This window comes from Arthrobacter sp. AG367, assembly GCF_007828995.1.
In the GTDB taxonomy this organism is placed as follows: Bacteria; Actinomycetota; Actinomycetes; order Actinomycetales; family Micrococcaceae; genus Arthrobacter.
In genome coordinates, this window is record NZ_VIVE01000002.1 from 1 (window position 1) to 230,686 (window position 230,686).

The 230,686-nt window shown below is 66.6% G+C and carries 197 protein-coding genes, 1 tRNA gene, 1 pseudogene and 2 riboswitches (1 of these 201 cut by a window edge); of the genes and pseudogenes, 107 read left to right on the forward strand and 92 right to left on the reverse strand.

The annotated features are described in order from the left end of the window. Positions 1-326 precede the first annotated feature (326 nt). The 4 genes from FB478_RS07130 (at position 327) to FB478_RS07145 (ending at position 6,013) form a co-directional block, all read left to right on the forward strand. Positions 327-611, forward strand: a complete 285-nt coding sequence (locus tag FB478_RS07130; protein ID WP_011693739.1) for an HU family DNA-binding protein — start codon at positions 327-329, stop codon at positions 609-611. A 180-nt stretch (positions 612-791) separates the two neighbouring features. Further along, complete coding sequence (locus FB478_RS07135; RefSeq protein WP_144600063.1) at positions 792-2,969, forward strand: cytochrome c oxidase assembly protein; 2,178 nt, start codon at positions 792-794, stop codon at positions 2,967-2,969. Next, positions 2,969-4,975: an NHL domain-containing thioredoxin family protein gene (locus tag FB478_RS07140; RefSeq protein WP_056392044.1), complete on the forward strand. Its 2,007-nt coding sequence runs from the start codon at positions 2,969-2,971 to the stop codon at positions 4,973-4,975. The genes FB478_RS07135 and FB478_RS07140 overlap by 1 nt, the downstream gene beginning before the upstream one ends. Before the next feature lie 168 nt (positions 4,976-5,143). Next, positions 5,144-6,013, forward strand: coding sequence for a type IV toxin-antitoxin system AbiEi family antitoxin domain-containing protein (locus FB478_RS07145; protein ID WP_144600064.1), 870 nt, complete (start codon positions 5,144-5,146; stop codon positions 6,011-6,013). 57 nt (positions 6,014-6,070) lie between these two features. On the opposite strand, the gene FB478_RS07150 is transcribed toward FB478_RS07145, so the two are convergent. The 4 genes from FB478_RS07150 to FB478_RS07165 form a co-directional block, all read right to left on the reverse strand. After that, entirely contained in the window at positions 6,071-7,063 is a 993-nt protein-coding gene (locus tag FB478_RS07150) for a hypothetical protein (RefSeq protein WP_186447755.1), read from the reverse strand. 166 nt (positions 7,064-7,229) lie between these two features. Continuing rightward, complete coding sequence (locus FB478_RS07155; protein WP_144600065.1) at positions 7,230-9,017, reverse strand: helicase HerA-like domain-containing protein; 1,788 nt, start codon at positions 9,015-9,017, stop codon at positions 7,230-7,232. Positions 9,018-9,065: 48 nt separating this feature from the next. After that, positions 9,066-9,617, reverse strand: a complete 552-nt coding sequence (locus tag FB478_RS07160) for a GNAT family N-acetyltransferase (protein WP_142070287.1) — start codon at positions 9,615-9,617, stop codon at positions 9,066-9,068. Positions 9,618-9,653: 36 nt separating this feature from the next. After that, entirely contained in the window at positions 9,654-11,603 is a 1,950-nt protein-coding gene (locus FB478_RS07165; protein ID WP_144600066.1) for an FAD/NAD(P)-binding domain-containing protein, read from the reverse strand. Positions 11,604-11,925: 322 nt separating this feature from the next. Between FB478_RS07165 and FB478_RS07170 the strand changes: the two genes are divergently transcribed. From FB478_RS07170 to FB478_RS21090, 7 genes are read left to right on the forward strand one after another with little or no spacing between them, the layout of a single operon-like run. Continuing rightward, positions 11,926-12,960 carry an amino acid ABC transporter permease gene (locus FB478_RS07170; protein WP_395858345.1) on the forward strand — a complete coding sequence of 345 codons (1,035 nt, stop codon included), beginning with the start codon at positions 11,926-11,928 and terminating at the stop codon, positions 12,958-12,960. Then, positions 12,960-13,769: an amino acid ABC transporter ATP-binding protein gene (locus tag FB478_RS07175; protein WP_144600067.1), complete on the forward strand. Its 810-nt coding sequence runs from the start codon at positions 12,960-12,962 to the stop codon at positions 13,767-13,769. The genes FB478_RS07170 and FB478_RS07175 overlap by 1 nt, the downstream gene beginning before the upstream one ends. Positions 13,770-13,780: 11 nt before the next feature. Beyond that, positions 13,781-14,842 (forward strand): transporter substrate-binding domain-containing protein, encoded by a 1,062-nt coding sequence (locus FB478_RS07180; RefSeq protein WP_144600068.1) that lies wholly within the window; start codon positions 13,781-13,783, stop codon positions 14,840-14,842. Continuing rightward, entirely contained in the window at positions 14,839-15,675 is an 837-nt protein-coding gene (locus FB478_RS07185) for a DUF1684 domain-containing protein (protein WP_018772068.1), read from the forward strand. The genes FB478_RS07180 and FB478_RS07185 overlap by 4 nt, the downstream gene beginning before the upstream one ends. Continuing rightward, positions 15,672-16,763, forward strand: a complete 1,092-nt coding sequence (locus FB478_RS07190) for an LLM class flavin-dependent oxidoreductase (RefSeq protein ID WP_144600069.1) — start codon at positions 15,672-15,674, stop codon at positions 16,761-16,763. The genes FB478_RS07185 and FB478_RS07190 overlap by 4 nt, the downstream gene beginning before the upstream one ends. A gap of 11 nt (positions 16,764-16,774) precedes the next feature. Further along, on the forward strand, positions 16,775-18,148 hold the full coding sequence (locus FB478_RS07195; RefSeq protein ID WP_144600070.1) for an NtaA/DmoA family FMN-dependent monooxygenase: 1,374 nt from the start codon (positions 16,775-16,777) through the stop codon (positions 18,146-18,148). Then, complete coding sequence (locus FB478_RS21090) at positions 18,145-18,303, forward strand: hypothetical protein (protein WP_155845665.1); 159 nt, start codon at positions 18,145-18,147, stop codon at positions 18,301-18,303. The genes FB478_RS07195 and FB478_RS21090 overlap by 4 nt, the downstream gene beginning before the upstream one ends. 256 nt (positions 18,304-18,559) lie before the next feature. On the opposite strand, the gene dctA is transcribed toward FB478_RS21090, so the two are convergent. Together dctA and FB478_RS07205 are read right to left on the reverse strand one after the other, a co-directional pair. Then, entirely contained in the window at positions 18,560-19,870 is a 1,311-nt protein-coding gene (gene dctA, locus FB478_RS07200) for a C4-dicarboxylate transporter DctA (protein ID WP_144600071.1), read from the reverse strand. Positions 19,871-19,927: 57 nt separating this feature from the next. Then, on the reverse strand, positions 19,928-21,070 hold the full coding sequence (locus FB478_RS07205) for a PrpF domain-containing protein (protein ID WP_018772063.1): 1,143 nt from the start codon (positions 21,068-21,070) through the stop codon (positions 19,928-19,930). Between the two features lie 128 nt (positions 21,071-21,198). On the opposite strand from FB478_RS07205, the gene FB478_RS07210 reads away from it, so the two are divergent. Continuing rightward, positions 21,199-22,104, forward strand: a complete 906-nt coding sequence (locus FB478_RS07210; RefSeq protein WP_056392023.1) for a LysR family transcriptional regulator — start codon at positions 21,199-21,201, stop codon at positions 22,102-22,104. A gap of 41 nt (positions 22,105-22,145) precedes the next feature. Here the strand turns inward: FB478_RS07210 and FB478_RS07215 are convergent, their stop codons facing one another. From FB478_RS07215 to FB478_RS07235, 5 genes are all read right to left on the reverse strand, one after another. Next, positions 22,146-23,117, reverse strand: a complete 972-nt coding sequence (locus tag FB478_RS07215; RefSeq protein ID WP_144600072.1) for a serine hydrolase — start codon at positions 23,115-23,117, stop codon at positions 22,146-22,148. 77 nt (positions 23,118-23,194) lie between these two features. Continuing rightward, the gene (locus tag FB478_RS07220) at positions 23,195-24,313 is read right to left on the reverse strand and encodes an ABC transporter substrate-binding protein (RefSeq protein ID WP_056392020.1); all 1,119 of its coding nucleotides are present in this window, start codon (positions 24,311-24,313) and stop codon (positions 23,195-23,197) included. 30 nt (positions 24,314-24,343) lie between these two features. Beyond that, positions 24,344-26,128: an iron ABC transporter permease gene (locus FB478_RS07225; RefSeq protein WP_018772059.1), complete on the reverse strand. Its 1,785-nt coding sequence runs from the start codon at positions 26,126-26,128 to the stop codon at positions 24,344-24,346. Then, on the reverse strand, positions 26,125-27,222 hold the full coding sequence (locus FB478_RS07230) for an ABC transporter ATP-binding protein (protein WP_144600073.1): 1,098 nt from the start codon (positions 27,220-27,222) through the stop codon (positions 26,125-26,127). Before FB478_RS07230 ends, FB478_RS07225 begins: the two co-directional genes overlap by 4 nt. A 40-nt stretch (positions 27,223-27,262) precedes the next feature. Then, positions 27,263-28,354: a PrpF domain-containing protein gene (locus FB478_RS07235; RefSeq protein WP_144600074.1), complete on the reverse strand. Its 1,092-nt coding sequence runs from the start codon at positions 28,352-28,354 to the stop codon at positions 27,263-27,265. A gap of 321 nt (positions 28,355-28,675) precedes the next feature. Between FB478_RS07235 and FB478_RS07240 the strand changes: the two genes are divergently transcribed. The 5 genes from FB478_RS07240 (at position 28,676) to FB478_RS07260 (ending at position 34,423) form a co-directional block, all read left to right on the forward strand. Further along, entirely contained in the window at positions 28,676-29,344 is a 669-nt protein-coding gene (locus tag FB478_RS07240) for a GntR family transcriptional regulator (RefSeq protein ID WP_223992974.1), read from the forward strand. A gap of 118 nt (positions 29,345-29,462) precedes the next feature. Next, complete coding sequence (gene tcuA / locus FB478_RS07245; RefSeq protein WP_144600075.1) at positions 29,463-30,926, forward strand: FAD-dependent tricarballylate dehydrogenase TcuA; 1,464 nt, start codon at positions 29,463-29,465, stop codon at positions 30,924-30,926. Between the two features lie 41 nt (positions 30,927-30,967). After that, entirely contained in the window at positions 30,968-31,603 is a 636-nt protein-coding gene (locus tag FB478_RS07250; RefSeq protein WP_082581767.1) for a GntR family transcriptional regulator, read from the forward strand. A 331-nt stretch (positions 31,604-31,934) separates the two neighbouring features. After that, entirely contained in the window at positions 31,935-32,846 is a 912-nt protein-coding gene (locus FB478_RS07255; protein WP_144600076.1) for an intradiol ring-cleavage dioxygenase, read from the forward strand. A 116-nt stretch (positions 32,847-32,962) separates the two neighbouring features. Further along, positions 32,963-34,423 carry a polysaccharide deacetylase family protein gene (locus tag FB478_RS07260; RefSeq protein WP_261377359.1) on the forward strand — a complete coding sequence of 487 codons (1,461 nt, stop codon included), beginning with the start codon at positions 32,963-32,965 and terminating at the stop codon, positions 34,421-34,423. A gap of 78 nt (positions 34,424-34,501) precedes the next feature. Here the strand turns inward: FB478_RS07260 and FB478_RS07265 are convergent, their stop codons facing one another. Then, entirely contained in the window at positions 34,502-35,728 is a 1,227-nt protein-coding gene (locus FB478_RS07265) for an ROK family transcriptional regulator (RefSeq protein WP_144600077.1), read from the reverse strand. 141 nt (positions 35,729-35,869) lie between these two features. On the opposite strand from FB478_RS07265, the gene FB478_RS07270 reads away from it, so the two are divergent. Genes FB478_RS07270 through FB478_RS07290 form a run of 5 tightly spaced genes read left to right on the forward strand, consistent with a single transcriptional unit; the run spans position 35,870 to position 41,378 of the window. Next, positions 35,870-37,282, forward strand: coding sequence for an ABC transporter substrate-binding protein (locus FB478_RS07270; RefSeq protein WP_144600078.1), 1,413 nt, complete (start codon positions 35,870-35,872; stop codon positions 37,280-37,282). 19 nt (positions 37,283-37,301) lie between these two features. Continuing rightward, positions 37,302-38,222 carry a carbohydrate ABC transporter permease gene (locus FB478_RS07275; protein ID WP_261377361.1) on the forward strand — a complete coding sequence of 307 codons (921 nt, stop codon included), beginning with the start codon at positions 37,302-37,304 and terminating at the stop codon, positions 38,220-38,222. Further along, the gene (locus FB478_RS07280; RefSeq protein WP_222430056.1) at positions 38,219-39,088 is read left to right on the forward strand and encodes a carbohydrate ABC transporter permease; all 870 of its coding nucleotides are present in this window, start codon (positions 38,219-38,221) and stop codon (positions 39,086-39,088) included. Before FB478_RS07275 ends, FB478_RS07280 begins: the two co-directional genes overlap by 4 nt. After that, complete coding sequence (locus tag FB478_RS07285; RefSeq protein ID WP_144600079.1) at positions 39,088-40,167, forward strand: ABC transporter ATP-binding protein; 1,080 nt, start codon at positions 39,088-39,090, stop codon at positions 40,165-40,167. The genes FB478_RS07280 and FB478_RS07285 overlap by 1 nt, the downstream gene beginning before the upstream one ends. A gap of 2 nt (positions 40,168-40,169) precedes the next feature. Next, complete coding sequence (locus FB478_RS07290; RefSeq protein ID WP_222430057.1) at positions 40,170-41,378, forward strand: CehA/McbA family metallohydrolase; 1,209 nt, start codon at positions 40,170-40,172, stop codon at positions 41,376-41,378. 57 nt (positions 41,379-41,435) lie between these two features. Here FB478_RS07290 and FB478_RS07295 read toward each other — a convergent pair whose 3' ends face one another. Genes FB478_RS07295 through FB478_RS07305 form a run of 3 tightly spaced genes read right to left on the reverse strand, consistent with a single transcriptional unit; the run spans position 41,436 to position 46,194 of the window. Beyond that, the gene (locus FB478_RS07295) at positions 41,436-44,159 is read right to left on the reverse strand and encodes a glycoside hydrolase family 38 C-terminal domain-containing protein (RefSeq protein WP_144600080.1); all 2,724 of its coding nucleotides are present in this window, start codon (positions 44,157-44,159) and stop codon (positions 41,436-41,438) included. Next, on the reverse strand, positions 44,156-45,289 hold the full coding sequence (locus FB478_RS07300) for a Gfo/Idh/MocA family protein (protein WP_144600081.1): 1,134 nt from the start codon (positions 45,287-45,289) through the stop codon (positions 44,156-44,158). Before FB478_RS07300 ends, FB478_RS07295 begins: the two co-directional genes overlap by 4 nt. Continuing rightward, positions 45,289-46,194: a TIM barrel protein gene (locus tag FB478_RS07305; protein WP_186447758.1), complete on the reverse strand. Its 906-nt coding sequence runs from the start codon at positions 46,192-46,194 to the stop codon at positions 45,289-45,291. The genes FB478_RS07300 and FB478_RS07305 overlap by 1 nt, the downstream gene beginning before the upstream one ends. 173 nt (positions 46,195-46,367) lie before the next feature. On the opposite strand from FB478_RS07305, the gene FB478_RS21330 reads away from it, so the two are divergent. After that, a complete protein-coding gene (locus FB478_RS21330; RefSeq protein WP_261377362.1) occupies positions 46,368-46,529 on the forward strand; it encodes a hypothetical protein in 162 nt (53 codons plus the stop codon). Positions 46,530-46,908: 379 nt separating this feature from the next. Here FB478_RS21330 and FB478_RS07315 read toward each other — a convergent pair whose 3' ends face one another. Then, positions 46,909-48,012 (reverse strand): LacI family DNA-binding transcriptional regulator, encoded by a 1,104-nt coding sequence (locus tag FB478_RS07315; RefSeq protein ID WP_261377378.1) that lies wholly within the window; start codon positions 48,010-48,012, stop codon positions 46,909-46,911. A 167-nt stretch (positions 48,013-48,179) separates the two neighbouring features. On the opposite strand from FB478_RS07315, the gene FB478_RS07320 reads away from it, so the two are divergent. The 6 genes from FB478_RS07320 (at position 48,180) to FB478_RS07345 (ending at position 54,361) form a co-directional block, all read left to right on the forward strand. Continuing rightward, on the forward strand, positions 48,180-49,532 hold the full coding sequence (locus FB478_RS07320) for an NAD(P)H-dependent oxidoreductase (RefSeq protein WP_018769920.1): 1,353 nt from the start codon (positions 48,180-48,182) through the stop codon (positions 49,530-49,532). Positions 49,533-49,572: 40 nt separating this feature from the next. Then, complete coding sequence (locus FB478_RS07325; RefSeq protein ID WP_144600083.1) at positions 49,573-50,604, forward strand: DctP family TRAP transporter solute-binding subunit; 1,032 nt, start codon at positions 49,573-49,575, stop codon at positions 50,602-50,604. 96 nt (positions 50,605-50,700) lie between these two features. After that, on the forward strand, positions 50,701-52,620 hold the full coding sequence (locus FB478_RS07330; RefSeq protein ID WP_144600084.1) for a TRAP transporter large permease subunit: 1,920 nt from the start codon (positions 50,701-50,703) through the stop codon (positions 52,618-52,620). Positions 52,621-52,623: 3 nt separating this feature from the next. Next, positions 52,624-53,547: an NAD(P)-dependent oxidoreductase gene (locus FB478_RS07335; RefSeq protein ID WP_144600085.1), complete on the forward strand. Its 924-nt coding sequence runs from the start codon at positions 52,624-52,626 to the stop codon at positions 53,545-53,547. After that, the gene (locus FB478_RS07340) at positions 53,544-53,855 is read left to right on the forward strand and encodes a putative quinol monooxygenase (protein WP_144600086.1); all 312 of its coding nucleotides are present in this window, start codon (positions 53,544-53,546) and stop codon (positions 53,853-53,855) included. Before FB478_RS07335 ends, FB478_RS07340 begins: the two co-directional genes overlap by 4 nt. Continuing rightward, positions 53,855-54,361 (forward strand): gluconokinase, encoded by a 507-nt coding sequence (locus FB478_RS07345; RefSeq protein WP_144600087.1) that lies wholly within the window; start codon positions 53,855-53,857, stop codon positions 54,359-54,361. Before FB478_RS07340 ends, FB478_RS07345 begins: the two co-directional genes overlap by 1 nt. Positions 54,362-54,446: 85 nt before the next feature. On the opposite strand, the gene FB478_RS07350 is transcribed toward FB478_RS07345, so the two are convergent. Then, positions 54,447-55,421: an alpha/beta fold hydrolase gene (locus tag FB478_RS07350; RefSeq protein ID WP_144600088.1), complete on the reverse strand. Its 975-nt coding sequence runs from the start codon at positions 55,419-55,421 to the stop codon at positions 54,447-54,449. Between the two features lie 142 nt (positions 55,422-55,563). Between FB478_RS07350 and FB478_RS07355 the strand changes: the two genes are divergently transcribed. The 4 genes and pseudogenes from FB478_RS07355 (at position 55,564) to metH (ending at position 64,451) form a co-directional block, all read left to right on the forward strand. Beyond that, positions 55,564-56,616 (forward strand): LLM class flavin-dependent oxidoreductase, encoded by a 1,053-nt coding sequence (locus tag FB478_RS07355; protein ID WP_144600089.1) that lies wholly within the window; start codon positions 55,564-55,566, stop codon positions 56,614-56,616. A gap of 21 nt (positions 56,617-56,637) precedes the next feature. Continuing rightward, a pseudogene (locus FB478_RS07360) lies at positions 56,638-57,162 on the forward strand (ATP-binding cassette domain-containing protein); the annotation flags it as partial. Positions 57,163-58,095: 933 nt separating this feature from the next. After that, positions 58,096-59,475 carry a hypothetical protein gene (locus FB478_RS07365; RefSeq protein WP_144600090.1) on the forward strand — a complete coding sequence of 460 codons (1,380 nt, stop codon included), beginning with the start codon at positions 58,096-58,098 and terminating at the stop codon, positions 59,473-59,475. 1,331 nt (positions 59,476-60,806) lie between these two features. Further along, positions 60,807-64,451, forward strand: coding sequence for a methionine synthase (gene metH / locus FB478_RS07370; protein WP_144600091.1), 3,645 nt, complete (start codon positions 60,807-60,809; stop codon positions 64,449-64,451). 110 nt (positions 64,452-64,561) lie between these two features. Here the strand turns inward: metH and FB478_RS07375 are convergent, their stop codons facing one another. The 3 genes from FB478_RS07375 to FB478_RS07385 all read right to left on the reverse strand — a co-directional run bounded on the left by FB478_RS07375 (position 64,562) and on the right by FB478_RS07385 (position 67,447). Then, complete coding sequence (locus FB478_RS07375; protein ID WP_144600092.1) at positions 64,562-65,983, reverse strand: MFS transporter; 1,422 nt, start codon at positions 65,981-65,983, stop codon at positions 64,562-64,564. Positions 65,984-66,254: 271 nt separating this feature from the next. Beyond that, positions 66,255-66,803 (reverse strand): AAA family ATPase, encoded by a 549-nt coding sequence (locus FB478_RS07380; protein ID WP_018769933.1) that lies wholly within the window; start codon positions 66,801-66,803, stop codon positions 66,255-66,257. Continuing rightward, a complete protein-coding gene (locus FB478_RS07385) occupies positions 66,800-67,447 on the reverse strand; it encodes a bifunctional 4-hydroxy-2-oxoglutarate aldolase/2-dehydro-3-deoxy-phosphogluconate aldolase (protein WP_018769934.1) in 648 nt (215 codons plus the stop codon). The genes FB478_RS07380 and FB478_RS07385 overlap by 4 nt, the downstream gene beginning before the upstream one ends. 171 nt (positions 67,448-67,618) lie before the next feature. Between FB478_RS07385 and FB478_RS07390 the strand changes: the two genes are divergently transcribed. The 6 genes from FB478_RS07390 (at position 67,619) to FB478_RS07415 (ending at position 72,954) form a co-directional block, all read left to right on the forward strand. Continuing rightward, entirely contained in the window at positions 67,619-68,599 is a 981-nt protein-coding gene (locus FB478_RS07390) for a Gfo/Idh/MocA family protein (RefSeq protein WP_056391973.1), read from the forward strand. Then, the gene (locus tag FB478_RS07395) at positions 68,592-69,587 is read left to right on the forward strand and encodes a LacI family DNA-binding transcriptional regulator (RefSeq protein ID WP_018769936.1); all 996 of its coding nucleotides are present in this window, start codon (positions 68,592-68,594) and stop codon (positions 69,585-69,587) included. The genes FB478_RS07390 and FB478_RS07395 overlap by 8 nt, the downstream gene beginning before the upstream one ends. Continuing rightward, entirely contained in the window at positions 69,584-70,171 is a 588-nt protein-coding gene (locus FB478_RS07400) for a VOC family protein (RefSeq protein ID WP_056391971.1), read from the forward strand. The genes FB478_RS07395 and FB478_RS07400 overlap by 4 nt, the downstream gene beginning before the upstream one ends. After that, entirely contained in the window at positions 70,168-71,070 is a 903-nt protein-coding gene (locus tag FB478_RS07405; RefSeq protein WP_056391970.1) for a sugar phosphate isomerase/epimerase, read from the forward strand. The genes FB478_RS07400 and FB478_RS07405 overlap by 4 nt, the downstream gene beginning before the upstream one ends. Then, positions 71,067-72,062, forward strand: coding sequence for a Gfo/Idh/MocA family protein (locus tag FB478_RS07410; RefSeq protein WP_056391968.1), 996 nt, complete (start codon positions 71,067-71,069; stop codon positions 72,060-72,062). The genes FB478_RS07405 and FB478_RS07410 overlap by 4 nt, the downstream gene beginning before the upstream one ends. A gap of 142 nt (positions 72,063-72,204) precedes the next feature. Further along, complete coding sequence (locus FB478_RS07415; protein ID WP_056391966.1) at positions 72,205-72,954, forward strand: SDR family NAD(P)-dependent oxidoreductase; 750 nt, start codon at positions 72,205-72,207, stop codon at positions 72,952-72,954. A 220-nt stretch (positions 72,955-73,174) separates the two neighbouring features. On the opposite strand, the gene FB478_RS07420 is transcribed toward FB478_RS07415, so the two are convergent. The 7 genes from FB478_RS07420 to FB478_RS07450 all read right to left on the reverse strand — a co-directional run bounded on the left by FB478_RS07420 (position 73,175) and on the right by FB478_RS07450 (position 83,483). Next, positions 73,175-76,039 carry an ATP-binding cassette domain-containing protein gene (locus FB478_RS07420; protein WP_144600093.1) on the reverse strand — a complete coding sequence of 955 codons (2,865 nt, stop codon included), beginning with the start codon at positions 76,037-76,039 and terminating at the stop codon, positions 73,175-73,177. Then, positions 76,036-76,596, reverse strand: coding sequence for a hypothetical protein (locus FB478_RS07425; protein ID WP_144600094.1), 561 nt, complete (start codon positions 76,594-76,596; stop codon positions 76,036-76,038). The genes FB478_RS07420 and FB478_RS07425 overlap by 4 nt, the downstream gene beginning before the upstream one ends. 180 nt (positions 76,597-76,776) lie before the next feature. Next, positions 76,777-78,339 carry an APC family permease gene (locus FB478_RS07430; RefSeq protein ID WP_144600300.1) on the reverse strand — a complete coding sequence of 521 codons (1,563 nt, stop codon included), beginning with the start codon at positions 78,337-78,339 and terminating at the stop codon, positions 76,777-76,779. 147 nt (positions 78,340-78,486) lie between these two features. Further along, positions 78,487-80,127, reverse strand: coding sequence for a GMC family oxidoreductase (locus FB478_RS07435; RefSeq protein WP_018769945.1), 1,641 nt, complete (start codon positions 80,125-80,127; stop codon positions 78,487-78,489). Further along, positions 80,128-81,666, reverse strand: a complete 1,539-nt coding sequence (locus FB478_RS07440) for an aldehyde dehydrogenase family protein (protein ID WP_144600095.1) — start codon at positions 81,664-81,666, stop codon at positions 80,128-80,130. A 97-nt stretch (positions 81,667-81,763) separates the two neighbouring features. Next, entirely contained in the window at positions 81,764-82,390 is a 627-nt protein-coding gene (locus tag FB478_RS07445) for a TetR/AcrR family transcriptional regulator (protein ID WP_056391959.1), read from the reverse strand. A 115-nt stretch (positions 82,391-82,505) separates the two neighbouring features. After that, positions 82,506-83,483, reverse strand: a complete 978-nt coding sequence (locus FB478_RS07450; protein WP_056391958.1) for an ABC transporter substrate-binding protein — start codon at positions 83,481-83,483, stop codon at positions 82,506-82,508. A 434-nt stretch (positions 83,484-83,917) separates the two neighbouring features. Between FB478_RS07450 and FB478_RS07455 the strand changes: the two genes are divergently transcribed. Then, on the forward strand, positions 83,918-86,338 hold the full coding sequence (locus FB478_RS07455) for a PxKF domain-containing protein (RefSeq protein WP_144600096.1): 2,421 nt from the start codon (positions 83,918-83,920) through the stop codon (positions 86,336-86,338). A gap of 96 nt (positions 86,339-86,434) precedes the next feature. On the opposite strand, the gene FB478_RS07460 is transcribed toward FB478_RS07455, so the two are convergent. Both FB478_RS07460 and FB478_RS07465 read right to left on the reverse strand, forming a co-directional pair. Beyond that, complete coding sequence (locus FB478_RS07460) at positions 86,435-87,133, reverse strand: type 1 glutamine amidotransferase domain-containing protein (RefSeq protein ID WP_056391956.1); 699 nt, start codon at positions 87,131-87,133, stop codon at positions 86,435-86,437. Between the two features lie 40 nt (positions 87,134-87,173). Further along, positions 87,174-88,046 carry an aldo/keto reductase gene (locus FB478_RS07465; RefSeq protein WP_056391954.1) on the reverse strand — a complete coding sequence of 291 codons (873 nt, stop codon included), beginning with the start codon at positions 88,044-88,046 and terminating at the stop codon, positions 87,174-87,176. Between the two features lie 141 nt (positions 88,047-88,187). Here FB478_RS07465 and FB478_RS07470 point away from each other — a divergent pair, with 141 nt between their 5' ends. The 3 genes from FB478_RS07470 to FB478_RS07480 all read left to right on the forward strand — a co-directional run bounded on the left by FB478_RS07470 (position 88,188) and on the right by FB478_RS07480 (position 93,594). Then, positions 88,188-89,177 carry an LLM class flavin-dependent oxidoreductase gene (locus FB478_RS07470; protein WP_056391952.1) on the forward strand — a complete coding sequence of 330 codons (990 nt, stop codon included), beginning with the start codon at positions 88,188-88,190 and terminating at the stop codon, positions 89,175-89,177. A gap of 219 nt (positions 89,178-89,396) precedes the next feature. Beyond that, the gene (locus tag FB478_RS07475) at positions 89,397-92,027 is read left to right on the forward strand and encodes a trehalase-like domain-containing protein (protein WP_186447759.1); all 2,631 of its coding nucleotides are present in this window, start codon (positions 89,397-89,399) and stop codon (positions 92,025-92,027) included. 64 nt (positions 92,028-92,091) lie between these two features. Further along, positions 92,092-93,594 (forward strand): MFS transporter, encoded by a 1,503-nt coding sequence (locus FB478_RS07480; RefSeq protein ID WP_144600097.1) that lies wholly within the window; start codon positions 92,092-92,094, stop codon positions 93,592-93,594. Between the two features lie 37 nt (positions 93,595-93,631). On the opposite strand, the gene FB478_RS07485 is transcribed toward FB478_RS07480, so the two are convergent. The 4 genes from FB478_RS07485 to FB478_RS07500 all read right to left on the reverse strand — a co-directional run bounded on the left by FB478_RS07485 (position 93,632) and on the right by FB478_RS07500 (position 97,303). After that, positions 93,632-94,777 (reverse strand): FAD-dependent oxidoreductase, encoded by a 1,146-nt coding sequence (locus tag FB478_RS07485; RefSeq protein WP_144600098.1) that lies wholly within the window; start codon positions 94,775-94,777, stop codon positions 93,632-93,634. Positions 94,778-94,819: 42 nt separating this feature from the next. Further along, positions 94,820-95,746, reverse strand: coding sequence for an AEC family transporter (locus tag FB478_RS07490; RefSeq protein WP_056391946.1), 927 nt, complete (start codon positions 95,744-95,746; stop codon positions 94,820-94,822). A gap of 51 nt (positions 95,747-95,797) precedes the next feature. Beyond that, positions 95,798-96,223 (reverse strand): aspartate 1-decarboxylase, encoded by a 426-nt coding sequence (gene panD / locus FB478_RS07495; RefSeq protein WP_026265878.1) that lies wholly within the window; start codon positions 96,221-96,223, stop codon positions 95,798-95,800. A gap of 165 nt (positions 96,224-96,388) precedes the next feature. Then, positions 96,389-97,303, reverse strand: coding sequence for a LysR substrate-binding domain-containing protein (locus tag FB478_RS07500; RefSeq protein WP_018769957.1), 915 nt, complete (start codon positions 97,301-97,303; stop codon positions 96,389-96,391). Positions 97,304-97,458: 155 nt separating this feature from the next. Between FB478_RS07500 and FB478_RS07505 the strand changes: the two genes are divergently transcribed. Further along, entirely contained in the window at positions 97,459-98,922 is a 1,464-nt protein-coding gene (locus FB478_RS07505; RefSeq protein ID WP_026265879.1) for an amino acid permease, read from the forward strand. A 304-nt stretch (positions 98,923-99,226) separates the two neighbouring features. Next, entirely contained in the window at positions 99,227-102,733 is a 3,507-nt protein-coding gene (locus FB478_RS07510; RefSeq protein ID WP_186447760.1) for a bifunctional proline dehydrogenase/L-glutamate gamma-semialdehyde dehydrogenase, read from the forward strand. A gap of 140 nt (positions 102,734-102,873) precedes the next feature. Here the strand turns inward: FB478_RS07510 and FB478_RS07515 are convergent, their stop codons facing one another. Then, positions 102,874-103,188 (reverse strand): hypothetical protein, encoded by a 315-nt coding sequence (locus tag FB478_RS07515; RefSeq protein ID WP_134165002.1) that lies wholly within the window; start codon positions 103,186-103,188, stop codon positions 102,874-102,876. 167 nt (positions 103,189-103,355) lie between these two features. Beyond that, entirely contained in the window at positions 103,356-104,210 is an 855-nt protein-coding gene (locus FB478_RS07520) for a LysR substrate-binding domain-containing protein (RefSeq protein WP_134165003.1), read from the reverse strand. 140 nt (positions 104,211-104,350) lie between these two features. Between FB478_RS07520 and FB478_RS07525 the strand changes: the two genes are divergently transcribed. Continuing rightward, positions 104,351-105,730 (forward strand): MFS transporter, encoded by a 1,380-nt coding sequence (locus FB478_RS07525; protein ID WP_144600099.1) that lies wholly within the window; start codon positions 104,351-104,353, stop codon positions 105,728-105,730. Here the strand turns inward: FB478_RS07525 and FB478_RS07530 are convergent. The 3 genes from FB478_RS07530 to FB478_RS07535 form a co-directional block, all read right to left on the reverse strand. Further along, complete coding sequence (locus tag FB478_RS07530) at positions 105,727-106,908, reverse strand: N(5)-(carboxyethyl)ornithine synthase (RefSeq protein ID WP_144600100.1); 1,182 nt, start codon at positions 106,906-106,908, stop codon at positions 105,727-105,729. The two genes, FB478_RS07525 and FB478_RS07530, sit on opposite strands and share 4 nt — an antisense overlap. Then, a complete protein-coding gene (locus FB478_RS21095) occupies positions 106,905-107,045 on the reverse strand; it encodes a hypothetical protein (RefSeq protein WP_018769964.1) in 141 nt (46 codons plus the stop codon). Before FB478_RS21095 ends, FB478_RS07530 begins: the two co-directional genes overlap by 4 nt. Before the next feature lie 104 nt (positions 107,046-107,149). After that, positions 107,150-107,220: transfer RNA gene (locus tag FB478_RS07535), tRNA-Gly, on the reverse strand. Between the two features lie 239 nt (positions 107,221-107,459). Here FB478_RS07535 and FB478_RS07540 point away from each other — a divergent pair. Next, entirely contained in the window at positions 107,460-107,921 is a 462-nt protein-coding gene (locus FB478_RS07540) for an SRPBCC family protein (protein WP_144600101.1), read from the forward strand. Between the two features lie 21 nt (positions 107,922-107,942). Here the strand turns inward: FB478_RS07540 and FB478_RS07545 are convergent, their stop codons facing one another. Further along, on the reverse strand, positions 107,943-109,673 hold the full coding sequence (locus FB478_RS07545) for a CAP domain-containing protein (RefSeq protein ID WP_144600102.1): 1,731 nt from the start codon (positions 109,671-109,673) through the stop codon (positions 107,943-107,945). A 125-nt stretch (positions 109,674-109,798) separates the two neighbouring features. On the opposite strand from FB478_RS07545, the gene dcd reads away from it, so the two are divergent. After that, positions 109,799-110,374: a dCTP deaminase gene (dcd, locus tag FB478_RS07550; RefSeq protein WP_018769967.1), complete on the forward strand. Its 576-nt coding sequence runs from the start codon at positions 109,799-109,801 to the stop codon at positions 110,372-110,374. Positions 110,375-110,441: 67 nt separating this feature from the next. Here dcd and FB478_RS07555 read toward each other — a convergent pair whose 3' ends face one another. From FB478_RS07555 to FB478_RS07565, 3 genes are all read right to left on the reverse strand, one after another. Next, positions 110,442-111,623 (reverse strand): cation:proton antiporter, encoded by a 1,182-nt coding sequence (locus tag FB478_RS07555; protein ID WP_144600103.1) that lies wholly within the window; start codon positions 111,621-111,623, stop codon positions 110,442-110,444. Positions 111,624-111,628: 5 nt separating this feature from the next. After that, positions 111,629-112,111, reverse strand: coding sequence for a cation:proton antiporter regulatory subunit (locus FB478_RS07560; RefSeq protein ID WP_018769969.1), 483 nt, complete (start codon positions 112,109-112,111; stop codon positions 111,629-111,631). Between the two features lie 64 nt (positions 112,112-112,175). After that, a complete protein-coding gene (locus tag FB478_RS07565) occupies positions 112,176-113,579 on the reverse strand; it encodes an MFS transporter (protein WP_144600104.1) in 1,404 nt (467 codons plus the stop codon). Between the two features lie 194 nt (positions 113,580-113,773). Between FB478_RS07565 and FB478_RS07570 the strand changes: the two genes are divergently transcribed. From FB478_RS07570 to mnhG, 6 genes are read left to right on the forward strand one after another with little or no spacing between them, the layout of a single operon-like run. Then, a complete protein-coding gene (locus tag FB478_RS07570; RefSeq protein WP_144600105.1) occupies positions 113,774-116,860 on the forward strand; it encodes a Na+/H+ antiporter subunit A in 3,087 nt (1,028 codons plus the stop codon). Continuing rightward, positions 116,857-117,462: a Na(+)/H(+) antiporter subunit C gene (locus FB478_RS07575; RefSeq protein ID WP_018769972.1), complete on the forward strand. Its 606-nt coding sequence runs from the start codon at positions 116,857-116,859 to the stop codon at positions 117,460-117,462. Before FB478_RS07570 ends, FB478_RS07575 begins: the two co-directional genes overlap by 4 nt. Beyond that, the gene (locus FB478_RS07580) at positions 117,459-119,060 is read left to right on the forward strand and encodes a Na+/H+ antiporter subunit D (protein WP_134165010.1); all 1,602 of its coding nucleotides are present in this window, start codon (positions 117,459-117,461) and stop codon (positions 119,058-119,060) included. The genes FB478_RS07575 and FB478_RS07580 overlap by 4 nt, the downstream gene beginning before the upstream one ends. Then, positions 119,057-119,602 carry a Na+/H+ antiporter subunit E gene (locus FB478_RS07585; protein ID WP_018769974.1) on the forward strand — a complete coding sequence of 182 codons (546 nt, stop codon included), beginning with the start codon at positions 119,057-119,059 and terminating at the stop codon, positions 119,600-119,602. Before FB478_RS07580 ends, FB478_RS07585 begins: the two co-directional genes overlap by 4 nt. Further along, entirely contained in the window at positions 119,602-119,877 is a 276-nt protein-coding gene (locus tag FB478_RS07590) for a monovalent cation/H+ antiporter complex subunit F (RefSeq protein ID WP_018769975.1), read from the forward strand. Before FB478_RS07585 ends, FB478_RS07590 begins: the two co-directional genes overlap by 1 nt. Beyond that, complete coding sequence (gene mnhG / locus FB478_RS07595; RefSeq protein WP_018769976.1) at positions 119,867-120,271, forward strand: monovalent cation/H(+) antiporter subunit G; 405 nt, start codon at positions 119,867-119,869, stop codon at positions 120,269-120,271. Before FB478_RS07590 ends, mnhG begins: the two co-directional genes overlap by 11 nt. A gap of 9 nt (positions 120,272-120,280) precedes the next feature. Here mnhG and FB478_RS07600 read toward each other — a convergent pair whose 3' ends face one another. The 4 genes from FB478_RS07600 to FB478_RS07615 form a co-directional block, all read right to left on the reverse strand. Beyond that, complete coding sequence (locus tag FB478_RS07600) at positions 120,281-120,544, reverse strand: DUF4235 domain-containing protein (RefSeq protein ID WP_018769977.1); 264 nt, start codon at positions 120,542-120,544, stop codon at positions 120,281-120,283. 119 nt (positions 120,545-120,663) lie between these two features. Beyond that, complete coding sequence (locus tag FB478_RS07605; protein ID WP_144600106.1) at positions 120,664-120,879, reverse strand: CDGSH iron-sulfur domain-containing protein; 216 nt, start codon at positions 120,877-120,879, stop codon at positions 120,664-120,666. A gap of 55 nt (positions 120,880-120,934) precedes the next feature. Continuing rightward, on the reverse strand, positions 120,935-121,987 hold the full coding sequence (locus tag FB478_RS07610; protein ID WP_144600107.1) for an iron-containing redox enzyme family protein: 1,053 nt from the start codon (positions 121,985-121,987) through the stop codon (positions 120,935-120,937). Between the two features lie 160 nt (positions 121,988-122,147). Next, on the reverse strand, positions 122,148-122,690 hold the full coding sequence (locus FB478_RS07615) for a heme-degrading domain-containing protein (protein WP_082581760.1): 543 nt from the start codon (positions 122,688-122,690) through the stop codon (positions 122,148-122,150). Positions 122,691-122,775: 85 nt separating this feature from the next. Continuing rightward, positions 122,776-122,916: riboswitch (TPP riboswitch) on the forward strand. Positions 122,917-122,982: 66 nt separating this feature from the next. Between FB478_RS07615 and FB478_RS07620 the strand changes: the two genes are divergently transcribed. The 5 genes from FB478_RS07620 (at position 122,983) to FB478_RS07640 (ending at position 128,887) form a co-directional block, all read left to right on the forward strand. Continuing rightward, positions 122,983-123,606 carry an ECF transporter S component gene (locus FB478_RS07620; RefSeq protein ID WP_018769981.1) on the forward strand — a complete coding sequence of 208 codons (624 nt, stop codon included), beginning with the start codon at positions 122,983-122,985 and terminating at the stop codon, positions 123,604-123,606. Then, positions 123,606-125,156 (forward strand): ABC transporter ATP-binding protein, encoded by a 1,551-nt coding sequence (locus FB478_RS07625; RefSeq protein ID WP_144600108.1) that lies wholly within the window; start codon positions 123,606-123,608, stop codon positions 125,154-125,156. Before FB478_RS07620 ends, FB478_RS07625 begins: the two co-directional genes overlap by 1 nt. After that, entirely contained in the window at positions 125,153-125,953 is an 801-nt protein-coding gene (locus FB478_RS07630) for an energy-coupling factor transporter transmembrane protein EcfT (RefSeq protein WP_018769983.1), read from the forward strand. Before FB478_RS07625 ends, FB478_RS07630 begins: the two co-directional genes overlap by 4 nt. Positions 125,954-126,070: 117 nt before the next feature. Next, positions 126,071-127,594 (forward strand): UDP-N-acetylglucosamine 1-carboxyvinyltransferase, encoded by a 1,524-nt coding sequence (locus tag FB478_RS07635; protein WP_056391920.1) that lies wholly within the window; start codon positions 126,071-126,073, stop codon positions 127,592-127,594. A 66-nt stretch (positions 127,595-127,660) separates the two neighbouring features. Next, positions 127,661-128,887, forward strand: a complete 1,227-nt coding sequence (locus tag FB478_RS07640) for a glutamate--cysteine ligase (RefSeq protein ID WP_056391918.1) — start codon at positions 127,661-127,663, stop codon at positions 128,885-128,887. A 136-nt stretch (positions 128,888-129,023) separates the two neighbouring features. On the opposite strand, the gene FB478_RS07645 is transcribed toward FB478_RS07640, so the two are convergent. From FB478_RS07645 to FB478_RS07655, 3 genes are read right to left on the reverse strand one after another with little or no spacing between them, the layout of a single operon-like run. Next, positions 129,024-130,232 (reverse strand): O-succinylhomoserine sulfhydrylase, encoded by a 1,209-nt coding sequence (locus tag FB478_RS07645; protein WP_056391915.1) that lies wholly within the window; start codon positions 130,230-130,232, stop codon positions 129,024-129,026. Then, positions 130,233-130,643 carry a rhodanese-like domain-containing protein gene (locus FB478_RS07650; protein WP_018769987.1) on the reverse strand — a complete coding sequence of 137 codons (411 nt, stop codon included), beginning with the start codon at positions 130,641-130,643 and terminating at the stop codon, positions 130,233-130,235. Further along, the gene (locus tag FB478_RS07655; RefSeq protein ID WP_018769988.1) at positions 130,640-130,915 is read right to left on the reverse strand and encodes a DUF1737 domain-containing protein; all 276 of its coding nucleotides are present in this window, start codon (positions 130,913-130,915) and stop codon (positions 130,640-130,642) included. Before FB478_RS07655 ends, FB478_RS07650 begins: the two co-directional genes overlap by 4 nt. A gap of 13 nt (positions 130,916-130,928) precedes the next feature. Further along, positions 130,929-131,044: riboswitch (SAM riboswitch) on the reverse strand. 225 nt (positions 131,045-131,269) lie between these two features. Here FB478_RS07655 and opgC point away from each other — a divergent pair. Beyond that, positions 131,270-133,735, forward strand: a complete 2,466-nt coding sequence (opgC, locus tag FB478_RS07660; RefSeq protein WP_144600109.1) for an OpgC domain-containing protein — start codon at positions 131,270-131,272, stop codon at positions 133,733-133,735. Positions 133,736-133,829: 94 nt separating this feature from the next. Here the strand turns inward: opgC and FB478_RS07665 are convergent, their stop codons facing one another. Beyond that, the gene (locus tag FB478_RS07665; RefSeq protein WP_018769990.1) at positions 133,830-134,084 is read right to left on the reverse strand and encodes a hypothetical protein; all 255 of its coding nucleotides are present in this window, start codon (positions 134,082-134,084) and stop codon (positions 133,830-133,832) included. Positions 134,085-134,308: 224 nt separating this feature from the next. Here FB478_RS07665 and FB478_RS07670 point away from each other — a divergent pair, with 224 nt between their 5' ends. After that, positions 134,309-135,013: a TetR/AcrR family transcriptional regulator C-terminal domain-containing protein gene (locus FB478_RS07670; RefSeq protein WP_144600110.1), complete on the forward strand. Its 705-nt coding sequence runs from the start codon at positions 134,309-134,311 to the stop codon at positions 135,011-135,013. 38 nt (positions 135,014-135,051) lie between these two features. Here FB478_RS07670 and FB478_RS07675 read toward each other — a convergent pair whose 3' ends face one another. Next, on the reverse strand, positions 135,052-135,516 hold the full coding sequence (locus tag FB478_RS07675) for a pyridoxamine 5'-phosphate oxidase family protein (protein ID WP_018769992.1): 465 nt from the start codon (positions 135,514-135,516) through the stop codon (positions 135,052-135,054). 59 nt (positions 135,517-135,575) lie between these two features. Further along, a complete protein-coding gene (locus tag FB478_RS07680) occupies positions 135,576-136,505 on the reverse strand; it encodes an aminodeoxychorismate lyase (protein ID WP_056391913.1) in 930 nt (309 codons plus the stop codon). Between the two features lie 94 nt (positions 136,506-136,599). Here FB478_RS07680 and cls point away from each other — a divergent pair, with 94 nt between their 5' ends. Then, a complete protein-coding gene (cls, locus tag FB478_RS07685) occupies positions 136,600-138,075 on the forward strand; it encodes a cardiolipin synthase (protein WP_026265885.1) in 1,476 nt (491 codons plus the stop codon). A gap of 26 nt (positions 138,076-138,101) precedes the next feature. Here the strand turns inward: cls and pabB are convergent, their stop codons facing one another. The 5 genes from pabB to FB478_RS07710 form a co-directional block, all read right to left on the reverse strand. Further along, complete coding sequence (gene pabB, locus FB478_RS07690) at positions 138,102-140,171, reverse strand: aminodeoxychorismate synthase component I (protein ID WP_144600111.1); 2,070 nt, start codon at positions 140,169-140,171, stop codon at positions 138,102-138,104. Positions 140,172-140,513: 342 nt separating this feature from the next. Further along, positions 140,514-141,047, reverse strand: a complete 534-nt coding sequence (locus FB478_RS07695) for a low molecular weight protein-tyrosine-phosphatase (protein ID WP_134165020.1) — start codon at positions 141,045-141,047, stop codon at positions 140,514-140,516. A gap of 135 nt (positions 141,048-141,182) precedes the next feature. Next, positions 141,183-141,806: a LysE family transporter gene (locus FB478_RS07700; RefSeq protein ID WP_018769997.1), complete on the reverse strand. Its 624-nt coding sequence runs from the start codon at positions 141,804-141,806 to the stop codon at positions 141,183-141,185. A 70-nt stretch (positions 141,807-141,876) separates the two neighbouring features. Continuing rightward, positions 141,877-142,695 (reverse strand): methyltransferase domain-containing protein, encoded by an 819-nt coding sequence (locus tag FB478_RS07705; RefSeq protein ID WP_056391909.1) that lies wholly within the window; start codon positions 142,693-142,695, stop codon positions 141,877-141,879. Between the two features lie 49 nt (positions 142,696-142,744). Then, positions 142,745-143,251, reverse strand: coding sequence for a MarR family winged helix-turn-helix transcriptional regulator (locus FB478_RS07710; RefSeq protein ID WP_144600112.1), 507 nt, complete (start codon positions 143,249-143,251; stop codon positions 142,745-142,747). A gap of 185 nt (positions 143,252-143,436) precedes the next feature. Here FB478_RS07710 and FB478_RS07715 point away from each other — a divergent pair, with 185 nt between their 5' ends. Then, positions 143,437-145,638 carry an MMPL family transporter gene (locus FB478_RS07715; protein ID WP_144600113.1) on the forward strand — a complete coding sequence of 734 codons (2,202 nt, stop codon included), beginning with the start codon at positions 143,437-143,439 and terminating at the stop codon, positions 145,636-145,638. 30 nt (positions 145,639-145,668) lie between these two features. Here the strand turns inward: FB478_RS07715 and FB478_RS07720 are convergent, their stop codons facing one another. After that, positions 145,669-146,598, reverse strand: coding sequence for an NAD-dependent epimerase/dehydratase family protein (locus tag FB478_RS07720; protein ID WP_144600114.1), 930 nt, complete (start codon positions 146,596-146,598; stop codon positions 145,669-145,671). A gap of 125 nt (positions 146,599-146,723) precedes the next feature. Here FB478_RS07720 and FB478_RS07725 point away from each other — a divergent pair, with 125 nt between their 5' ends. From FB478_RS07725 to FB478_RS07755, 7 genes are all read left to right on the forward strand, one after another. Continuing rightward, positions 146,724-147,476 carry a TetR/AcrR family transcriptional regulator gene (locus FB478_RS07725; protein ID WP_144600115.1) on the forward strand — a complete coding sequence of 251 codons (753 nt, stop codon included), beginning with the start codon at positions 146,724-146,726 and terminating at the stop codon, positions 147,474-147,476. 90 nt (positions 147,477-147,566) lie between these two features. Continuing rightward, positions 147,567-148,001 carry a hypothetical protein gene (locus FB478_RS07730; RefSeq protein ID WP_144600116.1) on the forward strand — a complete coding sequence of 145 codons (435 nt, stop codon included), beginning with the start codon at positions 147,567-147,569 and terminating at the stop codon, positions 147,999-148,001. A gap of 233 nt (positions 148,002-148,234) precedes the next feature. Then, positions 148,235-150,121 carry a molecular chaperone DnaK gene (gene dnaK / locus FB478_RS07735; RefSeq protein WP_144600117.1) on the forward strand — a complete coding sequence of 629 codons (1,887 nt, stop codon included), beginning with the start codon at positions 148,235-148,237 and terminating at the stop codon, positions 150,119-150,121. A 3-nt stretch (positions 150,122-150,124) separates the two neighbouring features. Next, a complete protein-coding gene (locus tag FB478_RS07740) occupies positions 150,125-150,823 on the forward strand; it encodes a nucleotide exchange factor GrpE (RefSeq protein ID WP_018770005.1) in 699 nt (232 codons plus the stop codon). 109 nt (positions 150,824-150,932) lie between these two features. Next, positions 150,933-151,904 carry a DnaJ C-terminal domain-containing protein gene (locus FB478_RS07745; RefSeq protein WP_026265889.1) on the forward strand — a complete coding sequence of 324 codons (972 nt, stop codon included), beginning with the start codon at positions 150,933-150,935 and terminating at the stop codon, positions 151,902-151,904. Positions 151,905-151,919: 15 nt separating this feature from the next. Then, positions 151,920-152,345: a heat shock protein transcriptional repressor HspR gene (locus FB478_RS07750; RefSeq protein ID WP_018770007.1), complete on the forward strand. Its 426-nt coding sequence runs from the start codon at positions 151,920-151,922 to the stop codon at positions 152,343-152,345. Between the two features lie 216 nt (positions 152,346-152,561). Continuing rightward, positions 152,562-152,948 carry a hypothetical protein gene (locus FB478_RS07755; protein WP_018770008.1) on the forward strand — a complete coding sequence of 129 codons (387 nt, stop codon included), beginning with the start codon at positions 152,562-152,564 and terminating at the stop codon, positions 152,946-152,948. A 61-nt stretch (positions 152,949-153,009) separates the two neighbouring features. Here the strand turns inward: FB478_RS07755 and FB478_RS07760 are convergent, their stop codons facing one another. Then, on the reverse strand, positions 153,010-154,419 hold the full coding sequence (locus FB478_RS07760) for an aldehyde dehydrogenase family protein (protein ID WP_144600118.1): 1,410 nt from the start codon (positions 154,417-154,419) through the stop codon (positions 153,010-153,012). Between the two features lie 344 nt (positions 154,420-154,763). Here FB478_RS07760 and FB478_RS07765 point away from each other — a divergent pair, with 344 nt between their 5' ends. Continuing rightward, on the forward strand, positions 154,764-155,000 hold the full coding sequence (locus FB478_RS07765) for a hypothetical protein (RefSeq protein ID WP_056391903.1): 237 nt from the start codon (positions 154,764-154,766) through the stop codon (positions 154,998-155,000). Between the two features lie 61 nt (positions 155,001-155,061). Here FB478_RS07765 and FB478_RS07770 read toward each other — a convergent pair whose 3' ends face one another. From FB478_RS07770 to FB478_RS07800, 7 genes are all read right to left on the reverse strand, one after another. Then, positions 155,062-156,564, reverse strand: a complete 1,503-nt coding sequence (locus tag FB478_RS07770) for an NAD-dependent succinate-semialdehyde dehydrogenase (protein ID WP_056391902.1) — start codon at positions 156,562-156,564, stop codon at positions 155,062-155,064. Between the two features lie 23 nt (positions 156,565-156,587). Further along, positions 156,588-157,409 (reverse strand): HpcH/HpaI aldolase/citrate lyase family protein, encoded by an 822-nt coding sequence (locus FB478_RS07775; RefSeq protein ID WP_186447761.1) that lies wholly within the window; start codon positions 157,407-157,409, stop codon positions 156,588-156,590. Then, the gene (gene hpaH / locus FB478_RS07780) at positions 157,394-158,179 is read right to left on the reverse strand and encodes a 2-oxo-hept-4-ene-1,7-dioate hydratase (protein ID WP_056391900.1); all 786 of its coding nucleotides are present in this window, start codon (positions 158,177-158,179) and stop codon (positions 157,394-157,396) included. The genes FB478_RS07775 and hpaH overlap by 16 nt, the downstream gene beginning before the upstream one ends. A 2-nt stretch (positions 158,180-158,181) precedes the next feature. After that, entirely contained in the window at positions 158,182-159,267 is a 1,086-nt protein-coding gene (hpaD, locus tag FB478_RS07785; protein WP_018770014.1) for a 3,4-dihydroxyphenylacetate 2,3-dioxygenase, read from the reverse strand. A gap of 100 nt (positions 159,268-159,367) precedes the next feature. After that, entirely contained in the window at positions 159,368-160,879 is a 1,512-nt protein-coding gene (hpaE, locus tag FB478_RS07790) for a 5-carboxymethyl-2-hydroxymuconate semialdehyde dehydrogenase (protein WP_144600119.1), read from the reverse strand. 64 nt (positions 160,880-160,943) lie between these two features. After that, positions 160,944-161,618, reverse strand: a complete 675-nt coding sequence (locus FB478_RS07795) for a GntR family transcriptional regulator (protein ID WP_018770016.1) — start codon at positions 161,616-161,618, stop codon at positions 160,944-160,946. Then, positions 161,611-163,074 (reverse strand): fumarylacetoacetate hydrolase family protein, encoded by a 1,464-nt coding sequence (locus FB478_RS07800; RefSeq protein WP_144600120.1) that lies wholly within the window; start codon positions 163,072-163,074, stop codon positions 161,611-161,613. The genes FB478_RS07795 and FB478_RS07800 overlap by 8 nt, the downstream gene beginning before the upstream one ends. Before the next feature lie 232 nt (positions 163,075-163,306). Here FB478_RS07800 and FB478_RS07805 point away from each other — a divergent pair, with 232 nt between their 5' ends. After that, positions 163,307-165,226, forward strand: a complete 1,920-nt coding sequence (locus tag FB478_RS07805) for an FAD-binding monooxygenase (RefSeq protein ID WP_144600121.1) — start codon at positions 163,307-163,309, stop codon at positions 165,224-165,226. Here the strand turns inward: FB478_RS07805 and FB478_RS07810 are convergent. The 7 genes from FB478_RS07810 to FB478_RS07840 all read right to left on the reverse strand — a co-directional run bounded on the left by FB478_RS07810 (position 165,202) and on the right by FB478_RS07840 (position 173,793). After that, complete coding sequence (locus tag FB478_RS07810) at positions 165,202-166,053, reverse strand: prephenate dehydratase (protein ID WP_144600122.1); 852 nt, start codon at positions 166,051-166,053, stop codon at positions 165,202-165,204. The genes FB478_RS07805 and FB478_RS07810 overlap by 25 nt on opposite strands. 53 nt (positions 166,054-166,106) lie before the next feature. Further along, positions 166,107-168,020, reverse strand: coding sequence for an amylosucrase (locus tag FB478_RS07815; protein ID WP_144600123.1), 1,914 nt, complete (start codon positions 168,018-168,020; stop codon positions 166,107-166,109). 62 nt (positions 168,021-168,082) lie between these two features. Beyond that, the gene (ppgK, locus tag FB478_RS07820; protein ID WP_144600124.1) at positions 168,083-168,898 is read right to left on the reverse strand and encodes a polyphosphate--glucose phosphotransferase; all 816 of its coding nucleotides are present in this window, start codon (positions 168,896-168,898) and stop codon (positions 168,083-168,085) included. Beyond that, complete coding sequence (locus FB478_RS07825; protein ID WP_144600125.1) at positions 168,886-170,601, reverse strand: glycoside hydrolase family 13 protein; 1,716 nt, start codon at positions 170,599-170,601, stop codon at positions 168,886-168,888. Before FB478_RS07825 ends, ppgK begins: the two co-directional genes overlap by 13 nt. A 45-nt stretch (positions 170,602-170,646) precedes the next feature. Next, complete coding sequence (locus FB478_RS07830) at positions 170,647-171,537, reverse strand: carbohydrate ABC transporter permease (protein ID WP_142070541.1); 891 nt, start codon at positions 171,535-171,537, stop codon at positions 170,647-170,649. Beyond that, the gene (locus FB478_RS07835; RefSeq protein ID WP_026265892.1) at positions 171,534-172,472 is read right to left on the reverse strand and encodes a carbohydrate ABC transporter permease; all 939 of its coding nucleotides are present in this window, start codon (positions 172,470-172,472) and stop codon (positions 171,534-171,536) included. Before FB478_RS07835 ends, FB478_RS07830 begins: the two co-directional genes overlap by 4 nt. A gap of 43 nt (positions 172,473-172,515) precedes the next feature. Next, entirely contained in the window at positions 172,516-173,793 is a 1,278-nt protein-coding gene (locus FB478_RS07840; protein WP_186447762.1) for an ABC transporter substrate-binding protein, read from the reverse strand. An 89-nt stretch (positions 173,794-173,882) separates the two neighbouring features. Between FB478_RS07840 and FB478_RS07845 the strand changes: the two genes are divergently transcribed. Further along, complete coding sequence (locus FB478_RS07845) at positions 173,883-175,088, forward strand: ROK family transcriptional regulator (protein ID WP_186447763.1); 1,206 nt, start codon at positions 173,883-173,885, stop codon at positions 175,086-175,088. Positions 175,089-175,108: 20 nt separating this feature from the next. On the opposite strand, the gene FB478_RS07850 is transcribed toward FB478_RS07845, so the two are convergent. Beyond that, the gene (locus FB478_RS07850; protein ID WP_144600305.1) at positions 175,109-175,768 is read right to left on the reverse strand and encodes a GntR family transcriptional regulator; all 660 of its coding nucleotides are present in this window, start codon (positions 175,766-175,768) and stop codon (positions 175,109-175,111) included. A 135-nt stretch (positions 175,769-175,903) separates the two neighbouring features. Between FB478_RS07850 and glyA the strand changes: the two genes are divergently transcribed. Genes glyA through purU form a run of 7 tightly spaced genes read left to right on the forward strand, consistent with a single transcriptional unit; the run spans position 175,904 to position 184,759 of the window. After that, positions 175,904-177,244 carry a serine hydroxymethyltransferase gene (glyA, locus tag FB478_RS07855; protein WP_018770028.1) on the forward strand — a complete coding sequence of 447 codons (1,341 nt, stop codon included), beginning with the start codon at positions 175,904-175,906 and terminating at the stop codon, positions 177,242-177,244. Beyond that, positions 177,241-178,461 (forward strand): sarcosine oxidase subunit beta family protein, encoded by a 1,221-nt coding sequence (locus FB478_RS07860; RefSeq protein ID WP_144600127.1) that lies wholly within the window; start codon positions 177,241-177,243, stop codon positions 178,459-178,461. Before glyA ends, FB478_RS07860 begins: the two co-directional genes overlap by 4 nt. A gap of 29 nt (positions 178,462-178,490) precedes the next feature. Then, positions 178,491-178,862, forward strand: a complete 372-nt coding sequence (locus FB478_RS07865) for a sarcosine oxidase subunit delta (protein WP_018770030.1) — start codon at positions 178,491-178,493, stop codon at positions 178,860-178,862. Continuing rightward, positions 178,859-181,801: a sarcosine oxidase subunit alpha family protein gene (locus FB478_RS07870; protein WP_144600128.1), complete on the forward strand. Its 2,943-nt coding sequence runs from the start codon at positions 178,859-178,861 to the stop codon at positions 181,799-181,801. Before FB478_RS07865 ends, FB478_RS07870 begins: the two co-directional genes overlap by 4 nt. After that, positions 181,794-182,432 (forward strand): sarcosine oxidase subunit gamma, encoded by a 639-nt coding sequence (locus FB478_RS07875; protein WP_144600129.1) that lies wholly within the window; start codon positions 181,794-181,796, stop codon positions 182,430-182,432. Before FB478_RS07870 ends, FB478_RS07875 begins: the two co-directional genes overlap by 8 nt. Further along, on the forward strand, positions 182,432-183,859 hold the full coding sequence (locus FB478_RS07880) for an L-serine ammonia-lyase (protein WP_134165037.1): 1,428 nt from the start codon (positions 182,432-182,434) through the stop codon (positions 183,857-183,859). Before FB478_RS07875 ends, FB478_RS07880 begins: the two co-directional genes overlap by 1 nt. Positions 183,860-183,862: 3 nt before the next feature. After that, positions 183,863-184,759 (forward strand): formyltetrahydrofolate deformylase, encoded by an 897-nt coding sequence (gene purU, locus FB478_RS07885; RefSeq protein WP_056391878.1) that lies wholly within the window; start codon positions 183,863-183,865, stop codon positions 184,757-184,759. Positions 184,760-184,846: 87 nt separating this feature from the next. Here the strand turns inward: purU and FB478_RS07890 are convergent, their stop codons facing one another. Further along, positions 184,847-185,428, reverse strand: a complete 582-nt coding sequence (locus tag FB478_RS07890; protein ID WP_056391876.1) for a TetR/AcrR family transcriptional regulator — start codon at positions 185,426-185,428, stop codon at positions 184,847-184,849. A 168-nt stretch (positions 185,429-185,596) separates the two neighbouring features. Here FB478_RS07890 and FB478_RS07895 point away from each other — a divergent pair, with 168 nt between their 5' ends. From FB478_RS07895 to FB478_RS07905, 3 genes are all read left to right on the forward strand, one after another. Further along, the gene (locus tag FB478_RS07895) at positions 185,597-185,941 is read left to right on the forward strand and encodes a cupin domain-containing protein (protein ID WP_056391874.1); all 345 of its coding nucleotides are present in this window, start codon (positions 185,597-185,599) and stop codon (positions 185,939-185,941) included. An 8-nt stretch (positions 185,942-185,949) separates the two neighbouring features. Then, on the forward strand, positions 185,950-187,284 hold the full coding sequence (locus tag FB478_RS07900; protein ID WP_261377363.1) for an NAD(P)/FAD-dependent oxidoreductase: 1,335 nt from the start codon (positions 185,950-185,952) through the stop codon (positions 187,282-187,284). A gap of 103 nt (positions 187,285-187,387) precedes the next feature. Next, positions 187,388-188,863, forward strand: a complete 1,476-nt coding sequence (locus FB478_RS07905; RefSeq protein WP_018770038.1) for an APC family permease — start codon at positions 187,388-187,390, stop codon at positions 188,861-188,863. Here FB478_RS07905 and FB478_RS07910 read toward each other — a convergent pair. Then, positions 188,856-189,485: an AmiS/UreI family transporter gene (locus FB478_RS07910; protein WP_144600130.1), complete on the reverse strand. Its 630-nt coding sequence runs from the start codon at positions 189,483-189,485 to the stop codon at positions 188,856-188,858. The genes FB478_RS07905 and FB478_RS07910 overlap by 8 nt on opposite strands. 203 nt (positions 189,486-189,688) lie before the next feature. Between FB478_RS07910 and gdhA the strand changes: the two genes are divergently transcribed. After that, positions 189,689-191,026 carry an NADP-specific glutamate dehydrogenase gene (gene gdhA / locus FB478_RS07915; protein WP_018770040.1) on the forward strand — a complete coding sequence of 446 codons (1,338 nt, stop codon included), beginning with the start codon at positions 189,689-189,691 and terminating at the stop codon, positions 191,024-191,026. A gap of 41 nt (positions 191,027-191,067) precedes the next feature. Here gdhA and FB478_RS07920 read toward each other — a convergent pair whose 3' ends face one another. Then, positions 191,068-192,039, reverse strand: a complete 972-nt coding sequence (locus tag FB478_RS07920) for a helix-turn-helix domain-containing protein (RefSeq protein ID WP_144600131.1) — start codon at positions 192,037-192,039, stop codon at positions 191,068-191,070. Positions 192,040-192,224: 185 nt separating this feature from the next. Here FB478_RS07920 and FB478_RS07925 point away from each other — a divergent pair, with 185 nt between their 5' ends. Further along, positions 192,225-192,899 (forward strand): DUF1345 domain-containing protein, encoded by a 675-nt coding sequence (locus tag FB478_RS07925; protein ID WP_144600132.1) that lies wholly within the window; start codon positions 192,225-192,227, stop codon positions 192,897-192,899. 36 nt (positions 192,900-192,935) lie between these two features. Next, positions 192,936-193,373 (forward strand): DUF1003 domain-containing protein, encoded by a 438-nt coding sequence (locus FB478_RS07930; RefSeq protein ID WP_018770043.1) that lies wholly within the window; start codon positions 192,936-192,938, stop codon positions 193,371-193,373. 54 nt (positions 193,374-193,427) lie between these two features. Here FB478_RS07930 and FB478_RS07935 read toward each other — a convergent pair whose 3' ends face one another. Both FB478_RS07935 and FB478_RS07940 read right to left on the reverse strand, forming a co-directional pair. Next, positions 193,428-193,604 (reverse strand): CsbD family protein, encoded by a 177-nt coding sequence (locus FB478_RS07935; protein WP_018770044.1) that lies wholly within the window; start codon positions 193,602-193,604, stop codon positions 193,428-193,430. 85 nt (positions 193,605-193,689) lie between these two features. After that, on the reverse strand, positions 193,690-194,295 hold the full coding sequence (locus FB478_RS07940; RefSeq protein ID WP_144600133.1) for a TetR/AcrR family transcriptional regulator: 606 nt from the start codon (positions 194,293-194,295) through the stop codon (positions 193,690-193,692). 124 nt (positions 194,296-194,419) lie between these two features. Here FB478_RS07940 and FB478_RS07945 point away from each other — a divergent pair, with 124 nt between their 5' ends. Both FB478_RS07945 and FB478_RS07950 read left to right on the forward strand, forming a co-directional pair. Then, positions 194,420-196,363, forward strand: a complete 1,944-nt coding sequence (locus tag FB478_RS07945; protein WP_144600134.1) for a primary-amine oxidase — start codon at positions 194,420-194,422, stop codon at positions 196,361-196,363. Then, complete coding sequence (locus tag FB478_RS07950) at positions 196,344-196,811, forward strand: hypothetical protein (protein ID WP_018770047.1); 468 nt, start codon at positions 196,344-196,346, stop codon at positions 196,809-196,811. Before FB478_RS07945 ends, FB478_RS07950 begins: the two co-directional genes overlap by 20 nt. Positions 196,812-196,831: 20 nt before the next feature. Here FB478_RS07950 and FB478_RS07955 read toward each other — a convergent pair whose 3' ends face one another. The 5 genes from FB478_RS07955 to FB478_RS07975 all read right to left on the reverse strand — a co-directional run bounded on the left by FB478_RS07955 (position 196,832) and on the right by FB478_RS07975 (position 201,461). After that, the gene (locus FB478_RS07955) at positions 196,832-197,818 is read right to left on the reverse strand and encodes an NAD(P)-dependent oxidoreductase (RefSeq protein ID WP_018770048.1); all 987 of its coding nucleotides are present in this window, start codon (positions 197,816-197,818) and stop codon (positions 196,832-196,834) included. A gap of 104 nt (positions 197,819-197,922) precedes the next feature. After that, complete coding sequence (locus FB478_RS07960) at positions 197,923-198,297, reverse strand: cupin domain-containing protein (protein WP_018770049.1); 375 nt, start codon at positions 198,295-198,297, stop codon at positions 197,923-197,925. Positions 198,298-198,455: 158 nt separating this feature from the next. After that, on the reverse strand, positions 198,456-199,202 hold the full coding sequence (locus tag FB478_RS07965; protein WP_134165048.1) for a ThuA domain-containing protein: 747 nt from the start codon (positions 199,200-199,202) through the stop codon (positions 198,456-198,458). Beyond that, positions 199,202-200,371: a Gfo/Idh/MocA family protein gene (locus FB478_RS07970; protein WP_261377364.1), complete on the reverse strand. Its 1,170-nt coding sequence runs from the start codon at positions 200,369-200,371 to the stop codon at positions 199,202-199,204. Before FB478_RS07970 ends, FB478_RS07965 begins: the two co-directional genes overlap by 1 nt. A gap of 94 nt (positions 200,372-200,465) precedes the next feature. After that, positions 200,466-201,461: a LacI family DNA-binding transcriptional regulator gene (locus tag FB478_RS07975; RefSeq protein ID WP_056391825.1), complete on the reverse strand. Its 996-nt coding sequence runs from the start codon at positions 201,459-201,461 to the stop codon at positions 200,466-200,468. Between the two features lie 240 nt (positions 201,462-201,701). On the opposite strand from FB478_RS07975, the gene glnT reads away from it, so the two are divergent. The 8 genes from glnT to FB478_RS08015 all read left to right on the forward strand — a co-directional run bounded on the left by glnT (position 201,702) and on the right by FB478_RS08015 (position 210,780). Next, positions 201,702-203,102 (forward strand): type III glutamate--ammonia ligase, encoded by a 1,401-nt coding sequence (gene glnT / locus FB478_RS07980; RefSeq protein ID WP_056391824.1) that lies wholly within the window; start codon positions 201,702-201,704, stop codon positions 203,100-203,102. 30 nt (positions 203,103-203,132) lie between these two features. Beyond that, positions 203,133-204,041 carry a glutamine amidotransferase gene (locus FB478_RS07985; RefSeq protein WP_144600136.1) on the forward strand — a complete coding sequence of 303 codons (909 nt, stop codon included), beginning with the start codon at positions 203,133-203,135 and terminating at the stop codon, positions 204,039-204,041. After that, positions 204,029-204,760: a protein glxC gene (locus tag FB478_RS07990; RefSeq protein ID WP_056391822.1), complete on the forward strand. Its 732-nt coding sequence runs from the start codon at positions 204,029-204,031 to the stop codon at positions 204,758-204,760. The genes FB478_RS07985 and FB478_RS07990 overlap by 13 nt, the downstream gene beginning before the upstream one ends. A gap of 9 nt (positions 204,761-204,769) precedes the next feature. Further along, entirely contained in the window at positions 204,770-206,122 is a 1,353-nt protein-coding gene (locus FB478_RS07995) for an FMN-binding glutamate synthase family protein (protein ID WP_223992853.1), read from the forward strand. Then, positions 206,122-207,282, forward strand: a complete 1,161-nt coding sequence (locus tag FB478_RS08000; RefSeq protein WP_144600137.1) for an FAD-dependent oxidoreductase — start codon at positions 206,122-206,124, stop codon at positions 207,280-207,282. Before FB478_RS07995 ends, FB478_RS08000 begins: the two co-directional genes overlap by 1 nt. 10 nt (positions 207,283-207,292) lie before the next feature. Further along, positions 207,293-208,579, forward strand: a complete 1,287-nt coding sequence (locus FB478_RS08005; RefSeq protein WP_144600138.1) for an allantoate amidohydrolase — start codon at positions 207,293-207,295, stop codon at positions 208,577-208,579. Between the two features lie 38 nt (positions 208,580-208,617). Next, the gene (locus FB478_RS08010; protein WP_018770059.1) at positions 208,618-209,241 is read left to right on the forward strand and encodes an XRE family transcriptional regulator; all 624 of its coding nucleotides are present in this window, start codon (positions 208,618-208,620) and stop codon (positions 209,239-209,241) included. 246 nt (positions 209,242-209,487) lie between these two features. Continuing rightward, on the forward strand, positions 209,488-210,780 hold the full coding sequence (locus FB478_RS08015) for an ammonium transporter (protein ID WP_018770060.1): 1,293 nt from the start codon (positions 209,488-209,490) through the stop codon (positions 210,778-210,780). A 150-nt stretch (positions 210,781-210,930) separates the two neighbouring features. Here FB478_RS08015 and FB478_RS08020 read toward each other — a convergent pair whose 3' ends face one another. Beyond that, a complete protein-coding gene (locus tag FB478_RS08020; protein ID WP_144600139.1) occupies positions 210,931-211,977 on the reverse strand; it encodes a family 43 glycosylhydrolase in 1,047 nt (348 codons plus the stop codon). 124 nt (positions 211,978-212,101) lie between these two features. Beyond that, a complete protein-coding gene (locus FB478_RS08025; RefSeq protein WP_144600140.1) occupies positions 212,102-215,602 on the reverse strand; it encodes a DEAD/DEAH box helicase in 3,501 nt (1,166 codons plus the stop codon). 213 nt (positions 215,603-215,815) lie between these two features. Here FB478_RS08025 and FB478_RS08030 point away from each other — a divergent pair, with 213 nt between their 5' ends. The 4 genes from FB478_RS08030 (at position 215,816) to FB478_RS08045 (ending at position 218,686) form a co-directional block, all read left to right on the forward strand. Beyond that, a complete protein-coding gene (locus FB478_RS08030) occupies positions 215,816-216,397 on the forward strand; it encodes a hypothetical protein (RefSeq protein WP_261377365.1) in 582 nt (193 codons plus the stop codon). 87 nt (positions 216,398-216,484) lie between these two features. Next, a complete protein-coding gene (locus FB478_RS21100; protein WP_166673106.1) occupies positions 216,485-217,180 on the forward strand; it encodes a protein tyrosine phosphatase in 696 nt (231 codons plus the stop codon). Between the two features lie 182 nt (positions 217,181-217,362). Then, entirely contained in the window at positions 217,363-217,941 is a 579-nt protein-coding gene (locus FB478_RS08040; RefSeq protein ID WP_056391811.1) for an RNA polymerase sigma factor, read from the forward strand. Then, on the forward strand, positions 217,934-218,686 hold the full coding sequence (locus tag FB478_RS08045) for a hypothetical protein (RefSeq protein ID WP_144600141.1): 753 nt from the start codon (positions 217,934-217,936) through the stop codon (positions 218,684-218,686). The genes FB478_RS08040 and FB478_RS08045 overlap by 8 nt, the downstream gene beginning before the upstream one ends. A 23-nt stretch (positions 218,687-218,709) precedes the next feature. On the opposite strand, the gene FB478_RS08050 is transcribed toward FB478_RS08045, so the two are convergent. Beyond that, positions 218,710-219,267 carry a hypothetical protein gene (locus FB478_RS08050; RefSeq protein ID WP_018770067.1) on the reverse strand — a complete coding sequence of 186 codons (558 nt, stop codon included), beginning with the start codon at positions 219,265-219,267 and terminating at the stop codon, positions 218,710-218,712. Positions 219,268-219,500: 233 nt separating this feature from the next. Here FB478_RS08050 and FB478_RS08055 point away from each other — a divergent pair, with 233 nt between their 5' ends. Continuing rightward, positions 219,501-220,001, forward strand: coding sequence for a sigma-70 family RNA polymerase sigma factor (locus FB478_RS08055; protein ID WP_144600142.1), 501 nt, complete (start codon positions 219,501-219,503; stop codon positions 219,999-220,001). After that, positions 219,998-220,651, forward strand: coding sequence for an anti-sigma factor (locus FB478_RS08060; RefSeq protein WP_144600143.1), 654 nt, complete (start codon positions 219,998-220,000; stop codon positions 220,649-220,651). Before FB478_RS08055 ends, FB478_RS08060 begins: the two co-directional genes overlap by 4 nt. Here FB478_RS08060 and FB478_RS08065 read toward each other — a convergent pair. Then, positions 220,648-221,127 carry an SRPBCC family protein gene (locus tag FB478_RS08065; RefSeq protein WP_144600144.1) on the reverse strand — a complete coding sequence of 160 codons (480 nt, stop codon included), beginning with the start codon at positions 221,125-221,127 and terminating at the stop codon, positions 220,648-220,650. The two genes, FB478_RS08060 and FB478_RS08065, sit on opposite strands and share 4 nt — an antisense overlap. Before the next feature lie 29 nt (positions 221,128-221,156). Beyond that, positions 221,157-221,975, reverse strand: coding sequence for a DUF1206 domain-containing protein (locus tag FB478_RS08070; RefSeq protein ID WP_043425048.1), 819 nt, complete (start codon positions 221,973-221,975; stop codon positions 221,157-221,159). Between the two features lie 373 nt (positions 221,976-222,348). Here FB478_RS08070 and FB478_RS08075 point away from each other — a divergent pair, with 373 nt between their 5' ends. Together FB478_RS08075 and FB478_RS08080 are read left to right on the forward strand one after the other, a co-directional pair. Then, a complete protein-coding gene (locus tag FB478_RS08075; protein WP_144600145.1) occupies positions 222,349-223,923 on the forward strand; it encodes a hypothetical protein in 1,575 nt (524 codons plus the stop codon). Positions 223,924-223,928: 5 nt separating this feature from the next. Beyond that, positions 223,929-224,375 (forward strand): hypothetical protein, encoded by a 447-nt coding sequence (locus FB478_RS08080; protein WP_018770073.1) that lies wholly within the window; start codon positions 223,929-223,931, stop codon positions 224,373-224,375. A gap of 17 nt (positions 224,376-224,392) precedes the next feature. Here the strand turns inward: FB478_RS08080 and trmB are convergent, their stop codons facing one another. Next, a complete protein-coding gene (gene trmB, locus FB478_RS08085; RefSeq protein ID WP_144600146.1) occupies positions 224,393-225,316 on the reverse strand; it encodes a tRNA (guanosine(46)-N7)-methyltransferase TrmB in 924 nt (307 codons plus the stop codon). 44 nt (positions 225,317-225,360) lie between these two features. Then, positions 225,361-225,780 (reverse strand): hypothetical protein, encoded by a 420-nt coding sequence (locus tag FB478_RS08090; protein ID WP_144600147.1) that lies wholly within the window; start codon positions 225,778-225,780, stop codon positions 225,361-225,363. 149 nt (positions 225,781-225,929) lie between these two features. Here FB478_RS08090 and FB478_RS08095 point away from each other — a divergent pair, with 149 nt between their 5' ends. After that, positions 225,930-227,276, forward strand: coding sequence for an MFS transporter (locus FB478_RS08095; RefSeq protein ID WP_186447764.1), 1,347 nt, complete (start codon positions 225,930-225,932; stop codon positions 227,274-227,276). An 8-nt stretch (positions 227,277-227,284) separates the two neighbouring features. Further along, positions 227,285-228,691, forward strand: a complete 1,407-nt coding sequence (locus FB478_RS08100) for an MFS transporter (RefSeq protein WP_186447765.1) — start codon at positions 227,285-227,287, stop codon at positions 228,689-228,691. Here FB478_RS08100 and FB478_RS08105 read toward each other — a convergent pair. After that, positions 228,688-229,443: a cyclopropane-fatty-acyl-phospholipid synthase family protein gene (locus FB478_RS08105; RefSeq protein ID WP_134165063.1), complete on the reverse strand. Its 756-nt coding sequence runs from the start codon at positions 229,441-229,443 to the stop codon at positions 228,688-228,690. The genes FB478_RS08100 and FB478_RS08105 overlap by 4 nt on opposite strands. Before the next feature lie 316 nt (positions 229,444-229,759). Between FB478_RS08105 and FB478_RS08110 the strand changes: the two genes are divergently transcribed. Further along, positions 229,760-230,686, forward strand: partial view of a DEAD/DEAH box helicase gene (locus tag FB478_RS08110; RefSeq protein ID WP_018770079.1) — the 5' portion only. The gene runs 966 nt beyond the window's last position; 927 of the gene's 1,893 nt are visible here — the first part of the coding sequence; it begins with the start codon at positions 229,760-229,762; its stop codon lies off the right edge, out of view.

The following is a 230,686-nucleotide window of genomic DNA, read 5'->3' on the forward strand; positions in this document are numbered from 1 at the left end:
TACTGCACCCGGGAGGGTGTGGGAGAGTAGGTCACCGCCGGACACACATTGGTCGAGGCCCCAACCACCAGGTTGGGGCCTCCCACATTTAACCCCAACTCCCCATCTGGAAACCGAACGCGGCGTCCCAGGAAACCCGGCAGGAAGCGCAAAGCCTTCCTCCAAGGGCTGAAAATGGGCCCCGGAATCGGTGATTAACCTCAAAAAGTCGCGGAAACACGCGGAATTTGCGGACCGGAAGCGCCCAAGCTGGTAAGTTTTCGGACAGTGGCTTGTGCGCATGCCGCGTGCAGGCTCCAGAATCAGAATCGTCCAGGAGGACATAAATGGCTAAGAACCGTAGTGAACTTGTTGCAGAGGTAGCAGGCAAGGCCGGCACCAGCCAGGCTGCCGTCAACTCCGTCCTCGATGCACTGTTCGAGGTTTTCGAGACTTCTGTCGCCGCGGGCGAGAAGATCACCATCCCGGGCTGGCTCGCCGTCGAGCGCACTGACCGTGCAGCACGCACCGGTCGCAACCCGCAGACCGGCGAAACCATCCAGATCGCAGCAGGCCACAGCGTCAAGCTGACCGCCGGCTCCAAGCTGAAGGCTGCAGTCTCCAAGAAGTAAAGCTTGTCCCTCCCGGCATGCAGCCGGCTGGAACAAGGAGCGGCAACCCATCGGGTTGCCGCTCCTTTGCTTTAACGGCCCGGCTCCAACCGCTCCCCGGCTCCAACCGCTCCCCGGCTCCAACTGCTCACTGGCATACAACCCGGATTCGCGGCGCAGGCAGGCGTAGCGGACAATGGAATGGTGTCTTCCGCCGCAACTCCACGTTCCACCGCGCCCCAGTCCGATCCTGGCAAGGGAGCTGCGGTCCGGGACGCCGGAAGCCGGGGGATCCCCGTGCCCTGGCAGCTTGCAGGCCTGGCAGCACTCTTCCTGGCCCTTGCAGCAGCACTGATCTTCTCCGGCGCTGCAGCGGCGCGCAGCGTCGCCGACCCCGGCGCCCTGGTGCGGTGGGGCCTGCCCGTCAGCAAGGCAATCCATAACGTTTCCCTGGCGACCGTCATCGGAGGCCTGATCTTCGCCGTCGGCATCCTCCCCAAAAACCTGAACCCCCGGAACAGTGCCGTGCGGGGCCGGGACCGGGAAACTCCACCAGCCGGAGGTGCGCCCGAACATCCCGCCTTCACCCGCGTGCTCGCTGTGGCGGCCGTCGCGGGCGCCGTGTGGACCTTGTCCGCCATCGCAGTCCTGGTGCTCACCTATGCCGACGTAGCAGGGCAGGGGCTGTCCGGCGATCCCGCGTTCACCCAGGCCCTGGTGTACTTCATGACGGACATCGAAACGGGCCGGGCATGGCTTGCCGTCATCATCATTGCCGCCGTGGTGACCACCGCGCTGTTCGGCGTCAGGTCCCTGGGCGGCCTCGCCCTGACCCTCATCCTGGCCCTCATCGGCCTGGTCCCCACCGCCCTGATCGGACACTCGTCGAGCTCTTCGGACCACGAGGGCGCCATCAACTCACTCGGCCTGCACCTGGTGGGCGTGAGCACCTGGGTGGGCGGCATCATCATCCTGGCCCTGCTGTCCGGGATCCTCACGGGGTCCAAGGCCGGGGCAGCCACGGATATCACCGAACCCACGCTCCGGCGGTTCTCCACCCTGGCCGGCTTCGCGTTCGTGCTGGTCTTCGCCTCGGGCATCATCAACGCCAGCATCCGCGTCACCAGCTGGCATGATCTCTTCGGCTCGGCGTACGGCCAGCTGATCCTGGCCAAGACTGCCGCCGCGGTGGTCCTGGGCGGCATCGGCTTCATGCACCGGCAGTGGGTCATCCCGCGGCTAGGCCGCAAGGGCTCCACCCTGTCCTCGCGGCGGGTCCTCTGGCAGCTGGTGCTGGCTGAGCTGCTGGTCATGGGTGCCACCTCGGGCATCGCCGTGGCCCTGGGCCGCTCGGCGCCGCCGCAGCCAACGGAAGTGGCGGCCGATGCCTCGCCCGCCTTCATCCTCAGCGGCTACGAGCTGCCCCCGGAGCTGACGCCCGAACGCTGGTTGACCGAGTGGCGGCTGGACTGGCTCTGGGTGGGCGTGGCCCTCTTCGGCCTGGCCACCTACTTCCTGGGCGTGGCCAAGGTCCGCCGCCGGGGCGATTCCTGGCAGTGGTTCCGGTCCCTGAACTGGGTCGTCGGCCTGGTGGTCCTGACGTTCATCACGTCCGGGCCGCCGTCGGTCTATGGCCGCGTCCTGTTCTCCGCGCACATGGTGGACCATATGGCCCTGACCATGGTTGCCCCGATCTTCCTGGTGCTGGGCGCCCCCGTGACCCTGGCCCTGCGTGCGCTGCCCGCCCGCGGCGACGGCTCACGCGGGATGCGCGAATGGCTGCTGGTCTTCGTCCATTCGAAGTTCTCTCAGCTGGTCACCCACCCGCTGTTCGCCGCTGCCAACTTCGCCGGCTCGATCGTGCTGTTCTACTACTCGGACCTGTTTGGCTTCGCCATGCGCGAGCATGTGGGCCACGAGCTGATGAACCTGCACTTCCTGCTCACCGGGTACATCTTTGTGCTCAGCATGATCGGCACGGACCCGCTGCCGCGCCGTGCGCCGTACCCCATGCGGCTGCTCCTGCTGCTGGCCACCATGGGCTTCCATGCCTTCTTCGGGGTCTCCATCATGGGCGGCACCGGGCTGCTGGCCGCGGACTACTTCGGCAACCTTGGCCGCGCCTGGGGACCGTCGGCCCTCGTCGACCAGCAGACCGGCGGCGCGGTGGCCTGGGGCATCGGTGAGGTGCCAACGCTGCTGGTGGCGATCGGCGTCGCCATCATGTGGTCCAGGTCCGACCAGCGGGAGACCAAACGCGTGGACCGCGCGGCGGACAGGAATAACGACGCCGATCTGACCGCTTACAACGATATGTTTGCCAAATTGGCCGAACGCGACGCCAAGCTGGCTGAACGCAACAAGCTGGAAGGACGCTGATGAGCGAAACCGTACGCACGCATGCCCGGGTCCGGGCCTCCGAACTGGTAGGCCGCAACTGGCTGAACACCGGCGGCAAGACCCTGGACCTGGAGGCCCTGCGCGGCAAGATCGTGCTGCTGGACTTCTGGACCTTCTGCTGCATCAACTGCCTGCACGTCCTGGACGAGCTTCGGCCGCTGGAGGAGCAGTACTCCGATGTCCTGGTGACGGTGGGCGTCCACTCGCCCAAGTTCGAGCACGAGGCGGACCCGGTGGCGCTGGCCGCGGCCGTGGAGCGGTACGAGATCCACCACCCCGTCCTGGATGATCCAGAGCTGGACACCTGGAAGGCCTACACCGCCCGTGCCTGGCCCACCCTGGTGGTCATCGACCCCGAGGGCTACATCGTGGCGCACCTCTCCGGCGAGGGCCACGCGGACGGGCTCGCCGTGCTGATCCCCGAGCTCATCGCCGAACACGAAGCCAAGGGCACCCTGCACCGCGGCTCCGGCCCGTACGTGGCGCCCGAGGCAACCTCCGGCACCCTTCGCTTCCCCGGCAAGGCGCTGTTCCTGCCCGCCGGCCGCGGGTCTGCTTCAGGGGCAGCGCCCGACGGCGGCACGTCCGCAGGTGCCCCGACGTCCGGCACCTGGCTGGTCACCGACACCGGCCACCACCGGCTGGTGGAACTGGACACCGACTTCCACACGGTGCTGGCAACCTTTGGCTCGGGCACCAAGGGCTATGCCGACGGTCCCGCCGCCGGTGACACGGCCACCGTCCAGTTCAACGAACCCCAGGGCCTGGTCCTGCTGCCCGAAGATGTGGCAGCCAAGGTGGGCTACGACGTCGTAATTGCTGACTCCGTCAACCACCGCCTGCGCGGACTGTCGCTCACGGACGGCAAGGCGTCCACGCTGGCCGGCAACGGGATCCAACGCCTGCTGGAGACCGGCCCCGCCCGCGTGGACGAGGACGCCGCGGGGTTCACGGGCAAGCTGAGCGAGCACCCGCTCGAAGTCTCCCTGAGCTCTCCCTGGGACGTGGTGTGGTCACGGAAGCTGAACGCCGTGGTGGTCGCGATGGCCGGTACGCACCAGATCTTCAGCTTCGACCCTGTGGGCGGCGAAGTGGACATCATCGCGGGCAACGGGCTTGAGGGCCTGCTGGACGGCGCCGCGCACGAATCCTGGTTCGCCCAGCCCTCAGGCGTGGCCGAGGACGCCGACGGCAACATCTGGGTGGCTGATTCGGAGACCTCCGCACTGCGGAAGCTGGTGGTTGACGATTCCGGGAAGGTCACCGTGGAGTCTGCAGTAGGCAAGGGCCTGTTCGACTTCGGCTTCCGCGACGGCCCGGCCGCCGACGCACGCCTGCAGCACCCGCTGGGCGTGACCGTCCTGCCCGACGGCTCCGTGGCGATCGCGGACACCTACAACGGTGCCGTCCGCCGCTACGACCCCGCATCCGGCACCGTGTCCACCCTGGCACGAGGTTTGGCCGAGCCCTCCGACGTGATCGTGGACCACACCCACTCGGCCGGTTCCGAGCCCCTGCTGGTAGTGGTGGAGGCCAACAAGCACCAGATCGTCTACGTGCCCATTCCCAAGGAAGCACAGCAGGTGGATGAGGGCGCATCCCAGACCCACCGGCCCAAGAGCCCGGTGGCGCCCGGCGCGCTGGACCTGACCGTCCGCTTCACGGCGCCCACGGGCCAGAAGCTCGACGACCGCTGGGGCGACCCCACCCAGCTGAAGATCTCCTCCACGCCTCCCGGGCTGCTGGTCTCCGGCGGCGGAACCTCCGTGGGACTGCAGCGCACCCTGGAGCTGTCCCCGGACGTGCCCGAGGGCGTGCTGCACATTACCGCCCGCGCCGCGGCCTGCGACGGCCCCGAGACCGAGGACGGGGAGATCCCCGACCACGCCGCCTGCCACCTGTACCAGCAGGACTGGGGCATCCCCGTGGTCCTGCAGGCCGATGGTGACACGGAACTGGTCCTGGACCTGCGCGGAATGGACTGACCCTCTGCTGGTTTTGCTGAACTGGCCCGGTTTTCAGAGCGTCGTGCCCTGAAGACCGGGCCAGTCCTGTCTCTGCTCCCCGAAAACTGGGCCAGTCTGGACGCGCCGTTGTCCACATAGCCTCCGTTACTTCTGCCGCAGGCCAGGGCAGGCAGGCATTGTGGCCTCATGGACCCTACAGAGATCCTCAGGTCGGCCGGGGGAGTATTGCTGCGGCGTGACGTGCTGGCCGCAGGGGCTACGGAAACGGCGCTTCGGCGGGCGGTCCGGAGCGGCCAGGTGGTACGCCTGGAGCGGGGCGTCTTGGCCGTGGCGGGCGCTGATCCGGAGCTGATGGCTGCCGGCATGGCCCGCGGTCTCCTGACATGTGCCTCCGCGGCCCCGAAATACGGCCTATGGCAGCTGCGTTCCGCCGCGACGCCCCATTACTGGCACAGCAATGGGCGGAGTGCAGCCCGATGTGTCAGCCACAGGCTTCCCCTGACCCAGCAGCCGCAGCACAGGACGCTTGCAGCACTGCCCGACGTCCTGCTCCACGCGCTGCTGTGCCTGCCGGAACTCGAATCCGTGGTCATGGTGGAATGCGCCTATAACCGCGGAGACATTGAGCCCGGCCATCTCTTCCGCCTCTTGGATGGCAATCGATGCGGCAAGGCCCGGCAGGTTCTGTCCAAGGTTGAGCGTGGCGCGGACTCCCTCCTGGAAACCCTGGCCCGGGTGCTGTTCAGGGATGCCGGGATAGCCACGGAGACGCAAGTGTGGATCGAGGGAATAGGACGTGTGGACTTCCTCCTGGAGGGATTCCTCATCGTCGAGATCGATGGAATCGCCTTCCACATGGAGCCACGGCAATACAAGAAGGACCGCCGCAGGGATAACGCCGCAATACGTCGGGGCCTGCCCGTGCTCAGATTCTTCTACGATGATGTGGTTTACGCGCCGGAGTCCGTCTTGGCGCAGGTGCGGGAGGTGCTGGCGCGGGGTTCGCTGCGGTGGCCGCAGCCGAACCAGCCCAGTTTTCGACAGGACTGGGTCTAAAACTCCAGGCAGCACGTCAACTATGGGACCAAAACTGGGCCACTTTGGATGCAGGGCCTAGAAGCTCAGCATCGGGGTGACCTTGACGGTGCCGCCGGAGACGTCCAGGCGGGTGGTGAAGCTGAAGTCCACCTCTGCGTCCAGCGGGTACCAGGCCCCGGTGAACGAGTTCTGCTGGAGCGCCTCCACCTTGGCCTTGCCGTCCAGGGGTGCCACCACCCAGCGGCCGTCGAACGGCTCCACTGATACACCCGGGTACTTGGTCACGGTCCACCGGATGGTGCCGTCCTGGACCCTGTTGTTGCTGGTGTAGTAGAAGGGGCAGTCCGGCTGGAGCTTCTGTTCCTTGACGGCCTCCGCCGCGCAGCCGTCCAGGAACTCCCGGATCTTGGCTGCAACGTCGTTCTTCAGCTTGTCCGTGGCCTGGGTCAGCAGGTTGAGGGGCGCCACCGGGGCGTCCTTGGAGGTGACGGTGGCCCTGGTGGCGGGTGCCGAGAAGTACTGTCCGTCCAGGGACGCCTCGTATTCGCCCGGGTAGAACACGGCAAAGGAGTTGCGGCCGTTGGGCATATTGACCGGGACGCCGTTGACGTCAGCCTCGTTGCCGTTGACCACGGTGATATCAACGGTGGGCAGCCGGGACGGGACAAACGCCCAGGTGTTGAAGAACAGCCATTCGGTGCCGGTCTTCTGCAGGAGGAAGTCGGTGTGCAGCCGGCTGCCGTCGATGGTGTACTCCAGGGGCACCGTGACCTGGTTGTTCGGACGTTCCTCAGGGTCGCCGATCTTGATGTTCGCTACACGGGACGCCGCCGTCTGCAGCCCGGGGCCATCCAGCATTGCAGCGTTGCTGGGCGGGACCGCGGCCCGCAGGAGGCCGAGTGCACGTCCGCCGTCTCCGCTCCTCAAAGCATCCAGGTATTCCCGTACCGGCTGCTGCGGGCTGGCCACGGTGTTGTTCACAACGTTGATGGCCACGATGGCTCCGGCGATGGCAAGCATGAGGCCCAGCAGCCATCCGGCCGCGATCCTCACCAACGCTTGACTCATCTGCACGTTCCTTACAGTAACGGCAGTGCGGACGCACACTAAAGTTGGTGTCCCCCTATCTTGCCGGGCAACACCCGGTTAATGCCCGACGGCGGGTGGCCGGGCCGGCATTGACACGAGCCTTGGCGGTTCCCGGGACACCCGTTGCAGGGTGGGAGCGGCAGGGTCAGCGGCGGCGGCGCCGGGACGATGTGCCGAACACGCCGCGGAGCAGTTCGCGCCCCAATTGGGTGCCCATGGACCGTGCCATGCTCTTGAGTCCGCCGCCCAGGGCGCCGCCGAGCACTCCGCCGAGGTCGCCCATCATGCCGCCCGGTTGCGGCTCGGGCTCCCGCGACTGCGGCTGCCGGGACCGCGGTGCCCGGGGGGCCTTGGCCCGGGGCTTGGACGCGCGTGGTTCAGACTCATGCGCCTCCCCGTCCTCCGCGCCGCCGTACTGGGGTTCAGGATCCTGCGTGGGAACCGGGGCCTGCGGCGGCCTGCTGCTGGGCCGGCCCAGGATTTCCTCCTCGATCCGGCGGGCTTCGGCGTCCACGTCGTAGCCGGCGGGCGCCGCAGGTTCCCCGGCCGGGGTGTCGGCCGTCGGACCCGTGGGCGCGGCCGCCTTGCCGGTGAGCTTTTCGTAGGCGGAGGGGTTGTCCACCGCTGTTCCGTACTTGCCCAGCAGCGCGGAACCGGCCACCGTGCTGCGCACCAGGGTCTCCTCGCTGGGGCCCATCAAGGACTCGGGTGCCCGGAGCCGGGTGAGGGCCACCGGCGTGGGCGCGCCCTTTTCGTTCATGACGGTAATGACGGCCTCGCCGATACCCGCTGAGGTGAGGGTCTCTTCGAGGTCGTAGTCGCTGACCGGGAACGTGGACACCGTGGCTTTGAGCGCCTTGGCGTCCTCGGGGGTGAACGCGCGGAGGGCGTGCTGCACCCGGTTGGCCAGCTGGCCCAGGACGTCGGCGGGGACGTCCTTGGGTGTCTGGGTGACGAAGAAGATGCCCACCCCCTTGGACCGGATGAGCCGGACGGTTGTGGTGATGGCGTCCAGGAAGGCCTTGCTGGCCCCGTTGAACAGCAGGTGGGCCTCGTCCAGGAAGAACACGAGTTTGGGCTTGTCCAGGTCGCCGGCCTCCGGAAGGTCCTCGAACAGGTCCGCCAGCAGCCACATCAGGAAGGTGGAGAACAGCATGGGCTTGGTCTGCAGGGTGGGCAGCTCCAGGCAGGTGACCACGCCGCGGCCGTCGGGGGCGGTGCGCAGCAGCTCGGCGGTATCGAACTCCGGCTCACCGAAGAACTTTTCCAGCCCCTGGGCCTCGAGGCCCACCAGTTCGCGGAGGATCACCCCGGCGGTCGCCTTGGACAGCCCGCCCAGTTCCTCCAGCTGGTCCTTGCCCTCGTCCGAGGTGAGGAACTGGATGACGGCGCGGAGGTCCTTGAGGTCGATCAGCTCCAGGCCGTTCTTGTCCGCAAAATAGAACACCAGCTGCAGGCTCGATTCCTGCGTGTCGTTCAGTTCCATGATGCGCGAGAGCAGGATGGGCCCGAACGAGGACACGGTGGCGCGCACAGGAACCCCGTTGCCGTCCCCGCCCAGCGCCAGGAACTCCACCGGAAACGCCTTGCCCTGCCACGGCTGGCCGATGCTTTGCGTGCGTGCGGTGAGTTTGTCGCTGCCGGCGGCGGCAGTCGCCAGGCCGGAAAGGTCGCCCTTGATGTCGGCCAGGAAGACGGGGACGCCGGCTGTGGACAGCTGTTCGGCCATCATGTGCAGGGTGACGGTCTTGCCCGTTCCGGTGGCGCCGGCCACCAGCCCGTGCCTGTTCATCATGGCCAGCGGCAGCCGCACCGGCGCGTCCTTGTGGAGCTCGCCGTCGATGATGGCGGCCCCCAGCTCGATGGTGGCGCCTTCGAGCGTGTAGCCCTTCTGGATGGTGGCAAGCTTCTCTGCTGTGGTTTTGGAGGCCATGGCGCCAGCATAACCGCGGCGGCCCCGGATGGGGCGGTGGCCGGGCGGTCAGTCCGGCCGGGAATTCCGCGGAACCGGGGCGAGCTCCTTGGTAAACGCCAGCGGTCCGATGGTTTCCGGATCGGCGTCGAGGTCGAACTGTGCCTGGTAGCCGCTGGTGAGGTAAAGGTGCTTGGCTTCGGGCTGCCGCGGGCCGGTGGTGAGGTACAGCCGGGTGTAGCCGCGGGCGGCTGCCAGGGCTTCCAGCTCGGCCAGCACCAGCCTGCCCAGACCACGACGGCGGTGGGCCGAGTGCGTCCAGATCCGCTTCAGTTCCGCGGTGGTTTCGTCGTACCGGCGGAACGCGCCGCCGGCGATCGACTCGCCGTCCTCCTGGATGACCAGGAGGGCTCCGTGCGGTCCCTCGAATTCCGCGGCGGGGTAGCGGTTCAGTTCCTCTGCGGCAGCCGTGCGGCCGAACAGGTCCCCGTAGCGGGTGTCGTATTCGACGGCGAGCTCGTCCAGGAGCGGCCGGACGCGCGGATCGTGCATGGGCAGGCTGAGGACCACCAGGCTGGCGGGATCAAGCGGCCTGGGACGAAGGTGTGGTTCTGCGGTCACTGGTTATTCCTTGTCACTGGTCGTTATTGTTGCCGGTCAGTTCTGTCCGGCGGCGGCTGGTTCTGGAGTCATGGCGGCCGGGGCAGACACATCCCCGGCAGCCACGCCGCGGGCAGTGCGGAGGATGGTCCGGGCCAGGGCATCGTTCTCGCGGAACGGCGCGGCGTTCGTGTTGGGCCGGGCAAAGGCGCCCGCGCCCCAGCCCGATGTTCCCGGGCCGACGCCGAAAAGGGTGGTGTGCGGCTTGCCGCCGGCCCCCACCAGCTGGTGCTGCGGGGACACCAGGAGTTTCCCGGTGGAGTGGATGCCGTCGGAGGTCAGCAGCTGCTGCTCGCTGCCCAGGCCGCTCCCGTGCAGGGAGGCGAGCACGGGGTTCAGCGAGCGGGCCACGGACGTGGCCGGCAGCCGCGCCTCGATCAGGGCCTTCGCCGTGACGGTCACCCCGGACTGGGCGGACGAAGCAACAAAAAGCCCGGTGGCCTCATCGGCGGAGACCTGGAGGCCGGGACCCAGGAACTGCAGCAGGCCGGCCCGGTGCAGCGCCAGGACCTGGCGGAGCCGGTGCGGCGGCGGACCGGAGTCCACGAAGCTGAAGAAGCCGTGCCACCAGCCGTGGATGACCTGCTGCGAGCGTGCGTTCAGCCGCTCGGGCGGGACTACGCGCCCCACCTCCATATAGACGTGCAGCAGGGCCAGGAACAGGGCAAGGGTTTCGGGGTGGTCAGGGCTGTCCCGCAGTGCCAGGTCCTGCTCGATGTATCCGGCCACCGCGTCCTGGACTTCCGCGTGATCGCTGAAGCGGCGGCCGTCGAAGGGGCGGTCCAGCCGCTCCAGGTCCAGGTGCAGGCCGGCGTCAGGGACCGCTGCGGCCACCAGGTCTTTCCGCCCGGGGCTGTACCAGTCCAGTCCCGCATAGGCGGCGGCGAACCCGTCCCAGCCCATGGCGGCGCGTTCAGGGCTTCCGGTCAGAAGCTCGCGGTAATAGTAGTAGCCGGCTTCCTTGGCGATCAGGGGCCAGAGATGCCGGTGGAAGTCCAGCTCGCCATGCTGCTGCAGCAGCGCATCCACGGCGGCGGCCGTAAAGAACCGCAACGGCCCGGGAGCCTGCCCCCGGAGGGCAGCGGAAATCTTCGAGTGGTACGGCACTCCACGCCGGGAGCCGGCCCACAGCACCGGTTCCCGTCCGGACGGAAGGTAGCGCAGCCCGCCGTCGGACGTTTCCTGGAACCTGCCGCCGCGCCCTTCCATCAGGAGGACCAGCAGGTCCACGAACGCCAGGCCCATCCCGGCGACGATGACGTCCTGTCCGGGGGCAATGGGGGAGTAGTCGACGTCGGTGGTGTAGCTGGGTGCCGCGTGGTAGCCGCCGTGCCGGGCGGCGAAGTCCGTGAAGCCGGCGGACACGGCGTCCGGGAGGGAATCGGTGTGGCCCAGGGCGGTCACCACGATGTCCGCGTGCAGGGTCCGCCCGTTGGCCAGCCCAACCTGGTGGCCGCCGCCTTTCAGTTCCGTAATGCCCACTGCGGTGGTCCGGTGGACCGTGACGCTGCGGCCCAGGGACCTGGCGGCGCGGCGGAAGAACCACTCCAGGTACCGGCTCTGCAGCTGGCGGGTGGGAAAGGTGGTGCCGGTCAGGGACCGCAGCTGGTCCCACAGGTGCTGCGGGAAGTCCGGCACATCGGTGATGGAGGCGTCCAGGACACCGGCGGCCCATTCGGCCAGCCCCGGACCCGGCGCGGCGGGGCCCTGGCAGTCCACCGACTGGTCCGTGAACATGGTGATGTCCGCGGCCATGGAGTTGAGGAGGAGCCCGGGGTCCTGGTCGTACCGCCAGATGCGGCCCGAGCCCGGGATGTGCGGCTCCACCACGTGGATCTGCAGCGGCCCGGCGAAGACGTCCGGCCGGTTGGCGGCGATCCGTTCCAGCACACCCGCCGTGCGCGGCCCGCCGCCGATGAAGACGATGGCCGGGATGGTGGCTGGCATGGGCTCTCCTGACGGCGAGTGGGTGCGGGGACGGCGCGGAAGTGGCCGTCGGAGTGCCCATGCTAGGCAGCCGTGACGACGGCGGTCGAGCACCTGGTCACGGCCGTTAACTCCGCGTCACGGCGCGTTAAGGGACGCAAAAAACCGACTCATGACGCCGTGCGAAGCCCCGTGAAGTATTGCAACCATGCGCCTTGCTGGCCCGTTCCGGCCGGTCCTAGATTTGCAGCCAGCACCCCGGGGCGAGCCGCCCCGACGCCGGGCGGTCCGGCTCCAGTCCAGGAATGAGAAGTGAGGTGGCCCCGTGAGTTCAGCAACCAGGGTGGCGCAGTCAAAGCAGCCGCAACCGGCACAGCCGCAGCCGGCACAGCCCGCGGCAGCGTCACCGGCGGTGCCACCGGCAGCGCGACCGGGCAGGGCCGGCGTCCCGGAACGGGTCCCCGCGGACTATTCGTCGTACCGCGTGGTGGCCGCCAAGCATCCGTGGCGCTGGGTGGGGACTGCCGTCGTCGCCCTGGGTGTCCTGGCCGTGGCCTGGTCGCTGGCCACCAACCCGCGCTGGGAGTGGGGCGTGGTGGCGCAGTGGTTCACGGCCCAGTCCGTGGTCTACGGCCTGGTGGAAACGCTGAAGCTGACCGCCATCTCCGGTGTCCTCGGATTTGTGCTCGGCTTCATCCTGGCGCTGATGCGGCTCTCTGCATCGCCGCTGCTGGTGTCCGTGTCCTGGACGTTCTCCTGGATCTTCCGGTCCACGCCGCTGCTGGTGCAGATGCTCCTTTGGTACAACCTGGGCTACTTGTACGAGAAAATCAGCCTGGGGATCCCGTTCACGGACGTCCGGTTCTTCGAGGTCCAGACCACCACACTGATCAGCCAGTTTGCGGCAGCAGTGCTGGGCCTGACCCTGAACCAGGCCGCCTACTCGGCTGAGATCATCCGCGGCGGCATCCTGTCAGTGGACCAGGGACAGCTGGAGGCCGCGGCCGCCCTGGGCATCCCGGCCTGGCGCCGCTCCACGCGGATCGTGCTGCCGCAGGCCATGCGCGCCATCCTGCCCACCGCGTTCAACGAGATCATCGGCCTGGTCAAGGGCACCTCGATCGTCTACGTGCTGGCCTACTCGGAGCTGTTCTACACCGTCCAGGTCATCTACAACCGCACCCAGCAGGTCCTGCCGCTGCTGCTGGTGGCCACGCTCTGGTACATCGTGATCACCTCCGTGCTGAGCGTGTTCCAGTACTACATCGAACGGCACTACTCCAGGGGCGCGGTGCGGAGCCTGCCGCTGACGCCCCTGCAGAAGGCCCGTAAATTCTTCGCCACCCACGCGGCAGTGCCCGCCCGAAGGAACCCCTGATGACTGAGACCCTTACCGCCCCCACAGCCACCCGCGGCCTGGTGGAAATCACCGGTGTCCGCAAATCCTTCGGCGCCACGGAAGTCCTCAAAGGCGTCAGCCTCACCGTGGAACCGGGCGGGGTGGCCGTGATCGTGGGCCCCTCCGGCTCCGGGAAATCCACCCTGCTGCGCACCATCAACCACCTGGAAAAGGTGGACGGCGGCCACATCACCATCGATGGACAGCTGGTGGGCTACAAACTCCGCGGCGACCGCCTGCACGAACTGCGGGAAAAGGAGATCCTGAAACAGCGCACCGACATCGGCATGGTGTTCCAGAACTTCAACCTGTTCCCGCACCTCACCGCCCTGGAGAACGTGGCGGAAGCACCCGTCGTGGCGCAGGGGCGGTCCAGGGAGGAGGCCCGCCGCCGCGGCCTGGAACTGCTGGACCGGGTGGGGCTCGAGGACCGGGCCGACGCCTATCCCCGCCAGCTTTCCGGCGGCCAGCAGCAGCGCGTGGCCATCGCCCGGGCCCTGGCCCTGGACCCCAAGATCCTGCTGTTCGACGAGCCCACCTCCGCCCTGGACCCGGAACTGGTCAACGAAGTGCTGGACGTGATCCGCGAACTGGCCACGTCCGGCACCACGCTGATCATCGTCACGCACGAGATGGGCTTTGCCCGCGACGTGGCGGACACCGTGGTGTTCATGGACCAGGGCCAGATCGTGGAACAGGGCACCCCCAAGGAAATTTTCAGCAACCCCCAGGAACCGCGCACCCGGAGCTTCTTCTCCAAGGTGCTGGAACCGGCCTTCAACATCTAAGGACCACCCCCATGGCTTTCCCCACCCGCGGCCTCCGCCGCAGCCGCGCCCTCGCGGCGCGTCCCGCCGTCGTACTCCTCGGCACCGCACTCCTTGGCACCGCCGCGCTCGCCGGCTGCGCCGACCCCGGCGCCTCCGCCGCCGGCAACGCCAGCGGTGGAGCGCAGACGACGGCGGCACGCAACGGCGTGGTCTACAACACCTCACCGGACCAGCAGCGGATCCGGGGCGAGAAGGACGCGGCGCTCGCCGCCAAGGTCCCCGGGCTGATCGGCAGGGACGGCAAGCTGACGGTGGCCACCACCGCCGGGTCCATCCCGCTGTCCTTCCACGCCACCGACGACAAGACGCCGATCGGCTCCGAACTGGACATCGCCCAGCTGGTGGCGGACAAGCTGGGCCTGGAGCTGGACGTGCAGGTGACGTCCTGGGAGAACTGGCCGCTGAAGACCCAGTCCGGCGACTTTGAGGCTGTGTTCTCCAACGTGGGCGTGAACAAGGACCGGGTGAAGCTGTTCGACTTCGCCAGCTACCGGGCCGCGTACATGGGTTTCGAGGCCAAAAAGTCCGCCACCTATGACATCAAGGGCGCGGACGACATCTCCGGCCTGAAGATCTCCGTGGGGTCCGGCACCAACCAGGAAAAGATCCTGCTGGCGTGGAACAAGGAGCTCGAGGGCAAGGGCAAAGCGCCGGCCACGCTGCAGTACTACTCCTCCGACGCGGACACCATCCTGGCGCTGTCCTCCGGCCGGACGGACCTGAACATCGCCCCCTACCCGTCCACCGTGTACCGCGAGAACACCCGGGACGACCTGAAGGTGGTGGGCAAGGTCAACGCCGGCTGGCCCTCCGAGACCCTGGTGGCCGCCACCACCCTGCGCGGCAACGGGCTGGCGCCGGTCATTTCCGAGGCCCTCAATTCCGTCATCAAGGACGGCTCCTACGGCAAGGTGCTGGAGCGCTGGGGCCTGTCCGAGGAAGCGCTGCCGGAATCCAAGACCATCACCGAAGAGAACTTCGCGGCCACGCAGGCATCGGCCGGCGCGGCCCCGTCAGGGAAGGCATCATGACCGCACAATCCACCGGATCAGCCCTCGAATCCTTCGACGCCGACTGGCAGGAATGGCACGCCGCCCACGAACAGCACCGCGCCCACCCGCACGGCTTCCTGGCGGTGACCCACCTGCACTGGCTGGGCAGCGAACCCGCCCGGCTGGAAGGCGTCCCGGGCACCTGGAGCGTGGCGGCCGACGTCGTCCGCATCCTTTTGGAGCCGGGTGACAGCCTGCAGCAGGACGGCACGGAGCTGAACACTGCGTCCGGGGCCACCGTTGAGCTTGGCCCCATCGAGGAGCGCGGCGGCATCAACCTGGTGTCCGGCGAGACCGTCATTGAGCTGGCCAAGCGCGGCGGCGAATACATCGTCCGGCCCCGTCATCCGGAAAACCCGCTGTTGCAGGCCTACCAGGGCACGCCCGCCTACTCGCCCGATGCCGCGTATGCCGTGCGCGGAACCTATGTGCCGTTCGAGGCGCCGAGGCCCACCACGGTGGGCGCCGCCGTCGAGGGCATCCAGCATGTGTATGAGGCGCCGGGCGAGATCCGCTTCAAGCTGGCCGGCCGGGAGCTGGCGCTGACCGCATTCAACGGCCACGCCCCCGGCGCCCTGTCCGTGCTGTTCACAGACCAGACCTCCGGCAAGACCACTTATGCCGCCAACCGCTCGCTGTCCGTGGTGCCGGCCGCAGACGGGTCCGTGCTGCTGGACTTCAACCGGGCCGTGAACCTGCCGTGCGCGTACACGGACCTGGCCACCTGCCCGCTGCCGCCGGCGGAAAACCGGCTGCCGGTGGCCATCGAGGCCGGCGAAAAGATTCCCTACGAACGTCAGGACCAGCAGTGAGCATCTCTTCAACCCGCCAGGGAGGGTTCCTTGCCCTTGAGCTCGACGGCGCCGGCTGGGACGGCGCGCACCTCACCCGGGCCGTGCTGGCAGCAGAGTCCGCGGGCTTCCATGCAGCAACCTTCACCGACGCACCCGCTCCGGGCCGCGCCAACGCGCTGCAGCGGGCGGCCTTCGCCGGGCCCGCCACCCGGACCATCGCCCTGGTACCCGAGGTGGACACCGTCTACACCGAGCCGTTCCACATCTCCACCCAGCTGGCCAGCCTGGACTACGTGTCCGGCGGCCGGGCCGGGTGGATCGTGACGGCAGCCGAATCGCCGGAGGCTGCTGCCGCCGTCGGACGCCCGTCCGTGACCGGCGCTGCACTGGGTCAGGAGGCCGCGGCGTCCATCGAGGTGTCCCGGCGGCTGTGGGATTCGTGGGAGGACGACGCCGTGATCCGCGACGTGGCCACCGGCCGGTACATCGACGTGGACAAGCTGCACTATGTCGATTTTGATACGGCGGTCGATTTCGAGACTCTTGCCGATTTTGCCGGCGCCGGCTATTCCGTGCAGGGACCGTCCATCATTCCGCGGCCGCTGCAGGGGCAGCTGCCCGTGCTGGCGCCCCCGTCCCTGCTGGGGGAGGTTCCCGCGGACGCCGTGGATGCCGTGCTGGTGTCCGCACCTGCCGCCGAACTGCTGGCGGCAGAGGTCCGCGATGTGCGGTCCCGGGTGGCTGCCGGCGTTGCAGTGGTCGCCGAGCTCGACGTCGTCCTGGACTCCCGCGGGCAGGCCGCGGCGGGGCGGGTGGCTGGCTTTGGCTCCGGCCGTGCTAACTACGCCGGTTCCGCCGCCGGTCTCACGGACTTCCTCACGGAACTCCTGGAGGAGGCCGACGGCGTGCGCCTGCACCCGGCGTCGCTCTTTGTCGACCTGGAGGAACTGGGCCGCCTGGTCCTGCCGGAACTGCGCCGCCGCGGAGTCCTCCGCCCGGTGGTGCAGGACGGCACCTTCCGCGACCTGCTGGGGCTTTCACGCCCGGTGAGCCGCTACGCCACCGCCGCATCCAACGCCGCTGCGCCCGCCGGCGCGGGAAAGTAAGGGGAATCACCGTGACACAGCACAACCGTGCTAAATCCGATGTCTTTGTGCCGTCGGGCCAGATCCAGTTTGGGGTCTTCTTCCAGGGCGTGAACTCCGGCACCATCTGGAAGGCCTCAGGATCGGGCTCGCAGACGGACTTCGAATCGTTCCGCCGCATCGCCCAGACCGCCGAGCGGGGGCTGTTCGCCGCGTTCTTCCTGGGCGAGGGGCTCCGCCTCCGTGAACACCTGGGCCGCCCGCACGCGCTGGACGTGGTGGGCCGGCCGGACGCGCAGACCATGCTGGCCGCACTGGCCTCGGTGACCACAAACATCGGGCTGGTGGCCACCCAGAACACCACGTACAACGATCCCGCCGACCTGGCGCACCGGCTGGCGTCGCTGGACCTGATCTCGGGCGGGCGTGCCGCGTGGAACATCGTGACCACTGACAACGCCTGGACCGGGGCCAACTTCCGCCGCGGGGGATACCTTGACCACGCTGACCGGTACAAGCACGCCGAGGCGTTCGTGGAGACGGCCAAGCGGATCTGGGATTCGTGGGAAACCCCGGACGGTCCTGCCCGGCGGGTGGTGCACCAGGGCCAGCACTACACGGTGGACGTGACGCCGCGGCTGCCGCGCAGCGCCCAGTACCGCCCGGTGCTGTTCCAGGCCGGCGACTCGCCCGAGGGCCGCAACTTTGCCGCCCGGCAGGCTGATGTGATTTTCTCCGCGCACCCCAAGTTCGACGACGCCGTGGAGTTCCGCAAGGACCTCGTGGAGCGGTCCCTGGCCGCTGGCCGGGGTGCCAACGCCGTGCAGATCATGCCGGCCAGTGAGTTCATCCTGGCGCCCACCGCTGCGGAGGCGGCGGAGAAGAAGGAGTGGGTGCGGAGCCTGCAGATCGGCCCGCAGCAGGCCATCGCCTACCTGGAGCAGTTCTGGGGCCGCGAGCTGTCGGCCTACGATCCGGACGGACCGCTGCCGGAGATCGATCCGGTGGTGGAGGAAACGTCCGAGACCCGCGGCAGCGGCTTCCACGGCGCCAAGGCGCGGCAGCTGGCGGACCAGTGGCGGGCCGAGGCCAAGGACAAGGGGCTGTCCATCCGGCAGTTCGTCACCTCCCGCACTGCACGGGTGGATTCCACCTTCACGGGTTCGTATGTTGAGGTGGCGGACCAGCTGGCCGAGTTCGCGCGGGTGGGGGCGGTGGACGGATTCAACATCTCGCCGTGGCTCATTCCCTCCGGACTGGACGACATCGTCAACCACCTGGTGCCGGAGCTGCAGGAACGCGGGGTGTACCCCACGGAGTACCGCGGGAACACCCTGCGGGAAAACCTTGGGCTGGAGACGCCGGTGCGTTCTTCGGATGCGGCTGCTGAGGCGGTCCGGGCGTGATGCGGCTGATGCGGCTGGCTGTTTTTGCCGGAAGGGACGACGACGGCGGCACGGCGGGTGCCGTCGTCGACCCTTCCGCGGGGGCCGGTTCCGTTGTGGCTGGTTCGTCCGGGACCGTCAGCCTGCAGCTGACGCTGTGGGAGCAGTGGGTCTAGGGCCTGTTGCCGTCCTGCCTCGCAATGCCCAGGCTGACGGCGTGGCCCCAGGGCTGGGGCGCTAGTCGGTTTCCGGGCTCTGGCAGTAGAAGCAGGTGACGGCGTCGCAGTCTTCTGCAGTTTCCTGTTCCGTTTGGCGCTCACTCATTTCGGGTCCTTTCCGTGCGGATTGTGAAGTAGTACCCCTTGCAGGGGTTTGCCCGGGACCCCTGCTGGGATCCCGGGCAAACACCGGTGGTGGTGGGCTGGCGGCCGGTTAGTGGGCCAGGGCCGGTTCGGCCAGCTGAACCTTCTCCGCCTCGGTGGGCACGAAGCCCGCCTGGAGCTCGGAGCGGAGCTTGACCATGTCCAGCTCACCCTGCCACTTGGCGATTGCCACGCAGGAGACGATGTTGCAGACCGTGCTGGTGAGGGCACGGGCCTCGCTCATGAAGCGGTCGATGCCCACGATGAGGGCCACGCCGGCCACCGGCAGGGTGGGCATGACCGTCAGCGTCGCCACCAGGGCCACGAAACCACTTCCGGTGACGCCCGCCGCGCCCTTGGAGGTCAGCAGCATCATGCCGAGCATCAGCAGGATCTGGCCCCAGCTGAGGTGGATGTCGCAGGCCTGGGCGATGAACATGGAGGCGAGGGTGAGGTAGATGGCCGTTCCGGTCAGGTTGAAGGAGTAGCCGGTGGGGACCACCAGGCCCACAACGCTGCGGTCGCAGCCGATCCGTTCGAGCTTGGACAGCAGGCGCGGCAGGACCGGTTCGCTGGAGGACGTGGCCAGGACGATCAGGAACTCATCCTTGAAGTAGCGCAGGATCTGCCACAGGCTGAAGCCGGTCACCTTGGCCAGGATGCCCAGGCCGACCACCACGAAGACGATGCAGGCGGCGTAGAAGGCAAGGATCAGCATGCCGAGGTTTCCGATGGAGTGGGCGCCGTACTTGCCAACGGTGAAGGCCATGGCCCCGAAGGCTCCCAGCGGAGCCACCTTCATGATGTAGCCGAACATGATGAAGAGCAGCTTGTTGAAGCTGTTGACCACGTTCAGGGCCAGCTGGCCCGGTGCGCCGAGCTTGCTGAAGGCAAAGCCGCACAACATTGCAATGACCAGCACGGGCAGGACCTCACCGTCGGCGAAGGCGCCAACGAAGGTGGTGGGGATGATGCTGAGGATGAAGTCCACGGGGTTGCTGCTGGGCAGTTGCGTGGTGTACTTCTGCGCCACCGAGGAGTCCAGGTGCGTGGGATCGATGTGCATCCCGGCGCCGGGCTGGAACAGCGTCACCGCGGCCAGGCCCAGGGCCAGGGCGAGTGCCGTCAGCGCGTAGAAGAGGCCAAGCGAACGGATCAGGGTGGGGCCCACCTTCTTGGTGTCCCGCAGCGAGGTGATGCCTCCGACGATGGTGCAGAACACGATGGGGGCGATCATGAACTTCACGAGTTTCACGAAGCCGTCGCCGATGGGCTTGAGCGATGCACCGAGGTCGGGCCACAGTGCGCCCACAACGACGCCGAGGGCGACTCCGATGAGTACCTGGACATACAGGTGTCCGAGGATGGATTTGATCTTCATTGAACAACTTCCTGGTTGGTGCGGCCCCTTAATGATGGGGCAAAGAGATAAGGGGTTTTAGGCAGACAGCTCGGCGGCCGGGGCCACGTCGATATCTGCGGTGGCGATGTGGCGGGCTGCCCGGTGGAGGGCCACTTCGCTGACGGCGCCGGTGTCATCGGTGATGATTTCGGCGGTGATCACGCCGGCGGGCGTCCCGACCCGCAGCAAGCGGGGAGTTCCGGTGCCGGTGGAGGGTGATTGCCCTGCTGCGTTGGCTACGACCGATGACTGCAGCGAGGATGCAAGGGCAACTGCCACGGCTGAGGTCAGGCCGATGGCCGGGTGGGGTGCGAGCATGGACAGCATCCGCACCCGCACGTCGTGGCTGCCGGCGGTGATGGTTGTTCCGTCCGCGGCGATGTAGTCGCCGGCTGGCGCCACAACCCCGACTTTCGGGACAGCGTTCTGCGGCGGATCCTCAGGCTTCCGCAGCCCCATGATGAGGCCGGCTGATGCCCGTGCCGCGATGAGGTCCGGCAGCTGGGCGGTGAGGTTGTCCGTCATTGAGGAAAGATCGACGCCGGCCTGGTCGGCTGCGAGGAGCACGGCAGGGGCGCCGGCGTCCACCATCGTTGCGCCCAGGGTCCTGCCGTTGACCTGGAGTTGGTCCACGGTGTTGCCGGTAGGCAGGAGTGCGCCGGTGTTCTGGCCCCAGGGGCCGTGGAACGAGAGGCTGACGGGAACACCGGCGGCGCTGCTGCCCGGAACCCGTGCCAGGCCGGACTTGGGAATGTGGCCGCCGGGAGTTGGAACCGCTCCGCTGAGCACGGCGCCGGAAGTGACGTGGCGCATGCGGACCTTGGTCATGCCGTCCCGGGCGGGAACGATGCCGGTCTGGACGGCGAACAGGGCAATGGCGGTGGCGCAGTTGCCGCAGTTGGAACCCAGCTCAACGGTGGGGTCACCGATCCCCACCTGGGCGAAAAGGTAGTCGAGGTCTGCCTCGGCACCAGGGGTTGCCCAGATGACTGCAGCCTTTGACGTGGTGGACGTTCCGCCCCCGACGCCGTCCAGCTGCCGCGCATCCGCTGCGCCGAAAGCGGCTGACAGCAGTGCGGGGATTTCCTCGCGGGTGGGGGCGTGGAGGGCCACGTCCCTGGCATCGAAGAGCCAGCACTTGCTGGTGCCGCCCCGGTACCAATGTCCTTTGAGTCCCACTGTATTTCTCCCTCGTAACTTGCAGGTGCTCTACTTCACAGCACCTTGTACTTCTACGATCCGGGATGGGAGCCTTCAGCACAATCGCAAATAAATGGACGACTATCTACTTTTGCTAAACTCAGTGCATGGCAATCCTCGATCTCCACCGGCTCCATGTGCTCCGTGAGGTGGGCCGTTCCGGCTCCCTGACCTCGGCTGCTGCCGCCCTTTCCTTCACCACCTCGGCGGTGTCGCAGCAGATAGCCAAACTCGAGCAGGAGATGGGCGTGGTCCTCATCGAGCGCCATCCCCGGGGCGTGGTCCTGACCGAGGCGGGGCACGCCCTGCTGCACTACGCCGACGACATCGACAGGACCGTTGAAGCCGCCCGCGCCGAAATGGGGGAGTTCGCGGGCCTTCGGCGGGGCCAGCTCCGGCTTGGGACCTTTCCCACCGGCGGGGCCTCCCTGATGCCCGACGTTGTGCTGGCGTTCCGCGCCCGCCACCCGGAGGTGGCAGTGACGGTTGTCAGTGCCCGCCGGGACGGCCTGCTGGAACGGCTGCGGCGGCGGGAAATCGAACTGACGCTGCTGTGGGACTATCCCTGGCAGCAGATCGAGGACCCCGACCTGGCCCTGGTCAGGCTGATGAACGATCCAACAGTGCTGCTGGTACCGCGGGAGCACCCCATTGCCAAACTGGGCTCGGTCCGCATCGGCGCCTTGAGCGACCAGGAATGGGTGGTGCGCGACGAGCACCCCGTGGCCGATGTCCTTAGCCGGGTATGCCGCGACGCCGGGTTCGAACCGCGGATCGCCTTCGCCGCCAACGATTACCAGGAGACACAGGGCATGGTGGCGGCCGGGATCGGGATCGCCCTGGCACCCAGGCTGGCGCTGACGGCCCTGCGCCCCGACGTGGTGGCGGTCCCGCTCGCCGGGTCCCCAAAGCGCCGGATCCTCCTGGCCCACCTGGCAAACCGGCGGCTCAGCCCCGCGGCGCAGCAGGCAACCAAGGTGTTCCGTTCCATCGCCAAGGGCGCGGCTTCCTGACAAAGGAGGGTGCCGCCGTCGTACGGTGCCTTTCCTGACGCCTACCGGGCCAGGAGCCCGGCAACCAGCGCCCGGGCAAGGTCCATGAATTCGCCGTGGGTCACCGGAGCGGGGCCTGCCGTCGAGGCAGCTGCCGTGTGGGTGTTCCGGGCGACGACGAAGCTGTCGCTGACGAAGCGCCGGTGCACAATGACGCTCCCGATCGCCGGCAGGACCAGCAGGAACTGGCCGTAGTTGCCCGCGGCCAGGAAAGCCCCCTGCCACTGTGGGCCGGATTCCCGGGGGAGCCACCACAGGTAGCCGTAGTCGCAGGTGCCAAAACCGGTGGCCGGCGCCATGTCTGCGCGCCTGACATGGGTGGCCACGCTGTCCCTGACCCACTCCCGGGGGACATGCTGCCGTCCTTCCCACTGGCCGCCGGCAGCCATCAGCATCCCGATCTTGGCCAGATCCCGGGCGGAGAGGAAGAGGTGGTAGGCAGGGAAGGCGGACTTTCGGGCGTCCCCGAGCATTCGCTGGCGTGTGGGGTCGTAGTCGTCGAACCCCAGCGGACCGGCCAGGTGCTTCTGGAACGCTTCGAAGACGGTCAGGCCGCTGGCCTTCTCGAAGATCGCGCCGGCGGCGTTGAAATCCCAGTTGTTGTAGAGGAAATACTGCCCCGGTGCTTTTGTGCCGCGTGAAGGGAAGGCAGCCTCGTCACTGCCCGGGCTGGAGGGCGGATGGTAGACGCCCGAACGCGACGTCAACAGGTCACGGAGCCGGGCCGTCCGCTCGATGGGCAGCAGGCCGCCAACATCATCAACACCGAGCTCATCGAGTGTGGCGTCGAGGCTGACCGTGCCGGCGTGCACCTGGATTCCGAACAGGATCGAGAGCAGGCTTTTGCGGACGGAGGCGACGTAACTGGCGCGGGTGGTGTCGCCGAGTTCAAGGATGGTCCTGCCGTCCTGGCGGACCAGCAGGGACGAGGTGTTCCGGGGCACCGGAAGTGCGGGGACGTGGACGGCGGTCACGGGGCTCCTGGTGGCGGGTGAATGAAAAAGCCCGGGGACCCGGCGGAGGCCGGGTCCCCAGGCACGGGATTGCGGGGTTACTTGGTGTAGCCGAAGACCTGGTTCCACTTGGCAAGATCGTCCTTGCCGTAGGTCACGGCGTCGGTGTTCTGCATGCGGTAGACCTTGCCGGAATCGACGGCGGGGAGCGTCACACCCATGATGGTGGGCGGTGCCACGTCGGTGCGGACCGGGTATTCACCGATCTGCGCAAAGACCTGCTGGCCCTGCTTGGAAAGGTTGTAGTTCATGAAGACCTTCGCGGCTTCCACGTTCGTGGCGGTGCCCGTCATGCCCAGGTAATAGTCGTACGAGACGAGTCCTTCCTCGGGGACGATGAACTTGACCGGGGCCTTGTCCTGGACGGCCGAGATGTTGGTGCCGCTGATGGTGACCGTGCCCACGGCCACTTCACCGCGGGCCAGCGCCGTGGCCTCAGCACCCAGGGAGTCGTAGATCTTGGGCTTCTGCGCAGCGTACTTGGCGAAGTAGTCGCCGCCCATCTTGGTTTCCATGAACCTGTTCAGCGCAGCGGTGCTGCCGCCCGAGCCGCCCTGGACGATGCCCAGCTTCCCCTGCCATTTGCCGCCGACGGCATCCGCCCAGGACTTGGGGGCATCGGCTTCCTTCACCAGCTGGGTGTTGTAGCCCAGGGTGTAGACGGAGTTGAACATGCGGGTGAACTGGCCGCCGTCCACGGAAACGTCCTTGAGGGCCGAGGCGCCGGGTACGTCATAGGCCTTCCAGACCTTGGCGTCCTCCATGGACTTGGCAATCCGGTAGTCGGAGGTGCGGATGACGTCGGCGCTGAGCTTGCCGGCGCCCTGTTCGGAGAGAACGCGTTCGGAGAGCTTGTTCGGGGTGAGCCGGACGACGTTGACCTTGATGCCGGTGTCCTTGGTGAAGGCGTCAACCAGCGCGCTTTCAGAGGAATCGGTGTAGCCGGAGTAGAGGGACAGGGTCTGGGTCTTGGCCTTTTCGTAGGTGTCCTTGTCCGCGATGGATTCGCCGTTGATCACCAGTCCGTTGTCGGTGTTCACAGCTGCGGTGGCAGTGACCACGCCGGCACTCTGGGCGGGGCTTCCGCACCCGGCCAGGCTGAGGGCGAGCAGCACTCCGGCTGCGGTGAAGGCGGGAAGTTTGGACGCTAACTTCATTGTGGGTGTCCCTTTCAAAGGTGGGTGAGGTCAGTTCTTGGTCTTGCGTTCGCCGCCGACTTTTTGGGCGATGACGGCGAGGATTCCGATGACGAGGCAGTACAGGACGCTGACGGCGGCAGCTGCCTGGCTCTGGCCGTTGTCGAAGTTGTCGAACACGAGGATGGACAGGATCCGGGTGTTCGAGGTGAAGAGGAAGATGGAGGCGCTGAGCTCACGCATGGACAGCATGAGGAACAGCAGGAACGAGGACATGATGCCGACGCGCATCAGGGGCAGGGTGACGTCCAGGACGGACCGGGTCCGTCCGGCGCCGAGCATGACCGCGCTGTCCTCGAGATCCTGGTCCATCTGGAGCATCGATGCGGAGACGCCGCGGTAGCCCTGGGGCATGAACACTGCAACGCAGGCGACGGCGAGGATCGCCAGGGTGCCGTAGATGGGCAGGGGCAGCAGCAGCCAGGTCCAGAGCAGACCGATGCCCATCACGATGGCGGGGACGGCAAGGGGGGTCATGGCGACCAGTTCGATCAGCCGTCCCACCTTGGACTTGGTGCGGTAGCGGATGTAGGAGGCGATGAAGCTGAGGGTGGTGCCGGCGAATGCCGCGATCAGGGCCACCAGGACACTGTTCTTGAGGGCGAGCTGGAAATCGTTGGATCCGAGGACTTCGATCAGCTTGGCGAAGCTGAGGGAATTGGCCTCCAGCAGCTGCGACATCGAGGACACGAAGGGGGTGGCCTGCATGGACGCGGCGAGCAGTGCGAGCATGGGCAGGACGACGGACACCGCGAAGTAGGCCAGGGCCAGGATGGTGAAGGGCCAGCGCATCTTGCGCAGCGGCACCTGCCGGGGACGGTTGCCCTTGCCGGTCATGGTGGTGAATTTGCGCTTGTTGATGATGCGCTGCTGGATGAGGGTCACGGCCATCAGCGCAACGGTCAGGATCACGGCGACGCTGGCAGCCTGGTTGCTCTTGGCCGGAGTGGCACTCATGAGGCGGTAGATATAGGTGGGCAGCGTGTCCACGCCGGCGGGGTTGCCGATGACCTGGGCCACGGGGAAGTTTTCCATCGTCAGCGCGAAGACCAGGACGGCGGAGCCCAGGATGGCCGGCAGGGCCAGGGGCAGGGTGACGGTCCGCAGCATGGTGCGCAGCGGAGCCCCGTGGACGGTGGCTGCCTCCTCGAGGTCGGCGTTCATCATCGACAGCGAGCTGTGCAGCAGCAGGAAGGCGTACGGGGCGTAGAAGATTCCCAGCACGAACACCAGGCCCGGGAGGCTGTAGATGTTGATGGCGGCGTCAATGCCCAGGTCGCGGAGGAAGATGTTGATGTAGCCGGCGCTGGGCGAGCAGAGCAGGGACCAGGCCAGGGCGCCCACCAGGGCGGGGATGAACATCGGCGCCATGCCGATAAAGAAGATGAACTTCCGCCACGGCGCATCGGAGCGGGCGCACACGAAGGCCAGGAATGCGCCGATCAGCAGGGCGATAAGTGCCGAGCCTGCGCCGACCATGAGCGAGTTGACCAGGGCCCCGAGTGCTTCCGGGGTGGCCAGCAGCGCCAGGTTGGACAGCGTCAGGCCGCCCAGGGAGATGCTGCCCGGCCGGGGAACGCTGTCCGAGAACGCGGCGAGCAGGACCAGGGCAAGGGGGAGGACGATGAGGACGCCGAGGATGACCAGGACGATCAGGCCCGGCGTGTTCTTCCGGAGGCCGGCAAGGGTCCGGGCAGAGCGGTAGTTCCGGGGTTCGGGCTTCGGTGCCAGGCGGGCCTCGACGCGGCTGGCCGCCTCGGTGGTCTTGAGGCTCATGCGAGCACCTCAGCCGGCAGGATCTGGACTTCGCGGGGGTTGACGGTGACCCACACGCGGTCCCCCACCTTGTGCTGTTCGCCGCGCCTCAGCCCGCCCAGTGCGTCCAGTTCGGGCCCGGATTCCAGCTGGATCGCGTACCGGATGTCGTTCCCCTGGAAGCCCGCCACGCGTACCGTCCCCGGCCACGAGTTGGGGTGTTCGGTGGGCATGGCAGTGATCTGCAGGTCCTCGGCCCGGATGCAGACCTTGGGGGATGCGCCCGCATCACTGGCCTGCTGCGCCGACTGGATGGTGAGCTCACTGTTGGCGATGCGTGCCGTGGTGGCGCCGGTGGCCGTGCCCTCCGGGGTGCAGTCCATGATGTTGGAAACACCCAGGAAGTGGGCGATCGAGGCGCTGGCGGGTGCCTCGTACATGTGCTGCGGGGCGCCCATCTGCACAATCCGGCCGCCCTGGAGCAGGGCGATGCGGTCTGCCAGGGCGAAGGCTTCGTGCTGGTCGTGGGTGACGTACACGCAGGTGAGCCCCAACTGGAGCTGGATCTCACGCAGTTCAACCCGGAGCCGGTCACGCAGGCGGGCATCAAGGTTGGAGAGCGGTTCGTCGAGCATGAGCACGCTGGGCCGCATGACCAGGCTGCGCGCCAGGGCCACGCGCTGCATCTGGCCACCGCTGAGCAGGCTGGCGCCTCGGTCGGCGTAGGGCTCCAGGCCGACCAGCGTGAGCGCCTCCATGACGCGCTCATCGATTTCGCTCTTGGAGAGTTTCTTCTGCTTGAGCGAATAGGCAACGTTCTGGGCAACCGTCATGTGCGGCCATACCGCGTAGGACTGGAAGACCATGCCGACGTTGCGCTTGTTCGGGGGCAGGTTGATGCCCTTTTCGGAGTCGAAGACCACAATGTCGTCGATGATGATCCGCCCCGAGGTGGGCTCCTCCAGGCCGGCGATGCAGCGCATCGTGCTGGTCTTGCCGCAGCCCGACTGGCCCAGGAGGACCAGTGCCTCGCCGTCTTCAATGTCGAGGTTGAGGTTTTCGATGGCAGTGAAGCTTCCGTACTTCAGCTGCAGGTTTTGAATGCTGATTTTCATGGCTGATTCCTTGGGCTGGGTTTTTCCTGTAGGGGTTTCTTCAGTCACTTGGCACCAGGATGGTGCTTTCGCTGATGACGCGGGCCGAGCGTTGAAAGGAGACTTCAGCGGGATCGGCTGCATCCAATGCCAGCGCCGTCGTGCCTTTCAGTAAGTGGATAAAGAGTCCGGCCTCCGCCGCCGGAACCACGTTGCGCTGCACCACGCTGCCTGCGGTCCCCAAAGCAGCCGCGACGGCGACCGCGCTGGTGAGGCCGATGGCGGGGTGCAGCGCGCTCATCGAGATCATCCGGGCCGAAACGCCGGTTGCGCCTGCGGGCGGAGGCCCCACGACGCCAACCTTCGGAATGGAGCTGAGGTTCTGCGGCAGCCCCATCCTGCGGGCGGCCGCAGCGCGCAACTGCGGAGCGATCCGGACCAGTGCCTCCAAGGCTTCCTCGCTGGCGGTTGCGTCCAGCCCCAGGTCCTGTGCGGCAAAGAGTGCAGCCGGGGCGCCCGCGTCGATCAGTGTCGCCTGGTACCGCTTCCCGTCGACCTCGATGTCATCCGTGGCGTTGCCTGTGGGGAACTGTGCACCGTAGCTGGACCAGGAGGACTTCTGGAAGATGACGTCGATGGGGACGCCGGGGTAGTGCTGGCCGTCGAGGCGCCGCCCGCCGTAGGCCGGTACCTGCGCCCCCGGTGTGGGGATCTCGCAAACGAGGCGCAGCCCGGTCACGGTGTTCAGGATGGGGACCCGGGTGACTTCCCCGGTGGGAGCGACCAGCCCGGCATGGAGCGCGTAGAGGCCCAGCGCTGTTGCGCAGTTGCCGCAGTTGCTGGCCCACTCGACTGCCGGCTTGTCGATGGCCACCTGGGCGAACCGGTAGCGGACCGTTCCGTCCCGGTCGGTGCCGGCCACGGTGATCGCCTTGCTGGTGGTCGACGAGGCGCCGCCTACTCCGTCGATCTGGCGGAGATCCGGCGAACCGAAGGTGCGGATGAGGAGACGGTCCGTCTCCAGGGCGTCAGCCGGAAGGTCCTCGTCCCGGAATATCCAGCACTTGCTGGTGCCGCCACGGACGAGGGTGGCCGGCACCGGGGTGACCGGGAGGGTGCCGGCGTGCGGCTCTTCCCTGAATAGAAGCGTCATTGGTTCTCCTGAAAAACCCCGGGCTACCGTGTGCAGCCGCCGAATGAATGTTCAAAGCTGAGCAAACCAGAATCCGGTAATTACCCTGCTGTATGGCGTTGGTCACAAACGGTATACCGTTCATATGACTTAAGCAACAGTCTCCAAAAGATGAATACCGAAAGGGGAGTGTGGGTGCCTGGTGCTTTTGGGGAGAGTGTGCGAAATATCGCCACGGTGTTCACAGTCCGCCGGAACGGTATGCAGTGCGCTAGAATTGCGGCTAAAGGTATGGCGCCGGCGCGTCCTGCCGCTTGTTTGCATGAAGACCGGAGGCCGCCCGTGGCGTCGCAACCAGAGACAAGCCCCTACCTGATGATCAGGAACGCCATCATCTCGCAGGAGCTGCCTCCCCGTGCCCAGCTCGTTGAAAGCGCCCTCGCCAAGAAGTACAACGTCTCCCGGACGCCCATCAGGGAAGCCTTGCGGCGCCTCGAAACCGAGGGGCTCGTAGAGCGCTACGGTTCACGCATGCAGGTGCGGGAGTACCGCCCGGAGGAGATGCTGGACCTCTATGAGGTGCGGACCTTCCTGGAGGAGGCGGCCGCGAAAACTGCGGCTCTCCGGCACACGGACATGGACCTGATGCTGATCGACCGCGCGCACCAGGCCATGGTCACCCTTGATTTCGATGCTGCCACTCCGGCTGAACTGGCCGCCGCCAACCGCACCTTCCATGAGCGCATCTGGGCCGCCAGCCACAGCGCCGCCCTCCTTGACCTGCTCGACCGGATCCTGGTCCACTTCATCCGCTACCCCGGCACCACGCTCTCCACCAAGGAGCGCTGGGACCGCGTGCTGAAGGAGCACGAGGAGCTGCTGGTTGCCATCCGCGCACGGAACGCGGAGGAAGCCGGCCGCATCGCCAGCGCCCACATGGACGAAGCAAAGAACATCCGCATCCAGATGTACATCGACGCCCAGGAAATCAGCCACCCGCGCCTGGGGTAGCCACCACCTCCGGCACTCACCCTCTCCTGTCATGCCCCAAGCATGTGCCGCCACCCCATTGCATGCGACGGCATACTTATGTATACAATCGTGTACAGCGATGGAGCTGAGGAGATTGATGATGATCAAGAGCGACGTTTTGGTAGTGGGCGGCGGCAACGCCGGATTTGCGGCAGCACTTGCAGCCGCCGAGCGTGGACGCAAAGTTGTCCTGCTGGAAAAGGCGCGGGAAGCCGCCTCGGGCGGCAACAGCTTCTACACCGCCGGTGCCACGCGCATCTCCCACGACGGGCTCCGGGAGCTCATCGAATTCGTGGAACCGGATGAGCGGCACGCCGCCAGCGAAGTCCCCGCGTACACCGCTGCCGAATACCTTGCCGATCTGTCCAAGGTCTCTGAAGGGCGCAACGACCCCGAACTGTCCGCAGTCCTGGTCAACGAAAGCAATCCGACCTTGCGCTGGCTTCAGGGCATGGGACTCAAATACCGCCTGATGTACGAACGCCAGGCGTACCGGACCCAGGACGGCGGGTATCTGTTCTGGGGCGGACTGCACGTGGGCAACGTGGGCGGCGGCAAGGGACTCATGGCCGACCACCGCGCCGCCGCAGAGCGCATGGGCGTGGAGGTTATCTTTGATTGCGCAGCCACCGGACTGGTCCAGGAGGACGGCCGCGTGTGCGGGGTCCGGTACCGCAGCTCATCCGAAGAAGGTGAGCTCCGGGCCGAGTCGGTCATCCTCGCCTCGGGAGGGTTCGAAGCCTCGCCTGAACTGCGCCGCCGGCACCTGGGGGAGGGCTGGCAGAACGCGAAGGTGCGCGGCACGCCGGGCAACACTGGGGAGATGATCCTCGCTGCGCTGGACGCCGGGGCGGCCAGGGGCGGCGACTGGTCCACGTGCCACAGCGTGGCCTGGGACGCCTGGCACCCGGAGAACGAGAGCAACCTGGCGCTCACCAACCAGCTCACCCGCGGCGGGTACCCGCTGGGCATCGTGGTGAACAGCGACGGGAAGCGGTTCGTGGACGAGGGCGCCGACTACCGCAACTACACCTACGCGAAGTACGGCCGGGACATCCTTGCCCAGCCGGGCTCGGCCGCCTTCCAGATCTTTGACGCTTCTTCCCGCCCCATGCTGCGCGCCGAGGAGTACGACATGCCGGGCGTCTCGGTGGTCACCGCTCCAACCCTCGCCGAGCTGGCCCAAAAGGCCGGTATCAGCCCCGAGGGTTTGGAGGAGACGGTGCACAACTTCAATGCTTCGATCACCGGCAGCTCGCCCTTCGACCCCAACGTCAAGGACGGACGCCGGGCCGACACCCAGCCGCCGAAGAGCAACTGGGCCCGCAGCATCGCCACCGGCCCGTTCTACGCTTTCCCGGTGACCTGCGGCATCACCTTCACCTTCGGTGGCCTCAAGACGGACACCTGGGGCCGCGTGCTCACCGAAGACGCGGAGCCGCTCGAAGGGCTGTATGCCTGCGGCGAAGCATTGGGTGGTTTGTTCAGCGGAAACTACCCCGGCGGCTCCGGGCTTGCGGCGGGCGCCGTCTTCGGCCGCCGTGCCGGCTCCATCGCCTAGGCAACCCAGCAGCCCCCACCAGCAACGGAAAAGAGGAAAAAGTGGCCAGTCCCATCCACCAGCGGCTTCGCGAGGATGTTCTCGCGAGTGTCTTTGCGCCTGACGAGCCGCTCACGGAGGCGAAGCTCACCGAGCGGTACGGGGCATCCCGGACACCGGTGCGGGAGGCGCTGCAGCGGCTGGAACAGGACGGGCTGGTGGAACGGCGCGGCAAGGCGGTGGTGGTCCGTACGCATTCAGCCGAGGAGATCATCGACATCTACGAGTCGAGGATCATCCTGGAGCAGGCCGCCGCGGCCAAGGCTGCCGTCAAGGCAACCGCCCTGGACCGCCAGCTGCTCACGGGGCTGCTGGCGCAGATGCAGCAGCTGGATCCCAATGATGGCCGGGCGCTCGCGGAAACCAACCGCGCCTTCCATGCCCAGCTGTGGCACGCCACCCACAGCCCGTCGCTGATCGGACTGCTGGAACGCCTTGACCAGCAGGTGCGCCGGTACACCCTCACCACCCTGACCTACCCGGGGCGGTGGCCGGTGGTGCTGGCGGACTACGCCGAGCTGCTGGCCGCCATCGGGGACGGCGACTCCGAACGTGCGGGTGAGATCGCCGCCCGCCACATGTCCGACGCCTTGAACATCAGGCTGAAGATGTACGCCGACGATCCCAGGACGCTCTAGGCCGCCGGCGACCGCGGGCGTCCGCACCAGACGCGCCGGCAGATGTTCCTGCATACTCCATCGCAACAGGAAACCCGAAAGTCGGGCGCAGGGCATCAGCCGGTGCAAAGAGGCGGGGCAGGCTCCAATGGGCCTGCCCCGCCTCGCTTTTCCGGCGCCTTGTGCGCCGGGCCGGCTTCGCTGGAACGGACGACGACGACGGCGGCGGGCGAGTGCCGCCGTCGTACTATCTGCGGGGCTGGTTTCCTGCGGGGAAGCGCGCGTCCGGACGCACAGGAACGGCACAGCAGCAACCGGCCAACGACATAGCCCCGTGCGGTTTCCTTGCATTATGACCACTTCACGCACACCCCGCCAGCCCGACCTTGACCAGCCGCACCCCGACCACGACCGGGGGCTGGAGTTCGACTTGAACACCCTGGTAAGCCGCAGGTCCCTGGGACTGTTCCTGGGCGCAGGCGGTGCTGTGGCCGCGCTCGCCGCCTGCACGCCGGCCGGAACCTCTGGCTCTGTCTCCCCGGCATCAAGCACGGCGGCGGCCGCCACATCCTCCGCGTCTGCCACGACCACTGACTCCGCCGTCACTCCGACGCTGACCCGGGCCATCGCCGAGTGCGGCGTGGAAATCCCGCAGGAGACCGCAGGCCCCTATCCGGGGGATGGCTCCAACGGGCCGAATGTCCTGGAGGCATCCGGGGTGGTGCGGAAGGACATCACGTCGAGCTTCGGGACTGCCTCCGCAAAGGCGGAGGGCGTTCCGCTGACCTTCATCCTGACCCTCCTGGACAACGCCAAGGGCTGCACCCCGATGGCCGGTGCCGCGGTGTACGCCTGGCACTGCGACCGGGACGGAAAATACTCGATGTACGACTCGAGCCTGAAGAACGAAAACTACCTGCGCGGTGTGCAGGAAGCCGATGCCAACGGGCAGGTCACCTTCACGTCGATCTTCCCGGCCGCCTACTCCGGGCGCTGGCCGCACATCCATTTCGAGGTGTTCGAGTCGATGAACAACGCAACGGCTGCCGGGCAGGTATTGGCCGTCTCCCAGATCGCGCTGCCGCAGGCGGCCTGCGACGACGTGTACGCCACCCCCGGGTACGGGCGCAGCGTCGCGAACATGACCCGCACAACGCTCAAGTCGGACAACGTGTTCGGGAACGACGGCGGCATCTACCAGCTGGCAACGATGACCGGTTCCGCCGCTGCCGGCTATACGGCGGGACTCAACGTGACAATCTAGGCTGCCGCAGCTCCCCGGTTCCAGGCAACTGCCTCCGGTTTCGTCATGTGGGCCTGGTAGTAAGGGACAATCGAGAGGTCAACACCTGAGGAGCGTGCGGATCGATGGGGCTGGGTATGGGGCGCACCCGCGGGAGCGTGGCTGTTGCCTGCCTGCGTTTGTTCGTTGCCTCGCTCTGCGCAGCGGCGGTGTTGGCCAGCGGTGCTGGCAGTGCGGTGGCCCCTTCCCTGCTGCAGCCCCATGACCGGGTTTCCAGCCAGCCGCGGGTGGTGCCGATGCCACCGCCATTGTCGGACGTGCTGGATCAGCCGGCCGCTGTCCCGGGTGGCTACCCGATGGCCTTGACGGCCCAGGTGGGAAACCACCACGTCCACGCGTCCTGGACCTACGTTGACGGGCTGCCCGCCTTCAACGCCCAGATTGACTCGTGGCTGCTGGGACTCCTGGATGCCGTGGCTCCGGCGGGTGGCCGCTACCGGCCCGCGATGGCACTGAATGCCAGCCAGCGCCAGGGCCGGGAAATGGTCATCTCGGCCAAACCTGTCCAGGCCAAGGGTAGTGTGCTCGTGGTCCGCGAGAAATCTACAGTCACCGGGCCGGACGGAGTCAGTGCGATGGCGTCCGCCACCGTTTACGTCGACGCGGCCTCCGGTGCGGTCCGCAACGGCACCGACCTGCTGAGGCCTGAGGCCATCCCCGCCATCCAGGCACACGCGACGGGCATCCCTGCCGACATCGCGGCCCGCGCCCCGCAGGGTATCCCGGCCGACCTTGTCCTCAGTCCGGAAGGCGAACTGACCGTCTCCGCAGGGCAGCCCGACATGCCCGGCCGGGAGGTGACGGCCACAATGAATGCCGCGGACACGGCGGCCGCCCTCAGCGATTACGGCCGCCAGGTGCTGCGGCAGCTGAACGCCGCCGCAGCACCGCGCCCGGCCAGCGGCCCGGCGCTCAGGCACGTGAACTGCGATATTGTCCCGTGCGCTGCACTGACCTACGACGACGGGCCCGACCCCCGCACCACGCCCCAGTTGCTGGACATCCTGAAGGCCAGTGACGCGCAGGCCACGTTCTTCATGACCGGGTCCAACACCACCGCCAACCCGGCCACCGCCAGGCAGGTTGCCGAGGCCGGGTACGCAATCGGCAACCACACCTTCAGCCACCCCTACCTGACCAGGCTGTCCCCGCCCGCGATCAGGAAAGAGATGGACCGGACGGATGCCGCGATCCTGTCCGCCACGGGTTCCACTCCCACCATGATGCGTCCGCCGTACGGCGCGGCCGATGCAGCGGTCCAGGCGGCAGTGGGCAAACCATTGATGATCTGGGCCGTGGACTCGCTGGACTGGCAGAGCAAGAATCCGGCAGCCTTCGTGCCCAAGGTGCTGAAGGAGATCACGCCCGGCGCGATGGTGCTCATGCATGACGTCCAGCCGTCGACAATATCCGGGCAGCAGGAACTGACTGCGGGCTTGCAGGGGCAGGGTTACAAGCTGGTGTCCGTCCCCCAGCTCTTCGAGGGGATTCCGCTGCTGCCCGGGCACGTTTACCGGTCCCGGCCTGCGCGACCGTAGGCGGTCTACCGGCCTTCCGGCCGCGTTGAGCAGGATGCCATGACGGCGGGCGAAGGGGCGCTGCCCGACCTGACGGGGTCATTCCAGCAGCAGGCCTCCGGACCGGGGTGCCAGCACATGGTCAAGGACGATGCAGGCGGCTCCCACGGCCGTGATGTCCTCGCCCAGAACCGATCCCACAAGCTCCACTTCGTGGATCATTCCCATGGCCAGGCGGTTGGCAAGGGCGGCGTGAAGCACCTCCAGGTAGCGGGTTCCCACCGGGGGCCAGGACGGGCCGCCGAATACGATGCCATCGACGTCGAGCAGGTTGGCGATATCCTCGACGGCGCGGGCAAGGCGGTCCGCCGCTTCCTGGAGGAGAGACGAGGCACTTTGGTCTCCGGCATCCGCCAACGCCGCCAGCTTGTGGAAGTGGTCGGTGATTTGGCGCAGATCCGCATGGTCGACGGGGCCTTGGAGGATGCCGTTGCCCACGGCGTCGTTGACCAGCTCGACGGGCATGATGGATATGCCCAGGCAGCCCTTGCGTCCGCAACCGCACAGCCGGCCTCCCTCACCGGTGGAAAAGTGTCCGATCTCGCCCACGTTGTTCGAAGATCCGCGCACGACTTCGCCGTTCATCACCACGGCGGCGCCGACGCCGCTGCCGAGGTAGACGAAGGCAAAATTCTGGTCTGATCTCTTGTCCCGCACCCATAATTCGGCGTGGGCTGCCGCGGCTGAGTCCTTGTCGAGGAAGACGGGAAGCCCGGTCGCCTTCCCGAGCGATTCCCGCAATTCCACGCGTTCCCAGCCGGTAAGCATCGGCGGTCCAACCACGGCTCCCTGATCGAATTCGATGGGGCCGGGCGCGGCGATGCCTACGCCCAGAACACGCGTCCGGGGTATTTCCGATTCGCTGATCAGATCTTCAATGGCAGCCGCAATCCGTGCCACGGTTTCTTCCGGTCCGGCAACGGCCACGACCGGAAGGTGTTTGCGGTGCACCACCGCACCTGCCAGGTCCAGCAGCACGAACGTGAGCATAGACGGATCCAAGTGGGCCCCCACCGCATATTTGCTCTTCGGATCAATGGTCAGCGTGGTTCGCGGCTTGCCCTGCGGGACGTGCACTTTTCCGCTCTCCCGGATCAGTCCCAGGTCCAGCAGCCGCCGCGCGATGTTGGACACCGTCTGCGTGGACAGGCCCGTTGCACCGATGAGTTCCACCCGGCTCATCCCCGATTCCGAGCGGCGCACGAGGTCCAGTACAACGGCCTGATTGAAGGCGCTGACACGCTCCAGATTCGATCCGCGAGGCATCCAAACTCCCTAACTCAATTTATTTGACTAAGCCCAATCCTAGACTATAGTGGCCTGTATCACAGGCTGTCTGTTAGTTCGGACACTCCAACAAGTAGCTTCGCAGAGGCGGAGCTCTGTCTCCCAAAGGGATCCCCTGATATGACTAGGACGAGATTTTTTGCGGCTGCAGCAGGTCTGCTCGCGGGCACCGTTGCCCTGAGCGCCTGCGGCAGCTCATCTGCACCATCCCAGGCCACCGACCAGAACGCGGACGCCAAGGAGGTGACGCTGACCATCACCGCCAACTCCATCTCGGGTGGGAAAAACGCTGCCGGCGCCGACTGGATCACCAACTACGTCATCCCTAAGTTTGAGGAGGCGGAAAAGGCCAAGGGCGTCACAGCCAAGGTCAACTTCCAGCCCAACGGCGTGGATGACCAGGCCTACAAAACCAAAGTCTCCCTGGACCTTTCCACGGGCCAGGGCGCGGACGTCACGTCCATCGACGGCATCTGGCTGGGAGAGTTCGCAGACGCCGGGTACATCAGTCCCCTTGAGGACATTGTGGGCAAGGACAAGGTCCAGGCGTGGGACGGGTGGAAGCAGATCAAGCCCGCGGTTCAGCAACTCACTACCTACGAGGGCAAGCAATACGGCGTTCCGGACGGCACGGACGGCCGAGTCATCTATTTCAACAAGACCCTTTTCGCCCAGGCGGGCCTGCCCGCTGACTGGCAGCCCAAGAGCTGGGACGACATCCTCGACGCCGCCCGCAAGCTCAAGAAGCTTCCGGACGTAACGCCCCTGCAGATCAACGCGGGCAAGGCCATGGGAGAAGCGGCAACCATGCAGGGGTTCCTCCCGTTGCTGCAAGGTACAGGCCAGCCGATCAACAAGGACGGCAAGTGGCAGGGCAACAGCCAAGGCGTCCAGGACGTGCTCAACTTCTACTCGAAGGTCTACGGCTCGGAGCAGCTGGGCGATCCCCTGCTCCAGCAGGATGCCAAGGGCAGGGACAAGTCCTTCCAGGAATTCTCGCAAAACAAGTTGGGCATCCTGATCGAAAGTGACTACCTCTGGCGCTCGGTGATCAACCCCGTAAAGGGTGTGTCCCCCATGGCCAACCGGGACAGCGTAGTGGGATGGGCCAAGATCCCGGCCCAATCGTCCGGCAAGGGCCCCAACGGCGCTGACTTTGTCAGCATGTCCGGCGGTTCGGGCGAAGTCATCAACCCCAAGACGAAGTACCCGCAGCAGGCGTGGGAACTGCTGCAGTTCATGTCGTCCGCGGACGCGATCAAGGCACGCATCGGGTCAACTCCCCAGATTTCGGCCCGGGACGATGTCAACGGAGAAATCCTCAAGGCCGACCCGCTGCTGAACTTCATTTCCACCGAGGTCCTGCCCGTGACAGCGTTCCGTCCCGGACTTGCGGACTACACGCAGGTTTCGGCTGCACTGCAGGACGCCAGCGGGATGGTGGCCTCGGGCAAGTCGGCCGCGGACGCAGGCAGCTCGTATCAGAAGGCGTTGGAGGGAATCGTCGGTGGTAGCGACAAAACCTTCAAGTGACTTAACTGTGGAGGCCCCGGTGACCGCTCCAGCAGCGGGCACCGGGCCCTCCCGGGGAGTCGCAGACGACGGTGACGTAGCAGGCCTGGGCAAAGCGAGGGCAATGGCCTTCCTGGCCCCGGCCCTGCTCCTGATCTCGCTGTTCCTCGTCTTCCCCGCCCTCTGGACGCTCTACCTGGGCCTGACGAACTACCGCCTCAGCGGTTCAGCGGCCAAAAACCCGCAGTTCGTCGGCATAGACAACTACATCAGTGCGCTCTCCGACGACCGGTTTTTCAACTCCCTGGGGCTGACGCTGATCTTCGTGTTCGGGTCTGCCGTCATCGGACAGTCCGCGCTGGGGTTCGCCATTGCCTGGACCATGACCAGGGTCAGGAAATCGGTGCGGGCCGTCGTCGAGTTCTTCGTGCTGCTGGCCTGGATCATTCCCAGTTCGGTCACCACCTTCCTGTGGTACGCAATGCTGGACCGCAGCGACGGAACCCTGAACGCAATGCTCTCCACGGGCAACACCGCCTGGCTTCTCGATTACCCGCTGCAGAGCATCATTGTGTTCAACACCTGGGTAGGCACGGCCTTCTCAATGCTCCTCTTCAGTTCCGCCCTGGCTTCGGTGCCGCCGTCCCAGCTGGAGAGCGCGCGCATGGTCGGGGCCGGCGCCTGGGCACAGTTCCGCGATGTGGTGTTCCCACACATCCGTGGACACGTCCTGACCAACACGCTGCTCATCACGCTCTGGACATTCAATACCTTCACCCCCTACCTGCTCACGGCGGGCGGACCCGATGACCGCTCCAACATCCTGCCGATCTTCATCTACCGGTTGGCCTTGAACGACGGAGCACTCGGGCAGGGCTCGGCGATCTCACTGATCATGATCATCATCAACCTGGTCATCGCCACCGTTTACCTGCGCCTGCTAAAGGAGAGGAAATCATGACCGCCGTGACTGGATCCAAGCGAACCGCCAACGGTGAGAGCCGTCAAATGCTCAGGCACTTCCTCGGGCTGATGGGCAAGAGCGTCTTCACGGCCCTGGTCCTGGCGTTCTTCGTCATCCCTGTCCTGTGGCTCGTCTTCGCACCGTTTGACGCCCACCCGGGCCTGAACGTGAAGCTGCCGGAGTTCACCCTCAACAACTTCAAGATCCTGTTCGACAACCCGACCGCCATCGCCTCACTGGGAAACTCACTGATCCTGGCCCTCGGTTCGATGGTGGTGGTGCTGGTCCTCGGATCGCTCGCGTCCTACTCGCTGTCACGGGTAAAAATCCCCGGCCGTGACCTGCTGCTGTACACCCTGCTGCTGCTCTCGTCCATCATTACGGGCACCGCGGCGATGGTGCCCACGTTCCTGTTGATGGTGAAGCTGGGGCTCATCGATTCCCAGTTCGGCGTGATCCTCGTGCTCAGCGGCGGCATCCTCCCCACAGTGATCTTCATCCTCAAGGACTTCATGGACTCAACCCCCAAGTCCTACGAGGAATCGGCCCGCCTGTACGGGGCCAAGCCGTTGCGGATCCTGTGGGACGTCGTCATTCCGCTGGCCCGGCCCGGGCTCGCCACCATCGCCGTCTGGGCTGTCGTCCAGGTCTGGGGCAACTTCCTTGTTCCCTACATCCTGCTGCGGTCACCGTCCAAGTCGCCCGCGTCCGTGGTGATGTACACCTTCTACACTGAAGGCGGCCAGCCGAACCTCGCCCTGATTTCCGCCTTCTCACTGCTCTTTTCAATCCCCGTCGTGGCAATGTACTTCTTCGTCAACCGGCGCTACGGGTTCCGCTTCCATGGAGGTATCAAAAGCTAATGGCCAGCATCACCACCAGCTCCCTGATCAAGGAGTATCCCGGCGGAGTCCGCGGCGTGGACGAAATGGACGTCACCATCCACGATGGCGAGTTCTTCGCCCTGCTGGGTCCCTCCGGCTGCGGCAAGACCACCCTGCTTCGCACCATCGCCGGCCTGGAGAAATCCACGTCCGGCAGCATCAAAATCGGCGACCGGGAAGTCACCAACATGGAACCGGGACAGCGCCGCGTCGCCATGGTATTCCAGGACTATGCGTTGTTTCCGCACATGTCCATTGCCGACAACATCGCCTACCCGCTGAAGATCCAGAAGGTCGCCAAGCCCGAACGGCACTCACGGGCCGAAGAAGTCGGCGACAAACTGTCCCTCCAAGGCTTGCTGGAGCGCCGGCCCGGCCAGCTTTCGGGCGGCCAGCAGCAACGCGTCGCCCTGGCCAGGGCAGTGACCAGCCGCCCCGACGTCTTTCTGTTCGACGAGCCCCTGTCCAACCTTGACGCCCGCCTCCGGCTCGAGGCCCGGACCTTCCTGAAAAAGCTCCAGCTGGACCTCGGCGTCACCACCGTGTTCGTCACCCACGACCAAGCCGAAGCACTCGCCCTCGCCGACCGGATCGCGATCATGCGCTCGGGCAAGATGCAGCAGCTCGGAACGCCCCGGGAGGTGTTCCAGCGTCCGGCGAACACCTTTGTGGCCTCGTTCGTCGGCTCAACGTCCATGAACCTGCTCAAGGGCACCGTCGGGGACCACACGGTGACGATCGGCAGCCAGCATGTGCCGTTGCCCACCGATGCCGTCGGCAGGGTGGCCGAGGGTCAGGACGTCACATGGGGAGCCCGGCCGGAATACCTGGGGATATCCACCGGCGCGGCCCCCGGCAGCCTGGAGGGAACGGTCACCGTCTCGGAGAACCTGGGCGCCTCCGCCCTGATAACGGTGGAACTGGCGGACAGCGGGGAACCCGTCCAGGTGGTGGTCAGTGAGGACCATGAGCCCGGAATCGGAACGCGCGTATGGGTCACGTTCGAGCCCCGGCGGACGCTGCTGTTCGATGCCGAAGGCCTGCGGATCGGAGACTGACGGTGCGCATCAGCCGGGCGCTGACCCCGGATGACCGGGCAGCGAACCTGTACTTCGATGTTCCTTTCGAGGTGGGACGCTGCGAATCCTTGGAAGTACTCCTGGACTACGACAGGTCCCGGGCGGTCGTTGATCTGGGCTGCATGGGCCCCGACGGGTGGCGGGGTTGGTCCGGCGGAGCCAAGACGCGCTTTGTCATCGGCAGGACCGCGGCGTCCACGGGATACTGCCCGGGGGAGCTTGAAACCGGAGTGTGGAAGGTGGTTCTGGGCCTTCACCAGATTCCGGCGGAGGGTGTCACGGTCGAGTTGACCATCAATACGCCGGCAACGGGGACCGTGGAACCCGAGCCGCCTGCCACCGCGCCGGTCAACACAGTCCCGGCCAGCCGCCGTCGAACCATCCCTGCCGCGGCAGGGATGCGGTGGCTTGCCGGGGACTGCCATGCACACAGCCTCCATTCCGACGGCAGCCTCTCCCTCCGGCAATTGGCGGGAGAGGCTGCACGGAACGGGCTGGACTTCCTGGCCGTGACCGATCACAACACCGTCAGCCATCACCCGCACCTGCAGGGCGTGGGCAATGAGTATGGCATCGCGCTTCTGCCCGGACAGGAAGTCACCACCGTCCGCGGCCACGCGAACGCCTACGGCCGCATCAACTGGGTGGATTTCCGGGACCACCCTGACGCCTGGCTTGACCAGGTTGAAGGCGACGGCGGATTCCTGTCCATTAACCACCCGGTAGCCACCGATTGCTCGTGGCAATGGCAGTTGTCCCGGAAGCCTACCCACGCCGAAATCATGCATGAAACCTGGCTGCCCAACCGGCGCGACACCAGCATCTGGGCGTGGTTGAGCGCCTGGGGCGAGCCGGTCATTCCTCTCGGTGGCGGAGACTTCCACCGGCCGGAGGACGGCCATCCCACCGGATTGCCCACCACCTGGGTGCAGTCCGCGGACCCGTCGGAAGAAGGACTGCTGGCGGCGCTCAAGACCGGGCCGACAGCACTCAGTATGGGAATCGACGCGCCGCTCCTGCTGCGCGTTGACGGCGAACTGCTCGCCATCGACGCGGAAGGGACCATCCTCGTGGACTTTGAAGGCCGCCGTCAGCTCATCCGCGATCCCTATGCAACCATCGACGCCCAGGGAGCCGGCCCGTACCGGCTCGAAACGTCGGACCGCCGGATCCTCGCCCTCACCACATAGCCTGACCACGCAGATACGCCCCGCTTCTGGTGAAGCGGGGCGTATCTGTTGCCGTAATTAAGTCCTGGGGGTCAGGCGCAGTGTGCGGATCTCCCACGGATCCAGCTCGAACTTGTACTCACCATCAGCCGGTTCCGCTGCCAACGTCCGGCCTGTCAGGTCAACGGTGGACACGCCGCTGAAGGGGCCGGTGACGACGCCACCGGTGGGCTGTTCGGCCAGCAGGACAACACGGATTTCGACGTCGTTGCCCACCTGGCGCATGCTGCTCAGCCGGATGCCGTCACCCCTGAGCCGCAGTCCTTCCGTGGGGTCCGGAACCGAGGGGCCCGGGGTGCCCCGGCCGCGTACGGCCAGACCGGGTGCGTTGAAGTGGTCCGCGAGCTGGACCGCGTCCGCGTTGCGGTAACCCTGGGCTGAGGCCATCACCGCGAATTCGACGTCCACCTGCGTACCTGCTTCTTCGGCGCCCGGGATGGGGATCTCTGAGGCGGCCGGTTCGTCACGCAGCGGGTGCACGTTGACGCTGATCGATCCCACGGCACGCAGCAGCGTCAGGGCCAGTTCCTTTCCCTCCACCACCTCATACTCTGTGGCGTCGTGCAGGAGCACGGTGGCTGGTCCCGCGGACACGAAGGTGTAGGCGGGGAACGTCGGAAGCGGAAATTCGCCGCCGCCGCCCTCTGCGGTAAGCGGACGGGCGGTGATGGCGAACTGGCCTTCCGACGCGGAGGATTCCACGGGGGACGGCAGCGGGATGTGCATCCGCAGCCGGTGGTCTGCAGCCTCGTTCGTGAACTGGACGCGAAGTCTCAGGAACGGTTCCCCGCGGCGCAGTTCCACGAACGTGTGGACTGGAACGTCGACGGTGTCGTTGTCCCGGCTCCCCATGCTGCGGTCAAGGGAACGCGGCCAGGAGTAATGCCTGGTGACCTTGACGACTGCGCGCACGGGGCCGCGTTCGACAACCTCCAGGGCCACCCGGGAAGGCTCACTGACGATGCTGTCCATGGCCGGAGGGCCGTAGTTGTAGCTGTCCCCGCAGTCTCCGCCGTCAACCAGCCGTCCGATACCGTGCAGGACGGTGTCGTCCGCGCCGGTGAGGGTGATGTCCCCGTCCGGGCCGATGCGCGCCGAGACGAGTCCGTTGTCCAGGATGCCGTCGTCGCAGGATATGTGCTCCGGCTCGGGGCGCTCTGCCTGGAAGACCTTGAACGGGGTAATCCCCATGGCCGCGACGGGGACGTCCACTAGCACCCGGCGCCTTGGTTCGGCGACGATCCGGACTTTCCAGTCGCCCGGGTGGGCCTCGACGGCGGCTGCCAGTTCGGCTTTGAACGCGACGATGTCGAACACCGGGGCTGTGGGCACCTGGGCCACATCGAACTCGAGGGAATACGGTGCCACCCGGTACTGCTCGATGAGCTGGCCGAACAATTCGCGACCGTGGATGCGGTTCATCATGCGTTCCACCAGGACCGAGGCGTCCATGGTTTCATCACCGAGCATGGTGGGGGCGTGCCCGGTTTCCTGCACCGGCAGCAGGGTGCCATCGCCGGTCATGGCGGCCACCGGCATTCCTGCGTCCGGGGCGGGTACGTCGAGTTCGACCACCACGTTGCGGTCCGCGGCCAAGGTGTTCAAGGCCACGAACGCGTCGCTGGGGATGCTGCCGGCCACCGTGAGGGCCACTTCGTCGCGGGCTGCGCGGGCAATCTGGGCTGCCTCGTGCAGCCGGGCCTCTACCTGGCTAACGGTCTCATCCGTGCCGGAGCCCACCACGGAGTCGTGCGCGGTGGATTCGATGATGCGGCGCCAGGACATGCTGATGAAGGGCTCGAAGTCGACGCCCAGGTGGGATGCTGCCAGCCGTTCGGCGTCCAGGACCATGCGCTCGGCCGTGGCCATCGCGATCTTGAGGTTGCGGCGGATGGAGAAGACACCCGGAAGGATGTTGCCCCGGGCATGGGAGCGGAGTTCCCCGCGCACTGCCTCCAGGCGTTCATCGTCCGGGTCGTACGCCGACACGTAGTCCTCCAGCGTGCCGACGCGGATGGGGAAGGCGGATGAATTGTAGGTGTCCACGTGCCGCATCAGTGCCGTGTCGGGCGGCATGTGGTCGGTGCCGACCATGCCCAGGATGGGGTCGCCGCGGTACCTTTCGGCGGTTTGTTGCCGGTATTCCCCCAATGCGTGCGGGATGTGTTCGGGAATGGCCAGGAGGTCCAGGGCGCTGCCGTATCCGTCGAAGAGGTATTCCACCCGGACGGATGATCCGTCTGGAGCTTCCCACTTGAACGAATGCCCGGAAGCTTTTGATGGCACTCCACGCCAGAGGCAGGCGTGGGCGATGCCGGCCCGGCTAAGGATCTGCGGCATTTGGGCCACGTGGCCGAACATGTCCGGCAGGTAGCCCACGTTCATGTACCCGCCCAGCCGCCGGGCACCCGCCATGCCCATTTGGAGGTTGCGGATGATGGTCTCGCCCGAGCAGAGGAATTCGTCAAGCAGGATCTGCCAGGGGCCCAGCGCCAGTTGGCCGCTGGCCACCACGGCGCGGACCCGCTCTTCGTTTTCCGGCCGGATTTCCAGATAGTCCTCGATGGCAGCCGTCTGGCCGTCAAGGGTGAACCTGAACCGCGGGTCTTCCTCCGCCATTTTCAGGACGGTGTCGAACATCTGGACAAGCTTGAAGCGGAACACCTGGAAGGGTTCGTACCACTCCCGGTCCCAGTGCGTGTGGGGCACCAGGACGATGCCGGTCTCCTCCGCCGGGGTCATGCCGAGGCCGCCTCTCCGCCGAGGGAGAACTGCAGGGACGCGGCCAGGGCTGTGGCGATCAGCTGGGCAACCCTGACGTCCGCCTCACCTTCGGCGATCCCGGTGGGAGGCTTCTCTTGACCGTCCACCATCCGGTGGAAGGCGACGAGTTCCTGCTCAAACGCTTCCGTGACGTCGGCGAAAACGGAGTCGGAGACCCCGCCGCCGGCTTTCTCGGTGATCTGCAGCCTGGTGGGGGCGTTGAGGAGGTAGGGGACGGTGAATTCCAATTTTCCGCTGCCCGTGGTGTGGTGGACGGTCACGGTTTCGCGGTACACGGGGTAATCTGCCAGGTAATGCCAGTTGAAGTGCACGCGGACACCTTCGGCTGCTGTCGCAGCTATTTCGATGGACCCCGGGTCGTCCTGTCCCGCCCAGTAATGGACGGCATCAACTGCCTGCAAGGGGCCTACCAGCGCACGCACTACCGCGATGTCATGAATCAGGCTGCCAAGGATGACGTTTGAGTAGAGCCGCCGCAGCAGGGCGGGGCTGTCTTTGCCCAGGGCTGCGTCCAGCTTGTGTTCATCGGCTTCCACCAGCCCGGACAGCACGTCGGCGGGGACGTCCCGGGCTCCCGGGTGGAGGTTGGCGAAGGCCAGCTGCGCGGAGCCGGCAGGGTGGAGCACTTCCACGTTGACGTACCGCGTGTCTTTCAGGCCCGGCAACCGTTCCTTCAGGGTCACGACGGCGGGGTCGTACTCCTTCATATAGCCGAGCAGGAGCATAGGCCTGCCCTGGCCCTGCTCGGCTTTGCGCAGGAGTTCGATCTCGCCGAGGGAGAACGCCAGTGGCTTCTCGCACAGCACGGCCACCCCCGCTTCGATGCACTGCAGCGCCGGTTGGCCGTGGGATCCGGAGGTCAACAGCACGACGGCGTCCAGGTCCTCACCTTCCAGCATGTCGGCCAGGTTTTGGTACTGCTGCGTGGCCGGGATGCCGTATTGGGCTCCCACCCGGGCAAGCAGGGCGGGGGAGAGGTCTGCCACCGCAACAAGGTCGAACAGATCCCATCGCCTTGTGATCAGGGGAAGGTGCACGGACTGGGCAACGGCGCCCAATCCCACAACTCCGATTCGAAGCAAAGTCATTAGGGGATCCACTTTCTGAGTACGTTCCGGTTGATGGCATGGTGTTTGTCGGCAAGATCGGGGTCGTCGTCAGGCTGGGGTATAGAGTCCTGCTCCAGCACCAGCCAGCCGTCATAGCCTGTCCGGACGAGGCCGTCCATGAACCCCTCCACGTCCAGGTCACCGTCGCCCAGAGGCACGAACGCCTTCCCGGCCCAGACATCACGCATGTCCCCTTTGTCCCTGACCACGGCGCGCAGAACGTCGGCCCGGGCATCCTTTATGTGGACGTGGTTGATCCGTTCACCCCACAGCCCGAGGCTTTCCACCGGGTCACCGCCGCCAAGAATGAGGTGGCCGGTGTCCAGCGTGAGGCCCACGTCCGTGAGGTCGAGGAACCGTTCGATTTCGTCGGGCGTCTCCACGTGGGTGCAGGCGTGGTGGTGGAACGTGGGTTCAAAGCCGCGGTCCCTGACAAGGCGTGCCGCGGCGGCGACGTTCCGGGCCAGCGTGGCCCAGCCGCCGTCGTCGAGGGCCACGTCCGGGCCTCCACCCGGGTTGGCCCGGCGACGGTCGGACCCACTGTCCGCCAGGGTTGGCAGCGGTGGGTGACCCTGTACGCCATCAGAGGCTTCTTCGAAGACGTCCAGGGCTGCCGTGAGGGAGGGTACGGCGGCTGCGAAGGCGTCGTCGTCGGTGAAGGGAAGGTCGATCCAGCCGCCGGCGAGGGACAGGCCGTGCTGCTTCAACCGGCTGCGGAGTTCACCGTCCCGTCCGAGGAATCCGACCGGTCCCAGATCGATCCCCGTATACCCGTGTTTATTCAGAACCGCGCAGACCTCGTCCGGCCCGGGCAAGCGGCCTCCTGCCGTCGCGCCCAGGTCAAAGACGCCAAAACTCACGGGTGCACCCGCAACTCCGATCAAGGGAAACTCCTCGCAAGGCAAAAGGGAAAGTCGTGGTGGCCCCAGTGAGCCGGCAGCTTGAGCGGCCAGGAGGGACCAAGTCTGGACAAAAGTAATCTAGCCCACACTGGACCACTAAATCAATTTAGTTGAGTAAGAGGTCTGGTGGCGGCCCGTTGATCACAAACAACGGCGTGAGTACCGTGGGCCGCCTATTCATCCTCGCCGTGGAGGCACCAATGGCCGACACTTCGAACAGCAGCACCGACTACGAATTCCTGACCGTCTGGCGGGTGGCGGGAACCCCGCGGAGGGTCACGGACATCCTGGGCGATGCCGGCACCCTTCCCCGCTGATGGCCGTCGGTGTATCTGACTGTTGAGAAGTTGGATCCCGGGCAACCCGGACGGCACCGGGAAGGCGTTCTTCCTCCAAACCGCTGCTGCGGCGGCTGGGCTGGCTGCTCAAGCCGGCATTTGCCGCGAACCACCGGTGGGCGATGGCGCGCGGACAGGAGGCGCTGGCGCTGGAACTGCGCCGACGCCGGCCGGGCGCCGACCCAGCCAGAATCCCGCCGCCGGCTGGCCCCACGTTCGCACGCCTGTCCCGCTGGCAGCAGAAAGCTACCCACACCTGACGTGACCGGCTGGTTTTGCTGGAAGGTTCGACGACGGCGCCGGGTGAGTGCCGCCGTCGAACCTTCCATTGGAGGTGCTTCCGGGACCCTGGAGGCCCTTAGCGCGCGACCGGGGCGGTAACGGGCGCGCAGCTGTTGCGCGGCAGGTAGTCCGCTTTGACTTCGATGCGGCGGGCACCCTCCGGGAGCTTCCCCTGCATCCGTCCGAGCACCAGCTCGATGGCGTGAACGGCGAGCATGTCGAGCGGCTGGCGGATGACGCTCAGCGGGGGAGAGGTAAGTTCAGTCCAGGGATTGTCGTCAAAGACAATGAGCGAAAGCTGATCGGGGATGTCAGTGCCCATCTGGACGAGCCTGCGGACTGAACTTTGCACCTGTGCCGTGTTGGCAACGATGAGTGCTGTTGGCGGCTGGCGCATCGCAAGCAGCGATCCTACGGCGTCCCCGCCCGCGTCCCCGCGAAAAGGTACGTCACGTATCAGCGTGGGGTCTACTGGCAGGGAGGCGTTCCGGTGTGCAGCCCTGTAGCCGTTCAACCTCGCACTCCCGGTTGAGGTGGTTAGCGGGCCCGTGATCAGCCCGATCCGGGTATGGCCCAGGCTGATGAGATGCTCGGTTGAGCGTTGTCCCGAGTCAAAGTTTTCGATGCTGACAACATCGACATCTTCGAGTTCTTCGATGGCACGGTCGATGAAGACGACATTGACGCCGAGGTCGCGCAGGCGCCTCCATTTTTCGATGTTGCCCCCGGTGGGAGTGGCAATGACGCCACTGACCGACCGGTCCAGCAACGTATCCAGGGAGTCCGCCTCCAGGTGCGGATCCTCCTGCGTGGTCATCAACACCACCTGCACGCCATGGCTGCGTGCCTCCCAGACGATCCTGTCCGCCAGGCGGGCGAAGAACGGGTTGGAGAGATCGGTGACCACCAGGCCGATGGTGAGTGCATGCCCGGCGCTGAGTTCACGCGCTGCCGCCCTGGGCCGGTAACCCAGTTCATCGATGACCCTCAAGACCTCTTGCCTCTTTGCGGGTGCGACCGGTCCCGACTCCGGGTTCAGTACCCGTGAGACCACAGAGACGGATACTCCCGCAGCAGACGCTACGTCGCGAATGGTAGGCGCTTTGCGCACCGCTCCTCCTTGAGACACAAGACCTTCGTGGTTATGACCTACGCGATTTCTTTCAGCCGTTTGCTGCATGACGCCGGGCTGGAAGGTGATCGTTGACACAGCTTATCAGCAGCTGGTACAAAAGTGGAACCGGTTCCACTCCGGACGGTTTTCCCATAAAAAGCGACAAAGAAGTTGTGCCATCCGGCGAGCCGGAGGTGCTTTTCTTTGGCCAAGCACCCCCTAGAGAGATTCCCGTGAACCTTCATAAACTCCTCAGCGAGCGTGAGCAGCAGTCCCGTCCCATCCGCGTTGGACTGATCGGCGCCGGCCGCTACGGGACCATGTACCTGGCGCAGGCCAACAACATCCCCGGCATCCACGTTGTTGCCATTGCCGACATCAACGTCAAGCGGGCGCAGGGGGCCTTCGAGCTGGTGGACTGGCCTGCCTCCCAGGTAGCTCCCGATATCGCTACGGCGCTGAAGGACCGCTCCACCGCCATCGTCGCCAACGCTGACGAACTGTTCGACGTGGACATCGACGTCATTGTCGAAGCCACCGGTAACCCGATCGTCGGCATCAAGCACGCCCTGAAGGCAATCGAAACCAAGAAGCACATCATCATGGTGACCGTCGAAGCTGATGCCCTTGCCGGCCCTGCGCTGGCCAAGCGGGCCGAGGAAGCAGGCGTGGTCTACTCCATGGCCTACGGGGACCAGCCGGCCCTCATCATGGAACTCGTCGACTGGGCCCGCACCAGCGGCTTTGATGTGGTTTGCGCCGGCAAGGGCGCAAAATACCTGGAGCACTACCACGAGATGAACCCGGACAACGTCTGGGAGAACTGGGAGTTCTCCAAGGAATTGACCGACTCCGGCCAGCTCAACCCCTACATGCACACCTCGTTCCGCGACGGCACCAAGGCCGCCATCGAAATGGCGGCGGTGGCCAACGGCGCGGGGCTGGCCCCCTCCGATTCCGGCCTGAGCTTCACACCGGGCAACGTTGAAGAGATCGCCACCATCTGCCGCCCGGCCGCCGTCGGCGGTTCCCTCGCCCACGAAGGAAGCGTTGACGTCATGTCCAGCGTCAACCGCGACGGCAGCTGGATCAGCCACAACACCCAGGAGGGCGTCTTCGTCGTCGTCAAGGCAACCAACAATTACGTTTCCGGCTGCTTCAACGAATACCCCTGGCACCCGGACCCCACCGGCCAGTACGCCGCCCTGTACCGCCCCTACCACTACGTAGGCCTCGAACTGAACATGTCCATCGCCAACGCAGCCCTCCGCGGCATCCCCACCGGCGGGCCCGTCGGCTTCTATGGCGATGTGGTCGCTACCGCCAAGAAAGACCTCAAGGCCGGTGAATTCCTCGACGGCGAAGGCGGCTTCACGGTGTGGGGCAAGCTGGTTTCCGCCAAGCACTCGGTCTCCACCGGCGCCCTCCCCGTCGCCCTGGCCCACCACGTGGAGCTGCGTAACGATGTGCCCAAGGGAGCGATCGTTGGTTGGGACGATGTCATCATTGATGACTCCCTGTCCCAAGCGCTGGAACTCCGCCGCGAAACCGAAGCGCTGATTTCCGCCCCCGTCACCGTCTCCTGAACCAGTACCACCGCATCCTTCCAATGAAGAAAGGCATCGAATGAACTTCAAGACCCGCGCCATGACCGGGGTACTGGCAACCAGCCTGGCCGCCGCCCTGCTGTCCGGCTGTGCAGGCGGAACCCCCGCCGGCCAAAGCGCCCCGGTGGCCAAGATCCAGCTCTCCATCCCCGATCCGCTGACGTCCTCGGTCGGCGTCACCGCCCAGCACTTCGCCGACCAGGTCAAGAAGACCTCCAACGGTTCCGTCCAGGTCACCGTGGTACCCAACGGCACGAGCTTCAGCGGGGACCAGAACGCGGCCGTGACCCGGCTGCAGGGCGGATCACTCGACGGACTCATCCTGTCCACCTCCGTCTACGCCTCGGTGGTGCCGGAAATGAACGGCATCAGCATCCCCTACCTCTTCTCGGACACCAAGGAAGAGGCAAAGTTCCTGGCTGGAGAACCTGGAAAGGTCCTGAAAGACAAGCTGGCGGCAAAGGACACCGTGGCACTCGCCTTCCTGACCCGGACCGGCCGCGAGATCACCAACTCCGTGCGCCCGATTGAACAGCCTTCCGACCTGAAGGGGCTGAAGATCCGGGTGCCGGGCAACACCCTGTGGACCGACTTCTTCGGCAAGCTGGGCGCAAGCCCCACGACCATGGCCTTCTCCGAGGTCTTTACCGGCCTGCAGACCGGAACGATCGACGGCCAGGAAAACCCGATTGAGGTCCCTTGGACGAACAAGTTCTCCGAGGTGCAGAAATACGTCTCAATGACCAACCACATCAACGACGCCTGGGTGCTGGCACTGTCATCGAAGAAGTGGGATTCCCTCACGGATGACCAGAAGAAGGCACTCACCGCCGCTTCAGAGGAAACGGCAACCTTCAAAACCGGCTATGACGAGGAACAGTCCAAGAAGCAGCTGGATGAACTGGCAGCCAAGGGCATGAAGGCCAACGAGCTCAGCGCGTCCGGGCTCGCCGAGTTCAAGGCCACCTCCCAAAGCCTCTACCCGGAGTTCTCCAAGCTCATCGGCAAGGAATTCTTCGACCAGGCCATCGCCTTCGCCGGCAAGAAGTAGCAAGGACGGGTGGGAGCCCACAAGTCGGCTCCCACCCGTACCAACACCCCACTCCCCACACACATCCCGCTATCAATGTCGACAGTCTGGAAAACCATGAAACCCACCGTTGCTCCCCAGGACTACGAGGAAGTCCTTCCCCTCGAAGCGGAGGAAATCCTTCACCACGACCACGTGCCAGAGCGCTGGAGCGGCGCAGCTTGGCTCGACAAGACGCTCGAAGGGATTGTGGGAGCGGCGATTCTCGCGGAACTCGTGGTCATCCTCCTGAACATCACCGTCCGCCTCATTACCGGTGATTCCGTGCTTTGGACACAGGAAGTGTCCGAGATTGCCCTGCTGACCATTGCCTTCATCGGCGGCGCCATCGCCTACCCGAAAGGCGCACACATGTCCGTCCAGGCGCTCATCATGCGCCTGCCCGCAACCTGGAAGCCGTACCTCGCCGCGCTGGTCGACTGGCTCGTCTTTGTCATGAGCGCCGGCGCGCTTGCCCTGTTCGTGCCCACCCTGGTCCAGCAGGTCGAGGAAAAGACACCGATCCTTCAACTCCCCGTGTTTTGGGTCAACCTGCCCTTCTCGGTGGGCATGGTCCTCATCGCCTGGTTTGCCCTGGTCAAACTTCGGCGCCAGGCCTGGCGTCCCGCCGTCGTCGGTGCCGGAATCGCAGCCGCCCTCGTCGCCGTCGTCCTGATTTCCCCGCCGCTGTTCTACTACGCCTCACCGAACGTCCTGCTCGTGGTGGTCCTCGTGGCCCTGTTCGGCCTGCTGTTCCTGGGACTGCCCATTGCGTTTGTCCTGGCCCTCGCCTCCGGCATCTACCTGTACCTCGGCGGCATTTCCGACGTAAGCGCCATCCCCATCGGCATGGCGTCCGGAGCCAAGGGATTCGTCCTGCTGGCCATCCCGTTCTTCATCCTGGCCGGCACCGTCATGAACTCGGCCGGCCTTACCCTGCCGCTGGCCAAGCTCGTCGATGCGCTGATCGGGCATCTCCGCGGCGGCCTGCTGCAGGTGGTGGTGGTCACCATGTACATCTTCTCCGGTATCTCCGGCTCCAAGGTCGCCGATGTCGCAGCAGTGGGCACCACCATGCGCGGCATGCTCGAAGAGCGTAAGTACCCGCGCGGCGAAGTGGTCGCCGTGCTGTCGGCGTCAGCCATCATGGGCGAAACCATCCCGCCCAGCATCGTCCTGCTCATCCTGGGCTCCATCACCACCATCTCAACCACCACCCTCTTCCTTGCGGGCTTCGTGCCGGCAGCCTTCCTCGCCCTGGTGGTCATGGCACTGGTGTTCCTAAGGGCGCGTAAGCAGGGCGGCGTGCCAAGCGCCAAGGCCACGTGGCGGGCCCGGGGCACAGCCACCTTCTTCGCCCTGCCCACGCTCCTGCTGCCCGTGGGCATGGTGGTGGGGATCCTCAGCGGATTCGCCACCCCCACGGAGGTTTCCTCGGTCGCCGTCGCCTACGCCTTCGTGCTCGCGGCAGCCTACCGCCGCGGCAGCCGGCGCCTTCTCGGAGACACCCTGCGTGAAACAACCACGACGGCGGGCATGGTGCTGTTCATCATCGCCGCGGCGTCGCCCCTGGCCCAGACCCTCGCCCTGGCCGGCGTTTCGCAGCAGATCCACGACCTGATGTCCGGGCTGGGCGATTCCCCCATCCTGTTCATGCTCTTCACCGTGGTGCTGCTGATCATCATGGGCCAGCTCCTCGAAGGCCTGCCCGCAGTGCTCATCTTCGCGCCCCTGCTGCTGCCGATCGCCACCGACTTCGGTGTCAACCCCGTGCAGTACGCCATGGTCCTCATCATCTCCATGGGCATCGGCTCCTTCGCCCCGCCGGCAGGGGTTGGCTTCTACGTCGCCTGCGCCACCGCCCGCGAAACCGTGGAAAACAGCCTCAAACATTTCTGGCCCTACCTGGTAGCGGTGTTCGTCGGCCTCCTCGTCCTCGCCGCCGTGCCCTGGTTCAGCACCTTCCTTCCCGCCCTCGCCGGCCTGATCCCCTTCTAACCGATGACAGAAACCAAACCTCCCTCGCCGCTCGATCCCGGTGTCTCCGTCTCGCTGCTCGGCACCGGTCCCATGGGAGCCCCCATCGCCCGGAACATCATCAACGCCGGGGTACCCCTGACGCTGTGGAACCGCACGATCCCGAAAGCCGAAGCCATCGAAGAGGGGACAGTAGCCCCGCGGCCAGCGGATGCCGCGGCGGATGTTGTCCTCACCGTGCTGCCGGACCTGCCCCAGGTCGAAGCACTCCTGGAGGGCGAGGACGGCCTGCTCGCGGGGTGGGCGCGGGCAGGCGTGGTTGAACCTGTCCTGGTCATCCACGGCACCGTGTCCCCCACCGCGGTCGCCGCCTTCGCAGCCCACTGCAAGTCCCGTTACGGGGTGGTGGTCATCGATGCCCCGCTCAGTGGCGGGACCATCGGGGCGGAGGAGGGCCGGCTGAGCGTCATGGCGGGTGGGCCCCAGGGCGTAGTCCAGTGGCTGACGCCGCTTTTCAAGCTCTACAGCTCCACGGTCATGTGGTTCGGGGAGGCCGGCGCCGGGGCCATGATGAAAGCCTGCAACCAGATCGTGGTGGCCGCCACGGTCACCGCCCTGTCGGAATCCATGGCGCTGGCGAAGGCGTCCGGCCTGGACCTGGAAAAGGTCCAGGCCATCCTCAAGGGCGGCCTGGCCAACTCTGAAGTCCTCCAGCAAAAAGGCGAACGCTGGGTTTCAGGGGACTTCCACGGTGGCGGTTCGGCCAAAAACCAGCTCAAAGACCTGCGCTTTGTCACGGAGGCGGCCGCGGAGGCCGGACTCGCACTGCCGGTCGCCAACACCCTCACATCGGCATTCCAAACAATGGTCACCGAGGGCCTCGGGGACCTTGACCACACAGGCATTTATCTGAGCATCACCAGCAATCGAGTAAAGGAACCATCATGACCATCGTCGTCACTGCAGTCTTCACGCCCAACGACGGCGCCCGCGACCAGGTTGCCGCGGCCCTCAAGCCCGCCATCGCCGAGGTCCACGAGGAAACCGGATGCCTTCTGTACGCCATCCACGATGCGCCGAACGGCCAGATCGTCATGATTGAGAAATGGGAGAGCGCCGAGCTGCTCGACGCCCACGGAGTGGGGGACGCCGTGAAGCGGCTCAACGCCTCCCTCGAAGGACTCCTGGCCGAACCCGTCGAGGTCACCCGCCTGACGCCCATTCCCGCCGGCACCGCCCGGCAGGGCGCCCTGTAATGCCCCAGAGCATCGTGGTGATGGGGGTCTCCGGTGCAGGGAAATCCTCCGTGGGCCAGGCGCTCGCCACCCGGCTCGGCGCCAGCTTCGTTGATGGCGACACCCTGCACCCGGAAGCAAACGTCAGGAAAATGGCTTCGGGCGTTCCCCTCACGGATGAGGACCGATGGCCGTGGCTGCACCTGGTGGGTACCAAGCTGTCCGCCAGCACCGAAAAACCAACCATTGTTGCCTGCTCAGCACTGAAACGAAGCTACCGGGACGCCATCCGGACGGCCGCGCCTGCCACCACGTTCATCCTGCTGAAAGCCGACAGGCCGGCACTGCAGGACCGCCTCACCCAACGCCCCGGGCATTTCATGCCGGCCTCGCTGCTCACGTCCCAGCTGGAAACCCTGGAGGAGCTGCAGACCGACGAATCCGGCCTGATGGTCGAGTCAACAGGGGGCATCGACCCAACCGTCGAACGCATCCGACGGCTGCTGGAGCAATCAGCAGCGGACTGAGCCTCCCCTTGCTGGAAGGTACGACGACGGCGGCGGGTGAGTGCCGCCGTCGAACCTTCCAGCGGGGTGCTTTTCTCGGGGACCGTCAGCCTGCAGCTGACGGTGTGGGGGAGTCCTGCCGCTGGGTGACACGCTGGATGAACTCGACCGTCTCGCGCTCTGTCTCTGCGCGGGTGGTGGGTTCGTTGTGCACTTCATGCCGGACGCCGGGGAAGACGCGGGTGCGGACGTCCGCGTGGCCTGAATCGGCAAGGCGGTTTGCCACGTGGTAGGCGCCTTCGCCGTAGTTGGTCACGGGGTCCTGGTCGCCGGCGAGGATCAGCACGGGGAGGTCCGCGGGGAGCTGTTTGTACCAGTCGTCCGAGGTGACCTGATCGTAGAGGTCCACGAAGCCCTGCAGGAACCGCGCGCTCAGGGGTGCGCCGAAGTTGTTGAAGGGGTCCCTACCGTGGTCCGTGACGACGTCGGCGTCCAGCGCCACCCAGGCGGTGGGGCCGGCGTTTTCTCCCAGGCGGCCCAGGAAGCCGTCGAACAACTGGCCCACCAGTTCCTCGGGCGCGGGGTCCGCGGCGCGCTCGCCGGAGGCAAGCCGTGCCAGTTCCGGCCGGTTGATCCTTTTCTCGATGCCCCGCATTTGGGCGGCGATTCCGCAGAGGATCAGGCCCGAAAGCTGCGCACCTGGATCGACGGCCAGGCCGCGGGCGATCATGGAGCCCCAGCTGTGGCCGAACACCACGTACGGGAGCGGGGGGAGTGCCTCCCTGGCTATGGCCTGGAGGGTGACCTCGTCCGCCACCACCACGCTGGCGGCGTCCTCGCCGGCGTCGCCCCAGGTGCCCTGCTGCATCGCGGTGCGCCCGTGCCCGGAGTGGTCGCCTGCCACCACGATGAATCCCGCGTCCACCAGGGTGGAGATGAGGTGGAGGTAGCGGCGGGAGTGCTCGCCGAGCCCGTGGATGAGCTGCACGATGGCCTTGGGTTGGCCGATGGGCTCGTAGACCCAGGCCTGGATTTTGTCGCGGCCGTTGGCGGACGTGAATTCGATTTCCTGCAATGACATGTATTCCTCCTGTGGCGGCGCCGTCGCTGGCTCGTGGTGAGCCTAACCACAAGGCCGTCATGTGCGTCAATGCTTGCTGGTTCATTTAAGGGGCTTCCGCCTAGTCTGAAACCAGCCCCGTCCGCCGCTTTGAAGGAAGCCGATGCCGCACCCCAACCGTCCCCTGCGCAAGCTGGGGTTTCTGACCATTGGTTTGTTTGATCCGGCAAACCCGGCTGCGGGCCACGAGTCCACGTTGCAGATCATCGAGCTGGGGGAGCGGCTGGGGTTCGACAGTGCCTGGCTGCGCCACCGCCACCTGCAGTTCGGGATTTCTTCCCCTGTGGCGGTGATGGCTGCGGCGAGCCAGCGCACCTCGCGGATTGAACTGGGCACTGCGGTGACGCCGCTGGGCTGGGAAAACCCTCTGCGCCTGGCCGAGGACCTGGCCACCGTGGACCTGCTCGCCGGTGGACGGATCAACCCCGGCGTGAGCGTGGGGGAGCCGATGCAGTACGACACGGTGAAGCATGAGTTGTACCCGGACACGGCGGATGTGGAGGACTTCAGCTACGCCCGGGTGGAGCGATTTGCGCGCTTGGTTGCCGGGGAACCGGTGCGGGAGTTTTCCGGTAAGCAGGGTGTGGTGGAGGAGTTCTCCAACCGGGTGGAGCCGCATTCGCCCGGCCTGCGGGACCGGCTTTGGTACGGGGCCGGGAGTACGAAATCCGCGGTGTGGGCGGGGTCCAACGGCTTCAACCTGCTGTCCAGCAGCGTAATCTTTCCGGACAAGGACCAGGAACCGGACTTCGCTTTGGTCCAGCAGTCGCAGATCCGGGCGTTCCGGGAGGCTGCTGCAGCCGCGGGACGAGCTGGGGCTCGGGTGTCGCAGGGCCTGGTGGTGATCCCGACTGACTCGGCGACTCCTGCCCAGCGGGAGAAGTACCAGCGGTACGTGGACGAGCGCACTCCACGGACTGCTGCGCCGCAGGGGCCGAGGGGCATGATGTTCGCGGCTGATCTCATTGGAACCAGCGAGGAGATTGCCGAGCAGCTGTACGCGCACGCTGGTTTCCAGGAAGTGGATGAGGTGGCGTTCGCCCTGCCTTTCAGTTTTGAGCACGAGGACTACGTCCAGATCCTGACCGACATAGCGGGCAAGTTGGGGCCAGCCTTGGGGTGGGCCCCGGCCGGAGGCGAGCAGCCGGCATCTTAGTGCCGGTCCGGGGGTTGCATGGCGCAGTTCATTTCTGGGCTGATCATGGCAGCCATGACGTTCATCGGGGACCTGGTGTACGTGGGTATTGCCGTGGTGGGCGGGCTGCAGGTGGCGTCCGGGGCGATGCAGCTGGGCGATGTGCAGGCGTTCATCCACTACTCGCGGCAGGTCATTATGCCGCTGGCGCAGCTGGGGTGCTACCGACGACGAGGGCTCCAACGTGTCCGCGGGCGAGAAACAGCTGCTGACCATTGCGCGGGCGTTCCTGGCCCCGGCCTTCGGTGCTGATCCTGGATGAGGCGACGTCGTCTGTGGATACCAGGACCGAGGTGCTGGTGCAGAAGGCGATGTGCCCTGCGGTCCGACCGGACTTCCTTTGTTATCGCCCACCGCCTGTCAACAATTCGCGAGACCGACCTCATCCTGGTGATAGAGGCCGGGCAGAACGTGGAGCAGGGGACGCACGCTTCGCTGTTGGCTGCCTGCGGGGCACACGCGCGGCTGTATGAGGCTCAGTTTGAAGCGCCGGCGGCGGAGGTCTGATGGGCTGCGTTCCAAATGAAGCCAGACGCTGGCTCCTCCTAGGTCGGCAAAGGTTCCGGGGCTCCTGCTGGCTAAGAGATCATATGCCTCGTCCAGGGCCAACCTCTCCGAGCGTTATGCAAACGGGTTGGTTTCTTGTGAAGCATAATGAGTATGGGTTGGCAGCACTGCCTTTTGGCTTGCGTCGGTGTTCTGCTGGGCCGTTCGCCATTGTTTCATGCGTGAGGTGACGGCAGTTTTGAGTTTGATATGAGCGACAAAAACTATTTGGGGGAAAATTGGTACGCAGGAGATCACGCGCTTCGTTTCTGGATTTTATTAGCGCAAGGGGAATAGGTGAGTCACGCACCGAACGAATTCAGCGGTTGACAAATTCTTTCATTGCCATGGCGTTTCTAACGCTCACCCTATATGTCACCTCGAGATTGGATCTTGTCTCGGCCTTTACTGACCTAAGTGCAGTCAACGTTCCGGCAATTGTGGCCGTCACCGCCGGTGCCAGGACAATACTCTCGTTCTGCCCTTGGAGACTAGTTCGACCCGTCCTGAGTGTTCTCCTAGCCGTAGCGGTGTGCGTGACGGTGCTGTCGTTGACGACTGATGTCCCACGCGTCAACCCACAACCCCAGTTGCTCTGGATTTCTTCTTTGGCCGCTCTGGCGTCAGCGGCATTTGACTGCTGGGTATATCGACAAAAAGCGCGGCACTCCCAGGCTACTGCTGTACATCGAGGCCCTCAAGCTCAGGGATCCTAGCAGCCGACATTTTTAACCTTCTTCAATGGAGCAGGGCAGCGGCGGTGAAGTTTTGCCCGTTTGTGTTACCTCCGCCGAGGTATCCTGCCGACGTCATGCTTAGCGTTGACTGCACCTCTTATCGTGACTGTAAAGGCAATGAATTACACTAGACGGTGATCAATGATGGGGGACAATTATGGCTACTTCAAACGACAGCGCCGCTGATCCTTGGGAGATGGACGCTTTCGCGTCCAAGCTCATCGGGACGTTGGAACGCTTCCGGTCAAACCAAGAAGACCTTCTATACACTTCTGATTTCATCTTGCGCCAAGAGGCAGAGCTTAACGACCAGAAAGAGCGCGCGAAGGAAAAAATTCAGCGGGAGTTCCCACATGTAGAGCCAGAGCTGCTCGAAGACGCATGGGATGTGTTTTGCGTGGAACTCGAGGGGTCGGCCCCGGGGGGCCTAAGCGACGATAAACCAAATAGCGCATCTCGACCTGAAAGGGACAGCGAGGCGCACAAGAAAGCATTGCGGGATGTTTTCGATCGCTTACCTGATGATTGTTGGAGGGAGTACACCTCTGCCCTATCCGCAGCTATTCTTCAAGGTGGAGCAGCGCATTCAAGTAGGCTTTGGTCATCTCTGCTCACGAGTGTAATTGCTGATTTCGAAGTGCTGGTGGGCAACCTCCTTCGAGAGGCTATATGCGCACATCCTCGGATCATCGATGATGCTGAGACAAAATATACTTGGGCTCAGATTGTTGAGTTCGGGGATCTTGATGCGTTCCGCTCCAACCAAATCAACAAAACTATCGACAAGCTGCTTTACGGGAGTTATGACGACTGGCTGGACTTTCTTGGCAGCAGGATTCATGTGGTCATACCCAGCTTGGCCAAAAATGACTCAACTAGGGAGATTTTCCAACGTCGGCACATGATCGTGCACAATGGCGGCATTGCTTCGGCCCAGTACGTGTCCGCAAGTAAATCAGCGGCTGGTAAAAACGTGCTGGGAACGGAACTGCGCGTAGATCCCGAGTACCTCCTTCATGCCTCAGACCGCGTCCTTTCGATTGGCACGTACCTTGTGCTTGAGGTCGGGCGCAAGTTCGTCAAGGACATGGAATCATTGAAGCATTTGGAATCTTATGTCGGAGGTGTGATTTCTTACCATCTCCTCCAGCATGATCGACATGCCGCAATAATAGAAATCAGTGAATTAATCGATGCGAGCACATTCAAGAACTCGGGCGCTGGCTATCGATTCAAAGTCAATGGCTGGTTGGCTAACAAACGCCTTGGGCGGTTTGATTCATGCAAAAAGCATATTGTTGAGTGGGACACCTCTGCACTAGAGCCACTTTTCAAGCTGGCAAAGCACGCGCTCTTGGATGAACTTGAGGCGGCGCTGCAGATCGCTGTCAAGCTTCGCGCTTCCGAAGAGTTGCCCCTACGGCACTGGTTGACCTGGCCACTGTTGGCCGAACTCCGAGAGTATGAAGAGCAATCCATGACGAAAGCTCAGCAGGTGAATCAAGATGGGGCTGGCGCTACTAGTGAAGCCGCATAGGGGCGCGAGCAGTTGATGGCGTCTCCTAGTTGTGCTAATTTCCTTGGACAGTCGATAGGAGAAATCATGTCTGATCCGAACCTGTAGATTCATACTTCGAGGGAGGCGCGCCTAGGCGCGCCTCCCTTTTTTGTTGTCCTAAATGCTTCCTGGTTATGGGACAAAACATGTGTAAATCTCGGGTGTAGCGTGTTTGTCCTGCCCATCCTTAGCGGCGCCAGAGGCCTTCGTCTGGCGTGAGCCCGGTGCGGCAAAGCTCGGACCCTGGCTCCTGGTCGGGGGGTGGTCAAGGCTTCGATCTTGGCCGGGCGGTAGTGCTTGGCTTTGATGAGTTTAGCCGGTGGCATGGGTTGTTCGCTGTGGAGGTAGAGGTACCAGTCGATCGCGCGTTTGCGGTGCTCATCACTCATGCCCCGGTGCGCCCGCAGCAGCAATCGGGGTTGGGCGTTGGTGCCACCTTCTATGCGGTTGGTCGTCGAGCGAGCTCAGCGTGCAGGTATGTGAACAATGTCCCCGGCCTTGCTAAGTCATTCCAGCAGCCGGTAGGCCTTACGAAGCCTGTCGTGGGTGTATTATCACGCCAGATTCGCCCGCACCCATCCCGCCACAACGGCGCTGCTGCTGTGGTGAGTGCGGGCATTGTTCACGTGCTCATAACTCTGATGCCAGTCATTCAACGTGCCCGGCTACGCGGCGGCTTCGGCCACAGTCGTAATCCTCGTCAGAGCGCCCGCGCGCAGAAACGCCTTGCCCGCCGCGTTCCTGGGCGCCGGTTCGCATCAGGACGTTTACCCGAGCAGCTCGCCCGGCAGTGACGGCGCCGGGTACCGCTGTGTACCGCTGTGTACCGGCAGCTGCTTTCCGCTCCGAACCAGCCCACCGCCACAATCAAACAGTCCAGAGGTAGCAAGCACCCAAGCTTCCAAGGCTTAGCTACCGCGGAATTACCGCGCACGGGCTGGGAAGCAAGCCCCTCCCATACACACGCTTTGTGGTATAACCCTGCTTCGATTACTAATCCTGCAAGACTCCGCGTGCCGACTCTTTACAGTTAGTGATTGAACGAATTCCCACAAAGAGAATATTGGCGGTGTCCCCGGAGGGTTTACTTCTCAAAGGGAGCGCTGAGTTGCCTAAATCCTCAGTCAGCGCCGACGTTGCAACAGTGTGCTGTGCTAACAACACGAACACATCGCACCAGAAACCATGAAGGATCATAGTTTTTGGGTAGTCATCCACGTTAGTCATATGGTCGCCTGAAGAACCCCACCCCCGTCGTAGCACACGGACATACAGCGCAACGTTGCAGCCGCCACACGTAACCTGTTTAGATGCCTCGTTTCGCACTGGACATCGAGTCCGTCCCCCGCCCCGCCCGTTCACAGGAGCTCCTGGACGCCGTGAACCACCGGGTGGTCATTGCCGACGGCGCCATGGGCACCATGCTCCAGGGCCGCGACCTGCAGCTCGACACGGACTTCCAGAACCTCGAGGGTTGCAACGAGATCCTCAACGACACCCGCCCGGACGTCATCGCGGACATCCACGACGCCTACTTCGCTACCGGCATCGACGCCGTGGAAACCAACACCTTCGGCGCCAACTGGTCCAACCTGTCCGACTACGGCATCGATGATCGCATCGAAGAGCTCGCCCGCAAGGGTGCGGAGATCGCCCGCGAACGCGCCGAAGCCGCGGAAGAATCCGACGGCCGCATGCGCTGGGTCCTCGGCTCCATGGGCCCGGGCACCAAGCTCCCCAGCCTCGGCCACACCAGCTACGACTACCTCAAGCAGACCTTCGCCCTGCAGGCCGAGGGCCTGATCGACGGCGGCGCGGACGCCTTCCTCATCGAAACCAGCCAGGACCTCCTGCAGACCAAGGCCGCCGTCAACGGTTGCAAGCAGGCCATCGTCTCCCGCGGCGTCCGGCTCCCCATCTTCGTGGAGGTGACGGTGGAAACCACCGGAACCATGCTCATGGGCTCCGAAATCGGCGCCGCGCTCACTGCCCTCGAACCGCTCGGCGTGGACGCCATCGGCCTGAACTGCGCCACCGGCCCGGACGAGATGAGCGAGCACCTGCGCCACCTCTCCAAGCAGTCCTCCGTCGCCATCGCCTGCATGCCCAACGCCGGCCTGCCTGTCCTCGGCGCCAACGGCGCCCACTACCCGCTCTCACCCTCCGAACTCGCCACCGCGCACGAGCAGTTCGTGCGCGAATTCGGCCTGGGCCTGGTGGGCGGCTGCTGCGGTACGACGCCGGAGCACATGGCCGCCGTCGTCGAACGTCTTGCCCCCTTCCGCACCAAAGCCGTGGAGACCAAGGAAGACAACGCGCCGGCGAGAATCCCCGAAGAACGCGAGGCCGGCGTCGCCTCCCTCTACCAGCACGTGAACTTCGACCAGGAGTCCGCGTACCTGGCCATCGGCGAACGTACCAACGCGAACGGCTCCAAGGCCTTCCGCCAGGCCATGCTCGAGGAACGCTGGGACGACTGCGTGGATATCGCCCGCGAACAGATCCGCGTCGGCGCCCACCTGCTGGACGTCTGCGTCGACTACGTGGGCCGCGACGGCGTCGCGGACATCAAAGAGGTCGTCAGCCGCTTCGCCTCCGCCTCCACCCTCCCGCTGGTCATCGACTCCACGGAGCCGCCCGTCCTGCAGGCCGGCCTGGAACTCATCGGCGGCCGCCCCGTGGTCAACTCCGTCAACTACGAGGACGGCGACGGCCCCAACAGCCGCTTCGCCCGCATCATGCCCCTGGTCAAGGAACACGGCACCGCCGTCATCGCCCTGACCATCAACGAAGAGGGCCAGGCCCGCACCACCGAAGGCAAGGTGGCCATCGCCTCCCGCCTGGTGGACGCCCTGGTGGGCGAATGGGGCATGCGCGTCGAGGACATCATCGTCGACTGCCTCACCTTCCCCGTGGCCACCGGCCAGGAGGAAACCCGCCGGGACGGCATCGAAACCATCGAGGCCATCCGCCAGATCACCGCCAAGTACCCCGGCATCAACACCACGCTCGGCGTCTCCAACGTCTCCTTCGGCCTGAACCCCGCAGCGCGCATCGTCCTGAACTCCGTGTTCCTGCACGAGGCCGTCCAGGCCGGCCTGACCAGCGGCATCATCGACGCCGCCAAGATCGTCCCGCTCGCCTCCCTCCCGGAAGAGCAGCGCAAGGTGGCCCTGGACCTGGTCTGGGACCGCCGCGAATACGACGCCGACGGCAACGTCACGTACGACCCCCTGGCCAGCATGCTGGACCTCTTCGCCGGCGTCGACACCGCAGCGCTCAAGGACCAGCGCGCCGCCGAACTCGCGGCGCTGCCCACCGGCGCGCGCCTGGAGCGGCGCATCATCGACGGAGAAGGCAAGGGCCTCGAAGAGGACCTGGACCTGGCCCGCAGCGAGGGCATGACCCCGCTGGGCATCATCAACGACCACCTGCTCGAGGGCATGAAGGTGGTGGGCGAGCGCTTCGGCGCCGGCGAGATGCAGTTGCCGTTCGTGCTGCAGTCCGCCGAGGTGATGAAGAATGCCGTCGCCCTGCTGGAGCCGCACATGGAGAAGTCGGATTCGTCCGGCAAGGGCACCATGGTGATCGCCACCGTCCGCGGCGACGTGCACGACATCGGCAAGAACCTGGTGGACATCATCCTCACCAACAACGGCTACAAGGTCATCAACATCGGCATCAAGCAGGGCATCGCCGAGATCATCGCCGCAGCCGAGCAGCACAACGCCGACGTGATCGGCATGTCCGGCCTGCTGGTGAAGTCCACCGTGGTAATGAAGGAAAACCTCGCGGAGCTGCAGTCCCGCGGCCTGGCCAAGAAATGGCCGGTCATCCTGGGCGGCGCAGCCCTCACCCGTGCCTACGTGGAGCAGGACCTGGCGGAGCAGTTCGACGGCGTGGTCCGCTACGCCAAGGACGCCTTCGAGGGCCTCTCCCTCATGGAGCCGCTGGTCCGCGTGGCCCGTGGCGAGTCGCCGGACGACGTCGGCCTGCCGCCGTTGAAGAAGCGCATCCACAAGGGCGGCGCGAAATTCACGGTGACCGAGCCCGAGGCCATGCCCGGCCGGTCCGACGTCGCCACCGACAACCCCGTTCCCGTGCCGCCGTTCTGGGGCACCCGCATTGTCCGCGGCGTCTCGCTCCACGAGTACGCCGCGTTCCTCGACGAGCGCGCCACCTTCATGGGGCAGTGGGGCCTCAAGCCCGGCCGCGGCGAGGACGGTGCCTCCTACGAGGAACTGGTGGAACGCGAGGGCCGGCCGCGCCTGCGCTACTGGCTGGACCGCATCCTGGGCGAGGGCATGCTGGACGCGTCCGTCGCCTACGGCTACTTCCCCGTGGTCTCCGAAGGGGAGCAGGTAGTGGTGCTTCACCACGGCGAGGATCCCGACGGCGTCCTGGGCCAGGCCGGTCTGCTCGCCCCGGACGGCGGTTCAGGCGGCCCGATCGGCACCGACCGCCTGCGGTTCGACTTCCCGCGTCAGCGCCGCGACCGGCACCTGTGCCTGGCCGACTTCGTGAAGTCCCGCGAGTCCGGGCAGATCGACGTGCTGCCCGTGCAGCTGGTCACCGCCGGCTCCAAGATCGAAGAGTTCACGTCCAAGATGTTCGCGGCCAACCAGTACCGCGACTATTACGAGCTCAACGGCCTGGTCATGCAGCTCACCGAGGCGCTGGCCGAGTTCTGGCATGCCCGGATCCGGAAGGAGCTGGGCTTCGCGTCCGAGGAGCCCAAGGACACGGCAGGGTACTTCAGGCTGGACTACCGCGGTGCCCGGTTCTCGCTGGGCTACCCCGCCTGCCCTGACATGGAGGACCGCCGCAAGGTCACCGAGCTGCTGAAGCCCGAGCGCATGGGCGTGGTCCTGAGCGATGAGCTGATGCTGCACCCCGAACAGTCCACCGACGCGTTCGTGTTCCACCACCCGGAGGCGAAGTACTTCAAGGTGTGAGGTGAAGCCGGTCGTTGGCCGGGCATGGGATCGCCCTCGACCAGGTCTCGGTCGAGGGCGATCCCCGAAGTGCGGGGCGTTGCATGGTTACGAGGGCACCAGAAGGACGCCTATGGCTTGGAATTGTGCGCCTGGATCCCGCCGTGTGGAGTCTCGAAGAGCAGGTGCTCTCCCTCCAGCACTTCGCGGTCTGCCGGGGCGACGGTGGCACGCGGGCCCTTGCTGCCAGTTTCCGGAAGCGTGAAGTAGGCGATGAGGGAGAGGGCGACAATGGCGATCATGTAATACGCGACGAACATGGGCTGTCCGGCGCCGACGAATGCAGCGGCAATCAGTGGTGCAGTGCCTCCGAAGACGGCGATCACGATCTGGTGTGCAAAGCCGATTCCGGAGACCCGGACAGAAGCCGGGAACAGCTCGGCCTGGATTGTCGGATAGACCGACTGCCAGATTCCAAGAACCACCCATCCCGACGCTGAGACCAGAACGTACACGCCGAAGCCTGGCTGGTTCAGCAGCAGAAGCAGTGGGTAGAAGAGCACGATCATGCCGATGGCACCGATGATGGGGAAGATCTTTCGTCGGCCGAGGCGGTCGGAAAGGTATCCGCAGACCGGCACGATGACCACCAGCAAGGCAAGGCCGATAACGCTTCCGGCAAGAGTGGAGGACAGGTCGCGGCCGGTGGTCAGCTTGGCATAGGTGGGAAGGAAGGTGGCCCAGGTGTAGTAGGCCACGGCCGGAGCAGACAGCGCAGCTGCCTGCAGCAGAGCCTTCGGGTGTTCGCGCAGCAGGTCCATCAGGCGCGCCGCCGCGGACTTTTGGTCGACAAGGGCAGTCGCCTCAAACTCAGGGGTCTCGTCAGAGCGAGCCCGCAGGATAAGCCCGACTACGCCAAGGACACCGCCTATGAGGAACGGGATGCGCCAGCCCCAGGCGGCGAGGTCGTCGGGAGCAAAAGAGGAGGTCACGATCGCGGCGGCACCGGTCGCGGCGAGGGTCGCCAGGCCGCTGGCCATATTGGAGAACGAGCCAAACAGGCCCCTCCGGTTCGCGGGAGCGTGTTCGACCATGAAAGCGATAGCGCTCTGCTGCTCGCTGCCGGCCGAGATGCCTTGAAGAATGCGTGCAACCAGGAAAAGAACTGGCGCTCCGTACCCGATTGTCGCAAATGACGGCGTGAGACCGATGATCAAAGCGCCGAGCGCCATTCCGGAGATGGAGAGCGTCAGGACGAGCCTGCGGCCGAAACGGTCGGCCAGTGGTGAAATGATGATTCCGCTGAGCGGGCGGACGACAAACCCGATTGCGTAGGTCAGCAGTGCTGCGACCAGGGACGCAAACGGGGAGTCGCCGGGGAAAATCTGCGATGAGAATACTGCTGCCAGCAGCCCGTAGATGTACCAGTCGTACCACTCCACGAAGTGGCCGATCGTGCCTGCCACCATGTTGACGGAGCGCCTGCGTGGCTCCGGCACTTCCGGAAATCCCGAAGGGCCCGAGCTGTCGAGCGCATCTTTTGAGGTCTTCATTGAACTCTCCATACTTCCACGTTTGCTGAGGAGGGGTTAGGGGTTGAGCCGGGGCGGTCAATGCTCCGGCTGCAGCTGCCGTTACCGCCTTGGCGGATCAGCAAAACCAATAAGATCGGTTGCTGAGATCGGTTGCTGAGATCGGTTGCAATCAGATTACGGACGACAGAACAGACTTGTCAACGTTTTTTGTGAGCCTCGTCGCAGATTCTGGTGTCGCCCCTCTAGGAGGGGCAACCGCTTTGCGGCAGAGGGTGCAGCGGTGGGGCCATTACCCCTCTGCCGGAAGGGGTGTCTCGTTGTTGAAGTCCAGGTACTGCACGCCGGACCAGGCGCATTCCAGGTCTCCGTAGACAGACCAATACTCATTCCAGTGGGAGAGCTTCCATTGGTCCCGTTCCAGGCCGCGGAGGGTGAGCCGTTCGCGTAGAAGGTCCTGCGGGACCCTCACCCGGACCACCGTGGTTTGGGAAGGTGGCCAATCGAACTTCTTCGCAGCGTTGGTCAGAAAATCCGGGTCTTCGAAGTAGGCCCCGAAGGGGGCGTCGAGCACGACGGACCGGCCCAGGCGCAGGTTAGCCCCGGCCACGTCCATGAGGGTCTCGTACTCGAGGGGAAGCAGGTTTTCGCGGTAGTACTCGTTGGACTCCCGGTCGGTGGGGTCGTGTCCGGTTGCCTTCAGTGCGAACTCGACAAAGCGTCCGCATACCCGGTCCTTGTCCAGGTAGGCCGCGTTGTTTTCTCTTGCTGTTTTCTGTGCGACCGTTGTTTTCCCCGAGCCGGCCGGTCCGATCACGACAAAGACGCTAGGGGTCGTCATCGGCGGGCCTCTGCCACTGCTGACAGGAACTCCTTGGCGGCTTTGGTGACGCGGTTGAAGTCGCCGTCGGGCTGCCATGCTTTGGTGACGTAACTGCCGACGCCGACGCCGGCTACGCCCGCGGCGAACCATTCGCCTACGTTCTCCAGGGTGACGCCGCCGGCCGGCATGATCGGCAGGTGGGCGAGTGGAGCGAGAACGGATTTTGCGTAGGGGATACCGCCGGCTTCGGTGGGGAAGAGCTTGAGGATGTCAGCGCCTGCCTCGGCGGAGTTAACAAGCTCGGTCGGCGTGTAGGCTCCGCTAACGGTGGGCACCTGGTACCGGTTTGCTGTCCGGATCATCGCCGGGTTGAGCTGGGGACTGACCAGGAATTCAGCCCCGGCCCGGATGCACTCATAGGCTGCGTGCTCGTCCAGCACCGTTCCGGCGCCGATCGCGACTCCATTGGCAGCATGTTTGGCGGCGAGGCGGCGGATTACCTCGACGGCGCCTGGGATCGAAAGTGTGATTTCAAGGGCGCGGAAGCCTCCGGCGATGGCAGCTTCGGCAACACGTTCTGCGACGTCGGCGTTCTCGAGACGGACGATGAGGACGGCGCCTGATTCGTCGATGGTCTGCAAGGTGCGGAGTTTCTTGTACATGGTGGCCTTTCTTGGGGCCGAGGCTTGGGATGATCCTTTGTTGCCTGGGCCACTGTTGAAGTGTCGTTGACAAACTTTCCCACCATCCATACTGTTATTGCAACCGATCTCAGCAACCGATCTCATGCTGAGTGGACAGCAAGACCCATACCTAGCAAAGGAGCTGTGAGGGTGAGCAAAACACGCACGATCATTCTTGGTGCTTCACACTGGCACGTTCCGTTGTATGCCCGGGCAATCGGCGAAGAACACCAGGTCGTCGGCATCAGTGACGAGGACGTGTCACTCGTTCAGGGACTGGCAAAGACTTGGGCCGCTCCCGTTGAGGCGGACTGGCGGAGCCTGCTCGATCTGCCCGGGGTGGGGCTCGCCTATGTTTTCGGCCCGCACGATGGAATGGCCGAAAAGTGTCTTGCCCTGATCGAGCGTGGCATCCCCATTGTGGTGGAGAAGCCGCTGGGAACGTCCTTGACGGAACTTTCGCAGGTGCGCAAGGCGGCTGAGGCAGCCGGCGTCCCGGTCACCGTCCCGCTGGTCCAGCGGGGTGGTCCGACGGACCGTTGGCTGGCCAAGGCTGGCCGGCCTACGTACCAGAGGATCTCCTTTATTGCCGGTCCGCCTTCGCGTTACCTGGCTAACGGCAACCCTTGGATGCTGGACCCTTCCACCGCCGGGGGAGGGTGCCTGGCAAACCTGGGACCGCATTTCGTGGACCTGTTCCTGCAGGCCTGTGACGAGTCAGCGGCGAGTGTCGAGTCGCGGCTGTCGGCGGCGCTGCATGGCGGGGCTGTTGAGGACCATGCCAGTCTCATCATCACCACCCCGAGCGGGTGTGAAGCCATTGTGGAGGTGGGGTACGCCTTCCCGGGTTCGCCGTTGAAGCGGTACTGCAGCTACACGTCGGCGGGCGGGGCAGGATTCGCCTCCGTCAACTCGGATGGTTCTGCCACGTTCACCGCGTTGGACGGGACAACGGAGTCTGCCGTGATCGACGTGGACAGTGACCCTCTCTATGATCCGTTCGTGCGCCGTGTCGCCCAGACACTGGAAGATGGATTCAAGGGGCTGCCAACATTGGCCCAGCTCGAAGATGTGATGCGCCCGATCTGGCAGGCGTATGACGACCAGCGCGGAGGAAAAGAAGATGGCTGACCTAAGTATTGACGTTGTCGCGAAGGCGGCCGGTGTCCACCGCTCAACGGTTTCCCGGGCATTCTCCCGGCCGGAAGCGGTGAAGAGCGAAACCCGCGAGCACATCCTCCGGGTTGCCGAGGGCCTTGGCTACACAATGAGTCCACTCGCCCAGGCACTCCGCCGAAAGACCAGCACCTTCATCCCGCTGATCGTCCCTGACATCACCAACCCGTTCTTTGCAGAACTGGCCAAGACGATGACGCAGGCGGCGGATGAGCGCGGCTACCAGCTGCTGCTCTGCGTCACCAATGGGGACCCCGCTAAAACTGAGGGATACTTCGTCGCCATGCAGGCCATGTATGCCCCCTTTGGTATCGTCGCGCCCTCCACGAAGGTCGATACCGAGGCGTTGAAGCGCTTCGATTTCGGCCACAAGGTGGTAGTGATCGACCGGGTGGAAGGCGATGATACGGTTCCCACTGTCACCGTCGACAGCCGCCGCGGAATTAAGCTTGCGCTGGACCACCTGCACTCACTGGGGCACACTTCCATTGGCTATGTTTCCGGCATCGCCGGTACGCACACCGCCCAGGACCGGATGGACGCGTATCTGGAGCTGTCCGCCGAGAGCGGCAGTGCACCTGTTGTGCTGGACAGCGGGTCGGATCTGGATGCGGGTACGCGTGGGGCAGAGCATTTCCTAGAGATGGAGAATCCGCCGACGGCCATCATCGCCGCGAATGACATGGTGGCCTTTGCGGTCATCTCGGCCCTAGGTAGAAGCGGCGTGCGTGTACCGGAGGACGTGTCGGTCATCGGTTTCGACGGTCTGGCTTTGGGGGCCCGGTTCAACCCGGCCCTGACCACCATCCGGCAGCCTATCTCCGACATGGGACACCTCGCCATCGAACTGGCCGAGAAGCAGAACGCGGACGGTTCCGTGGACCACATCGTGCTCGAACCTGAGCTTCTTGTCCGTGCCTCCACTGCAGGACCGCGCAAATGACCGCGCAAAGGTACGATGCCACAGCAGGCTCACTGCGGCGTTTGCCGGGGCTCCAGCATGCGGACCACATCGGCCTGACCGTTCCCAACCTCGAGGAGGGCGTCCGGTTCTTCGTCGACGTGCTCGGGGCCGAGGAACTGTACCGCTCCGAACGTGGGCCTGACGAAGAATTCATGCCCACAAACTTCGACGTCCCGGCCGATGCGAAACTCACGCTCGCCATGCTTCGCCTGCCCCCGAATCTGAACATTGAGCTGTTCGAATGGAGCAGCGCCGAGCGGCGCGAGACCCCGCCACGGCATTGCGACTCGGGCGGACACCACCTGTGCTTTGTCGTGGACGACGTTGACGAAGCGATCGCCGTACTGCAGGAAACCCCGGGAGTCCGCGTGCTCGGGGAGCGCAAAGAAGTCGCCGGCGACAGCCCGCGCGTGGCCGGCAACCGCTGGACCTACTTCATCACCCCTTGGGGCCTGCTGATGGAGATCGTCGACCGATCCCGGGTCGCGTCCCCACCCAGGCTCGTCGGTCCAGCGGACTGGACGGCAACACAACACACTTCCAGGAAGGACAATCAACAATGAGGTTTGCAGGTCACACACTAGGCACTCCGCACCATACGGTCCCCCAAGCGCTAAAGCTCTTCCGGGACGCAGGGCTTGATGCCGCGGAAGTCATCTACCAAAACGGCTACACCTCAGGGTTGCCGCTGGGGGACCGCCGCGCCGCCATGGAGGCACTGACGGCGGCAGACGGCGAGGGCCTTCCGATCCTTGGCCTCACGCCCTACACCACGGCCATCAACTCCCTTGACGAGAGTCAGTGGCGCGGGGGAGTTGACGAATTCCGCGGCGCAATTGAGACCGCCCACCTGCTTGGCGCCGACCGGGTGCGTGTATACGCGGGAGCGTGGCATCCCGGTGACACCGATCGTGACCGGCGATGGGCGAAACTGCGGGAGGCCCTGCAGACCCTGGCACCCGAGGCTGAACAGGCCGGCGTGCGGCTGTGTGTGGAGAACCACTTCGGCACCATGACCCAGACCGCGGCAGAAACCGCTGCGCTCGTCCGGGAGGTTGCCCACCCGGCCGTTCGTGTTCTTTACGACCAGGCCAACCTCACCTTCACCCATGACGAGACGTTCGAGGAAGCCTTTGCCGTCCAGGGCGACCTGATCGGTCACGTGCACGTGAAGGACCTCGTGTTCACCGATCCGAACGCAGCTTTCCGTGCCACGGAAACAGCCCGCGTCGACGCGTCCGAGCGCGCCGTCCGATCAAGGGTCATCGGTACCGGTGTTCTTCCCTGGCCCCAGATCCTCGCTGCGCTGCTGCGCCACGGCTACGATGACCTGCTGAGTATCGAGTATGAGTACCGCTGGCACCCGCAAGACCTCCCCACCCCTGAGGACGGATTCCGGGAATCCGTGACCGCACTGCGCGGAATGCTCACTGATCTGGCTGAAATGGAGAACGCCCGATGACCGGGCAGCGCCTCCGCGTCGGCGTCATCGGCGCAGGCAATATCGCCACCATCGCCCAACTACCCACACTCGTCCAGCGCGATGATGTGGAGCTGGCAGCCCTGGTATCCCGCCGCGAGGACCCGGGCAACCTGGTTCGGCGCTGGGGATTCGGCGCCGCCTACCGGTCAGTGGAGGACATGCTGGACGCGCAGGACCTGGATGCCGTCTTCGTCCTCACGCCCCGATCCGAACACGCGCACGCGGTCCAGTTGTGCCTCAACAACGACGTCGATGTGTTCTGCGAAAAACCTCTTGCCCCGGCAACCGAGGAAGCAGAACGTTTGGCGGACCTGGCCGACGAGCGCGGCCGCATCCTCATGGTGGATTTCAACCGCCGCTACGCACCCGTCTATGCCGCCGGCCGTGAGCTGTTCGGCGCAAAAGGCGCTACCTTCTGCGTCGCGCAGAAGAACCGCCCCGGATCCGAATACCGTGCAACGTTCGAGAACGCCATTCACATGGTTGACCTGCTCCGCTGGTACTGCGGCGGCGATCCCGTGGACGTTGCCGCACACGCAGCCGGTGACGACCCCTGGGAAGAAGACGGCGTCGCAGCCATGATCCGCTTCAGCACCGGCAACACGGGAGTGCTGATGGCTGCCCGGACAGCAGGTGCGTGGAATGAGAAACTCGACGCCTACGGCGATGGCAAGACCGTGGAAGTCAGGGCGCCGGAGACCGTCTCGACCACCGTCAAGGGAGTCACAACCTCACGGGAGCTCAGCTCTGAGGCGTATGGCTGGGCAACGGCGACCGACACACTCGGATTCTCCGCAGCCGTCCACCACTTCCTGGACCGGGTCGCCGACAGGGAACAGCCACTGACCTCCGGTCGCGAAGCCGTCCACACCCAGCGGCTGCTTGACCAGGTCCTCGCCGCCTCCGGACTGCCCACACAAGAACAAGAAGGCCGGCAATGGGCAAGCCACGCCGTTAGCGGCAACAGCTAGGCAGCACGGGCAGGTGCACCACCCTGGTCCGCGCCCGGAGCGACGGCTCACCCCCATGAAACCTCAAGTAAGGAGCTGGAAAGATGAAACGAGCAGCCCACCAGCCAGCCGCAGGGCAGCAACAGATAAGCGGAGAAATCAGATGAGCCTCAAAGACCAAGTCGTTCTGGTGACCGGATCAAGCGGCGGAATCGGTAATGCAGTCGTCGAGGCACTCACGGCCGAAGGGGCACTCGTCATAGGTGCCGACCGCGGCCCGAAGGATGGCCAGGAACTCGCCGGCTTCTTCCCGCTGGACATCACCTCCGAAGAACAATGCGCCACAGTCGTCCGTGATGTCACAACCACGCACGGGCGCATCGACGCTCTCGTCCACGCAGCTGGAGTCCTGGGTGCCACGCCGGACATCATGAAAACAACGACCGAAGAATTCGACTCCATCATGCGGATCAACGGTTCCGGAACCTTCACCATGGTCCGCGAAACCGCACAATCAATGATTGGGACCGGCACTGCCGGCGCCATCGTGATCCTCTCCTCCGTTGCAGCCAAAGAAGCCCGCCTCAACTACTTGCCCTACAACGCAAGCAAACTCGCAGTACTCCACATCATGTGGTCCTTCGCCGAGCTGCTCGGCCCCAACGGCATCTCGGTCAACGCCATCGCGCCCGGCCCGGTAAACACTCCCATGTGGGCACAATTCGCCAAAGACTCTGGCCCTGATGCAGCCGCAAACCGCGCCAAGCGCGCCGCCCAGCTTCCAATGCGCCGGTTCGCCGAACCAGAGGAAGTCGCCCGCGCCATCCTTTTCCTTGCCGACCCGGACAACCGCTACATCACGGGCGTATCCCTCGATGTGGCAGGCGGAGCCCACCTGGGAATAGGAACCTGATCCGGGGCTTAGGGCTCAGCGCCTAGGGCTGGTGCCGGATGGCCTGTGCAATCACTGGCATGGGACAGCTCTTCATGCCTCTCATGATCGAAGAGCTGTAGTGATGAGATCAGGGTCACAGGAGCTGCAACAAAAGCGCGAGATTTTGAAGATAACCATGCGGAATAGATGCATGATTCATCCACAGCTCATGCCAACGCAACTATCTTTCGGCGGGTCCTCAGGCCCTGAGTTGTAGCGGGTCCACGACGTGGGTGGGCTGGGGCCGCGCGGCCTGCCCACCCGCGCCGGAGACCGGCTTTACCCGCCGCAGCGCGGCGAGGATGGCGCGGCCCACCACGGCGATCCCGATCACCGTGGTGACTGCACGCAGGGTGTCCCAGCCCGCCGTCGACGTCAACAGCGAGTAGAGCAGGAAGCTGCTGAGGTTGGTGGCCAGCGGCGCGCCGGGCACGTAGGAGATGCCGGTGCCGGTGCCCACCGCGAAGGGCCAGAACCACAGGTTGGTCAGCAGGCCGAACACATAGGACGCCACCACGCCGTAGCCTGCCAGCATCCACAGCTCGGCCCTGCCCCGCACCCGGCGGGGGAGCAGCCCGGCCCCGGCGCCCACCCAGGCGCAGGCGAAGATCTGGAAGGGCGTCCACGGCCCAACGCCACCCCACAGCACACTGGAGACGGCGATGGTGGCGGCGCCGAGGAGCAGGCCAAACCGGGCGCCGAACGCCCGTCCGGCCAGGATCAGCAGGATGAAGACCGCCTCCACGCCGCCGACGCCGGTGCTCGCCACCCGGACAGCGGAACCGACCGCGGCCAGCACGCCCAGCAGTGCCACCGTGTGTGCCGAGCGGACCGACCCGTCCAGGGACACCACGACGGCGACGGCCGCCAGTGGTGCGATGGCCAGCGCAGCGTAGGGGAGGGCAGCCGTGGCATCCTGCGGCACGGCGGCGGCGAGCAGCGGCCAGCAGAAGGCCGCCAAGGCCAGCAGGTTTGCGGCCGCGAGGACTGCCAGTTCGAGCGCCCGCGGCATCCGGGGGCGCCGGGGCTTTGCAGCGTCCCGTGGGCCAGCCTGCTCGTTGAGGGTCGCTGGCTGTGGCCTCGTTGCTGCTGGCCGCGATGGGAGGACAAGCGGTTCGGGGCTGATGGCTGCTTTGGCTGCAGGCGCCACGCCGTCCCGCATCGGCAGGATCCGGGCGCCCAGGCCGCGGGCAAACTCAAGGTCGTGGGTGGCAATCAGGACTGCGGCGCCGTCATCCGCCGCCGCCCGCAAAGCCGCCGAGACAGCCGTCCGCGCCGCGGGATCCAGGCCGCGCGTGGGCTCATCGATCAGGAGGACCTGCGGGCTGTCCATGGTCTGCAGCGCGATGGCGAGGATCCTGCGCTCACCGGCAGAGAGGTCCCGGGGATGCTCGTGGCCAATGGGAATCTGCACGCCTCCCCGCAGCCGGGCCAGGCGTGCCGCCGCAAAGCCGGGGGCGGGCTGTCCGCCCTTCTTCCCACGGGCACCACTCTTCCCACGAGCGCCACTCTTTCCACGGGCCAGGCGCCGCTCGGCCGCACGGAGCTCTCCGGACACGGTGTCGCTGGTGAAGAGGTCGTCCGAGGCGTCCGGCACCAGGGCCACCCGGCCGCCGTCGAGCACTCCTTTGTCAGCAGCTCCCTCACCCAGGGTCAGCGCCACCAGGAGGGAGGACTTGCCGGCTCCGTTCGGCCCCACCAGTGCCACCACTTCACCGGGGTGGAGGGCCAGGGACGCGTCGCGCACCAGCGGCGTACCTTTGTGGTGCACGGCGAGGTGGGCCGCCGTCAGCACCGGCACGGAGCCGGCCACCTCCCGCGCCGGACTGTCACCGGAAGGCACCGGCGCCGCGGGCGGCGCAGAACCCTGCACCAGCGCGCCGCCGTCAATGGTCCACCATGCATCGGCGACGGGGGCGAGTGCTGACGCCCGGTGCTCCGCCACGATGACGCAGACGCCGTCGCCGGCGAGTGCGTTGAGCACTGCGATGACGCGTGCGCGGGCTGCCGTATCAAGATCCGCCAGGGGCTCGTCCGCCAGGAGAAGCTTTGGATGGTCCACGACGGCGGCGGCGATGGCCACCAGCGTCGCCTCACCGGCCGAGAGGGTGCTGACATTCCGGTCCAGCAGTGCCGGGATTCCGATCCGCCCGGCCACCTCCAGCACCCGCGCCTGCGCAGCGGCGGCAGGCACGCCGCGCAGCTCAAGGGCCAGGGCGATTTCATCCCGGACCCGGGTGGTGGCGAAGGCCGCCCGGGGATTCTGGAGGACGGTGCCGATGAGGCGGGCGGTGTCCCGCGGCGGTGTGGCGGCGCGGTCCAGTCCGCCGGCGAGAACGGTGCCGGAAACCGCTCCGCCGTCAACATGGGAGAGCAGGCCGGCGATGCCCCGCAGGATGGTGGACTTTCCGGAGCCCGTGGGCCCGGTGATCACAATGACGGAGCCGGGCATCGGCGCGAACCCGTCAACCGTTACGCAGGTGTCCCCAATCCGGAACTGTGCGTTCCGGACCATAAGCGGCAGGCCGCCGTCGAGCCCTGGCTGGTGCGCTGCCCGGCTCCCGAAACCGCGCAGCTCCAAAGCTGCGGCAACCCGCCCGGCGTGCTCCAGGGTGCGCTCCAGTATGGGGACCAGGGCGCGGGGGCCGAAGCGTTCGCCCCGGAGCCGGAACGCCAGGCGCACGGAGGCCACGGCGTCGGACAGAGCGGGGAGGGCCGCCCATGCCACCACCAGCATCCGGGCCACGCCCTGCAGCGGGCCGCCGCGGGCCAGCCGCACGAAGCCGCGGGACACATCAACCCACGCGTTGAGCAGGCCGAAGCCGAGGATGGTCGCCGCAATGGGCAGGGCGGACAGCGCCGCCTGCCAGAGGCCCGGCGCGGTGACCGGGCCCAGGAACACCACGTGCGCGTACGGGGCGGGAAGCCGCAGCGGCGGCAGGTCGAGCAGGACCGGGCTGCCGGTGCCCGCCCCATTGAAAAGGACGCGGTAAATGACCCGCGCCGCGATGAACACAGCGGCGAGGACTGCCGCTGCGCGCAACGGCGCGGGCCGGAAGGTCATGCCGCGGGCGCGGCCGGCTCGCCGTCGACCGTGAAGAGCAGTTCCAGGCTCTCACCGGGGCTCACCTTCAAGGTGGCGAGGCCTTCCTGTGCGTAGGCCCATTCACCGGAGGCGGGCTTGACCCAGAGACCCCAGTAGGCGAAAGCAGCGGGCATGCCCTTGCACTCTTCGCGGTAGGTGCCGTCCTTGTGCTTGATGTCGAAGTCGGCGGCGGGCACGCCGTTCACGCGGCACACGATTTCGTTGGGGTACTGGGTGGTGCCCTCGGTCTTGACCTTTGCCTTGTCGAGCACCTTGGACGCCACGGTGGGTCCGTCCACGGACACGCAGGTGGAGGTGTCCGCAGCGGCCTGCTTCAGGGCGCCGGAATCGACGATGACCTTAACCCCGGCGCAGGGGCCGGCTGTGGTGGACGCGGCGCTGGCAGAAGCTGAGGAAGCGGGCGCAGAGGCGCTTGGCTGGGTGGCGGCCGGGGTGGAACAGCCGGCGAGGGTCAACAGGAGACCGGCGGCGGCGAGGGAGCCCGCGGCGGCGGTACGAATCTTAGTCAAAGTCACCTGTCAAGGGTAGGGCGTTGCCGCTCCGGATCAGGAGGCCGCTTCCTTGTGTGACGACGGGCCTCAACATGGCGGTGGCCGGAGGCGCAGAAAAGGCCGACGACGGCACTCACGTGAGTGCCGCCGTCGGCCCCTTTCTTTGTATGCACTGCTGCAGCGGACCCTGCTGCAGCAGCAGCCCTATTGGACCTGCACGTCCACCAGCTGGTGCTCCCCGGAAGCGGCGCGTGTGGCGCTCGACGACGGGTGGGCGGCCACGGCTGCGGCGTGCTCGGCCAGTACCCCTGTCTGGTGGCGGATCTTCAGGCGGTAGAGGAGGGTCCCGCCGATGATGACGGCGGCCACGAACATCACGCCGCCCCACTGCAGGTACCACTCGAACGGCGGCACCGAGTTGTAGATTTCCGGGCGGGGCCACACCAGGTTCACCGTCATGGCAGCGCCCCACAGGACGGCCAGGATGTTCACGGGAACGCCCCACTTGCCCATGCAGAACCCGGGCTCGGAAACGTCATCGGCCAGCGGCCATTTCCTCAGGAACCGCTTGCGCAGCAGGGGAACCGTGACCAGGAGGTAGGACAGGTAGATCAGCACGATGCTGATGCTGGACAGGATGGTGAAGATGGCCGGCTGCATCACGTTGACCAGCAGCGGGATGACGGCCATGATTCCGATGACGATGGCGGCGACAGTGGGGGTCCGGCGGACCGGATCCACCTTGCTGAGCTGCCGGCTGAAGGGCAGGTTGTTGTCGCGGGCCATGGCGAACATCATCCGGATGGCGGCGGCGTGGACGGCCAGGGTGCAGACCACCACGGCCACCACGATGCAGGCCAGGAAGGCCTTGCCGAACGGGCCGCCCAGGACGGAGAGCACGATGTGCTGCAGCCCGCCGTCGGCCGCCCCCACCTGGGGGTCGCCGAGGTCCGGCGCGGCCAGGATGCCGAAGAGCAGGATTCCCCCGCCCAGCAGGAACGATGCCGTAACGGCGCGCAGGATGGCCTTGGGAGCGGTCTTCTTGGGATCCTTGGTTTCCTCGCCGAGGGAGCTGGCGGTGTCGAAGCCGTACATGACGTAGCCGGAGGCCATGGCGCCGATCAGGAAGACGCCGAAGAAGCCCAGGTCGTGGCCTTCGCCGAAGCCGTTGGTCTGGAAGAAGACCTCCGGGCCGCGCACCACATGCCAGCCCAGCGCGAGGATCAGCAGCACGGCCGCGATCAGCTCCACGAAGACACCGATGCTGTTGATCCTGGTCATCAGCTTCACGCCGAACGCGTTGATGAGGGTGGAGATGGTGATCATGATGGTGGCCAGCACCACGCCGTTCATGGCGAAGTCGTAGGGGCCTGTGCCGTCACCCACGAACTGGAAGCCGGACCAGAGCTGGGGCAGGGTGATCTGCAGGGCCAGTGCCACGGAGCCCAGCGCCATGATGGAGGACAACAGCAGCAGCCAGCCGGCCAGCCAGGACGAGGTTCCGGAGGACAGTCGCTTGGCCCAGTTGTAGACCGAGCCCGCCACGGGGTAGCGGCCGGCCAGTTCGGCGAAACAGAGGGCCACCATCAGCTGGCCGACGAACACGATGGGCCAGGACCAGGCGTACGCCGGGCCGGCCATGGAAAAGCCAAAGTAGAACAGTTGGAAAACACCGGTGAGGATGGAGATGTAGCTGACACCTGCGGCGAAGCTGGCAAACTTGCCGATGCTCCGGTCAAGGGTCTGGGTGTAGCCGAATTCATCCATGCCGCTTGAATCAATACTCTTGCTGGGTTCCAATATGGACTCCTAGATCAGAAAAGCACGATGGGACCGGCCGCCCTGGGGTGCGGCGGAATAACGAGGGTGGGGGCCGCCGCTGTTGGGGAAGTGCGGCCCCCTAAGACCTGCCGCTCAGGCGAGGGATGTGGTGAGCTCCTTTTCTTCCATGGCGTCTTCGACCGTGCGGTCCGCGCGGATCAGATCGGCACAGCGCTCGCCGATCATCATGACGGTGATGTTGGGGTTGACGGTGACGTGTTCGGGCATGACGGACGCATCGGCGACGCGGAGGCCGGTGACGCCCTTGACCCGCAGCCCGGGATCCAGCGGCGACATGTCGTCGTCGGCCGGGCCCATGCGGACGGTGCCCACCGGGTGGTAGACGGTGTTGTGGGTCTTGCGGATGTAGTCCTGCAGCTCTTCATCCGTCTGCGCCTCGATGCCGGGCGACAGTTCCCGGCCGGTCCATTCCGCCATGGCGGGCTGGCCGGCGATTTCACGGGCCTTGCGGATGCCGGCCACCATGACGCGCATGTCGTGGCCGTCGGGGTCCGTGAAGTAGCGGGGGTCCACCATCGGCTTGTCGCGGAAGTCGCGGCTGCGCAGCCGGACGGTGCCGCGGGAGCGGGCGTGCGTGACGTTGGGGGTGAGGCTGAAGCCGTTCTCCGTGGTGGGGTAGCCGTGCCGCAGCGTGTTCATGTCGAACGGGACGGAACCGTAGTGCATCATCAGGTCGGGGCGGTCCAGGCCGTCCTCGGTGGGGGTGAAGATTCCGATCTCCCACCACTGCGTTGAGGTCTGCACCATGGGCTGTTTTGCCTCGAACTGGACCACGCCCTCGGGGTGGTCCTGCAGGTGCTCGCCCACGCCGGGGGAGTCCACCAGGACGTCGATGCCGTGCTGTTCAAGGTGTGCTGCCGGTCCGATGCCGGAGAGCATGAGCAGTTTGGGGGAGTCGATGGCGCCGGTGGACAGGACGACCTCGCGGTGTGCGGAGAGCCGGTGGGTGCGGCCGAAGGCCGAGTCCACCACGTCCACGCCGGTGCAGCGCTTGGCCGCATCGAACACCAGCTGGCGGGCGCGGAGGCCGGTCAGCAGGGTGAAGTTGGGCCGGTCGATGATGGGGTGGATGTAGGAGACGGAACTGGAGGCGCGCGTGCCGTCCGCCCGCCGGTTGATCTGGAAGAAGTTGGCGCCGTTGACCACGGTGGTGCCGGTGTTGAACTTCGCACGGGGAATTCCCGCCTGCTCGCAGGCGTCCAGAAGAGCGACGCCGGCAGGATCCGCCGGGGGCACGTTCATCAGGTGCACGGGGCCGGAGTCCCCGTGGTGGGGTGCGTCCGGGCCGGCGTCCTCGTTGGTTTCCAGCCGCTTGTACAGCGGCCAGGCCGCGTCGGCATTCCAGCCGGCGGCGCCGTACTTGGACTCCCATTCGTCCAGGTCCTCCCGTGGCGCCCAGAAGGCGATGCACGAGTTGTGGCTGGAACAGCCGCCCATCACCTTGGCACGGGCGTGGCGCATGAAGGAGTTGCCGTTTTCCTGCGGTTCCACCGGGTAGTCCCAGTCGTAGCCGGATTCCAGCAGCTCCATCCAGCGGTCCAGCTGCAGGATCTCGGGGATGTTGCGGTCGTCCGGACCGGCCTCCACCAGGGCCACGGTCACGTCCGGGTCCTCGCTCAGGCGGGCGGCAACCGCGGCGCCGGCGGATCCGCCGCCGATGACGATGTAATCGAACGAGCGCTCGCTGAGGTCCTCGATGTTGTCGAAGTGCATCTAGTTCTCCTTGCCGTGGTCAGCGAACCAGCCGGTGACCTGCGGGCTTGTGTTCTGGTAGATGTGCTTGGCTTCCTGGTACTCCGCCAGGCCCGTGGGGCCCAGCTCGCGGCCGACGCCGGACTGGCCGAAGCCGCCCCACTCGGCCTGGGGGAGGTAGGGGTGGTAGTCGTTGATCCAGATGGTGCCGTGCCGCAGCCGGGACGCCACGCGCTGCGCCTTGCCGGCGTCCTGGGTCCATACCGCCCCGGCCAGCCCGTAGATGGTGTCGTTGGCGGTGGCCACGGCCTCGTCCTCGGTGCGGAAGGTTTCCACTGTCACCACGGGGCCGAACGCCTCGTCGGTGACCACGGACATGCCGCGCTGCACCTGGTCCAGGATGGTCGGCTGGTAGTAGAACCCGCCGTCGTACTTCTCCCCGGAAGGTGCCGCGCCGCCGGTGCGGAGCCGCGCGCCCTCCTGGATTCCGCGCTGGACGTACGCGTGCACCTTGTCCCGGTGGGCGGCGGAGATCAGCGGGCCGGTCTCGGCGGCGTCGTCAAAGGGGCCGCCGAGCCGGATGCCCCGGCCGCGGCGGACCAGCTCGTCCACGAAGCGTTCGGCGATGGATTCCTCCACCAGCAGCCGGGCGCCTGCCGAGCAGACCTGCCCCGAGTGGACGAAGGCACCGTTGAGGGCGTTGTCCACGGCGGCGTCGAAGTCCGCGTCGGCAAAGATCACGTTGGGGTTCTTGCCGCCCAGCTCCAGCGCCACCTTCTTGACGGTGGCTGCGGCGGCGGCGGCGATCCGCTTGCCGGTTTCCAGGCCGCCGGTGAAGGAAACGAGGTCGACGGCGGGATGTTCCGAGAGCGGTGCACCCGCCTCCGCGCCGGGCCCGGTGACGAGGTTGGCGACCCCATCCGGCAGGCCAAGGTCCTTCAACAGCTGCATGGCCATGATGCTGGTGGAAGGGGTCAGCTCGGACGGCTTAAGTACGAAGGTGCAGCCGGCGGCCAGCGCGGGGGCGATCTTCCACGCCGCCTGGAGCAGGGGGTAGTTCCATGGTGTGATCAGGCCGCAGACGCCAACGGGTTCGTAGACGATCCTGCTCACGACGCCGGGGTCCCCGGCGTCCACCACCCGGCCGGCCTGCTGCCCGGCCAGCCTGCCGAAGTATTCAAAGCAGGCGGCGATGTCGTCCATGTCGATGCGACTCTCGACCATGCGCTTTCCGGTGTCAAGGGACTCGGTCCGGGCGAACTCTTCCCGCCGTTCGCGCAGCCCGGCAGCGACCTTGAGGAGGAAGGCCCCGCGCTCGGGTGCCGGGACGGAGGACCAGGCGCCGGAGTCGAAGGCTGCGCGGGCCGCGGCAATGGCGCGTTCGGCGTCTTCCCGGCCGGCCTCGGAGACCGTGGCCACCAGCTCGCCGTCTGCCGGGTTGCGGATCTGGCGCACGGCGCCGGATGCCGCCGGCTCCCACGCGCCGTTGATGAACAGGGAGGACGCTGCGTCCGTTGTGGTGCTCTCGACGGCGTCCAGGGTTGGTGTGGCGTATGTCATAGGAAGGACAGTAATGCACGTTGAACGAGTGTTCAATACTTTTTTGAACACTCGTTCAATGTTACTTTTGGGCTGTCTGCGCCCGGGAGCAGGCGGGTTAGCGCGGGCTGGGCTCCTGCCCGCCGGCCCCTTCATCCTGGACCGGCGCGAAGGCAATCTGTTCCGTGCGCTGGATACTTCGCTGGATGGCGGCCTTGTCCACCCCGAGCAGTGCGGTCAGCCACATGCCGTTCTGGATGACCACGATGTCCGATGCGCGCTCCCGGCATGCCTCCCAGGAGAGCCCTGGCCTGGCGCTGGATACCAGTGCTGCGAGCCCGTCGATGTAGCGGTCGAAGGCGGCGGCGTTGATCTGGGCGTAGTCCTCGTCGGCCTGGGCGAGGGCCCAAAGGTGGAGGCGCAGGGACAGGTAGCGCGTGGTCAGCAGGTCGGCGCCGGCAACCCGCCGCAGGGCCTTGCGCAGCTGTTCATCCGGGGGAGTGGACGGATCGGGGGCGACGAGCAGAAGGTCATGCTCATCCACCCGGCGCAGGGCTGCCCGGATCAGGGTGGTTTTGTCGTCGTAGTAGTAGTTGACCAGGCCCAGCGCCACGCCGGCTTCCCGCGCCACGGACCGCATGCTCACTCCGGAAATGCCGTGCCGGGACAGCAGGTCCATGGCCGCCTCGAGTATGCGCGTCTGCCTGTCCACTTGTTCGCCGGAGTTAACGGCACTGGTCCCCATCTGGCCAGACTATTGCCTAACCGGCCGGGAGCGCACTTTCGCGGATCCGCACTCAAACAGAAGAATCCCCGCCCTGCTGCCGGCAGGGCGGGGATTCCTTCGTCGGCAGGCTGCCTTATTTCTTGGGCAGGCCCGCCGGGTTCAGCTCGGACTTCTGGATGGCCTCGGAGGAGAGGCCCCAGCGGTCCAGGATTTTCGCGTAGGTGCCGTCCTCGATCAGGTGGTTCAGCGCAGCCTGGGCGGCCACCGCCAGGCCGTTGCCCTTCTTGGTGGTGAAGGCGATCTGTGCCGTCAGCGGCCAGCCGCCGTTCAATGTGCCCACCTGCTTCGTCTTTCCGTCCTGCGCTGCCTTGTAGGCGGCAGCCGCGTTGGGGCCGAACGTCAGGTCCGCACGTCCTGACTGAAGGGCCAGGCTCGAGGCGGAGTCGTCGTCGTAATACTGGAACTGGACCGGCGCCAAACCGTTCTTCTTGTTCTCCTCGTCCCAGCGCACCAGGATGGCTTCCTGGTTGGTGCCGGATCCAACGATGATCTTCTTGCTGGCCACGTCCTTGGCTTCCTTAATTTCACCGATGCCGGAGTCGTTCTTGGCGTAGAAGCCCAGCAGGTCATTTCGGTAGGTGGCGAAATCGAACTTCTCCTTCCGCGCCTCGGTGACGGTCACGTTGGAAAGCACGGCCTCGTACTTGGCAGACTCCACGCCCAGCGGCCAGTCGGCCCACGCCACGGGCAGGACCTCCACGTCCAGGCCCAGCGCCTCGCCCACGGCGTAGGCGATGTCCACCTCGCTGCCGATCAGGGTCTTGTTGTCCGTGGCGAACAGGCTGAGCGGCGCCGCCCCGCCGGTGGTCACTACGGTCAGCTTGCCGTCCGCTTTGATGGCCTCCGGGACCAGTGCGGCAGCGGCGGGGTCGGCAGAGACTTTGAAGCGGTCCTGCTCCGGGGACAGGTTGAAGGTCTTGCCGCTGGCGTTGGTGGTGGACGACGACGGTGCTGTCGCCGCCGCGGCACCGGGATCGGAGCAGGCAGCCAGTCCCAGCAGCGCTGAGACGGCCAGGGCAACGACGGCGGCCGGCTTGGGCTTGATGGCCATGTTTCCTCCTGGAAGGGTGGCAGGGATGCAACGGAATGTGCGCGTTGCAGCAACTATCCGGCAGCCGCCGACAGCGAATCAAAGCCCCCGAAACCCGGGGATACAGGGAGTAACGGCGGTTAACCGGAGGACCGCGGCAGTCATATTCAGCCCGGCCCGGGCCACTACCCCCAATGGCGCGTCACAGATCCATCAGAAAACGAGTACCCGGCCGGAAAAGACAGGTGGTGACTACGCGTGTTCTCCGCCCGTGCCCCAACTTACGGTGAGATACGCTGCGGCCCGGATGGCTGCGGGCAAATGAGGGAGGCACAAACATGAATCATTCGCCGGGTGGGAAGACTACTGCTGGGGGGACGGGCCTGCTTAGGCGAACCAGCACCAGGACAGCGGCGGCAGTAGCTGCGGGAAGCATGCTGCTTGCGGGCGGTGGGGTGGCTTACGCCGATGACATTTTCAACAACCTTGACGGCACGGTTGACTCAGTGGCAGAGCTGATGCCGCTCAACGTCGGCGGTGCCAACGGCAGCACTACGCTGGCAGTGGCGCCTACGGGCAGCGATGGCAAGAGCGGCTGCAACCTGACAGGTGCAACCACGCTCACGCTGAACCTCAGCTCCAGCAACCCTGCCGTCGCCACGGTGTCCCCGTCGTCGGTGACCTTCACGTCATGCGGTGACACGAAGTCCTTGACCGTCACCCCGGTCAGCGCCGGTTCTGCCACCGTGAGTGCAAGCCAGGCAAGCAACAACAGTGGCGGAACCTTCAACCTTGCCCCAGCCACGTTCACGGTGAACGTGGTTGCCCCCGCGCCGTCCAACACGGCGCCCAAGCTCAATATCACCGGCGTCACCGCTGGCGCCTCGTACCCGAAGGGCGCCGTTCCTGCCGCAACCTGCAGCGTGACTGACGTTGAGGACGGCAACAGCTCCTTCCCGGCAACCTTCGGTGCCGTCTCGGGCGCCGACGGAGCCGGCGGTGTCGGCACGCAGGAAGCCAGCTGCAGCTACACGGACAAGGGCGGACTCACCGTAGCCAGCTCCGTTACCTACGGGATCACTGACGGGTCGGCTCCCGTCATTTCCTATACCCTGTCGCCCACTACGCCGGATGGCTCGAACGACTGGTACAAGAACGCTGTCGCCCTGCATTGGACGGTGACAGAAAGCGATTCTTTGAGCACCCTCAGCAAGACGGGGTGCCAGGACCAGACCATCGCCGCGGACCAGGTGGCTACCGACTTCAGCTGTTCCGCCTCCAGCTCCGGTGGGACTGCGGCCACTCAAACCGTCAACCTGAAGAAGGACGGCACCGCCCCCACGGTTGGTTTCACAGACGCAACGGGAACCGCCGGCACCAACGGCTGGTACACGTCCGACGTGGATGCCACATTTACCGGATCGGATACCACTTCGGGATTGCTGACCTCATCACAGAAGGTGACCTCCTCCGGCGAAGGACCGGCAGTCCAGGTAAACAGCCCGTCTTTCACTGACATTGCGGGCAACACCGCCGCGGAGGGCGCGGCTTCACACACCTTCAAGATCGACAAGACGGCTCCGGAGGTAAGCTACGCCGATGAAACCGGAACCGCCGGCACCAACGGCTGGTACACCTCCGATGTCCAGACGGACTTCAGCGCCACGGACCTGATCTCCGGACCGCTCACCGCAACGCAAACTGTAACCTCTGCCGGGGAAGGCGAGGCGGTGACGGTCCAGAGTCCTGCGTTCACCGACAACGCGGGCAATACCACCGCCGCTGGTGCCGTTTCCCGGTCATACAAAATCGACAAGACCGCACCGGATGTCAGCTACGCCGACGTTGCGTTCGGCACCCTGGGCCTGAACGACTGGTACGTATCGGACGTCGAGGCCCGCTTTACAGCCACGGACAAGACATCGGGGCTGGCTGCCTCCTCCCAGACGGCAACCTCCAGCGGTGAGGGCTTGGACGTGTTGGTACCGAGCCCTGCCTTCGTCGACAACGCCGGCAACACCACACCCACCGGGGCCACCACCAAGTCGTTCAGGATTGACAAGACCGCGCCGAAGGTCGCCTACAGCGGGGCCACGACGCAGGCCAACAGCAACGGCTGGTACAACACAGACGTCACTGCCACCTTTACAGGAACTGACGACGTGTCAGGTCCTGCCTCCGCAACCCAGTCACGGACCACCACCGGCGAGGGTGGGACGGTGACCGTGAACAGCCCCGCCTTCACGGATGGCGCCGGCAACACCACTCCTGAAGGCGCCACCTCGGCCACCTTCAAGGTCGACAAAACGGCGCCCGCCGTTTCCTTCGACTCGGTCGTGGGGGACAGCTTCTTTGGCTCCACCGCCGCCAAACCCACCTGCACGGCAACGGACAGCGGCGGTTCGGGCCTCTCGGGCAGCTGCGCGGTCACCGGCTATGACACCAAGAACGGGACGCACACGCTCAAGGCAACGGCAACCGACCTGGCCGGCAACACCACAACGGTGGAGCAGACCTACACGGTCAAGGCCTGGACGCTGAAGGGGTTCTACCAGCCGGTGGACATGAACGGTGTCCTGAACACGGTGAAGAACGGCAGCACGGTTCCGGCGAAGTTCGAGATCTTCGCCGGTGCTACCGAGCTGACTGATCCGGCACTTGCCAAGTTCACCACCAAGCAAGTGGCCTGCTCGCTCCTGAGCCCGATCGACGACATCGAAACCACAGCCACCGGCAACACCTCGCTGCGGTACGACGCCACGTCAGGACAGTTCATCTACAACTGGAAGACGCCCGCCACGGCCGGCAGCTGCTACACGCTGACCATGACGGCGAACGACGGCAGCTTCATCAGTGCGAACTTCAAGCTGAAGTAGCACTGCCGGGCCGGCGCCCAATGACGCGCGCCGCAAGGAGGGGACCAGTTCATTGCGAACTGGTCCCCTCTTTTATGGCCGTTTGTGCTTGCTGAACTAGCTCAGTGCAGCCAGGACTTCCTTGGCCACGTCCTCGCTGGACTGCGGGTTCTGCCCGGTGATGAGGTTGCCGTCGCGGACTACGTTGGAGGACCAGGCGGCACCGTTTTCGATCACCGCGCCCTTCTCCTTCAGCGCATCCTCCACCAGCCACGGGGTGTTCTCCCCGGTCCCGCCGCCCAGCTCCTCCTCGTTGGTGAAGACCGTGAGGCGCCGGCCCTTGAAAGCGAACCCGCCGTTGTCGTCCGTTGCACTCAGCAGCCCCGCCGGACCGTGGCAGAACGGCGCAATGATCTTGCCGTCCCTGTTGGCTGACACCAGCAGGCGTCCCAGGTCGGCGTCCTTGTAGAGGTCCGCCATGGGGCCGTGGCCGCCGGGCATCACCACGGCGTCATACGCTGCGGCGTCGACGTCGGCCAGCACCAGCGGGTGCGCCAGCTCGCCGTCGATCTTTTCCAGGTAGTCCCGGAAGCCCTGTGCCCGGTCCTCGCCACCGGCCGATTCGGCAGCCAGGCTGACTTGGTCCACGGTGGGCTTCCGGCCGCCGGGGGTTGCGATGTGGACGGTGTTGCCGGCCTGCGTCAGGGTCTGGTGGGCCACCACCAGTTCCTCTGCCCAGTAGCCGGTGGGGTGCTCGCTGCCGTCCTTCATGGTGAGGGAATCCGCGGCCGAGACGACCATCAAAATGTTTGCCATCGTGTAGCTCCTGTCCAGGTTTCTTTACGTACCGAGTTCTCTACTTGCCGGCCGCTTCTAGCTCCGCGTACGTATCGTCGTCGAGCGTGATGCCTGCGGCGCCCATGTTCTCTTCGAGGTGCTGCACGGAGCCGGTGCCGGGGATGGGCATCATCACGGGGGAGCGGCGCAGCAGCCAGGCCAGGGCCACCTGGGAGGTGGTGGCGCCAAGGCGCTTGGCGGCCTCATCCAGCGGTCCGCCCGGCCGGGCGAGCTCGCCGGCGGAGATCGGCGCCCACGGGATGAAGCCGATTCCGTTCTCCTCGGAGTAGCGCAGCACGTCCTCGGAGCTGCGGTCCGTCAGGTTGTAGCGGTTCTGGACGGTGGACACCGTGAAGTGCTTTCCGGCGGCTTCGAGTTCGGCCACGCCCACCTGGGACAGGCCCAGGGCGCGGACCTTGCCTTCGTCCTGGAGCTCACGCAGCACGCCGAACTGCTCCTCGGCGTCCACCTTGGGATCGATGCGGTGCAGCTGCAGCAGGTCCAGCGTGTCCACCTTCAGCTTGCGCAGGCTCAGTTCCGTCTGCTGGCGCAGGTATTCCGGCCGGCCAACGGGAACCCATTTGTTGGGCCCCGTGCGTGTGAAGCCCACCTTGGTGGCGATCTTCAGCCCCTCCTTGTAGGGGTGGAGGGCCTCGGCAATGATTTCCTCGCTGATGTTGGGGCCGTACGAGTCGGCGGTGTCAATGAAATCCACGCCGAGTTCGACGGCGCGGCGCACCACGGCCACGGCGGCCTGCCGGTCTGCGGGCTCACCCCAGACGCCGTCACCCACAATGCGCATGGCACCAAAACCCAGCCGGTGCACGGTTCCCAGGTCCTTGAGGTCGATCGTTGCGGACAGTTCCAGCTGCTTCGTTGAATCATGGCTCATAGGGGCGGCAACCTCATCAGTATGCTGAGTATTCCCCAGCTCACAGAAATAAGGCGGGGCCCGCCGTCGTTATGCATCACGTGCCCGCCGCCATCCGGCCGGCACCCCCCTACGAAACATTTTGAAAGGCCGGCACCTGACGTGACTCTTCCCCTCTCCATCCTTGACCTGGCAACCATCGGCAAAGGCCAGACGGCGGCGGAGAGTTTCGCAGGTAGCGTGGCCATGGCGCAGGACGCCGAGAAGCTGGGCTACCGGCGCGTCTGGTACGCCGAGCACCACAACATGTCCTCCATCGCCTCCTCCGCCACCAGCGTGCTGATCGCCCACGTGGCGGCGCACACCGAAAGCATCCGGCTGGGCGCCGGCGGCGTCATGCTGCCCAACCATTCCCCGCTGACCATCGCAGAGCAGTTCGGCACCCTGGAAACGCTGCACCCCGGACGGATCGACCTGGGCCTGGGCCGGGCCCCGGGCAGTGACCAGAACACCATGCGCGCCCTGCGCCGGGACCCGATGTCCGCCGACAGCTTCCCGCAGGACGTCCTTGAACTGCAGGGCTACCTGACCGGCCCCACCCGCATCGAGGGCGTCGAGGCCACCCCGGGCAAGGGGACCAACGTGCCGCTGTACATCCTGGGGTCGTCCCTGTTCGGCGCCCGCCTGGCCGCGCAGCTGGGCCTGCCCTACGCCTTCGCCTCGCACTTCGCCCCCGCCGCTTTGCAGGACGCGGTGGCCATCTACCGCAGCGAGTTCAAACCGTCCGCCCAGCTGGACGCGCCGCACGTGATCGCCGGCGTCAACGTCATCGCCGCCGACTCCGCGTCCGAGGCGCAGGCCATGTTCCAGGCCACCAAGCGCGCCCGCGTCTCCCTGTTCTTCGGCGGCGGCCGCGAATTCACCGACGACGAGGCGGACATGATCCTGGACTCGCCGCAGGGACGCCACATGGCACAAATGATGACGTACTCCGCAGTGGGGACGCCCCACGTCGTCATTGACTACCTGGACAGCTTTGGAAAGCACGCCGATGCAGACGAACTCATCGTGGCGCACCAGAGCCCGGGGACGGAGGCGCGCCTGCGGTCCGTGGAACTCCTGGCCGAGGCGGCCGGGCTGGTCCGGGTGTAGCCGCTGTGGTTTGCCGGCCGGTGCGCAACATGCAACGCCACTCGGTCGGTCGGACTTTTACACATACGCAATGAAGGGGACTTCCGGGGGTAACTGCCCGGGCTGAGGATGGGATGTGCCCCGGGTCATCCACCCGGAACCCCGGGGCGCCAACCGGTAGCCCGCGGACCGTCCGTGCGGCTGTGTTCCCGGCCTGGCCCTGCCTCAAAGGGGTTTTGGATGCCGACGCCATTGAACCAGAGCGTGGCGGATTCCGCGCTGCTCACACGGTCCCTTCCGCTGGACATGCTGCGCGCCTTCATCCAGTCCGATGCGGCGGACAACGGGCTGACCCCCGCCCTGCTCACGGAACTCAAGGTGCTGGCCCGCGTCCCCAGCCTCCTGGTGGCCTGCAATTACGGCGGAACGCTGTGCGACGCCGAAGGCATCTCCACCGAGACGCTCCCGCTGGGCAGCGCGGCCATTGCGCTTCGTGCGCTGGCAGCGCTGCCCAATACCCATGCGGCGATCATCTCGGGCCGCTCACTGCGTGACCTGGCAGCGGTGTCACGGCTGCCCGCGGAGGTGCACCTCATCGGTTCGCACGGCGCCGAAGCGGACATGGGGTTCGCCCACGCGCAGACCCTGGCCACCGAGTCCGTCCTGCAAAAGGTCAATGCCGCCCTCAACGAGGCCGTCGGCTTCCACGAGGGCATCTGGATCGAACGCAAACCGGTGGCAGTTTCGGTGCACACCCGGCCGGCCCGGCCGGACGTGGCGGCGACCGTGACGGAAATTTCCCGGCAGATCGCTGCTGCCCACGGGCTGTTCTTCATTGTGGACGGCTCCGTGCTGGACCTGTCCGTGGTGGAACCGTCCAAGGGCGAGGCCTTGGAGACCCTCAGGTCCCGGCTGGGGGCCAGCGCGGCCATGTTCGCCGGGGACGCCGCCAGCGACGAACTGGCCATCGCCACCCTGCGCGGGCCCGACCTCGGGCTGCACGTGGGCCCGGGCGAGACGGCAGCCCCGCACCGCCTCCGCGACCCCCAATCCTTCGCCCGCGTCCTGGCGTTCCTCTTCGAACTGCGGCGGGCGTGGCTGTTCGGGGAGGACGCGGTTGGCCTTGAACGCCACTCGATGATCGGCAACGGCTCCTCCACCGCGCTGCTGACGCCCGACGCGAAGATCTGCTGGATGAGCCACCCTCTGCCGGACTCCGGTTCACTGTTCGCCCACATTTTGGGCGGCGATGCCGCCGGGCACTTCTCGGTGGAACCGGTCAAAGCCTCCCAGGTGCTGGGACAGCGCTACGTGGACAGCACCATGATTGTCGAAACCCGCTGGGCGGACGTCACGGTCACCGACTACCTAGAGCCCGCACCGGAAGGCATCACCAGCCTGGTCCGGGTGCTGACGGGCCACGGCGCAGCCAGGATCACGTTTGCTCCGCGGCCGGACTACGCCAACGCCCCGTTCAGCATGGAGGCGCGGGGCGGGGAACTGCATGTGCTGGGCACCTCGGAGCCCATCATCCTGTTCGCGCCGGGCGCCGCGTTCAGCATCACCTCGGACGGCCGCCATGCCACGGCAACGGCATCCGTCAACCTCCAGGACGGGCCCGTGGTACTCAACCTCCGCTGCGGGGACACCGAACCGCAGTCCGCGGACCCCGGCGGGGAGACGGAACGGCGGGCCCGGGTGGCGCTCCATGCCCGGCAGTGGGTGCAGAACCTTTCCCTGCCATCGGTCAAGCCCTCGCTGGTACGGCGGTCGGCGCTGGTGCTCCGCGCCCTGGTGCATGAACCCACGGGCGCCGTACTCGCGGCCCCCACCACTTCCCTGCCCGAGGGAATCGGCGGGACCAGGAACTGGGATTACCGGTACTGCTGGCTGCGGGATGCCTCCATGACCGTCAATGCGCTGGTGGACCTGGGCTCCACGGCGGAGGCAGCCGGATTCCTGGGCTGGCTGGGCCGGATCCTCGAACACGCACCCGGCCCCGAATGGCTGCACCCCCTTTACTCGGTGACGGGCGCGCCGCTGTCCACGGAAGCCGTGGTCGACAGCCTTCCCGGGTACGCGGGCTCCCGTCCGGTGCGGATCGGAAACGCGGCGGACCACCAGGTCCAGCTGGACGTCTTTGGGCCGGTGGCCGAACTCATCCACTCGCTGAGTGAACGCGAGGGCGCGCTCGCCGACGACCACTGGGAGCTGATGATCCAGATGGCCTCGGCGGTCCTGGCCCGCTGGCATGAGCCGGACCACGGGATCTGGGAAGCCCGGCGGGCGGCACGGCATCACGTGTATTCAAAGGTGATGTGCTGGGTGACCCTGGACCGCGCGCTGCGGACCGCGGCGCGGCACGGCCGGGAGCCGGACCCGGCCTGGGCGCCGGCGGCAGCCACGATCCGTGCGGAAGTGCTCCGTGAGGGCTGGGACGAGTCCGCGAAGTCCTACACTGTTGCCTACGACAGCCCGGACCTGGATGCCGCCGTCCTTCACATCGGTCTCTCCGGCCTGCTGGACGTCACGGACCAGCGTTTCCTGGACACCGTCACCGCCGTGGAGCGGGAGCTGCGGGTGGGGCCAACGGTCTTCCGCTACAGGTACGACGACGGGCTGCCGGGCCTGGAGGGCGGGTTCCACATCTGCACCACCTGGCTGATCGAGGCGTACGTGGCCGTGGGCCGCATCGATGAGGCCTGGGACCTTTTTGACCAGCTGGTGAACCTTTTCGGCCCCACCGGGCTGCTCCCCGAGGAATACGACCCCGGCACCGAGACCCACCTGGGCAACCATCCGCAGGCCTACTCGCACCTGGGTTTCATCCGCTGTGCCCGGCTGCTGGACGAACACCAGGACAGGAGATAGTCGGCTCCCGTCGTGGGTACGTAGAGTGGAGGTAACAGGGACCCACATTACTGAAACGAGACTGATGACGACCGCCCGCGCCCAGGGAGTGGGGTTCCGGTCCGAACGCGGACCCATCCTCATCGCACTGATGCTGTCCACGGGACTCGTGGCCATCGACTCCACCATCGTGGCCACGGCCGTGCCGTCGATCGTCCGTGACGTGGGCGGCTTTTCGTCCTTCCCCTGGCTGTTCTCCGCCTACCTGCTGGCGCAGGCAGTCACGGTACCCATCTACGGGAAACTTTCGGACAGAACGGGCCGCAAGCCCATCATCCTGACCGGCATTGGCCTGTTCCTGCTGGGCTCCGTGCTGTGCGGCTTCGCCTGGAGCATGCCGTCGCTGATCGCCTTCCGGGCCCTGCAGGGACTGGGCGCCGGCGCGGTGCTTCCGGTGTCCATCACCATCGCGGGCGACATCTACACCCTGCAGGAGCGCGCCAAGGTCCAGGGCTACCTGGCCAGCGTGTGGGCTGTTTCCTCGGTGGTTGGCCCCAGCCTGGGCGGCATTTTCTCCGCGCTGGGCATCTGGCGCGGCATCTTCCTGGTCAACGTCCCGCTCTGCCTGCTGGCCGGGTGGATGCTGGTCCGCACGCTCCACGAAAACGTGGAACGTGCCAAGCACAAGGTGGACTACGCCGGTGCCGTGCTCCTGGCCGGCTCCCTTGGCCTGCTGATCCTCGGCGCCCTCCAGGGCGGCCAGGCCTGGGCCTGGAATTCGCCCATCAGCATTGGCGTCTTCGTGGTGGGCGCAGTCCTGCTGGCCGCGTTCCTCCTGGTGGAGCGGCGCGCGGCCGAACCCATCCTGCCCTCCTGGGTGGTATCGCGGCGCCTGCTGGCCACTACCGCCCTGGTGTCCTTCGGGGTTGGCACGGTGATGATCGGCCTCACCTCCTACGTGCCCACCTTCCTGGAGGGAGCACTGTCTTCCTCGCCCCTGGTGGCCGGCCTGGCCCTGGCAGCCCTGACCCTCGGCTGGCCGCTCAGCGCTTCGCAGGCCGGCAGGTTCTACCTGCGCATCGGCTTCAAGTCCACGGCCCTGATCGGCATCGCCATTTCCGTGGCGGGCCTGCTGATCCTGTCGCTGACTGCCGGCGCCCCCAACGTTGCGCTGATCGCCGTCAGCTGCTTCGTCGTCGGGCTCGGCCTGGGCCTGCTGGCCACGCCAACCCTGATCGCCGCCCAGTCCAGCGTCCCCTGGCATGAACGCGGCGTGGTGACCAGCACCAACATGTTTGCCCGCTCCATCGGCAGTGCGCTGGGCGTGGCCGTGTTCGGTGCCGTGGCCAACGCCATCTACGGCCGCAGCAGCGGCGGCGAGGGGGACCCCGCCACCGTGGTGGCCGCGTCCGGGGCTGTGTTCCTGGCCGCGCTGGTGGCCGGGTTGCTGACCGTCGCGGCGGTGCTGGCCATGCCCGCCGTCAAGGCCGAAACAGCGGAGCCTGCCGCAGAACCTGTGGAGGAACCTGTCGATCCGGAACCCGTGTCCAGCCTCGAAGGCGGCTCCAGCCATGGCCGCGCCGTCTAGTGGAATGCCGGCTGGCGCGATGCCCGCCGGGGGATGACTACCGGGAGGCTCGGAAGATCGACGGCGCGGGCCGGGCCCCGGTGGCAAGGTCGGCCAGGATCCGTCCGATGACGGGGGTGAACTTGAAGCCGTGCCCGGAGAAGCCGGCGCCGATCACCACAGGCCCCACCCGGTCCAGGATGAAGTCCTCGTCCGGGGTGGTGGTGTACGAGCAGCTGATGGCCTCGAGGTCATCGGGGTCGACGCCGGGGAGCCACTGCCGCGCGTAGTCCTGCAGCGCTGCCAGCTGCGTCGGTTCGGGCCGGAAGTCGCGGTGGTCCGGGTCCACCACGGGTCCCACCCCATGCCAGCCGGCCTTGATGCCCTCGCCCGGAGTCTGCATGCCATAGACAGGGGAGTACCAGCCCCGGTAGTCCAGGCCCGGATAGTGGTTGAAGCCGGGCCACACGGCGCCGGCGTCCGCCACCCGGAAATGCGCAGGCTGCTCCTGCGTCACCCGGAGCCGGGGTAGGCGGATCCCGCCAGCGTCCACGCCTGACGCGTTGCCGGAGAGAATATCCAGCAGCTTCCCGGTCCAGCCGCCTGCCGTCACCACTGCCTGCGCTGCCGTAACCACCTCGGTGCCCGCAGCCGATTCGAGCGTCAGCCGCACGCCGTCGTCGAGCACCACAAAGTCCACCACCTTGGTGTGGTGCCTGATCTCGGCGCCCCGGGCGGTGGCCAGCCGCTGGAAGGCGGGCAACGCGGCTTCCGGGTTGAGCTGGCCGCCGTCGGGCATGTGCAGGACCTGCTGGTCGAAGCGGATGCCGCGCCACCGTTCATGCGCCTCGGCAGGGTCCAGGAACTCGGCCCGGATCCCGGCAGCGGTGAGGGCAGCCGAAACCTTTTGGAGGTCCCCGCCGGGGCCGTGGTTGACGATCCCGGTGCGCGCCAGCAGCTGTGTGCCGCTTTCCTGCTCCAGCTCGTCCCACAGGGCCAGCCCCTCGGCCAGCATGTCCACGTACTCGGGCCGGTGGTAGCCCGGGTTCAGGTTCCGTGTTGCCCCGTGGGATGCGCCGATCCTGTGCCCGGGACCGAACTGCTCCACCAGCGTTACCTGCCGGCCGCGCCGGGACAACGCCCACGCGGCGGCGGAGCCCATGGCGCCGCCGCCGATCACCACGGTGTCAAGAACAGTGTTCATCAGCCCTCCAAGCTGGGTGTGCGGTTCAACAGATTTACAGGCTTATGCCAACAAAAGCGCGACGCCGATCATCGCCGGCACTGCCACCACGGTGGTGATCAGCACGGTGTCCTTCGCCACGGTGAGCCCCGTCTGGTACCGGCTGGCGGCCACGAACACGTTCTGCGCGGTGGGCAGGGCCGACGTGACCACCACCGCGAACAAGGCATGGCCGTCCATCCCCAGCGCGAAGCGCGCGAAAACATAGGCAAGGGCCGGCTGGACCACCAGCTTGAAGCCGCTCGCCAGCAGGGTGTCCACGCGCCGCCCGGCCGAGGCCTGCAGCGGGCGGGTGCCGTTCAGGCTCATCCCGAAAGCGATCAGCATGGCGGGAATCGCCGCGCCGCCAATGAGGTGGATGGGTTCCATCACCAGCGCCGGAACCTGGAATCCGGTGCCGGCCACCAGCAGCCCCAGGCCGGAGCCCACAATCATGGGGTTCCGCAGGATCATCAGGAAGAAGCCCAGGGCAGTGGTGCGGTGCGTGCTGGTGCTCGAGTCAAGGATCATCAGGAACATCGGGGTGAAGAACGCCAGCTGGAAGATCAGCAGCGGGGCCACGTAGCTGGCGTCGCCCAGGACATATACCGCGATGGGAATACCCAGGTTCGCCGAGTTGGCCAGCGATGCTGACATGGCTGACATCAGCGATTCGGGGAGCGCCCGCTTCAGCCATAACCTGGCGACGGCGAAGAAGATGGCGGCGGTGGTGATGGCCGCCGCCGCGGTAACCAGCAGCGGTTCGGCGAACACTTCCTGCAGCCGGGCCTTGCTGAGGGTTTCGAAGAGCAGCGCCGGGCTGGCGACGAAGAAGGTGAGGCCGCTGAGTACGGGCCGGGCGTTGTCGCCCAGGATCCTCCGCCGGCCCACGAACCATCCCACCAGGATGATGCACCAGACCACGAAGAACCCGGCCAGCACCCCTAGCAAGGATCAGCCTTTTGGGCGCAGTGGAGTAAAGGACCGGGTTGCACGCTCCGGTTACAGGGTGGCGTTGTTAAGCGCGAAAGGGGGGCGCATCATCCCGGGGGTGAGGCCCTCTGCGGGATCGTTGCCCAGCTGGATCATCCGGTTGTTTTCATCCACATGGACCACGCGGGGCTCGTAGGCCTTGGCCTCTTCGGTGGTCATCTGGGCATAGGTGATGAGGATGACAATGTCGTTCTCGTGCATGAGATGCGCCGCTGCACCATTGATGCCGATCACGCCGGAGCCGCGCTCGCCGGCGATGGTGTAGGTCTCAAGCCGCGCGCCGTTGGTGACATCCACAATGGACACCAGCTCGCCGGGGAGGATGTCGGCGGCCTCGAGCAGGTCAAGGTCCACAGTGACCGACCCAACGTAGTGCAGGTCGGCGTGCGTGACGGTGGCCCGGTGGATTTTGGACTTGAACATTGTTCGATTCATAACGGCTCCAGTCTAGACCTGCGGCCTTCTGCCCGCAGTGACGCAGGAAACACAAGAGTCACGTACGCTGCTGCGCAGTGATGCCGGGGATCGCTGCGCAGGGTGCGCCTGCGCAACGACGTGCTGTGCGGCGGCGCAGGGAAGGGTGCGCACGACGGCGGCCGGTCACCCGGCGTCGTCCCTTGCCACTGCGGCGGCGGCCGCAGCCAGGGTCTCCCGGGCGGCCAGGATGGCCGGGCGCTGGGCGCTGGAGCGGCGGACCGAGGTGAAGATGGTGCGGTGCGGCTTGCCGGGAAGCTCCAGCAGCTGGGCCGTGGTGCCGCGGCCGGTCCACACCAGGTCCGGCATCAGGGCGACGGCATTGCCGGACTCGATCAGGCGTGCCTGGGCCTGCAGGTCTGCGGTCTCAAAGCGGACATCGGGCTCGAAGCCGGCGCTGCGGCAGGCCTGTTCCGCCCAATGGCGCGATGCGGCACCCCTCGGTTCCATGACCCAGGCGAGGTGCGCCGTGTCCTCGATTCCGCGAATGGCCGGGCCGCCGTCGGACGCCGGGGGGACCGCCAGCCGGATGGCGTCGGTGGTCAGCTTTACCCGGTCCAGCTCCGGATAGCGCGGGGCGGCGTGCCCGGGGTATTGCTCGGCGATCACCAGGTCGAAGTCCCGCGCCCATGTCTCATGCAGCGCGGTCTCGGGCTCGCGCTGGATCATCTCGATCCGGACCTCGGGGTAGGCGGTGGCCATGCGGGTGAGGGTGTCCGGCATCAGGGCCAGCGCCGCGGACTGGAACACGGCAATCCGCACCGTCCCCGTGACTGTGGTCAGGGACGCGGCCAGGTCCGCTTCGGCCTGCTCCATGGTTTCCAGCAGCTGCGCCGTGTGCGCCACAAGCACCTCCGCCTGGGGTGTCAGCTGCACCCGCCGCCCGGTCTTCCGGAGCAGTTCCACGCCCACTTCCTTCTCCAGCAGGGCCAGCTGCTGGGATACCGACGACGGGCTGTACTGCAGTGCCTCAGCCACCTCTGCCAGCGTCCCCCGGATGCTTAACTCGCGGAGCAGCCGAAGCCTGCGGACGTCAAGCATGATGGATTCCTAACTGAAACTAATGAATATAGGTTAGAAGTAGTCACTTTATCTAACGCAACCGCGCACGCATACTGTTGAAACCGAGTTACCCCCGTCACAGCCAGTTTCCTTGGCGTGCCGCGGCGGGGTCGCACCCCAAGCAGGAGTTCCTGATGAGCAGTAAAGATATGAGCCAATCGATCATGCGGCGCAAGCCAATTGATGACATCGAAGAAGAAAACAAGCACAGCGGACTGTTCAAGTCCCTTGGCCTGTGGCAGCTCACCGCCATCGGCGTTGGCGGAATCATCGGCGTCGGCATCTTTTCCCTCGCGGGACTGGTGGCCGCCGGCAGCGAAGGAACACCCGGGGTGGGGCCCGCGGTACTGATTTCCTTCCTGATCGCAGGCCTGGCCTCAGCGGCCGCAGCCCTGTCCTACGCGGAGTTCGCGGGCATGATCCCGCGCGCCGGCTCCGCCTACACCTATGGCTACGTAGCGCTCGGCGAGGTGATCGGCTGGTTCATCGGCTGGGACCTGCTGCTGGAATACATTGCCATTGTGGCGGTGGTGGCCATCGGCATCTCCGGCTACCTTGACGCCTTCCTCGCCGGCATCGGCATCCATTTGCCCACCTGGATGACCTCCACCGCAGACGAGGGCAAGGGCGGCATCGTCAACATTCCCGCCATCCTGGTCTGCCTGCTGGTGACCTGGATCCTCTCCCGCGGCACCAAGGCGTTCGGCCGGTTCGAACTCGTGGCCGTGGCCATCAAGGTCATCCTGATCCTCTTCATCATCGGGCTGGGCATCTTCTACATCGACACCAACAACTACAACCCGTTCATGCCCAGCGGCTTCGGTCCCGTGGTGGCAGGCTCCGCCACAGTCTTCTTCGCCGTGTTCGGCTACGACGCCATGAGCACCGCGGCAGAGGAAGCCAAGGACGGCAAGAAGCACATGCCCAAGGCCATCGTGCTTTCGCTCATCATCGCCATGCTGCTTTACGTTGCCGCCACCCTGGTCCTCACCGGCATGCAGAACTACAAGGACATCGACCCCAAGGCGGGCTTCGCCTCGGCCTTCACCTCCGTGGGGCTCCCGGTCATCGCCACCATCATCTCTGTGTTCGCCGTGCTGTCCATCCTCACCGTGATGCTGACGTTCCTCCTGGGCGTTACCCGCGTCTGGTTCTCCATGAGCCGCGACGGCCTGCTCCCCGGCTGGTTCTCCAAGACCGACCGCCACGGCACCCCGCAGCGCGTCACCTGGATCGGCGGCATCGCGTCCGCTTTCCTTGCCGGCGTGTTCCCCATCAAGGCGGTCGCTGACCTGACCAACATCGGCATCCTGGCCGCGTTCGTCGTCGTCTGCCTGTCCGTGATCATCTTCCGCTACAAGCGCCCCGACGCCCCACGCACGTTCCGCCTGCCGCTGATGCCCCTGGTTCCGGCCTTCGGCGTCCTTGCCTCGGCCTTCCTGATGCTGCAGCTGCACTGGGAGACCTGGCTGCGGTTCGTGGTGTGGCTGATCATCGGCCTGGCCATCTACTTCGGCTACGGCCGCAAGCACTCGCTGATGAACCCCAACAGCCCGCGCCATGAGGAGCTCGTGGAGCTGCACCGCCCCCTCGCCTAACCCTCCTCCGGGACGCCCGCTCACATCCGGCGGGTTTTCCGGGAACCCCCGCTCACTTATGGGCGTCCCGCAGCGAACCCCCGCTCACCCAGTGAGCGGGGGTTCGCTGTTTGTTGCCGGAAGTGAGCGGGCGTTGAGGTTTCGGGCGTCAAAGGTGAGCGGGCGTGCGGGGGCGGAACCAGGGCGGCAAATCATCGGTTTTCCTAACCTGTATTAGTTGGAAAAGATCGCTTTATCTTATGTGAGCAGAAGCTCATACTGATGGAAAGACCTTCTCCCACGGCAAGAAAGATCGGGAAAAATCATGACCCACGTTGCAATGGAACCAGCAACTTCAGCCGGTACCGCACCGCTGACCGTCGACGTCGACGTCCCCCAGGCAAAGGCCCTCGCCAATGAGTCAGTCGCCTTGGTCCGCCGCTGGCTCACCGAGGCCTCCAAGGTCCCCGTGGACGCCTCCGCCGAGCAGTTGGCCGGCGTGCTGAAGGACCCCAACGGCCTGGAGTTCACCGTGGGCTTCGTGGACGGCGTGGTCCGTCCCGAGGACCTGAACGTGGCGGCCCGCAACCTGGCCAAGCTCGCCCCCAAGGTCCCGGCCTTCCTGCCCTGGTACATGCGCAGCGCCGTGGCCCTCGGCGGCACCATGGCCCCCGTCATGCCGCAGGTGGTCATCCCCATCGCCCGCAGGGTACTCCGTGAAATGGTGGGCCACCTGATCGTTGACGCCACCGACGCCAAGCTGGGCCCGGCCATCGCCAAGATCCGCAAGGACGGCATCAAGCTCAACGTCAACCTCCTCGGCGAGGCAGTCCTGGGGGAGCACGAGGCGTCCCGCCGGCTCGAGGGCACGCACACGCTGCTGGCCCGCCCCGACGTCGACTACGTTTCCATCAAGGTCTCCTCCACCGTGGCCCCGCACTCCGCCTGGGCGTTTGATGAAGCCGTGGAACACGTCGTCGAAAAGCTCACCCCGCTCTTCCAGCGCGCAAACTCCTTCGCCGGCCCGGGAAAGAAGGCCAAGTTCATCAACCTGGACATGGAGGAGTACAAGGACCTGGACATGACCATCGCGGTCTTCACCAGGATCCTGGACAAGCCCGAGTTCAAGGACCTCGAAGCCGGCATCGTGCTCCAGGCCTACCTCCCGGACGCACTCTCCGCCATGATCCGCCTGCAGGACTGGGCCGCCGAGCGCCGCGCCAAGGGCGGCGCGGGCATCAAGGTCCGCGTGGTCAAGGGTGCCAACCTGCCCATGGAGCAGGTGGAGGCCTCCCTGCATGACTGGCCGCTGGCCACCTGGGGCACCAAGCAGGACTCGGACACCAGCTACAAGCGGGTCATCAACTACGCGCTGCACCCGGACCGGATCCAGAACATCAGAATCGGCGTGGCCGGCCACAACCTGTTCGACATCGCCTTCGCCTGGCTCCTGGCCAAGCAGCGCGGCGTGGAGTCCGGCATCGAGTTCGAGATGCTGCTGGGCATGGCGCAGGGCCAGGCAGAGGCCGTCAAGAAGGACGTGGGCTCCCTGCTGCTCTACACCCCCGTGGTGCACCCCTCCGAGTTCGACGTCGCCATCGCCTACCTGATCCGCCGCCTGGAAGAAGGCGCCAGCCAGGAAAACTTCATGTCCGCCGTCTTCGAACTCAGCGAGAACGAAGGCCTCTTCGAGCGCGAAAAGCAGCGCTTCCTGTCCTCGCTCGACGCCCTGGACAACAGCGTGCCGCTGCCCAACCGCCGCCAGGACCGCAACCTCCCGCCGGAGCCCATGCCGCACGCCGGTTTCAAGAACACCCCGGACACCGATCCCGCGCTGCCGGCCAACCGCACCTGGGGCCGCGCCATCCTGGAACGCGTCCCGGCCTCCACCCTGGGCAACGCTTCGGTCAAGGCCGCGTTCATCAACGATGAAGCAACCCTCAACGCGGCCATCGCCAACGCCGTGGAAAAGGGCAAGGCCTGGGGAGAACTCTCCGGCAACGAACGCGCCGAGATCCTGCACCGGGCCGGAGAGATTCTGGAAGCCCGCCGGGCCGACCTCCTGGAGGTCATGGCCAGCGAGACTGGCAAGACGATCGACCAGGGCGACCCCGAGGTCAGCGAAGCCGTGGACTTCGCCCACTACTACGCCGAGTCCGCGCGGAAGCTGGACACGGTCAACGGCGCCACGTTCGTCCCAGCCAAGCTCACCGTTGTCACGCCGCCCTGGAACTTCCCGGTCGCCATCCCCGCAGGGTCCACCCTCGCGGCACTCGCCGCCGGCTCCGCCGTCGTCATCAAGCCTGCCAAGCAGGCCGCACGCAGCGGCGCCGTGATGATCGAAGCCCTGTGGGAAGCCGGCGTGCCCAAGGGCGTGCTGACCATGGTGCAGCTGGGGGAGCGGGAACTGGGCCGGCAGCTGATCAGCCACCCGTCCGTGGACCGCGTGATCCTCACCGGCGGCTACGAAACCGCCGAGCTGTTCCGTTCCTTCCGCAAGGACTTGCCGCTGCTTGCTGAAACGAGCGGCAAGAATGCCATCATCGTCACGCCCAGCGCGGACCTGGACCTGGCGGCCAAGGATGTGGCCTACTCCGCGTTCGGCCATGCCGGCCAGAAGTGCTCCGCGGCCTCGCTGGTGATCCTTGTGGGCTCGGTTGCCAAGTCCAAGCGCTTCCACAACCAGCTGATTGACGCCGTGACGTCCCTGAAGGTGGGCTACCCGCAGGACCCCACCAGCCAGATGGGCCCCATCATCGAGCCCGCCAACGGCAAACTCCTCAACGCCCTGACCACCCTGGGCGACGGCGAGAACTGGGCCGTGGAACCGCGGAAGCTGGATGACACCGGGCGGCTGTGGAGCCCCGGCGTGCGGTACGGCGTCAAGCGCGGCTCCTACTTCCACCTGACCGAGTTCTTCGGCCCGGTCCTGGGTGTGATGACCGCTGACACGCTGGAAGAGGCCATCGGCATCCAGAACCAGATCGAGTACGGCCTCACCGCAGGCCTGCACTCGCTGAACTCCGAGGAGCTGGGCATCTGGCTGGACACCATCCAGGCCGGCAACCTCTATGTGAACCGCGGCATCACCGGCGCGATCGTGCAGCGCCAGCCGTTCGGCGGCTGGAAGAAGTCCGCCGTCGGCGCCGGAACCAAGGCCGGCGGCCCCAACTACCTGGCCGGGCTCGGCGATTGGGCGCCGGGCACGGCCTCGGCGAATGCCGCTGTCACCCACCCCGGCGTGCGGCGCATCGTCAACGCCGCCGGCCCCGCCCTGCAGCCCGCCGAGCTCGAGTCCGTCCAGCGCGCCCTGGCCTCCGACGCCGAAGCGTGGGCCGAGGAGTTCGGCACCGCCAAGGACGTCTCCGGACTCAGCGCCGAGCGCAACATCTTCCGCTACCGGAGCCTGCCGGTCACTGTCCGGCTCTCCGAAGGCGCGCCGCTGGCGCACCTCGTCCGGACTGTGGCGGCCGGCGTGCTGGCGGGTTCGGCAGTCACCGTGTCCACCGCCGTCGAACTTCCCGCCCAGCTGCGCTCCGTGCTCACCGCCCTTGATATCGACGTAGTGGTGGAGTCCGACGCCGGCTGGCTGGCTTCGGCGGCAGGCCTCGCCTCCGCGGGCAAACTGTCTGGTGCGCGCATCCGCCTGATCGGCGGCGACGCTTCCGCGCTCGCCGATGCGACCGGCGGCCGGCCCGACGTGGCCATCTATGCCCACGCCGTCACAGAGGCCGGGCGCGTGGAACTGCTTCCGTTCCTGCACGAGCAGGCCGTCAGCATCACGGCACACCGGTTCGGCACCCCGAACCACCTGTCGGACGCACTGATCTGAGCCATTGAGGCTCTGATCCCTTGAAACCCGCGCGCCGGTGCCAGGCGCAAGGAATGGCCGGGCAGCCACCGAACGGTGGCTGCCCGGCCGTGTCTCTTTAGGGCCTTGCCTCTTTAGAGCAGTGTGCTTAGCCGGCCTCTTTAGCCCAGATACCAGCCCGGTGGTGTCCAGGTGGCCGGGACGCTGTGGGCCGAGAATTCCTCGCAGCGGGTGCAGGTGTACGCCACTTCGCCGAGGGTGGCTACGCTTCCGTCACGCCGGTAGGTGGGCGGAATGTACGATTCGAGGTAGACGAACTCGTCGGTACGGCATTTGTCGCAGGTGGGTTTTCCCACGTAGCCGGAGTCCACGGAGGCGTGTCCGGTTCCGAGGGTGTTCTGGCGGGTGGACGGCCGTGCGGTGTTGTACGGGCGCGCATGTGCAGAACCGAGATGGATGTTCCTGGCTGTCGTCATTGGCTGCCTGTCCCAAGCGCGGCTTTCCGGGATGCGGATGCGCGCTTGTTTTAGTGAACCGGCCTGCTGCTTGACCTTGGTAATTGAGCATAGGGGATGGCACCTCCCCTATCAATGGACACGGGCCCCTAACTCCCCTAAATGCAGGAATTTGTGCCGCTAGGGAGTTAAGTTTGGCGGTTAATGGTCCGGCCGACGATCGATTGGGTGAGGGCGTCGATCACCTCGGCGTTGGCCAACGGGTTGCGGATCAGCGTGAAATCCACATCCCCCACGGCGGGAAGATCGAACCGGCGCGTGATGATTTTCAGGTCCTCGGGCACCAGCGACGTCGGCATCACGGCCACGCCGATGCCGGCCCGGACTGCCGCAAGCACGCCGCTGATCTGGCGGGTGGTGCAGGTGATCCGCCAGGTCCTGCCATGGGCTTCCAGCGCATCGATGGCCAGCTTCCGGCTGAGGCTGGGGGCCGGGTAGGCGATCAGGGGCACGGGCGTTCCAGGCTCCAGCACCGTCTGCTCCAGCCCCACCCAGGAGAAGGAATCGTGCTGGACCACGGTGCCGTCCTTTGCGCCGGCCACCCATTTCACGAACACCAGGTCCAGCTGTCCGGCGTTGAGCTTCCGGTACAGCTGGTCGCTTTGCCCAACGGTCAGTTCCAGGTTGATCTGCGGGTAGATCTGCCGGAATTCACGCAGGATCCGGGGCAGCCCGGTGATGGCGAGGTCGTCCGCGGTGCCGAACCTCAGGCGGCCGCGCATTGCCGAGCCGGAGAAGTAGCGCGCGGCGGCGTCGTGCGCGGACAGGATGTTGCGGGCAAAACCCGCCATGGCGTCGCCGTTGTCCGTGAGCCTGACGTCCCGGGTATCCCGGGCAATCAGGCTGCGTTTGGCGGCCGCTTCAAGTTTTCGGATGTGCTGGCTGATGGTGGGCTGGGCCAGGCCCAGGCGCTCGGCGGCCTTGGTGAAACTCAGGGTGTCCGCCACCGCGAGGAAGGAACGCAGCTGGGCTGGTTCAAACATTGTGGGTTCCCGGGCCTTCCGCTCTGGATGGGTTATTGCGTTTCGCAATACGAGTTATAGGGACCATACGCCTCCATAATCTGCTCCGCCAGCCTAGCGTTAAGGACATCCCAGACCGCCCGCAATTTGAGGACACTCCTGTGGCACCCCCACCGCCTTCGTCGGCCTCCGTCTCCCAGCCAGTCATCGACGCCGCGGGCACACCGCCGCCGGACAACCAGACCCAGCCGCTCGCCGTCGTCGCCGAAAAGCTCCCCTGGAAGCACACCTTCATCTCGTTGAAAGTGCCCAACTTCCGGATCTTCGCCGTGGGCCACTTCATCGCCGTCATTGCCATCTGGATGCAGCGCATCGCCCAGGACTGGCTGGTGCTGCAGCTCTCGGGATCGGTGACGGCCGTCGGATTCACGGTGGCCCTGCAGTTCATGCCCTCCCTGCTGCTTGGCCCGTGGGGCGGCATGATCGCCGACCGGTTCGCCAAGCGGAAAATCCTCATCCTGTGCCAGGCTATGGCCGCCATCCTGGCTGCATCACTGGCCCTGCTGGCGCTCACCGGCGTCATCATGGTCTGGCATGTCTATGTCATCGCCTGCGTCCTGGGCCTGGTGACCGTCCTTGACCAGCCCGCACGGCAGGTGTTCGTCAATGAACTCGTCGGCCCCAGGTATCTGCGGAACGCCATCAGCGTCAACTCCACCACCTTCCAGCTGGGCGGGCTGATCGGCCCTGCGATCGCGGGCCTGCTCCTGACGGCAGTAGGGGCGGGCTGGGCGTTCGCGGCGAACGCCCTGGCCTGCTGCTCAACGGTGACCATGCTCCTGCTCCTGCGCAAGGACCAGCTGTACGTCAGCGCCCCGACGCCCAAGAGCAAGGGCATGCTCCGGGAAGGGCTGCGCTACGCGCTGAGCAAGCCCACCATCTACTGGCCGTGGCTCATGGCGGGGTTCATCTCGGTCTTCGCCATGAGCCTGCCGGTGCTGCTTGCCGCCTACGCGGACCACATCTTCCAGGTGGGCGCCGGCGGGTACGGACTCCTCAACGCCCTGGTGGCACTGGGTGCCCTGTCCGGCGCCGTGGCGTCCACCCGCCGTCGGCAGCTCCGCCTGCGGTCCGTGGTGTTCTGCGCGGGGATGTATGGCCTGATGCTCTGCCTCGCAACCCTCGCCCCGTCCATGGTGTGGTTCGGGGCCGTGATGGTCCTGTCCGGGTTCTGGTGCCTGATGTTCCTTACCGGCTCAAACCAGCTGGTGCAGGTCAGTTCCAACATGGCCATCCGCGGCCGCGTGATGAGCCTGTACATCATGGTGCTGATCGGGGGCCAGGCGCTGGGCGGCCCCATGCTGGGCTGGATCGCCGAACATGCCGATCCCCACGTTGCCCTGCTGGTATCCGGCGGTGTTCCCGCGCTGGCGGCCATGACGGTGGCGGTGGTCCTGGCGCGCAAGGGTGGATTGAAGCTCCGGATGGACCTGAAAGGCGGCCACCCGGTGAGGATCGTCAGCCGCCACGCAGGTGCCTAGGACTGCGCCAGCCGGTCCGCCACGTGAAGAACCTGGTGCGGATACTCCGGGGAGCGCTCCTGGAACTGGAGCACGGCTTCATTGCGGATGACCCCGTCACGGATCTCGATGGCCCGCGCGATGGTGTCATTGCCTTCCCAGGCGTCAGGACCGGCCATCACGGTTTCGAGGAACGGCTGCAGGGCCTGGCTGATCTCCCAGCTGGAGGAGTTCCAGAGGTAGGAGGGGCTGTGGTCCACCGCGTAGTAGTTGATGTGGTCCCCGACCGTAAACATCGGATCGGCAAACGTAGTGGAGCGGGCCCAGCTGAATCCCATGCCCTCATCACAGGAGACATCGATGATGAGGCTGCCCGGGCGGAATCCCGCCAGGTCCTCTGGCCGCAGGTACGTCAGCGGGTTGTTGGGGTCCTGCAGCGTGCAGTTGACCACGATGTCGCTTTCGGCGAGGAACGGGGCCAGCGGAACCCGGCCCCGCTCGGTGATGACCTGGCTCAGGAAGGGGGCCTCGGCGTCGTGGTCGAACTGCACGATGTTCACCGAATGGATAGGGGCACCCACCGCAGCCACACCGCGGTTGGTGAGCACCTGGACGTCGTGGACGCCGTGCGCGTTCAGTGCCGTCACAGCCCCGCGGGCGGTGGCGCCGAAACCGATCACCACGGCACTGAGGCGGCGCCCGTAGTCCCCGGTGGAACCGGTCAGGGCCAGGGCGTGCAGGACCGAACAGTAGCCGGCAAGTTCGTTGTTCTTGTGGAACACGTGCAGGCCGAACCCGCCGTCGCTGGCCCAGTGGTTCATCGCCTCAAAGGCGATGAGGGTGAGCTTCTTGTCAATGGCGAGTTGGGTGATGGCACGGTCCTGGACGCAGTGCGGCCACCCCCAGAGGACCTGCCCATCGCGCATGTCGGCAAGGTCTTCCGGCTGGGGTTTGGGCAGGAGCACGACGTCGGCCGCGGCCAGCAGTTCTTCCCTGTCCGCCATTCTTCCCACCAAGGTGGAGAGGTGGCTGTCCGGAACACCGAAGCGCTCGCCGTAGCCCTGTTCCAGGATGATGCGTCCGCGGAGTTCGGGGTCGATCCGCTCAAAATGCAGGGGATGGATGGGAACCCGGCGCTCGTCCGGTTTCCGCGTAGTGGCCAGGACGCCCAGGCTCAGCTGGGCCTGTTGGCCTGTCACTTCTTCTTAGCGGCCTTGCTGGATGTGATGTCCAGGGAGCTGGCCGGCGCAGCGGCGGCCTTCTTGTCTGCGCGCTTTTCCTTGAGGGACTTGCCGGACTTTTTTGATGCCGTTTGACGCGGGGACTTGTCAGCCATGATTGCTCCTGTAGCGGAACCGAAAAGGTTCCTGACTACCGACCCTACACCCCTGTACCTAATACGCGCCGGGGGTTGCAAAGCTGTGGGAAGAGGGAAAACAGAGCGGCTGACGGGAATCGAACCCGCGTATCAAGCTTGGGAAGCTAGCGCTCTACCATTGAGCTACAGCCGCATGCCGCCACTCGCGCGGGGCAGAACTTAGCTTAGCGCAGATCTGCGGGCTCCCCGCCAACCCCGAAGCTGTGCGGGTTCCGTGTCCTGAACGCGGGACGTCATCCAGTAACTCTTCAATAACGTCGGCGCTGTCGGCTGGGTCTGGGCGCCGGGCGCTGGCTAACCTGATCCGGGTAGCGGCCGCGTTGGGGGAGGCAGCTATTGCGGCAGCCCACGTCAACCACAGGAACTATCTTCATGGCAATCGCAGAGTACGAGGTCCTCATAGAACGCGACGCCATGGCCGTCTACCAGTACCTCCTCGACGCCACCAATCTTCCCCCCTGGCGCAACGATGTCCGCAGCGTGAAGCTCGTGCAGGGGCCGGCCGAGGCCGCGGGGGCTGTCTACCGGAAAATGGTGGCGGGCCGTTCGGGCCTGAGCATTCCCGCGGACCTGGAAATCACCAACGTGCGCCCCGGCGCAGAAATCCAGTTCCACGTTGTGTCCGGGCCGGCAACCCGCTGGGGCGGCTATTACCTGAGCACCGAAGACGCGGGGACCCGGGTCCGGTTCGCCATGGAAGCCAAACGCGAGGGGCGCCTCGGTTTCTTCAGCAGGTTCGGCTTCCTGGACGGTATGCTGCAGCGCCGTGTCAGCGCGGATGTGGCCCAACTGGACCGGCTGAAGCACGTGCTGGAGCTCCAACCGGCCATCTGAGCCCATGCCGGCAGTCCCGGCCTACTGGGCCAGCCGCTGCCCGGTCCAGGGTCCGGCAAGGTTCGACGGCGAGGCAAGGCTTCCCGCGGTCAGGTCCCAGTACTGCACGGTGTCGTTGGCGCGGCGGAGCGCCACGCCCGTGGAGTACAGCCCAGTGACGTTGCGCAGCGCCCGGATTCCCGTAACCTCCGTCCAGCCGGTGGCCACGGTGGGCCGCGTCTCTGCACGGAGTGCGGTGGTGCCCCACCCGCGGTAGAGCTGCACGCTGCCGTCCGCTTTCAGCGCCAGCACGTCCTGGAAGCCATCGGCGTCATAGTCCACCATCGAAAGCCGGGAAGCGTAAACACCGGTGGCAACGGTGGCCCGCTCCGCGATGTCGCCGGTGCCCTTGTTGGCGTAGAGGAACAGGTTCCCGGCCCCGTCCAGGGCCAGGATCTGGGGCATCCGGTTGTTGGCGCACCAGCCGCCCACGGCCAGGGTCAGCGTGTTCCAGCCGCCCTTACCGAGAGTGATGGCGGCCTGGAACCCACCCCCGGCGATGCCCCGGTGCAGTGTGAGGTCGCCGCCGGTCCACTGGGTGAGGACGTCATATGTGCCGTCACGGTCCCAGTCCGTGACAAAGACTTCCTTCGCTCCGCTGAACCCTGAGCCGATCACCCTGGCCGGAGCATAGGTGCGGGGTCCGGTGGATGCCCTGTCCAGCAGCTGCCCTGCGGAGTCGACGGACACGATGTCGGCCGGGCCTGTGATCGCGGCGGCGGCGAGATTAAGCGTGGGCGGCATGTGCTTGGCGGGTGCATCGCACAGGCTAGGCGCCGGCGGCGGGAAAGCGTCCCCTGATCCCGGGCCGCCCGGGGAATCCAGGGTCCCCGCCGGCAGCGTGGTGTAGCCGAAGAAGTTCACCACGCCCCAGATCTGGTAGGTGGAGTTGGTGTAGGAAATGCCGGCACCCATCACGTTGAACCGTGGATCGAGGAGCATGGCGTTGTGGCCCGGCGATCCCTTCCACCATTCCACCAGCTGGGCGGCGTCGCGGTCGGTACGGATGGCGATCACCTCGCCGGCGCCGTTGTTGGGGCTGAGGGCGCGGGGATCGGTCCAGAAACTTGCCCGGTGCTCGATCACGTCACGGCCGGCGATGCTGTCCGACCATTCCTGCGACATGCCGGCCACCGTGGGGTGGTACTTGACCTTGTTCAGGCCGTTGGCCACCCGGTATTCGTTGATCCTGGTGAACACGGTGAGGATGGCTGCAGCATTCGAGTCCGGGACCAGTGCCTCCGTGGAGGGAAGCGCGGTGCCGGACTCAGGGGTGGCCAGCCGGGTGGCCGGCGGCGAAGCCAGTTCCTGGTCCGGCGCCCACAACGGAGGGATGGACACCGTCTGGGGTGCGGGCTCCGCCGGAACGGCAGTTGGTGATGCCACCGGTGACGTTTCCGTGGAGGGCACAAGCGCAGTAGTTGCAGGAGCGGCTGTCACGGGCGCGGACGCTGCAGTTGGCGTGGCTGTGGCCGCCGGCAGGGGCGAGGCCACCCGGATGTCCGGGTCCACGGCAGGGGTGAGGCGTCCTGCGGAACCGCCACCATCGACGGATGTTCCGCCCCGAACCACGGGAGCCGCCAGCGAGATGCCAGCCGAATCCGCCTGGCTGGACGGCAGCGGCGCGGGAGGCGCTGCTGCCGACGAAGAGACCAGTGCCCACGCACAGAGCACGCCAATGAAAGAGGGTGCCACCAATTTATTCACAAACATCCCCAGCCCTGTTACGCCATCCGGGAGACCATTCCGGCGGCTTTCATTCGCAACATTAGCCCCACGAGGCCACAGCAACAACGGGAAAGTGCGGCTGTGGATAACCGATACGGTAATTTGGGACGGTGCTGATCTCTGACCGCGACATTCGTGCCGAAATTGATTCCCAGCGGATCGTGCTGGAACCGTTCGATCCTGCGATGGTCCAGCCGTCGTCCGTGGATGTCCGGATCGACAAGTTCTTCCGCCTGTTCGACAACCACAAGTACGCGCACATCGATCCCGCGCAGGAGCAGCCTGAGCTGACGCGGTTGGTGGAAGTGGAGCAGGACGAGGCCTTTATCCTGCACCCGGGGGAGTTCGTCCTGGGTTCCACCTATGAAACCGTGACGCTGCCCGACGACATCGCGGCCCGCCTGGAAGGCAAATCATCCCTGGGCCGCCTGGGCCTGCTCACGCACTCCACCGCAGGTTTCATCGACCCCGGATTTTCCGGCCACGTCACCCTGGAGCTGTCCAACATGGCCACGCTGCCCATCAAGCTGTGGCCGGGGATGAAGATCGGGCAGCTGTGCTTCTTCCGGCTCAGCTCGGCCGCGGAATACCCCTACGGCCAGGGCGAATACGGCAACCGGTACCAGGGCCAGCGCGGCCCGACCGCAAGCCGCAGCCACCTCAACTTCCACCGCACCAGCATTTAGCCGCACCAGCGTTCAGCTGCGGCAGTGTCCGGCAGAACCGGCACGGACGCCGGCGCGCCTCCAGCGCCTAGACCTGCGGGGCGACGGCCGGCCTCCGGATAAACGGCCTGGCCAGCGGTTCCACGTAGCGTGCGGCCAGCGGGCCCAGCACCGCCATCAGCAGCACGTAGGCCGTAGCCAGCGCCGCCAGCTCGCGCGGGACCACTCCCGATGCAACGGCCAGGCCGGCGATCACGATGGAGAATTCGCCGCGGGCCACCAGCGCGGCGCCGGCGCGGAACCGGCCGGGCCTGGCGATGCCGGCGCGTTTGGCGGCCCAAATCCCGGTGGCCATCTTGGTGGCGGTGGTGGCCGCAGCAAGTACCAGGGCCCAGCCAAGGACCGGGGGAATGGATGACGGGTCCGTGTTGAGTCCGAACGCCACAAAGAAGATGGCGGCAAACAGGTCGCGCAGGGGTTCAAGGATCCGGGTGGCGTTGTGGGCCGTGGAACCCGAGATCGCGATGCCCAGCATGAAGGCCCCCACCGCGGCGGAAACCTGCATTGCCGATGCCGCCCCCGCCACCAGCAGGGCGGCCCCCAGGACGTTGAGCAGGAAGACCTCGGAATTCTCGCTGTGCACCGCCTTGGAAACATGGTGCCCGTGCCGCAGCGCCACCATGAGGACCATGGTGACCACCGCCAGGGCGATGCCCACCGCGGTGAGCCCGCCCAGGAAACTTACTCCCGCGAGCGTTGCCGTGAGGATGGGCAGGTAGACGGCCATGGCCAGGTCCTCGAACACCAGGATGGACAGCACCACTGGTGTCTCCCGGTTTCCCAGCCGGCCGAGGTCGGTGATGACCTTGGCGGCGATGCCGGACGAGGATATGTACGTGACGCCGCCCATGACCATGGCACCCACGCCGCCCCAGCCCAGGAGCAGGGCCAGCGCCGCGCCGGGCAGGAAGTTAAGGACCAGGTCCAGGACGCCGGCCTGCCACGAGCGCCGCAGGCCGGTGAAGAGCTCAGACGCCGTATATTCCAGTCCGAGCATAAGCAGCAGCAGGATGACACCGATCTCGCCGGAGAGATGCGCGAACTCGTGCATGCCTTCCAGCTTGACGATGCCGCCCGCACCAAAAGCCAATCCGCCCAGCAGGTAGAGCGGGATGGGCGACATTCCGATCCGTCCGGCCAGCCTGGCCAACAGCCCCAGGCAGAACACAACGGCCCCCAGTTCAATGAGGGTCAGGGCCAACGGGTCCATAGGGCTTAGCCGTGGCGCAGGATATCGGCCGCTGAGTCGAGGCCTTCCTGGGTACCCACAGCCACCAGCAGGTCGCCGGGGTGCAGCACGACGTCGGGACCCGGCGACGGCAGCACTTCGCCCTCGCGCATGATGGCTACGATCGACACGCCGCAGCGGGTGCGGATGCAGGCCTTGCCCATGGGCTGGTTCTGGAACGGGGAGTCCGCGGCGATGGAGAACTGCCGGGTGACAATCCCGGGAACGTCCTTGTGCTCTTCCGCGAGCTTCATTGCCAGGTGCGTGCCGCCGAGGAGGTTGCCCAGGGTGGCGGCTTCGTCGCTGGTGAGCGGAATGGAAGCCTGGCAGGTGTCGGGGTCGTCCCAGGTGGAAACGATGAGTTCCGTCTGGCCTTCCCGCCGCTCCACGACACCGATGCGGCGTCCGGAGGCGGTCATGAAATCCTTCCGGCGGCCCAGGCCGGGAAGGTTGGTTTCGTCCACGTTCATAGGTCAAGCCTAGTCTGCCTGGCAACACTTGGCCGGGGCCTGGAACGTTGCCCGGAAGGTGTTTTCAGGCGGCGGGGACCACGGCGATGGGTGCCTTGGCCGGCGACTTCACCGGCAGCAGCACCAGGAGCCCTGCCAGGAGGACCACCATGATGCCCAGGATCCCCCATCGCTGTGCCTGCCCGGCCGGCACCAGGGGGGTGGCCACGGTGATGCAGAGGGTGAACAGCGCCGGCGCCAGGAAGCTGACGGCCCGTCCGGTGGTGGCGTAAAGGCCGAACAGCTCCCCGGATTCGCCGTGCGGCGCGAGCCGGGCCAGGTATGCGCGGGAGGAGGACTGGGCAGGCCCGACGAACAGGCAGAGGAAGAGCCCGAATACCCAGAACGTGGTGGTCCCGGCCCACTGCATGCCGAAGAAGACATAGTCCCCGTTGCCCAGGGCCAGGATCGCCGACCCGGCGACCAGGAGGCCCGCCAGGGACCCGGTGATGACAGCTTTGGGGCCCACCTTGTCGTCCAGGAATCCGCCAATGACCGCCCCGACGGCAGCCACCACGTTTCCGAAAATGGCGAAGAAAATCACCTGGGACAGGGCAAAGCCGAAGGTACCGGCGGCGATGATGCCGCCAAACGTGAAGACGGCGGCCAGTCCGTCACGGAACACGGCACTGGCCAGCAGGAAGTAGATGGTGTGCGGGCTGGTGGCATAGATCGCCTTGATGCGCCGGAACAGCAGTCCGTAGCTGGCAAAAAAACCCAGACGGCCCGTCTGGGCGGACCGGGGCAGTTCGGGGACGGCAAACAGGACGGGGAGGGCGAAGACGAAGAACCACAGGGCGGAGAAGACGGCAACGAGCCTGATGTTGAGGCTGTCCCGGGTGGACGCGCCGAACCAGTCAAAGGCCGGCTGGACGAACAGCTGCAGGACGATCAGGAGTGCCACGATGCCGCCAAGATAGCCGGCTGCCCAACCCAGGCCGCTGACCTTTCCGATGTTTTGCGGCGTGGAGACCTGGGCCAGCATGGCGTTGTAGTTCACGCCTGCAAATTCAAAGAACACGTTGCCCAGGGCGATCAGCGATACCCCGAGGAGCAGGAATTCCGGGCGGGGGAATACGAAGAAGCACAGGGCCGTCAGGATGGCGACGGCGGCCGAGTTGACTCCCAGCCACAGCTTCCGCCGGCCCCCCGCGTCCGAACGCTGGCCCGTGACCGGCGCCAGCAGGGCGATGGCGAACCCGGCAACGGCAAGTGCGGCGCCCAGGACCGCCGAGGCACTGTCCTCGCCGCCGAAAGCGTTGGACGTCAGGTAGACGGTGAAGACAAAGGTGGTCATCACTGCGTTGAAGGCCGCCGAGCCCCAGTCCCAGGAAGCCCAGGCCAGTACGCGGCCCTTGCTGGAGTTCCGGGTTCCGGCTTCGAGTTCCGAGGCAGGCTGCATTGCTCCCGGAGCGCTGGCGCTGTTCATACGATGCATCGTATCCGCCGGTGGCGAACACCCTTGGGACCACGGGCCTTTGACGGCGGGGTTCCGCCGTCGGTGGCGCCGCTGACGGGGGAAGGCACCCGACGGGCCTTGATAAACTGAGCCCTCCCGGACCTTACTTTTTGCCGCCTGCTCCAACTTTTGACAATCGAATTCCTGACGTTGCGGAGAATACAGTGATCACAGTCCTTGCCGTGCACTTTTCGGTGGCTGTCCTCGCGCCCTTCCTCTTCAGGCTCTGGGGCCGCAACGCCTTTTACGCGCTGGCTGCCGTTCCGGCTGCTTCCTTCGGCTGGCTGGTGTTCCAGCACGGTCCCGTCTACTCAGGGTCAGGGTCAGGAGCCGTCACCGAGGCCTTGGACTGGATCCCCAGCCTCCACCTGGAATTCGCCTTCCGCATGGACGCACTGGCTTGGGTGATGTCACTGCTGGTGCTTGGCGTCGGCGCCCTGGTGCTGGTTTATTGCGCCCGGTACTTCAAACGGAAAGACCAGGACCTCGGCCCGTTCGGCGCCCAGCTGCTGGCCTTCGCCGGTGCCATGTTCGGGCTGGTCACCGCCGATGACCTGCTGCTGCTGTTCATCTTCTGGGAACTGACCACCATCCTGTCCTACCTGCTGATCGGCTTCGCCCGGACCAGGCTTGCCGCCCGCCGGTCCGCCCTCCAGGCACTGATGGTCACCACTGCCGGCGGCCTGGCCATGCTGGTGGGCCTGATCATGCTGGGCTACACCGCCGGCACGTACCGTATCTCCAGCATCCTGGAGCAGGCTTCCACACTGGCGTCCGGACCGTCCGGCGCCGTGGTGGGTGCCGCCGTCGTGCTCATCCTGGTGGGTGCCATCACCAAGTCCGCGCTGGTCCCGTTCCACTTCTGGCTCCCCGGCGCCATGGCCGCGCCCACCCCCGTCAGCGCCTACCTGCATGCCGCCGCCATGGTGAAGGCCGGCATCTACCTGGTGGCGCGCCTCGCTCCGGGATTCTCCGCGACGGCGTACTGGCAGCCCGTGGTCCTGGGCCTGGGCCTGGCCACCATGCTGGTGGGCGGCTACCGGGCACTGCGGCAGACCGACATCAAGCTGATCCTCGCGTACGGCACCGTCAGCCAGCTGGGCTTCCTCACCATGGCGGTGGGCCTGGGAACGCCCGACGCCGCGCTGTCGGGCCTTGCCATGCTGCTGGCCCACGGCCTCTTCAAGGCCACGCTCTTCCTGGTGGTGGGCATCATCGATCACCAGTCCGGAACCCGCGACGTGCGCAAGCTGTCAGGGGTCTTCCGTTCCTCCCGTGCGCTGGGCATCGTGGCCGGCATCGGTGCCGCGTCCATGGCGGGCGTTCCGCTGCTGGCCGGCTTCGTCGCCAAGGAATCCGTGCTGGAGGCGTTCGTGCACCACGCCGCGGACCCGCACTCCGGACCGTGGGGCACGGTGGTCCTGGCTGGGCTGGTGGTGGGGTCAATCCTCACGTTCGCCTACAGCGCCCGCTTCATGTGGGGTGCCTTCGCGGTCAAACCCGGCGTGGACCCCATCCCCTTCAAAGCCATCCGGCCCTCCTTCCTCGCCGCCCCTGCCGTCCTCAGCGTCCTGACCATCGTGTACGGGCTCTGGCCCGTGCCGGTGGACGCCTGGTTCCAGCCGTACGCGGCGCTGTTCGCTTCCACAGCGCCCGACGCCGGCACTCCGGCCGCGCAGGCGGGCCACCTTGCGCTGTGGCACGGACTGACCCCGGCGCTTGGGCTGACGGCCGTCACCTTCGTGCTTGGCGCGGCCATGTATCTTGGCCGCAACGCGGTGGCCCGCGTCCAGTCCCTGGTCCCGGCCTGGGTGGACGGCGACCGTGCCTACCAGCTGACCATCGGCGCCCTGGACGACGTGGCCGTCTGGATCACCGGCCGGACCCAGCGCGGCTCACTGTACTTCTACCTTGCCGTGATCCTCAGCGTGGCGTTCGTCCTGCCGCTCACGGCCATCCTCCTGGGTGGCAACCCCCTGCCGCAGAACGTCTACCTGGTGGATCCCAACTCCCCGCTGCAGCTTGTGGCCGGGGTGGGCATCGTGATCGGCGCCCTGGCCGCCGTCAAGGCGAACAAACGCTTCCTCGCTGTGCTGATGGTCTCCGTGACCGGGTACGGCATCGCCCTGGTGTTCGCCCTGCAGGGCGCTCCGGACCTGGCGCTGACCCAGATGCTGGTGGAGACCATCATCCTGGTGGCGTTCGTCCTTGCCATGCGCAGCCTCCCGCCGGAACTGCGGGACCGCACCGGCGGCAAATACCGGGTGGTGCGTGTCATCATCGGTTTGGGTTTCGGCGCCACCATGGTGTTCGCGGCCATTTTCGCCATGGGCGCCCGGACCGCCCTGCCCGTATCACTGCAGTTCCCGCAGCTTGCCTACGAGGGCGGCGGCGGCCTGAACGTGGTCAACGTGACCCTGGTGGACATCCGCGCCTGGGACACCTTCGGCGAGATCAGCGTCCTTGCGCTTGCCGCCACCGGCGTCGCCAGCCTGATCTTCGTACGCGGGCGCGGCGACCGGCTGCAGCGGTCCGCATCCGTTGCCGAGGGCACGGTGGGACGGTCCCACGGCGTGGATCCCGGCTCCCGCGACGGCGCGGCACTGGCCATCAGCCGCAGGTTCGCAGCCGCAGCCCGCGATCCCTGGATCGTCGCGGGCCGTACCCTGGCCCCCGAACGGCGCTCCATCATCTTCGAAGTGGTCACCCGGCTGCTCTTCCACTCGATGATCATCTTCTCGCTCTACCTGCTGCTGGCCGGCCACAACCTGCCGGGCGGCGGTTTCGCCGGCGGCCTCACCGCCGGCCTGGCGCTGACCATCCGCTACCTGGCAGGCGGACGCTTCGAACTGCGGGAGGCGGCGCCACTGAGCGCCGGCGCGCTGCTGGGCACCGGCCTGGCCCTGGCCGCCGTGTCCGGCGTGGTGCCCCTGCTGCTGGGCGGCCAGGTGTTCCAGTCCGCCATCATCCAGGTGTGGCTGCCCGTCTTCGGGGACATCAAATTCGTCACCTCCACGATCTTCGATATCGGGGTGTACATCGTGGTGGTGGGCCTGGTGCTTGACGTGCTGCGCAGCCTCGGGGCCGAAATTGACGAGCACATGGAGGAACGGTCGGCGGCCGCCCCACACCAGGACGAGCCGGACATCGACCGCCCCGGGCAGCCGGAATTGGAGGCTGAACGGGACCTGGAACCCGCGCTGGAGCCCGACACCGTCCCCGCCGAGACCACCGCAAAGGGCCACGCATGAGCGTCAACCTGACCCTGCTGATCGTCATGGGCGCCCTGTATGCCTGCGGCATCTACCTCATCCTGGAACGCAGCCTCACCCGGGTGCTGCTGGGGCTGATGCTCCTGGCCAACGCCACCAACCTGCTGATCCTGGCCACCGGGGGCTATGCAGGACTGGCGCCCCTGTTCGCCAAGGACACCCCGGCACAGGACTACAGCGATCCGCTCCCGCAGGCCCTGATCCTGACCTCGATCGTCATCTCCTTCGCCGTCACGGCGTTCATGCTCGGCATCATCTACCGCACCTGGCTGCTGGCGCGCCAGGACGACATCCAGGACGACCTGGAAGACCGCCGCGTGGCGGCGACCCCCAGCTTCGACGCGGAGGACGACGCCGAAGTTCCGGCGGAAACCTCCGAGTTCCCGCTCACCATGCTGGGATCGGACGGCCGGGACGTCTCAAACCATGCAGCGTCCAACAACAACGCAGATCTGCAAACGGACCAGCCGGTGGCCACGCTTGTGGCCGGCGGCCGGGAGATGCCCGCCGAACACGCTGCCGCGGAGGAAAAGCCCGGCTCACTCAACGTCGACTCCGGCCCGGAAGGAGGCGGAAAGTGAACATCGCAAGCTTTGCCCCGCTCGCCGTCGTACTTCCCATCCTGGGCGCTGCCCTGACCTTCCTGCTGATCCGGCATACCCGGGCCCAGCGCGCGGTGAGCATCGCCCTGCTCTCGCTGACGCTGGCGCTCGAATGCCTCCTGCTGGCATCGGCGTGGAACGGCGGGACCGCTGCCGTGACCATCGGCGGCTGGCTGCCGCCGTGGGGCATCGTGATGGTGGTGGACCAGTTCTCGTCCCTGATGCTGGTGGTGTCCTCCGCCGTGAGCCTGGCCGTACTGGTGTATGCCACCGGGCAGGGCATGGCCGACGGCGACCAGGACGCCCCGGTCTCGATCTTCCACCCCACCTACCTGATCCTGGTGGCGGGGGTGTCCAACGCGTTCCTGTCCGGGGACCTTTTCAACCTGTACGTGGGCTTCGAGATCCTGCTCACGGCAAGCTACGTCCTGATGACGCTGGGCGGCACCGGGCCGCGCATCCGCGCCGGCGTCACCTACGTGGTGGTGTCCGTGGTGTCCTCGGTGCTGTTCCTGATCTCCATAGCCATGGTCTACGGCGCCACCGGAACGGTGAACATGGCGGATCTGGCCATCAAGCTCGGGGACCTGGACCAGGGCACCAGGACCCTGCTGCACGTCATGCTGCTGGTGGCCTTCGGCATCAAGGCCGCCGTCTTCCCCCTGTCCTTCTGGCTCCCTGACTCCTACCCCACCGCGCCGGCCCCCGTCACCGCCGTGTTCGCCGGGCTGCTCACCAAGGTGGGTGTGTACGCGATGGTCCGGACCGAGACCCTGCTGTTCCCCGGGGACACCCTCAACACGCCCCTGATGGTGGCGGCGCTGCTGACCATGGTGGTGGGCATCCTTGGTGCCCTGGCCCAAAGCGACATCAAGCGGCTCCTGTCGTTCACCCTGGTCAGCCACATCGGGTACATGGTGTTCGGCCTGGCCATGTCCTCCGTTGCCGGGCTGGCCGCAGCGGTTTTCTACGTGGCCCACCACATCACCATCCAGACCAGCCTCTTCCTGGTCACCGGCCTGATCGAACGGCGGGGCGGGAGTTCCTCCGTGGACCGGCTGGCCGGCCTGGCCAAACTGTCGCCCATGCTGGCGATGCTGTTCTTCGTTCCGGCCATGAACCTCGCTGGCATCCCGCCCTTCTCGGGGTTCCTCGGCAAGGTGGGCCTGATGCAGGCCGGCGTTGAGCTGGGCACGCCACTGGCCTACGCCCTGGTGATCGGCGGGGTGGTGACGAGCCTCCTGACCCTGCTGGCCGTTGCCAGGGTCTGGAACCGTGCGTTCTGGCGCAGACCCACCGACGCTGAGCATCCGGATCCGGTGCTCCTTGCCAGCCCGGCCCGGGTGTCGGGACCGGGCGCCAAGCTGAACACCGTGACCCTCCTGCCGCGCACCATGGTGGGCCCCACCCTGGGCCTGGTGGCGCTGGGCGTTGCCCTGACCGTCTTTGCCGGGCCGCTGTTCGGGCTCTCGGACCGGGCAGCGCGGGACATGCTGGACCGGACCCCGTACATCCAGTCAGTCCTGGGCCCTGATGTCCCGGTTCCCGCCACGCCTGCCGTGGGAGGTATGCGATGAGCCGCAAACGCATCTCCCTGCGCCAGGAACTGCCTCTCCTGGTCTGGCTGGTGATTGTCTGGGGCGCCCTGTGGCAGGACTTCAGCCCCGGGAACCTCCTCTTCGGTGCCCTGCTGGCAGTGGGCGTGGCCCGGTTGTTCTACCTTCCGCCGGTGGAGCTCAGCGGCCGGTTCAACATCCTTTACGCGGTTCCCTTCGCGCTTGCCTTCGTGGGCAAAGTGGTGGTGGCCAGCGCCCAGGTGCTGTACCTGGCCACGGTCCGCGGCCCCAAGGTGACCAACGCCGTCGTTGCGGTGAGGCTGCGCAGCCACCAGGACCTGATCGTCACCGCCACCGGCCACGTGATCTCCCTGATCCCGGGGTCCCTGGTGGTCGAGGTGGACCGCTCCACATCCACCCTCTACCTGCACGCGCTCAACATCGCCTCCAAGCAGGACGTGGAGGGCCTGCGGAACGAAGTCCGGTCCATCGAGGCCGGCCTGATCCGCATCATGGGCAGCCCGGAGGAACTCGAAGCCGTCCGAATGGAGGCCGCCACGTGATGCATGTTGTCCTGGCTGTTACAGCCGTCATCTTCTCGCTTGCTGCGGCCGGTGCCATCATGCGGATCGCCCGCGGCCCGTCATTGCTGGACCGGGTGCTGGCGGCCGACGTCCTCCTGGCCATCCTGGCCGGAGCCCTGTGCATCGACATGGCCGTGAACCGGCACCTGAACAACCTCATGCTGGTGGTGGCCATTTCCATCATCGGCTTCATCGGGTCCGTCACCGTGGCCCGTTTTGTGGCGGACCGAAGGGTGAAGCCCGATGAATCCTGACTTGTCCGGTCCCGACGGCTGGATCGACGCCGTCTCGGCAGTATTCATGGTGGTGGGGGCGCTCATGTCCCTGGGCGCCGCCATCGGCCTGCTCCGCTTCCCCGACCTGCTGAGCCGCATGCACGCGGCCACCAAACCGCAGGTCCTGGGCCTGTTCCTGCTGCTGGCGGCCATTGGACTGCAGATGCGGACATGGTGGGTATGGCCTGTCCTGGTGGTTGCCTGGATCTTCCAGCTGCTCACCGTACCGGTGTCCGCGCACATGGTGGGCCGCGCGGGGTACCGCACCAAGCACCTGCACCGGGAGCTGCTCACGGCCGACGAGCTGGAGGCCGTGGTGCAAAAAGCCGCCGCCGAGGCTGCCCGGAAAGACAGCCCCGACGGCGGCGGGTAACGCCGGGAGCTAGACGATGTCCTGTGACTTGGCGAAGCGGGTGATGGCGCGCTGGGTGCCGCGGTTGGCCAGCACCTGGATGATGGCGCTGACCGACGCCGAGATCAGCGCGAAGGTCAACGCCGAACGCAGGCTGGTGGGGACATCCTCGTTCTTGCCGGTGGGGGCTTTCTGCCCGGTGGTCTTCTCCCAGATGGTGTTGACCAGCTTGGTGCCGGCCAGGCCTGCGCCGAGGCTCACCCCGGTTCCGAGCAGCTTGATGAAAAGGTTCATTCCTATTACTCCTTGCGGGCGGAAAACGGACTGCCTCCAGCCTAGCCGTACGCCCGTGCCGGTCCGGGCAACGCCGTGGCGTGCTGCAGGCAGGTTGTTGGACTAAATGGCTTGTTGGACTACTTCGCGGGCGGCTCGGTGCGGAACTTGATCATCTTGTGCGTGCCGTCGCAGTAGGGCTTGATGGCCGAGGCGCCGCAGCGGCACAAGGCAACGGTCCTGCGGTCGCGGGGCACCGCGTCCCCGGATGGGGTGACGATCTCGAAATCACCCCTGACGATCAGGGGCCCGTCCGGGCAGACCACGATGGAGCCCGCGGCGGATTCCTGGTCCATGTCCGATCCTGTTCCATGCTGTCCGGGTTTCATGCCTGCACCGCTTTCGTCGTAGTCATGCTGCGGCCGGCACAGCCGCCCGCAGCGATGATGCCCCGGCTTCCCATGAGGACATCAGATGGGCGGACAGCCGGCCGTCGAGGGCCATGGCGGCAGTGGCCCCAAACAGGACGTCCGCGAGGAGTTCCGGCTCGGCTTCGACGAGGCCGCCGGCGAGGTCACGGCCTGCGATCTGCTCGTGGACGGCGTCGGCCTCCACATGCTCATCGAAGTAGTGGGTGATGTCCGCGCCGAACCCGTGCCGGCGGAATCCGTTGCCGTAGAACCGGTTGGGCTGGGAGGAGGTCATCTCGTAGATCGCCAGGTGGCCGGTGATGGCACCCCGGAGCCGCCGGTTCAGGCCGCACAGCGACATGAGGTTGACGGACGCGAGGGAGACAGCGGGGACGGCATCCACGTACGCGCCGTAGCTGACGTCGAGGCCCAAACCGCGCATGGTCCGGGCGAACAGCGCGCTGTGCATGCGCTCAGGGCGGCCGCCGCCGTATTCATCCGCCTGGATTTCCACCAGGGCCGCCTTGGGCCGTCCGCTGAGCCGCGGAATGGCCCATGTATGCGGGTCGGCTTCCTTCAGCTGGTACATCGACTTGTGGATCAGGAACTCCCGGAGCTGGTCCAGGCCCGCCTTCCTGGCGACGTAGCGGGAGACGCTGGGCCCGGTGTCCGTGGCTGCGAGGCCGAACAGGACGTCGGCTACCTGGTCGCTGGTCAGGGCACCGGCAGGCAGTTCGAAGTCTGCGGCGGCCTGGTGCGCGGAGGCACGGAGGGCTGCCTCAAACGGTGCCTCGACCAGCTGACGGACCCGGATTAACGCCGGCTCCCACTCCCAGTCGTCGGAGACGCCGGCCAGGCCGGAATAGTGGAGCTCGTAGAGGCAGAAGAGGGCCAGCTGGATGTCCTCGTCGCCGATGATGTCACTAGTGCCGGCCACCTGCCGTGCCGCCAGGTGGTACAGCCCGTCCAGCCCCGTCCCGGCTTCGGCCGGAGCCTGCGCAAGGAGTGCGAACAGGGCGTTGCTGAGGGGGCCTCTGGATTCCGGGATTCTCATGGTGCTCCTTGGTCTGCCGCGCTGGTGACGGGAACGAACGCGGGACCGCCCATGGTGACTCCCATGCCCTGTCCTCCTCGAAACCCGCGAACCAATATAGTAAGCATGATTACTAATAAAAGCTAAGCAGGCTTCCTGTTGGCGGCAGGTCCCCCGGCGCCTAATCCCGCAGCGACGACCCCAGGATGTCGCGCAGCGCCTCAACCACAAGGTCATGGTCCTGCAGCTGCGGCAACCCGGAGACGGTCACCGTGGCCACGGCGCCCACGCCGGTGACGTAGATCGGAAAGGCGCCGCCATGGGCTGCATACCGGGATTGATCGAACCAGGCGTTGTCCTCGATCCGGCCGCCGCCCAGCCGGCCCCGCAGCCCCACCAAAAGTGACGGCACCTCGTACCGGGCGGCAGTGCGCTGCTTGGCGCGGATCCAGTGCCCGTTGTCCGGCGTGGCGCCCGGGAGCGCGACGTGGAACAGGACCTGCTCGCCCTTGGTGATGTCGATGGCGATGGGAAGGGACCGCTCCTTGCCCAGCTCCACCAGGAGCAGGCCCAGGTTCAACGCGTCATCCAGCGAAAAGCCGGGGAACTGGAGCTCCCGGACCTCCGCTTCGATGCGGGCGATCGACGCTTCCAGCGACCCCTCCAGCTGGGCGTCGGCGGAATCAGGATCGAATCCGGTCACATCCGGTGGAATGGCGCTCATGGCCCTCAATCTACCCCCGCCAGGTGTAAACTTGACCACGCCCGGAAGGGCAGTTCAAAAAGCCTTACCCATCCAAAAGCACCACTAATAACGACAGGGGAGCGCCGCCGTCGGACATCCTGGCACAAGCCGGGCACCGCAGGTGGGCGCTGAGAGTGCGGACAGCCGCAGACCCTCGAACCTGATCCGGTTAGTACCGGCGCAAGGGAGTCGAGTTCTCAAAGTGCCGCGGCTGCACGGCAACAGCCGTCAGCCGGGTCCACTTTCCCCTCCTGTTTCCCAGGAGGATCACATGAGTACTGCAGCAATCAAGAAGACCACCAGTAAGTCCTGGCGCGTCGTGGACATCGTGGTCGCCGCGCTGGTGGCCATCGCGGGCGGCGTCATTTTTTGGGCGTGGGACCAGGGAGCAGCCGCGCTTTCTGCCCCCATGAATGCCGCCTACCCGCCCCTGACCGGGCTGCTGGCGGGCGGCTGGATGATTCCCGGCGTGCTGGGAATGCTGATCATCCGCAAGCCCGGGGCCGCCCTGTTCTGTGAAACCGTGGCCGCCACCGGGGAACTCCTCATGGGTTCCCAGTACGGTGCCTCGGTCCTCTTCTCCGGCTTCATCCAGGGCCTCGGCGCGGAAATCATCTTCGCCATCTTCGTCTACCGCAAGTTCAACCTGCCCGTCTCCCTGCTGGCAGGCGCCGCGGCTGGATTCTTCTGCGGACTGAATGACTCATTCGCACCGTGGGGCTGGAACATCGCCTACTCCGGTGCGGACAAGCTGGCGTACATCGTGCTGACCACCCTCTCCGGCGCCATTCTCGCCGGCGCCCTGTCCTGGCTGGCCACCCGCGGCCTGGCGCGTACCGGCGTGCTGAGCTCCTTCGCTTCGCGCAAGGCCGCCACGGAGCCTGTCTTCTCCTGATGGCACCAGCCCAGCGTGACGGCGGCACCGTCCGCCCTGCCGCCGTCACAGCCCGGGGCTGGGGGTGGCGGCACGCCGGCAGGGCCAAGCCTGCCGTCCATGCGCTTGACCTGGACATCAGCCCGGGGGAGCGGGTGCTCCTGCTCGGCCCCTCGGGCGCCGGGAAGTCCACGCTCCTGCACGCGCTCGCAGGGGTGCTGGGGGACATCAACGACGACGGCGGCGAGGCGGGGGACGCCGACGAGTCGGGTTCGCTGCTGGTTGACGGCGCCGTGCCCCGCGCCCAGCGCGGGCGCGCCGGACTTATGCAGCAGGACCCCGAGACGCAGGTGGTCCTGTCGCGGGTGGGGGACGACGTCGCCTTCGGTGCCGAAAACCTTTCCGTCCCACGAGAAGCAATCTGGGCGCGCGTGCACGAGGCGCTCGCCGACGTCGGACTGTCCCACCTGCCGCTGGACCACCCGACGTCGGCCCTGTCCGGCGGGCAAAAGCAGCGCCTGGCGCTGGCCGGCATCCTGGCCATGCGCCCGGGCCTGATCCTCCTGGATGAGCCAACCGCCAACCTGGACCCGGACGGCGTGCTGGAGGTCCGCGATGCCGTGGCGCGGTGCCTGGACAAGACCGGGGCCACGCTGGTGGTGGTGGAGCACCGGGTGTCCGTGTGGAAGGACCTGGTGGACCGGATCGTGGTCCTGCAGCCGGGCTCCGCCGCGGATCCTGCCGTACTCCTGGACGGGCCGCCGGACCGGGTGCTCACGGAGGCGCGGGCCATGCTGGCCGCCGCCGGTGTGTGGGTCCCCGGCTACGTCCCGGCAACCCGTGCCCGGGCGGTGGTCCCGGCCCCCGGCACGGGAAACCTCTTGCTCGCGGCCGAACAGTTGGCAGTCTCCCGCGAACGTCCCCGACGCAAGGGCTTAAGGAAGATTCCGCCGTCGCCGGTCCAGGAAGGCCTGGCCGCGCAGGTGCGCGCCGGGCAGGCGCTCGCCGTGACGGGTCCCAACGGCGCCGGTAAGTCCACTTTCGCCCTGACCCTGGCAGGGCTGCTGGAACCGGTGTCCGGAAAGGTCTCCGCCACCATGGACCTGAGCCGCGGTGCCGGCATTGACCCGTACCGGTGGAAGGCGGATCAGCTGATTTCCCGAGTGGGGACGGTGTTCCAGGAGCCGGAGCACCAGTTCGTGACCGGCAAGGTGCTTGACGAACTGCTGTTCGGCCCCCGGCACCTGGGCCACGGCGGGGATCGGGTGGACGAACTGCTGGAGCGGCTGCGGCTCACCGCGCTGGTGGACGCCAACCCCTACACGCTCTCCGGTGGCGAGAAACGGCGGCTGTCCGTGGCCACCGTCCTTGCCGCCAGCCCGCAGGTCCTGGTCCTGGATGAACCCACGTTCGGGCAGGACGCCAACACCTGGGCCGAGCTGGCGTCCTTCCTGTCCGAGCTCCTGGATGCCGGCACTGCCGTGGTGTCCGTGACCCATGACGCCGAATTCACCCAGGCCTTGGGCGGGGCCGAACTGCGGATGGCCGCGGCGGAAGCGGTGGCGCCATGAGGCAGCAACTCACCTTGGGCGGCAACCATGCCCTCCTGGTCCGCGCGAATCCACTAAGCAAGTTCGCTGCCGTCCTGCTGATCACCGCCGTCCTGGCGCTGTCCATCGACTGGGTATCGGCGTCCGTGGCCCTGGTCTTTGAGCTTCTGCTGTTTCCCCTGGCCGGGCTCACCCTGTCCCTGCTGTGGCAGCGCGGCTGGCCGCTGATCCTCGCCGCTGCCGTGGGTGGCTGGAGCACCTCCATCCTGGCCCCGGACAGCGGCCGGATCCTGCTCGACGCCGGGATCTGGTCCATGAGCGAAGGTTCCCTGCAGCTGGGCATCGGCTTCCTCCTGCGCGGCTTTGCGATCGCCCTTCCGGCCGTGCTCCTGATGAGCTGCACCGATCCCACGGACCTTGCCGACGCGCTGGCGCAGAAGGCGCGCCTGCCGCACCGCTTTGTCCTGGGAACGCTCGCCGCGATGCGCCTGGTGGGGCTCATGGCTGAAGAATGGCAGACCATCGGGATGGCCCGGCGTGCGCGCGGCGTGGGTTCGCGCGGCAGCGTGGCCCAGCGGGTGAAGGCCACGCTGGGCCAGAGTTTCGGGCTGCTGGTACAGGCCATCCGCCGCGCGTCCAGGCTTGCTGTGACCATGGAAGCCCGCGGTTTCGGCGGCGGCAACCGGACCTGGGCCCGGGAATCCACGTTCAGCGCGCTGGACCTTGGGGTGGTGGCCGGCGGTGTCCTGGTGGCCGGCCTCGCGCTATTTGCTGCCCTGGCCGCCGGGACCTGGAACATGGTGTGGCTGGGCAGTTGATGTTGGCGGTCCGGCCCAGGTGATTCCTATCGCATGCAGTGGGTAGAGGCTTTCCCGATACCCCGTACCAGTGGCCGACCAGGCCCTGCGTAACTCATTTATGATATATTTGCGGGTATGACGCAGGAGACCGCTGAGCACGTTGCCGCCATGTTGAGGGATGCCCGGAGCGAGAAGGGCTGGACCCAGGGCCAGTTGGCCGCCGAGCTCGGCACCAGCCAGAGCGCCGTTGCCCGGATGGAGCAGGGCAAGCAGAACCTGAGCCTGAAGATGATCCAGAGGCTGGAAAAGATCTTCGACCGCAGCATCGTCAACGTCGGCAAGCCGCAGATGACGCACCTGCGGGTGGAGGGCGGCCGTACCCTCTCCGGTGCCGTGGATGTCAACAGCAGCAAGAACGCCGGCGTCGCCCTGCTGTGCGCCAGCCTGATCAACCGTGGCACCACCGTGCTCCGCCGGCTGGCACGGATCGAGGAAGTCAACCGCATCGTCGAAGTGCTGACCAGCATCGGCGTCGAGTGCACCTGGCTTAACGACACTGACCTGCGTCTTCGCCGCCCCGCCGTCCTGGACCTGGAAGCCATGGACGTTGACGCGGCGCGCAGGACCCGCAGCGTCATCATGCTGCTGGGTCCCCTTCTGGATGAGTCGCGGGAGTACCGGCTGCCCTACGCCGGCGGCTGCGACCTCGGCACCCGCACCGTGGAACCGCACATGCAGGCGTTGCGCCAGTTTGGCCTTGCCGTGGAAGCCACGGCCGGTTTCTACACGGTCCAGGCTCCGCCGGCGGACGCGCAGGACCGCTCCTTCGTCCTCACCGAACGCGGGGACACCGTCACCGAGAACGCCATCATGGCCGCGGCGCACCGGCCGGGAACCACCGTGATCCGCAACGCCAGCCCCAATTACATGGTGCAGGACCTGTGCTTCTACCTGCAGATGCTGGGCGTCACCATCGAGGGCGTGGGCACCACCACCCTGAAGATCACGGGCCGGCCCGACATTGACGCGGAGATCGAGTACTTCCCCTCCGAGGATCCCATCGAGGCGATGAGCCTCATCACGGCCGGCATCGTCACCAATTCCGAGGTCACGGTGCGGCGGGTGCCCATCGAGTTCATGGAAATCGAGTTGGCCACCTTGGGCCAGATGGGGCAGAAGCTGGAAATTTCGGGCGAGTACATGGCCCGCAACGGCCGCACCCGGCTGGTGGACGTGACCACCAAGCCCTCCGGGCTGCATGCCCCGGAGGACAAGATCCATCCGATGCCGTTCCCCGGGCTGAACATCGACAACCTGCCGTTCTTTGCCGTCATTGCCGCGAACGCCGATGGCCAGACCATGATCCACGACTGGGTCTACGAGAACCGGGCCATTTACCTGACAGAGCTGAACAGGCTTGGGGCGCAGGTGCAGCTGCTGGATCCGCACCGGATCTACGTCAACGGGCCCACCAAGTGGCGCGCCGCCGAGGTGGGCTGCCCGCCGGCGCTTCGTCCGGCCGCCTGCCTGCTGCTGGCCATGCTCGCCGCCCGGGGCGTGTCCGAACTGCGGAACATCTACGTGATCGAGCGTGGCTACGAGGACCTGGCGGAACGCCTGAACACCATTGGCGCCAAGGTGGAGTACTTCCAGGACTAGCATTCACGGTTCGTCATGAATCGCCGGGGCCCCTCGAATGCCGGACAAGTATCGCAGAATGTTCGTATGCGTACTTTTGGCGTAGAGGAGGAACTCCTGATCGTTGATCCGGAGTCCGGGGAACCCCTTGCCCTGGCCGACGCCCTCCTGGCCGGCCACCGCGTTGCGGCTGACGATCTTCCCGTGGACCCGGAGGTCCACCACTCCGGAAAACAGGCGGATTACGACGACGAGATGGGCTTGAGTGCCGAGCTGAAGCTTGAGCAGATCGAGACCCAGACCCGTCCGTGCCTCGAATACGGGAGCCTGCTCGAACAGATCCGCGCGGGCCGCGCCCTGGCGGACCAGGCCGCCAGGAAGCATGGCGCCAGGGTGGCGGCCCTCGCCACCTCGCCCTTGGCCTCCACCACCCACACGACGCCCGACCCCCGGTACGCCAAAATGCTGGAGCGCTTCGGCCTCACCGCCCAGGAGCAGCTGACCTGCGGCTTCCATGTGCACACGTTCATCGAATCGCCCGAAGAGGGCGTGGCGGTCCTGGACCGGATCCGCGACAAGCTGGCAGTGCTGACGGCCCTGAGCGCCAATTCGCCCTTCTGGAACGGCGTTCCAACCGGGTTTGAAAGCTACCGCACCCAGGCCTGGAACCGGTGGCCCACGGCGGGCCCGGCCGGTATTTACGGGACGTACCCTGCCTACCGGCGCGTGGTGACGCGGCTGCTGGAAAGCGGCGTCATGCTCGATGAGGGCATGCTGTACTTCGACGCCCGGCTGTCCCGCAACCACCCCACCGTCGAGGTTCGCGTGGCGGACGTCTGCCTTCGTGCCGAGGATGCAGCGCTCATTGCCGTGCTGGTTCGGGCGCTGGTGGAATCCGCCAGCAGGGAATGGCAGGCCGACGTGGATCCTGCGCCGGTTCCCACCGTCCTCCTCCGGATGGCCTCGTGGCAGGCCAGCAGCGCCGGGCTGAGCGGTGAACTCCTGGATTTTGGGAATTTCCGGCCCGCACCGGCCGCGGACGTGGTCCGGTCCCTGGTGGATTACCTGGCTCCCGTCCTGTCCGAACAGGGGGAGCTGGCACTGGCACGGCAGGGGGTGGAGGACATCATCGCCCGCGGAACGGGAGCCGCCGAACAGCGCCGCGCCCGGGACAAGGCGCTGGCGGGACCGCCCCCGGAGGACATGGGGTTCGGCGCCGTGGTGCGGCAGGCCGTCAACGTGACCATGCGGGATGCCCTGGACCTTGCTGACGTGGAGGGCACGCCCGAACTGCTGCGGGTCCGCCAGAGCTGACCTTCGACGCGCATATCCATTCCCGACGCGCAGATTCCTCCTCGCGGCCCATATTTGGTGCGCGCCAGGGAATCTGCGCATCGAGAGTGAGGAAGCGCGTCGCCCGGACCCAGAGGAACTACGGCTTCCCGCGCGGCTAGATCTGCTTGAGGGCCTGTTCCAGGTCGCGGAGGAGGTCCTCCGGGTCCTCGAGCCCTACCGAGAGCCGCACCACGCCGTCACTGAGCCCAATGGCGGCGCGCCCTTCCGGCCCCATGGCGCGGTGCGTGGTGGTGGCGGGGTGCGTGATCAGGGACTTCGAATCACCAAGGTTGTTGGAGATGTCGATGATGCGCAGCCCGTCCAGCAGTGCGAAGGCCGCTTCCTTGCCGGAGCGCCCGCCGGAGGGAGCCAGCTCAAGCGTGAGGACCGTACCGCCGGCGCTCATCTGCCGTGCCGCCAGGTCGTACTGCGGGTGGGACTTGAGCAGCGGGTACTTCACCCAGCTCACGGCGGGCTGTTCTTCCAGCCACTCTGCGAGCCGGAGCGCCGTGGCGGAGGAATGGTTCACGCGCAGGCTCATGGTCTCCAGGCCCTTGGTCAGGACCCAGGCGTTGAACGCGGAGAGTGCGGGCCCGGTGTGGCGCATGAGCTGTTTTACGGGACCGTCGATGAACTCCTTGGTGCCCAGGATGGCGCCGCCCATGACCCTGCCCTGGCCGTCGATGTGCTTGGTGCCGGAGTAGACGATGACGTCGGCGCCCAGGTCACCGCAGCGCTGCAGCAGGGGAGTGGCGAAGACGTTGTCCGCCACCACCTTGGCGCCGGCGGCATGCGCAAGTTCGCTGACCGCGGCGATGTCCACGATCTCCTGCATCGGGTTGGACGGGGATTCGAAGAAGACGGCGGTGGTGGGCTTGGAGAGGGCCTCGCGCCACTGGTCCAGGTCCGGCCCGTCCACGAAGACGGTCTCCACGCCCCACCGGGGAAGGATCTCGTTCAAAATCACGAAGCACGAACCGAACAGCGACCGGGCGGCCACCACCCGGTCGCCGGCAGCCAGCAGGGCACCAAGCGCGGTGAACACCGCGGACATTCCCGACGCCGTCGCGAAGCAGGCTTCGGTGCCTTCCAGCAGCCGGAGCCGCTCCTGGAAGGTGGCCACGGACGGGTTGCCGTAGCGGGAGTAGACAAAGCGTTCGTCCTCGCCGGTGAAGGCGCGTTCAGCTGCTGCCGCGGATTCGTAGACGAAGCCGGAGTTCAGGAAAATGGCCTCGGACGTTTCCTGGAAGTTGGTGCGGTCCAGCCCGCCACGGACAGCCTGGGTGTCGGGGTTCCAGCCGGGGGCGTCTTGGTTGAAGGTCACTTAGTTCTTTCCGAGGTTGGTGGGAAGGCCGCGGTTTTTCCAGCCGTTGACGGTGCGTTCGCCATAGCGGTCCGGCTCGCCTTCAAAGCCCTCCAGCACGTTGTAGGAGGTGAAGCCGGCCCGGGTGGCCGCGATGGCTGCCGCGATGGACCGCTGGCCGGAGCGGCACAGGAACACCAGTTCGGTTGAACGGTCCTCGGGCGCCTGCTGGCTGAGGTCGTTGATGAAGTCGGGGTTGGGGATGCCGCCGGGGAAGGTCCACTGGATGAAGAGGGGGTCGTTGTCCGTGGCCTTGGTGTCCGGAATGCCGATGTGGGCCCATTCGCCCTCGGTGCGGACGTCCACCAGGATGGCGCCCTGTTCCAGCTTCTCCCATGCTTCCTGGGGCGTGAGGTCTCCCGCGTAGCTCATGCGTGGCCCTCGCCGTCGAACTCGCCTTCAAATTCGGCGTCCAGTTCATCCACTGCGGTGGCAACCGCGGCATCGGCCGAGGCGATTGCCGCCGGAAGGACCACTGCCTGCGCCACGATCACGCTGGTGCCGTTGAAGGTGGCTGCCGGGCTGCCGTGCAGCACATAGCCGTCGGCCAGGGCCGTGGAGATCCGCTCGCAGAATGAACGGTCATCCGGGCCGGTGATCAGGCGGTAGGACAATTTTTCGTCAGGGGCAGGTGCGTCAGACACGACGGATCTCCTTCTTTCACGCTTGCAGCTCGAATCGGTCGATATGCCGAGTATTCACCTGAGGCACCCCGCCGCGAAAGGGAGGGTTGCCGACCGGCCAGTCAGGGCTTCACACCGGTACTCATTACTCCCCAAAAACGTAACATCTGCCGCGCCAAGCCGCACCGCCGCCGTCGTCATGTTCCGTAATTGAGCAGCGCTGAAGGGAGGCGCGGGGTTGAAGGAAAGCGCGACGGCGGACATCGCCGCAGGTGGGCGGCCCGCCACGTGCCGCCCGGGGCCGCGGGGCCGATAAAGTTCTTACCGGGGCGCCGCCCCGTCGTCACAGCAATGAGCACCGGGGGTCCTGTCAGCATGCGGGCAAACACATCGCGCCACCAGGCCGCCATCCGCGGGACCCGCCGGCCGTCCATCGGTGCGTTCCTGGCCGCGGCCATCGTCAGCCTCCTTGCCCTGCTGGCGGCTGCGCCGGCGCATGCGGCGGACGCTGCGCCGGAGAAGGGAAAGCCCTGGCTGGGCGCGGTGCTCGAGTGGGGCGAGGACACCGCCGCAGGCTTCAGCGGCCGGCTTGGTGCCAGTCCGGCCGTCTTCGGCCACGACATCACCATCCCCTACCGCGATTCGGAACGGAACGACCTTGACGGCTTCCTTCAGCAGGCCGCGTCCCTAGGCGCCCACGCCCTGCTCACGGTGAAGCCGTCAGTGCCCCTGGGCCAGCTCGGCACCGCGGAAGCAGAAGCATTCGCAGCGCAGGTGCGCGACCTTACGTCCGGGTTCAAGGGGCAGCTGCTGATCCGGTTCGCCCCGGACATGAATGCAAGCTGGGTGGCCTGGGGCCAGCAGCCCGCCGCGTACCGGCAGGCCTTCAGGGCTGTGGCGGCAGCGTTCAAGAAGTACGACGGCGGCCGGGCCACCTTGGTGTGGGCGCCTTACCTGGGCAAGGACTACCCCTTTGACCGCAACCGGGATGCCCCGCAGCCCGGAACCGAAGGCTTTTCCCTCCTGGACACGAACGGCGACGGGGCCTGGAACTCAAGCGACAGCGCCTACGCCCCGTACTACCCGGGCGACGACGCAGTGGACTGGGTGGGGCTGGCCGCCTATCACGACGACACGGCCGGCGGCCCCGCCGTCAACTCCCAGCCGAGGGCCGGCGAGCTCCAGGACATGCTGACGGCCTCCGGCGGCGAAAACTTCTACGGCACCTATTCCGAGGGGCGCAAAAAGCCGTTCCTCCTCCAGACCTCTGCTTTCTACAGCCCCGCGTCCGGCGGCGCGCAGGAGGCGGACATTAAGGCGGGCTGGTGGGACCAGGTGGTGGGAACTGCCACTTCCCCAGCTTTTGCCGGGACGGCCGCCGTTGTCTGGGACGAGCGCACCAGCACCAGGGATACCGGCGTGGCGAGCATCAGCTGGCTGCTCACGGGACAGGCGGGCATCGCCAAAGCGGCCCTGGACAGGCTGAAGGCATCGCCAATGGTCACCGGGCCGGTCACCGACGTGGCATCCGGGAGCACCTACGTCCGGGCCAACACGCTCTCCGGGGCTGCCGCCTGGACTGTTGCCGCCGCCATGGCCATCCTCCTGGTGGCCCTGTGGCAGATACCCCGCCGGATCAACGCAGCCACGGCCTGGGGCTACCAGGATCCCTCCGCCAGGGACTCGCGCATCGATCTGCTGCGCGGGATGGCCATCGTCTTTGTGGTGGTGAACCACCTGGGCATGGCATCGCTGTTCCAGCTGCTCACCCAGGAGGCCGTGGGCTTCGTGTCGGGTGCGGAACTGTTCGTCCTGTTCTCCGGACTGGTGGTGGGCATGGTGTACGGCCCCAAGGCCAGGGAGGACTTCGGGCAGGTGGTCGACCTCACGACCCGCCGCGCCGGCAAGCTCTACCTGACGGCGCTGGCCGTGCTGATCGGCGTCTTCCTTCTGTCCCTGCTCCCGTTCTTCCACACCGAGGCCCTGACCACGTTCGTGGACCAGGGGACCGGCGGCGCCGGGCACAACGGCGCCGGCCGGACCTACGACCTCTATGCGGGCATGTCATCGCTGTTCCAGTTCCCCGTCCCGCCCCAGGTGCTTCCGGCCATCGTGCTGCTGCAGTTCGGTCCCTGGCAGTTCAATGTCATGGGGCTCTATGTGGTGCTGTTGCTGGTCAGCCCGCTGATCCTCGCGGCGCTGAACCGCGGAAAGGCCATCTGGGTCGTGGCGGTGTCGGTTGCCGTGTATGCGGCAGGTGCCATGACCAGGTTCCGGATCCTGCCCTCGCAGTTTGAGGACTCCTTCCCGCTGCTGGTGTGGCAGGTGCTTTTCGTGCTTGGGCTGGTTGCGGGCTACCATCGGCGCAGCATCACAGCGTGGCTGTCGCGCCACACGTGGGTGGTGGTTGCCTGCACCACGGCAGCATTCGCTTTGGCCTTCCTGTCCTGGGGCAACCCCTACCTGGCCAACGCCTATGACGTCCGACTGGCGCTTCTGCCGGATGCGTCCTACCGGGCAATGTATGACGCCTTGTTCGGCCGGACATACCTGGCCCCGGGCCGGCTGCTCAACGTCCTGGTCCTGGTGGTGGCTGCGTACGCATTCCTCAGTGCTTACTGGAAACCGGTGACCCGGGCCCTGGGCTGGTTCCTGGTCCCGCTGGGCCGGGCCACCCTGTACGTCTTCATCATGCACGTGGTGCTGATCGCCGTCGTGGCCAACATCCCGGCCCTGCAGCAGCAAAGCATCTTCCTCAACACCGTGGCCTACGCCGTGGTCCTGGGGCTGCTCTGGGTGATGGTCCGCACCAGGTTCCTCTTCCGGATCATCCCTACCTAGCCCGGGGCATGAAAAATGCTGCGGCACGGGCGTGCCACAGCATTTGATCATGTACCACCCGGCTGCCCGGTGGCCTCTTACGAATCCGGGGGTCTCAGACCAGGCCCGGGTAGCTGGTCATGATGTAGTCCGCAGCGGCAGGACCCTTCATGCGCAGCCCGTTGCGGCGCGGCGGGATCCGGTGCTTCATGGCTGCCCAGAAGGTGGACTCGGTGCCGGCCGGCTGCTGGTTGAGGAAGCACCAGCTGGTGTACAGGCCGTAGAGGCGGTCGCGGTCCATGCTGGAACCAGCGGCGTGGTCGGGGTAGGTGGCTTCGTGGAGAAAAGTATCGAACTGCGAATGTGCCATGATGGCTTCCCTTCGCTAAGTGCTCGGCGCCGCCGTTCGGCTACAGCAGCAAGATTTGATGCCCTGCACATGGCCATCGAATCTATAGGTTGGGTCCCGTGAAAAGCATCTGGGGCCTCAGCGTCGTCAGCGCCTGTCTACGATGTAGACTTTACTCGTAGACTACAAGTAAGGCAACCGTCTCGATTAATCCGGGCCGCCACTTCCACCGCTAGGACAACACCATGAATCCCCCGCACGCTTCCGGCCGCACCCCCGCCAAGGCCAGGCTGAGCAGGGAGGTCGTGCTGGCCAAGGCCTTGGAACTGGTTGATGCCGAAGGACTGGATGCACTGACCATGCGCCGCCTGGGGCAGGAGCTTGGCCGGGACCCGATGAGCCTGTACCGCTACGCCGAGAACCGCGCGGCGCTGCTGGACGGGGTTTCTGAGCTGGTGCTCAACCAGCTTCCGATTCATCCGGAGGACCCGGATTGGAAAGCGCAGCTGCGGAGCATCGCCCACAACCTGCGGATGCTGGCGCTCAAGCATCCCAACGTTGTCCCCCTGCTGGTGACCCGGCCCCTCTCCACGCCGCTGGGCATGCGTCCGCTGGGCACGTTGCGGCCATTGGAGCAGATCCTGACCCTGCTGGTGGCGGCAGGATTCGAGCCGGCTGATGCGCTGCACGTCTACCGCGCCTACTACGGCTTCCTCTACGGGCACCTCCTGAACGAACTGCAGGAGTACGTGGTGGACCCGGAAGAGAACGAGGTGCTGCTGCGGCTGGGGCTCCACCGGCTGCCCGCGAAGGAATTCCCCCGGCTGCGTGCGCTGGCGCCGGCGTTGGCTGACTACGACGGCGCCAAGGAGCTTGACCAAGGGCTCACCATCCTGCTGTCCGGGCTGGAAGCCCAGCTTTCACGGCAGGCGGCAAGCTCCAGCGCCTGACGGAGCGGCCGTGTAAAGGCGTGGTCGTTGAGCGGCCGCTATTCGAATGACGCCCGGCGCCGGTCCTGGAGGCGGGTGTTCCAGACGTCCGGGCGGTTCACCTGGAACCTGCGTCCGGTCAGCGCCTTGGCGTTCAGCCTGACGTAGTTTGCCTTTTCGCCGGGCTGCCACGGCTCCAGGCCAAGGCTGTCCACCGCATCTTTGACGGCCTGGTCTTCGATGATCCCGGTATTGCCCCGCGCCACCACGCTCCAGGCCAGTTCGGTGGTGGGGTCGTAGCCGTCGATCTCCAGCGCGGCAGGGCGTTCCATTTTCGCGTCCCACAGTTTTGAGCCGGGTGCCGTGCGGAAGACGATGCTGCGCAGGTGGACAACGTAGTTCACGGGGAAGATTTCCGGATGTCCGTCCACCACGATGGCCAGCCTGCCCACCGTGTCGGTGTCAAGGAGTTCCCAGCAGTCGTCAAAGGACAGTTTTTCGATCGGCAGCTTGTGCGAGTCCATGGTGCACACCTTACGGGTGATGCCGGGGCGGGAAAAGGGCCGGCCCTGCCTGTTGCGGGCTAATGGATGCCGGCGAAAAGTCCGCTCAGTTCTGTGGTCAGTTCCTTTTGCACAGACGGGGTGCCGATCTCCCTGCCGTCAATCCGGTTCACGGGCGCCAGCAGGCGGACACTGGAGATCAGCCAGACCGCGTCTGCGTCCAGGAGGTCCTGTGGCACCAGCGGCCCGTAGCCCAGTTCCCAGCCCGCCGCCTTGGCGGCAGCAAAGAGAGCCCCCTGTGACGTTCCAGGCAGGATGCCGCTGTCCAGCTGTGGTGTGATGAGGCGCTTCACTGTTGTGCCGTCGTCGGACTTCTCCACATGCGCCAGCAGCACCGTGGAGGTGGGCCCTTCCAGGACCCGGCCATCGGAGGACGTGAAGATGACGTCGTCGGCGCCCTGTTTATGCGCGTGGCGCAGCGCTGCCATGTTGACGGCGTAGGAGAGCGTCTTGGCGCCCAGAAGCAGCCAGGGTGCCCGTTCGGCCACGTCACTGTCGTAGCCGCGGTCAAGGAGGATGACGTCGACGCCCGTTTCCCGCTGGCGGCGGGCGGCAGCTCCGGCCGGTGAGGCCTGGACCCAGGCGGTGGGGGCAGGCGCGCCTTCCACGCCGCGGGTCACCACCAGTTTGACCACCAGTTCATCTGCCGCCGGGTCTGCCGGCGGGTTCTCCGAACGGTGCCGGGCAACGGCAGCGGCAATGGCGCGCCGCCACACATCCTGGTCCGGGATGTCCAGGTCCAGCGCCGCGGCGGATCCGGCAAGCCGGTCCAGGTGGGCCTGCATCTTCCGCACCGTTCCCCCAACCGCCAGCATGGTTTCGAACACGCCGTCACCGCGCGTGACGCCAAGGTCCGTGACCAGCAGCTGGGGCTGGGAGGCATCCGCCACCCTGCCGTCGGGGAAGGCGGGGTCAAGGAAAACGAGAACCACGGGGGCTGGAGAGCTCATGGCACCAGCTTAGTGCGGCACCGCGGATAAGCTGGGCAGAGCGCCCCGGCCGGAAACCGTTCCCCGGGGCCCAACCTCCCCGGGAGTTATTGACGTGTTGTGGCCTTTTTCGCTTGCCGGCACCGCGCCGACGTGGGTTGTGGTGCTCCTGGGCTTCGCCGACCTTGTCATCAGGGTCCTGGCACTGGGCATCATCCCCGGCAACAGGCGGCCCACCACGGCGATGGCCTGGCTCCTGGGCATCTTCTTTATCCCATTCGTGGGCATCGCGCTGTTCCTGCTGTTTGGAAACTTCCAGCTGTCCAGCCGCCGCCGCGCCCAGCAGGAGCAGGTCAACGACCGGGTGCGGGCCGGCATCACCGCCCTCTCGGACGTGGACAGCGACTACCCCGGCCCCGAGTGGGTCAAGTCCGCCGCCGAGCTCAACCGCACCCTGGGTTCGCTGCCCATGGTGGACAACAACTCCGTTGACCTCATCCCCGGCTACCCGGATTCCATCCTGGCCATGACCCACGCGGTGCGGAAGGCGAAGAAGTTCGTCAACGCCGAGTTCTACATCATGAGCTCCGACCACGTCACCAACGACCTGCTCACGGCCATGGAAGAGGCCGCCGAGCGGGGCGTGGAAGTGCGGCTCCTGTTCGACCACATCGGCACGCTGCGCATCAAGGGCTACCGGAAGCTGCTGAAGCGCCTGAGGGCCGGCAAGATCCAGTGGAAGCGGATGCTTCCCCTCCTGCCCATCCATGGCCAGTGGCGCCGGCCGGACCTGCGCAACCACCGCAAGATCATGGTGATCGACGGCGAAATCGCCTTCACGGGGTCGCAGAACCTGATCGAGCCCTCCTACAACAACCCGCGCCACCGCAAGGCCGGCCGCGAGTGGGTGGAGCTGATGGCGTGCCTGCGCGGGCCCATCGTGACCACCCTGAACGTCGTCTTCGCCACCGACTGGCTGAGCGAGACCGACGAATCCCTGGAACACCAGTTGCAGCTCCCCGCGAATCCGGAGCCCGGCCACGTCACGGCCCAGGTGGTGCCCAGCGGTCCCGGGTTCATCACGGAAAACAACCTCCGGCTCTTCAACACGCTCATCTACTCCGCGCAGCACCGGATCTCCATTTGCAGCCCCTATTTCGTTCCGGACGATTCACTGCTGTACGCCATCACCACGGCAGCGCAGCGCGGCGTCGACGTGGAGCTGTTCGTGTCCGAGAAGGGCGACCAGTTCCTGGTCCACCACGCCCAGCGCTCCTACTATGAGGCGCTCCTTGAGGCCGGCGTGCGGATCTACCTCTACAAGGCGCCGTTCGTGCTGCACGCCAAGCACTTCACCATCGACGACGAGGTGGCCGTCCTGGGCTCCAGCAACATGGACATGAGGTCCTTCTCGCTGAACCTCGAGGTCTCCGTGATGCTCCTGGGCGAGGACATCGTGAACAAGATGCGGGCGGTGGAGGACACCTACCGGGACATCTCCCATGAGCTGAAGCTGGCAGACTGGCTGAACCGGCCGCTCGCCGCGCGCTATGTGGACAACGTGGCCCGGCTGACGGCCACGGTGCAGTAGGACGGACGTACCTCCCTAAACCCGGGTCAGTCTTCGGGAAACTCCGCCCCCAGGGTGGAGAGCACCCCGTAGGCCTTGGTGCGGATCTCCTCATATTCGTCGTCCGGGTCGGAGTCCGAGGTGATGGCACCGCCGACGCCGAGCGACAGTTCCGCGGTTCCGTCGCCAGCCGTGCTGACCACCAGGGTCCTGATGGCGACGGCGAGATCCGCCGCCGCGTTGAGCGAGAAGTAGCCGATGGCACCTGAATAGATCCCCCGCGGCCCTGCCTCCAGGTTGTCAAGGATGGCCATGGTGCTGATCTTCGGAGCCCCGGTCATGGAGCCGGCCGGGAAGCAGGCCGCCACCGCCTCTGCCCGTGGTGCTCCGGGCAGGAGGTGGGCGTCGATGGTGCTGACCATCTGGTGGACGGTGGCGTAGCTCTCGATGGCGCAAAGCCTGCTGACCGTAACGGAGCCAGGCATGGCAAAGTGGCTGAGGTCGTTGCGCAGCAGGTCCACGATCATGATGTTCTCGGCCCTGTCCTTGACGGAGGTGGCCAGGTCCGTCCGCAGGCGGCTGTCCTCCTGCGGGTCGGCAGCCCGGCGCCGGGTGCCCTTGATCGGTTCGGCGCGCATTCCGCCGTCGGACCCTATCTTCAGGAACCGCTCGGGCGAGGTGCTGGCCACGGCAACGTTTCCCAGCCGGAGGTAACTGGCGAACGGGGCCGGGTTCCTGCTGCGGAGCGACAGGTAGGTGGCCCATGGATCCAGCGAGCCGGCCGGGACAGTGGCTTCGAGGGTGGTGGTCAGGCACACTTCGTAGGTGTTTCCCTGGGCGATCTGATGCTGTGCGGCGGCAATCTTCTCCCGGTACCGTGCCCCGGTGTCCCGGCTGCGGAAAGTGGGCGGTGTGGTGGGACGCACGACGCCGGTGCTGCCGCCGGCTTCCTGCGTTGGGTCCGCGGCGGCTTCCACGGCTGCCCGCGCCTCCACCAGCCACCCGCCGGCGTCCGGCGCCTCCAGGGCCAGGAGCCAGGCCGTGCCTTCGGCGTGGTCCAGGACCACCGCTCGGCCCGCGAAGATCAGGGCTGCGTCCGGCGTGGGCGCGGAAAGATCGCTGCCGCCGGTTTCGCGTTTCAGCTCATACCCCAGGCAGCCCAGCCAGCCCAGGGTGAATTCGCCGGGGTAGCCCTCGGGGGTCCGCACCGCCCGGCGGCCCCAGACGGTGTCGAGCCAGCGGAAGAAGGGGCCCGGAACGTTGGCAGTGGACGAGCCGGCGCTGATCCGGCTCACACCGCCACGGTGCGTGACGCACTGGCCGAATGTGCCGCCGTCGTCCGCCATGATGCTGAACCGGCTGCGCTCTGCGGCAGTCCGCTGTACAGGATCCGTGCTGTCCGGTCCGCTGCCTGTGTTGGAGGACTCCAGCCAGACGGCGTTGCCAGAGCCGCCATACAGTGAGTGGAACAGGGTGGGTGCGTCCGGGGCGGCTTCAATGCGCTCGGCATGAAGGCGAAGGCCGCGGCGGGCTGACAACTCGGGGGCGAGGACCGGAGCCAGGGCGGGCAGGTAGGGGAGGAGTTGGAGGAGGTCCGCGGGGGCTGAGCCATCGGCGAGGTTCCGGACGCGGAGGTCCGCGTGGCCGGGGACGTCGTCGCGGCCCAGCCACTCTTGCTCCTGGGCTGCCCACAGGTCCCAGTACGGTTCATATGTTGCGCCGTCGCGCTCCAGTGCCCGGGTCCGCCGGACGTCGTCCGGGGATTCCGCCCAGATCACCGCGCCCAGCATGGGGCGGGCGGCCTCGGCGGCGGCCCCCACTCCCTCAACGATGACGATCTCCGCAGGCAGCGTCACCCGGGCGTCGCCGTCGTAGTGGTTAGCCCAGTCCCAGCTGGTCCAGGAGGCCGCCTGCCCCCGGCTCAGCGGGGTGAGGACCGTGGAGACGTAGCGTTCAATGCCCGCCGCCAGTCCGTCCCAGCCCGGGTAGATGTCCTCAAGGTGGAACAGCGAGACCTTGTGGTGCGCCCGGAGCCGGGCCGCGAGCTCGACGGCGAGGGTGGTCTTGCCTGCACCGGAGCGCCCGTCGATGGCGATGATGACGGGGGCTGGGCTCATGGACTAGAGCGTACCGTTTTCCGTTGCACCCTTTCACCCGCGGGGCCGTTGCTGCGCCGATGCGTGACGGCCGCTGCTCAGGTGGCCGCCCAGGAACCCGCTCACCAGCAGCAGGACAGCCCCTGCCCTCGCCAGGCGGCGTTGGCGCCGGCATGCACGATGCCTGCACGCTTCAGGGCGCGGTCCTTGTCGGGCCATGTCGCCCAGCCGGAGACTCTGCCTCTTCCAGTGTGGCGAGGAGCCGTGCGTACTTGCCGGATGTGCTGGACCAGGCCGGGCATGCAGCAAGAAAATACTCCTGGTGCCGCTGGATTGCACCGTCGCTTGAAGAGTTTTTGGTGCCTAGTGCGGCTGCAGCTGGGTGTTCCGAAGGACCGCGGACCTGATGTGCTGGACCAGGCCGGGCAGGGCTGCATGGATCTGGTGCCAGACGGCGTCGAAATCCGCGTGGCCGCCGTACCAGGGGTCCTCGATGCCCTGATCCAGGCGGTCCCGCTCCGCCATGGTGGGATCGAAGCTGCGGAGCATCCGGATCTTGTCCAGGGATTCCTGGTCCGGCGCCGCCTCGGTGAGCCACGCGTAGTGGTCGATGTCCAGGGCCAGGATCAGGTCGCGCTCGCGGAACCACCCGGGTTCCCACTCGCGGGCCACGTGGTGGTCCGAGGCCAGCTGGGTTGCGGCGAGCCGGCGGGCGGCGCGGGGATCAATGGGCCGGCCCGCTTCGTAACCGGTGGTGCCGGCGGAGTCCACCTCCACCAGGCCGTCAAGGCCCTCGCGTTCAAGCGCTGCCTTGAGCATGAGCTCGGCCATGGGGGACCGGCAGATATTGCCCGTGCAGACGGTGATGACGCGATATGCGCTCGACGCTGAGTTCATGCCCCTAAGCATGCGCGCTTCCGAACGCTCTTGGCTAGCCGCCTGTTCACAAAGTTTTACGGGTTTGTAAAGATGCATGACTAACGCCCGAATGGGTACGTCACACGCTGGTGCCGAGTTTGGTGGGTGCCTGGTTCAGTGGATCAGGGCCAGCAGGATACCCACACCCACGAACAGGACACCGAACACCCTGCTGAGGACCATTTGGCCCTGTTCAGTGTTGGTGAAGCGCTGGAATGACCTGGCAGCCGCCGCAAAGAAGAACCACATCACCAGGATGTCGATGACAACGATTGTTGCCGTCAACACGGCGTACTGGGTGAACAGGGGCAGGTCGGGCCGGATGAACTGGGGAGTGAAGGCGAGGAAGAACACGATCGCCTTCGGGTTCAACAGGTTGACCCAGAAGCCGCGCCGGAAAATGGACCACGCGGGTTCGTTGCGAAGGGCAGCTGCCTGCTCCTGGGCCACGGTGGGCTTGCTCAGGAACTGGCGGATGCCCAGGTACACCAGATAGGCCGCGCCCGCGTAACGGATCACGTTGAAGGCAAGGGGGGAACTGGCCACCAGCACCCCGACGCCCAGGGCCACGATCAGGACGTGCACCATCAGCGCAGCCTGCTGGCCCAGGATTCCCCAGATGGACCGGCGGAACCCCGCGTTCAGCGAGTTGCTCATGGTGTTGATGGCCCCGGCGCCCGGGGTGAAGCTGATCAGGGCGCCGGCACCTGCCAGGGCCAGCCAGAGGGAAAATTGCACTGAACAATCCTACGGTGGCAATTGGCTGCCCCTTTTTCAGTCCCTGTGCTGCTGTTTGGGCAACCAGGGATCAGGCCCGGGCGATGACCTCACCGTTCGGGATCAGGAACCATCCGTCGTCCGTGGAGCCCCAGCGGTGCCAGCCTGCAGAGATACGGGCAAGGTCGGCCGGGTTGGCGAACCCGTACTCCAGCGCCTGCTCGGCGAAGGCTGAGTGGAGCACCCGCTCACCCCAGACGCGGGCCTGCCAGCGCCGCTGCTGCGCGGTGGCGTAAAGCCAGTTGCTGCTGGTGGGGGCGACGTCGGTGAATCCCGCAGCCTGTGCCCAGCTGACCAGCCGCCGCCCGGCGTCGGGTTCTGCACCGTTCCGGCGGGCAATCCGCTGGTACAGGTCCATCCACTCGTCCAGTTCCGGAATGGCGGGGTACCAGCTCATGCCGTGGAAGTCGGCGTCGCGCACTGCCACGATGCCGCCGGGCTTGGCCACCCTCCGCATCTCCCTGAGGGCCTCAACGGGATCGGTCAGGTGCTGGAGCACCTGGTGGGCATGGACGACGTCGAACGTTTCGTCGGCGAAGTCGAGGTCGTAGATGTTGCCGGCAACGAATTCAACGTTGGGTACTTCCCGCTCGGTGGCGAGGGCCTGCGCCTGGGCGATGATGTCAGGTGAGCGGTCCAGGCCCGTGACCTTGCCGGGGCTGACCAGGGCGGCGAAGTCGCAGGTGATGGTGCCGGGGCCGCAGCCCACATCGAGCAGCGACTTACCAGGCGTGAGGTGCGGGAGGACAAACGCCGCGGAGTTTTCGGCGGTACGGGCGGCATGGGCGCGGACCACCGATTCGTGGTGGCCGTGCGTGTAAACGTCGTCTTCAGGCTGCTGCGCACTCATAACCAAACGCTACCCCCAACCTGCATTGCACGAGCGGATTGCCTGCGGGCTACGCGGACTCGCTCCGGGCAGCCACCGTGGCCTCCACCATTGCGGTCATGAAGCGTGTGACTGTTTCCAGCTCGTCTTGCGAGAAGTCCGCCATGGCGCTGCCCATGTGCTGGGCCAGGGGAGCGAAGACAGCGCCCCCGTCCTGGAAGGCCTTGGGGGTCATCTTCAGCTGGACCTGGCGCCGGTCCGTGCTGTTCCGCTCGCGCACGATATGCCCCGAGTGGTCCAGTCGGTCGATGAGGGCGGTGGTGGCAGGCGAGCTCAGGTTCAGCTCTTTGCGCAGGACCCCGGGCGTCACCACGCTCCCGGCGGCCGTGTGCCGCATGATGACGGCGAGGGCATTCATGTCCGTGCGGTGCATGTCCTTCCTGCCGCCGGCGACATCCACATAGCGGTTGGCCTCCATGGTGAACTCCTGCAGGAGGCGGATCAGCGGGTGTGGCGGACCACCGGGAGGGCCGCCGGATGGTCCTGGTGCCGCGCCAGCTGACGTTTTGCGTGCCATGCCCACCTCCCTGCCTTCCTGGTTCCACGCCCACACTTGCGTCCGGCCGTACTGACGGATATTACTGCAGGCCCGGCATTCGTCCCCTACCTGCCGAAAAAAGCTTGGCAGCCACTTATCTCTATGGTGGAGATAATCTATGCTGGAACAAATACTACTCCGCCCGCTTATCGATGGAAGGCGCCATGAACCGCAATAAAGTTGCCAAGGAGCGAGTCCCTTTCTGGCTGCGCTGGCTGGTCCCTGTCGTCCTGGTGCTGACCTGGCTGGGTCTCGCCGGGGTCGGCGGCCCCACCTTCGGCCGGTTGGAGGAGGTCTCCTCCAACGACCAGGCGTCATTCCTGCCCGCCAGCGCCGAGGCCACCGAGGCGCAGGACTGGCAGGCAAAGTTCCGGGACTCGGATGAGGTCCCGGGGATCATCGTCATCGAGAAAAGCGAGGCTTTCACTCCCGCCCAGCTGGGGGAGCTGGCCACGCTCAAGACCAGCCTTGAAGACCTCAAGCTGGGCAGCACGGTGATCGGCCCGATTCCCTCCAAGGACGCCAAGGCGGTGCAGTTCGTGGTCCCGGTCGGGTCCTCGGTTGAGCTCAAGGATGCGGTCAAGGAACTCCGCGGGACTGTCACAGAAGCGGCCCCGGCAGGTGCCCAGACCTTCGTGACCGGCCCCGCCGGCCTTGCCGCCGACCTCACCGCAGCCTTCGGCGGCATTGACGGCATCCTCCTGCTGGTGGCCTTGTCCGCGGTGTTCGTCATCCTCCTCATCGTTTACCGGTCCCTGCTGCTGCCCATCATGGTGCTGCTGACCTCCGTGTTTGCCCTGTGCGCAGCAATCCTGCTGGTGTTCGGCATGGCCAAAGCCGGCTGGATCCAGCTCAACGGCCAAAGCCAGGGCATCCTCTCCATCCTGGTAATCGGTGCGGCCACGGACTACGCCCTGCTGTTCGTGGCACGCTTCCGGGAAGCGCTCACCCACACCACCAACCGCACCGCGGCTGTCCTGAACGCCTGGAAGGCGTCCTTCGAGCCCATCCTGGCGTCCGGCGCCACCGTGATCATCGCGCTGCTGTGCCTGCTCTTCTCCGACCTGAACTCCAACAAGGCGCTGGGACCGGTGGCGGCCGCAGGCATCCTGTGTGCCCTGTTCGCAGCGCTGACCCTGCTGCCCGCGCTGATGGCCCTGCTGGGCCGGGCAGCCTTCTGGCCGTTCCGTCCCAAGCTCCTCCCTGCAGACCAGCGTGAACCCGAGCTGGTTACGGGCCTGGAAGGCCAGAAGGGGCTGTGGCGTGCCACCGGTTCGCTGGTAGCGCGGCGGCCCAGGACCGTCTGGGTGGCTTCGGTCCTCCTGCTGCTGGTTGCGGCAGGCGGCCTGTTCCAGCTGAAGGCCAACGGCGTACCGCAGACCGACGTCATCCTCACCGCCTCCAACGCCGTCGACGGCCAGGACGCACTGGCCCGCCATTTCGACGCCGGCAGCGGCAGCCCCGCCGTCGTGATTGCTGACCAGGCCAAGGCCGCCGAGGTGCTGGACCGCGTGAAAGCGGACGACGGCGTGGGCGAGGCCTACCTGCTGGGCCCGGGCAACGTTCCCATCACCGGAGCCCCCGGGGCTCCCAGCGCCCCGGACGTCCGCGAAGGAAAGGTGATCATCAACGCCACCCTCAACGACGCGGCGGACTCGCTGGAAGCGGAGGAAACCGTCAAGGCGCTGCGGGCCGGGGTGAAGGCCGTCGATCCCGGCGCCCTGGTGGGCGGCGTCACCGCTACGGCGCTGGACACCAACACCACCGCCCAGCACGACCTGGTGGTCATCATTCCGGTGGTCCTGGTGGTGATCCTCTTCATCCTGATGCTGCTGCTGCGCTCGATCGTGGCCCCGGTCCTGCTGGTGCTCTCGGTGGTGCTTTCCTACGCGGCGGCGCTCGGTGTGTCGGCCTTTGTCTTCAACAACATCCTTGGCTTCCCGGGCGCGGATGCGACGGTTCCGCTGTTTGGCTTCGTGTTCCTGGTGGCCCTGGGCGTGGACTACAACATCTTCCTGATGAGCCGGGTCCGTGAAGAGTCGCTCAAGCACGGCACCCGGCCTGGCATCCTCCGTGGCCTGGTGGTGACCGGAGGGGTCATCACCTCCGCGGGCGTGGTGCTCGCGGCCACATTTGCAGCGCTTGGCGTCATTCCCATCATGTTCCTGGTGCAGCTGGCGTTCATAGTGGCGTTCGGTGTGCTGCTGGACACCGTCCTGGTGCGCTCGCTGCTGGTGCCGGCCCTGGCCTACGACATCGGACCGAAGATCTGGTGGCCCAGCAAGCTGGGGCGCGCGGACGGCGGGAATGCAGCCCGGCCGCGGGAGCCCGGCGTCGAGCCGCTGGAAGAAGTGCCCAGCCGCTGACCCTGCGCCAAAGCGCTAAACCTTGGAGCACTAACCCTGCTGCCGCCACCAGTCCACGGTGGCGGCAGCAGCCGTTTCCAGCGGAGTCGGACCGACTTCCAGGGCAGCCTGGGACGCGGCCGAGTCCATGATGAACGGCCGCTCAAACTGGTACAGCATCTCGGCCAGCTCGCGGGCGTCGGTTGAGAGCATCCCGGCGGTGCGGAGGGTCCAGCCGGGCAGGGCGCGCACCTTGGGCGCCGGCCGTCCTGCCGCGGCGGCGAAGGCGTGGGCCAGCTCCATCTGGGTAAGGGCCGGACCCGTGGGGGCGTGCCATATGGCATTCCAGGCGGAGGGCCTGTCCGCCGCCGCGATCATCGCCGTGGCCAGGTCCGGGACGTACGTGAACGAGTGCGGCTGCCGTGAGCTGCCCACCACGCTGACGTTCTTCCCCGCCAGGATGGGCACCACCATGCGCTCCCCGCCGTGCGCCATCCGGACGCGGGGACCAAAAAAGTCGCCTGCCACCACGCTCACCGTTGGCGTTGTGGCGGCCTCGCGGGCCCGGAGCAGTTCCGTCCGCACCCCGCGTTTGCCGCCCGCAGCGTGGCGCGGGCTGCCCTCCGTCATCACGCTGTCCGGCTCGCTGTAGGAGTAGAGGCTTTCCGGGAATACGACGACGGCACCCGCTTGGTGCGCCGCAGTGAGGACCGCCTGCTCGGCGGCGGGAAGCTCCGCCCGCCATGCCGCGGCGGTGTACGCCGAGCCGTGAATGCAGTGGAAGACGGCCCGGGCGCCGGCCAGGGCTGATCGCAGAACCTCGGGATCCTTCGCATCACCGACGATGAGCTCGATCAGCGGGTGCTGTGGTCCGCTGCCCGACCGCGTGAGGACGCGCACCTGCCGTCCCAGGTCTGCCAACTGTTCGGCCACCGTCCACCCCACCGGTCCCGCTCCGGTTACTACGTACACATCTGCCATTGTGGCCTCCTTGTTCCTTTTCCGAGAGCGCCGCTCTCGGAAACAGCATGACCCCATAAACCGGCTAAGTCAAGAGCGGTGCTCTCTTTTGATTCCGGAGCTCTCGTTTATGGCATGCTGGACCCGTGACTGACGTCGAGAAAACAGCCGGCACTGTTGTCCGCCCCCTCACCCCGCGGCAGCGGGCAAGGGCGCAAACCGTGGCGGATATCGTCCGCCTGGGGCGGCAGCACCTGGCAACGCACGGTGCGGCCGCTCTCTCCCTGCGGGCGGTGGCGAGGGACCTCGGGGTGGTGTCCTCCGCGGTCTACCGCTATGTGGAGAGCCGGGACGAGCTCCTGACCTTGTTGCTGATAGACGCCTTCGGCGAGCTTGGGGACGCGGTGGACGCCGCCGTCGCCCAAGCGCCGGAGGATGACCACACTGCCCGCTTCCGGGCGCTGGGCCGCGCGGTCCGGGAATGGGCCCTGCGCGAGCCTGCCAGCTACGCGCTCCTTTTTGGCAGCCCCGTGCCCGGCTACAGCGCCCCGGCGGAGCGCACGACGGGCCCGGGCACCAGGGTCATCGTCAGCCTCATCGGCATCCTGGACGCAGCTTCCCGGGCAGGGCAGCTGGCAGTTCCGGCCGAAGGCGCACCACAACTGCCGCCAACCCTGGGCAGGGACCTTGCCGCCATCCGTTCCGAGTTTGGCCTGGACCTTCCGGATGAACTGGTGGCGAGGGGTGTCCTGGTGTGGAGCTCCCTCTTTGGTGCGGTCAGCTTCGAGGTGTTCAACCAGTACGGGCCGGATACCTTCCATGCGCCCGCTGACCTCTTCGACCATCACCTCGCCGTCCTGGCAGGCATCGCCGGCCTGCCGGCAGGGGCCTCCCGATAGGTGCCGGCGAAGCCCTGTTGGTGCGCGCGGGCCGTCGATAGACTGCCAGTGCGCCCGCATGGACGCGGAGCCTCGAAGGAGAGATGCACCATGACCGAGAACCCTGAAGTTGCAGCCGAGGAGCCCCGCAAGGGAAGCAGCGCACCCGGACTGGAGGGTGAAGGCGGGCAGTACGTGGATGGTGACTATGGCGATGCCGGAGCCGTGGAAAGGCCGGCGGGCGAACGGGACGACCAGTATCCGGAAGGCAACTACGGCGATGCCGGAACAGTTGGGGCCCCTGCCGGAGGTGCGGGCGAAGGCGGGCAATACGTGGACGCGGACCATGGCGCCGCCGGTACCGTCAACGGGCCCGGGCGGGACCTTGCCGACGGCGAATACGAGGAAGGCGACTACGGGGAGGCCGGCACAGCCGGCGGCGCCCGAACAGAGGAGGCCGTCCGCGAAGGGCTTACCGACCGCCAGGTCCAGGCGACGGCGGAAGAGCGCGGCCCGCTGCACGGCGATCGGGACACGAAGCGCTGAGTAGCCCGGCGCCGCGTTCTCCTAAAGCGAACCCGCCTTCCGGCGTCGTAATTCTGCGCGCAGAAGCCCGCAAATCCAAGGAATACCGCGGCTGTTATCCGGCGCGGCATCCAAAGTTGAGCGGACTGCACTCAACTTTGGATTGACATCGGTGGCGCCCTGAGTAAAGTTGAGTGCAGAACGCTCAATGCTTAGGGCGCCAACCAGTTTCCAAGGAAAGAAGGAAGCAACACATGTCACGTGCAGTAGGTATCGACCTCGGAACCACCAACTCCGTCGTCTCCGTTCTCGAAGGTGGCGAGCCCACCGTTATTGCCAACGCCGAGGGTGGCCGCACCACGCCGTCGGTCGTTGCATTCTCCAAGTCCGGCGAGGTCCTGGTTGGCGAAATCGCCAAGCGCCAGGCCGTCAACAACATCGAGCGCACCATCGCTTCAGTCAAGCGCCACATGGGCACCGACTGGAAGGTGGACATCGACGCCAAGAAGTACACCCCGCAGGAAATTTCCGCGCGTATCCTCATGAAGCTGAAGAACGACGCCGAGTCCTACCTGGGTGAAAAGGTCACCGACGCCGTCATCACCGTCCCGGCCTACTTCAACGACGCCGAGCGCCAGGCCACCAAGGAAGCCGGCGAAATCGCAGGCCTGAACGTCCTGCGCATCGTCAACGAGCCCACCGCCGCGGCACTGGCCTACGGCCTGGACAAGGGCAAGGAAGACGAACTCATCCTGGTCTTCGACCTCGGTGGCGGCACCTTCGACGTCTCCCTGCTGGAAGTCGGCAAGGACGAAGACAACTTCTCCACCATCCAGGTCCGCGCCACCGCCGGTGACAACCGCCTGGGCGGCGACGACTGGGACCAGCGCGTCGTTGACTACCTGCTGAACCAGCTCAAGGTGAAGGGCATCGACCTCTCCAAGGACAAGATCGCCCTTCAGCGCCTCCGCGAAGCAGCTGAGCAGGCCAAGAAGGAACTCTCCTCCTCCACCAGCACCAACGTCTCGCTCCAGTACCTCTCCGTCACCCCCGACGGCCCGGTCCACCTGGACGAGCAGCTGACCCGCGCCAAGTTCCAGGACCTCACCAAGGACCTGCTGGAGCGCACCAAGAAGCCGTTCCACGACGTCATCAAGGAAGCCGGCATCAAGCTCTCCGACATCAACCACATCGTGCTGGTGGGCGGTTCAACCCGTATGCCCGCCGTCTACGACCTCGTGAAGGAACTGGCCGGCGGCAAGGAGCCCAACAAGGGCGTGAACCCGGACGAGGTCGTCGCAGTCGGCGCAGCCCTGCAGGCCGGCGTGCTGAAGGGTGAGCGCAAGGACGTCCTCCTGATCGACGTCACCCCGCTGTCCCTCGGCATCGAAACCAAGGGTGGCGTGATGACGCACCTGATCGAGCGCAACACCGCCATCCCCACCAAGCGGTCCGAGACCTTTACCACGGCGGATGACAACCAGCCGTCCGTGGCCATCCAGGTCTTCCAGGGCGAGCGCGAGTTCACCCGCGACAACAAACCGCTGGGCACGTTCGAACTCACCGGCATCGCCCCGGCACCGCGCGGTATTCCGCAGATCGAGGTCACCTTCGACATCGACGCGAACGGCATCGTGCACGTCTCCGCCAAGGACAAGGGCACCGGCAAGGAGCAGTCCATGACCATCACCGGTGGCTCCAGCCTCTCCAAGGAAGACATCGACCGGATGGTCCGCGACGCCGAGGAGCACGCAGCCGAGGACAAGGCGCGCCGCGAGGCAACCGACACCCGCAACACGGCCGAGCAGCTTGCCTACTCCGTGGACAAGCTGATCGCCGACAACGCGGACAAGCTGCCCGAAGAGGTCAAGACCGAGGTCCAGGCCGACGTCGACAGCCTCAAGAAGGCCCTTGAAGGCACCGACGACGCCGCTGTGAAGTCCGCGTTCGAGAAGCTGCAGGCTTCCCAGACCAAGCTGGGCGAGGCCATCTACGCCCAGGCCGGTTCGCCGGACGGCGCAGGCGCTGCAGGCGCTGCAGGTGCTGCAGGTGCTGAAGGTGCCGCCGGAGCTTCCGCAGGTTCCAAGGACGAGGACATCGTCGACGCCGAAATCATCGACGAAGACGAAGCGAAGAAGTAACCCATGCCGCACCACGGTAACGAGGAAGAGCACAACACATCCGCAAGCCAGCAGAACACGCAGGGCAACGGCCAGGAGCCCGTCATCCGGGACAACCGCAAGGTTGACCCGGTGACCGGGCAGGCCCGGCACCCCGAGGGCGGCCAGTCCGCTCCGGGGGCCGGTTCCCGGGCCGGGGCAGCAGATTCCGACGGCGACGCGCTGGCCCAGGCCGAGGAGATTCTCAACGGCGTGGACGTGCCGGCCGAGGAATCCGTGGCCCAGGGTGCGCCCGCAGGGTCCGCCGGCGCCGAGGCAGCCGAACTGCGCAACGACCTGCTCCGTCTTCAGGCTGAGTACGTCAACTACCGCAAGCGCGTTGAACGCGACCGTGCCGTGGCAGGGGAAATGGCCGTCATCGGCGTCCTGAATTCCCTGCTCCCGGTCCTGGACGACGTCGACGCCGCACGGCAGCACGGTGACCTCACCGACGGCCCCTTCGCCGCGATCGCCACCAAACTGGAGAACGCGCTGAAGACCTACGGCCTGGTCCGCATCGACGAAACCGGCGTGGAGTTCGATCCCACGATCCACGAAGCCCTGATCCAGCAGCCCGGCGAGGACATCGAGGTTGACACCGTCAGCCAGGTCCTCCGCTCCGGCTACAAGTCAGGCGACCGTGTCCTCCGCGCAGCCCAGGTGATCGTGGCCGTCCCGGCTTAGTTGCCCCTCGCCTCCGCGGATGAGGGGGTCCCGCCCGGGCCCCCTCATCCGCTCCGGCGTTCAGCGGTAATCTCGCCCTAACGCTTTTGTACTTTGAAAGGAAACGCCATTGGCTAGCCAGGATTGGGTGGACAAGGACTTTTACAAGATCCTTGGTGTTGCCAAGGACGCTTCCGACGCCGACATCAAGAAGGCCTACCGGAAGCTTGCGCGGCAGCACCACCCTGATACGAATGCGGGGAACGCCGCTTCCGAGAGGAAGTTCAAGGACATCTCCGAGGCTTATTCGGTGCTTTCGGATCCGGATGAGCGCCAGCAGTATGACGCCATCCGGGCCATGGGCAGCGGGGCCCGCTTTGCTCCCGGCGGCGCCGGCGCCCCCAACGGCGGGTTTGAGGACATGTTCGGCGGCCTGTTCACCGGCAATACCGGACGTCACGCCGGTGGTTTCAATCCCTCCGCCGGCGGCATCCCGCCCGAGTTCGCCGACCTCTTCGGCGGCTTCGGCGGCGCCCCCGGATTCCAGCGCGCCCCGCAGAAGGGCGCCGACCGGACCGCGTCGACCAGCATCTCCTTTGCCGGCTCCATCCGCGGCACCACCATCGGCCTGCGTGAACCCAGCGGCGAGGTCATCGATGTCCGGGTTCCCGCGGGTATCAAGGACGGCCAGAAGGTCCGCGTGCGTGGCAAGGGCCAGCCCGGTCCCGCCGGCAATGGTGACCTGGTGGTTTCCGTGTCGGTCCAGCCACATGCGTTTTACACGCGCGACGGCGACAACCTCCGGATCCACGTCCCCGTCACCTTCCCGGAGGCTGCTTTGGGCGCGGACATCGAAGTTCCCACCATCGACGGCGACAAGGTCAAGGTCCGCGTCCCGGCAGGCACGCCGTCCGGCCGTACCCTGCGGGTCAAGGGCAAAGGCGTCAAGACGCCCAAGGCCACCGGCGACCTGCTGGTGACGATCGACGTCGCGGTTCCCAAGAATCTCAACAAGGACGCCGAAGCTGCGGTCAAGGCGTTCGCCGAGGCCACGTCGTCGGCGGACGTTCGCGAGGGCCTGGCAGCCAAGGCCCGGCTCTAGGCGCGGAGGTGAGGCGTGGACATCAACGCTGACCAGCCGATCTTTGTGATTTCGGTGGCGGCAGAGCTGGCGGACATGCACCCCCAGACCCTGCGGCAGTACGACAGGCTTGGCATCGTCAAGCCCAGCCGTGCCCCCGGAAAGTCCCGGCGCTATTCGCAGCGCGACGTGAACATGCTGCGGGAAGTGCAGCGGCTGTCGCACGAAGGTGTGTCGCTGGAGGGGATCAAGCGCATCCTGGAACTCGAAAACCAGGTGGCAGCCCTCCAGAGCCGGATCGCTGAACTCACCGAGGAACTCGGGCGGCGACCGCGTTCCGTGGATTCGCGCATCTTCGCCGCCGGCGCCGCGGGCGATGTGGTGAGCCTGGCCCGTGGCCAGCGCCCCCGGCCCCGGTCACAGGCGGTCATGCTGTGGCGGCCCCGGGCGATCGGACAATAAGTGCGATCGGACAATAACCGGATGCCGGAGAGCAGGTAGCGTTTCCCGGTGCCCCGGACAAATATGAGTACCCGCTACTCGTGACGGAAAAGCCCCCTGGAATTTGAATGGAACCATCGCCGGATCAGCGGCGATGGTTCCGCAATTTCTGGGGGTTTTCGTGTTTAAGGTTCTCAGCGAAGCTGCTTCAACCCGGGTCCGGCCATGAGCCCGGGGATGGAATCCGTGGCCGCGTTCAGCAGCTCCTTGCCGGGGCAGATCCTGCTGGCCATCGGGCAGACCATTGTTGTGGTCTGCGTCTGCTTTGACATGGTCCGTGAATTGTCCGTCCCGCGGTCCCACCGGCGTTACGTGGCCAGCACCGTCTTCCGTACCCTGGCGATTCCGTCGATCGTGGCCAACGCCATGACCGTCTTCATCGCCCTGGTGGTGTCCTCCTGGGTGGACGTGGTGATGGGCATGTTTGTCCTGGTGGCCATTGTTTTCCGGTTCCACCACAACCAGGACGAGGACAACTGGTGGAAGGGCAAGGGCAAGAAACTTGCCCGGTGGGCCCGCCGGCAGTTCGCCGGCCGGACGTCCACGGCCCCAGCCATGGGGTAGCGCCGCGAAGCCCCGGGAGCCCGGCGCCGGCAACCTTGCGTGCCGGGCTCCCGCGTCAACATCAGCCGTTGATCACCTGCGGTACGCCCAGGGCCTTGAGGCCCTCCACGCCGAATTCCACGCCGTAGCCGGACTGCTTGGCGCCGCCGAACGGGATGCGCGGGTCCACGGCGCCGTGCCGGTTGATCCACACGGTTCCGGCCTGGATGCGGGCCGCGACCTCCCGGGCTGCTTCCAGGTTGGGGGACCAGACGGAGGCGCCCAGGCCGACGTCGAGCCCGTTCGCCTTTTCCACCGCCTCGTCGATGCTGCTGTAGCGGATGATCGGCAGGGCGGGGCCGAACTGTTCCTCGGCCACCAGCGGGTTGTCGTTGTCGATGTCCCCCACCAGGGTGGTGGGGTAAAAGTAGCCGGGCTGGCTGGTATCCGGGTTCCCTCCCAGCAGGACGCGTGCCCCGGAAGCCTTGGCCGCCTCCACAAGGGTGGCCACGACGTCGTACTGCGCCTTGTTCTGCAGCGGTCCCAGCACGTTGTTCTCGTCCAGGCCGTTGCCCATGGGCATCTGCTTGGCGACCGCCACGAGCTCGTCACAAACTGCGTCGTAGATGTCGTCGTGGACGTAGAGGCGCTTGAGCGCGGCGCAGGTCTGGCCGGTGTTGAGGAAGGCGCCCCAGAAGATGTCCGTGGCGATGGCCTTGGGGTCGGCGTCGGGCAGGACAATACCGGCGTCGTTGCCCCCAAGTTCCAGGGTGAGCCGCTTGACGGTGTCGGCGGAGGACTTGATGATGGCGCGGCCGCCGGCGGTGGAGCCGGTGAACATGATCTTGCCGATCGCCGGGTGGTCGGTGAGGCGGGCGCCCACCTCGCGGCCGCAGGACACCACGGACAGGATGCCTTCGGGGAGTTCTTCGTTGAGGACCTTGACCAGCGCCAGCACGGAGAGCGGAGTGTTGCCGGAGGGCTTGACGACGACGGTGTTGCCCATGCGCAGGGCCGGCGCCAGCTGCCAGACGGCGATCATCATGGGCCAGTTCCACGGGCCGATCGCCCCGACCACGCCGATGGGCCGGTAATGCAGCTCAGCGCGGGTCTCACCGTCGTCCACGATGGTTTCCGGTTCCAGCGGCAGGCCGGCCGTGGCGCGGAGCCAGGCGACGCAGGCGCCCACTTCGAAGCGGGCGTTGGGACCGTTCAGCGGTTTGCCCTGCTCGCGGGACAGCAGCTGGGCGAGTTCCTCGGCGGAGCGTTCGACGGCGTCGGCTGCCTTGAGCAGCGCGGCGGACCTTGCGTCGTGGCCCAGGGCAGCCCAGGCTGGCTGCGCGGCCACGGCTGCGGCCACGGCGCTTTCCAGGTAATCGCGGCTGTGGACGGGGGCTTCGCCTACCGGTTCGCCCGTGGCCGGATTGAGGATGGTCCGGCCAGTGCCGGCAGCGGGGGCAATGGAGGCAAGAAGTGCATCGTACGTTTCCAAGGGATACTCCACATCGAGTAGGCGAGGACGCCAGCCGGTCGGCGTAGCGGGTTACTCCCCAGTTTGGGTGAGTGCCCGCCCCCGCTCTTGTGTTTGTGCGCAGGACTGTTGGCGGAGAGGGAACGGCGTAAAAATCGGCCCGCCTTATTGTGAACTTGTCAGATTAAGCCTTAGGGTGGGGATCAGGCCGGCGAAGCCCTCGAGAACCGCCGGGTAACTCCTCCCCGGATCCAGGCAAACGACCCCGTCAAACGCCCAGCAGCGGTACCGCGGCCCTTATTGCGCCACGGCGCACAGGTGCTGGGTTTTGCGTCGTCGACGCCCCCGACAAGCAGGAGAACACCATGACCGTGGAGTCCGAGCTCACTGAAGCGCCCGCAACAGCACCTACCGACATCTCCCGAGGGGGCAGCTACGTTACGTTGCCACCCGGATCGGAGGTATCGCCGAAGCTTGAGGGCAGCTACGTCACGGTGCCCGGAGCCCTTCCCGGACATGGCAACAGGGCCCAGGGCACGTACGTGACACTTCCCGCGGCGCCGGCGGGGGCGACCGAGATCAGCTACACCCGCGTCGGCTGACCCGCGTCAAGAAGCACCTGCCACCCTTTCGACCAGGGCGGCAGGTGCTTCTTCCCCGCGGTTACCCGGCGTAGGGGTCGGCGATGCCGATGTATTGGGTGGTGGTGTATTCGGCGATGCCTTCGGAGCCGCCTTCGCGGCCCAGGCCGGATTGCTTGACGCCGCCGAAGGGTGCGGCGGCGTTGGAGATGACGCCGGCGTTGAACCCGACCATGCCGAATTCGATCTGTTCCGCGACGCGCAGGAGGCGGTTGAAGTCGCGGCTGTAGAGGTAGGACGCCAGACCGTATTCGGTGTTGTTGGCGAGCCGGATGGCGTCTTCCTCGGTGCTGAAGGTGGTCACCGGGGCTACGGGGCCGAAGATTTCCTGGCCAAGGATCGCCGCGTGGTTGGGCACGTTGGCCAGGACGGTGGGCTGGTAGAAGTAGCCCGGTCCGTCCACCGGTGCGCCGCCGGTCACGGCCACTGCTCCGGCGTCGACGGCGGCGCTCACCAGTGCATGCACCTCATCACGGGCGCCCGCGTCGATGAGGGGTCCCACCTGGGTGGCCGCCTCGGTGCCGCGCCCGGTGTGCAGGGCGCCCATGGCGGCGGCGAACTTCCGGGTGAACTCCTGCGCCACGGATTCGTGGACCAGGAACCGGTTGGCCGCGGTGCAGGCTTCGCCCATGTTCCGCATCTTGGCTGCCATGGCCCCTTCGACGGCCTTGTCCAGGTCGGCGTCTTCGAAGACGATGAACGGCGCGTTCCCGCCGAGCTCCATCGAGGTGCGCAGCACGTTCTGCGCGGCGTCTGCCATGAGGCGCTTGCCGACGGGGGTGGAGCCGGTGAAGGAGACCTTCCGCAGCCTTGAGTCCTTCAGGAGCGGGCCGGAAATCCCGGACGCGGAGGAGGATGCGACGACGTTGAGGACCCCGGCGGGAAGGCCGGCGTCGAGCATGGTCTGGGCGAAGTACTGCGCCGTGAGCGGGGTGAGCTTGGCGGGTTTGAGGACCATGGTGCAGCCGGCGGCGATGGCGGGGGCGACCTTGCGGGTGGCCATGGCGAGCGGGAAGTTCCAGGGGGTGATGAGCAGGCAGGGGCCCACGGGTTTGTGCTGGACCAGGATCTTGTTCCTGCCCTCCGGGGTGGTGAGGTAGCGGCCGTAATCGCGGACGGTTTCCTCCGCGAACCAGCGCAGGAACTCCGCCCCGTAGGTGACCTCACCGCGGGCCTCGGCCAGCGGTTTGCCCATTTCCAGGGTCATCAGCAGGGCGAAGTCCTCGGCCCGCTCGGTCACCAGGTCGAAGGCCCGCCGGAGGATCTCCGCCCGGGTCCTAGGTGCGGTGCGCGCCCAGGACGCCTGCACGGCGTCGGCTGCATCGAGTGCGGCAATGGCGTCTTCGCTGGTGGCGGAGGCGAGGGTGGCGAGCACCTCCCCGGTGGCGGGGTCGTGCACATCGAACGTGCCGCCGTCGGACGCCTCGCGCCACTGACCGTTGATGAGCAGGCCGGTAGGGACGGAAGCCAGGAGCGAGGCTTCATGCTCCGGCGAAAAGGCAGGGGAGATCGCAGAAAGTGTCATGGGAAGTCCTTAGGAAGGGAAGGTCAGTAGCTGGCGGGGGTGTCGCCGTCGGCGTGGGGAATGTACTTTGCTGCGAGGGCCTCGGAACCGCGGGCGAGGAGTGCGACGTCGGCGCCCACCAGGATGAAGTCCGCGCCGTTGGCGAGGTAGTGCTCGGCCGTGGCGGGAGCGAAGGCGTTGACGCCCCCGGGTTTCCCGGCCGCCTTGGCAACGGACAGGCAGTGTTCGACGGCGGCGCGCACCTCGGGGTGTTCCTGCTGTCCCAGCAGGCCCATGGAAGCGGCGAGGTCGGAGGGGCCCACGAAGATGGCGTCCACACCGTCCACTTTGAGGATGTCCTCCACAGCCTCGACGGCCGCCGTCGATTCAATCTGGACGGTGACGCTGATGGTCTCGCTGGCCCGGGCGAGGTAGTCCGGGACCCGGTTCCAGCGTGCGGCGCGGGCCAGGGCCGAGCCCACGCCGCGGGCGCCGTAGGGCGGATAGCGGGTGGCAGCAACCGCCGCCTCCGCTTCCGCCACCGAATTCACCATGGGGATCAGCAGGTTCTGAACCCCCAGGTCCAGGTACTGCTTGATCACCACCGTGTCATTCACCGGCGGCCGGACCACGGTGTGGACCGGGTAGCCATGGATGGCCTGGAGCTGGGCGAGGATGGACTCGAGGCCGTTGGGGCTGTGCTCCGCGTCCACCAGCAGCCAGTCCAGCCCTGCCCCCGCGCAGAGTTCGGCGACCAGCGGGCTGCCGGAGCACACCCACATCCCGGCGAGCGGGCGGCCTGCCTTTCCCTTTTGCTTTTGCGCAGCCAGGGCGGAGCGGAAGGTGTCTTCTATTCGAAACGGCATGTCACAGCTCCCAGGGGTCCGTAGTCGGCGTGGACGGTGTCGCCCTTGTACACCCACAGTGGGCGGGTGAACGAGCCGGCCAGGATGATGTCGCCTGCCTTGAGCGCGTCGCCGTGGGCGGCGATCTTGTTGGCCAGCCAGTGCACGCCGTTGGCGGGATGGTCCAGCACGCCCGCGGCCACGCCGGTTTCCTCCACGGTCTGGTTCTTGTAGAGGATGGCGGAGACCCAGCGCAGGTCAACGGCGTCCGGCTTGACCGGGTTGCCGCCGATCACCATGGCGCCCATGGCGGCGTTGTCCGAGATGGTGTCCACGATGGTCCGGCCCTCCATCTCGATCCGGGAGTCCAGGATTTCGAGGGCCGGAACCACGTAGTCGGTGGCCTTCAGGACATCGAAGATGGTCACGCCCGGGCCCTTGAGTCCGTCCCTGAGGACGAACGCCAGCTCCACCTCCACGCGCGGGTGGGTGTACTGGTCCCACCGAACGGAGCAGCCGGTCTCCAGCACCATGTCATCGAAGATGGCGCCGTAGTCCGGTTCGGTGATGCCGGTGGCGGCCTGCATGGCCTTGGACGTGAGGCCGATCTTGCGCCCCACCAGGGTCCGGCCGGCGTCCTCGTTGCGGCGCCGCCACAGCTGCTGCACCGCGTAGGAATCCTCCACCGTCATCTCCGGGTACCGGGCGGTCAGGCGGGGGACAGGGGTGCGGGTCCGGCCGGCTTCCACCAGCTCGTCCGCGATGGCCTCAATCGTCGTGGGCTCCAGCATGGCTAGACCTGGACTCCCAGCTTGAAGCCCGTCCGGTCGCCTTCGGGCGAGCCGTCCTTGCGGGTGTAGGAGAAGCCGTCGGCGCCCACCGTGACCGCCATCTCGGACTTTTCCTCGCGGACGATGACCGGCTGCGGGTTGCCGTCCAGGTCCAGGACCAGGGAGGCCTCGGTGTACCAGGAGGGGACCACGGGGTTGCCCCACCAGTCGCGGCGCTGGTTGTCGTGGACGTCCCAGGTGATGGTGGGGTTGTCCGGGTCGCCGGTGTAGTAGTCCTGGGTGTAGATCTCAATGCGGTGGCCGTCCGGGTCCAGGATGTAGAGGTAGAACGCGTTGGACACGCCGTGGCGGCCGGGGCCGCGTTCGATCCGGTCGCTGATGCGCAGGGCGCCCATCTTGTCGCAGATCTGGATGATGTTGTGCTTCTCGTGCGTGGCGAACGCGACGTGGTGCATGCGGGGGCCGTTGCCGCCGGTCAGGGCGGTGTCATGGACGGTCTGCTTGCGGTGCATCCAGGCGGCGTAGGTGACGCCGTCGGCATCCTTGATGTCCTCGGAGACGCGGAAGCCCAGGTCCTCCAGGTACTTGCGGCCGCGCGGGACGTCCGGGGTGACCTGGTTGAAGTGGTCCAGGCGGACCAGTTCACCGGCGGAGTAGAGGTCGTAGCGCTGGGTGAGCCGCTCCACGTGCTCCACGTCGTAGAAGAACTCGTACGGGAAGCCCAGCGGGTCCTCCACTCGGACGGAGTCGCCGATGCCTTTGGTGAAGCCTTCCTTGCGGCGCTCCACCCGGCAGCCGAGCTCCTTGTAGTAGGCCTCGGCGGCATCCACCTCCGCAGGGGACTTCACCCGGTAGGCGAAGGCGGCGACGGCGGCGATGGGTCCCTTGCGGAGCACCAGGTTGTGGTGGATGAATTCCTCCAGGGAGCGCAGGTAGATCGCGTTCTCGTCTTCCTCGGTGACGTGCAGGCCCAGGACGTCGACGTAGAACTCGCGGGACCTGGCGAGGTCGGTGACCACGATCTCCATGTAGGCGCAGCGGACGATGTCCGGTGCCGGGACGGTGGGGGTGGGAACGAAGTTGGTCATGATGGTCTCTCTTCTTTGAAAGGGGGCTTCTTCCCCAACTGACTGGCAGTTGTTGTCGTTTTGAGGCCTCAAAACGACAATAAATGCGAGCTGGTTGGGTTCAGGCGCCGAATTTGGGGGTGTGGACGGTGCCGAGCGTGATGTGCACGGCCTGCTGGTCGGTGTAGAAGTCGATGGAGCGGTAGCCGCCCTCGTGGCCCAGGCCGGAGGCCTTGACGCCGCCGAACGGGGTGCGCAGGTCGCGGACGTTGTGGCTGTTCAGCCACACCATGCCGGCTTCGACGTTCTGCGAGAAGTTGTGGGCCCGGGTCAGGTTCTGGGTCCAGATGTAGGCGGCCAGGCCGTACTTGGTGTTGTTCGCCAGGGCGAGGGCCTCGTCGTCGTTCTCGAACGGGGTGATGGCCACGACGGGTCCGAAGATTTCCTCCTGGAAGATCCGGGCATCGGGCGCGACGTCGGCGAACACCGTGGGTGCGATGTAGTTGCCTTCGGGCAGGTGGCCGGGGCGGCCGCCGCCGGCCAGGAGCCGGCCTTCGGACTTTCCAATCTCCACGTAGGAGGCCACCTTGTCGTAGTGCTCGGGGTGGACCAGGGCCCCCACTTCGGTCTTGGGGTCATGGGGGTCACCCACCACGATGTTCTTTGCCCGGGCGGCGTACTTTTCGCAGAATTCGTCGTAGATGGCGCGCTCCACCAGGATGCGTGAGCCGGCGGTGCAGCGCTCCCCGTTGAGGGAGAAGACCCCGAACAGGGCGGAGTCGATGGCGGCGTCCACGTCGGCGTCGGCGAACACGACGCAGGGGGATTTGCCGCCGAGCTCCATGGACAGGCCCTTGAGGTTGGCCGCGGCGTTGCGGAAGATCGTCTGGCCGGTGGTGGTCTCGCCGGTGAAGGAGATCAGCGGGACGTCCGGGTGCTTGACCAGGGCGTCGCCGGCCTCCTCGCCCAGGCCGTTGACCAGGTTGAAGACGCCGTCCGGCAGCCCTGCATCCTTGAAGATGGTGGCCCACAGGGAGGCGGACAGCGGGGTGAATTCGGCGGGCTTGAGGACCACGGTGTTGCCGGTGGCCAGCGCCGGGGCGAGCTTCCACGACTCCAGCATGAACGGGGTGTTCCACGGCGTAATCAGGCCGGCGACGCCGATGGGCTTGCGGTTGACGTAGTTGATCTGGGAGCCGGGGACCTTCATGGCGTCATCGAACTGGGCCACGATCAGGTCGGCGAAGAACCGGAAGTTCTCCGCAGCGCGGAGGGCCTGGCCCTTGGCCTGGGTGATCGGCAGGCCGGTGTCGAACGTTTCGAGTTCGGCGAGCCGGGCTTCCTGGGCCTCGACGGCGTCGGCAATCCGGTTCAGGACACGGGCGCGTTCACGGGGCTTCATCCGGGGCCACGGGCCGTTCACGAATGCTTCACGGGCGGCCGCGACGGCGAGCTCGATGTCTTCCTTCTGGCCGGCCGCGGCGGTGGCGTAGTTGCGGTTGGACACCGGGTCCAGGACATCGAAGGTCTTGCCGGAGATTGAGTCCACGAACTGGCCGTTGATGTAGTGCTGGATGTGGCTGGGCAGGTCATCCGGAACGTAGTGCTTGGTGGTTTCTACTGAGGTCGTCATCGTTGAAGTCCTAACTGTGGTCTCTTCGTACAAGTGGTCGCGTCGTACAACTGGTCTTTTCGTACTAATTGGTTTGGGCGAGGTAAGCGTCCAGGGTCGCCGTGCGGTGCCGGCGGGCTGCCTTCTCGATGTCGTCGGCATCGGCACCGGACTCGATCAGCTTCAGGAGTTCCTCATGTTCCTCCACCGAGTCGCGGGCCCGGCCGGGGACGAAGCGGAAGGTGGAGGACCTGAGTGCGGCCAGCCGGTTCCAGCCGCGGTGTACCAGGTCCAGGATGTGCGGGTTGGGGCAGTGTTCGAACAGGACGCTGTGGAAGTCCTGGTTGAGCTGGGTGAAGCGCACCGGATCGAAGTGCTCCAGGCACTGGCGCATTTCCTGGTTCACGGCACGGGCCCGGGCAATGGCCTGGCCGTCGATCAGCGGTGCGGAGAGTGCCGTGGCGGCACCTTCCACGATGCTGAGGGTCTGCATGGTGTAGAGGTATTCGGTGGGGTCGATGCCTGCCACCGTGGCGCCGACGTTCCGTTCAAACGTCACCAGTCCCTCGGCTTCAAGCCTGCGGATCGCTTCCCGGACCGGAACCACGCTGAAGCCCAGGTCCTTCGCTATGGCACCCAGGACCAGCCGGTAGCCGGGAGTGTAGGTGCCTTCCACGATCCGTGCCTTGACGGCCTGGTACGCCTGTTGGGACTTGCTGCCGGGAGTGGCTGCCACGCCGGCCACGGCGGTTTCAGTCATGGCGGTTGCCTGCCCATTCCTTGTACCGGGCCTGCCATTCGGCGTTCATCGGGTAGAGGCCGTCCACGCTGTTGCCCTGCTTGACCATCTCGAAGATGAAGGTTTCCTCCTTTTCCTGCTGGATGCAGTCCTCAACGAGTTCTTCGGCGATGGCGGGCGGGATGACCAGGATGCCGTCGGAGTCGGCCACGATGATGTCGCCGGGCTGGACGGTGGCTCCGCCGCAGGCGATGGTGATGTCCGTGTCCCACGGGATGTGCCGGCGGCCCAGCACGGCGGGGTGCGGGTTGGCGAAGTACGTGGGCATTTCCAGGCCGGCCACCGCGGTATAGTCGCGGACGCCGCCGTCGGTGATGATCGCTGCCGCGCCGCGGACCTGGGCGCGCAGGGCCAGGATGTCGCCCACGGTGCCGGTGCCCTTTTCGCCGCGGGCTTCCATGACCAGGATTTCGCCTTCGTTGACGGAATCGATGGCGCGTTTCTGGGCGTTGAAGCCGCCGCCATGGGTCTTGAAGAGGTCTTCCCGGTTGGGCACGTAGCGCAGGGTCCGGGCCAGTCCCACCACGCGCCGGTCCGGGCGGGTGGCCTGGAGGCCGTCGATGCTGACGTTGTTAAGGCCGCGCTTGCGCATCTGGGATGACAGGGTGGCGGTGGCGACCGACTCGAGCTTGGCTTTCAGTTCCGGGGTGAGGGCGCTGTCAGGAGCAGGGAGCCCTGCGGCTTCGCGGGATCCGTAGGCCTCCTCCCGCTGCAGGTCGTCAACCTTGGGCTGGGCACCAAAGTCCGCGAACGCCGTCGTGCCTTGCTCAACGGTGGTGATCAGGCGTCCGGTGGTGAGGTTGCCATCAATCGTGCCGGCCTCAACCTCCAGGACGTCGCCCGGTGCGGCCACGGAGGCGCCGGCAGGGGTGCCGGTGAGGATGATGTCGCCCTCCTCGAGGGTGAGGAGCTGGGACAGGTCCGCCACCAGCCGGGCGAAGGGGAAGAGCAGGTCAGCGGTGGTGTCGTCCTGGACCAGTTCACCGTTGTGCCAGGTGCGGATGCGAAGTTTGGAAGGGTCGACGGCGTCTGCCGGAAGAAGTGCCGGGCCCACAGGGGTGAACCCGTCCCCGCCCTTGGACCGGAGGTTGGAGCCCTTGTCCGCGTAGCGCAGGTCGTACACGCCGAGGTCGTTGCTGGCGGTGACGGCGGCAACGTGGCTCCAGGCCTCCTCGACCGTGACGCGGCGGGCGGCCTTGCCGATGATGAGCGCAATCTCGCCTTCGTAGCCGAGCAGTTCGCAGCCGGCCGGGCGCTCCACGGGGCTTCCGCTGAGCGCCAGCGAGCTGGAAGGCTTGAGGAAGTAGGACGGTTGGGCCGGGGTGCGGCCACGCTGGGCGGCCCGGCTGGGGTAGTTGATGTGCACCGCGACCACCTTGCGTGCTGCTGCCAGGGTGTCGCCGTTGACCTGCTCCAAAACGTCTCCTCATCAGGTACGAAATCGTATACGATCACTATCCACAGATTTGCAGCTTCCGTCAACCCCCCTTGTTTCGGCTGTTTTTACGGCACTTCCGGAGCCACTTGTCGCCCGCGTCACAACCGGCGTACAGTGGAAAACAAGTTTAGAGTTTTCGATTATCGAATCTACTGTTCTGATATAGAACACGAACTGATGTGAATCATCCACAACGAAGTGAGGAAAGCCCGTGCAGTTCCACCACCACGGATACGTATCCGGTGACCCGCGCATCAAGCCGGCAGCCGGCGTCGGACTGAACCGCCCCGAGGAGCTCCCGGAGGAAGTGGACGTGCTCATCGTCGGCACCGGCCCAGCCGGAATGCTCGCCGCCGCGCAGTTGTCCATGTTCCCCAATGTCACCACGCGGATCATTGACCGCCGGCCGGGCCGCCTCGCTATTGGGCAGGCTGACGGGATCCAGGCGCGCAGCGTCGAAACCTTCCAGGCCTTCGGGTTCGCAGAGCGGATCATCGCCGAGGCCTACCGGATCACGGAGATGGCGTTCTGGAAGCCGGACCCTGCCAACAACGCCAACATCATCCGCGCCGCACGCGCCGTCGACGACGAAACAGGGATCAGCGAGTTCCCGCACCTGATCGTCAACCAGGCCCGCGTGCTGGACTACTTTGCCGAGTTTGCGGCGAACTCACCCACCCGCCTCAAGCCCGACTATGGCTATGACTTCCAGGGCCTCACCGTCGCCACCGAGGGCGACTACCCGGTCACTGTGACGCTGCTTCACACCGCCGGACCCAATGAGGGCCAGGAGCGGATTGTCCGTGCAAAGTACGTGGTGGGGGCCGACGGCGCGCGCAGCAAGGTTCGCCAGGCGATCGGCTGCACGCTGGCAGGGGACCAGGCCAACCACGCCTGGGGCGTCATGGACGTCCTGGCCGTCACCGACTTCCCTGACATCCGCACCAAGTGCGCCATCCAGGCCGAGAAGGGCAGCATCCTGCTGATTCCGCGGGAAGGCGGCTACCTGTTCCGCATGTACGTGGACCTGGGCGAAGTGGATCCTGCCACCCACCACGCCGTCCGCAACACGAGCATCGAGCAGATCATCCACAAGGCAAACGAGATCCTGCACCCCTACACCCTGGATGTACGCAACGTGGCGTGGCACAGCGTGTACGAGGTGGGCCACCGCCTCACGGACAGGTTCGACGACGTCCTGCCCGCGGACCGCGGCACCCGCACCCCGCGGGTGTTCATCACCGGCGATGCCTGCCACACCCACAGTGCCAAGGCCGGCCAGGGCATGAACGTCTCCATGCAGGACGGGTTCAACATCGCCTGGAAGCTGGGGCATGTGCTGGAGGGCCGCAGCCCCGAGAGCCTGCTGACCACCTACTCGGAGGAGCGGCAGGTGGTGGCCAGGAACCTGATCGACTTCGACAAGGAGTGGTCCACCATGATGGCCAAGAAGCCCGAGGAGTTCGAGCACCCCTCGGACCTTGAGGACTTCTACGTGCGGACCGCCGAGTTCCCGGCAGGTTTCATGACCCAGTACGCGCCGTCCCTGATTGTTGGCGGCACCGACCACCAGGACCTGGCCGCCGGCTTCCCCGTGGGCAAGCGTTTCAAGTCGGCACCGGTAGTCCGCGTGGGCGACACCAACCCCATCCACCTGGGCCACCACGCCACGGCTGACGGCCGCTGGCGGATCTATGTCTTCGCGGATGCGGCCCAGCCCGGAACGGACTCCACTACGGACAAGCTCGCCGAGTGGTTCGCGCACTCGCCGGAATCACCCCTGGCAGCAACACCCGCGGACGCCGACCCGGACGCGTGGTTCGATCTGAAGGTCATTTACCAGCAGCCGCACACCGCCGTCGACATCAATGCCGTCCCCTCCGTCTTCAAGCCGCAGGTGGGCCCGTTCAAGCTCACCGACTACGAGAAGGTGTACGCAACCGATCCCACGGCGGACATCTTCGACCTGCGCGGACTGGACCGCAACGGCGTCGTCGTGGTGGTCCGCCCGGACCAGTACGTGGCCAACGTCCTGCCGCTGACGGCAACCGCCGAGCTCGGCGCGTTCTTCGCGCCGCTGCTCAAGGCCGCGCCCGCACAGCCACGTCAGGCGGTGGCCGCCGCCCGGTAGTCAGCCGCGGGGTACACGCCGAGGATCCGCACCTCGGTGGTGAAGAAGTCCAGTTCCTCGAGGGCCAGCTTCAGGGGCAGGTCCTCCGGGTGGCCCTCGACGTCGGCCATGAACATGGTGGCGGCAAACTCGTTGCCCACCATGTAGCTCTCCAGCCGCGTCATGTTCACGCCGTTCGTGGCAAACCCGCCCAGCGCCTTGTACAGGGCGGAGGGGACGTTGCGGACGCGGAACACGAAACTGGTGACTGCCGGTCCGGGAAGATCCTGCCGGGCGGGCAGTGCCGTTTCCCGGGCAAGGACCACGAAGCGGGTGGTGTTGGAGGGGTCGTCCTCCACGCGCGAGGCCAGCACCTGGAGGCCGTAGATCTCCGCGGCCAGCGGGGGAGCCAGCGAGAGCTTGCGGGGGTCATTCCACTCGGCCACCTCCCGGGCGGACCCGGCGGTGTCACCGGCGATGACCGGCTTGAGGCCGTGGTCGCGGATCAGCTTCCGGCACTGGCCCAGGGCGTGGATGTGGCTGTGCACCTCGGTGGCGCCCTCAATGGTGCTGCCCGGAATGCCCAGCAGGTCGAAATGGATGGGCAGGAAGTATTCGCCCACGATCTGCAGGTTGGACTGCGGCAGCAGGATGTGGATGTCCGCCACCCGGCCCGCGATGGAATTCTCGATGGGGATCATGGCCAGGTCCGCTTCGCCGCCGGCCACCAGTTCGAAGGCGTCCTCGAAGCTGGCGCACGGGACGCTTTCCATGTCCGGGAACATCTGCTGACACGCGATATTGGAGTTGGCGCCGGGCTCACCCTGGTACGCAATCTTGGAGGCCATGGTCCGTATGCTTTCACGCGCGCGGGCCCGTTGCGAAAACGGGCCCGCGAGTGCTACGCGGGGGTGACGCGCAGCCAGAGGTACTGCCGGGGGAGGAGGGTGATGCCGTCGTCCAGTTGCAGGGTGGCTTCGGAGAGAAGGTCGACGGCGGCAGGGGAGTACCCGCCAAAGGTTTCCGCCGGGAGGGTCTGGGCGGAGTCGCTGAAATTGGCGAGGGCCAGGACGGTGCTGCCACCGTCCGGACCGCCCGGGCGCTGGTAGCCGAGCACCGAGCGGTTGTTCGTACGGAAATCCACCAGCGTGGTTCCGGCAAATTCAGGAGTGCCCGCCCGGACCTCGATCATGCGCTTCAATCCGGCGTAGACGGCCCCCTCGGGGGTGGAGGGATCGTCACGGCGGGCGTATTGTTCGGCGGGAAAGTGCGGCCGGTGCACCCAGCGGCTGTCCTCCTCGTGGCCGGGCTCGGACGCGTAGGAGTAGTCGTTGACCTGCCCCACTTCGTCGCCCAGGTACAGCAGCGGGATGCCGCCGGTGCTGAAGGGCACCGAATGGGCCAGGAGGATCCGTTCCACCGCCTCCGCCGGGTCAACCTCCATCCCGCACAGGGACGCCGTCGTGCCGGAAATCCGGCAGTCACCCGTCTTGGGGTTGTCCTGGAAGGGGACGCCGCGGGCGAAGCTGCCCGGGAACCGGTTGACGTAGAAGGAGTTCAGGAAGCGGCGGTGGTCAAAGCCGTTGATGCCCAGCTCGGCCGCGTCCTCATCGGCGAAGGTCCAGCCGATGTCGTCATGGCTGCGGACGTAGTTCACCCATGCCGTACCGTCGGGGATGTTGTGCCTGCGCTCCAGCGCCTGTGACAGCAGGGACACGTCCCTGGTGGCCACGGACTCCCAGATCAGGGCCATCTGCAGCGGGTTGTAGGAAAGCTGGCATTCCGCGGGGTCGATGTACAGTGCCACCTCGTCGGGGTGCACGATGGCCTCCGACTTGAACAGCAGCGACGGTGCCGCCAGGCGGCAGACCGCGTTGAACGCCCGGAGCAGCGTGTGCGCCTGGGGGAGGTTTTCGCAGGGCGTCCCCAGCTGCTTCCAGATGAAGGCGACAGCGTCCATGCGCAGGATATCCACCCCCTGGTTGGCCAGGAACAGCATCTCGGCGGCCATGGCCCGGAAGACGCCGGGGTTGGAGTAGTTCAGGTCCCACTGGTAGGTGTGGAACGTGGCCCACACCCACCGGCCGTCCGCCATCTGGATGAAGGACCCCGGATGGTTCTCCGGGAAGATCTCGCGGACATTCGCCTCAAAGGCGTCCGGCATGGTCCGGTCCGGGAAGATCCAGTAGTAGTCGCTGTACTCGGGATCGCCCGCGGCTGCCTTCCGGGCCCATTCGTGCTCGTCAGAGGTGTGGTTGAAGATGAAGTCCACCACCAGGCTGATCCCGTTGGCGCGCAGTTCGGCCGCGAGGGAGCGCAGCTGTTCCATGGTTCCCAGCTTGGGGTTGACCTCCCGGTAGCTCGACACGGCGTAGCCGCCGTCCGAATGCGGTTCGGGCGCCAGGAACAGCGGCATCAGATGCAGGTAGGTGAGGCCCAGCTCCTTGAAATAGGGAATGCGGCTGCGCACTCCCTCCAGGCTTTCGGCGTAGCGGTCCACATAGCAGACGCCGCCCAGCATGCCGTTGGACTGGAACCAGTCCGGCGCCTCCTCGCGTTCGGCGTCCAGCGCCTTCAGCTCCGGGGAGCGCTCCTGCCACGACCGCGCGCTCTGCACCACCAGGGCGGACAGCTGCTCCAGCCAGTCCTGCCGGGCGCCGTAAAGCGAGTGGAACAGGCTGCGGAGGGTGGGGAAGTGCTCATCCAGCCGCCGGTCAAAGTCCGGATCCGCAGGGAGGCCGAGGTCCCGTTGCCGGGCGAGCGAAGCGATGACGGCCTGGCGCGCCTCTTCGTCCTCGTTAACGGTTTCCTGCATGCCACTGCCCCTTCCAGCCGCCGCCGAGATGTCCGGCCGCACATGTACTGAAGTATTCCATGTCACACATACTGAGCCTGTCCATCCTTGAGCCGCCTGCCGGCAAGGGCGGCGCCCACAACGCCCGCGGCGTTCTCGAGGCTGGCCGGAATGACCGGGGTGCGCAGTGAGAGGCGAGGGAGGTATTCGGTACTGCACGCTGAAATGCCCCCACCGATGATGATGAGGTCGGGCGAGAAGAGGAACTCCACGTGCGACAGGTACTGCTGCAGCCGGTCGGCGTACTCCACCCAGGTGAGGCCTTGGTTCTCCCTGACGACGGCCGATGCCCGGGACTCTGCTTTGCAGCCGCCGATTTCCAGGTGGCCCAGCTCGAAATTGGGAACGAGCCTGCCGTCCACCAGCAGTGCGGATCCGATGCCCGTCCCCAGGGTCAGGACCAGGACAACGCCGCGCTGGCCTTTCCCGGCGCCGTACAAGGCTTCCGCCGTACCGGCAGCGTCTGCGTCATTCACGACGCAAACGGATCGTCCAAGCCGGGACTCCAGGTAGGACTGGACATCAAGTCCCACCCAGCTGCCGTCCATGTTTGCTGCCGACAGCGCCACTCCGCGCTGGACAATCGAGGGGATGGCGACGCCGGCAGCCAGGTTCCCGTGCCCGGGGCTTTCGGATTGGAGCTCACTGATGAGCTGGTCCAGGGTGTCTGCCACGTCATCTACCCTGCCGCTGGACGGGGTCCGCAGGCGGCGGACAACGCCGGCCGGGATGCCGCTGCCCAGGTTGACGAGTGCACCCTTGATCCAGGTCCCGCCAACATCGATTCCTATTCCGAAATCCGGTCCGGAGCCGGCGGCAGGTGCGCTCACCGCAGCCACGCCGTGGCAGCGCCGGGCAGCCGGCCGGCTTCGAGTGGCGAGCTGGAGACCAGCAGCTGGCCCGCGGGCAGCTCGAAGGGTTCCGTACCGAAGTTCGTTATGGAGGTCCAGCCGTTGGGGCGCCGGAAGGCCAGGACGTCATCCCGGCCGGTTTCCAGCAGCTCCAGCGCTTCTGTTGTTTGCAGCTGCGACCGCAGGGCGAGTGCCCGGCGGTAGAGGGACAGGGTTGAATCCCCCTGGCCCTCCTGGGCCTCCACTGAGCTGCCCGCGAACCATTCCGGCTGCGGCAGGTGGGAGCCGCCGGGGCCGAAACCGAATGAGCTGCCCGCCGAGGTCCACGGCAAGGGGACGCGGCAGCCGTCGCGGCCGATCTCCACGCCCTTGTTCCGGAAGAAGGCCGGATCCTGCCGGGCGGAGTCCGGGATTTCACTGCCGACTTCCTGCAGTCCCAGTTCCTCGCCTTGGTACAGGTACGCAGAACCCGGAAGGGCGAACATCAGCAGGGACGCGGCTCGGGCGCGGCGCAGGCCGAGTTCGGCGTCGACATCTTCCTGCCTGCCGCCGGCCAGAAGCCACCGCTTGCCCGCCTGCCCGGCCATGATGTCACCTCCGGCCGAAGGCTCGGACGCGGGGAGGCCGTAGCGCGTGGCATGCCGGACCACATCGTGGTTTGAGAACACCCAGGTGGACGACGCGCCGGATGCTTCGGCCTCTGCCAGGTTCTTGATGATCGTCTTCCGGAACTGGGCGGCGTCGAAGTCCGCCTGCAGCAGGTCGAAGTTGAAGGCCTGGCCCAGTCCCTCCGGGCTGGCGTAGCGGGCGCGACGGTCGGTATGGACCCAGGCTTCGGCGACGGCGGTGCGCGGCGGGTTGTATTCATTGAACAGGCGGCGCCACTCGGCGTAGATTTCGTGGACCTCGTCGCGGTCCCAGTACGGGTGCTGCCCCGTGAGGTACAGCGCCTCGCCCTGGGCCTCGAGGTCCGCCTTGGTGGGCAGGGTTTCTTCCAGGTTCTTCGTCAGGGCGTGGGCGACGTCGATGCGGAAGCCGTCCACGCCCCGGTCCGACCAGAAGCGCAGGGTTTTCAGGAAGTCTTCGCGGACTTCGGGGTTGTCCCAGTTGAAGTCGGGCTGTTCCTTGGCAAAGATGTGCATGTACCACTGCCCCGGGCTGCCGTCGGGTTCGGTGATGCGCTCCCAGGCGGGGCCGCCGAACACCGAGTCCCAGTCCGACGGCGGCAGCTCGCCTTTTTCGCCCAGCCCGTCGCGGAAGATGTACCGGTTGCGCGCCGCGGACCCCCTGGGCGAGGCGAGGGCTTCCCGGAACCACTGGTGCCGGTCCGACGAGTGGTTGGGCACGATGTCCACGATCAGCTTGAGGCCGGCGGCGTGCAGGGCGTTGGCCATCGCGTCGAAGTCCTCCAGCGTGCCCAGCAGCGGGTCCACGTTGCGGTAGTCGTCCACGTCGTAGCCCCCATCGGCGAGTGCGGAGGGGTAGAAGGGGCTCAGCCAGACGGCATCGATGCCCAGGTTTTTCAGGTACGGAACCTTGGCGGTGATGCCGTTGATGTCGCCGATGCCGTCGCCGTTCGAGTCCGCAAAGCTGCGGGGGTAGATCTGGTACACGGAGGCCTGACGCCACCAGTTGGGGTCGGCCGTGGGGGCGGGGTGGCTTTGGGTTGCCTGGGTGGCGGTGGTGGGCAAGATTGCTTCCTCAGTTTCAGCTGTATCAGGTGTGTGGGTCCGGAGTTACTTGACGGCGCCCTGGGTGAGGCCGGACATGACCCAGCGCTGGGTAAACAGGTAGACGATGATGGCGGGGGCCATTGCCATCAGGTAGGAGGCGAAGGCCACGTTGTAGCTGTTGCTGAACTGCGTCTGGAAGATCTTTTGCAGCACGGGGATGGTCTGCAGTTCAGGATCGGAAATGATGAGTGACGGCATCATGAAGTCGTTCCATGACGCGATGAAGGCGAAGATGCCCACGGTTGCGCTCATGGGCCCCAGCAGGGGGAAGATGAGCTTCCAAAACACCTGCCACGTTCCCGCGCCGTCCATCCGCATGCTTTCCTCCAACTCCAGGGGGATCGAGCGGAGGAAGGCGGTGAAGAGCATGGTGTTGAAGGCCAGGGCGAAAACGATGTGCAGGATGGCTACCCCGAGCGGGTTGTCGAGTCCGACGAGTCCCGTGAGCTGGATCTGCGGCAGCGCCACCACGGGGAACGGGATGAACATTGCCGCGAGCAGGTAAAAGAAGGACCAACGGAAGAGCCGACGGTCCCAGTTGCGGACGATGGCGTAGGCGGCCAGGGCCGAAACGATGATCTCCCCTGCAACGGCGATCACCGACACGAACACGGAAATTCCAAAGCCGCGGGGGAAGTTTGTGAGCGTCCAGGCCTGGGCAAAGCTGTCGAAGGTCAGGGGGCTTGGCAGGGAGAAGGCGTTGCCGTCCACTGCCTGGCCAGTGGTTTTGAAGGCCATGCTGACCGTGACGTAGAGCGGGACGAGCACGCTGAGCGTGCAGACAATGAGGATGATGGTGGCGGGCCACTGGATGCGTTCGGGCCCGGCGGGTAGCCGGCGGCCCTTGGCGGCCGCCGCGGGTTCTGCCTGGATGATGCTGGGTGCGCTGCTCATGCTGCGATCCCTCCCTTGCCACGTGTGAAGCGAAGTTGGACGAGTGCGATGACGATGCTGATGAGGAAGAAGATCACGGCGTTGGCCATCTGGTAGGCATAGTCGCCGCCTTCGAAGCCGCGGAAGATCGACATCGCGACGCTTCGTGTGGCCACGCCGGGCCCGCCGTCGGTGAGGCCGATGATGATGTCGTAGGCGTTGAGGTAGTTCTTGAAGCCGAGGACCGTGTTGATCACGGCGTACCCCGCAATGAGCGGCAGGGTGATGTGCCGCAGGTTCTGCCAGGGCGATGCCCCGTCGATGGAACTCGCCTCGTAGACCTCGGCGGGGACCGTGAGGAGCCCTGCGATGTAGATCAGCATGGCACTCGGGATGGACTGCCACGCCGTGACGAAGACGATCGCAAGCCACGCGAGCTGGGGGTTTGCGAGAAGGCTGGTGGCCAGCGGCTCGATTCCCATGCTTTTGCCGGCAAGGGGCAGCGAGTTCGAGAAGAGGTACTGGAACACGAACGCGATGACGATGCCGGAGATCACCATGGGGATGACGAAGACGGTGCGAAGCGCGGCACGGAAGCGGACGCGGGACGTGAGGCCCAGGGCCAGGAGGAAGGCCACGGCATTCACGACGATGACGGTGACCAGCGAGAAAACGAGGGTGAAGCCGTAGGCGCCGAGGACTCCTTCATCACGGAACACCGCAATGAAGTTCCGGATGCCGATGAAATCGAAGTCACCGAAGCCCACGGAGTTCGTGAAGCTGTAGATGAACCCGAGAACGGCGGGCAGCGTGACGGCCAGCGTGAAGATCACCAGCGAGGGCAGGAGGAAAACATAGTAGAGCGGATCAACGCGGCTTTTGCGCACGCGTGTGGTTCCAGCCGCTGCCGGGGCCGTCACCTCCACCCTGGTGGAAGGTCTCGTCATTGATGACATGGATGGTCCTCGTTTCGTGCTTTGAGAGATCGAAAGTGTGGGTCTAAGCGCGGAAAGCCAGGCGGGCCCAGTCGGCGTCCATCCTGCGCAGCGTGCTCTCGGCATCGGCGCCGCCGATGATCGACTGGATGTAGTTGGCGGCCGGAATCGAGTTCGGAATGAACTGTGAGGCGCCCATGTAGAAGCGGCCCTCGTCGTAGTACTTCTGCATCTCGACGATTCGTGGGTCGGTCACCGGTGGCGCGTCCTTGGTCGTCCCGAAACCCAGGAATTTGGCGTTGTAAGGGTTCTGGATCTCCGGCCGCATCAGGTACTGCAGGAAATCGCGGGCACCCTGCTGCCCGTTGGCGACCTCGGGAACCCAGAGCGAGAGGTCGATGTTGACGCGGACTTTGAGATCTGCGGGATCGCCGGTCATGGGCAGCGGGAAAGTTCCCAGATCCAGGTCTTTGCCGGCCTTTTCGATCTCGCCAAAGGCCCAGGGTCCCTGGAAGTACATGGCGGCCTGGCCCTGGGCCATTGCCGTGTTGCCGTCTCCGTAGCCGCGGCTTGCCGCATCGGGATTGACGTATTTGGTCAGTTGGACCACGCGCTTCACCGGCTCGAGCATCGTTTTCTGGAACGAAACTTCCGAATCCGGTCCGACGTTTTCGCCAATCCCATGCATTTTCTGATAGAAGTCGCGCACGTTGACCATGCCGCCCACCGTGTAGTCGAACAATCCCTGTGCCACGGTCCAGGGGTCGCGGAAAGTGCCGTAGATCGGCGTGATGCCTGCTGCCTTGAGCACCTCGCACACCTCGATCAGTTCATCCCAAGTTGTTGGGACGGCCACCCCGTTCTCTTCGAAGATGCGGCGGTTGTAGATGACCGAGGCCGCCATGACCGAGTAGGGGATGACGCTGGTGCGGCCGGCATAGGTTGGATACCAGTTGGTGAGGTCCAGCACGTCGTCCCGGATGGAGGCCGCTGCCGGGAGGTCGGAAAGATCCGAGAGCGCCCCGCGCTCCATGAACCGCGCCATCTCCAGGTTGTAGTTGAGGCATCCGAGGTCCGGGGGACTGCTGCGGACGAAGCTGGCAGAGAGATTTGTGGCCATGTCATGCAGGACGCGCACCCGGTCCTGCGAGTCGGTGAACTTCGCAGCCAGGTCCCGGAAGTATGGAACTGCCTCCGGCTTTGACTGGTGGAACGTGATGGTGGGCCTGGCACTGGCCGGGGCGCAGCCGGCCAACCCGAAAGCGGTGAGCGCACCTCCCGCAGCGGCAAGGAAAGTGCGCCGGGAAACGTGTCTCCCGGCGGACGTCAAAGGTGGCAACATCGGCTCCTCTTGGACTCTCGGATAATTTATATGGGTCTTATATTTAGGACCTATATGAGGATGGGGGACGCAGGGGCTATCGTCAAGGGGTGGACGGAAATACGGCGAGCTCGACACAACTGTTACGGCAGATCAACTCGGAGGCGCTGTTGCGCTTCGCCCTCCAGGAACAGGTGTTTACTGCCGGAGAAGCCATGGCTGCCACCGGGCTTACCCGCGCCACGGTGCTCGGGGTTTGTGACGGCCTGGTTGATGCGGGCTGGCTGGAGGAATTGACTGACGCCCGTACCGAGGCCGGCAGGCTCAAGGGCAGGCCGGCGCGGCAGTACCAGCTGCGCGAAGCTGCGGGTGTGGTTGTGGGCCTGGATGCCGGGGAGGGCTACTTCACAACCATCGTTGCCGACCTGCGCGGCCGCGAGCTGGGCAAGCGCCGCCAAAGCATTGATTCGCACGCGCTGGGACGCGCCGGCCGCGTGGCGAATGCACGGGAGCTGATCCGCCTGGCCCTTGAGGATGTTTCATGCACCCCGGAGGATGTCCTGCTCACGGCCGTCGGCGTCCCGGCGCCCATTGACGCGAACGGCGCGTCTCCCGCCGGAGGAGAATTCTGGCAGTTGATGAATTCCGGCTTCGCAGGGCACCTTTGGGGCACTGTCATCGTCGAAAATGACGCCAATCTCGCCGCCATCGCGGAGCAGGCACAGGAGCCGTCAGCCAACGTGGCCACCTTGCTGTCGGGTGAGCGGTTTGGTGCCGGCCTGATTGTCGATGGGCGCCTGCTGCGGGGTCGCCAGGGGGGCGCGGGGGAGATGCGGTTCCTGGATGAGCTGGACAGCAAGTTCGTGCCGGATGAGGGGAGCTCGGACGGGTTCGGAGCACTTGCGCGGAAGTGGGCGCGTGCCCGCATCCATTCCTACGATGGCGAGACGGTGCTGCGGCAAATACCCGAGGGGGACATCAACGCCGAAGATGTCTTCCAGGCGGCCCGCGCGGGAGACCCGCTGGCACAGGACATCATCGCCAGGCTCGGGGTGCGGCTGGCGCGAATCGGAGTGGTGCTCTCCAGCCTTCTTGACATTGAGCGGGTGGTCATCGCCGGCGCGATCTCACGCGCCATCGAACCGGTCCTGGAGCACGCCCGCAGCCTGCTGCCCACGGATTCCGGCCTGCCGCTGCCGGATCTGGTTGCGAGCACTCTCGGGGCGGAATCCGTAGTCCGGGGTGCCATTGAGTCGGCGCTGATGCGGATCAGGCGTGAACCCTCAGCGTTCATTCCGCGGGCGCCCCGTTCCTGAAAGGCGGGCGGGCGGACAGCCTAAAGCACGCTGCGGATGGCCTGCTCGAAACTGGTCACGTGCTCAAGGGCCAGCTTGCCCGCCCGGTCCGAGTCGCCGTCGGCCACTGCCTCCAGCAGTTCCACGTGTTCGGCGATGTGCTCCGCCACTGACGGCACCTTTTCCAGCACCATGCACCAAATGCGGGTGGCCAGGTTGTCGTAACGGATCAGCACGTCCTCGAGGTGGGTGTTGGCGGCGGCCCGGTAGATGAGGCGGTGGACCTTGATGTCATACCGCATGAGGTCATAGGGATCGTCATCCGCCCCCATCCTGGCAATTGCCGCCGCGGTTTCCCGTAATTCCTTGCGCAGGGCAGGGGTTGCCAGCTTGGCGGCCCGGCGGGCTGCCAGGGGTTCCAATGACTCCCGGAGTTCGGAGACGTCCGCGAGTTCGGTGATGTCGACGACGGTGGCGAACGTTCCACGGCGGGGGTACGACACGACGAGGTGGTCACCTTCCAGGCGCTTGAGCGCTTCCCGGACCGGCGTGCGGCCGATCCCGAGCTCGGCGGCGAGCTTGCCGTCGTTGATGGCCTCACCCGGCCGGATGTCGAGCATGATGAGCCGGTCCCGGAGGTGCCGGTAGGCCTGCTCGGCGAGCGAGAGGTCGCCTTCTCCGGCCAGCTGGTTCTCTGTCATTACGCTCATTCCGAGCTCTCCCAAGGTAGCTATTGACTGCCGCGTGATCTACAACATACTATTACGTCAGTTCTAATATATCAGTTACAGATCAGTTATGGATCAGTAACTCGGAAGGGCCCCAGAAGGAGAACCATGCAGGATGTACTGAACGCCTCGCTCGCCACGGTTGACGCCGACGTCGCCGCCGCTGTGGCACGGGAACTGCACCGCCAGCAGTCCACCCTTGAAATGATCGCGTCGGAGAACTTCGCTCCGTCAGCCGTGATGGAAGCCCAGGGCTCGGTCCTGACCAACAAGTACGCCGAAGGCTACCCGGGCAAGCGCTACTACGGCGGCTGCGAGCACGTGGACGTCATTGAACAGCTCGCCATCGACCGCGTCAAAGCCCTCTTCGGCGCCGAATTCGCCAACGTCCAGCCGCACTCCGGCGCGCAGGCCAACGCCGCCGCCATGTTCGCCCTGCTGAACCCGGGTGACACCATCCTTGGCCTCTCCCTGGCCCACGGCGGCCACCTGACCCACGGGATGAAGATTAACTTCTCCGGCAAGCTGTACAACGTGGTCCCCTACCACGTCCGCGAATCAGACCTCCGCGTGGACATGGCCGAGGTGGAAGCGCTGGCCCTGGAACACAAGCCCAAACTGATCGTGGCCGGCTGGTCCGCCTACTCCCGCCAGCTGGACTTCGCCGAATTCCGCCGTATCGCCGACCTCGTGGGCGCCTACCTCATGGTGGACATGGCCCACTTCGCCGGCCTGGTGGCCGCAGGCCTGCATCCCAACCCCGTCCCGTACGCCGACGTGGTCACCACCACCACCCACAAGACCCTTGGCGGACCCCGCGGCGGCGTCATCCTCGCCAAGGAGGAATACGCCAAGAAGATCAACAGCGCCGTGTTCCCCGGCCAGCAGGGCGGACCGCTGGAGCACGTGGTTGCCGCCAAGGCGGTGGCCTTCAAGCTTGCCGCTGCTCCTGAATTCAAGGAACGCCAGGAGCGCGTCCTGCAGGGAGCAAAGCTGCTGGCAGAGCGACTCCTCCAGCCGGACGTCCAGGCCGCAGGCATCTCCGTGGTGAACGGCGGCACCGACGTCCACCTGGTCCTGGTGGACCTGCGCCACTCCGAACTGGACGGCCAGCAGGGTGAAGACGCCCTCCACAAGATCGGCATCACCGTCAACCGCAACGCCGTCCCGTTCGATCCCCGCCCGCCGATGGTTTCCTCCGGCCTCCGGATCGGCACCCCCGCCCTGGCCGCCCGCGGATTCGGCGCCGCCGAGTTCACCGAAGTGGCCGACATCATCGCCTCCGCGCTGATCGCATCGGCCGGCACGGGCACCCTGCCCGGGGACACCGCCGTCGAACTCCGCGAACGCGTGACGGCCCTGGCCGAAAAATTCCCCCTTTACCCGCACCTCACCGCCGACGCCGGCCTGGCCGACGCTGAAGCAGACCTGATTGGAGCCGCCCAGTGAGCACCCAGCACCTTCCGGAGCACCCGGACTTCCTCTGGCGGAACCCGGAACCCAAGGCCTCCTATGACGCCGTGATCGTGGGCGGCGGCGGGCACGGCCTGGCCACCGCCTACTTCCTGGCCAAGAACCACGGGATGACCAACATTGCCGTCCTGGAAAAAGGCTGGCTGGCCGGCGGCAACATGGCCCGCAACACCACCATCATCCGCTCCAACTACCTCTGGGATGAGAGTGCGGCCATCTACGAGCACGCCCTCAAGCTCTGGGAGATCCTGCCCGAGGAACTCGAGTACGACTTCCTGTTCAGCCAGCGCGGCGTGATGAACCTGGCCCACACCCTGGGCGACGTCCGCGAAAGCATCCGCCGCGTGGGCGCCAACAAGCTCAACGGCGTGGACGCCGAATGGCTGGACCCGCAGCAGGTCAAGGAACTCTGCCCCATCCTGAACATCCGCGACAACATCCGCTACCCCGTCATGGGCGCCACCTACCAGCCGCGCGCCGGCATCGCCAAGCACGACCACGTGGCCTGGGCCTTCGCCCGCAAATGCGACGAAATGGGCGTTGACATCATCCAGAACTGCGAGGTGACCGGCTTCCTGAAGGAGGGGGACCGCGTGGTGGGCGTCAAGACCAACCGCGGCACCATCAACACCGAAAAGGTGGGCCTCTGCGCCGCAGGCCACAGCTCGGTCCTGGCCGAAATGGCCGGCTTCCAGCTGCCCATCCAGTCCCACCCGCTGCAGGCGCTGGTGTCCGAACTGCACGAGCCCGTCCACCCCACGGTGGTCATGTCCAACCACGTCCACGTCTACGTCTCCCAGGCCCACAAGGGCGAACTGGTCATGGGCGCCGGCGTCGACTCCTACAACGGCTACGGCCAGCGCGGCTCCTTCCACGTCATCGAGCAGCAGATGGCGGCCGCCGTCGAGCTCTTCCCCATCTTCGCCCGGGCCCACGTGCTCCGGACCTGGGGCGGGATCGTGGACACCACCCTGGACGCTTCCCCGATCGTGGGCCTGACCCCGGTGGAGAACATGTTCGTGAACTGCGGCTGGGGTACCGGCGGGTTCAAGGGCACGCCCGCCGCCGGCCTCACCTTCGCGCACACCATCGCCACCGGCGCCCCGCACGCACTGAACAAGCCGTTCTCGCTGGAGCGCTTCGAAACCGGCGCCCTCATCGACGAACACGGCGCCGCCGCCGTGGCCCACTAGCCGCCGCGACCAGAAAAGGACTAACGCACATGCTGCTGATCCCATGCCCCAACTGCGGCCCGCGGGACGAAACCGAATTCCACTACGGTGGCCAGGCCCACGTTCCGTACCCGGAGAACCCGTACGAGCTGAGCGACACCGAATGGTCCCGCTACCTCTTCTACCGCGAGAACCCCAAGGGCATCTTCGCCGAACGCTGGGTCCACAGCACCGGCTGCCGCCAGTGGTTCAACATGCTCCGCGACACCGTGAGCTACGACATCCAGGCCGTGTACCCGATGGGCGTGCCGCGGCCGGCCGCGCCCGTCCCGCCTGCAGCCGATACCGGCACCGCAAGCACCGGCCCGGCGAGCACCACCCCCCTCAGCCCCAGCACCGCCCCGGAAGGAGCGACCAAGTGACTTCCCAGAACGCCCGCCTGGCAACCGGCGGCCGCATCGACCGCACCATTTCCTGGCGCTTCACCGTTGACGGCGAGGAGTTCACCGGGCACCCCGGCGACACCCTGGCCTCGGCACTGCTGGCCAACGGCCACATCGCCGCAGGCAACTCGCTCTACGAGGACCGCCCCCGCGGCATCATGTCCGCCGGCGTCGAGGAAGCCAACGCCCTGGTCCGCGTGGAGGCCCGGTTCCCCGGCCACGTCGCCGAGTCCATGCTCCCTGCCACCACCGTCTCGCTGGTGGACGGGCTGCAGGCCACCCTGCTGAACGGCCTGGGCAAGCTGGATCCGGAAGATGACCGCGCCGAGTACGACAAGAAGTACGTCCACACCGACATCCTGGTCATCGGCGGCGGCCCTGCCGGCCTGGCCGCGGCCCGCGAGGCAGTCCGCAGCGGTGTCCGCGTGATGCTCCTGGACGACCAGCCCGAGCTCGGCGGCTCCCTGCTCTCCGGCTCCACGGCCCCGGGCGTGGCAGAGACCATCGAGGGCAAGCCTGCCCTGGAATGGGTGGCCGACGTCGAAGCCGAGCTGGTGTCCGGCGCGGAATCCACCGTCCTGAACCGCACCACCGCGTTCGGCGCCTACGACGCCAACTACGTCATCGCCGTCCAGAACCGCACCGACCACCTGGGCAGCCCCGCGGCTCCCGGTGTGTCACGCCAGCGGATTTGGCACATCCGTGCCAACCAGGTGGTCCTGGCGCCCGGCGCCCACGAGCGTCCCCTGGTGTTCGAGAACAACGACCGCCCCGGCATCATGCTGGCATCGGCCGTCCGCACCTACCTCAACCGGTACGGCGTGGCCGCCGGGAAGCGCGTGGTCATCAGCACCACCAACGACAGTGCCTACGCCGCCGCAGCCGATCTCGCCGCCGCCGGCGTCAACGTTGCCGCGGTGGTGGACGCCCGCCCTGCGCTGACCGCCGTGGCAACTGCCGCCGTCGAATCCGGAATCCGGGTGCTGATCGGCAGCGCGGTGGCCAACACCTCTGCCGACGCATCCGGCCGGCTGGACGGCGTCACCGTCCGCAGCATCAACGACGACGGCGAGCTCACCTCCGGCATCGAGCAGATCGCCTGCGACCTGCTGGCGGTGTCCGGCGGCTGGAGCCCGCTGGTCCACCTGCACTCGCAGCGGCAGGGCAAGCTGCGCTGGGACGACGAGCTGGCAGCCTTCGTGCCCAGCACCGAAGTGCCCAACCAGCAGACCATCGGCTCCGGCCGCGGCTCCTTCGCCACCGCCGACTGCCTTGCCGAGGGCGTCTCCGCCGGCGCGCGGGCCGCCATCGCCGCGGGCTTCGAATCCGCCGTCGAGCCTTCCGTTTTCGCTGAGCCCAAGGCCGCCGCCCCCACCCGCCAGCTCTGGCTGGTGCCGGGGGAGAACGGCACCCCCGACGACTGGCACCACCACTTCGTGGACTTCCAGCGCGACCAGTCCGTGGCTGATGTGCTGCGCTCCACCGGGGCCGGCATGCGTTCCGTGGAGCACATCAAGCGGTACACCTCCATCAGCACCGCCAACGACCAGGGCAAGACCTCCGGCGTCAACGCCATCGGCGTGATCGCGGCGGCCCTCCGCGCGGCCGGCGAGGCCTCGCGCGGCATCGGCGACATCGGCACCACCACCTACCGTGCACCGTTCACCCCGGTGGCCTTCGCGGCACTGGCCGGACGCCAGCGCGGCGAACTGTTCGACCCCGCCCGCATCACCTCCATCCACCCCTGGCACGTCGCCAAGGGCGCACTGTTCGAGGACGTTGGACAGTGGAAGCGGCCCTGGTACTACCCCCAGGGCGGGGAGGACATGGACGCTGCCGTGCTCCGCGAGTGCGCCGCCGTCCGCGAATCCGTGGGCTTCATGGACGCCACCACCCTGGGCAAGATCGAGATCCGCGGCAAGGACGCGGGGGAGTTCCTGAACCGGGTTTACACCAACGCGTTCAAGAAGCTCGCCCCGGGTTCGGCGCGTTACGGCGTCATGTGCACGCCGGACGGGATGATCTTCGACGACGGCGTGACCCTCCGCGTGGACGACGACACCTACTTCATGACCACCACCACCGGCGGCGCCGCGAAGGTCCTGGACTGGCTGGAGGAGTGGCTGCAGACCGAGTGGCCCGAACTGGACGTGCACTGCACCTCGGTGACGGAACAGTGGAGCACCATCGCCGTCGTGGGACCCAAGTCCCGCGAAGTCATCGCGAAGGTGGCTCCGGAACTGGCTGCCAACGGTGGCCTGGAGGCCGAGGCGTTCCCGTTCATGACCTTCCGCGAAACCATCCTTGCCTCCGGCGTGCGGGCCCGGATCTGCCGGATTTCGTTCTCCGGTGAACTGGCCTACGAAATCAACGTGCCGGCCTGGTACGGACTGAACACCTGGGAAGCCGTGGCCGCCGCAGGTGCTGAATTCAACATCACCCCCTACGGCACGGAAACCATGCACGTGCTGCGCGCCGAAAAGGGTTACCCGATCGTCGGCCAGGACACGGACGGCACCGTCACGCCGCAGGATGCCGGGATGGAATGGATTGTCTCCAAGGCCAAGGACTTCATCGGCAAGCGCTCCTACTCCCGGGCCGATGCCCAGCGCGAGGACCGCAAGCACCTGGTGAGCGTCCTGCCCGTCGACGGAACGCTCCGGCTGCCCGAAGGCACCCAGCTGGTGGAAAAGGGCCGCTCAACCAACCCGGCCTACGGCCCGGTGCCGATGGAAGGCTTCGTGACTTCCAGCTACCACAGCGCAGCGCTGGGCAGGTCCTTCGGCCTGGCCCTGATCAAGAACGGCCGCAACCGCATCGGTGAGACCCTGGTGGCCGCCGCCGGCGACCAGCTGGTTGACGTGGTTGTTGCAGAAACAGTGCTTTTTGACCCAGAAGGGACCCGTAAAGATGGCTGAAACAGCAGCATCCCCCACCGCCGCAGACAAGAATCTCGCAGCCCGCGTCAGCCCCGCCAGGCAGCTCGCGGAGGCCTTCGCGGCAGGCTCCCTGGCCGGCACCGTCGAACTTAAGGAGCTGCCCTTCCTCACCATGGTGGGTCTCCGGGCCCAGGCAGGATCGGACACCGCGCAGCGCCTGGCCGCCGTCACCGGCGGACTGCCGGCCGGCGTCGGCGCCGTGGACAGCTCCGGCGACACCTCGGTCCTCTGGCTGGGACCCGGTGAATTCCTGGTGGTGGCACCCACCGAGGCACACGAGTCCCTGGGCGGCGGCCTGATCCCCGCCCTCCGGGACGCGCTGGGCGACGGAGCGGGCCAGGTGGTGGACCTGTCCGCCAACCGGACCACGTTCGAACTGTCCGGCCCCCGTGCCCGGGCGGTCCTGGAAAAGGGCTGCTCGCTGGACCTGCACCCCCGGGTGTTCAAGGCCGGCACCGCCTACTCCACGGAGATCGCCAACATCCCCGCCATCCTGTGGAAGACCGGTGAGGACTCCTTCCGGATCTTCCCGCGGGCATCGTTCGCCGAGTTCCTGGGCCGGTGGCTGCTGGACGCCATGCGGGAGTACGCCTCGCCAGAGGTCCCCTGATGGCGCTCAGCGTCCTGGACCTGTTCTCTGTTGGCATCGGGCCCTCGTCATCACACACGGTGGGCCCGATGCGGGCGGCCAAGCTCTTCGCCGATGGCCTGAAGGGCGACGGCCAGCTGGCATCCACCGTGCGCGTCCAGTCGGAACTGTTCGGTTCCCTGGGCGCCACGGGGCGCGGCCACGGCTCCGACAAGGCGGTGGTCCTGGGACTGCAGGGCCTGGAACCCGAAACGGTGGATACGTTCACCGCGGACGACCAGGTGGCGGCCGCGGCCCTCAACGCTGAACTGCACGTCGCCGGCTCGCACCGCGTGGACTTCAACTGGGAAGAGGACGTGGTGCTCCACCGCCGCAAGTCCCTTCCCGCGCACCCCAACGGCATGACCTTCCGGGCTTTCGACCACACCGGAGCCGTGCTGAGCGAGCGGAGCTTCTACTCGATCGGCGGCGGGTTCGTGGTGGACGGCGACGCGGAAGGCGCGGACAAGGTGGTGGCGGACGACACCGTCCTGCCCTACCCGTTCTCCACGGCGGACGAGCTCCTGCAGATCTGCAGCCGCGAAGGCATGTCCATCTCCGACGTCATGCTGGCCAACGAGCTCACCTGGCACAGCGAAGCCGAACTGCGGGAGAAGCTGCTGGGCCTGTGGGCCGTGATGCGCGAATGCGTGGAGAACGGCTGCAACGCCGAGGGCATCCTGCCGGGCGGCCTCAAGGTACCCCGGCGCGCACCTGCGCTGTTCCGCACGCTGACTGCCTCCGCAGCATCGGCGGAGGCGTCCGCAAAGGCGGCGGCAGCAACGCCGTCGCCCGTCCAGGCGCCGGCGGACCCGCTGCTGGCGATGGAATGGGTCAACCTGTTCGCGCTCGCCGTCAATGAGGAGAATGCCGCCGGCGGGCGGATCGTCACCGCGCCAACCAATGGCGCTGCCGGGATCGTGCCTGCCGTGCTGCACTACTACGTGAAATTTGTTCCGGGAGCAGACGACGACGGCGTGGTCCGCTTCCTGCTGGCGGCTGCCGCCGTCGGAATCCTGTTCAAGACGAACGCCTCCATCTCCGGTGCCGAAGTGGGCTGCCAGGGGGAGGTGGGCTCCGCCTGCTCGATGGCGGCGGCCGGGCTCTGCGAAGTGCTCGGCGGAACGCCCGCCCAGGTTGAGAACGCCGCGGAGGTGGGGATCGAGCACAACCTGGGCCTCACCTGCGATCCGGTGGGCGGCCTGGTGCAGATCCCCTGCATCGAGCGGAACGCGATCGCCAGCGTGAAGGCGATCAACGCAGCCCGCCTGGCCCTGCACGGGGACGGCAGCCACAAGGTCTCGCTGGACAAGGCCATCAAGACCATGCGCGACACCGGAGCCGACATGAAAACCAAGTACAAGGAAACCTCCAGAGGAGGACTCGCCGTGAATGTGATCGAGTGCTGAGCCATGACTGTTACTGAAACCCAGATGCCCGCCCCGAAGGCGCCCACCACCGTGGAACACGTCCTGACCCTCGACTGCGCCGAGGGCCCCGGCATTGTGCACGCCGTCTCCGGCTTCCTGCTGGAACACGGCTGCGACATCATCGACAACAAGCAGTTCGGTGAGCGCTCCGAGGGCCACTTCTTCATGCGCGTCCACTTCGTGTCCGAGGGGGACGAGTCCACGCTGGATACCCTGCGGAAATCGTTTGCTCCCGTGGCGGACAAGTTCGGCATGCGGTGGCAGCTGGAACGCCACGGTTCAAAGCGCAGGGTGCTGATCATGGTGTCCAAGTTTGGGCACTGCCTCAACGACCTGCTGTTCCGGGCCCGCATCGGCGAACTTCCCGTTGACGTGGTGGCGGTGGTGTCCAACCACCGTGACCACCAGGCCCTGGTGGAGTGGCACGGCATCCCGTTCCACCACATCCCGGTCACGGCTGACACCAAGCCCGACGCCGAGGCCAGGCTCATGGAACTGGTTGATGGGCTGGAGGTGGAACTGGTGGTGCTGGCCCGCTACATGCAGGTGCTCAGTGACGACCTGACCCGGAAGCTGGACGGCCGCGCCATCAACATCCACCACTCGTTCCTGCCAAGCTTCAAGGGCGCCAAGCCGTACCACCAGGCCTATGCACGTGGCGTCAAGACCGTGGGCGCCACCGCCCACTACGTCAACGCCGAACTGGACGAGGGACCCATCATCGCCCAGCAGGTGGTGGAGGTGGACCACACCTACGGGCCCGAGGACCTGGTGGCCGCCGGCCGCGACACGGAATGCAAGGCCCTCTCCAACGCGGTGAAATGGCACTGCGAGGGCAGGGTCCTGCTGCAGGGCAACCGGACCGTGGTGCTGCGGTAGGCCGGTACAACTAAACATCACCGGCGCGGCCGGCTGCCCCCAAGGGCGGCCGGCCGCGCTTTGGCGTGCCCGGGCGGTGGCGGCCGCTCACGCCTCCCGCCGCGAAAGCACAACCCGGTGTACCTCCTCAAGGGCCGCGGCAATCTGGTCCCGCCCAACCCCGGCCAGGTACTGCAGCACCAGTCCGTCCAGGGCCGCGAAGAGCGTGCGGGCAACGATGCGGACGTCGCCCTGGACGCCAAAAGCCTGCAGCCCCTCGGCAAGTGCGTTGACGTAGTTTTCGTACAGTTCCGCCACCGGGCCGGCCAATTCGGGGCGCCTGCGTGCTTCCAGGATCATCTCGTACTGGAATACCTGCAGTCCGGGATCCTCCAGCAGCAGCTCCAGCAGTGCTTCGGTGAAGCTTCCCTCCTGCTCCGCTGCCTCCCGCAACCTGGACGCGGCGATGGATTGCTCCGAGGCCCATCGCAGCGCGGCGGCAATCAGCGCATCCCGGGACCCGAAGTGGTGTGCCACCAGGGAATTGTTCACGCCCGCGGCCTCCGCCACTGCCCGGTAGGTAAGCCCGCGCAGGCCCTTTTGCGCCACCACGTCCACCGCGGCCCGCAGCAGGGCTTCACGCCCTTTGCCGTACCCAGGTGTCGCCGCGGGGGCAGTTGAAGCAGTCATGACGACGAGTCTAGCCAGCACCAGGCCGGTTCAAATCCCCTATTGACTTAAAACTAAGCAATTGCTTAGATTGCTTCCATCGGGTGATGCCCATCACAGGCGAACCTCTTCCGTCCCGTTTTCCGGTGACCGCCCCGGCAACAAGCCGGCCCTTCCCTTGGAGCACTTATGACCACAACGACTGCATTCACCACCTCGTCCTCCTTTGACCCCGCCAGGAATGAGCCCTTTGAACTTGGCCGCGTCCAGTGGATCCGCCGCTTTGGCGAGGGCGGCCGGCCTGCCCTCGCCTGCGGCTACTGGCACGTCGACCCCACAGAGGCGCCCGAGCCTTTCGATCTCGTTATGGAGGCGGACGAGACCATCCACATCATCGAGGGCCACCTCCGCATCGAAGTGGAGGGCGGGGATGTGTATGAGCTCACCGCCGGCGGTGCCGCATCCTTCAACAAAGGGGCACGCACACGCTGGGCCGTGCTGGCGCCCACCGTCGAATTCTTCGTCTACTCCTAGGCCGCCCCATGGATCAGGAACGCAGCGCCGTGGAAAACGACGGCCTGGACGTCATTATCGTGGGGGCCGGGTTCGCCGGCCTGACCGCTGCCCGGGAACTGAGCCGGCAGGGGTTGTCCGTGCACATCGTGGAAGCCCGGGCCCGCATAGGAGGCAGGACCTGGCTGGACCACCGGCTGGGCCGGGACCTTGAGATCGGCGGAACATGGGTGCACTGGACCCAGCCTTACGTTTGGGCCGAACTGAAGCGCTACGGCATCGGCACGGTTCCGAGCCCGGAGCCGCAGCAGGCCTTCTGGTGGGCCGACGGCGCCCGCCGGGCAGGTGCCCCCGCCGACCTTCTGGAACTGATCGGCACCTGCAATGCGCAGTTCGTCCAGGACTCGCGCCGCTACTTCCCCGAGCCCTTCAGTCCGTTGGCCAGCGATGACTTCGAGGAGATCGACCACATCGCGGTCCAGGACCGGATCCGGGAGCAGTTCCCCGCGGGGACTGCGCGGGACATCCTGGAATCGTTCTGGGCATTGAACTTCAATGGTCCGCTGGAGGACGCCGCCCTGACCCAGGCGCTGCGTTGGGTGGCCCTGACCAACGGTGACTGGGCCGTCAACTTCGAAGCCTGCGCCACCTACAAGATCCAGGGTGGAACCGCGGCCCTGGCCAACGCCATCCTCCAGGACACGCAGGCGGGCATGGACTTCGGCTTCACGGCAGCGGGGATCGTCGACGACGGACATTCCGTGACCGTCCGCAGCACCGGCGGCCGGACGGTGACCGCAAAGACGGCCATTGTGACGGTGCCTATGCATGTCCTCCCGGGAATCGTGTTCGAGCCGCCGCTGCCACCGGCCAAAACAGACGGCGCCCGGCGCGGGCAGATCTCCAAAGGCGTCAAGGTATGGATCCGGCTCCGGGGCGAACGTGCACCCTTTGTCGCACTGGGGAACGCCGACTGGCCGTTGAACTTCTTCCAGGCTGAATACACGCTCGACGGCGACACGATCGTCGTCGGCTTCGGCCCGGACGCGTCGAAGATCGACGCCGCTGACAGGGCCGCAGTGCAGGCTCAGCTGGCCCGGCTGGTGCCCGGCGTTGAGGTGCTGGAGGTGGCCACCCACGACTGGGTGGCGGATCCGCTGGCAGGGGAGACATGGCCGATGCACAGGACGGGCTTCCTGGCCAACCACCTGGCCGCCCTGCAGGCGGGGCACGGAAACGTCCTCTTTGCCGGCTCTGACATCGCCAACGGCTGGGGCGGCTTCATTGATGGTGCCATCGAGAGCGGCATGGAGGCCGCGCTTGAAGCAGCATCGATTGTCAGCGGACGGCCGGCACTGCGCTGACGGACAACAACTCATCGCTGGTGGACAAAGCAGCAGCGGGCGCCGCTGCCAAGCTGGATCCCACAGCAATTTTCCCGAACTCATGACCGTTAAGAAGGATCCAATGAGTATTTCGAATTCCGAGGCCCGGACCACTGACGCTCCGGCAAAGGAGCATTCCACGGCCCTCCGCGCCGGCAGCATCGGCGTGCTGGGCATCCTGTTCTTCGTCCTGTCCGCCCAGGCACCACTGACGGGGATCGTCGGCGCAGCGCCGCTCGCCGCAGCGCTGGGCAACGGCGCCGGCGCCCCGGGTGCCTACCTGATCGTGGGCATCGTCATCGTGATCTTCGCCGTGGGTTTTGTGGCGATGAGCCGGAAGATCCAGGCCAACGGAGCCTTCTACGCCTACGTGACGGCGGCATTCGGCAGGCGGACCGGAGCCGGCGCGGCCTGGCTGGCACTGCTGGCCTACAGCACTGTCCAGGCTGCCATGTACGGGCTCTACGGTGCGGCCTTCTCCGGGCTCCTCGCCTCTGCCGGGCTGGACATTCCCTGGTGGTTGCTGGCCCTGGCCACCATGGCCGGCGTCCAGGTACTGGGCTCCCTCAACATCGAACTCGGCGCCCGCGTGCTGGCCGTGCTGGTGGGGCTGGAGGTGGCCATCCTCCTGATGTTCGGCTTCACCGTGCTGTTCCATGGCGGCGGCCCGGAAGGCATCAGCGTGGCCGCGTCCTTCTCCCCGGAAGCCATCGGCGCAGGAGCTCCCGGTGTTGCCATCATGTTCGCGGTGGCCTCCATGTTCGGCTTCGAGTCCACGGCCATCTACTCCGCCGAGGCCAAGGATCCGCACCGCACCGTGGCCCGGGCAACCTACCTGTCCGTCGGCGTGATCTCGGTGTTCTTCGCCTTTATTTCCTGGATGCTGGTCAGCTATTACGGCCCCTCGCAGGTGATGGACGCCGCGGGCGCCGCGCTCGAATCAGGGGATGCCACGTCCTTCGTCCTGGGCCCGCTCGTGGAACTGTTCGGCCCCTGGGCGGGCATCGTGGCCGGCATCCTGCTGGTCACCTCGCTGCTCGCCGGCATCATCGCCTTCCATAACGGCATCAACCGCTACCTCCACTCCCTGGCGCTGCGTGGTTCCATGCCCGCCGTCCTCGCCCGGACCAACCGGCACCGGGCACCTGCCGTGGCAGCCTGGGTCCAGTCCGCCACCGCCGTCGTGCTGGTGGTGCCCTTCGCCATCCTGGCCCTGGATCCTGTCCTGACGCTGTTTTCCTGGTTCAGCGGCCTGGCCGTGGCGGCACTGCTGGTGCTGTACATGCTGTGCTCCGCGGCCGTCGTCGCGTTCTTCCGCCGGGAAAGCGCCGGCGCCCAACTGTGGCAGACCCGCGTCGCTCCCGTCCTGGCGGCGGTCCTGCTGGCCTGGGTTTTGTCCCTGGTGGTCAGCAACTTCACCGCCCTCATCGGTGGCAGCGCCGAGACTGCGACGGCCCTGCTGGTGGCGGTCCCGGTGGTCTTCCTGGCCGGCGTCCTGGTGGAATCGGCCATCCAGCGCCGCCACCACATTGCCACCCTGGGCCACGCGCTCACTTAGCCGGCAGGGACTTCCCGGCACTGGCCCGGCGCGGAACATTCTGTCCGCGCCGGGCCAGTGTGCGTGCTGCCACGAACAGGCCCGCCAGGAGCAACGCGGCGAGCCACGCAACGGCGGCCGATCGCGGCCAGAGACCGGCCAGGCCAAGAAGCGCCGGAACCGTGGCCGACGCCTGGCTGGTGAGCACCAGGGCCCAGCCCGTGAAGGGTTCGAGCCGCACTGCGTCGAGGGCCATGCCGGCGAACAGCAGTGCCCACAGCGCGGACCAGCACAGCCAAAGAACCGCGAGCAGCGGGTCAACGGTCAGCCAGGCGGCCGCCAGCACCAGCCCGCAGAATGCCACCATCCCGCAGAACCAGCCCAGGCCACGGCCCCCGAGTGCCAGCAGCAGGTCCAGTCCCGAGTACAGGTAGGTCACCGCGAACAGGAACATGCCGGCGGCCGTCAGGAGCATCGCCGGAGCGTCCCCGGACGAGGAAAGCTGGACGACGCCGAGCGCCAGTTGGGTGCCCCCGACGACGAGGCTGAGGACGGCGGCGTCGCGGCGGGGGAGGTGCCCAAGGGTGGCGAGGCCGTTGACCAGCAGGGCGGCGCCCGAAAGGAGGAGGCAGACGTACGGCATCAGGGCATCCTGTCCCGGCCACGCGGCTGATGGAATCTCATATAGCGGAAAGTTGCTGTCACAATGTGGAGATTAGCGCATGTGGGGGTGCCCGGCTAACGGCGCCCGGTCGCAATCCGATAGGTTGAAACGTAAACCTATCGGGGCGATGTTGCCTGCCTGGCGGTCGCTCCTGCCCCGGCGCAACGGTAAGGAAAAAGTTCATGGACGCACGGCTGGAAGCCATTAGGGACACCGTCCTGGCACGGAACCCGGGGGAAACAGAATTCCACCAGGCGGTGGTGGAGGTCTTTGAAAGCCTGGGCCCGGTGCACGACCGCCACCCCGAATTCCTGGAAGCCGCGATCCTGGAGCGCCTCTGCGAGCCCGAGCGCCAGATCATCTTCCGGGTCCCCTGGACGGACGACTCCGGCCGCGTGCGGATCAACCGCGGCTTCCGGGTGGAGTTCAACTCCGCCCTGGGCCCGTACAAGGGAGGCCTGCGCTTCCACCCCTCCGTATACCTCGGGATCGTCAAGTTCCTCGGCTTTGAGCAGATTTTCAAGAACGCCCTGACGGGAATGCCCATCGGCGGCGGCAAGGGCGGTTCCGACTTCGATCCCCGCGGCCGCAGCGACGCCGAAGTCATGAGGTTCTGCCAGTCCTTCATGACCGAGCTCTACCGCCATATCGGCGAATACACCGACGTCCCCGCCGGCGACATCGGTGTGGGCGGCCGCGAAATTGGCTACCTCTTCGGCCAGTACAAGCGGATCACCAACCGGTATGAGTCCGGGGTTCTCACCGGCAAGGGCATCTCCTGGGGCGGATCACTGGTGCGGCCGGAGGCCACCGGATTTGGCACTGTGATCTTCACAGAGCAGATGCTCCGGACCCGCGGGACGTCCTTTGATGGCCAGCGCGTCGTTGTCTCCGGATCCGGCAACGTGGCCATCAACGCCATCGCCAAGGCGCAGTCACTCGGCGCTACCGTGGTGGCCTGCTCCGATTCCTCCGGTTATGTGGTGGATGAGGCGGGCATCGACGTCGGACTGCTCCGCGAGGTGAAGGAAGTGCAGCGGGCGCGGCTCAAGGACTACGCCGAGCGGCGGGCGGGCGTTGCCTACGTGGACGGCGGCTCGGTCTGGGACGTGGACGCTTCGGTGGCGCTGCCGTGCGCCACCCAGAATGAGCTCGACGGCGGTGCTGCCGCCCGGCTGGTGCGCGGCGGCCTGATGGCCGTCGGGGAAGGTGCCAACATGCCGTCCACGCGCGACGCCGTGGCGGTGTTCCAGGACGCCGGGGTGCTCTTCGGTCCCGGCAAAGCGGCGAATGCGGGAGGGGTAGCCACGTCGGCCCTGGAAATGCAGCAGAACGCCAGCCGGGACGCGTGGTCCTTCGAGCATACCGAGGCGCGGCTGACGGACATCATGGTGGGCATCCACGACCGGTGCGCGGCAACCGCCGAGGAATACGGCGAACCGGGCAACTACGTGCTCGGCGCGAACATCGGCGGCTTCATCAAGGTGGCCGACGCCATGTTGGCGCAGGGCTTGATCTAGCAGGGCTTGATCCGGGAGGGCTTTTTCCAGCAGGGCTTGATTTAGCCGCCGCGGCGCCACTGGGTGGGGGAGACCCCGAACGCGTCCCGGAACGTGCGGCTGAAGTGGGCGGCGTCCAGGAATCCCCAGGCGGCGGCCACGGCGCCCACGGACTTTCCGGCGTGCAGCGGGTTCCGAAGGTCCCGCCGGGCACCGTCCAGGCGCTGGCTCCGGATGAAGCCGGCAACTGTGCTGCCGGACTCGTGGAAGACGTTGTGCAGGTGCCGGGTGGAGATGAAGTGCGCCGCGGCGATTCCCGCCGGTGACAGCAGCGGATCGGAGAGGTTGGCCTCGATGTACTCCCGGATCGACACGGCCAGGAGTGCCTGCGGCTTCATCCTGTCCGGGGAGATGTCCATTTCCGCATGCAGCATGGTGGACACCAGGTCCAGGGCATTCGTGGCCAGCCTGGATCCACTGGGCCCGTTCAGGACATCCAGGTTCGACGACAGCTGCCGGATGAACTGGCCCACAATGCCGCTGAGGCCGCTGCTGCCCATCCGTACCGCCGCAAGCTGGCCGACGTAATCCGTGGGCAGGGACAGCGCGTCGCAGGGAAACATGAGCACCATGATCCGGGTATGTTCCTCGAAGGCGAGGGTGTAGGGCCGGTTGGTGTCGTAGATGGCAAGGTCCCCGGGGTGAAGCACCGCTTCCCGGTTGTCCTGGATCAGCAGGCCCGTTCCCTCCAGCTGCAGGTTCAGCTTGAAGTAGCGCTCGTGGGCCTGGGCGATCAACGCCGGCGTGCGGTGGACCTCGTGGGAGCTGGCGGTGACTTCAACGATGGACATCCGGTCCAGCACCCGCGAACGCATCTGTCCCCGGAAGCCGTCCACGTCGTCGGTCCGCGCTGTGAGGGGCACGAAGGATTCGGCCACCAGGTGCTTCCAGTGGTCGAACGAGCCGGCCACCCTGGAAACAAGGTCCTGCGGTGCATGTCCGGACGTTGCCCGGGTTGGAGCTGTTGCTGGCATGGTGTTCCTCGTTACGTATGCAGCGTGACGTTCCCCCGGCTGTGTCGTGGGACACAGTGAGTCCAGATTAACCCCGGCTCCATCTTTTTTCAACAGTTGGCGAAAATAAAACTGCGGCTCCGCGCTGGGTAAATCCGGCGTGCGCTTCACAGGTGGGGTGCAGCCTCCCGTGGCAGGATCGAGCCATGGACGGAGCAGCTGCCCCCGGGGGCGTCAAGCGGAACTTCAATTCCCCTGCGCACCACTCGCGGCTCAGGATGCTGGTGATGCTGGGCGTGGGCCTGGCTGCCGCCCTGCTGGTGGGCTTTTGGGGCAATTGGGCATACGCACCCGCTCTTGGCTGGGCTGCTGCGTCCGTGACGTACCTGCTGTGGGTGTGGATCGTCATTGGGCGCCTGGGGCCCGCCGCCACCGCGGCCCATGCGTTGCGTGAGGACCCGGGCCGGGTCTTTTCGGATGCGCTGGTGCTCACGGCCACGGTGGCCAGCTTTGCGGGCGTGGGGCTGATCCTGATGGATGCTTCCAATGCCCAGGGTTACACCAAGGACGCAACCGTGGCCATGGCCCTGGGCAGCATTGCCTTGTCCTGGTTCCTGGTCCACACCCTGTTCACCCTGAGGTATGCGGCCATTTACTACCGGGACGGGACCGGCATTGATTTCAACCAGGAGACCCCTCCCCGGTACGCGGACTTCGCCTACCTGGCCTTCACTGTGGGGATGACGTTCCAGGTGTCCGATACCGACCTCAAAACCAACGCCATCCGTTCCACCGTCCTGCGGCAGGCACTGCTGTCATACCTCCTTGGTGCGATCGTGCTGGCCACCACCATCAACCTCGTGTCGGGTCTTATCCACTAGCCGCGCCGCCGGGCTGGCGGGACATAGTCTGGGTCCATGGCGGACATCAGAGTCAACTGGCACCGGCGGCACAAGGAAGGGCTCACCCCCGGCGAAAGGGCCGCGGACACCCTCCGGAACGGGATGGGCAGCTGGCCCTTCGTGGGCATCTTTTTGGCTTTCATGATGCTGTGGGCTGCCCTGAACTCCTACGTCCTGGCAACCAGTGCGTGGGACCCCTATCCCTACATCCTCCTGAACCTTTTCCTCTCCATGCTGGCCGGCCTGCAGGGGGCCATCCTGCTGATCGCGGCCAAGCGCCAGGATGCCATTGCCTCGGCGATGGCGCAGCATGACTATGAGACGGACGTGAGGGCGGCAGCGCAGATAGAAATGCTCATGAACATCAATGCCGAACAGTTGAAGCTGCTGCAGGAACTGCGGGACATGAGGAACGGGCCGCCCGCCGAAGGCGCCGGAGCCGAATTCCCCTGAAAACGACAATGGGTGCAGCTCCTGCTGGAGCTGCACCCATTACGCGAGCGTCGATTAATCCTTCTTGAACGCATCCTTGACGTGCTCGCCGGCCTGCTTGAGGTCCGACTTTGCCTGGTCTGTCTGGCCTTCGGCCTTCAGGCTTTCATCGCCTGTGGCGTTTCCGGCAGCTTCCTTGCCCTTGCCGCCGAGCTTCTCTGCTGCGTTGCCAATCTTGTCATCCAAACCCATGGAGATGCTCCTTACAGTTCGTGCTCGCTCCGGTGTGAACCAGAACCTGACCCCTCAATAGTAAGCATACTTTCGAGTATGGCGCTCATTTGCCCGCGGGATTTTTGCCGAGCAGCGCAAGGTAGCCCTCAAGCTGGGCGGCGTGTCCGAAGTCCGTCCTGCCCTCCGGCGCAAGGGCAGCTTCAATCTGCGCGCCAAGAAGCATGTTCAAAAGTTGGCCGGCCAGGACGTGGTCGTCGACGGCGGCGGTCACGTCCCTGCTGTCCCTCGCCTCCGCCAGGTAGCGCCGGATGGCGGCCAACCATTCGTCCATGGAGCGCTGGTGGATCCCGGCTTTTTCGGCATCGTTGACCGCCCTCTGCCAGAACGGGATAACAATCCGTGCCTCGTTGACGCGCTCCTCATCCAGGGGGAGCACTTCAAGGCAAAAGGCCCGGAGTGCGGCGAGGCCGGACTTGCCCTGCGTGACCTCTGCAATCCGCTGGTTGGTGCGGTTGAACACATGGCTGAATGCGAACTCCAGCAGTGTGTCCTTGGTGGGGAAGTAGGGTTTCAGTGCGCCGTTGGCGAATCCTGCCTCCATGGCAATCTCCCGCATGGTGGCGCCTTCGAGACCCTGCCGGGCAATGATCCGCCAGGTGGCATCCACCAGTTCCAGGCGCCGCTCGTCATGGTCAACAATCTTGGGCACTGCGGCCACTCCCCGAAAAAATATTGGTCCAGCCTCTTGTGAGCCATGTTACGGACGATTATTCTCTACAACTATAGAAAATAAACCCAGTGGCCGGAAACGGCCCGGACAAAGGTTCACCCCCATGACGCTTGCCCCAACCGAAACTGTCTCCGCCTTTGGCCTGGCAACCGCCGCCGAAATCCTGCAGGTTCGGGCCATCCTGCAGGCGGAAGGCCACCTGGGCCCGCAGCACAGGATCGCCTACCTTGGCCTGCTCGATCCCGCCCGCGACGCGGCTCCGGAAACCGCGGACCGCCGCTTCCGTGTGTTCATCCACGACGTCTCCGGCGCGGCCCCACGCGACGTCATTGTCTCCGCCACGCACCAAAAGGTGGCCTCCGCCGTCGAACTCGACACCGCGGTGACCGGCGAACTGCCGGTCCTGGAGGAGGAATTCGAAGTGGTGGAGTCCCTGCTGGCCACCGATGAACGGTGGCTCAAGGCGCTGGCGGACCGCGGTCTCGCCGTGGAGAAAGTCCGCGTGGCTCCGCTGTCCGCCGGTGTCTTCGAATATGCCGGGGAGAAGGGCCGGCGCATTCTGCGCGGGCTGGCATTCGTCCAGGAGTTCCCGGAGGACAGCGCCTGGGCGCACCCCGTGGACGGCCTGGTGGCCTATGTGGACGTGGTCAGCAAGGAGGTCACGCAGGTGATCGACCTCGGCGTGATGCCCATCCCGGCCGAGCACGGCAACTACACGGACCCGGAACTGACCGGGCCGCTGCGGACCACCCAGAAACCCATCAGCATTACCCAGCCGGAGGGGCCCAGCTTCACGGTGACGGGCGGCAACCACGTGGAGTGGGAAAAGTGGAGCGTGGATGTGGGGTTCGATGTCCGCGAAGGCGTGGTCCTGCACAACCTTGCCTTCCAGGACGGCGGCCGGAAGCGGCCCATCATCAACCGGGCGTCCATCGCCGAGATGGTGGTCCCGTACGGTGATCCGTCACCGGTCCGGTCCTGGCAGAACTACTTCGACACCGGCGAATACCTGGTGGGCCAGTACGCCAACTCCCTGGAACTGGGCTGCGACTGCCTGGGCGAGATCACCTACCTGAGCCCCGTCATCTCCGATGCCTTTGGCAACCCCCGGGAAATCCGCAACGGCATCTGCATGCACGAGGAGGACTGGAGCATCCTCTCCAAGCACTCGGACCTCTGGAGCGGCGTCACCTACACCCGCCGCAACCGGCGCCTGGTCATTTCCTTCTTCACCACCATCGGCAACTACGACTACGGCTTCTACTGGTACCTCTACCTGGACGGCACCATCGAATTCGAGGCCAAGGCCACCGGCATTGTCTTCACGTCCGCCTTCCCCGAGGGCGGCTCGGATAACATTTCGCAGCTGGCACCCGGGCTGGGCGCGCCCTTCCATCAGCACCTCTTCAGTGCCCGGCTGGACATGGCCATCGACGGGTTCACCAACCGCGTGGAGGAGGAGGATGTGGTCCGCCAGGCCATGGGACCCGGCAATGAGCGGGGCAATGCCTTCTCCCGCAGGCGCACCGTCCTGGCCCGTGAATCACAGGGTGTCCGGGAGGCCGACGCGCGCACCGGCCGGACCTGGATCATCTCCAACCCGGACTCCCGGAACCGGCTGGGCGAACCCGTGGGCTACAAGCTGCATTCCCACAACCAGCCCACCCTGCTGGCGGATCCCGGTTCCTCCATCGCCCGCCGGGCCGCGTTCGCCACCAAGGACCTGTGGGTCACCCGCTACGCCGAGGACGAGCGCTACCCCACGGGCGACTTCGTGAACCAGCACGCCGGGGGAGCGGGCCTGCCGGCCTACGTGGCGCAGGACCGCGATATCGACGGGCAGGACATCGTGGTGTGGCACACCTTTGGCCTCACCCACTTCCCCCGCGTGGAGGACTGGCCCATCATGCCCGTGGACACCGTGGGCTTCAAGCTCCGTCCCGAGGGCTTCTTCGACCGCAGCCCGGTGCTGGATGTCCCGGCCAATCCGAACATGCAGGCTGCGGCCTGCCACACCGAGGGCGGCAGTGGTGGCTCCTGCCACTGACCTCCTTGCGCCGGCAGGGAGCACGACGGCGGCAGGACGGGCCGGTGCCAGGGGTCCGGTCCTGCATCCGCGGCTGGTGTCCGTGGTCACCGCCGTCTGCTGCGCGGCACACCTGTGGCTGGCCGCTGCCGGCCGTCATGGGGTGTGGCTGAGTGTACTCATGCTGGCACTCGCCGCCATCTGCATGCCATGCGCGGTCCACATCTGGCGGCACAGCCGCGTGGGCGCCCTGCACCAGGTCACCGCCGCTGCAGTGGCCATGGCCGCCGTGCACGCCTTCCTGCTGCTGGCCGCCGGCGGTGCGGGGCACGCCCATGCCGGCGCCCCGCCGTCGTCCGTTGCCCCTGCGGACGGCGCGGCGGAACTGCTGCTGGTCATCGCACTGGAATTGGCGACAGCCCTGCTGGCCGCCGCGCTGGTGGCACGGCTCCGGCGGGTGCCCGTTTAGCGGGTGCCGCCCGGCCGGAGTCAGCCCGCGGGGACGCCCAGGGGCCGGGCGACGTGCAGCCGCTCATGCTCCACCAGCCATTGGATGGATTCGAAGACGGCCTGCTCCGGCTCATACCGGGGCGCATAACCCAGCACGGACGCGGCCTTTTCAATGCTGAAGCAGTGGCTGCGGTAGAGGTGGCCCCAGCTGGACTCGGCGTAGTCCCGGGAGGTGTTTTCGCGGAAGCGGTCCCACGTCACCGTCTCCAGCACGGCGGCGTGCCCGAACCAGGCAGCCGCGATGTCCGCGTAGCCACGCACGGTCAGGGCTGTGGGGGCCACGATGTTGAAGTCCTCGCCGGCGGCCGCCTCCCGCTGCGCGATGGCCTTTTCGAAAGCCTGGGCGACGTCGTCGGCATGCACGTGGTGCATCAGTTCCGCCCCGCTGCCGGGGATCCGGAGGGGTTGGCCGGCGGAGAGCGTCTGCCAGACGGACGGATCCAGGTTTCCGAGCGGGCCAACGGGGTGCCACCCCGGACCGACGATGTGGCCGGGGTGCAGCGACGTGGTTGCCAGGCCTCCGCTGGCGGTCTCTTCCTTGAGCATCAACGCGATCCGGTTCTTCTGGATGCCGTAGTCGCCAAAGGGTGCTGCGGCGGAATCCGAACCTTCCCGGATGGGCAGCTTCAGGCTTTGCCCGTAGCGCCAGATGGAGCCGCAGTGCAGCAGGTGCCCCACCTCGCCGCGCAACCGGTGCACCAGCGCCGCCGCAGATTCGAGGGTGAAGCAGACCAGGTCCACCACGGCATCCGGCTTGAGCGCGGACACCCGCCCGGCGAACGTTCCGTCCCGGTCTTCCTCCTGCCGGTCCGCGGTGACCTGGTGGACCTGTTGCCATTCGGGCGTGTCCGTGTAGGGGGCGCTGGTGCCGCGGCTGATGTTGGTGACTTCGTGGCCTGCGCGGACCAGCCGGGGGACCAGGAACGAGCCGATGTGGCCGCTGCCGCCGATGACGGTGACTTTCATTGCTCTCCGATCGTCGTGTTCCCCTCAACGGTAGGGCCCCGGCGGCAGGAAAGGGAGGTCTGGGGGACCTCCCTTTCCTGCCGGTTCGCCGTGCTTCCGCAGAATCAGGCGGGCTTGGCGTACTCGGCCGCGCTGATGACTTCATACCCAACGAACGTCTCGCCGCCCTCCACCCAGGCGTCGTGCCCGGCCGGGATGGAATAGGCGTCACCGGCGTGGATGGTCTTCTGCGTTCCATCGTTGAGCTGCACCGTCAAGGTGCCGCCGGTGCAGAAGCCCAGATGGTTGTTCTGGCAGCTGTCCGTCTTGACCACCGTCTTCACGGTTTCAGACCAGCGCCAGCCGGGCTCGAAGGTGAACCGGCCAAGGGTGGCGCCGCCAATGCTGACCACATCCACCTGGGTCTTGGGTGGGCGGCGCTTCTCATCGGGTTCGTCGAAAGATTTGGTTGCAAGGTCCGTGACCGTTACTGCGGGCATTTCTGGCTCCTTCATAAGGAGTGGTTATTGAGTTCGTCCGGGGCTGTGTGCGCCGGGAAAGGGGACCGGCAGGGCGGGATGTGCCCGTCCAGAACCTGCCGGCCCCGTGTGCGACGCTCCCAATGTGCTCCCGGACGGACCCGATGTCAATGACGCTTTTACTCCTGGAACCACTCCCGGGCAGGGTTGGTCACCGCCGGGGCTGAACGGGCCAGCTCCGGCTGGGCGGCCCACTTCACGCCGTTGGCCAGCACCCGCTGGATCTGCGGGTGGTGGTACACCGGGTACTCCTGGTCGCCGGGGCTGAAGTAGAAGATGCGGCCCTTGCCCCGGGTGAACGTAACGCCGGAGCGGAACACCTCGCCGCCCGCGAAGGAACTGATGAAGATCAGGTCGTCCGGATCCGGGATGTCGAACAGTTCGCCGTACATCTCCTGTTCGGGAATGACGATGGGACTGTCCACGCCTTCGGCGATGGGATGGGACGGCTTGACGGTCCAGACCAGTTCCCGCCCGCCGTCGTTGCGCCAGGCGAGGGAGCAGCTGGTGCCCAGGAGTTTGGTGAAGATCTTCGCGAAGTGCCCCGAATGGAGCACAATCAGTCCCATGCCGCCAAGCACGTGCCGGTGGACGCGTTCGACGACGGCGTCGCCCACCTCGGCGTGGGCCATATGGCCCCACCAGAGCAGGACGTCCGTCTCCGCAAGCACCTCCTCGTCAAGGCCGTGCTGGTCGTCGGTAGCCAGGACCGCCGTCGTGATGTCAGCGTCCGGGAAGTAGGAACGAAGTCCTGCCGCAATGGCACCGTGGATGCCGTCAGGATAGATCTCCCCGATGTGCGACGGCTCGTTGATGGCCTCGTGGACGCCCTCGTTCCACACCCGGATCCTCAGTTTGCCGTTCATTAGAGACGAACCTCCCTCTGCTCAAGTGCGGACTGGTAGCACGCGTCGATGATCTGTGCACGGTAGAGCGCGAGGGAGCCGTCATGCCCGGCCCAAACGGCGTCGCCGCCGCGCACTGCCGTAACGAAGTCTTCCACCACTGCGTCATGCGCGCGGCCCGGGAGCACAGCTGGCACGTAGTCTGCGGATTCGCCGTCCTTGTCGGTAAACACCCGGAGCTGGCCGACCGGCGGGAAGGGTGCGCCGTGCACCTTGAGCTCCGCGCCGCCGTCGGTGCCGTAAACCGTGAAATCGAGCAGGTCGTCCTGTTCCCGGTAGGTGGCCCAGCCCGCCTCGATCAGCAGTGTGCCGCCGCCCTCAAGCCGGAGGAACGCTGACGCGAAGTCTTCCACCTCGAACGCGTGGCTGGTGGCCAGGGCCGTATACCGGCTGCCGCCACCCCTGCCCTGCGGGCCAAGCTCCGAGTGGGTGGCGGCGGAGACAGCCAGCACCTTCGGTTCGCCCAGGAGGTGGAGGGCGTAATCCAGCGCGTGCACCCCGATGTCCGCCAGCGGTCCGCCGCCGGCAAGTTCGGGGTTGGTGAACCAGCTTCCCAGCGTCGGGATGCCGGAGCGGCGCAGCCAGGAAGCCTTGGCGTAGTAGGGCCGGCCCAGCCCGCCGTCGTCGATTACCTCCTTCAACGCCTGGATGTCGCCGCGCCGGCGGTGGTTGAAGGCGACGTCCAGGACACGGCCTGCCTTGCGGGCGGCGTCCACCATGGCCTGGCCCTCGACGGCGTTGCGCGCGATGGGCTTTTCGCTCAGCACGTGGATTCCCCGCTCCAGGGCGGCGATGGCGATGGGTGCGTGGAGGAAGGTGGGCACTGCCACACTGATGGCGTCCAGGCCGCCGTGGTCCAGCATGTCCTGCCAGTCCGCGAAGGCGTTGGGGATGGCGTATTCGGCCTGCAGGGAGTCACGGAGCTCCTGCTCCATCCCGGCCAGCGACACGATGCGGACACCGTCCAGCTCGGAATAGGCCTTGAGGTGCTGCTGGCCGGCCCAGCCAATGCCCACCACGCCCACGCGCAGTTCCGGGTTTCCTCCTGGCGCTGGCGGCTGCTGGACGGGGGTTTGCTGGTTGTTCACGAGGTTCTTTCCTTTTCCGGGCGGCGTTGGGGTGAGGGTCATGGAATCGATTCCAAAATGGTTGGGGGTGGATCGCAGAGGTTTTGGAATCGATTCCAAAATCCTTTCAGGAACTGCCCCGGGGAGTCAACCCCTGTCAGTTCTTTGTGGAATCCCGGATGACGAGCTCGTGCGGGAGGAATGTCCGGCCGCGGCGGTGGGCCGGGCCGGTCATCCGTTCGAGGAGTGCTTCGAAGGCCACGCGGCCCAGGTCGTAGGCCGGTTGCCGGATGGTGGTGAGCTCCGGGATGCACATCTCCGCCTGGATGGAATCATCGAAGCCGGCAACCGCCACATCGTCCGGCACCCGCAGGCCGGCGTCGATGATTTCCCGGACGCAGCCCGCCGCCACCGTGTCGCTGCCGCAGAACACGGCATCGGGCAGGCGGTCCATGGCCAGCAGTTCCCTGGTGAGGCGGCGGCCGACGTGGAAATCGAAGTCACCGTTGGCGAACAGGCCCTGTTCCGCGGCCAGGCCCGCCTCGGACAGGGCCTCCCGGAACCCCTTTTCGCGCAGCCTGCCGGAGCGGGCAGCCCGGTTGCCGATGATGGCAAGCCGCCGGGCGCCTGTCCCGATGAGGTGCCGCGTAATGTCGTAAGCGGCCTGCCGGTCGTCAATGGATACACCGAACGCTGCCTCGGAATCGACGATCTCGCAGACCTGGACAACGCTCAGCTGCTCAGCCAGCGCTTCAACGTCGCCGTCCGGCATGGTGGGGGAAAACAGGATCAATCCGTCCACGGACCCGTTGCGCAGCATATCCACGAGCTGCTGTTCCCGCTCGAGGTCGCCGGACGTCGGGGCGATCAGGCTGACATAGCCGGACAAGGCCGCGGCGTCACCGAAGCCACGGAACGCTTCGCTGATGACGGGGGACTCGAGGTTTTTCGAGAGCGCCAGGATGCGCATGGTGCGGTCGCGGCGCAGGTCGCGTGCGGAGGCGAGCGGGCGGTAGTTGAGCTGCCGGATGGCACCGGCCACCTTTTCCCTGCTTGACGCGCTCACGGCCGGGCTTCCATTCAGCACGCGCGATACCGTGCCGACGGACACTCCCGCCGTTTTGGCGACGTCCTGCACAGTTGCTCGAGCCATTCCGATTCGTCCTTCCGCGGCCACTGGCCTAAGCCGCCCTCCACCCCGTGGTTGCGATTTTCAGCTTAGCCGCCGTTGCGGGTGAGGCGGGCCGGCTGCTGCGGCCCCATCACGCCCATCCCTTCCCGTCGGCTGAAACATGCATTTAACCTTCCTGTCCGACGCACGAAATCACTCCTTGGCTAATCTGATGCAACAAGGTTTACTGATAGCTAACGCCAACCCTGACAGGAATGTTCGATGACGAGTGTCGCAACCCCTGCTGTGACCCCAATGCCAGAAGGCGGCCTGAAGGCGCCCGCGCCGGCCGAAGAACCAACCATCTCCCTGGCCGATATTGCGCGTGCCCACAACGTCCGCTTCCTGCTGGCCACGTTCGTGGACATGACCGGGAAGCCCTGCGCCAAGCTGGTCCCGGTGGAGGCCGCGGCTGAACTCGAGGACGGCGCCATGGGGTTCGCGGGCTATGCCGCGGGCCTGATGGGGCAGAAGCCGCAGGACCCGGACCTGATCGCTGTTCCCGATCTGGCGTCCTTCACCCCGGTCCCCTTCATCAAGGAAGGCCTGGCCATCATCCACTGCGACCCGCATGTGGACGGGAAGCCCTGGCCCTACGCCCCGCGCGTCATCCTGAAGAACACGTTGGCCGGCCTGGCGGAGAAAGGCATGCAGGCCAAGGTGGGCGCCGAGGTGGAGTACTTCCTGGTGAAGAAAAACGACGACGGGACGCTGAGTACCGCCGACGACAGGGACGATTCGCCCCGCCCCTGCTACGACGCCCGCGGCGTCACCCGGATGTACGACCACCTCACCTCCATTTCGGAGGCGATGAACTCCCTGGGCTGGGGCAACTATGCGAACGATCACGAGGACGCCGCCGGCCAGTTCGAGCAGAACTTCAACTTCACGGACGCGCTGACCACGGCGGACCGCGTGGTGTCCCTCCGCTACATCCTGAATATCCTGGCCGGGCAGCGCGGCATGACCGCCACCTTCATGCCCAAGCCGTTCACCGACCGCACCGGCACCGGCCTGCACTTCCACTTTTCGCTGTGGGCAGGTTCCGATCCGCTGTTCCCCAGTGAGGGAACGGACGACGGCGGCCGCGGCCTCGGGCTTTCCAGCCTGGCTTGTTCGTTCATCGCCGGGATCCTGGAACATGCCCCTGCGCTGCAGGCCTTCCTCGCCCCCACCGTGAACTCCTACAAGCGGACCGGTGCCACCACCAGCTCCTCGGGTGCCACCTGGTCGCCGCGGAAGGCATCCTTCGGCGGGAACGACCGCACCCACATGATCCGTGTGCCGGACAACAAGCGGATCGAACTCCGCTCCGGCGACGGCTCCGCCAACCCGTACCTGGCCATCGCCACCGCCATTGCCGCCGGGCTGGACGGCGTGGAGAAGTCTCTGGATCCGGGCCCGCCGTCCGGGCCGGGGGAGTCCAAACCCGACGCGCATCTCCTTCCGGCCACGCTGCTCCACGCCGTGGAAGCACTGCGAAAGGACCCCGTGATCCTGGCCAGCCTCAGCGGGGATCCTGCCGTCGGCGGCTACTACGCGGACGCCAAGGAAGAGGAATTCCTCAGCTGGCACAACCAGGTGAGCGACTGGGAAATCCGCACGTACCTGACCTCGATTTAGCAACCCACACATCCAAGAAAAGGACTTTCCATGTGCGGAATCGCCGCGCTGCAGCTGCGCAACCCCTCGCTGCATCCACGGATGGGCAGCCTGCTGTCCTCCATGCTCTGCCAGATCGTGGACCGCGGACCGGACTCGGCCGGCCTGGCCGTCTACAACACCCCGGGCCTGGTTTCCCCCGGTACCTCCACCCTCAGCCTCCTGGGCAAGGACCAGGGAATGACGCCGGCGGCCATCACCGCTGGCGTGGCCGGCCTCCTCCCGCTGGACGCGGCAGCAGCCGTCCGCGTGGTGGGTGACACCACCCTGGTGAGTGCCGGCGTCGGGACGGACCTCCTGGTGAAGGCCGTCGGCGAAACCCTGCCCGCCGCCACCATCATTGGCCGTGGCGAACACGTGGCCGTGATGAAGAGCGTGGGCCATCCCGTGGAGATCGCCGCCGAGCACGGACTTGAGGCGATGGCCGGCAGCCAGGGCCTGTCCCACACCCGGATGGCCACCGAGTCAGCCGTCACCGCCGGGGGCTCGCACCCCTTTTCCGTGGCCGACGACCTCTGCCTGGTGCACAACGGCTCCTTCTCCAACCACGCCACCGTCCGCCGGGAACTCAAGCGCGAAGGCGTGGTGTTCGATTCCGAGAATGACACCGAGGTGGGCGCCCGATACGTAGCCTCCCGCCGGCAGCAGGGCGACACCCTCGAGGAAGCCCTGGTGAACCTGGGTAAGGTCCTGGACGGCTTCTACACGCTGGTGGTCACCACGGCGGACAGCATGGCCGTGGTCCGCGACCCCATCGCCTGCAAGCCGGCCATCATCGCCGAAACGGACGACTACGTGGCCATGGCCTCCGAATACCGTGCCCTGGCCGGGCTGCCCGGCATCGACAACGCCCGCATCTTTGAACCGGAACCCGGAAAGGTCTACACATGGTCACTCTGACGGCCCCCGAAACTTTCGCCCCGATGGCCGCCCCCGATGCCGGGCAGGCAGTGGTTGACCTGGCCATCAGCTCTGTCCGGGAACTGAACCAGGCCATCCACGACGCCGAAGACGGCCAGTCCTGGACCGTCACCAACCCCGGCGGGAAGCACAGCCTGGCCGTTGGCATCGACGCGGACATCGCGGTGGCCATCGACGGCCATGCCGGCTACTACGCAGCCGGGATGCACCAAAAGGGGAGCGTGGCCATCAACGGCAATGCCGGCGTCGGGCTGGCGGAAAACATCATGTCCGGGAAGGTCCATGTGACGGGGGATGCGTCCCAGTCCGCCGCGGCCACCGGGCACGGCGGCCTGGTGGTCATCGACGGCAACGCCGGAGCCCGCTGCGGGATCTCCATGAAAGGCGTGGACATCGTGGTGGGCGGCAACATCGGCCACATGTCCGCCTTCATGGCCCAGGCCGGCCGGCTGGTGGTCTGCGGCGACGCCGGTGACGCCCTGGGCGACTCCATCTACGAGGCACGGATCTACGTCAAAGGCACGGTGGCCTCCCTCGGCGCGGACTGCGTCGAAAAGCCGCTGCGCGAAGAGCACCTTGCCGAACTGGCAGAACTGCTCGCCGCCGCCGGGCGTACCGACAACCCGGCCGACTTCAAGCGCTACGGCTCAGCCCGGAACCTCTACCACTTCCACGTCGACAATTCGACTGCCTACTAGGAGGCTCCCGTGACCATCACCTCCATGCCCGCCCCTGACATCGCTGAGCTTGGCCTGCGCGAGTCCGCCACCTTCGACCGCGCCACCATCGCCGACATCCAGCGCGCGGCCGCCACCGGCGTGTACGACATCCGCGGCTGGGGCGCCAAGCGCAAGGTCCCGCACTTTGACGACCTGCTCTTCCTCGGCGCCTCCATGTCCCGCTACCCGCTGGAGGGCTACCGCGAAAAGTGCGATACCGACGTCGTCCTCGGCGACCGGTACGCCAGCCGCCCGCTGCACCTGCAGACCCCGGTGACCATCGCCGGCATGAGCTTTGGCGCCCTCTCCGCCAACGCCAAGGAGGCGCTGGGCCGCGGCGCGTCCGAGGTGGGAACCTCCACCACCACGGGCGACGGCGGCATGACGCCGGAGGAGCGCGGCCAGTCCAGGCACCTGGTGTACCAGTACCTGCCGTCCCGGTACGGCATGAACCCTGACGACCTCCGCAAGGCGGACGCCATCGAGATCGTGCTCGGCCAGGGCGCCAAGCCCGGCGGCGGTGGCATGCTCCTGGGCCAGAAAATCACCGAACGCGTCGCGGGGATGCGCACCCTGCCGGTGGGCATCGACCAGCGCTCCGCCAGCCGCCACCCGGACTGGACCGGCCCGGACGACCTGGAAATCAAGATCGGCGAGCTGCGTGAAATCACCGACTGGAAAACCCCCATCTACGTCAAGATCGGCGCCTCCCGGCCGTACTACGACACCGCCCTGGCAGTGAAGTCCGGCGCGGATGTGGTGGTGGTGGACGGGATGCAGGGCGGGACCGCCGCCACGCAGCAGGTGTTCATCGAGAACGTGGGCATCCCCACCCTGGCCGCCATCCCGCAGGCCGTCCAGGCCCTCCAGGAACTCGGCGTCCACCGCAAGGTCCAGCTCATCGTCTCCGGCGGAATCCGGACGGGGGCCGACGTCGCCAAGGCCATGGCCCTGGGTGCCGACGCCGTGGCCATCGGCACCGCGGCGCTGATCGCGCTGGGCGACAACGATCCCCGCTACGCTGCCGAATACTCCGCGCTGGGTTCCGCCGCCGGCTTCTACGACGACTTCCAGGACGGCCGCGACCCCGCCGGCATCACCACCCAGGACCCCGAATTGTCCTCCCGGCTCGACCCGGTGGTTGCCGGCAAGCGCCTGGCCAACTACCTGCGCGTCCTGACCATGGAGGCCCAGACCATCGCCCGGGCCTGCGGAAAGTCGCACCTGCACAACCTGGAACCGGAGGACCTGGTGGCACTGACCATCGAGGCGGCCGCCATGGCCCGGGTGCCGCTGGCCGGGACCAGCTGGATCCCGGGGGCAGGCCAAGGGGGCTTCTGATGACCGAGGCTTCCGACTATGTGGTGGTGGGTGCCGGCCTGGCCGGCGCCGCCACCGCCTGGCAACTGGCATCCCGCGGCCACCAGGTCACCCTGCTGGAACGCGACATCCCCGCCGCGCACGACGGCAGTTCCCACGGATCCGCCCGGATCTTCCGCTACGCCTACCCGGACCCGTTCTACACGCAGGCGGTGCTGGACTCGAAAGTCCTGTGGGACAGGCTCGCCCTGGATGCCGGCACGGAGCTGATCACACCTTTCGGGGCGGTGGACCACGGGTCCAGGCGGCAACCGGACCTGCTCGCCAAGGTGCTCGCCGACGTCGGAATTGACCACGAACTCCTCTCCGCCGCGGACGCCCGGAAGCGGTGGCCGCAGATCGCCTTCGACACGGAGGTCCTCTGGCACCCCGGCGCCGGCGTGATCGACGCCGAAACCGCGGTCAACGCCCTGGTGTCCCTCGCCCTCAGGAAGGGGGCGCGGCTACTGACGGGCTGGCACCTGGAGAGCATTGAGCGGGACGGCACCGGCTACCGCCTCTTCTCCTCCACCGGGGAAACGTTCGACGCGGGCCACGTGGTGGTCAGCGCGGGCGGCTGGCTGCCGGAGCTGCTGGGCTCCCTGTCACTTCCGGCGGGCTTCCTGGCCGCGCTCCCGGCGATCACCGTCCGGCAGGAGCAGGCGTTCCACTTCCGGTACAGGGACCACGACGGCGGCGCAGCCCCGGGTGCGGGCCCCTGGCCGACGTTCATCCACAAGGCGGCGGACATCCAGGCCTACGGTCTGCCCGGGGGCCGGGATGCCGGGTTCGCGGGCCAGAAGGTCGCCGAATACAACGGCGGCAGGCTCATTCCTTCCGCGGCAGGCCAGACGGGCCGGGTGGACCCGGCCAACCGCGCACGGGTGGTGGACTACGTGCGCCGCTGCCTGCCCGGCCTGGACCCGGAACCGTACGCCGAAACCACCTGCCTGTTCACCAACACTCCAAACGAGGACTTCCTCATCGACCGCGTGGACAACCTCACCGTCGTCTCGCCGTGCTCCGGGCACGGGGCAAAGTTCGCGCCCCTGATCGGCCGGTGGGCAGCGGACCTGGCCACCGGCAGCGGGAATGTTCCGGACCGGTTCCGGAGCGCCTCTTCCACAGCATTCACCACCTAGAACGGACACCGTGAGCATTTCCCAGACAGCACCGGCGTCGGAGGCCCTGCCCTCCGCCGCAGCCGGCACATCCACTGTTACCGGCCTCCTGCAGGACATCTCCACCGTCGGCAGGGATGCCTCCCGCGGCGGCTACTCCCGCCCGGTATTCTCCACCGCCGAGACGGACCTCCGCAGTTGGTTCATTGAGCAGGCGGCCCGGCGCGGGCTGGACGTGCACACGGATGCCAACGGGATTATCTGGGCCTGGTGGGACACAGCAACGGGAGTGCGGAAAGACGCCGTCGCCACCGGAAGCCACCTCGATTCCGTCCCCGGCGGCGGGGCGTACGACGGCCCGCTGGGGGTCGCCTCGGCGCTGGTCGCCGTCGACCTCCTCAAGGCCCGGAACTTGCGGCCCCGGCGGCCGCTGGCGATCGCCGTCTTCCCGGAAGAGGAGGGGTCACGGTTCGGCATGGCCTGCCTGGGCTCACGGCTCCTCACCGGGGAACTGGACGCCAACAAGGCGCGCAACCTTAAAGACCCGGACGGCAACACGTATGCGGATGTCGCCGCGGCAAACGGCCAGGACCCGCGGCTGATCGGAGCCGACTACAAGACCCTGCAGCAGCTGGGTATGTTCGTGGAGCTGCACGTCGAGCAGGGGCGGGGGCTGATCGACCTCAACCAGCCGGTGGCCATCGGCTCGTCGATCCTGGGCCACGGCCGCTGGAAGCTGAGCATCACGGGGGAGGGGAACCACGCCGGCACCACGCTGATGAAGGACCGCCGGGACCCGATGATCGCCGCGGCCAAGGTGATGGTTTCCATCCGGGACACTGCCCGCAAATACCGTGACGCCCGTGCCACCGTGGGCCGGCTGCAGCCTGTTCCCGGCGGCACCAACGTCATCGCCTCCCGCGTTGACCTGTGGATCGACGTCCGGCACCCGGAGGACTCGGTCACCGCGGCCCTGGTGGAGGCCATCGGGCTCAACGCCCAGGTCCTTGCCGCCGAGGAAAACTGCACGGCGAGCCTGGGCACGGAGTCCCTGAGCCCCACAGTGCATTTCGACGGCGGGCTGCGGGACCGGCTGCGGGAACTGCTGCCTTCCGCGCCGGTGCTGGACACCGGCGCCGGCCACGACGCCGGCGTGCTGGCCGCGCACCTGCCCACCGCCATGCTGTTCGTCCGGAATCCCACGGGCGTCTCGCATTCACCGGACGAACTGGTGGAGGACTGGGACGCCGAAGCCGGCGCGCTCGCCCTGGCGGACTCACTCTCCGGCCTGCTGGGTGAGGCACGGGCGATCGGCTAGCGCCGCCGTCGTCCGTCCACCCGCCTAAGATGGCTGACATGACCGAACAGGCCCGGGACCGCGCAGAAGACCAGCACGCCGGCGACGGATCTGCAGAGGTAGCCGGGCGCCTGGAACAGGTCATCGCGGCGCAGGTGCGGCACTACCGCACGGCCGCAGGCCTGTCGTCCGCTGAGCTTGCCGCCCGCACCGGCCTGTCCAAAGCCATGATCTCGCGGGTGGAAACAGCCACCACATCCTGCTCGCTCACCACTTTGCAGCGGCTGGCGGACGGGCTGAAGGTTCCCGTGACCGCGCTGTTCCGCGGCGCGGACACGGACCGGGACGCCACCTTCACCAAGAGCGGCCAGGGAAGCCTCACCGTCCGCAGCGGAACCCAGCATGGCCACGAATACCGTGTCCTGGGCACGCTGAAAGGGCGCACCGACGCCATCGAACCCACGCTGGTCACCCTCACCGACGCCTCCGACGTGTTTCCCCTCTTCCAGCACCCGGGCACCGAGTTCATCTACATGCTCTCCGGCAGGATGGTGTACGGCCACGGCTCCTACGAATACGCCATGGAAGCGGGCGACTCGCTGCTGCTGGACGGCGAAGGCCCCCACGGACCGCTGGAGCTGCTGGACCTGCCCATCCAGTTCCTGGCGATTTCCGCCAAATAGCTTCCTGTTGCCGGCTGTTTCTGCAGCAACTCCTGCGTGCGGCGGGACGCCTGAAACTCGGTGGCGGATGACCGAAACGATCATTTAACACGCCGGAAACCCACCCAGAAACAGCCGCCATACAGTTGGAACCAGACGGCAACAGCCGCCCCTCCGCTGAACGTGGTCTCTCCATCCGCGTCCCTCCACGGAGCGGCTCTGACGGCAACTTTCCGTTCTCTCTTCGCATCTTGAAAGGGGTTTCCCATGGATTCGGGAAATGTCGCTTGGATTTTGGCCAGCTCGGCGCTGGTTTGCATGATGATCCCCGCCCTGGCCCTGTTTTACGGGGGCATGGTGGGGTCGCGGCGCATCCTCAACATGATGATGATGTGCTTCGGCGGCGCCAGCCTGGTGGCCGTGCTCTGGGCATTGTTCGGGTACTCGATGGCGTTCGGCAACTCGGTTGGGGGGCTGGGGCTGATCGGTGACGTCACCGAGTTCCCCGGCATGGGGCAGATGCTGGCAAAGGATGACGCAGCGTCCATCCCGGTCATCCTGTTCGCCGCCTTCCAGCTGTTCTTCGCCTGCGTCACCACGGCACTGGTTGCCGGCGCGGCGGCCGGGCGCATGAAGTTCGGCGCCTGGATGCTGTTCGCAGGCATCTGGGCCACCGTGGTCTACTTCCCCATCGCGCACTGGGTGTTCGCATTCGACTCGGCGGACGGCAGCACGGCTGGCGGCTGGATCGCCAACGGCATCAAGGCCATCGACTTCGCAGGCGGCACCGCGGTCCACATGAACGCCGGTGCGGCCGCCCTGGCCCTGGCCCTGGTCCTCGGCAAGAGCTCCGGCTGGCCCAAGGTGGAACACGCCAAGCCGCACAGCCGGCCGCTGGTCCTGGTGGGCGCAGGCCTGCTGTGGGTGGGCTGGTTCGGCTTCAACGCCGGTTCCGCCCTCTCCGCCGGCCAGTCGGCGTCGGTGGTCTTCCTCAACACCGCTGTGGCCGCATCCGCCGGCCTGCTCGCCTGGGCCCTGGTGGAGCGCGTCCGCCACGGTGCCGCCACCAGCATGGGCGCCGCCTCCGGCCTGATCTCCGCTCTCGTGGCCATCACCCCCGCCTGTGGTGCCGTCAGCCCGTTGGGCGCCGTGGCCATCGGCGCCATCGCCGGGGCTGTCTGCTCCCTGGCCATCGAGCTGAAGTTCCGGCTCGGCTTCGACGATTCCCTCGACGTCGTCGGTGTCCACCTGGTGGGCGGCATCCTGGGCACCCTGCTCATCGGCCTCTTCGCCACCGACGCAGCACCCAACGCCGTCAGCGGCCTGTTCTACGGCGGCGGGGTTGAACTGCTGGGCGTCCAGGCCCTCGCCACCGTCACGGTCCTGGTCTACTCCTTCGGCATCACCTGGGTCCTGGCAAAGATCCTGGACAAGACCATCGGCCTGCGCATCAAGCCCGAGGACGAACTGCGCGGCATCGACCTCGCGGCCCACTCCGAGCTGGCGTACCTGACGGACGAGGACCCGGTGGAACTGGGCTCGCCGCAGCGCGTCTCATAAAAGCTGCCGGGCGCCCGCCTGCTGGGGGCGGCGCCCGGTGCAGTGTTCACGCGGAGTGTCCCACGCGCCCCAGCGCACGAGTCAGGGCCAAACCTTGGACCGGTGCCGGCAGCCGCCGGCTTATAGTTCCGGGGTTTGGCCCTTCTGTGTTCAGTGTTCCGTGCAGACCAGGATGCCGTCGCGCACCTCAAGCATCGCGGCCCGTATGTGGCTCAGCCGGGTGCGCGGGTCCGGCGCCATGGTGCCGATGTCCTCGCCGTTCCAGTGCGGGTGCGTGAAGTAGACCAGCAGTGCCCGCTCCGCGCCGCCGTCGCCAGAGTCCCCACCCTCAAGCGAGACCACGTCCGCGTGGCGTCCGACGACGGCCCGCCCGTCCACCGATTCCGGCGCCGTGAGGATCAGCCCGTCCAGGTGCTCCTGCCGGGTCCAGTTTCCGGTAGCGTCGCGGGAGCGGTAGACGCCCTGGCCTCGCCATTCGTCCACGATCATCCAGTACCAGCCGCCCAGCCGGAAGACCTTGGGCCCTTCGTGCGGCCGGCCAGGGATCGCGACGCCCTCGCGGACCCAGGATGCTGGATCCGCCGGGGTCTCCGTCACGGCGCTGTAAGTATTTGAGCCTCGGGTTTCGTCCTTGTACCAGAGCCGGTACCGGCCGTCCCCGCACCGTGCCACGGCGGCGTCGATGACCCGCGGTGAGGCCAGGTCCACGGCGCCCAGGTACTCCCAGTGCTCCAAGTCGCGGCTGGCGAGCTGGACGATTCCGGCCGTCCCGGTCCAGTCGGTGCGCCTGCCGCCGAGGACCGAGAGGTACATGATCCACCGGTCGCCGATGCGTACGACGTCGGGCGCCCAGAGGGTTGCCGGAAGGTCCGTTCCGGGCGGGATAAGTCCCCCGGCGGTGCCTTCGTAGCGCCAGGTGGCGCCGCCGTCGGACGACCTTGCGACGCCAATCCCGGTGCCGTGCACCCATTCAACCCCCGTCAGCCCCGGAGCGGTGGCGCGGCGCTGCGTGTAGAAGAGGACCCATTCGTCCCGCAGGTGGTCCGCCACCAGGACGGGATCTGTGGGGCCGTCCCACACCGGGTCGCGGTACGGGGTGGCAAAGGCGTCAGGACGCAGGTGGGGGAGGGCCGGGGGTGCAGTCATGTGCTGGGACACAATTTCTCCAACGTTGTAGTTTGCGTTGGGCACCAGCATAGGCTGCGATTGTCGACGCGGAAACGCACTTGCGCTGCGCGGATTCGCTGGCGCTACCAAGATGTGGACCGCGACAGTGAAGATGCGCGTCGAAAACCAGGATGCGCGTCGATAACGACGGGCCCTAGTCCTTGAACAGGCCCGCCAGGTCCTCGGCCGTGATGGCCCCGCCGGCCAGGGCATCGCCCTCCATGACGTCGGCAAACAGCTGCGACTTCCGGGTCTTCAGCGCCATGACCTTCTCCTCGATGGTGTCCTTGGCCACCAGCCGGTACACCATCACGTTCCGGGCCTGGCCGATCCGGTGCGTCCGGTCAACAGCCTGCGCCTCGGACGCCGGGTTCCACCACGGATCAAGCAGGAACACGTAGTCGGCCTCCGTGAGGTTGAGCCCAAAACCGCCGGCCTTCAGCGAAATCAGGAACACCGGCGCGCTGCCGTTCTTGAACTCACTGACCACGTCGGCGCGGTTCCGCGTGCTGCCGTCGAGGTAGCAGTACTCGATGTCTTCCTCGTCCAGGCGCTCCCGGACCTTGCCCAGGAACCCGGTGAACTGGCTGAAGATCAGCGCGCGGTGCCCCTCGGCCACCAGGTCCTCGAGCTGCTCGAACAACACATCCAGCTTGCTGGACCGCACCGCTGACAACGCCGGGTCCACCAGCGACACGTCCAGGCTCAACTGCCGCAGCAGGGTCAGCGACTGGAAGATGGTGAACCGGTTCTTGTTGACGTCCTCGATCAGTCCCAGGATCTTCTGCCGCTCGCGCTGCAGGTGCGTCTGGTACACCTTCTGGTGCCGCGGGTTCAGCACCACTTCAAGGATCTGTTCCTGCTTGGGCGGCAGGTCCTTGATCACCTGGTCCTTGGTTCGGCGCATCATCAGCGGGCGGACCCGGCGGCGGAGCTTTTCCAGCTGCCCCTTGTCGCCGTTCTTTTCCACCGGCTTCTGGTAGTACTCCGCGAAGCGCTTGGGGCTGGAGAACAGGCCGGGGGCCACGATGGAGGTCAGCGCCCAGAACTCCATGAGGTTGTTCTCCAGCGGAGTGCCCGTGATGGCGAGCTTGAACGCGGCCGGCAGCTTCCGTGCACACTGGTACGCCTTGGACTGGTGGTTCTTGACGAACTGCGCCTCATCAAGCACCAGCCCGTTCCAGGTGCGGGAGGCGTAGGCCTCGTAATCGATGCGGAACAAGGCATAGGAGGTGATGACGATGTCGGCACCGTCAAGGGCCTCCGCCACCTCCTGGCCGCTCTTGGCAAAGGTCTCGCCGACCGTCCGAACGGTCAGCCCCGGCGCAAACCGGGCCGCTTCGAGGGCCCAGTTGCCCACCACGCTGGTGGGCGCCACCACCAGGAAAGGCGCGAGGGCGGCGGGCCGGCTTTCAGCGGCAGCGGCAGCACCGGCGTTGGTATTCCCGTCGTCGGTGTTCCCGCCGTCGGTATTCCCAAGGGACGAAGCAGCCGCGGCGGCCAGCTCCTTGGCGGCGCACATCAAGGCCAGGGCCTGCACGGTCTTGCCCAGGCCCATGTCGTCAGCCAGGATGCCGCCCAACCCGTGCTTGTACAGGAAGCTGAGCCAGTTGTAGCCCTCCAGCTGGTACGGCCGCAGCTCCGCGTTCAAGGTGGGGGGCAGCGGCAGCCCGTCCGTGCCGCCCTCCAAGAGACCGCCCACGGCGGACCGCCAGGCCGCGGCCTGTTCGTCCACGATTCCCAGCTGTGCCAGTTCATCCCAGAGCCCCGCCTGGAACCGGCTGATCTGCAGCGGCGCATCCTTGTTGTCCTGCAGCGCCCTGGCTTCCTCGATCAGGGCCCGCAGCTGGTGCAGTTCCGGGAGGTCAAGGGAGAAGTAGGCGCCGCTGGGCAGCAGCATCTTGGTCTGTCCCGCGGCCAGGGCGGAGAACACGGCGGCGAAGGAAACAGGCTGGCCTTCCAGGGAAATCTGGATGCCCAGGTCGAACCAGTCGCGCTGCTCAGTTGCCTTGGTGGAGATGGACACCACCGGGGCTTCTTCAGCCTCGCGGTAGTCGGCGATGTCGCCCACCGTCTCCACGTCAACGTCCGGCGCCTCCCGCAGCCGCGGCAGCACTTCCTCGGTGAAGGCCAGCGTGTCCAGGCCCGTCAGTTCGGCCGACGCGGCCAGCCGGGGAGTGCCCCAGCCGCCCGTGGCGGACTCGCCCAGCGCGGGCACCACGTCCCACGGACGGCCAATGCCCTCAAGGATGCGGGACTCAGCCGTGTCATCGCGGTAGCCCGCATCGCCGGGGTGCCGCCACAGAGGTTGGGCGGTGACCAGCTTGCCGGTCTTGTAGTGCCACTCCCAGTGCAGCCGCACCCGGTGGTCCGCCCCGTAATTGGCCAGCAGCGACAGGGTGGGGACGGCCAGTTCGGGCAGTTCCACCGACTCGTCGCGGGCCGTCACCCGGGCCGCCTGCTTGAGCTTTGGATAAAAGCCCGTGAGGAAGCGTGACTCGTCCCTGGCAGGTATGTGCAGGGTGCTTGCGGCCGTGACGAACGCCAGCAGTTCCTCGCTGAGCCCGTTCTCCAGCGGCGCCAGGGTGATGGTTCCGTCGGGGTCGGGAACGCCGGGCAGCGCGGCCTCGCCGGATGTGAAGAACAGCCCGTGCGCCGGCCGGCCGATGGTGCCCACCGACGCCGGATCAACCTCAGCGCCCTCCACGCTGATGGTGGGTGACAGCTCCAGCCCGCCGTCGGAGGTCCCGGCGGTGGTGCCGGCCTCAGCGGCGTCCGCCACCGGAGTGCCGTACCGGCTCAGGGAAAGCCCGACGGCGGCAGGGGCCTCGGCCAGCCGGACCGGCCCGGCGCCGCGCGAGTGGACGAGGGCGAGCCCGATCTTCCCGGCCTCGGACAGCAGGCTCCACAGGTTCTTCCCCGAGTAGGAGTTCAGGCTCAGCCACAGTCCCGCGGAGTTGTGCATCCGGCTGGCGGTAGAGGAGTGGCCGGCGAGGAACTCCTGCAGCCATTCCACGTGCGCCTGGTTGGATTCGCGCCGGAAGTTCAGGTAGTTCAGGGTGTTCCAGGAAACGTCGCCGCGGATCCACTTGCCCTTGGCCCCCATGATGACGGGCCGCGCCTTGAGCTGCCGCACCCCGCGCACCGGGTCCCGGCGCCCCGTGTAGGAGAAATGCGGCGGCGGTTCCTCGATCTCGAACTGCAGGGCCAGGGGAACGCCGCTGGTGGAAGGGGCTGAACCGGGCTGGGAAATCAGCGGGCTGAGGGCCTGTTCCCAGTCGGAGAGGACCGCCGAGGGTGCGCGGGATACCTGCGTGGAGGTGGACGGCGCCAGCAGCTGCACCCGGATGGACGGGTTGTCCTCCGCCGCGAACAGCAAGGCCGCCACGTGCTTGCAGTCCTTGCGGACCGGGCAGCTGCACACTCCCACGGTGCAGCTCCAGCCGCCCGCCTTCCGGACCAGCTTGGCCGTGGTGGAATAAGGGACCTCCGCACCGCCCCGGACCTTTCCCAGCATGAGGCCGGTGCCGCCGTCGAACGATATTCCCGAGACCCTGCTCGCCATGGCATAGGCCAGCCCGGCCGCCAGCGAGCGGTCGTTGATGGCGGGTGTCTGTATTGCCAGTTCCGCACTTTCGTCCGGTTGGGATGGCATGTACGCGCTACTTTCGGCAGGTCACGGCGGGGCCGGGTCCGGTGGGTGGTTATCTGATCCATCTTAGTTCGCCCCGCGGCACGCCCATGCCGGGCGCCTTCCCGGCCGGCCCCGAAAACTTCGCTTGACGTTCATTTGTCCGCCGATCCTGCCGTGGCCCGGCCGCCGTAGCGTGAAGGCGTCCGGCGTACCACCACCCCAGCAAGGAGTGCCATGACCACCAGCCAGCAGTCCGTCGTCCTGACCAGCAGCAGCATCGAAGGCAGGGACGAGGAGGTGGTGGAGGCCAACGTGGCCATCATCGATGCAATGCACAACGCCCTGCTGGCCACGGAGGACATGTCTCCCGTGGCCGTCCGCAGCTATTTTGTGGACTTCTACCTTTGCCAGGCCCTGGAGGGCGGGTTCGCGCAATACGCCGTCATGGCGGCCGCACGGTCCACCATGGACACGCTGGTCCGGGAGGGGATGGCCGGAATGGGCGCAGGCGCGCACCTGGACCTGTTCAACCGCGCCGTGGACGCCTACGACGCACTGACCGCCGAAACAGCTGCCGCCTACCTGGACGGCATCGATGGCATCGGTGCCGTGCCCGACGGCGTCTTCCGGATGGAGGAGCTCGACGGCGAGTTTGAAGAGCTGCTGGAACGCGAAAACATCACTGCCCTCAATGCCCGCTGGCTGCGCGCCCAGGCGGACCTTCTGGTGCTGGACGATGAGGAAGTGGGCCCGTATATCCAGCGCCTCGCGGCAACCCTGGTTCCCAGGGAGAAAGAAAATTCGAGGCGCCCGTAACCTTTCCGCAACCGGAGGCGATGTAGTCCGTGATGGGTCCGCCCGGCGGACCCGATCCGATGTGTTGTCTAGGTTTGGAGAAGTTAGATGTCTGTGTTCACCGTTCTCGCCACCAGCAAAGTCGCCGCCGGAGTCCTGGCTGCAGGAACCCTGGCAGTTGGAGGAACCGGCGCCGCCGCCGTCTCGGGCGTCCTTCCCACCCAGGCCCAGCAGACCGCCCACGAGCTCTTCGGCGCACCTGCCCCCAAGCTTGCAGCCGAAGCAGCGGCTGACGCCCAGGCCGCCCCGGCGCCCACGGCGACCGAAGCTGTGACCGGTGCCCTGAAGACCGCCGACGCCGATGCTTCCGCCACGGCTTCCGGTTCGGCTGCGGCCTCCGACGACAAGGTCACCGCCGGTGCGACTGCTTCCGCGGCAGCCAACACCGCCGTTGACGCCGCCGGTCCTGCGGCCCTGGGCCTGTGCACCGCCTACACCCACGGTGGCGTGGACGCTTCCTCCAAGGCGTTCTCCTCGCTGTCCATCGCAGCCCAGGGTGAGGCGAACATCGAGGGCTACTGCACCGACGTCGTGGCCAAGGCCGATGCCGCTGCCAAGGCTGCGGCCGAGGCCAAGGGCTCCGCTGCCGTCGAGGCTGAGAAGCCTGAGCTTCCGTCCGCTCCCGCCGTTCCGGCAGTTCCTGCCGTCCCGGGTGCCGACGGCGCAACCGCTGTTCCTGCCGTTCCTGCCGTTCCCGCCGTGGGCGGCGACACCGTGCACGCTCCGTCGGTTTCCACCCGCTAAGGCACGTTGGCTAGTCTGGACTGCGGCCGCCGCTCCGGCTGCGGCCGCAGTCCAGGCAGCCGGCCGGGCGCGCACGCCTTTGGAAGTGCACCCCCGCCAGGCCTGCAAAGAGGCAGCTGGAAGGCCACGGAGACTGGCAGTCCGTACCGGAAACCGGGACAGGGCGCAGGCCGGATCCCGGGATGGAGGAGCCGCTGGTGCTAGACACTTTGGTCCAGGAAGAGATCGACATATTCGACAACGCGGCCGGAACCGATCCGGCCGTGTTGTTCGCGGCTGCCTATCGAACCTTCGCGGGGCCGGTGCACGGCTACCTCAAGGCCCGCGGCCTGGATGATCCCGAAGCTGTCACCCAGGACGTCTTCCTGGCCTTTTATCCCAAAATCGGCAGCCTCACCGGCGGCTCGGCGGGCGCCAAGTCCCTGCTCTTTTCCATCGCGCATGCCCGCATGGTGGACCACTACCGCCGGCTGGAGCGCAGGCCGCAGCTGACACCGTACGATCCCCAGCAGGACGGCCGCACCTCGCCGTCCGCGGAGGACCAGGCCGTGGAACTGACCGCCGGGGCCGCGGCGATGCTGGAAGGCCTCAGCGCGGAACACCAGGAAGTGCTGGCCCTGCGCGTCGTGGCGGACCTGTCCATCGACCAGGTGGCCGACATCATGGGCAAGAGCGCCGGAGCCATCAAACAGCTCCAGCGCCGCGCCCTGCAGAACCTCAAGGCCCAAACGCTCAAGAGAAACCAGGCGAACCATGAGTGACACCGCAGGATCCCGCAACGACGGGACCGTTGACCAGTTCCTGCTGGAGGCCGGCGTGGACGACGACGGCCAGCTCCGTGATGCCCTGGTCAACCTGCGCGCCCTCGGGGCAGGCGCCCCTGAGCCCTCCGCCGAAATCGCGGCCCTGATGGCGGGAACTTCCGCTGCCGGCCCCGCCCCCACCACGGTGCTCTCCGCCGCCGAACCTGCGGCACCGTCCACGCGTCCGGCCGGCCGCCCGGCCGATGAACTCGCCGCGCGCCGCAAGGCCAAGCGCCGGGTCACGCTCACCACCTTGTCTGTTGCCGCTTCGCTCGCGGCAGGTGGTGCCGTTGCCGCTGCTTCGGACCAGGGGTTCCGGGAATCCTTCACCCAGCTGAACCACGCCGTCACGTCATTCGTGACAGGGTCCACTGCGGCACCCACCGGCCACGACATGCCGCAGGTGCCCGCGCCACAGCCTGCGGCGCCCGCCCCGCAGGCAACCAGCGGCCCGGACGCCGTCCCGGCGGCACCGGCCCCGGCTTCGGCACCTGCCGGTGCGGCGCCGTCGGGTGTTCCGGCACACGGAAACACGCCGAGCCATGGGGCTGCCACGCAGCAGCCCGCGGCTACGGAGCCGTCACTGCCCGCCACCGTTACGGAGGATGTCAGGAAGGGCCTGGAACCAAGCTCCAAGCTGCCCGTTCCCGTGCCCACGGAAGTCCCCCTCCCGGGCAAGGTCCCGGACGTTCCCCTGAAGTAGACCGGACCGGTGGGCCTGCAGGCCTAGTAACCCTGGCCGGCTGCCTTGATCATCGCGCCCGACGGGTCCGACAGGTACCAGACGCCGCCCACACCCTGGCCCAGGATGTCGCCCGGCTTGGTGTCCTTTGCGAAGTAGTAGAGTGGCATGCCGTTCAGTGTCACCTGCTTCTTCCCGTCAGGAGTGCTGATGGTGCCCAGCTTGCCGGTCACGCCTTCGCCCGCGGGGGAGCCCGAGGTGGTGGTCAGCGGCGGCCACTGGACCAGGCAGGAGCCGGTGCAGGCGCTGGTGCCGGAGTCCTTGGTGTCCTTGGTGAAGAAGTAGAGGCTCATTCCCTTCGCATCCACCACAATGCTGCCTGCGGATGAGGATGCCGTTTTGAGGTCGACGGCGGCGCCCGCCTGGGTCGATGACGCGGAGGCTGAGGCGGTGCCGGACGAAGAAGCCGTGGCGGACGCGGTGCTGGAGGCACCCGTGGCCGGGCTGGTGGCCGACGGAGTGGTCCCGGTGCTGCTGCCGCAGCCGGTGAGGGCTGCTGCCAGGGCCAGGATGGCAAGGCCTGGCCCGACATGGTGCTTCATGATGTGCTCCTTGGCTGGTGTTTCCTGCTGATGCTGGTGCAGGCGCCCGGAGCTGAATTGCCGGACGCTAACCCCTACGACGCTTCCAGGTAAAGAATGGTTCACAGGCGCGCTCCGGAGCCACCCGGTTGAACCTTTTCCTGCTGCCCAACGTGGTAACAGCCGGGAGCGCTGGATGCCGTGGCGTTCCACGCTGTGCAGTGATGTGAACGGGCAGGGATGGGGGAAGCGGGATGCCGCTTGACGACAAGGTGGTGGAAGCCATCTACCGTGAACACGGCAACGCCCTGCGCCGGTTCGTGCTCAGCGCCATCCGGGATCCGCAGCTCGCGGAGGACGTGGTGCAGGAAACCGTGCTGCGCGTCTGGCAGCATGCGCCGGACATCAACGGCAGCTTCCGCAGTTATCTGTACCGCACGGCCAGGAACATCATGATCGACAACTACCGCCGGAGCCAGCGCCGGCCGAACGAGGCGCTGGAGAGCAGCCTTACCGACCCCGCCGCAGTGATGGGCCGCGTTGACGAGATGCTCAACCGGGTCCTGATGGAGGAAGCGCTGCTGCGGCTGAGCAAGGAACACCGGGACGTCCTGGTGGCCCTGCACTACCGCAGGTTCACGGTCAACGAGGCGGCCGTCCAGCTCAACATCCCCAGCGGAACGGTCAAATCCCGCGCCTTCTACGCGCTTCGGGCACTGCGCACCATCCTGGACGAGATGGGGGTGGAGCGGTGAACACCGACCTCCACCACCTGCTGGGTGCTTACGTCCTGGGCGGCCTGGATCCCGACGACCTCGCACTCTTCGAGGCACACCTCCAGGACTGCGGCGCCTGCCGCAGGGAACTGGCGGTGCTGGAGAAGGTGCCCATGCTCCTTGACTCCCTTCCGGTCCCCGACGCCGTGGCGCTGACCGCCGTCCCCGGCGGCAGCGGGGGTGCCGGCGCCACCCCCGCCCGCCTGCTCGACGAACTGGGCCGCCGGCGTCGGACATTACGACGGCGGTGGGCGGCGCTGGCAGGTGCCCTTGCCGCCGCGTGCCTGGCCGTGGGACTTGCGGTGGGTCCCATGCTCGCCAGGCCGCCGCATCCGGACGCCACCTACTCGGTGGCATCCGGGGGAGGGCTGCAGGTCAACATCGACATGGCCCGGAAGACGTGGGGAACCGAGCTTGCGGTGAGCGGCAGCAGCCTCCCGGCGGAAGGGACCCTTTCACTGTGGGTGCGCGACCGCGCCGGCGGGGAGGACCGTGCCTGCGCCTGGACGGCCACCCCGAGCGGGAAGGTCAAGGTCACCGGGGCAACCCCCATCCAGCTGGGCAGCATCTCAAGCGTGGAACTGCGCGACGGCGCCCAGCACGCGGTGGCGGTCATTACCGTTCCCTAGGGTGTGAGTCCCCTGAACTCCGCGACCAGTGACTCGTCCTCGCAGGCGCGGGCGAAGGCCTCGATCCGCCGTTCGATCTCGTAGCCCAGCAGCCGGCTGCCGATCCGTTCCATGAGGGGCCGGAGCGCAGCCGGGCGGCACGAAAAGGTGTATTTCCAGACCGCCCGGGTGCCGCCGTCGTCCGCCGTGAAACGCCAGCCGCCGCCGAAGTTGGTGAAGAACCAGGGGCCGGAGACCATGGTCATGCCCACGTTGCGGGGCGGTGCATAGGAGACATACTGGCTCACCATCGCCAGGCCAAGCCGGGACCTGGTGCGGGTGCGGACGCCTTTTCCTGGCGCCCGGGCGCCGTCAAGGAAGCCCTGGGCGGAGATGAAAGGGTCCCACTTGAGCCGGAAGTCCCCGGTGGTTTGGGAGATGGCGAAGGCAGTCTCCGGATCGATGCGGATCAAGCGTTCGGCACGTACCTGGGGCATGCCTCTACCTAACCATGCTGATTGACGGCTTACTTGGTCATTTTGGCCAGCCGCGCGCGCATGATCATGTATGCGCCGTAGCAGACCAGTCCGGCTCCCACCGCGGCCAGCAGGTAGGGGCCCAGCGGCTGGTCGCGGAGGGCCCGCAGCCCGCCGTCCAGGCCGGTGGAATCCTCAGGGTGCTCCTTGAGCGTGGCGATGGCGATAAGCAGTCCGGCCAGCAGCAGCACGGTTCCCTTGGCCAGGTAGCCCGCCACCCCCAGGGCTGTCACCGCTGTCCTGGCCGGGCCGGGGGAAGGCATCCGCAACTGCTTCTCAAACGATTTCTTTGGTCCCCGGATGCCGTACGCCACGCCCGTGACTGCCACCGCCACGCCGATCAGGACGAGCAGCGCCACCCCGCCAGGGGCCTGCATCATGGAAATGGTGAAGTCGCTGGCGGCCTTCCGGTTGTCATCGCCCGTCCCCGTGCCCATGGCGAAGTGCCACAGGGTCAGGGCCAGGACGGCGTACACGATCGCCTGCAGGGCGGCCTTGGCCTTGTTCTTGATCTTCTTCCTGGTGGGCTGGTGGTTGAAGTCGAAGATGGCGTCGCCGGTCTGCCAGAGGGACAGTGCGGCGCAGGCGGCGAAGCTTCCCCACAGCAGGAACGGCCCCACGGGCATGGTGGCAAGTTCGGCAACGGCGCCGCTGAAATCGGCGTGGCCCGTGCCGCCCATGGCCAGGCGGATGGCGATGGCACCCACCAGCAGGTGCAGGATGCCGCTGGCTGCGAATCCGGACCGTGCCAGGATCTCGAGGACGCGCGAATTGGTGACGTCCTCTGCCGTGTCGACGGCCTGTTTCAGTTCTTCTTTGATCGTCGTTCCTTTGGACAGGCGCGTTGTGCGCCGCTGTGCGTGCCCTTCTTACACGGGTAATCGTGCCATGCCGGCCGGGCCCGGAACAGCCGGCCCCGAACAGCCGGCCCCGAACAGCCGGGCCCGGAACAGCCGGGCCCGGAACAGCCGGGCCCGGAACAGCCGGCCCCGAACAGCCGGGCCCGGAACAGCCGGCCTCGAGCAGCCCGCCCGGCACGGCTCCACAGGAGACCGGCCACCCGATGCCCGGTTGCACAGGCAGCCGCGGGCGATGGGGAGGGATCCCCATCGCCGGGCCCCGGCAGCCTGTGCAACCATAAGGACCAGCGATTGACACGTACCGCACTTTCCCGGGGGAACCATGACTTTTTACGGCGCAGACACCAGCCAGTTGCGGGCGCTGGCCAAGGCGGCAGACCAGGCAGCGTCGCTGCTGAGCAGCCGGGCAGGGTCACTGCACAGCCAGATCCAGTCCGCGCCGTGGAAAGGCCGGGACGGGGACCGCTTCCGCCAGGAGTGGAGTGCCAGCCACCGGCCCAGCCTGGACAAGGTGGTGGCCAGCCTGCGGGAGAACTCGAAAATCCTGATGAAGCATGCCGACGAGCAGGAAAAGGCTTCGGCCGCCGGCGGGTCCGGCACCAGCGCTTGGGACCGGCTGACGTCGCTGGCCGCGCAGGCCAGGGAATGGCTCAGGGACAAGGCCGAGGCAGCCAGGGCGGCGGCAGAACACCGCCGGGAGCTCGAGTCCGGGCTGGACCGGATGCTTAACGCCAGCCCGGAAGAGCAGGCGAAGTGGTGGGCCGGCCTCTCCGACGCGGACCGGAAATACCTGATTGAGGGCGAAGGCAGCGACGGCCCTTTCGCCGAGGACCTGATGCGCATGGATGGCGGCATTCCCGCCGCCGCCCAACAGCTGGCCAAGCAGCACCTGCAGGAGCTGGCAAAGGCGGACATTCCGGTTTACTCGGAGACCGGGAAGGCCTCCATCGAGGCCCGGGTGGCCTGGGTCCATGGCGGCGCCGAGGTGGGGACCGAAGTGGTGGAGAACGCCGATGGTTCCGCCACGATGAAGGTTTACGGAAACATGGGCCTGGGCGTCAACGACACCACCGGAACGGCGGGGGCAACACTGACCGGGGAGGTCTCCCGCGAGTACACGTTCGCCAGCGTTGAGGAAGCGATGGCGGCGCGCCAACAGATGTACCGCGACCTCCCGCCGGACAGCATCGGCGAGATCAAGGACGTGGCGGGCAACCCGCCCGGATACATCCTGGACACCATCAATGATGCGGCGAAGGACAACGGCTCCACAGGGCAGACGGACAAGGCCAAGGGCACGTTTTCGCTGGCTGCCGAGGGTGAGGCCGGCACCGCGTCCGGCGGGGCAAAGCTTGACCTTGCGTACGAGCGGAACCTCACAGACGGTACCTCCACAGCCAGCGGCGAGGTCTCGGCGCAGGGCAAGCTCAACCTGGACGGCAGGGTCTTCGAGGCCTCCGGCAAGGGCGGGCTGCAGGTCACCATGGACAAGGGCAACAACATCGAGTCAGTCTCCGTATCCATGGACGGCACCGTGGCCCAGGGGGTGACCTCCGGCGTGAAATCCGAGGCCGCCAAGTTCGATTCCACCGTGACCGCCGGAACGCAGGGGACGGTGAAGATTGATGTGGACTACTCACCGGAGAACCGGCCCGTCATTGACAGCTACCTTCGCAACGTCGCCCTGGGGAATGAGGCAGGCGCCGCCCGCGACGCCGCCCGGCTGTACGAGGCCGGCTCCGCCACCATCCAGGTGAACTCCGTGGTGACGGCCACCAACGAGGCAGGGTTCGACGTCAAGGTGGGTGAGGTGGAGGTCAAGACCGAGAACCAGTCCACCACCAACGTGTCCACATACTACAAAGTCCCCAATGACACCAAGCTCGAGAGGCTCTGAAACCAATGTCAGTGCACATCGAATCCCCGCTGGGCTTCACCGCAGACTTTCCCGAGCACACCCAGGTCCTGGATGATTCCACGGCCGGGCCCAACAGCGAGCAGTACGGCCTGCTGGGCGGCGTCCTGGTCACGGTGATCAAGGACGATACCTCGGTGCAGGATGCACCGCAGGCCACCGGCTGGGCGCACCTGATGTCAGGGTTCTACCTTGAGGAACGCGGCGGCACCCTCCTGGCGGAGGGCGGGCTGAACCTGCCCGGCAAGGCCGCCTATGCGGTGGTTGTGGGATATGACGACGACGGCGGGCCGGCCAAGGTGGCGGCCACCGTGGGCGTGTGGGAAAGCGGGCGGTTCATTGGCGTGGTGGTCATCTGGCCCTACCTGAACCCGGAGGCCGAACCCCGGCTGGACATGCTCAAGGAGATCGTGGCCTCGATCAGCGTGGCCTGACCGCCGCCCGGCACCCCTCAGCGGCGGCGGTAGCAGAGATCGAAGATCAGGCGGCCTGCCTCGTGGGCCTTCGACTCGAAGCTGGTCCGGATCCTGCCCTCGAAGCGGGGAGCCCAGCCGCCCGTTTCATCCACGCCTTCGTTGGGACCGGTGTGCTCCGTGCTCACCGGTGCGCGTCCCTCGCGGACGGGGGCGCCGCCCACCACCGATTCGACGCCGGACTGCCACACCTGGGTGAGCGGGCTTTCGGGTCCGCGGCGCTCTCCGGTGTGCAGGTTCTCGAAGTCCGCTGAGCCTGCCATGACGTCCCGGACGTGGACGGCATAGTTGGACCAGTCGGTGGCGATCCGGAACAGGCCGCCGGGCTTCAGCGCCCGGGCCGCCAGCTTGGCGAACTCCGGCTGGATGAGCCGGCGTTTGTGATGCCGCGACTTATGCCAGGGATCGGGGAAAAAGACCCACAGTTCGCTGACCGAGCCTTCGGGCAGCATGGTTGCCAGCACCTCCGGGGCATTTGCCTCCACCACCCGGACGTTGTCCAGGCCGCGGCTGTTGATCTTGATGATCGTGTTGGCCAAGCCCGGGGTGTAGACCTCGACGGCCAGGAAGTTGGTGTCCGGGTTCTGTTCGGCCGCATGGCAGATGGCGTCGCCAAGGCCGGAGCCGATTTCGACGATAAGCGGGGCCTCCCGGCCGAACTCTGCGGCGGCGTCGAAGGTGTAGTCGGGGTGGACCGAGGTGTTGGCCACGTGACGTGGAACGTTGACGGCCCAGCGCCCGGCGTGCTCTGCCCAGGCAGTCTGCCGCCGGCCCTGCAGCCTGGTGCCGCGGCGCACGAAGCTGACAGGCCGGCCGCCGTAGGTGCCAAAGGAGGCCTGGGTCCCGGGCGTAACGGGCCTGGGGACATGCGGCTGCTGGGGGTTTTCAGGGGATTCGCTCATCCCTTCCAGAATAGCGCCGCGGGGGCAGCGGAAGATCAGGGCGGTCAGAACAGGCCAATAGCGTCGAGTGCCGGGCCCAAGGCCAGGGCGAAGACCAGGCCGCAGATGCAGAGGGAAACTGCCGCGGCAGACCAGTTGCCCGATCCCCGCGGGGACCCCTTCAGGGCAGGCAGTGCCAGCCGCAGCGCCAGTACGGCGAAGAGGAGAGGCAGGCTGAACAGCACCATGGGGGTTACCCACGGCCTTGGGGACGGCCCTTCGTCCGGGTAGGTCATCAACATGGCGAACATGGACAGCGGCCCGGTGAGGAACATGCTCGCTGGGGCAAGAATCGCCAGGACCAGGCTGTTCGTTCCCTTGTTGCCTGGCCCTGCATTTCCTGTTCCTCCGTTGCCTGGCCCTCCATTGCCGTGCACGCCCGGGGGCAGGGGAGGGCGGGGGTCCTGTGATGGCGTCGTTTCCATGATGCTCCCTCAAGTTGGTGCGGCTTGTTGGTCCAGCCATTTGCCGGGCCGCGGCTGCTTACAACCTATGAAGCTGCAGGGGGTGCGGGAAGGTACCCGGCTTCGTATGTGGAAAACTCCCGGCGGCGCTTCCCTGCAAGAATGGGCGCATGACGGACGCAACGAATGCCGAAGCGAAGAAGCAGCGGCGGGGGGATGCCTCCGGCGACGCCCGGGGAAGGGCCCGGACAGGCAGCAGCGTGGTGGACACCAGCACCCTCGTGGACGCAGAAATCGATGAGCTTCCGGCAGCGGAGCCCACCCGGGTGGGCAGCCGCCGTGCCCTTGCCTATCTGGGGGTGTGCCTGGTCCTGATCGGACTGAACCTGCGCAGCGTCTTTTCCAGCCTTTCCGCGGTCCTTCCGGAGGTGACCTCGCAGGCAGCGCTGCCGGGTTGGTCCGTGGTGGTGCTGACCACCGTTCCCGTCACCCTGCTGGGTGTGTTCGCGCCGCTTGCGCCGGTCCTGGCCCGCCGGTTCGGTGCGGAGCGGGTGCTGCTGGGGGCCATGGCCCTGCTGACTGCAGGGCTGCTGCTGCGGCCAGTGGACACCGGTGCTGCCCTGCGCGGCGCCGGCCACCTGCCTGCCCTCCTGGTGGGCACGGCAGCCTGCGGCGCGGCCATCGCATTGTGCAACGTGCTTCTTCCGGGCCTGGTGAAGCGCGACTTCCCGCACCGGCTGGGACTTATGGGCGGCCTCTACACCACCGCGATTTGCGCCTCCGCCGCGCTCGGTGCCGGCTTTACCTACCCGGTCTACACCGCGACGGGGGAGTGGACCAGGGCGCTGTGGGTCTGGGCGGTGCCCGCCGCCGTCGTCCTTCTGTTGTTCCTTCCCGTGGCCGTTCGGCAGGGGACCGTCCGGCACCAGGCGGTCAGGGACGGGGTCAACGTGTGGCGCTCACCCGTTGCCTGGCAGGTGACCATCTTCATGGTGCTGCAGGCCATGATGTCCTTCAGCGGCTTCGCCTGGCTGGCCCCCATCCTCCGCGAGAGAGGTGTTGACGGGGCCACCGCGGGGCTGATCGTTGCCGTGTGCATCGTGCTGCAGATGCTGGGTTCCCTGTTCGCCCCCGCACTGGCCGCCAGGTTCCGGGACCAGCGCGCCATCAACACGGTGGTGGCGCTGATGACCGGCAGCGGGTTCGTGCTGAGCATCCTGGGCCCGCTGGACCTGGTCTGGGTGTGGGCCGGGCTGCTGGGGCTGGGGCAGGGAAGCCTTACCGCCTGCGCGCTGACCCTGATCATGCTCCGCACGCGCGACGGGCATACCGCCGCGCATCTTTCGGGCATGATGCAGGGTGTTGGCTACGGGGTGGGCTCCACGGGAACCCTCATGGTGGGCCAGCTGCACCAGGCCACCGGGTCCTTCATTCCCGCCGGAGTCCTGTTCATGGTGGTCGGCCTGCTCGCGGCGGTCTTCGGCTACCGCTCCGGCCGGGACCGGTACGTGGGCTAGGGAACGCTGTGCGCGACTCCACCCTCCCGGCCGCCCATCCCGCCACCGGGATCTTCCGGCCCCCGTACTTCTGGGTCACCATCGGCACCTGCGCCCTGGTGTTCCTGGCCGCCTTCGAATCCCTTGCCGTGACCACCATCATGCCCCTGGTCAGCCGGGAACTGAACGGCGGAAGCCTCCACGCCCTGGCCTTTGCGGGACCCCTGGCAACCGGCGTGATCGGCATGGTGGGCGCCGGAAACTGGTCCGACCGCCGCGGCCCGGCCATGCCGCTCTACACCTCCGTGGCACTGTTCGTGGCCGGCCTGCTGATCGCGGGCACCTCAAGCTCCATGCCCGTGCTGGTTGCCGGCCGGCTGGTCCAGGGGCTCGGCGGCGGCGCCCTCACCGTGGCGCTTTACGTGCTGGTGGCGCGGTTCTTTCCCGGGCCGCTGCACCCCAGGATCTTCGCCGCATTCTCGGCCGCCTGGGTGGTTCCCTCGCTGGTGGGGCCCTTCGCCGCCGGCGTCGTGGCCCAGGTCTTCAGCTGGCACTGGGTGTTTCTGGGTGTGGTTGGCCTGGTCATTCCGGCGCTGGCAATGATCGCCCCGGTACTGCGGGGGCTTGCAGAGCGCGAAAAGACAGGAGCGCCGGATAACACTGCTCCGCCCTGGGCCCCCGGACGCCTGGGGTGGGCGGCGCTGGCCGCGCTCGCCGTGCTGGGCCTGAACCTTTCCGCCGACGTCAGCATCCCCGCTTTTCCCGCCGCCACGGCACTCCTGGCGTCCGCCGCCGTCGTCCTTGCCTTGGTGGCTGTCCGGCCCCTGGTGCCCGCCGGTACCCTCACAGCCCGCCGCGGGCTGCCGAGCGTGATCCTGGCGCGGGGCCTCGCCTCGGCGTCGTTCTTCGGCGCTGAGGTCTATCTGCCCTACCTGCTGATCGACCGGTACGAATTCCCGCCCACCCTGGCGGGCCTGACCCTCACCGGGGGTGCGCTGGCCTGGGCCGGTGCCGCCGCTGTCCAGGGCCGGCTGGGCTCCCGGCTCCCGGATCTCCGCGCCGTCCGGGTGGGGTCGCTCATGGTCCTGGCGGCCGTGCTCCTGGCCCTGGCCACCACCGCGCTGCACTGGCCGGCCGCCGTCGCCATCGCCGGCTGGGTCCTGGCGGGCGGCGGCATGGGCCTGCTCTACCCGCGCCTGAGCGTGATGACCCTGGCGCTGTCCACCAAGGAGAACGAAGGCTTCAACAGCTCCGCCATGTCCATCTCCGATTCCCTCGGCGGGGCATTGTCGCTCGCCACCACAGGGCTCGTCTTCGCAGCCTTTACGACGGCGGCCCAGTCCTTCGCGGGCGTCTTCGCCTTCACCGCGGCCATCGGCGTCGCCGCGGCACTGGTGGCACCCCGCGTCACCGCCGGGAAGCCCGCGGGGAACTAGGGCAGGCGGGTGGCGCGCAGGACGACGTCGGCAATGGTCGCCTCCTGCCCCTCCGGCCCGGTCACCGGCCGCTCCCTGCTGGTGAGGACCTCGATCTGCCACCCGGGGCCGTTGAGCTTCAGTTCGCGGACCACGTCATCACCCGTGTAGAACATGTCCAGGTGCTGGTGGTGGTCGTTGCCCCAGGGCGGCAGCCGGTCCGGGTGGTGGCCCACCACCAGCAGGGTTCCGCCGGGCTTGACGGCGGAGGCAGCCGTGCGCAGCGGGATCCGCCAGTCCAGTTCCTGGGAATGCAGGAACTGGGACGTCACCAGGTCATAGGAAGTGCCGGGTTGCCACTGCGTCAGGTCCGCCAGTTGCCAGGTGATCCGGCTGGCGATGTCGCCATTGGACGCGCGTACGCTTTCCCGCGCCAGCTCCGCCAGTTCGTGGGAATGCGCCCGTTCCAGGGCGACGGCGGAAACGTCGACGGCGGTCACGGACCAGCCCTGCTGGGCAAGCCAAATGGCGTCGGCGCCTTCGCCGCATCCCAGTTCCAGCGCCTTGCCCGGACGCAGTCCGCCGGCTTCCCGGACCAGCTGCGGGTTCGGCTTTCCGCTCCAAAGCCGCGCCTTGGTGCGGTACCGCTCGTCCCATGCCGCTGCGGGATCGATGCCGCCGCCCCCTTCCGGCGCGCCGCCGCCGTCGTTCCCGTGATGCCGGTGGGTCTCCTCGTGCTGCGTCTCCTGGCGCCGGCCCGGCTGTTCGCTCATGCCTCAACAGTGCCCCGCCGGAGCCCCGAAGGCAACGCCGGGGACGGGTACAGGGCCGCGGGGTGCTAGACTGGAGGAACTTGATGTGCAGTGATGCCGCCTGCTCCTGATCTGGAGAACCTTTCCAGGGAGTGGGCTTTCTTCATGTGAGAGGCACATCCTGCGTCGATGAACGCGTTCCATTTGGTCCCTGCCGGCTGTCCTTATTTGCAGCGGCACGGTTGATCACCTGACTTTTCTTCGGCGAACCCCTGGTCCAACCGGCATCGGGGGCCGATATCCGCATGGATACCGCCTGAAAGACCGTAAAAACTACATGACAACTTTTGCTGCCCTCGGTACTCCCAAGGCCCTTGCAGACACCCTTTCCGCCCAGGGAATTGTTGAACCGTTCCCCATCCAGGTGAAGACCCTTCCGGACACGCTGTCCGGTCGTGACGTCCTGGGCCGCGGCCGGACCGGATCCGGCAAGACCATCGCTTTCGCCATCCCGCTTGTAGCAAGACTCGCTGAGCGGGAAGCCAAGCACTTCCGCAAACCCGGCCGCCCCATGGGCCTGGTCCTGGCACCCACCCGTGAACTGGCAACCCAGATCAACGCCACCATCGAGCCGCTGGCCAAGGCCGCCGGCCTGAACACCACCGTGATCTACGGCGGCATCTCCCAGGCCCGCCAGGAAAAGGCGCTGCGTGCCGGCGTCGACATCGTCATCGCCTGCCCGGGCCGCCTGGAGGACCTGATCCGCCAGCGCATCCTGACCCTGGAGGCAGTGGAGATCACGGTCCTGGACGAGGCCGACCATATGGCCGACCTCGGCTTCCTGCCCGTGGTCAAGAAGCTCATGGACATGACCCCCAGCCAGGGCCAGCGCCTGCTCTTCTCCGCCACCCTGGACAACGGCGTGGACAAGATCGTCCAGCGCTACCTGTCCAACCCGCTCACCCACTCTGTGGACGACCCGCAGGCCGCGGTGACCACCATGGAGCACCACGTGCTGGTGGTCAACGACCAGACCGTCAAGAAGCAGCTGATCGTTGAGCTCGCTTCGGGTGCCGGCCGCCGCGTCCTGTTCATGCGGACCAAGCACCACGCCCGCAAGCTGGCCAAGACCTTGACCGACGCCGGCATCCCCGCCGTCGACCTGCACGGCAACCTGTCGCAGAACGCCCGCGACCGCAACCTCGCCGAGTTCTCCAACGGCGACGTCCGCGTCCTGGTGGCCACCGACGTCGCTGCCCGCGGT

What these genes read in the sequence shown, in the direction of transcription:
- FB478_RS07175 (WP_144600067.1), top strand. Translation starts at nt 12,960, where the DNA reads ATGACTGAGACCCTTACCGCCCCCACAGCCACCCGCGGCCTGGTGGAA.
- FB478_RS07230 (WP_144600073.1), bottom strand. Translation starts at nt 27,222, where the DNA reads ATGAAAATCAGCATTCAAAACCTGCAGCTGAAGTACGGAAGCTTCACT.
- FB478_RS07910 (WP_144600130.1), bottom strand. Translation starts at nt 189,485, where the DNA reads ATGCCGTACGTCTGCCTCCTCCTTTCGGGCGCCGCCCTGCTGGTCAAC.
- FB478_RS07430 (WP_144600300.1), bottom strand. Translation starts at nt 78,339, where the DNA reads ATGGATGAATTCGGCTACACCCAGACCCTTGACCGGAGCATCGGCAAG.
- FB478_RS07695 (WP_134165020.1), bottom strand. Translation starts at nt 141,047, where the DNA reads ATGAACTCAGCGTCGAGCGCATATCGCGTCATCACCGTCTGCACGGGC.
- FB478_RS07835 (WP_026265892.1), bottom strand. Translation starts at nt 172,472, where the DNA reads ATGTCATCAATGACGAGACCTTCCACCAGGGTGGAGGTGACGGCCCCG.
- FB478_RS07180 (WP_144600068.1), top strand. Translation starts at nt 13,781, where the DNA reads ATGGCTTTCCCCACCCGCGGCCTCCGCCGCAGCCGCGCCCTCGCGGCG.
- FB478_RS07330 (WP_144600084.1), top strand. Translation starts at nt 50,701, where the DNA reads ATGAAACCCACCGTTGCTCCCCAGGACTACGAGGAAGTCCTTCCCCTC.
- FB478_RS07585 (WP_018769974.1), top strand. Translation starts at nt 119,057, where the DNA reads ATGAGCCGCAAACGCATCTCCCTGCGCCAGGAACTGCCTCTCCTGGTC.
- FB478_RS07715 (WP_144600113.1), top strand. Translation starts at nt 143,437, where the DNA reads ATGAACCGCAATAAAGTTGCCAAGGAGCGAGTCCCTTTCTGGCTGCGC.
- FB478_RS07155 (WP_144600065.1), bottom strand. Translation starts at nt 9,017, where the DNA reads ATGGCCTCCAAAACCACAGCAGAGAAGCTTGCCACCATCCAGAAGGGC.
- FB478_RS08025 (WP_144600140.1), bottom strand. Translation starts at nt 215,602, where the DNA reads ATGCCATCCCAACCGGACGAAAGTGCGGAACTGGCAATACAGACACCC.
- FB478_RS07875 (WP_144600129.1), top strand. Translation starts at nt 181,794, where the DNA reads ATGGCTGAAACAGCAGCATCCCCCACCGCCGCAGACAAGAATCTCGCA.
- FB478_RS07975 (WP_056391825.1), bottom strand. Translation starts at nt 201,461, where the DNA reads ATGGCTCGAGCAACTGTGCAGGACGTCGCCAAAACGGCGGGAGTGTCC.
- FB478_RS07505 (WP_026265879.1), top strand. Translation starts at nt 97,459, where the DNA reads ATGAGCAGTAAAGATATGAGCCAATCGATCATGCGGCGCAAGCCAATT.
- opgC (WP_144600109.1), top strand. Translation starts at nt 131,270, where the DNA reads ATGCGGGCAAACACATCGCGCCACCAGGCCGCCATCCGCGGGACCCGC.
- FB478_RS07185 (WP_018772068.1), top strand. Translation starts at nt 14,839, where the DNA reads ATGACCGCACAATCCACCGGATCAGCCCTCGAATCCTTCGACGCCGAC.
- FB478_RS07325 (WP_144600083.1), top strand. Translation starts at nt 49,573, where the DNA reads ATGAACTTCAAGACCCGCGCCATGACCGGGGTACTGGCAACCAGCCTG.
- FB478_RS07850 (WP_144600305.1), bottom strand. Translation starts at nt 175,768, where the DNA reads ATGACAGAGAACCAGCTGGCCGGAGAAGGCGACCTCTCGCTCGCCGAG.
- FB478_RS08075 (WP_144600145.1), top strand. Translation starts at nt 222,349, where the DNA reads ATGACTTTTTACGGCGCAGACACCAGCCAGTTGCGGGCGCTGGCCAAG.
- FB478_RS07990 (WP_056391822.1), top strand. Translation starts at nt 204,029, where the DNA reads ATGGTCACTCTGACGGCCCCCGAAACTTTCGCCCCGATGGCCGCCCCC.
- panD (WP_026265878.1), bottom strand. Translation starts at nt 96,223, where the DNA reads ATGAATCGAACAATGTTCAAGTCCAAAATCCACCGGGCCACCGTCACG.
- hpaD (WP_018770014.1), bottom strand. Translation starts at nt 159,267, where the DNA reads ATGACCAACTTCGTTCCCACCCCCACCGTCCCGGCACCGGACATCGTC.
- FB478_RS07945 (WP_144600134.1), top strand. Translation starts at nt 194,420, where the DNA reads ATGACGCTTGCCCCAACCGAAACTGTCTCCGCCTTTGGCCTGGCAACC.
- FB478_RS07315 (WP_261377378.1), bottom strand. Translation starts at nt 48,012, where the DNA reads ATGCAGCAAACGGCTGAAAGAAATCGCGTAGGTCATAACCACGAAGGT.
- FB478_RS07930 (WP_018770043.1), top strand. Translation starts at nt 192,936, where the DNA reads ATGGCGGACATCAGAGTCAACTGGCACCGGCGGCACAAGGAAGGGCTC.
- FB478_RS07415 (WP_056391966.1), top strand. Translation starts at nt 72,205, where the DNA reads ATGAGCCTCAAAGACCAAGTCGTTCTGGTGACCGGATCAAGCGGCGGA.
- FB478_RS07385 (WP_018769934.1), bottom strand. Translation starts at nt 67,447, where the DNA reads ATGTACAAGAAACTCCGCACCTTGCAGACCATCGACGAATCAGGCGCC.
- pabB (WP_144600111.1), bottom strand. Translation starts at nt 140,171, where the DNA reads ATGAGCCCAGCCCCCGTCATCATCGCCATCGACGGGCGCTCCGGTGCA.
- FB478_RS07510 (WP_186447760.1), top strand. Translation starts at nt 99,227, where the DNA reads ATGACCCACGTTGCAATGGAACCAGCAACTTCAGCCGGTACCGCACCG.
- dnaK (WP_144600117.1), top strand. Translation starts at nt 148,235, where the DNA reads ATGTCACGTGCAGTAGGTATCGACCTCGGAACCACCAACTCCGTCGTC.
- FB478_RS07265 (WP_144600077.1), bottom strand. Translation starts at nt 35,728, where the DNA reads ATGCCTCGCGGATCGAATCTGGAGCGTGTCAGCGCCTTCAATCAGGCC.
- FB478_RS07710 (WP_144600112.1), bottom strand. Translation starts at nt 143,251, where the DNA reads ATGGCACGCAAAACGTCAGCTGGCGCGGCACCAGGACCATCCGGCGGC.
- FB478_RS07340 (WP_144600086.1), top strand. Translation starts at nt 53,544, where the DNA reads ATGACCATCGTCGTCACTGCAGTCTTCACGCCCAACGACGGCGCCCGC.
- FB478_RS07260 (WP_261377359.1), top strand. Translation starts at nt 32,963, where the DNA reads ATGGGGCGCACCCGCGGGAGCGTGGCTGTTGCCTGCCTGCGTTTGTTC.
- FB478_RS07755 (WP_018770008.1), top strand. Translation starts at nt 152,562, where the DNA reads ATGGAATCCGTGGCCGCGTTCAGCAGCTCCTTGCCGGGGCAGATCCTG.
- FB478_RS07680 (WP_056391913.1), bottom strand. Translation starts at nt 136,505, where the DNA reads ATGAGCTCTCCAGCCCCCGTGGTTCTCGTTTTCCTTGACCCCGCCTTC.
- FB478_RS07405 (WP_056391970.1), top strand. Translation starts at nt 70,168, where the DNA reads ATGAGGTTTGCAGGTCACACACTAGGCACTCCGCACCATACGGTCCCC.
- FB478_RS07165 (WP_144600066.1), bottom strand. Translation starts at nt 11,603, where the DNA reads ATGCCAGCCACCATCCCGGCCATCGTCTTCATCGGCGGCGGGCCGCGC.
- trmB (WP_144600146.1), bottom strand. Translation starts at nt 225,316, where the DNA reads ATGAGCGAATCCCCTGAAAACCCCCAGCAGCCGCATGTCCCCAGGCCC.
- FB478_RS21100 (WP_166673106.1), top strand. Translation starts at nt 216,485, where the DNA reads ATGTCTGTGTTCACCGTTCTCGCCACCAGCAAAGTCGCCGCCGGAGTC.
- FB478_RS07515 (WP_134165002.1), bottom strand. Translation starts at nt 103,188, where the DNA reads ATGACGACAGCCAGGAACATCCATCTCGGTTCTGCACATGCGCGCCCG.
- FB478_RS07630 (WP_018769983.1), top strand. Translation starts at nt 125,153, where the DNA reads ATGAGGCAGCAACTCACCTTGGGCGGCAACCATGCCCTCCTGGTCCGC.
- FB478_RS07300 (WP_144600081.1), bottom strand. Translation starts at nt 45,289, where the DNA reads ATGACTTTGCTTCGAATCGGAGTTGTGGGATTGGGCGCCGTTGCCCAG.
- FB478_RS07130 (WP_011693739.1), top strand. Translation starts at nt 327, where the DNA reads ATGGCTAAGAACCGTAGTGAACTTGTTGCAGAGGTAGCAGGCAAGGCC.
- FB478_RS07775 (WP_186447761.1), bottom strand. Translation starts at nt 157,409, where the DNA reads ATGCCGTTTCGAATAGAAGACACCTTCCGCTCCGCCCTGGCTGCGCAA.
- FB478_RS07480 (WP_144600097.1), top strand. Translation starts at nt 92,092, where the DNA reads ATGACGACCGCCCGCGCCCAGGGAGTGGGGTTCCGGTCCGAACGCGGA.
- FB478_RS07395 (WP_018769936.1), top strand. Translation starts at nt 68,592, where the DNA reads ATGGCTGACCTAAGTATTGACGTTGTCGCGAAGGCGGCCGGTGTCCAC.
- FB478_RS08050 (WP_018770067.1), bottom strand. Translation starts at nt 219,267, where the DNA reads ATGAAGCACCATGTCGGGCCAGGCCTTGCCATCCTGGCCCTGGCAGCA.
- FB478_RS07420 (WP_144600093.1), bottom strand. Translation starts at nt 76,039, where the DNA reads ATGACCTTCCGGCCCGCGCCGTTGCGCGCAGCGGCAGTCCTCGCCGCT.
- FB478_RS07225 (WP_018772059.1), bottom strand. Translation starts at nt 26,128, where the DNA reads ATGAGCCTCAAGACCACCGAGGCGGCCAGCCGCGTCGAGGCCCGCCTG.
- FB478_RS07255 (WP_144600076.1), top strand. Translation starts at nt 31,935, where the DNA reads ATGACCACTTCACGCACACCCCGCCAGCCCGACCTTGACCAGCCGCAC.
- FB478_RS07365 (WP_144600090.1), top strand. Translation starts at nt 58,096, where the DNA reads ATGGCTACTTCAAACGACAGCGCCGCTGATCCTTGGGAGATGGACGCT.
- FB478_RS07410 (WP_056391968.1), top strand. Translation starts at nt 71,067, where the DNA reads ATGACCGGGCAGCGCCTCCGCGTCGGCGTCATCGGCGCAGGCAATATC.
- FB478_RS07970 (WP_261377364.1), bottom strand. Translation starts at nt 200,371, where the DNA reads ATGACCCTCACCCCAACGCCGCCCGGAAAAGGAAAGAACCTCGTGAAC.
- hpaH (WP_056391900.1), bottom strand. Translation starts at nt 158,179, where the DNA reads ATGCTGGAGCCCACGACGATTGAGGCCATCGCGGACGAGCTGGTGGAA.
- FB478_RS07560 (WP_018769969.1), bottom strand. Translation starts at nt 112,111, where the DNA reads ATGAACGTGGACGAAACCAACCTTCCCGGCCTGGGCCGCCGGAAGGAT.
- FB478_RS07740 (WP_018770005.1), top strand. Translation starts at nt 150,125, where the DNA reads ATGCCGCACCACGGTAACGAGGAAGAGCACAACACATCCGCAAGCCAG.
- FB478_RS07575 (WP_018769972.1), top strand. Translation starts at nt 116,857, where the DNA reads ATGAGCGTCAACCTGACCCTGCTGATCGTCATGGGCGCCCTGTATGCC.
- FB478_RS07400 (WP_056391971.1), top strand. Translation starts at nt 69,584, where the DNA reads ATGACCGCGCAAAGGTACGATGCCACAGCAGGCTCACTGCGGCGTTTG.
- FB478_RS07635 (WP_056391920.1), top strand. Translation starts at nt 126,071, where the DNA reads ATGACGCAGGAGACCGCTGAGCACGTTGCCGCCATGTTGAGGGATGCC.
- tcuA (WP_144600075.1), top strand. Translation starts at nt 29,463, where the DNA reads ATGATGATCAAGAGCGACGTTTTGGTAGTGGGCGGCGGCAACGCCGGA.
- FB478_RS07605 (WP_144600106.1), bottom strand. Translation starts at nt 120,879, where the DNA reads ATGGACCAGGAATCCGCCGCGGGCTCCATCGTGGTCTGCCCGGACGGG.
- FB478_RS07675 (WP_018769992.1), bottom strand. Translation starts at nt 135,516, where the DNA reads ATGGACTCGCACAAGCTGCCGATCGAAAAACTGTCCTTTGACGACTGC.
- FB478_RS07880 (WP_134165037.1), top strand. Translation starts at nt 182,432, where the DNA reads ATGGCGCTCAGCGTCCTGGACCTGTTCTCTGTTGGCATCGGGCCCTCG.
- FB478_RS07235 (WP_144600074.1), bottom strand. Translation starts at nt 28,354, where the DNA reads ATGACGCTTCTATTCAGGGAAGAGCCGCACGCCGGCACCCTCCCGGTC.
- FB478_RS07435 (WP_018769945.1), bottom strand. Translation starts at nt 80,127, where the DNA reads ATGCACTTCGACAACATCGAGGACCTCAGCGAGCGCTCGTTCGATTAC.
- FB478_RS08090 (WP_144600147.1), bottom strand. Translation starts at nt 225,780, where the DNA reads ATGGAAACGACGCCATCACAGGACCCCCGCCCTCCCCTGCCCCCGGGC.
- FB478_RS07730 (WP_144600116.1), top strand. Translation starts at nt 147,567, where the DNA reads ATGACCGAGAACCCTGAAGTTGCAGCCGAGGAGCCCCGCAAGGGAAGC.
- purU (WP_056391878.1), top strand. Translation starts at nt 183,863, where the DNA reads ATGACTGTTACTGAAACCCAGATGCCCGCCCCGAAGGCGCCCACCACC.
- FB478_RS08040 (WP_056391811.1), top strand. Translation starts at nt 217,363, where the DNA reads ATGGAGGAGCCGCTGGTGCTAGACACTTTGGTCCAGGAAGAGATCGAC.
- FB478_RS07985 (WP_144600136.1), top strand. Translation starts at nt 203,133, where the DNA reads ATGTGCGGAATCGCCGCGCTGCAGCTGCGCAACCCCTCGCTGCATCCA.
- FB478_RS07475 (WP_186447759.1), top strand. Translation starts at nt 89,397, where the DNA reads ATGCCGACGCCATTGAACCAGAGCGTGGCGGATTCCGCGCTGCTCACA.
- FB478_RS07135 (WP_144600063.1), top strand. Translation starts at nt 792, where the DNA reads ATGGTGTCTTCCGCCGCAACTCCACGTTCCACCGCGCCCCAGTCCGAT.
- FB478_RS07600 (WP_018769977.1), bottom strand. Translation starts at nt 120,544, where the DNA reads ATGAACCTTTTCATCAAGCTGCTCGGAACCGGGGTGAGCCTCGGCGCA.
- FB478_RS07795 (WP_018770016.1), bottom strand. Translation starts at nt 161,618, where the DNA reads ATGACTGAAACCGCCGTGGCCGGCGTGGCAGCCACTCCCGGCAGCAAG.
- FB478_RS07935 (WP_018770044.1), bottom strand. Translation starts at nt 193,604, where the DNA reads ATGGGTTTGGATGACAAGATTGGCAACGCAGCAGAGAAGCTCGGCGGC.
- FB478_RS07650 (WP_018769987.1), bottom strand. Translation starts at nt 130,643, where the DNA reads ATGAGCTACGCGGGAGACCTCACGCCCCAGGAAGCATGGGAGAAGCTG.
- FB478_RS08030 (WP_261377365.1), top strand. Translation starts at nt 215,816, where the DNA reads ATGACCACCAGCCAGCAGTCCGTCGTCCTGACCAGCAGCAGCATCGAA.
- FB478_RS07670 (WP_144600110.1), top strand. Translation starts at nt 134,309, where the DNA reads ATGAATCCCCCGCACGCTTCCGGCCGCACCCCCGCCAAGGCCAGGCTG.
- FB478_RS07485 (WP_144600098.1), bottom strand. Translation starts at nt 94,777, where the DNA reads ATGAACACTGTTCTTGACACCGTGGTGATCGGCGGCGGCGCCATGGGC.
- FB478_RS07280 (WP_222430056.1), top strand. Translation starts at nt 38,219, where the DNA reads ATGACCGCCGTGACTGGATCCAAGCGAACCGCCAACGGTGAGAGCCGT.
- FB478_RS07765 (WP_056391903.1), top strand. Translation starts at nt 154,764, where the DNA reads ATGACCGTGGAGTCCGAGCTCACTGAAGCGCCCGCAACAGCACCTACC.
- FB478_RS07350 (WP_144600088.1), bottom strand. Translation starts at nt 55,421, where the DNA reads ATGTCATTGCAGGAAATCGAATTCACGTCCGCCAACGGCCGCGACAAA.
- FB478_RS07905 (WP_018770038.1), top strand. Translation starts at nt 187,388, where the DNA reads ATGAGTATTTCGAATTCCGAGGCCCGGACCACTGACGCTCCGGCAAAG.
- FB478_RS07500 (WP_018769957.1), bottom strand. Translation starts at nt 97,303, where the DNA reads ATGCTTGACGTCCGCAGGCTTCGGCTGCTCCGCGAGTTAAGCATCCGG.
- FB478_RS08010 (WP_018770059.1), top strand. Translation starts at nt 208,618, where the DNA reads ATGACCGAACAGGCCCGGGACCGCGCAGAAGACCAGCACGCCGGCGAC.
- FB478_RS07355 (WP_144600089.1), top strand. Translation starts at nt 55,564, where the DNA reads ATGCCGCACCCCAACCGTCCCCTGCGCAAGCTGGGGTTTCTGACCATT.
- FB478_RS07345 (WP_144600087.1), top strand. Translation starts at nt 53,855, where the DNA reads ATGCCCCAGAGCATCGTGGTGATGGGGGTCTCCGGTGCAGGGAAATCC.
- hpaE (WP_144600119.1), bottom strand. Translation starts at nt 160,879, where the DNA reads ATGACGACCTCAGTAGAAACCACCAAGCACTACGTTCCGGATGACCTG.
- FB478_RS07295 (WP_144600080.1), bottom strand. Translation starts at nt 44,159, where the DNA reads ATGACCCCGGCGGAGGAGACCGGCATCGTCCTGGTGCCCCACACGCAC.
- FB478_RS08015 (WP_018770060.1), top strand. Translation starts at nt 209,488, where the DNA reads ATGGATTCGGGAAATGTCGCTTGGATTTTGGCCAGCTCGGCGCTGGTT.
- FB478_RS07720 (WP_144600114.1), bottom strand. Translation starts at nt 146,598, where the DNA reads ATGGCAGATGTGTACGTAGTAACCGGAGCGGGACCGGTGGGGTGGACG.
- FB478_RS07890 (WP_056391876.1), bottom strand. Translation starts at nt 185,428, where the DNA reads ATGACTGCTTCAACTGCCCCCGCGGCGACACCTGGGTACGGCAAAGGG.
- FB478_RS07440 (WP_144600095.1), bottom strand. Translation starts at nt 81,666, where the DNA reads ATGACATACGCCACACCAACCCTGGACGCCGTCGAGAGCACCACAACG.
- FB478_RS07895 (WP_056391874.1), top strand. Translation starts at nt 185,597, where the DNA reads ATGACCACAACGACTGCATTCACCACCTCGTCCTCCTTTGACCCCGCC.
- FB478_RS07285 (WP_144600079.1), top strand. Translation starts at nt 39,088, where the DNA reads ATGGCCAGCATCACCACCAGCTCCCTGATCAAGGAGTATCCCGGCGGA.
- FB478_RS07865 (WP_018770030.1), top strand. Translation starts at nt 178,491, where the DNA reads ATGCTGCTGATCCCATGCCCCAACTGCGGCCCGCGGGACGAAACCGAA.
- FB478_RS07150 (WP_186447755.1), bottom strand. Translation starts at nt 7,063, where the DNA reads ATGAGTCAAGCGTTGGTGAGGATCGCGGCCGGATGGCTGCTGGGCCTC.
- FB478_RS07545 (WP_144600102.1), bottom strand. Translation starts at nt 109,673, where the DNA reads ATGTTTGTGAATAAATTGGTGGCACCCTCTTTCATTGGCGTGCTCTGT.
- FB478_RS08000 (WP_144600137.1), top strand. Translation starts at nt 206,122, where the DNA reads ATGACCGAGGCTTCCGACTATGTGGTGGTGGGTGCCGGCCTGGCCGGC.
- FB478_RS07520 (WP_134165003.1), bottom strand. Translation starts at nt 104,210, where the DNA reads ATGTTTGAACCAGCCCAGCTGCGTTCCTTCCTCGCGGTGGCGGACACC.
- FB478_RS07555 (WP_144600103.1), bottom strand. Translation starts at nt 111,623, where the DNA reads ATGGACCCGTTGGCCCTGACCCTCATTGAACTGGGGGCCGTTGTGTTC.
- FB478_RS08055 (WP_144600142.1), top strand. Translation starts at nt 219,501, where the DNA reads ATGCCGCTTGACGACAAGGTGGTGGAAGCCATCTACCGTGAACACGGC.
- FB478_RS07900 (WP_261377363.1), top strand. Translation starts at nt 185,950, where the DNA reads ATGGATCAGGAACGCAGCGCCGTGGAAAACGACGGCCTGGACGTCATT.
- FB478_RS07375 (WP_144600092.1), bottom strand. Translation starts at nt 65,983, where the DNA reads ATGAAGACCTCAAAAGATGCGCTCGACAGCTCGGGCCCTTCGGGATTT.
- FB478_RS08095 (WP_186447764.1), top strand. Translation starts at nt 225,930, where the DNA reads ATGACGGACGCAACGAATGCCGAAGCGAAGAAGCAGCGGCGGGGGGAT.
- FB478_RS08045 (WP_144600141.1), top strand. Translation starts at nt 217,934, where the DNA reads ATGAGTGACACCGCAGGATCCCGCAACGACGGGACCGTTGACCAGTTC.
- FB478_RS07380 (WP_018769933.1), bottom strand. Translation starts at nt 66,803, where the DNA reads ATGACGACCCCTAGCGTCTTTGTCGTGATCGGACCGGCCGGCTCGGGG.
- metH (WP_144600091.1), top strand. Translation starts at nt 60,807, where the DNA reads ATGCCTCGTTTCGCACTGGACATCGAGTCCGTCCCCCGCCCCGCCCGT.
- FB478_RS07460 (WP_056391956.1), bottom strand. Translation starts at nt 87,133, where the DNA reads ATGGCAAACATTTTGATGGTCGTCTCGGCCGCGGATTCCCTCACCATG.
- FB478_RS07920 (WP_144600131.1), bottom strand. Translation starts at nt 192,039, where the DNA reads ATGCCAGCAACAGCTCCAACCCGGGCAACGTCCGGACATGCACCGCAG.
- glnT (WP_056391824.1), top strand. Translation starts at nt 201,702, where the DNA reads ATGACGAGTGTCGCAACCCCTGCTGTGACCCCAATGCCAGAAGGCGGC.
- FB478_RS07270 (WP_144600078.1), top strand. Translation starts at nt 35,870, where the DNA reads ATGACTAGGACGAGATTTTTTGCGGCTGCAGCAGGTCTGCTCGCGGGC.
- FB478_RS07450 (WP_056391958.1), bottom strand. Translation starts at nt 83,483, where the DNA reads ATGGCCATCAAGCCCAAGCCGGCCGCCGTCGTTGCCCTGGCCGTCTCA.
- FB478_RS07640 (WP_056391918.1), top strand. Translation starts at nt 127,661, where the DNA reads ATGCGTACTTTTGGCGTAGAGGAGGAACTCCTGATCGTTGATCCGGAG.
- FB478_RS07665 (WP_018769990.1), bottom strand. Translation starts at nt 134,084, where the DNA reads ATGGCACATTCGCAGTTCGATACTTTTCTCCACGAAGCCACCTACCCC.
- mnhG (WP_018769976.1), top strand. Translation starts at nt 119,867, where the DNA reads ATGAATCCTGACTTGTCCGGTCCCGACGGCTGGATCGACGCCGTCTCG.
- FB478_RS07840 (WP_186447762.1), bottom strand. Translation starts at nt 173,793, where the DNA reads ATGTTGCCACCTTTGACGTCCGCCGGGAGACACGTTTCCCGGCGCACT.
- FB478_RS07220 (WP_056392020.1), bottom strand. Translation starts at nt 24,313, where the DNA reads ATGAAGTTAGCGTCCAAACTTCCCGCCTTCACCGCAGCCGGAGTGCTG.
- FB478_RS07965 (WP_134165048.1), bottom strand. Translation starts at nt 199,202, where the DNA reads ATGAACGGCAAACTGAGGATCCGGGTGTGGAACGAGGGCGTCCACGAG.
- FB478_RS07810 (WP_144600122.1), bottom strand. Translation starts at nt 166,053, where the DNA reads ATGGCCTCCAAGATTGCGTACCAGGGTGAGCCCGGCGCCAACTCCAAT.
- FB478_RS07465 (WP_056391954.1), bottom strand. Translation starts at nt 88,046, where the DNA reads ATGAGCCATGATTCAACGAAGCAGCTGGAACTGTCCGCAACGATCGAC.
- FB478_RS07445 (WP_056391959.1), bottom strand. Translation starts at nt 82,390, where the DNA reads ATGGGGACCAGTGCCGTTAACTCCGGCGAACAAGTGGACAGGCAGACG.
- FB478_RS07705 (WP_056391909.1), bottom strand. Translation starts at nt 142,695, where the DNA reads ATGAGTGCGCAGCAGCCTGAAGACGACGTTTACACGCACGGCCACCAC.
- glyA (WP_018770028.1), top strand. Translation starts at nt 175,904, where the DNA reads ATGCAGGATGTACTGAACGCCTCGCTCGCCACGGTTGACGCCGACGTC.
- FB478_RS08105 (WP_134165063.1), bottom strand. Translation starts at nt 229,443, where the DNA reads ATGAGCGAACAGCCGGGCCGGCGCCAGGAGACGCAGCACGAGGAGACC.
- FB478_RS08020 (WP_144600139.1), bottom strand. Translation starts at nt 211,977, where the DNA reads ATGCTGGTGCCCAACGCAAACTACAACGTTGGAGAAATTGTGTCCCAG.
- gdhA (WP_018770040.1), top strand. Translation starts at nt 189,689, where the DNA reads ATGGACGCACGGCTGGAAGCCATTAGGGACACCGTCCTGGCACGGAAC.
- FB478_RS07960 (WP_018770049.1), bottom strand. Translation starts at nt 198,297, where the DNA reads ATGCCCGCAGTAACGGTCACGGACCTTGCAACCAAATCTTTCGACGAA.
- FB478_RS07770 (WP_056391902.1), bottom strand. Translation starts at nt 156,564, where the DNA reads ATGACACTTTCTGCGATCTCCCCTGCCTTTTCGCCGGAGCATGAAGCC.
- dctA (WP_144600071.1), bottom strand. Translation starts at nt 19,870, where the DNA reads ATGAAGATCAAATCCATCCTCGGACACCTGTATGTCCAGGTACTCATC.
- FB478_RS07830 (WP_142070541.1), bottom strand. Translation starts at nt 171,537, where the DNA reads ATGAGCAGCGCACCCAGCATCATCCAGGCAGAACCCGCGGCGGCCGCC.
- FB478_RS07145 (WP_144600064.1), top strand. Translation starts at nt 5,144, where the DNA reads ATGGACCCTACAGAGATCCTCAGGTCGGCCGGGGGAGTATTGCTGCGG.
- FB478_RS07625 (WP_144600108.1), top strand. Translation starts at nt 123,606, where the DNA reads ATGGCACCAGCCCAGCGTGACGGCGGCACCGTCCGCCCTGCCGCCGTC.
- FB478_RS07615 (WP_082581760.1), bottom strand. Translation starts at nt 122,690, where the DNA reads ATGAGCGCCATTCCACCGGATGTGACCGGATTCGATCCTGATTCCGCC.
- FB478_RS07590 (WP_018769975.1), top strand. Translation starts at nt 119,602, where the DNA reads ATGCATGTTGTCCTGGCTGTTACAGCCGTCATCTTCTCGCTTGCTGCG.
- FB478_RS07815 (WP_144600123.1), bottom strand. Translation starts at nt 168,020, where the DNA reads ATGCAGGAAACCGTTAACGAGGACGAAGAGGCGCGCCAGGCCGTCATC.
- FB478_RS07140 (WP_056392044.1), top strand. Translation starts at nt 2,969, where the DNA reads ATGAGCGAAACCGTACGCACGCATGCCCGGGTCCGGGCCTCCGAACTG.
- FB478_RS08080 (WP_018770073.1), top strand. Translation starts at nt 223,929, where the DNA reads ATGTCAGTGCACATCGAATCCCCGCTGGGCTTCACCGCAGACTTTCCC.
- FB478_RS07565 (WP_144600104.1), bottom strand. Translation starts at nt 113,579, where the DNA reads ATGAACAGCGCCAGCGCTCCGGGAGCAATGCAGCCTGCCTCGGAACTC.
- FB478_RS07955 (WP_018770048.1), bottom strand. Translation starts at nt 197,818, where the DNA reads ATGAAAGTCACCGTCATCGGCGGCAGCGGCCACATCGGCTCGTTCCTG.
- FB478_RS07610 (WP_144600107.1), bottom strand. Translation starts at nt 121,987, where the DNA reads ATGAGAATCCCGGAATCCAGAGGCCCCCTCAGCAACGCCCTGTTCGCA.
- FB478_RS07210 (WP_056392023.1), top strand. Translation starts at nt 21,199, where the DNA reads ATGGCAATCCTCGATCTCCACCGGCTCCATGTGCTCCGTGAGGTGGGC.
- FB478_RS07620 (WP_018769981.1), top strand. Translation starts at nt 122,983, where the DNA reads ATGAGTACTGCAGCAATCAAGAAGACCACCAGTAAGTCCTGGCGCGTC.
- FB478_RS07925 (WP_144600132.1), top strand. Translation starts at nt 192,225, where the DNA reads ATGGACGGAGCAGCTGCCCCCGGGGGCGTCAAGCGGAACTTCAATTCC.
- FB478_RS21095 (WP_018769964.1), bottom strand. Translation starts at nt 107,045, where the DNA reads ATGGCTGACAAGTCCCCGCGTCAAACGGCATCAAAAAAGTCCGGCAAG.
- FB478_RS08065 (WP_144600144.1), bottom strand. Translation starts at nt 221,127, where the DNA reads ATGCCCCAGGTACGTGCCGAACGCTTGATCCGCATCGATCCGGAGACT.
- FB478_RS07335 (WP_144600085.1), top strand. Translation starts at nt 52,624, where the DNA reads ATGACAGAAACCAAACCTCCCTCGCCGCTCGATCCCGGTGTCTCCGTC.
- FB478_RS07540 (WP_144600101.1), top strand. Translation starts at nt 107,460, where the DNA reads ATGGCAATCGCAGAGTACGAGGTCCTCATAGAACGCGACGCCATGGCC.